General features: G+C 40.9%; 231 protein-coding genes, 1 riboswitch and 1 other annotated feature (1 of these 233 only partly in view). Of the genes, 17 read left to right on the top strand and 214 right to left on the bottom strand.

What is annotated here, in order from left to right:
• The 105 genes from K8L98_RS11280 to K8L98_RS10760 all read right to left on the bottom strand — a co-directional run.
• Positions 1-882: the 5' portion of an ABC transporter permease gene (locus K8L98_RS11280; protein ID WP_223442465.1), read on the bottom strand. 165 nt of this gene lie to the left of the window's left edge; only the first 882 of its 1,047 coding nucleotides appear in the window; the start codon lies at positions 880-882; the stop codon falls past the left edge of the window.
• A complete protein-coding gene (locus tag K8L98_RS11275) occupies positions 879-2,408 on the bottom strand; it encodes an ABC transporter ATP-binding protein (RefSeq protein WP_223442463.1) in 1,530 nt (509 codons plus the stop codon). The genes K8L98_RS11280 and K8L98_RS11275 overlap by 4 nt, the downstream gene beginning before the upstream one ends.
• 252 nt (positions 2,409-2,660) lie before the next feature.
• Positions 2,661-3,713, bottom strand: a complete 1,053-nt coding sequence (locus K8L98_RS11270) for a BMP family lipoprotein (protein WP_223442460.1) — start codon at positions 3,711-3,713, stop codon at positions 2,661-2,663.
• 98 nt (positions 3,714-3,811) lie between these two features.
• Positions 3,812-4,537, bottom strand: coding sequence for a GntR family transcriptional regulator (locus K8L98_RS11265; protein ID WP_223442458.1), 726 nt, complete (start codon positions 4,535-4,537; stop codon positions 3,812-3,814).
• Positions 4,538-4,806: 269 nt separating this feature from the next.
• Positions 4,807-7,155, bottom strand: a complete 2,349-nt coding sequence (locus tag K8L98_RS11260; protein WP_223442455.1) for an FtsK/SpoIIIE family DNA translocase — start codon at positions 7,153-7,155, stop codon at positions 4,807-4,809.
• Positions 7,156-7,407: 252 nt separating this feature from the next.
• Entirely contained in the window at positions 7,408-7,635 is a 228-nt protein-coding gene (locus K8L98_RS11255; protein ID WP_223442452.1) for a YlzJ-like family protein, read from the bottom strand.
• Positions 7,632-8,363: a ClpP family protease gene (locus K8L98_RS11250; protein WP_420828864.1), complete on the bottom strand. Its 732-nt coding sequence runs from the start codon at positions 8,361-8,363 to the stop codon at positions 7,632-7,634. Before K8L98_RS11250 ends, K8L98_RS11255 begins: the two co-directional genes overlap by 4 nt.
• A 140-nt stretch (positions 8,364-8,503) precedes the next feature.
• Positions 8,504-10,168 (bottom strand): ribonuclease J, encoded by a 1,665-nt coding sequence (locus tag K8L98_RS11245; RefSeq protein ID WP_223442448.1) that lies wholly within the window; start codon positions 10,166-10,168, stop codon positions 8,504-8,506.
• A 178-nt stretch (positions 10,169-10,346) separates the two neighbouring features.
• Positions 10,347-11,219, bottom strand: coding sequence for a 4-hydroxy-tetrahydrodipicolinate synthase (gene dapA / locus K8L98_RS11240; RefSeq protein WP_223442447.1), 873 nt, complete (start codon positions 11,217-11,219; stop codon positions 10,347-10,349).
• Between the two features lie 37 nt (positions 11,220-11,256).
• Positions 11,257-12,471 (bottom strand): aspartate kinase, encoded by a 1,215-nt coding sequence (dapG, locus tag K8L98_RS11235; RefSeq protein WP_223442446.1) that lies wholly within the window; start codon positions 12,469-12,471, stop codon positions 11,257-11,259.
• Positions 12,472-12,541: 70 nt separating this feature from the next.
• Complete coding sequence (gene asd, locus K8L98_RS11230; RefSeq protein WP_223442445.1) at positions 12,542-13,585, bottom strand: aspartate-semialdehyde dehydrogenase; 1,044 nt, start codon at positions 13,583-13,585, stop codon at positions 12,542-12,544.
• 138 nt (positions 13,586-13,723) lie between these two features.
• Positions 13,724-14,323, bottom strand: a complete 600-nt coding sequence (gene dpaB / locus K8L98_RS11225) for a dipicolinate synthase subunit B (protein ID WP_223442444.1) — start codon at positions 14,321-14,323, stop codon at positions 13,724-13,726.
• A complete protein-coding gene (dpaA, locus tag K8L98_RS11220) occupies positions 14,320-15,222 on the bottom strand; it encodes a dipicolinic acid synthetase subunit A (RefSeq protein WP_223442441.1) in 903 nt (300 codons plus the stop codon). The genes dpaB and dpaA overlap by 4 nt, the downstream gene beginning before the upstream one ends.
• 246 nt (positions 15,223-15,468) lie before the next feature.
• Positions 15,469-15,726: a YlmC/YmxH family sporulation protein gene (locus K8L98_RS11215; RefSeq protein WP_223442438.1), complete on the bottom strand. Its 258-nt coding sequence runs from the start codon at positions 15,724-15,726 to the stop codon at positions 15,469-15,471.
• 81 nt (positions 15,727-15,807) lie between these two features.
• Positions 15,808-17,049: a M16 family metallopeptidase gene (locus K8L98_RS11210; RefSeq protein WP_223442434.1), complete on the bottom strand. Its 1,242-nt coding sequence runs from the start codon at positions 17,047-17,049 to the stop codon at positions 15,808-15,810.
• Positions 17,050-17,102: 53 nt separating this feature from the next.
• Positions 17,103-18,062: a polysaccharide deacetylase family protein gene (locus K8L98_RS11205; RefSeq protein ID WP_223442432.1), complete on the bottom strand. Its 960-nt coding sequence runs from the start codon at positions 18,060-18,062 to the stop codon at positions 17,103-17,105.
• 124 nt (positions 18,063-18,186) lie between these two features.
• Positions 18,187-20,304 carry a polyribonucleotide nucleotidyltransferase gene (gene pnp, locus K8L98_RS11200; RefSeq protein WP_223442430.1) on the bottom strand — a complete coding sequence of 706 codons (2,118 nt, stop codon included), beginning with the start codon at positions 20,302-20,304 and terminating at the stop codon, positions 18,187-18,189.
• Positions 20,305-20,571: 267 nt separating this feature from the next.
• Complete coding sequence (gene rpsO, locus K8L98_RS11195) at positions 20,572-20,841, bottom strand: 30S ribosomal protein S15 (protein WP_223442428.1); 270 nt, start codon at positions 20,839-20,841, stop codon at positions 20,572-20,574.
• A 124-nt stretch (positions 20,842-20,965) separates the two neighbouring features.
• Positions 20,966-21,916, bottom strand: a complete 951-nt coding sequence (gene ribF, locus K8L98_RS11190) for a bifunctional riboflavin kinase/FAD synthetase (RefSeq protein WP_223442426.1) — start codon at positions 21,914-21,916, stop codon at positions 20,966-20,968.
• 41 nt (positions 21,917-21,957) lie between these two features.
• A complete protein-coding gene (truB, locus tag K8L98_RS11185) occupies positions 21,958-22,872 on the bottom strand; it encodes a tRNA pseudouridine(55) synthase TruB (protein WP_223442424.1) in 915 nt (304 codons plus the stop codon).
• A 74-nt stretch (positions 22,873-22,946) separates the two neighbouring features.
• Positions 22,947-23,303, bottom strand: a complete 357-nt coding sequence (gene rbfA, locus K8L98_RS11180) for a 30S ribosome-binding factor RbfA (RefSeq protein WP_070877290.1) — start codon at positions 23,301-23,303, stop codon at positions 22,947-22,949.
• A gap of 15 nt (positions 23,304-23,318) precedes the next feature.
• Positions 23,319-23,597: a DUF503 domain-containing protein gene (locus K8L98_RS11175; protein ID WP_223442422.1), complete on the bottom strand. Its 279-nt coding sequence runs from the start codon at positions 23,595-23,597 to the stop codon at positions 23,319-23,321.
• Complete coding sequence (infB, locus tag K8L98_RS11170) at positions 23,594-25,771, bottom strand: translation initiation factor IF-2 (RefSeq protein WP_223442420.1); 2,178 nt, start codon at positions 25,769-25,771, stop codon at positions 23,594-23,596. The genes K8L98_RS11175 and infB overlap by 4 nt, the downstream gene beginning before the upstream one ends.
• Positions 25,772-25,790: 19 nt before the next feature.
• A complete protein-coding gene (locus tag K8L98_RS11165) occupies positions 25,791-26,093 on the bottom strand; it encodes a YlxQ family RNA-binding protein (RefSeq protein ID WP_070877287.1) in 303 nt (100 codons plus the stop codon).
• 4 nt (positions 26,094-26,097) lie between these two features.
• Entirely contained in the window at positions 26,098-26,373 is a 276-nt protein-coding gene (rnpM, locus tag K8L98_RS11160; RefSeq protein ID WP_133311035.1) for an RNase P modulator RnpM, read from the bottom strand.
• A 13-nt stretch (positions 26,374-26,386) separates the two neighbouring features.
• Positions 26,387-27,520, bottom strand: a complete 1,134-nt coding sequence (gene nusA / locus K8L98_RS11155; RefSeq protein ID WP_223442417.1) for a transcription termination factor NusA — start codon at positions 27,518-27,520, stop codon at positions 26,387-26,389.
• Positions 27,521-27,556: 36 nt separating this feature from the next.
• On the bottom strand, positions 27,557-28,030 hold the full coding sequence (gene rimP / locus K8L98_RS11150; RefSeq protein ID WP_223442414.1) for a ribosome maturation factor RimP: 474 nt from the start codon (positions 28,028-28,030) through the stop codon (positions 27,557-27,559).
• Between the two features lie 320 nt (positions 28,031-28,350).
• Positions 28,351-32,652, bottom strand: coding sequence for a PolC-type DNA polymerase III (locus tag K8L98_RS11145; protein WP_223442411.1), 4,302 nt, complete (start codon positions 32,650-32,652; stop codon positions 28,351-28,353).
• Positions 32,653-32,779: 127 nt separating this feature from the next.
• Complete coding sequence (locus tag K8L98_RS11140; protein ID WP_223442408.1) at positions 32,780-34,483, bottom strand: proline--tRNA ligase; 1,704 nt, start codon at positions 34,481-34,483, stop codon at positions 32,780-32,782.
• A gap of 103 nt (positions 34,484-34,586) precedes the next feature.
• Positions 34,587-35,849, bottom strand: a complete 1,263-nt coding sequence (gene rseP, locus K8L98_RS11135; protein ID WP_223442405.1) for an RIP metalloprotease RseP — start codon at positions 35,847-35,849, stop codon at positions 34,587-34,589.
• A gap of 15 nt (positions 35,850-35,864) precedes the next feature.
• A complete protein-coding gene (gene dxr, locus K8L98_RS11130; RefSeq protein ID WP_223442403.1) occupies positions 35,865-37,010 on the bottom strand; it encodes a 1-deoxy-D-xylulose-5-phosphate reductoisomerase in 1,146 nt (381 codons plus the stop codon).
• Positions 37,011-37,194: 184 nt separating this feature from the next.
• Positions 37,195-37,989 carry a phosphatidate cytidylyltransferase gene (locus tag K8L98_RS11125; RefSeq protein WP_223442400.1) on the bottom strand — a complete coding sequence of 265 codons (795 nt, stop codon included), beginning with the start codon at positions 37,987-37,989 and terminating at the stop codon, positions 37,195-37,197.
• 14 nt (positions 37,990-38,003) lie between these two features.
• Positions 38,004-38,777, bottom strand: a complete 774-nt coding sequence (locus tag K8L98_RS11120; protein ID WP_223442398.1) for an undecaprenyl pyrophosphate synthase — start codon at positions 38,775-38,777, stop codon at positions 38,004-38,006.
• Between the two features lie 124 nt (positions 38,778-38,901).
• Entirely contained in the window at positions 38,902-39,459 is a 558-nt protein-coding gene (gene frr / locus K8L98_RS11115; protein ID WP_223442395.1) for a ribosome recycling factor, read from the bottom strand.
• A 2-nt stretch (positions 39,460-39,461) separates the two neighbouring features.
• A complete protein-coding gene (pyrH, locus tag K8L98_RS11110; protein WP_223442392.1) occupies positions 39,462-40,184 on the bottom strand; it encodes a UMP kinase in 723 nt (240 codons plus the stop codon).
• A gap of 149 nt (positions 40,185-40,333) precedes the next feature.
• On the bottom strand, positions 40,334-41,215 hold the full coding sequence (gene tsf, locus K8L98_RS11105) for a translation elongation factor Ts (RefSeq protein WP_223442389.1): 882 nt from the start codon (positions 41,213-41,215) through the stop codon (positions 40,334-40,336).
• Positions 41,216-41,388: 173 nt separating this feature from the next.
• Positions 41,389-42,087, bottom strand: coding sequence for a 30S ribosomal protein S2 (gene rpsB, locus K8L98_RS11100; RefSeq protein ID WP_223442384.1), 699 nt, complete (start codon positions 42,085-42,087; stop codon positions 41,389-41,391).
• A gap of 152 nt (positions 42,088-42,239) precedes the next feature.
• Positions 42,240-42,713 carry a DUF6115 domain-containing protein gene (locus tag K8L98_RS11095; RefSeq protein WP_223442381.1) on the bottom strand — a complete coding sequence of 158 codons (474 nt, stop codon included), beginning with the start codon at positions 42,711-42,713 and terminating at the stop codon, positions 42,240-42,242.
• Positions 42,714-42,756: 43 nt separating this feature from the next.
• Entirely contained in the window at positions 42,757-43,524 is a 768-nt protein-coding gene (locus tag K8L98_RS11090; RefSeq protein WP_223443333.1) for a FliA/WhiG family RNA polymerase sigma factor, read from the bottom strand.
• 47 nt (positions 43,525-43,571) lie between these two features.
• On the bottom strand, positions 43,572-44,069 hold the full coding sequence (locus tag K8L98_RS11085; RefSeq protein WP_223442378.1) for a chemotaxis protein CheD: 498 nt from the start codon (positions 44,067-44,069) through the stop codon (positions 43,572-43,574).
• 3 nt (positions 44,070-44,072) lie between these two features.
• A complete protein-coding gene (locus tag K8L98_RS11080; RefSeq protein WP_223442375.1) occupies positions 44,073-44,702 on the bottom strand; it encodes a chemotaxis protein CheC in 630 nt (209 codons plus the stop codon).
• 11 nt (positions 44,703-44,713) lie between these two features.
• Positions 44,714-45,175, bottom strand: a complete 462-nt coding sequence (locus K8L98_RS11075; protein WP_223442372.1) for a chemotaxis protein CheW — start codon at positions 45,173-45,175, stop codon at positions 44,714-44,716.
• 27 nt (positions 45,176-45,202) lie between these two features.
• A complete protein-coding gene (locus K8L98_RS11070; RefSeq protein WP_223442369.1) occupies positions 45,203-47,203 on the bottom strand; it encodes a chemotaxis protein CheA in 2,001 nt (666 codons plus the stop codon).
• A gap of 16 nt (positions 47,204-47,219) precedes the next feature.
• Complete coding sequence (locus K8L98_RS11065) at positions 47,220-48,269, bottom strand: protein-glutamate methylesterase/protein-glutamine glutaminase (protein ID WP_223442367.1); 1,050 nt, start codon at positions 48,267-48,269, stop codon at positions 47,220-47,222.
• Positions 48,270-49,139: a MinD/ParA family protein gene (locus K8L98_RS11060; protein WP_223442365.1), complete on the bottom strand. Its 870-nt coding sequence runs from the start codon at positions 49,137-49,139 to the stop codon at positions 48,270-48,272. It abuts the gene before it with no gap.
• Between the two features lie 5 nt (positions 49,140-49,144).
• Positions 49,145-50,239: a flagellar biosynthesis GTPase FlhF gene (gene flhF, locus K8L98_RS11055; protein ID WP_223442362.1), complete on the bottom strand. Its 1,095-nt coding sequence runs from the start codon at positions 50,237-50,239 to the stop codon at positions 49,145-49,147.
• Positions 50,236-52,269, bottom strand: a complete 2,034-nt coding sequence (gene flhA / locus K8L98_RS11050; RefSeq protein WP_223442360.1) for a flagellar biosynthesis protein FlhA — start codon at positions 52,267-52,269, stop codon at positions 50,236-50,238. The genes flhF and flhA overlap by 4 nt, the downstream gene beginning before the upstream one ends.
• Before the next feature lie 42 nt (positions 52,270-52,311).
• Positions 52,312-53,394, bottom strand: coding sequence for a flagellar biosynthesis protein FlhB (gene flhB / locus K8L98_RS11045; protein WP_223442357.1), 1,083 nt, complete (start codon positions 53,392-53,394; stop codon positions 52,312-52,314).
• Complete coding sequence (gene fliR, locus K8L98_RS11040) at positions 53,381-54,169, bottom strand: flagellar biosynthetic protein FliR (protein ID WP_223442355.1); 789 nt, start codon at positions 54,167-54,169, stop codon at positions 53,381-53,383. The genes flhB and fliR overlap by 14 nt, the downstream gene beginning before the upstream one ends.
• Before the next feature lie 3 nt (positions 54,170-54,172).
• Positions 54,173-54,442 carry a flagellar biosynthesis protein FliQ gene (gene fliQ, locus K8L98_RS11035; protein WP_223442352.1) on the bottom strand — a complete coding sequence of 90 codons (270 nt, stop codon included), beginning with the start codon at positions 54,440-54,442 and terminating at the stop codon, positions 54,173-54,175.
• Positions 54,443-54,458: 16 nt separating this feature from the next.
• On the bottom strand, positions 54,459-55,124 hold the full coding sequence (fliP, locus tag K8L98_RS11030) for a flagellar type III secretion system pore protein FliP (RefSeq protein WP_223442349.1): 666 nt from the start codon (positions 55,122-55,124) through the stop codon (positions 54,459-54,461).
• The gene (gene fliO / locus K8L98_RS11025; RefSeq protein ID WP_223443332.1) at positions 55,121-55,777 is read right to left on the bottom strand and encodes a flagellar biosynthetic protein FliO; all 657 of its coding nucleotides are present in this window, start codon (positions 55,775-55,777) and stop codon (positions 55,121-55,123) included. Before fliO ends, fliP begins: the two co-directional genes overlap by 4 nt.
• Before the next feature lie 20 nt (positions 55,778-55,797).
• Positions 55,798-56,160, bottom strand: coding sequence for a chemotaxis protein CheY (locus K8L98_RS11020; protein ID WP_223442346.1), 363 nt, complete (start codon positions 56,158-56,160; stop codon positions 55,798-55,800).
• Positions 56,161-56,182: 22 nt separating this feature from the next.
• Positions 56,183-57,304 (bottom strand): flagellar motor switch phosphatase FliY, encoded by a 1,122-nt coding sequence (gene fliY / locus K8L98_RS11015; RefSeq protein ID WP_248287919.1) that lies wholly within the window; start codon positions 57,302-57,304, stop codon positions 56,183-56,185.
• Positions 57,297-58,295, bottom strand: coding sequence for a flagellar motor switch protein FliM (fliM, locus tag K8L98_RS11010; RefSeq protein WP_223442343.1), 999 nt, complete (start codon positions 58,293-58,295; stop codon positions 57,297-57,299). The genes fliY and fliM overlap by 8 nt, the downstream gene beginning before the upstream one ends.
• Positions 58,296-58,329: 34 nt before the next feature.
• Entirely contained in the window at positions 58,330-58,761 is a 432-nt protein-coding gene (fliL, locus tag K8L98_RS11005; protein WP_223442340.1) for a flagellar basal body-associated protein FliL, read from the bottom strand.
• Positions 58,754-58,975, bottom strand: coding sequence for a flagellar FlbD family protein (locus tag K8L98_RS11000; RefSeq protein ID WP_223442337.1), 222 nt, complete (start codon positions 58,973-58,975; stop codon positions 58,754-58,756). The genes fliL and K8L98_RS11000 overlap by 8 nt, the downstream gene beginning before the upstream one ends.
• Positions 58,976-59,020: 45 nt before the next feature.
• Complete coding sequence (gene flgG / locus K8L98_RS10995) at positions 59,021-59,926, bottom strand: flagellar basal body rod protein FlgG (protein ID WP_223442334.1); 906 nt, start codon at positions 59,924-59,926, stop codon at positions 59,021-59,023.
• Between the two features lie 83 nt (positions 59,927-60,009).
• On the bottom strand, positions 60,010-60,375 hold the full coding sequence (locus K8L98_RS10990) for a TIGR02530 family flagellar biosynthesis protein (RefSeq protein WP_223442332.1): 366 nt from the start codon (positions 60,373-60,375) through the stop codon (positions 60,010-60,012).
• Between the two features lie 8 nt (positions 60,376-60,383).
• Complete coding sequence (gene flgD / locus K8L98_RS10985) at positions 60,384-60,821, bottom strand: flagellar hook assembly protein FlgD (protein ID WP_223442330.1); 438 nt, start codon at positions 60,819-60,821, stop codon at positions 60,384-60,386.
• Positions 60,822-60,834: 13 nt separating this feature from the next.
• Positions 60,835-62,871: a flagellar hook-length control protein FliK gene (locus K8L98_RS10980; RefSeq protein WP_223442329.1), complete on the bottom strand. Its 2,037-nt coding sequence runs from the start codon at positions 62,869-62,871 to the stop codon at positions 60,835-60,837.
• 32 nt (positions 62,872-62,903) lie between these two features.
• Entirely contained in the window at positions 62,904-63,488 is a 585-nt protein-coding gene (locus K8L98_RS10975; protein WP_223442328.1) for a MotE family protein, read from the bottom strand.
• Between the two features lie 11 nt (positions 63,489-63,499).
• On the bottom strand, positions 63,500-63,943 hold the full coding sequence (gene fliJ, locus K8L98_RS10970) for a flagellar export protein FliJ (protein WP_223442327.1): 444 nt from the start codon (positions 63,941-63,943) through the stop codon (positions 63,500-63,502).
• Complete coding sequence (fliI, locus tag K8L98_RS10965; RefSeq protein ID WP_223442326.1) at positions 63,940-65,262, bottom strand: flagellar protein export ATPase FliI; 1,323 nt, start codon at positions 65,260-65,262, stop codon at positions 63,940-63,942. Before fliI ends, fliJ begins: the two co-directional genes overlap by 4 nt.
• Positions 65,263-65,269: 7 nt before the next feature.
• Positions 65,270-66,028, bottom strand: coding sequence for a flagellar assembly protein FliH (gene fliH / locus K8L98_RS10960; RefSeq protein ID WP_223442325.1), 759 nt, complete (start codon positions 66,026-66,028; stop codon positions 65,270-65,272).
• A complete protein-coding gene (fliG, locus tag K8L98_RS10955) occupies positions 66,021-67,040 on the bottom strand; it encodes a flagellar motor switch protein FliG (RefSeq protein WP_223442324.1) in 1,020 nt (339 codons plus the stop codon). The genes fliH and fliG overlap by 8 nt, the downstream gene beginning before the upstream one ends.
• A 13-nt stretch (positions 67,041-67,053) precedes the next feature.
• Positions 67,054-68,646, bottom strand: a complete 1,593-nt coding sequence (gene fliF, locus K8L98_RS10950; protein WP_223442323.1) for a flagellar basal-body MS-ring/collar protein FliF — start codon at positions 68,644-68,646, stop codon at positions 67,054-67,056.
• An 81-nt stretch (positions 68,647-68,727) separates the two neighbouring features.
• Positions 68,728-69,033, bottom strand: a complete 306-nt coding sequence (gene fliE / locus K8L98_RS10945) for a flagellar hook-basal body complex protein FliE (protein ID WP_223442321.1) — start codon at positions 69,031-69,033, stop codon at positions 68,728-68,730.
• Between the two features lie 12 nt (positions 69,034-69,045).
• On the bottom strand, positions 69,046-69,498 hold the full coding sequence (gene flgC, locus K8L98_RS10940; RefSeq protein ID WP_223442319.1) for a flagellar basal body rod protein FlgC: 453 nt from the start codon (positions 69,496-69,498) through the stop codon (positions 69,046-69,048).
• A gap of 2 nt (positions 69,499-69,500) precedes the next feature.
• A complete protein-coding gene (gene flgB, locus K8L98_RS10935) occupies positions 69,501-69,890 on the bottom strand; it encodes a flagellar basal body rod protein FlgB (RefSeq protein WP_223442317.1) in 390 nt (129 codons plus the stop codon).
• A gap of 284 nt (positions 69,891-70,174) precedes the next feature.
• On the bottom strand, positions 70,175-70,954 hold the full coding sequence (codY, locus tag K8L98_RS10930; protein WP_223442314.1) for a GTP-sensing pleiotropic transcriptional regulator CodY: 780 nt from the start codon (positions 70,952-70,954) through the stop codon (positions 70,175-70,177).
• 27 nt (positions 70,955-70,981) lie between these two features.
• On the bottom strand, positions 70,982-72,382 hold the full coding sequence (gene hslU, locus K8L98_RS10925) for an ATP-dependent protease ATPase subunit HslU (RefSeq protein WP_223442311.1): 1,401 nt from the start codon (positions 72,380-72,382) through the stop codon (positions 70,982-70,984).
• A 19-nt stretch (positions 72,383-72,401) separates the two neighbouring features.
• Positions 72,402-72,944: an ATP-dependent protease subunit HslV gene (hslV, locus tag K8L98_RS10920; RefSeq protein ID WP_223442308.1), complete on the bottom strand. Its 543-nt coding sequence runs from the start codon at positions 72,942-72,944 to the stop codon at positions 72,402-72,404.
• A 25-nt stretch (positions 72,945-72,969) separates the two neighbouring features.
• A complete protein-coding gene (gene xerC / locus K8L98_RS10915; RefSeq protein ID WP_223442305.1) occupies positions 72,970-73,878 on the bottom strand; it encodes a tyrosine recombinase XerC in 909 nt (302 codons plus the stop codon).
• A gap of 62 nt (positions 73,879-73,940) precedes the next feature.
• A complete protein-coding gene (gene trmFO / locus K8L98_RS10910; RefSeq protein WP_223442302.1) occupies positions 73,941-75,248 on the bottom strand; it encodes an FADH(2)-oxidizing methylenetetrahydrofolate--tRNA-(uracil(54)-C(5))-methyltransferase TrmFO in 1,308 nt (435 codons plus the stop codon).
• Positions 75,249-75,301: 53 nt separating this feature from the next.
• Positions 75,302-77,377 carry a type I DNA topoisomerase gene (gene topA, locus K8L98_RS10905; RefSeq protein WP_223442299.1) on the bottom strand — a complete coding sequence of 692 codons (2,076 nt, stop codon included), beginning with the start codon at positions 77,375-77,377 and terminating at the stop codon, positions 75,302-75,304.
• Positions 77,378-77,600: 223 nt separating this feature from the next.
• On the bottom strand, positions 77,601-78,482 hold the full coding sequence (gene dprA, locus K8L98_RS10900; RefSeq protein WP_223442296.1) for a DNA-processing protein DprA: 882 nt from the start codon (positions 78,480-78,482) through the stop codon (positions 77,601-77,603).
• 136 nt (positions 78,483-78,618) lie between these two features.
• Positions 78,619-79,521 (bottom strand): succinate--CoA ligase subunit alpha, encoded by a 903-nt coding sequence (gene sucD, locus K8L98_RS10895; protein ID WP_223442292.1) that lies wholly within the window; start codon positions 79,519-79,521, stop codon positions 78,619-78,621.
• A gap of 19 nt (positions 79,522-79,540) precedes the next feature.
• Positions 79,541-80,701 (bottom strand): ADP-forming succinate--CoA ligase subunit beta, encoded by a 1,161-nt coding sequence (sucC, locus tag K8L98_RS10890; RefSeq protein ID WP_223442290.1) that lies wholly within the window; start codon positions 80,699-80,701, stop codon positions 79,541-79,543.
• Positions 80,702-80,869: 168 nt separating this feature from the next.
• The gene (locus K8L98_RS10885; RefSeq protein ID WP_223443330.1) at positions 80,870-81,034 is read right to left on the bottom strand and encodes an EscU/YscU/HrcU family type III secretion system export apparatus switch protein; all 165 of its coding nucleotides are present in this window, start codon (positions 81,032-81,034) and stop codon (positions 80,870-80,872) included.
• A 127-nt stretch (positions 81,035-81,161) separates the two neighbouring features.
• Positions 81,162-81,401, bottom strand: a complete 240-nt coding sequence (locus tag K8L98_RS10880) for a hypothetical protein (protein WP_223442287.1) — start codon at positions 81,399-81,401, stop codon at positions 81,162-81,164.
• Positions 81,402-81,453: 52 nt separating this feature from the next.
• Complete coding sequence (locus tag K8L98_RS10875; protein ID WP_223442283.1) at positions 81,454-82,230, bottom strand: ribonuclease HII; 777 nt, start codon at positions 82,228-82,230, stop codon at positions 81,454-81,456.
• Between the two features lie 135 nt (positions 82,231-82,365).
• Positions 82,366-83,223, bottom strand: a complete 858-nt coding sequence (ylqF, locus tag K8L98_RS10870; RefSeq protein WP_223442279.1) for a ribosome biogenesis GTPase YlqF — start codon at positions 83,221-83,223, stop codon at positions 82,366-82,368.
• Positions 83,224-83,244: 21 nt separating this feature from the next.
• Positions 83,245-83,778 (bottom strand): signal peptidase I, encoded by a 534-nt coding sequence (gene lepB / locus K8L98_RS10865; protein WP_223442276.1) that lies wholly within the window; start codon positions 83,776-83,778, stop codon positions 83,245-83,247.
• 126 nt (positions 83,779-83,904) lie between these two features.
• On the bottom strand, positions 83,905-84,249 hold the full coding sequence (gene rplS / locus K8L98_RS10860; RefSeq protein WP_223442272.1) for a 50S ribosomal protein L19: 345 nt from the start codon (positions 84,247-84,249) through the stop codon (positions 83,905-83,907).
• A 165-nt stretch (positions 84,250-84,414) separates the two neighbouring features.
• Positions 84,415-85,146, bottom strand: a complete 732-nt coding sequence (gene trmD / locus K8L98_RS10855; RefSeq protein ID WP_223442268.1) for a tRNA (guanosine(37)-N1)-methyltransferase TrmD — start codon at positions 85,144-85,146, stop codon at positions 84,415-84,417.
• Positions 85,143-85,667 (bottom strand): ribosome maturation factor RimM, encoded by a 525-nt coding sequence (gene rimM / locus K8L98_RS10850; protein ID WP_223442264.1) that lies wholly within the window; start codon positions 85,665-85,667, stop codon positions 85,143-85,145. Before rimM ends, trmD begins: the two co-directional genes overlap by 4 nt.
• A gap of 12 nt (positions 85,668-85,679) precedes the next feature.
• Positions 85,680-86,060, bottom strand: a complete 381-nt coding sequence (locus tag K8L98_RS10845) for a YlqD family protein (protein ID WP_223442259.1) — start codon at positions 86,058-86,060, stop codon at positions 85,680-85,682.
• A 92-nt stretch (positions 86,061-86,152) separates the two neighbouring features.
• On the bottom strand, positions 86,153-86,383 hold the full coding sequence (locus K8L98_RS10840; protein WP_223442256.1) for a KH domain-containing protein: 231 nt from the start codon (positions 86,381-86,383) through the stop codon (positions 86,153-86,155).
• A gap of 10 nt (positions 86,384-86,393) precedes the next feature.
• Entirely contained in the window at positions 86,394-86,666 is a 273-nt protein-coding gene (rpsP, locus tag K8L98_RS10835) for a 30S ribosomal protein S16 (RefSeq protein WP_070877225.1), read from the bottom strand.
• A gap of 94 nt (positions 86,667-86,760) precedes the next feature.
• Positions 86,761-88,104, bottom strand: coding sequence for a signal recognition particle protein (ffh, locus tag K8L98_RS10830; RefSeq protein ID WP_223442253.1), 1,344 nt, complete (start codon positions 88,102-88,104; stop codon positions 86,761-86,763).
• A 12-nt stretch (positions 88,105-88,116) separates the two neighbouring features.
• Positions 88,117-88,449 (bottom strand): putative DNA-binding protein, encoded by a 333-nt coding sequence (locus K8L98_RS10825; protein WP_223442250.1) that lies wholly within the window; start codon positions 88,447-88,449, stop codon positions 88,117-88,119.
• Between the two features lie 180 nt (positions 88,450-88,629).
• A complete protein-coding gene (gene ftsY, locus K8L98_RS10820; protein WP_223442247.1) occupies positions 88,630-89,616 on the bottom strand; it encodes a signal recognition particle-docking protein FtsY in 987 nt (328 codons plus the stop codon).
• Positions 89,617-89,630: 14 nt separating this feature from the next.
• Entirely contained in the window at positions 89,631-93,197 is a 3,567-nt protein-coding gene (gene smc / locus K8L98_RS10815; protein WP_223442244.1) for a chromosome segregation protein SMC, read from the bottom strand.
• A 205-nt stretch (positions 93,198-93,402) separates the two neighbouring features.
• On the bottom strand, positions 93,403-94,134 hold the full coding sequence (gene rnc, locus K8L98_RS10810) for a ribonuclease III (protein WP_223442241.1): 732 nt from the start codon (positions 94,132-94,134) through the stop codon (positions 93,403-93,405).
• A gap of 99 nt (positions 94,135-94,233) precedes the next feature.
• On the bottom strand, positions 94,234-94,467 hold the full coding sequence (gene acpP / locus K8L98_RS10805; RefSeq protein WP_070879146.1) for an acyl carrier protein: 234 nt from the start codon (positions 94,465-94,467) through the stop codon (positions 94,234-94,236).
• A gap of 94 nt (positions 94,468-94,561) precedes the next feature.
• Positions 94,562-95,302 carry a 3-oxoacyl-[acyl-carrier-protein] reductase gene (gene fabG, locus K8L98_RS10800; RefSeq protein WP_223442239.1) on the bottom strand — a complete coding sequence of 247 codons (741 nt, stop codon included), beginning with the start codon at positions 95,300-95,302 and terminating at the stop codon, positions 94,562-94,564.
• Entirely contained in the window at positions 95,302-96,246 is a 945-nt protein-coding gene (gene fabD / locus K8L98_RS10795) for an ACP S-malonyltransferase (protein WP_223442237.1), read from the bottom strand. The genes fabG and fabD overlap by 1 nt, the downstream gene beginning before the upstream one ends.
• A gap of 19 nt (positions 96,247-96,265) precedes the next feature.
• Positions 96,266-97,258 (bottom strand): phosphate acyltransferase PlsX, encoded by a 993-nt coding sequence (gene plsX / locus K8L98_RS10790; protein WP_223442235.1) that lies wholly within the window; start codon positions 97,256-97,258, stop codon positions 96,266-96,268.
• Entirely contained in the window at positions 97,242-97,841 is a 600-nt protein-coding gene (fapR, locus tag K8L98_RS10785; RefSeq protein ID WP_223442233.1) for a transcription factor FapR, read from the bottom strand. The genes plsX and fapR overlap by 17 nt, the downstream gene beginning before the upstream one ends.
• Before the next feature lie 112 nt (positions 97,842-97,953).
• The gene (recG, locus tag K8L98_RS10780; RefSeq protein ID WP_223442231.1) at positions 97,954-100,008 is read right to left on the bottom strand and encodes an ATP-dependent DNA helicase RecG; all 2,055 of its coding nucleotides are present in this window, start codon (positions 100,006-100,008) and stop codon (positions 97,954-97,956) included.
• On the bottom strand, positions 99,992-100,882 hold the full coding sequence (gene sdaAA / locus K8L98_RS10775) for an L-serine ammonia-lyase, iron-sulfur-dependent, subunit alpha (RefSeq protein ID WP_223442228.1): 891 nt from the start codon (positions 100,880-100,882) through the stop codon (positions 99,992-99,994). Before sdaAA ends, recG begins: the two co-directional genes overlap by 17 nt.
• 36 nt (positions 100,883-100,918) lie before the next feature.
• Positions 100,919-101,581 (bottom strand): L-serine ammonia-lyase, iron-sulfur-dependent subunit beta, encoded by a 663-nt coding sequence (gene sdaAB / locus K8L98_RS10770; RefSeq protein ID WP_223442225.1) that lies wholly within the window; start codon positions 101,579-101,581, stop codon positions 100,919-100,921.
• Positions 101,582-101,767: 186 nt separating this feature from the next.
• Positions 101,768-103,444, bottom strand: coding sequence for a DAK2 domain-containing protein (locus K8L98_RS10765; protein WP_223442222.1), 1,677 nt, complete (start codon positions 103,442-103,444; stop codon positions 101,768-101,770).
• A 17-nt stretch (positions 103,445-103,461) separates the two neighbouring features.
• Positions 103,462-103,824 (bottom strand): Asp23/Gls24 family envelope stress response protein, encoded by a 363-nt coding sequence (locus K8L98_RS10760; protein ID WP_070879137.1) that lies wholly within the window; start codon positions 103,822-103,824, stop codon positions 103,462-103,464.
• 277 nt (positions 103,825-104,101) lie between these two features.
• Here K8L98_RS10760 and rpmB point away from each other — a divergent pair, with 277 nt between their 5' ends.
• Entirely contained in the window at positions 104,102-104,290 is a 189-nt protein-coding gene (gene rpmB, locus K8L98_RS10755) for a 50S ribosomal protein L28 (RefSeq protein ID WP_101565215.1), read from the top strand.
• 208 nt (positions 104,291-104,498) lie between these two features.
• Here rpmB and spoVM read toward each other — a convergent pair whose 3' ends face one another.
• The 17 genes from spoVM to K8L98_RS10670 all read right to left on the bottom strand — a co-directional run bounded on the left by spoVM (position 104,499) and on the right by K8L98_RS10670 (position 122,266).
• Positions 104,499-104,579, bottom strand: coding sequence for a stage V sporulation protein SpoVM (gene spoVM, locus K8L98_RS10750; protein WP_003328987.1), 81 nt, complete (start codon positions 104,577-104,579; stop codon positions 104,499-104,501).
• A 139-nt stretch (positions 104,580-104,718) separates the two neighbouring features.
• Positions 104,719-105,360, bottom strand: coding sequence for a thiamine diphosphokinase (locus K8L98_RS10745; protein WP_223442219.1), 642 nt, complete (start codon positions 105,358-105,360; stop codon positions 104,719-104,721).
• Between the two features lie 96 nt (positions 105,361-105,456).
• Positions 105,457-106,104, bottom strand: a complete 648-nt coding sequence (gene rpe, locus K8L98_RS10740) for a ribulose-phosphate 3-epimerase (protein WP_223442217.1) — start codon at positions 106,102-106,104, stop codon at positions 105,457-105,459.
• A 2-nt stretch (positions 106,105-106,106) separates the two neighbouring features.
• Positions 106,107-106,991 carry a ribosome small subunit-dependent GTPase A gene (rsgA, locus tag K8L98_RS10735; protein WP_223442213.1) on the bottom strand — a complete coding sequence of 295 codons (885 nt, stop codon included), beginning with the start codon at positions 106,989-106,991 and terminating at the stop codon, positions 106,107-106,109.
• A gap of 28 nt (positions 106,992-107,019) precedes the next feature.
• Positions 107,020-108,996, bottom strand: a complete 1,977-nt coding sequence (pknB, locus tag K8L98_RS10730) for a Stk1 family PASTA domain-containing Ser/Thr kinase (RefSeq protein ID WP_223442210.1) — start codon at positions 108,994-108,996, stop codon at positions 107,020-107,022.
• A complete protein-coding gene (locus K8L98_RS10725; RefSeq protein ID WP_223442207.1) occupies positions 108,990-109,751 on the bottom strand; it encodes a Stp1/IreP family PP2C-type Ser/Thr phosphatase in 762 nt (253 codons plus the stop codon). Before K8L98_RS10725 ends, pknB begins: the two co-directional genes overlap by 7 nt.
• A 4-nt stretch (positions 109,752-109,755) precedes the next feature.
• Entirely contained in the window at positions 109,756-110,847 is a 1,092-nt protein-coding gene (rlmN, locus tag K8L98_RS10720; protein ID WP_223442205.1) for a dual-specificity RNA methyltransferase RlmN, read from the bottom strand.
• A 2-nt stretch (positions 110,848-110,849) separates the two neighbouring features.
• Positions 110,850-112,196: a 16S rRNA (cytosine(967)-C(5))-methyltransferase RsmB gene (rsmB, locus tag K8L98_RS10715; protein ID WP_223442202.1), complete on the bottom strand. Its 1,347-nt coding sequence runs from the start codon at positions 112,194-112,196 to the stop codon at positions 110,850-110,852.
• The gene (fmt, locus tag K8L98_RS10710; RefSeq protein WP_223442200.1) at positions 112,180-113,136 is read right to left on the bottom strand and encodes a methionyl-tRNA formyltransferase; all 957 of its coding nucleotides are present in this window, start codon (positions 113,134-113,136) and stop codon (positions 112,180-112,182) included. The genes rsmB and fmt overlap by 17 nt, the downstream gene beginning before the upstream one ends.
• Before the next feature lie 5 nt (positions 113,137-113,141).
• Positions 113,142-113,624 carry a peptide deformylase gene (gene def / locus K8L98_RS10705; RefSeq protein WP_223442198.1) on the bottom strand — a complete coding sequence of 161 codons (483 nt, stop codon included), beginning with the start codon at positions 113,622-113,624 and terminating at the stop codon, positions 113,142-113,144.
• Between the two features lie 63 nt (positions 113,625-113,687).
• Entirely contained in the window at positions 113,688-116,105 is a 2,418-nt protein-coding gene (gene priA / locus K8L98_RS10700; RefSeq protein WP_223442196.1) for a primosomal protein N', read from the bottom strand.
• Between the two features lie 3 nt (positions 116,106-116,108).
• Positions 116,109-117,311, bottom strand: a complete 1,203-nt coding sequence (coaBC, locus tag K8L98_RS10695) for a bifunctional phosphopantothenoylcysteine decarboxylase/phosphopantothenate--cysteine ligase CoaBC (protein ID WP_223442194.1) — start codon at positions 117,309-117,311, stop codon at positions 116,109-116,111.
• Positions 117,312-117,421: 110 nt separating this feature from the next.
• Complete coding sequence (rpoZ, locus tag K8L98_RS10690) at positions 117,422-117,619, bottom strand: DNA-directed RNA polymerase subunit omega (protein WP_070879124.1); 198 nt, start codon at positions 117,617-117,619, stop codon at positions 117,422-117,424.
• 5 nt (positions 117,620-117,624) lie between these two features.
• Entirely contained in the window at positions 117,625-118,239 is a 615-nt protein-coding gene (gene gmk / locus K8L98_RS10685; protein WP_070879123.1) for a guanylate kinase, read from the bottom strand.
• A gap of 14 nt (positions 118,240-118,253) precedes the next feature.
• Entirely contained in the window at positions 118,254-118,517 is a 264-nt protein-coding gene (gene remA, locus K8L98_RS10680) for an extracellular matrix/biofilm regulator RemA (protein ID WP_029281439.1), read from the bottom strand.
• Positions 118,518-118,591: 74 nt separating this feature from the next.
• On the bottom strand, positions 118,592-119,467 hold the full coding sequence (locus K8L98_RS10675; RefSeq protein ID WP_223442191.1) for a YicC/YloC family endoribonuclease: 876 nt from the start codon (positions 119,465-119,467) through the stop codon (positions 118,592-118,594).
• 123 nt (positions 119,468-119,590) lie between these two features.
• A complete protein-coding gene (locus K8L98_RS10670; RefSeq protein WP_223442188.1) occupies positions 119,591-122,266 on the bottom strand; it encodes a calcium-translocating P-type ATPase, SERCA-type in 2,676 nt (891 codons plus the stop codon).
• A gap of 143 nt (positions 122,267-122,409) precedes the next feature.
• On the opposite strand from K8L98_RS10670, the gene K8L98_RS10665 reads away from it, so the two are divergent.
• Positions 122,410-124,116, top strand: coding sequence for an Rqc2 family fibronectin-binding protein (locus tag K8L98_RS10665; RefSeq protein ID WP_223442186.1), 1,707 nt, complete (start codon positions 122,410-122,412; stop codon positions 124,114-124,116).
• A 139-nt stretch (positions 124,117-124,255) separates the two neighbouring features.
• Here K8L98_RS10665 and K8L98_RS10660 read toward each other — a convergent pair whose 3' ends face one another.
• The 29 genes from K8L98_RS10660 to K8L98_RS10520 form a co-directional block, all read right to left on the bottom strand.
• Positions 124,256-124,837, bottom strand: coding sequence for an NAD(P)-dependent oxidoreductase (locus K8L98_RS10660; protein ID WP_223442184.1), 582 nt, complete (start codon positions 124,835-124,837; stop codon positions 124,256-124,258).
• A complete protein-coding gene (locus tag K8L98_RS10655; protein ID WP_223442181.1) occupies positions 124,818-125,603 on the bottom strand; it encodes a sirohydrochlorin chelatase in 786 nt (261 codons plus the stop codon). The genes K8L98_RS10660 and K8L98_RS10655 overlap by 20 nt, the downstream gene beginning before the upstream one ends.
• Positions 125,604-125,605: 2 nt before the next feature.
• Complete coding sequence (gene cobA, locus K8L98_RS10650; RefSeq protein ID WP_223442179.1) at positions 125,606-126,382, bottom strand: uroporphyrinogen-III C-methyltransferase; 777 nt, start codon at positions 126,380-126,382, stop codon at positions 125,606-125,608.
• A 156-nt stretch (positions 126,383-126,538) separates the two neighbouring features.
• Positions 126,539-127,132, bottom strand: a complete 594-nt coding sequence (cysC, locus tag K8L98_RS10645; RefSeq protein WP_223442177.1) for an adenylyl-sulfate kinase — start codon at positions 127,130-127,132, stop codon at positions 126,539-126,541.
• A 16-nt stretch (positions 127,133-127,148) separates the two neighbouring features.
• Positions 127,149-128,288 (bottom strand): sulfate adenylyltransferase, encoded by a 1,140-nt coding sequence (gene sat, locus K8L98_RS10640; RefSeq protein ID WP_223442174.1) that lies wholly within the window; start codon positions 128,286-128,288, stop codon positions 127,149-127,151.
• A 46-nt stretch (positions 128,289-128,334) separates the two neighbouring features.
• On the bottom strand, positions 128,335-129,357 hold the full coding sequence (locus K8L98_RS10635; RefSeq protein WP_223443329.1) for a sulfate permease: 1,023 nt from the start codon (positions 129,355-129,357) through the stop codon (positions 128,335-128,337).
• Positions 129,358-129,411: 54 nt separating this feature from the next.
• Positions 129,412-130,113 carry a phosphoadenylyl-sulfate reductase gene (locus K8L98_RS10630; RefSeq protein WP_223442172.1) on the bottom strand — a complete coding sequence of 234 codons (702 nt, stop codon included), beginning with the start codon at positions 130,111-130,113 and terminating at the stop codon, positions 129,412-129,414.
• Positions 130,114-130,221: 108 nt separating this feature from the next.
• The gene (locus K8L98_RS10625; RefSeq protein WP_223442170.1) at positions 130,222-130,365 is read right to left on the bottom strand and encodes a YezD family protein; all 144 of its coding nucleotides are present in this window, start codon (positions 130,363-130,365) and stop codon (positions 130,222-130,224) included.
• A gap of 107 nt (positions 130,366-130,472) precedes the next feature.
• A riboswitch (SAM riboswitch) is annotated at positions 130,473-130,578 on the bottom strand.
• 470 nt (positions 130,579-131,048) lie between these two features.
• On the bottom strand, positions 131,049-131,681 hold the full coding sequence (pyrE, locus tag K8L98_RS10620) for an orotate phosphoribosyltransferase (RefSeq protein WP_223442168.1): 633 nt from the start codon (positions 131,679-131,681) through the stop codon (positions 131,049-131,051).
• A complete protein-coding gene (gene pyrF / locus K8L98_RS10615; protein ID WP_223442165.1) occupies positions 131,678-132,397 on the bottom strand; it encodes an orotidine-5'-phosphate decarboxylase in 720 nt (239 codons plus the stop codon). The genes pyrE and pyrF overlap by 4 nt, the downstream gene beginning before the upstream one ends.
• The gene (locus tag K8L98_RS10610) at positions 132,366-133,301 is read right to left on the bottom strand and encodes a dihydroorotate dehydrogenase (protein WP_223442162.1); all 936 of its coding nucleotides are present in this window, start codon (positions 133,299-133,301) and stop codon (positions 132,366-132,368) included. Before K8L98_RS10610 ends, pyrF begins: the two co-directional genes overlap by 32 nt.
• Positions 133,295-134,080, bottom strand: a complete 786-nt coding sequence (locus K8L98_RS10605) for a dihydroorotate dehydrogenase electron transfer subunit (RefSeq protein ID WP_223442159.1) — start codon at positions 134,078-134,080, stop codon at positions 133,295-133,297. The genes K8L98_RS10610 and K8L98_RS10605 overlap by 7 nt, the downstream gene beginning before the upstream one ends.
• Complete coding sequence (gene carB / locus K8L98_RS10600) at positions 134,077-137,289, bottom strand: carbamoyl-phosphate synthase large subunit (protein WP_223442155.1); 3,213 nt, start codon at positions 137,287-137,289, stop codon at positions 134,077-134,079. The genes K8L98_RS10605 and carB overlap by 4 nt, the downstream gene beginning before the upstream one ends.
• Positions 137,274-138,374, bottom strand: a complete 1,101-nt coding sequence (locus K8L98_RS10595; RefSeq protein WP_223442151.1) for a carbamoyl phosphate synthase small subunit — start codon at positions 138,372-138,374, stop codon at positions 137,274-137,276. The genes carB and K8L98_RS10595 overlap by 16 nt, the downstream gene beginning before the upstream one ends.
• Positions 138,371-139,657 carry a dihydroorotase gene (locus tag K8L98_RS10590; protein ID WP_223442147.1) on the bottom strand — a complete coding sequence of 429 codons (1,287 nt, stop codon included), beginning with the start codon at positions 139,655-139,657 and terminating at the stop codon, positions 138,371-138,373. The genes K8L98_RS10595 and K8L98_RS10590 overlap by 4 nt, the downstream gene beginning before the upstream one ends.
• On the bottom strand, positions 139,641-140,561 hold the full coding sequence (locus K8L98_RS10585; protein WP_223442144.1) for an aspartate carbamoyltransferase catalytic subunit: 921 nt from the start codon (positions 140,559-140,561) through the stop codon (positions 139,641-139,643). The genes K8L98_RS10590 and K8L98_RS10585 overlap by 17 nt, the downstream gene beginning before the upstream one ends.
• A gap of 142 nt (positions 140,562-140,703) precedes the next feature.
• A complete protein-coding gene (locus tag K8L98_RS10580) occupies positions 140,704-142,014 on the bottom strand; it encodes a solute carrier family 23 protein (protein WP_420828844.1) in 1,311 nt (436 codons plus the stop codon).
• Between the two features lie 139 nt (positions 142,015-142,153).
• Positions 142,154-142,699 carry a bifunctional pyr operon transcriptional regulator/uracil phosphoribosyltransferase PyrR gene (pyrR, locus tag K8L98_RS10575; protein WP_223442138.1) on the bottom strand — a complete coding sequence of 182 codons (546 nt, stop codon included), beginning with the start codon at positions 142,697-142,699 and terminating at the stop codon, positions 142,154-142,156.
• A gap of 189 nt (positions 142,700-142,888) precedes the next feature.
• Positions 142,889-143,803, bottom strand: a complete 915-nt coding sequence (locus K8L98_RS10570; RefSeq protein WP_223442135.1) for an RluA family pseudouridine synthase — start codon at positions 143,801-143,803, stop codon at positions 142,889-142,891.
• Positions 143,784-144,266, bottom strand: coding sequence for a signal peptidase II (gene lspA / locus K8L98_RS10565; RefSeq protein ID WP_223442132.1), 483 nt, complete (start codon positions 144,264-144,266; stop codon positions 143,784-143,786). The genes K8L98_RS10570 and lspA overlap by 20 nt, the downstream gene beginning before the upstream one ends.
• A gap of 90 nt (positions 144,267-144,356) precedes the next feature.
• Positions 144,357-144,725: a TraR/DksA family transcriptional regulator gene (locus K8L98_RS10560; RefSeq protein ID WP_223442129.1), complete on the bottom strand. Its 369-nt coding sequence runs from the start codon at positions 144,723-144,725 to the stop codon at positions 144,357-144,359.
• A gap of 548 nt (positions 144,726-145,273) precedes the next feature.
• Complete coding sequence (ileS, locus tag K8L98_RS10555; RefSeq protein WP_223442126.1) at positions 145,274-148,045, bottom strand: isoleucine--tRNA ligase; 2,772 nt, start codon at positions 148,043-148,045, stop codon at positions 145,274-145,276.
• Between the two features lie 81 nt (positions 148,046-148,126).
• Positions 148,127-148,352: a binding site (T-box leader), on the bottom strand.
• Positions 148,353-148,417: 65 nt separating this feature from the next.
• A complete protein-coding gene (locus K8L98_RS10550; RefSeq protein ID WP_070879099.1) occupies positions 148,418-148,924 on the bottom strand; it encodes a DivIVA domain-containing protein in 507 nt (168 codons plus the stop codon).
• 101 nt (positions 148,925-149,025) lie between these two features.
• Positions 149,026-149,796, bottom strand: a complete 771-nt coding sequence (locus tag K8L98_RS10545; protein ID WP_223442123.1) for a YlmH family RNA-binding protein — start codon at positions 149,794-149,796, stop codon at positions 149,026-149,028.
• Positions 149,797-149,861: 65 nt separating this feature from the next.
• Positions 149,862-150,125, bottom strand: coding sequence for a YggT family protein (locus K8L98_RS10540; RefSeq protein ID WP_223442120.1), 264 nt, complete (start codon positions 150,123-150,125; stop codon positions 149,862-149,864).
• 6 nt (positions 150,126-150,131) lie between these two features.
• Positions 150,132-150,569 (bottom strand): cell division protein SepF, encoded by a 438-nt coding sequence (locus K8L98_RS10535; RefSeq protein WP_223442118.1) that lies wholly within the window; start codon positions 150,567-150,569, stop codon positions 150,132-150,134.
• A 20-nt stretch (positions 150,570-150,589) separates the two neighbouring features.
• Positions 150,590-151,258, bottom strand: a complete 669-nt coding sequence (locus K8L98_RS10530) for a YggS family pyridoxal phosphate-dependent enzyme (RefSeq protein WP_223442116.1) — start codon at positions 151,256-151,258, stop codon at positions 150,590-150,592.
• A complete protein-coding gene (gene pgeF, locus K8L98_RS10525; protein ID WP_223442114.1) occupies positions 151,255-152,094 on the bottom strand; it encodes a peptidoglycan editing factor PgeF in 840 nt (279 codons plus the stop codon). Before pgeF ends, K8L98_RS10530 begins: the two co-directional genes overlap by 4 nt.
• Positions 152,095-152,186: 92 nt before the next feature.
• On the bottom strand, positions 152,187-152,450 hold the full coding sequence (locus K8L98_RS10520) for a YlmC/YmxH family sporulation protein (protein WP_133311249.1): 264 nt from the start codon (positions 152,448-152,450) through the stop codon (positions 152,187-152,189).
• Positions 152,451-152,634: 184 nt separating this feature from the next.
• Here K8L98_RS10520 and K8L98_RS10515 point away from each other — a divergent pair, with 184 nt between their 5' ends.
• Positions 152,635-153,495 (top strand): permease, encoded by an 861-nt coding sequence (locus tag K8L98_RS10515; protein WP_420828863.1) that lies wholly within the window; start codon positions 152,635-152,637, stop codon positions 153,493-153,495.
• Positions 153,496-153,511: 16 nt separating this feature from the next.
• Positions 153,512-154,351, top strand: coding sequence for a TIGR03943 family putative permease subunit (locus tag K8L98_RS10510; protein WP_223442109.1), 840 nt, complete (start codon positions 153,512-153,514; stop codon positions 154,349-154,351).
• A gap of 29 nt (positions 154,352-154,380) precedes the next feature.
• On the opposite strand, the gene sigG is transcribed toward K8L98_RS10510, so the two are convergent.
• The 27 genes from sigG to K8L98_RS10375 form a co-directional block, all read right to left on the bottom strand.
• Positions 154,381-155,235, bottom strand: coding sequence for an RNA polymerase sporulation sigma factor SigG (gene sigG / locus K8L98_RS10505; RefSeq protein ID WP_240549819.1), 855 nt, complete (start codon positions 155,233-155,235; stop codon positions 154,381-154,383).
• Positions 155,236-155,302: 67 nt separating this feature from the next.
• Complete coding sequence (gene sigE / locus K8L98_RS10500) at positions 155,303-156,022, bottom strand: RNA polymerase sporulation sigma factor SigE (RefSeq protein WP_223442104.1); 720 nt, start codon at positions 156,020-156,022, stop codon at positions 155,303-155,305.
• Between the two features lie 55 nt (positions 156,023-156,077).
• Entirely contained in the window at positions 156,078-157,007 is a 930-nt protein-coding gene (spoIIGA, locus tag K8L98_RS10495; RefSeq protein WP_223442101.1) for a sigma-E processing peptidase SpoIIGA, read from the bottom strand.
• A 262-nt stretch (positions 157,008-157,269) separates the two neighbouring features.
• Positions 157,270-161,598, bottom strand: coding sequence for a S8 family peptidase (locus K8L98_RS10490; protein ID WP_223442097.1), 4,329 nt, complete (start codon positions 161,596-161,598; stop codon positions 157,270-157,272).
• A 571-nt stretch (positions 161,599-162,169) separates the two neighbouring features.
• Positions 162,170-163,324 (bottom strand): cell division protein FtsZ, encoded by a 1,155-nt coding sequence (gene ftsZ, locus K8L98_RS10485; RefSeq protein ID WP_223442094.1) that lies wholly within the window; start codon positions 163,322-163,324, stop codon positions 162,170-162,172.
• 44 nt (positions 163,325-163,368) lie between these two features.
• A complete protein-coding gene (gene ftsA / locus K8L98_RS10480) occupies positions 163,369-164,661 on the bottom strand; it encodes a cell division protein FtsA (RefSeq protein ID WP_223442091.1) in 1,293 nt (430 codons plus the stop codon).
• A gap of 219 nt (positions 164,662-164,880) precedes the next feature.
• Positions 164,881-165,243 (bottom strand): small basic family protein, encoded by a 363-nt coding sequence (locus tag K8L98_RS10475; RefSeq protein ID WP_223442088.1) that lies wholly within the window; start codon positions 165,241-165,243, stop codon positions 164,881-164,883.
• Positions 165,243-165,962: a DUF881 domain-containing protein gene (locus K8L98_RS10470; RefSeq protein WP_420828843.1), complete on the bottom strand. Its 720-nt coding sequence runs from the start codon at positions 165,960-165,962 to the stop codon at positions 165,243-165,245. The genes K8L98_RS10475 and K8L98_RS10470 overlap by 1 nt, the downstream gene beginning before the upstream one ends.
• 12 nt (positions 165,963-165,974) lie before the next feature.
• The gene (locus K8L98_RS10465; protein WP_223443325.1) at positions 165,975-166,673 is read right to left on the bottom strand and encodes a DUF881 domain-containing protein; all 699 of its coding nucleotides are present in this window, start codon (positions 166,671-166,673) and stop codon (positions 165,975-165,977) included.
• Complete coding sequence (locus tag K8L98_RS10460) at positions 166,663-167,502, bottom strand: cell division protein FtsQ/DivIB (protein WP_223442085.1); 840 nt, start codon at positions 167,500-167,502, stop codon at positions 166,663-166,665. The genes K8L98_RS10465 and K8L98_RS10460 overlap by 11 nt, the downstream gene beginning before the upstream one ends.
• 147 nt (positions 167,503-167,649) lie before the next feature.
• Positions 167,650-168,561, bottom strand: coding sequence for a UDP-N-acetylmuramate dehydrogenase (gene murB / locus K8L98_RS10455; RefSeq protein ID WP_223442084.1), 912 nt, complete (start codon positions 168,559-168,561; stop codon positions 167,650-167,652).
• 169 nt (positions 168,562-168,730) lie between these two features.
• A complete protein-coding gene (gene murG / locus K8L98_RS10450; protein WP_223442083.1) occupies positions 168,731-169,816 on the bottom strand; it encodes an undecaprenyldiphospho-muramoylpentapeptide beta-N-acetylglucosaminyltransferase in 1,086 nt (361 codons plus the stop codon).
• 109 nt (positions 169,817-169,925) lie between these two features.
• Positions 169,926-171,026, bottom strand: coding sequence for a stage V sporulation protein E (gene spoVE, locus K8L98_RS10445; protein WP_223442082.1), 1,101 nt, complete (start codon positions 171,024-171,026; stop codon positions 169,926-169,928).
• A gap of 64 nt (positions 171,027-171,090) precedes the next feature.
• The gene (murD, locus tag K8L98_RS10440) at positions 171,091-172,440 is read right to left on the bottom strand and encodes a UDP-N-acetylmuramoyl-L-alanine--D-glutamate ligase (RefSeq protein WP_223442081.1); all 1,350 of its coding nucleotides are present in this window, start codon (positions 172,438-172,440) and stop codon (positions 171,091-171,093) included.
• Between the two features lies 1 nt (position 172,441).
• Entirely contained in the window at positions 172,442-173,416 is a 975-nt protein-coding gene (mraY, locus tag K8L98_RS10435; protein ID WP_223442080.1) for a phospho-N-acetylmuramoyl-pentapeptide-transferase, read from the bottom strand.
• A gap of 105 nt (positions 173,417-173,521) precedes the next feature.
• Complete coding sequence (locus K8L98_RS10430; RefSeq protein WP_223443322.1) at positions 173,522-174,988, bottom strand: UDP-N-acetylmuramoyl-L-alanyl-D-glutamate--2,6-diaminopimelate ligase; 1,467 nt, start codon at positions 174,986-174,988, stop codon at positions 173,522-173,524.
• A gap of 279 nt (positions 174,989-175,267) precedes the next feature.
• The gene (locus K8L98_RS10425; protein WP_223442078.1) at positions 175,268-177,208 is read right to left on the bottom strand and encodes a stage V sporulation protein D; all 1,941 of its coding nucleotides are present in this window, start codon (positions 177,206-177,208) and stop codon (positions 175,268-175,270) included.
• A 165-nt stretch (positions 177,209-177,373) separates the two neighbouring features.
• A complete protein-coding gene (locus tag K8L98_RS10420) occupies positions 177,374-179,587 on the bottom strand; it encodes a penicillin-binding protein (protein ID WP_223442076.1) in 2,214 nt (737 codons plus the stop codon).
• A 2-nt stretch (positions 179,588-179,589) separates the two neighbouring features.
• A complete protein-coding gene (ftsL, locus tag K8L98_RS10415) occupies positions 179,590-179,955 on the bottom strand; it encodes a cell division protein FtsL (RefSeq protein ID WP_223442074.1) in 366 nt (121 codons plus the stop codon).
• A gap of 34 nt (positions 179,956-179,989) precedes the next feature.
• Positions 179,990-180,922 carry a 16S rRNA (cytosine(1402)-N(4))-methyltransferase RsmH gene (gene rsmH, locus K8L98_RS10410; protein ID WP_223442072.1) on the bottom strand — a complete coding sequence of 311 codons (933 nt, stop codon included), beginning with the start codon at positions 180,920-180,922 and terminating at the stop codon, positions 179,990-179,992.
• Between the two features lie 91 nt (positions 180,923-181,013).
• Positions 181,014-181,445, bottom strand: a complete 432-nt coding sequence (mraZ, locus tag K8L98_RS10405) for a division/cell wall cluster transcriptional repressor MraZ (protein ID WP_133311264.1) — start codon at positions 181,443-181,445, stop codon at positions 181,014-181,016.
• Between the two features lie 123 nt (positions 181,446-181,568).
• Entirely contained in the window at positions 181,569-183,197 is a 1,629-nt protein-coding gene (gene bshC, locus K8L98_RS10400) for a bacillithiol biosynthesis cysteine-adding enzyme BshC (RefSeq protein WP_223442070.1), read from the bottom strand.
• Between the two features lie 87 nt (positions 183,198-183,284).
• A complete protein-coding gene (locus tag K8L98_RS10395) occupies positions 183,285-183,677 on the bottom strand; it encodes a DUF3397 family protein (protein WP_223442067.1) in 393 nt (130 codons plus the stop codon).
• Positions 183,674-184,552, bottom strand: coding sequence for a 2-dehydropantoate 2-reductase (locus K8L98_RS10390; RefSeq protein WP_223442064.1), 879 nt, complete (start codon positions 184,550-184,552; stop codon positions 183,674-183,676). Before K8L98_RS10390 ends, K8L98_RS10395 begins: the two co-directional genes overlap by 4 nt.
• 380 nt (positions 184,553-184,932) lie before the next feature.
• Positions 184,933-186,474: an acyl-CoA carboxylase subunit beta gene (locus K8L98_RS10385; RefSeq protein WP_223442062.1), complete on the bottom strand. Its 1,542-nt coding sequence runs from the start codon at positions 186,472-186,474 to the stop codon at positions 184,933-184,935.
• 17 nt (positions 186,475-186,491) lie between these two features.
• The gene (locus tag K8L98_RS10380) at positions 186,492-186,707 is read right to left on the bottom strand and encodes a biotin/lipoyl-containing protein (protein ID WP_223442058.1); all 216 of its coding nucleotides are present in this window, start codon (positions 186,705-186,707) and stop codon (positions 186,492-186,494) included.
• Positions 186,708-186,766: 59 nt separating this feature from the next.
• Positions 186,767-188,104, bottom strand: coding sequence for an acetyl-CoA carboxylase biotin carboxylase subunit (locus tag K8L98_RS10375; protein ID WP_223442055.1), 1,338 nt, complete (start codon positions 188,102-188,104; stop codon positions 186,767-186,769).
• Positions 188,105-188,323: 219 nt separating this feature from the next.
• Here K8L98_RS10375 and K8L98_RS10370 point away from each other — a divergent pair, with 219 nt between their 5' ends.
• The gene (locus tag K8L98_RS10370; RefSeq protein WP_223442052.1) at positions 188,324-188,803 is read left to right on the top strand and encodes an N-acetyltransferase; all 480 of its coding nucleotides are present in this window, start codon (positions 188,324-188,326) and stop codon (positions 188,801-188,803) included.
• Between the two features lie 50 nt (positions 188,804-188,853).
• On the opposite strand, the gene K8L98_RS10365 is transcribed toward K8L98_RS10370, so the two are convergent.
• From K8L98_RS10365 to K8L98_RS10350, 4 genes are all read right to left on the bottom strand, one after another.
• Positions 188,854-189,465 (bottom strand): RsfA family transcriptional regulator, encoded by a 612-nt coding sequence (locus K8L98_RS10365; protein WP_223442050.1) that lies wholly within the window; start codon positions 189,463-189,465, stop codon positions 188,854-188,856.
• Positions 189,466-189,572: 107 nt separating this feature from the next.
• Complete coding sequence (locus K8L98_RS10360) at positions 189,573-190,331, bottom strand: enoyl-CoA hydratase/isomerase family protein (RefSeq protein WP_223442047.1); 759 nt, start codon at positions 190,329-190,331, stop codon at positions 189,573-189,575.
• A 130-nt stretch (positions 190,332-190,461) separates the two neighbouring features.
• Complete coding sequence (gene rpmF / locus K8L98_RS10355) at positions 190,462-190,635, bottom strand: 50S ribosomal protein L32 (protein WP_029285043.1); 174 nt, start codon at positions 190,633-190,635, stop codon at positions 190,462-190,464.
• Positions 190,636-190,711: 76 nt separating this feature from the next.
• Positions 190,712-191,233, bottom strand: coding sequence for a YceD family protein (locus K8L98_RS10350; protein WP_223442044.1), 522 nt, complete (start codon positions 191,231-191,233; stop codon positions 190,712-190,714).
• Between the two features lie 229 nt (positions 191,234-191,462).
• On the opposite strand from K8L98_RS10350, the gene K8L98_RS10345 reads away from it, so the two are divergent.
• Complete coding sequence (locus tag K8L98_RS10345; RefSeq protein ID WP_223442041.1) at positions 191,463-192,692, top strand: nucleotidyltransferase; 1,230 nt, start codon at positions 191,463-191,465, stop codon at positions 192,690-192,692.
• Positions 192,693-192,735: 43 nt separating this feature from the next.
• Here K8L98_RS10345 and K8L98_RS10340 read toward each other — a convergent pair whose 3' ends face one another.
• A complete protein-coding gene (locus K8L98_RS10340) occupies positions 192,736-193,755 on the bottom strand; it encodes a SepM family pheromone-processing serine protease (protein WP_223442038.1) in 1,020 nt (339 codons plus the stop codon).
• Entirely contained in the window at positions 193,745-194,545 is an 801-nt protein-coding gene (locus K8L98_RS10335; protein ID WP_373464609.1) for a patatin-like phospholipase family protein, read from the bottom strand. Before K8L98_RS10335 ends, K8L98_RS10340 begins: the two co-directional genes overlap by 11 nt.
• Positions 194,546-194,720: 175 nt before the next feature.
• On the opposite strand from K8L98_RS10335, the gene ylbJ reads away from it, so the two are divergent.
• Complete coding sequence (gene ylbJ, locus K8L98_RS10330; RefSeq protein WP_223442035.1) at positions 194,721-195,932, top strand: sporulation integral membrane protein YlbJ; 1,212 nt, start codon at positions 194,721-194,723, stop codon at positions 195,930-195,932.
• A gap of 134 nt (positions 195,933-196,066) precedes the next feature.
• On the opposite strand, the gene coaD is transcribed toward ylbJ, so the two are convergent.
• The gene (gene coaD, locus K8L98_RS10325) at positions 196,067-196,549 is read right to left on the bottom strand and encodes a pantetheine-phosphate adenylyltransferase (RefSeq protein WP_223442033.1); all 483 of its coding nucleotides are present in this window, start codon (positions 196,547-196,549) and stop codon (positions 196,067-196,069) included.
• A gap of 1 nt (position 196,550) precedes the next feature.
• Entirely contained in the window at positions 196,551-197,120 is a 570-nt protein-coding gene (gene rsmD, locus K8L98_RS10320; RefSeq protein WP_223442031.1) for a 16S rRNA (guanine(966)-N(2))-methyltransferase RsmD, read from the bottom strand.
• Positions 197,121-197,775: 655 nt separating this feature from the next.
• Here rsmD and K8L98_RS10315 point away from each other — a divergent pair.
• Positions 197,776-198,156 carry a DUF7147 family protein gene (locus tag K8L98_RS10315; RefSeq protein WP_223442030.1) on the top strand — a complete coding sequence of 127 codons (381 nt, stop codon included), beginning with the start codon at positions 197,776-197,778 and terminating at the stop codon, positions 198,154-198,156.
• 344 nt (positions 198,157-198,500) lie between these two features.
• Here K8L98_RS10315 and K8L98_RS10310 read toward each other — a convergent pair whose 3' ends face one another.
• The 5 genes from K8L98_RS10310 to ylbD all read right to left on the bottom strand — a co-directional run bounded on the left by K8L98_RS10310 (position 198,501) and on the right by ylbD (position 200,902).
• Entirely contained in the window at positions 198,501-198,773 is a 273-nt protein-coding gene (locus K8L98_RS10310; RefSeq protein ID WP_223443315.1) for a YlbG family protein, read from the bottom strand.
• A gap of 451 nt (positions 198,774-199,224) precedes the next feature.
• The gene (locus K8L98_RS10305) at positions 199,225-199,674 is read right to left on the bottom strand and encodes a YlbF/YmcA family competence regulator (RefSeq protein WP_223442029.1); all 450 of its coding nucleotides are present in this window, start codon (positions 199,672-199,674) and stop codon (positions 199,225-199,227) included.
• A gap of 61 nt (positions 199,675-199,735) precedes the next feature.
• Positions 199,736-200,158 (bottom strand): hypothetical protein, encoded by a 423-nt coding sequence (locus K8L98_RS10300; RefSeq protein ID WP_223442028.1) that lies wholly within the window; start codon positions 200,156-200,158, stop codon positions 199,736-199,738.
• A gap of 94 nt (positions 200,159-200,252) precedes the next feature.
• Positions 200,253-200,492 (bottom strand): YlbE-like family protein, encoded by a 240-nt coding sequence (locus K8L98_RS10295; RefSeq protein ID WP_223442027.1) that lies wholly within the window; start codon positions 200,490-200,492, stop codon positions 200,253-200,255.
• A 14-nt stretch (positions 200,493-200,506) separates the two neighbouring features.
• Positions 200,507-200,902: a YlbD family protein gene (ylbD, locus tag K8L98_RS10290; protein WP_223442025.1), complete on the bottom strand. Its 396-nt coding sequence runs from the start codon at positions 200,900-200,902 to the stop codon at positions 200,507-200,509.
• 175 nt (positions 200,903-201,077) lie between these two features.
• Between ylbD and K8L98_RS10285 the strand changes: the two genes are divergently transcribed.
• A complete protein-coding gene (locus K8L98_RS10285; RefSeq protein ID WP_223442023.1) occupies positions 201,078-201,560 on the top strand; it encodes a PaaI family thioesterase in 483 nt (160 codons plus the stop codon).
• A gap of 254 nt (positions 201,561-201,814) precedes the next feature.
• Here the strand turns inward: K8L98_RS10285 and K8L98_RS10280 are convergent, their stop codons facing one another.
• Both K8L98_RS10280 and K8L98_RS10275 read right to left on the bottom strand, forming a co-directional pair.
• Entirely contained in the window at positions 201,815-202,852 is a 1,038-nt protein-coding gene (locus tag K8L98_RS10280; protein ID WP_223443312.1) for a CAP domain-containing protein, read from the bottom strand.
• A 239-nt stretch (positions 202,853-203,091) separates the two neighbouring features.
• Entirely contained in the window at positions 203,092-203,523 is a 432-nt protein-coding gene (locus tag K8L98_RS10275) for a CBS domain-containing protein (RefSeq protein WP_223442020.1), read from the bottom strand.
• Between the two features lie 188 nt (positions 203,524-203,711).
• Between K8L98_RS10275 and K8L98_RS10270 the strand changes: the two genes are divergently transcribed.
• Both K8L98_RS10270 and ytvI read left to right on the top strand, forming a co-directional pair.
• Positions 203,712-204,068 carry a YugN family protein gene (locus K8L98_RS10270; RefSeq protein WP_223442018.1) on the top strand — a complete coding sequence of 119 codons (357 nt, stop codon included), beginning with the start codon at positions 203,712-203,714 and terminating at the stop codon, positions 204,066-204,068.
• Positions 204,069-204,236: 168 nt separating this feature from the next.
• Positions 204,237-205,295, top strand: coding sequence for a sporulation integral membrane protein YtvI (gene ytvI, locus K8L98_RS10265; RefSeq protein WP_223442015.1), 1,059 nt, complete (start codon positions 204,237-204,239; stop codon positions 205,293-205,295).
• A 39-nt stretch (positions 205,296-205,334) separates the two neighbouring features.
• Here ytvI and K8L98_RS10260 read toward each other — a convergent pair whose 3' ends face one another.
• The 9 genes from K8L98_RS10260 to cyoE all read right to left on the bottom strand — a co-directional run bounded on the left by K8L98_RS10260 (position 205,335) and on the right by cyoE (position 213,787).
• Positions 205,335-206,495 carry a GNAT family N-acetyltransferase gene (locus K8L98_RS10260; RefSeq protein WP_223442012.1) on the bottom strand — a complete coding sequence of 387 codons (1,161 nt, stop codon included), beginning with the start codon at positions 206,493-206,495 and terminating at the stop codon, positions 205,335-205,337.
• A gap of 16 nt (positions 206,496-206,511) precedes the next feature.
• A complete protein-coding gene (locus tag K8L98_RS10255) occupies positions 206,512-207,021 on the bottom strand; it encodes a GNAT family N-acetyltransferase (protein ID WP_223442008.1) in 510 nt (169 codons plus the stop codon).
• A 133-nt stretch (positions 207,022-207,154) separates the two neighbouring features.
• Positions 207,155-207,616 carry a DUF420 domain-containing protein gene (locus tag K8L98_RS10250; protein WP_223442007.1) on the bottom strand — a complete coding sequence of 154 codons (462 nt, stop codon included), beginning with the start codon at positions 207,614-207,616 and terminating at the stop codon, positions 207,155-207,157.
• A 59-nt stretch (positions 207,617-207,675) separates the two neighbouring features.
• Positions 207,676-208,581, bottom strand: a complete 906-nt coding sequence (gene ctaG, locus K8L98_RS10245; RefSeq protein WP_420828842.1) for a cytochrome c oxidase assembly factor CtaG — start codon at positions 208,579-208,581, stop codon at positions 207,676-207,678.
• Positions 208,582-208,814: 233 nt separating this feature from the next.
• The gene (gene ctaF, locus K8L98_RS10240; protein WP_223442002.1) at positions 208,815-209,147 is read right to left on the bottom strand and encodes a cytochrome c oxidase subunit IVB; all 333 of its coding nucleotides are present in this window, start codon (positions 209,145-209,147) and stop codon (positions 208,815-208,817) included.
• A 4-nt stretch (positions 209,148-209,151) separates the two neighbouring features.
• Positions 209,152-209,775 (bottom strand): cytochrome c oxidase subunit III, encoded by a 624-nt coding sequence (gene ctaE, locus K8L98_RS10235; protein ID WP_223442001.1) that lies wholly within the window; start codon positions 209,773-209,775, stop codon positions 209,152-209,154.
• Positions 209,775-211,646: a cytochrome c oxidase subunit I gene (ctaD, locus tag K8L98_RS10230; protein ID WP_223441999.1), complete on the bottom strand. Its 1,872-nt coding sequence runs from the start codon at positions 211,644-211,646 to the stop codon at positions 209,775-209,777. The genes ctaE and ctaD overlap by 1 nt, the downstream gene beginning before the upstream one ends.
• A gap of 33 nt (positions 211,647-211,679) precedes the next feature.
• Positions 211,680-212,759, bottom strand: a complete 1,080-nt coding sequence (gene coxB / locus K8L98_RS10225) for a cytochrome c oxidase subunit II (protein WP_223441997.1) — start codon at positions 212,757-212,759, stop codon at positions 211,680-211,682.
• 98 nt (positions 212,760-212,857) lie between these two features.
• On the bottom strand, positions 212,858-213,787 hold the full coding sequence (gene cyoE / locus K8L98_RS10220) for a heme o synthase (RefSeq protein WP_223441995.1): 930 nt from the start codon (positions 213,785-213,787) through the stop codon (positions 212,858-212,860).
• A gap of 515 nt (positions 213,788-214,302) precedes the next feature.
• Here cyoE and K8L98_RS10215 point away from each other — a divergent pair.
• Positions 214,303-215,241 carry a COX15/CtaA family protein gene (locus tag K8L98_RS10215; protein ID WP_223441993.1) on the top strand — a complete coding sequence of 313 codons (939 nt, stop codon included), beginning with the start codon at positions 214,303-214,305 and terminating at the stop codon, positions 215,239-215,241.
• A 180-nt stretch (positions 215,242-215,421) separates the two neighbouring features.
• Here the strand turns inward: K8L98_RS10215 and pyc are convergent, their stop codons facing one another.
• From pyc to glsA, 4 genes are all read right to left on the bottom strand, one after another.
• The gene (gene pyc, locus K8L98_RS10210; protein ID WP_223441992.1) at positions 215,422-218,865 is read right to left on the bottom strand and encodes a pyruvate carboxylase; all 3,444 of its coding nucleotides are present in this window, start codon (positions 218,863-218,865) and stop codon (positions 215,422-215,424) included.
• A 75-nt stretch (positions 218,866-218,940) separates the two neighbouring features.
• On the bottom strand, positions 218,941-220,143 hold the full coding sequence (locus tag K8L98_RS10205; protein WP_223441991.1) for an FtsW/RodA/SpoVE family cell cycle protein: 1,203 nt from the start codon (positions 220,141-220,143) through the stop codon (positions 218,941-218,943).
• Between the two features lie 392 nt (positions 220,144-220,535).
• Entirely contained in the window at positions 220,536-220,817 is a 282-nt protein-coding gene (locus K8L98_RS10200; protein WP_223441989.1) for an Fpa/YlaN family protein, read from the bottom strand.
• Positions 220,818-220,941: 124 nt separating this feature from the next.
• Entirely contained in the window at positions 220,942-221,871 is a 930-nt protein-coding gene (glsA, locus tag K8L98_RS10195) for a glutaminase A (RefSeq protein WP_223441987.1), read from the bottom strand.
• 120 nt (positions 221,872-221,991) lie between these two features.
• Between glsA and K8L98_RS10190 the strand changes: the two genes are divergently transcribed.
• Positions 221,992-222,486 carry a molybdopterin-binding protein gene (locus tag K8L98_RS10190; RefSeq protein ID WP_223441985.1) on the top strand — a complete coding sequence of 165 codons (495 nt, stop codon included), beginning with the start codon at positions 221,992-221,994 and terminating at the stop codon, positions 222,484-222,486.
• Between the two features lie 34 nt (positions 222,487-222,520).
• Here the strand turns inward: K8L98_RS10190 and K8L98_RS10185 are convergent, their stop codons facing one another.
• Entirely contained in the window at positions 222,521-223,849 is a 1,329-nt protein-coding gene (locus K8L98_RS10185; protein ID WP_223441982.1) for a PhoH family protein, read from the bottom strand.
• A 171-nt stretch (positions 223,850-224,020) separates the two neighbouring features.
• Here K8L98_RS10185 and K8L98_RS10180 point away from each other — a divergent pair, with 171 nt between their 5' ends.
• Positions 224,021-224,635, top strand: a complete 615-nt coding sequence (locus K8L98_RS10180; RefSeq protein ID WP_223441980.1) for a YhcN/YlaJ family sporulation lipoprotein — start codon at positions 224,021-224,023, stop codon at positions 224,633-224,635.
• Between the two features lie 63 nt (positions 224,636-224,698).
• On the opposite strand, the gene K8L98_RS10175 is transcribed toward K8L98_RS10180, so the two are convergent.
• Positions 224,699-225,154, bottom strand: coding sequence for a pyridoxamine 5'-phosphate oxidase family protein (locus tag K8L98_RS10175; protein WP_223441978.1), 456 nt, complete (start codon positions 225,152-225,154; stop codon positions 224,699-224,701).
• 393 nt (positions 225,155-225,547) lie between these two features.
• Between K8L98_RS10175 and K8L98_RS10170 the strand changes: the two genes are divergently transcribed.
• Positions 225,548-225,748: a YlaI family protein gene (locus K8L98_RS10170; protein WP_223441976.1), complete on the top strand. Its 201-nt coding sequence runs from the start codon at positions 225,548-225,550 to the stop codon at positions 225,746-225,748.
• A gap of 95 nt (positions 225,749-225,843) precedes the next feature.
• Positions 225,844-226,179, top strand: coding sequence for a hypothetical protein (locus K8L98_RS10165; protein WP_223441974.1), 336 nt, complete (start codon positions 225,844-225,846; stop codon positions 226,177-226,179).
• 9 nt (positions 226,180-226,188) lie between these two features.
• Here K8L98_RS10165 and K8L98_RS10160 read toward each other — a convergent pair whose 3' ends face one another.
• The 3 genes from K8L98_RS10160 to typA form a co-directional block, all read right to left on the bottom strand.
• The gene (locus tag K8L98_RS10160; protein ID WP_223441972.1) at positions 226,189-226,473 is read right to left on the bottom strand and encodes a hypothetical protein; all 285 of its coding nucleotides are present in this window, start codon (positions 226,471-226,473) and stop codon (positions 226,189-226,191) included.
• Positions 226,470-226,724, bottom strand: coding sequence for a YlaH-like family protein (locus tag K8L98_RS10155; RefSeq protein WP_223443309.1), 255 nt, complete (start codon positions 226,722-226,724; stop codon positions 226,470-226,472). Before K8L98_RS10155 ends, K8L98_RS10160 begins: the two co-directional genes overlap by 4 nt.
• Positions 226,725-226,830: 106 nt before the next feature.
• Positions 226,831-228,675, bottom strand: coding sequence for a translational GTPase TypA (gene typA, locus K8L98_RS10150; RefSeq protein WP_223441970.1), 1,845 nt, complete (start codon positions 228,673-228,675; stop codon positions 226,831-226,833).
• 140 nt (positions 228,676-228,815) lie between these two features.
• Between typA and K8L98_RS10145 the strand changes: the two genes are divergently transcribed.
• Positions 228,816-229,001, top strand: a complete 186-nt coding sequence (locus K8L98_RS10145; RefSeq protein ID WP_223441967.1) for a YlaF family protein — start codon at positions 228,816-228,818, stop codon at positions 228,999-229,001.
• Positions 229,002-229,058: 57 nt separating this feature from the next.
• On the opposite strand, the gene K8L98_RS10140 is transcribed toward K8L98_RS10145, so the two are convergent.
• From K8L98_RS10140 to K8L98_RS10130, 3 genes are all read right to left on the bottom strand, one after another.
• A complete protein-coding gene (locus tag K8L98_RS10140; protein WP_223441964.1) occupies positions 229,059-229,514 on the bottom strand; it encodes a GNAT family N-acetyltransferase in 456 nt (151 codons plus the stop codon).
• Entirely contained in the window at positions 229,515-230,306 is a 792-nt protein-coding gene (locus K8L98_RS10135) for an inositol monophosphatase family protein (RefSeq protein ID WP_223441962.1), read from the bottom strand.
• Positions 230,307-230,462: 156 nt separating this feature from the next.
• Complete coding sequence (locus K8L98_RS10130) at positions 230,463-230,651, bottom strand: hypothetical protein (protein WP_070879022.1); 189 nt, start codon at positions 230,649-230,651, stop codon at positions 230,463-230,465.
• Between the last annotated feature and the right edge of the window lie 35 nt (positions 230,652-230,686).

Below are 230,686 nucleotides of genomic sequence, written 5' to 3'. Positions count from 1 at the left end.
TGCGAAGATGATGCCGAGGGCTGTGTTTCCTCCCAAAAGGGCTACAGCGATTCCATCAAATCCGACACCAGTAAATCCTCCTTTAACTGAAACATACTGGAATGTTCCAAGTCCTTCCATTGCACCGGCAATTCCTGCAAATGCCCCTGAAATGACCATCGAAAGGATAATGTTGCGGCTTACATTCATACCTGCATACTGTGCAGCATCCTGATTAAACCCAACTGATCTGAGTTCATATCCTTTAGTTGTCTTCTCAAGCAGGAACCACATGACTAGAGCTCCAATTAACGCAAGGAATATTCCATAGTGCATTCTTGAATAGTCTGTCATTGTCTGAAAGAATTCAGAGCTTAATGATGCAGAAGGGAAAATATTTTCAGATTTATCCCCTTTATCAGATAAAACATACTGAATTAAATGGTTTGTTAAATATAAGGCAATATAGTTCATCATGATCGTCACGATTACTTCATGAACCTTGAATTTCGCTTTCAATAGTCCTGGTATGAATCCCCATAACGCACCAGCTAAGGCAGCAACGATAATTGCCAGCGGCAAATGAATGATTTTTGGAAGTTCAAATGCTACCCCGACCCATACAGCTGCAAACCAGCCGACAATCAGCTGTCCTTCAACTCCGATATTGAATAAACCTGTGCGGAATGCAAAAGCTACAGCAAGTCCGGCAAAAATATATGGAGTTAACTGCCGAATGGTTTCGCCGATATAGTAGGTATCTCCGAAGATTCCGTTCCATAATGCTGAGTAGCCTGCTACTGGGTCATATCCGGTTACGAGCATAATAATCGCTCCGCAGATCAATCCAAGCAAAACAGCAATTACGGGTACAATAATATTAAAATAGCGTGCTATATTCATGATGATGCACCTGCTTCCCTGCGGCTGCTTCCTGCCATGAGCAAACCTAGCTCCTGCTCAGTTGTCTCTTTTGGATTTACAATCGCAACGATTTTCCCTTCATATATAACAGCGATCCGGTCGCTTACATTCATGATTTCCTCAAGTTCAAAGGAGATGAGAAGTACAGCTTTTCCTTTATCTCTCTGCTCAATTAATCGTCTATGAATGAATTCAATCGCCCCGACATCAAGTCCCCTTGTTGGCTGTGCTGCAATCAGCAAATCAGGATCTCTGTCCACTTCACGGCCAATGATGGCTTTTTGCTGATTTCCTCCTGAAAGTGCACGTGCAAGGGTTGAACTGCTTGGAGTTCTGACATCAAACTCTTTGATCAGCTTTTCAGCTTTGTCATAAATCGCTTTAAAATTCAGCACGCCTTTTTTTGAATAAGGCTTCTGATAATAAGTTTGCAGGACCATATTTTCACCGACCGGAAAATTGAGCACCAATCCATGCTTGTGACGATCCTGAGGGATGTGTCCTACACCAGCTTCAGTAATCTGACGCGGACGCTGATTTCGGATATCTTTACCATTTAAAAGAATGGAGCCTGACTCTGAAGTCATTAATCCGGTAATAGCTTCAATCAATTCTGATTGACCGTTTCCGTCCACTCCAGCGATACCGACAATTTCACCTGCTTTAACAGATAGATTCAATGAATCAATAACGGTTACATTCCGGCTGTCTTTAACAACAAGGTCTTCAATTTTCAGCACTTCTTCCGCTGGAACAGCTTCTTTTTTTTGCGTAGTAAAGAGAACCTCTCTTCCTACCATCAGAGCTGCGAGTTCGTTTGGATTTGTCTCGGCTACATTCACAGTGCCGATTCCTTCACCTTTTCGAATAACGGTTACACGGTCACAAACTTCCATAATTTCTTTCAGTTTATGAGTAATCAATATGATTGATTTGCCTTCTTTGATGAGTGTTTTCATGATGCCGATCAATTCTTTGATTTCCTGTGGAGTAAGCACTGCTGTCGGCTCATCAAAAATTAAAATCTCGGCACCGCGGTAAAGCGTTTTTAAAATCTCCACACGCTGCTGCATTCCAACAGAAATATCACTTATTTTTGCAGCAGGATTTACAGCAAGTCCATATTTCTCTGAGATTTCTTTTACTTGCTTTTCTGCATCCTTCAAATTGATTTTTCCTGTTTTCGTAGGCTCATTGCCTAGAATAATATTTTCAGTAACTGAAAAATTATTGACAAGCATGAAATGTTGGTGTACCATACCTATTCCCAGATCATTTGCAATGTTAGGGTTGGTAATATTCACAGTCTTGCCTTTTACTCTTATCTCGCCTTTTTCAGGCTGATATAGACCGAATAGAACGTTCATTAAAGTCGATTTCCCTGCGCCGTTTTCTCCCAAAAGCGCGTGAATTTCGCCTTTTTTTACCTGTAAATTGATATTATCGTTTGCGACGATCCCTGGAAATTCTTTGCGAATTCCAAGCATTTCAATTACATATTCCAACATGATCACTCCTTTTTCCTGAAGCTCATTGATGATTAAGATGATAGATGTTAGGAAATTTATGTTTACCCTTGTATAAATAGTTGCATTGACTCCCTTTAAAAATCACCAACTAAAAATCTATAATCCAATCAATTAATGATGGGCAGATTGAACTGTTTTTTTATTATAGACTTTTAGTCAGGCCACTTTTCAGGCTAATAAAAAGGCTAGTTTGTTCCTAGCCTTTTTATCAGAAATATTGTTTATTGCTTATTCAAAAGGAACTTTAATTTCACCGTCGATGATTTTTTGCTTGTATTCATCAACTTTAGCAATAACTTCTTCAGATAAGTTATCTTGTGTCGGAGCAATTCCTACACCGTTTTCTTTAAGACCATATTCAATGATCTCTCCACCAGGGAAGTCGCCGTTTTTAGATTTTTCAGCTAAGTCTTTAACAGCAACGTCAACGCCTTTAACCATAGAAGTAAGTGTTACGTTGAAGCCGTCGCCTTCGCCAAGCTCATGCTGATCGCGGTCAACTCCGATAACCCAAGCATCTTTGTCAGGGTTTTTCGTTTTCAAATCAACTGCTGCCGTGAATACTCCGTTTCCAGCTCCGCCTGCTGCGTGATAAATAACGTCTGCGCCTTGTCCGTACATGATTTCAGCAACTTGCTGCCCTTTAGCTGCATCACTGAACGTACCAGCATACTGAACGATTACTTCTGCGTCAGGATTAGCTGCTTTAACGCCTTCTACAAATCCAACTTCAAACTTTTTGATTAATGAGCCTTCGATTCCGCCAACAAATCCTACTTTGTTTGATTTTGTTGAAAGTCCGGCAGCAACACCCACAAGGTAAGAGCCCTCATGCTCTTTAAAAGTGATGCTTGCTACGTTAGGCTTGTCTACTACGCTGTCAACGATTGCAAATTTAGCATCCTTTTGCTGATCAGCGATTTTTGTAACAGCATCTGTCATTAAGTAGCCGATTCCATAAACTAAATCGAATTTTTGACGAACTAATTTGTTTAAGTTTGTTTCATAATCTGCGTCACTTTGAGATTGAAGGTAATCAAATCCGCCTGTCCCTTTTTCAAGACCATTGTCCTCACCGAAAGACTGAATGCCTTCCCATGCAGATTGGTTAAATGATTTGTCGTCAACTCCGCCTGTATCTGTAACCATTGCAACAGAGAAGCCTTCTTTTTTGTCTCCACCTGCTTTATCTTTATCTTCAGATGATCCGCATGCGCTAAGCAAAGTACCCGCAGCAAGAACAAGTGACAATGTTAATCCTAATCGTTTTTTCACGTTCATTTTCCCCCTAAATATTAGTTTGAAACAATTGTTTAATAAGAGCCTAAGTCCAAAACACCTTCGTCCTTGGAACCACCTCCTTATAGTTGCAAGCATAATTACAAGCGCTTTCTTACCACATGGAAGCTAAATTGATCAGCGCGGAAGTAATTCAGTGAAAATAAAACAGGTTGATCGTTTTCATCAAAATGCATTTGTTTTAAACATAAAAGGGCGGTTTCAGGATCACATTCAAGAATTGGGGAAATCTTTTCGTGGTATCCAATTGGTTCTATGTGAGTTATAGCATAAGAAATATAGCGCCCAGCCTCTTCATGAAGCAATTCAAAAAGTGATTCCTGCTCGTGAATGAACGACTGGGGCAGGATGTTTCTTGGAATTTTGTCAAGACAATACACAACAGGCTTTCCATTTGCCGTTCTGACGCGTTCCAGGAGAAAGATATCTTCACTTGTTCGGCATTTAAAGCGCTTAACATCTTCTTCTGTAGGACTGTTTACTTGAGAAGACAGGAAGATTGTTCCGGGAACCATGTTTGCCTGTTCAATCATCTTTGTCACACTATTTAATTGTTCGATACCAGAGGTGAACAGCGGTTTGGAGTTTATGAACGTGCCAACGCCATGGCGTCTAATAATAACGTTTTCTTCTTCAAGAATGCGAAGTGCTTCTCTCAGCGTCGCGCGGCTGACTCCGAGTTTCTTTGAAAGCTCAAACTCTGAGGGGAGTTTTTCTTTTTCAACATACGTGCCATTTTCAATATCTTCTTTAATTTTATCAATGACTTGCAAATATAAATGACGGTTATCTGTTTTTATAGTCATATTATGCCTCCGTCTAATCGATTCAATCCAGAGATCAGACATCTGATGTTATACCCTTTCTCTAATCGAAAATAATATACCATGTATTCTGAAATAAATAAATAGTAAATTATTAAATTTGTCGAAAATTGATAGCCCTTTCTCACTAGATCTTATTTTTTTATAGAGAATTCTTCACAAAAAAGACTGGTTTATTCTATTCAATATTTACTATTTTCAGTTTTTATTCTTCATTGGACAAAAAAAAGAAAGGCACGCAGCGCCTTTCTTTACGAACTTACTTCATCATAATGATCTTTAGAAAGCAGAACTTCTCTAGGCTTGCTTCCTTCGTATGGACCAACTACGCCCCGGTCTTCCATTGCATCAATCAATCTCGCAGCTCTCGTATACCCTACTCTGAAGCGTCTTTGCAGCATCGATACAGATGCTGTCTGCATTTCCAGAACTAACTGAACAGCATCATCATAAAGATCATCATTGACCTCTTCCTTTACTTCTGCTGTTTCGCTCGGAATCATTTCCTCCTGATATTGAGCTCTCTGCTGAGAAATCACGTAAGATACAACGTGCTCGACTTCTTCATCTGATAAAAATGCTCCCTGTACCCTTACTGGTTTTGATGCCCCTACCGGAAGAAACAGCATATCCCCGCGTCCAAGCAGCTTCTCTGCCCCGCCCATGTCAAGAATCGTTCTGGAATCTGTCTGGGACGAAACGCTGAAGGCAATTCTTGATGGTATATTTGCTTTAATAACACCCGTAATAACATCGACAGAAGGACGCTGGGTGGCAATAATTAAATGAATGCCCGCTGCCCGCGCCATTTGTGACAGGCGCGTGATGGAATCTTCCACATCTGAAGAGGCTACCATCATCAAGTCTGCGAGCTCATCCACAATCACAACGATATAAGGAAACTCCGGATTTTTCGTTCCTTCTTCTAAATTTGATCTTCTAATATACTCATTGTAGCCTTCAATATTTCTTGTCCCTGTATGAGAGAAAAGTTCATATCTTCTCTCCATTTCATTTACTACCTTTTTTAATGCCTGAGATGCTTTTTTCGGATCTGTAACGACTGGCGCTAATAAATGCGGGATTCCGTTATACACATTCAGCTCTACCATCTTAGGATCAATCATCATCATTTTCACTTCATGTGGCTTTGCTCTCATCAGGATGCTTGTAATGATGCCGTTGATGCAGACACTTTTACCGCTGCCTGTAGATCCGGCAACAAGAAGATGAGGCATTTTGTTCATTTCGGCAAGAACTGCATCCCCAGATATATCTCTGCCGAGTCCCATAAGAAGCTTAGCCTCCGGACGGTCATTTGCTTTCGATTCAAGCACTTCACGCAGAGATACCATAGCAATCTCTGAATTAGGAACTTCGATACCAATTGCTGATTTTCCTGGTATAGGCGCTTCTATCCGAATGTCTTTGGCAGCAAGTGCAAGTGCTAAATCATCACTAAGATTCACAATTTTACTTACCTTTACGCCCACATCAGGATAAACTTCATATTTCGTTACAGCTGGACCTAGATGAACTTGTGTTACTTTCGCTTTTACCCCAAAGCTCTGAAATGTTTTTTCGAGCTTGCGTGCATTTTCATATATGTTCTTTTTATCCGTTTGCTGACTGTTGACCTTTGGCTGTGATAAAAGATCAAGGGATGGCAGCAGATACGATTTATTCTCTACTTCAGTGAAAGTAATCGGCGGTACTGCCGGCTCATCGGCAGTTTCAGTTTCAGCCTTCTTTTTAGGAGTTCTGACAGGGGGCTCAGGCTTATCCTGTTCCTGATCAAATGCTTTAATTTCAAGGTCATCCCGGTCTGCAAAACTTGAAATAATCGGCTCAATATGAACGATTTCAGCTTCTTCTTCCTCATCAGGTTCCTCTTTATGCCTTCGCTCTTTTTTATCTTTTTTAGGTTTTGAGGTTTCAGCTTTTTTTGCATTTTTTATTGATTGAGGGAGGTTTTTCATATCTTCGTAAAAGGCAATGGCCTGCGTTTTCATAAAACGCAGAAATGGCGCAATGATTTTGCCGAGTGTTAAACCGAGAGATCTCCCAGTAACAAGCACAATTCCTATTAAGATCAGAATAAATGAAATGATTCGTGATCCCGCTGCTGCAAATAAGTAATAAGATGCTGCAAAAAGAATGGCTCCAATCATTCCGCCCCCAAGATCAGGGGTTCTTATCTGCCCGTTAACCTCCATAAAAAAAAGTTCCCACGTGTTGGTTATGACGCTCGGTGAAGAGAGCGCCCCTTTTTTTGTAAGCATCTGAAACAGCGTGACATGACTGAGAAGCAAGATAGCAGAAAGGATACAATACAAACCTACTATCTGTCTTGAAAATAAAGACGGCCATCTTCTGTTCCACATGACATAACCGGAAAGAACAAGCATGCCGATTAAGGCTGCCATATACCATTCACCAATAAAAAATCTGAACAAGTAAACGAACGTTTTTCCGACAAAGCCTAAATTTGAAATCGCAATCAGGGAAATAGCCAGAAGAACTAATCCGATTAATTCAAACTTCAAAGTATGCCGCCAATCATCTGTTTTTTTCTTTTGTCTCCGTTTTTGTTTTGCCATTAGTTATCACCTATGTATTAAATTTGCTAATGGCTGATTTCGCATAAATTGCTGTGAATCAGTCCCAGCATTTCCGTTTATGTTGAGCTTTTTGCATATAAAAAGCAGATATCATTATTGATTATAAAAAATCCAGAAGCCGGTTTTTAACATAGACTGAAACAGTAAAATTTTACGAAAAAAGCCTTTATAAACAAAGAAAGCAGCCAAATGCAGGCTGCGGACATGTTTGTGTAAAATTAGTATAGCATATTATGAGGAAAACGAGAATGTCATAGAAATTTTTTGTCCCGGAGAGTACTGCACGTTTAGAAAATCCTGCGGATCCGTACTTAAAAGCCGGACAATTTCATATTGATTCTGTTCGGTCTGTCTGACAACCATTTGCAGTCCATTCATTTCGATGGTTGAAACACTCTCAAAATCAGCAGTTTGTACAGGGAATATGAGCTCTTCAGGCATGGATGTGTATAAGATCATTGCAGCATTTGCTCCTCGCCGGATTCGTCTTTCTTTCCAATCATTTCATTTAACTTCATGATCGCCTGGCCAACACCGCCGACTCCGTCTATAAGCCCGTAATCTACTGCGTCATTGCCGACAACATTTGTCCCGATATCCCGAGTTAAATTTCCTTTTGAAAACATGAGTTCTTTAAACTTTTCTTCAGTAATATTTGAGTGTTTTGTTACAAAATTAACAACCCGATCCTGCATTTTGTCCAAATACTCAAACGTCTGCGGCACTCCGATGACTAAACCAGTTAATCTGACTGGATGTATCGTCATAGTTGCTGTTTCTGCTATAAAAGAATAGTCGCAAGAAACCGCAATTGGCACGCCAATTGAATGGCCCCCGCCTAAAACAATTGAAACAGTAGGCTTTGATAAAGATGCAAGCATTTCAGCTATTGCAAGACCTGCTTCAACGTCTCCGCCAACAGTATTAAGGACAATAAGGAGGCCTTCTATTTTTGGATTTTGCTCAATGGCAACGATTTGCGGGATGACATGCTCATATTTAGTCGTTTTATTTTGGGGAGGAAGCTGAATATGTCCTTCTATCTGCCCGATGATCGTCAGGCAATGAATTCTTGCATCCTGGGATAATTGCGGGACATTTGTCTGTCCAAGCTGCTGAATTTTTTCAACTAGAGAAGGTTCCTTCCCCTCTTGTTTATCCCCATTCTGTTCTGAATTTTCCTGTATGTAGCGGGAATCTTTGCTCATGTTGCTTCACCCTTCCTTTCATCAATGTTTTTATTATTCGCAGGTGTCCCTGAAAACATTCGAAAGGGGTAAAAATTAGGTCCTTTACAAAAAGGAGCCTTTAAAAAGGCTCCTTTTGTTTAGATTTCCATGATGATCGGTAAAATCATCGGTCTGCGCTTTGTTTGTTCAAATAAGAAACGATTCAGCGCCTCGCGGATATTTAATTTTAAAGCAGACCATTCAATTCCATGGCCCTGCATGCTTTTTTCAACAATTTCAGTTACCATTTCAGAAGCTTTTAAAATAAGTTCTTCTGATTCCCTGACATAGACAAATCCTCTAGAAATAATCTCAGGTCCGGAAATCATTACTTTTTTAGAGCGATCGAGTGTAACTACAACAATGAGAATGCCGTCCTGAGAAAGAAGTCTCCGGTCTCTCAGCACAATGTTTCCAATATCGCCAACGCCCAATCCGTCTATCAGAACATTCCCTGAAGGCACTTTAGATATAGATTTAACTTTATGCTGTGAGAACTCAATCACATCGCCTTTTTCAACAACGAAAATATTCTCATTTTCTATTCCGGCAGATTTAGCAAGTTTAGCATGTGCTTTTTGCATTTTGTACTCGCCGTTAATCGGAATAAAGTATTTTGGCTTCATCATATTCAGCATCAATTTTAATTCTTCCTGGCTGCCGTGTCCTGATACATGGATTTGCTTTTGTCCGAAAATGACATTGGCACCAGCGCGGTAGAGTAAATCGACTGTCTTAGAAAAATGAAGCTCATTTCCTGGAACAGGTGTCGCAGAGATAATAACTGTATCATCTTTTTCAATTCGGATTTGTTTATGCGCGCCTTTTGCCATACGGGTTAATACAGTGAGTGGTTCTCCCTGATGACCTGTTGTCAGAATCGCTACTTCATTTTTAGGATATTTATCTATATCTTGGACGGGTATGATTAAATTTTCACTTTCAGTGATGTATCCTAAATTTTTTGCAATTTCATAAACATTTTTTATTGAATTTCCAAGCAGGACTAGTTTTCTCTTATTATCAGATGCAGCTTCAATCACCTGAACGATGCGGTTGATGTTTGATGCGTAAATCGCTACAATCGTTCTTCCATTTGCATTGTACATAGCATCTGTTATCTCATGCCCCACAACGGTTTCAGAAGCTGTAAAGCCTGGCCGTTCAGCATTTGTACTGTCAGACAGAAGGCAAAGGACACCTCGCTCTCCGATCAAGGCCATTTTGCCTAAATCAGAGCTTGTATTAAGCACAGGAGTTGTATCAAATTTAAAATCTCCCGTGTGCACAATCGCTCCCAGTGATGTATGGAAGCATACTCCGACTGAATCAGGGATGCTGTGAATCGTTCTGAAGAAAGATACATTCACGCCATCAAAATCTAAAACAGTGGTGGAATCAACTTCCTGATAATCTGTTTTTTGTTTCGGATTTAGTTCTTTAACTTTTTGGGACACTAAAGCAAGAGTCAGTTTTGTTCCATAAACCGGAATGGACAGATGTCTCAGCACATAGAAAACGCCGCCAATGTTCTCGTCGTGACCATGTGTTAAAAAGATGCCCTTCACCCGATCTGCATTCTCCCGCAAGTATGTAATGTCAGGAATGACCATATCAATCCCTAACATCCCGGCTTCTGGATACATTAATCCAGCATCAACGATAAAGATGTTATGATCGATTTCAATGACATACAAATTCTTGCCAATTTCTCCAACTCCGCCTAGGGCAATAATCTTGATGTTTTCTGTCTGTTTATTCAATTAGTAATCCTCCCTGAACCCGTCCAATACAACTAATGCTTATTATAACTGATGAAAGAAATGGAATACAAGGAAATAATCTCTTGCGGCTGAAATCTAAGCAGGAAATGAAAAGAAAATGAGGAAATATTCATATATTGATGTAAAAAAGGACCAATCCATGATTGGTCCTCTGGTTTTAGATGGAAGTGATAACATTCGTCAGTTCATTTCTTTCCGTTTCAGTTAATGAGATGAGCGGCAATCTTACAGGTCCGACGTCCAGGCCTTTAAGCTGAAGAGCAGTTTTAACCGGTACCGGATTAGGGGCTTTAAATAGCTGCTTCATAATGGGGAGCAGCTGACGATGAATGGCGCCTGCTCTTACATTTTCACCCGCGTTAAAAGCTGTGATCATTTCCTGCATTTCATTGCCGATTACATGTGATGCTACAGAAACAATCCCCGCACCCCCGATTGAAAGAACAGGAAGTGTTAAGCCGTCATCTCCAGAATATAATGCAAAGTCCTCTGGAGTTTTTGAGATAATTTCAGACATTGCATCCAAATCACCGCTCGCTTCTTTCACAGCGACCACATTTGGAAGCTCTGCAAGGCGGACAATGGTATCAGGAGAAATACTTACTGCTGTGCGTCCCGGGACATTGTAAATCATTACAGGAAGCTCAGTTGCCTCTGCAATGGTTTTAAAATGCAGGTATAGCCCTTCTTGATTCGGCTTATTGTAGTAAGGTGCTACAAGCATAACTGCGTCAACTCCTGCAGCTTCTGCCTTTTTTGTAAGGTTGATTGATGCTTTTGTATTGTTGCTTCCCGTACCGGCAATAACAGGCACTCTGCCGTTCACTTCAGAGACAACATGCTTGAATAATGCAATCTTTTCTTCTGATGTGAGTGTAGGAGATTCCCCAGTTGTTCCTGCCACAACTAATGAGTCAGACCCATTCTTAATTAAAAAATTTACAAGCTGTGAAGTTTTAGCAAAATCAATGTTTCCATTTTTATCAAATGGGGTTACCATAGCTGTAGATATCTTACCAAAGTCAATCATTGTGACACTCCTTTTTTATCCTCTTCAAGTCTTTCAGCTAGTTCGAGAGATCGAACGCATCATGAAGAGCGTTTACTGCATTGATCATATCCTCTTCTTTTACCAATACCCAAATTGTCGTATGACTATCTGCGGATTGAAGAATTTGTATTCCCTGTTCAGACAATGCCGTTACAATTTTTGCAGTTACACCGGGCACTCCTGCTATTCCCGCTCCAACTGTAGAAACTTTTGCACAATGTCTTTTGACGGATGGTTCATAATCCATGCCTCTTAATATTTTTATGGCATCGTCCGTTACTTCTTCAGCAACTGTATAAATGACAGATCTTGGCGTAATATTGAAGAAATCCACGCTGATTCCTGCACGCGCCATTGATTTAAATACCTCAGTCTGCACCTCGTATTGACCTTCTTTGGCAGATACATGGATCTGTGTGACATTCGACACATTGGCGATTCCGGTGATCAGTCTGTCATTAATATCACTGCCCAAATTTTCCGAATGATGGGATGTAACAAGTGTACCAAGGCCTTCGGAATAGGTGGAGCGGATTCTGATTGGAACTTTTGCCTGCATCGCAATTTCAACAGCTCTGGGGTGAATAACTTTTGCACCCTGATAAGCCAAGTTGCAAATCTCAGTATACGTTACTGTTGTAAGAGGCTTTGCATTTTCAACAATTCTTGGATCTGCGGTCATGACACCTTCTACATCTGTGAAAATATCAATAAATTCTGCTTCAAGTGCCGCTCCCAGCGCTGCTGCGGAGGTATCGCTTCCGCCCCTGCCGATGGTTGTTATATCTCCGCTCTTTGTAGCTCCCTGGAAGCCTGCTACTACAACCACGTCATTGTGATCAAGTTCCCTTCTAAGACGTTCGCACCTCATATCAAGGATTTTTGCATTTGTATAATCTTCATTTGTTAAAAATCCTGCCTGCGCTCCGCTCAGTGAAGATGCTGAAATTCCTTCTGACTTCAGCATGCTTGTGAAAACTACGGAAGAGATGGTTTCTCCGCAGGATAACAGCATATCCTGTTCCCGCTTTGAAATCGAAGCTGTTCCGCCGTATAGAAGATTTAAAAAGGAATCTGTCGCGTACGGGTCTCCGTTTCTGCCCATTGCTGAGACGACTACTACCACTTTATACTGCTCTTTTAATGCATCTCTTATATGTTTTAAAGCCATTTTCCGGCCGTGATCATCTTTAACAGATGTTCCGCCGAACTTTTGAACGATTATTTTCATCCTTACACCCCGACTCTATACGTAAGAGAAGAGAGCAGGTAATATGTACCCTCGCTCTCTTCGATCCTGCTTATACTAATTTCAATTTTACTAGGCTTTCTGCAATTTGAACGGAATTCCATGCAGCGCCTTTTAAAAGATTATCAGACACGATCCATAAATGGAAGCCGTTTGCACGATCAGGATCTTTGCGGATACGTCCTACAAACACATCATTTTTTCCTACACAGTCGGCAGGCATTGGATATGTTTGTGTATGCGGATCATCCTGAAGAGTAACTCCTGGTGCATCTTTTAATAATTCATGAATATCTTTCACGCTGACAGAATCTGAATCAAGTTCAATGTAAACAGATTCAGAATGACCAGTCTCTACCGGGATTCGCACGCACGTAGCTGCTATTTCAAGATTTGACATGTGCATGATTTTTTTCGTTTCATTCATCATTTTCATTTCTTCGAAAGTAAAACCATTTTCTTCAAACTTGTCAATTTGAGGAATCGCATTAAAAGCGATCTGAAAATGCTTTTTGTCCCCTTTTACAGGCAGAATTTCAGGAGTAAACTCTTCGCCTTTCAAGATTGCTTCCGACTGAGTTTTCAGTTCTTCAATTGCAGCGGCGCCTGAACCTGATACAGCCTGGTATGTCGATACGATTACTTTGTTTAAGCCATGAGCCTGACGCAAAGGTTCAAGGGCGACAACCATTTGTATGGTAGAGCAGTTTGGATTGGCAATAATGCCGTTATGTTCGTTTAAATCTTTCTCGTTTACCTCCGGAACAACAAGCGGAACATGCTCATCCATGCGGAAGGCACTAGTATTATCAACAACAATTGCCCCGTGCTTGACAGCTTCAGGAGCAAATTCTTTAGAAACACTGCCGCCTGCGCTGAAAAGTGCAATCTGTACGCCTTTAAAGCTGTCAGGGCTTGCAGCCTGAACTTCATATTCCTCTCCTTTAAACATCACTTTTTTGCCGGCTGATCTTGCAGAAGACAATAAAGTCAATTTAGAAATAGGAAAGTCACGCTCTTCCAACGTCTGCAGCATTTGCTGTCCGACCGCGCCTGTTGCGCCAAGAACAGCAACATGATAACCATTTGTATTCATACATCAAAACTCCTTCCGCGATTATCCGTATACTATCGGATTAACTTCATATCATATTGCGTATTAGTTTATCATAGACTAGGTGTATTCATTATTCAACCATGATTTTTCTTGCCTTCTATTCTACCAATTAGCAGGCTATTCGTCATCACGAAATTTTTCAATGATTACCGGCTGAAACTGCGAATGCTCTAATGCTGCTTCCACTGTTTCCAATAATAAGTCCATTTTAGCAACTAAAGAATTTGGCTTTTTAAATGGAGCATCCTGGCCAAATGGAATAAAATATATATTTTTTGCAGCCATCAGCTTCATTAGATTCGCACCATTTAAACCAAGCCCGTCATTCGTAGAAATGCCAAGTACAACCGGCTTATGGTTTCTTAAAGTAGCCTTCGCAGCCATCAGCACCGGTGATTCTGTCATAGCATTTGCAAGTTTGCTCATTGAATTTCCTGTCATCGGAGCAACAACCATGCAGTCAAGCGGAATTTTCGGTCCAAGCGGTTCGGCTCCTACAATTGAATCAATGACTTTATGACCTGTCAGCTCTTCAATCTTTTTTATCCACTCTTCCCCTTCGCCAAATCTTGTGTTTGTAACTTTTACCGTATTTGTGACGACAGGCATCACATCTGCTCCTTCGTCAATCAATCGTTTAATCTGCGGATAAACTGCATCATATGTGCAGTGAGACCCTGTCAATCCAAATCCGATTCTTTTGCCATTAACCTTCATGATGATGACCCCTTCCTTTTGGAGAATTCCTCTGTAAGCAGCGCAGCCAATACATTCGCCACAATCTGACCGGCCGTTTTCGGGGCAACTATTCCCGGAAGACCCGGTGCGAGCAATGCTTTTATGCCCCTTTTTTCAGCATATTTAAAATCCGTTCCTCCCGGCTTTGATGCAAGGTCAATAATCAGTGTGTGGGCAGGCATTTTAGAAATCACTTTTGCCGTCACGATGTGATAAGGAATCGTATTAATGCAGATATCTATTTGAGAAACTTCATTTTCAAGATCCTCAAGCTGAAAGGACTCAAGCCCCATTTCAATAATTCTTGCAATATGCGAAGACTTTCTTGCTCCAACCTTCACTTTTGCTCCAAGTGCCGAGAATGTACGGGCTACGCTCATTCCTACACGTCCAAGTCCAAGTACAGCAATTCTAGAACCGTGAATCGTAAAATCAGTGTGCTGAATAGCCATCATAATTGTTCCTTCTACGGTCGGAATGGAATTGTAGATCGCTACATCATCTCTTTCAAAAAGCTGAACAAGTTCCCGGTTCGATCCATCAATTATTCCGTCTAAGTATGAATTGCTGATTCCAGAATAAATGATGCAATGAGGAGGTGTTCTTTTGATGATTTCCTCCGTTAACACTACTTCTTCATTGGAGAAAATTGTATCGACGTGCCCCTCTAAATTCGTTCCGGGAACAGGCAAAATAATGACATCTATTTCTTCAAAATGCACTTCAGCAAGCTTCAATTTCGCGGCTCCGGTAAATCCATGATCAAGCTGGTCAAAGCCTACTAAAAAAAGCTTTGCATCTAGTTCCGTCAATTTCCGGATGACCTCCAGCTGCCGAGCATCTCCTCCAATGACTGCTATATTAAGCCCTGTTAACATACGACCCTTTCACCTACTTTTTCGCGATGTATATATTCATATTTATTGAATCCTGAGTGAACTTACTTAAACATCTTATGTAAAATCAGCAAGCGGGGTGATAGACTTTAACGCATATTATTGTGAGACCTGAAATTGAATTGAAATCAGCGGCGAATAACTTAAGCCCAGGAAAAATAAATCATTTTTCAGGCAGGCACTTTGAAGCTGATCCCATCAAAAAAAGCGATTGGCGTCCAATCGCTTTTACTCTAAAAGTTTTATTTGATCATCTTCTATGTCTAGAATAATCATATCGGTGCCGATCTTTTTTATGTGAAGCCAGGGTACTCTGATTTCATTTCCCTGCTTTCTGAATCCGAACCATTTTACTGATGGAATGACAAGTGCAGTTATTTGTCCGGTCTGCTCATTAATTTCCAGGTCCGTCTGTCCTAAAATTCCTAATCTCTCTGCTCTTTTCACATCCACAATTTCTTTCCCGCTAAGCTCGCTCAGCCTCATGAAATCACCATCCTTTTTATCATATATATCCATTTGGACACAAAAAAGACCTGCAGGAAGATGCCTGCAGGTCTTGACTGATTATTGTTTTAAGGCAGAAGGAAGCTTTCCGTCCGGGCTGATCAGAGCAATGGAGTAATCATCTGTAAATAATTGTTTTGCAAGAGCATTGACATTATCTTCAGTTACTTCATTTATCATTTCGATCATTTCATCCAGGCTGCGATGGCGCCCAAGAAGGAGTTCATTCTTACCGTTTCGGCTCATGCGGCTGTTTGTGCTTTCTAAGCTTAGCATCAAATTGCCTTTCATTTGTTCTATGCTGTTTGTGAGCTCTTTGGCAGTTATGCCTTCTTTTTTTAATGTAGCAAGCGTTTCCTGGATCGTTTCAAAAAGAACATCAAGCTGTGCACGCCCTGTGCCTCCGTAAATCGTCAGCATGCCATTATCCTGATATGAGGAGTGATAGGAAAAGACTGAATAGGCAAGTCCTTTTTGCTCACGGACATCCTGGAACAGTCTTGAGCTCATGCTGCCGCCAAGAACGTTGTTTAATACGATTAAATCATAGATTTTTTCATGTCCGACTTGAAGTCCGTCAAAACCGATGCAAAGGTGAGCCTGCTCAGTATCCTTTTTGCGCGCAAGTTTCTGATTCATGAATGCCGGTACACCGACTTCAGTTCCCTTTTGAGACGTTTCAAACGAACCGAATTGTTTTTCAACTTCTGAAATAAAGCTCTCAGAAATATTGCCTGCTACAGAAATCACAACATTCTCCGGAGTATAATATTGATCCATATACTCTCTTAATGTGTCGCTTTCAAATTTGGCAAGCGTTTCTTCCGTTCCTAAGATCGGATAACCAAGAGGATGATTACCGTATGTAGCTTTGCTGAGCAAATCATGTACGATATCGTCAGGAGTATCTTCATACATTTTAATTTCTTCATATACAACATTTTTTTCTTTTTTCAGTTCAATATCATCAAACGTTGAGTTGAAGAACATATCTGCAAGGACTTCGAGCGCATAATCTGAATGTTCATCAAGCACCTTCGCATAATAGCATGTATATTCTTTGGAAGTAAAAGCGTTTACTTGCCCTCCGATGCTGTCAAATGATTCAGCTATTTCACGTGCTGATCTTGTTTTTGTTCCCTTGAAAAACATATGCTCTAAAAAGTGAGAAATCCCATTGTTTTTTTCATTTTCATTTCTTGAGCCTGTTCCAATCCATACCCCAATCGCAACCGATCTAACATGAGGGATATTTTCGAGCACTATTCTTACACCATTTTGGCATGTATACTTTTTAATCAATCTTTTTCCTCCTATCTGTAAGCTCCATGGATCTGATGAATATGTGAAACTTGTCAGTTTGATGCCGGCAGCCGTTCTTCATCCAAGAGCATTGATACAGAACCGAAAGAATATCCCTTCTGTTTAATTGACTGAATCAATGTTTCTAAACTTCTCGACGAGGAATCAGTGGGATGCATGAGAATCATAGCACCATTATGAACCTTTTTAAGAACACGTTCAACTAAAACGCCGGGCTCAGGCTTTTGCCAGTCAATTGTATCAACGGACCAAAGCACTGTCTCCATCTTAAATTCATCTGCTACGGTAATCACATCCTGCCTGAAGCTTCCGCTTGGAGGTGCGAACCACACTGGAGCGGCACCTGTAATCTCTTTGATGACCTCATTTGTTGAACCAATCTGTTTACGGATTTGATCTGTTGTGATCCTTGCCATATCAGGATGGGAATAGGAATGATTCCCAATTTCATGACCTGCCTCTTTTATTGTTTTAACGAGTGCAGGATTTTCTTTTGCCCATCTTCCTTCTAAGAAAAAGGTGGCTTTTACTCCATGCTTATCAAGCACTTCAAGCATTGATGGAAGATATTCATTGCCCCAGGCAACATTAATGAGAAAGGAAACCATCGTTTTATCAGGATGCCCTCTGTAAATTGGGGCTGGAGGCAGATCAGATAAGTGCACTTTTGGCTTTACCTGCTTAAAGACAATCTGCTTTTCATCAAATTTTCCTATTTTCTTCATCTTCTCATACGACTCATCAATATCAATGGTTAGGCCATTGTAGCCAGGAGTCGCTTTCCAGACCGTATGTATTTGAGCATCCTGTGCCGGCTTTTCATAATCCTTCACCTTTGCAGCGATTGTCTGGTAGAGTTCATCGGGCTGCTTTACAGCTGAAACATCTTCAAATTTCATTGTAGACACATAGGCTGTTGTATATGGATTCTGAATGAGAGCAGCAGTTATGATCAATATGAGCGCGACGCTTAAATAATGGAACCTCTTCATGTTTGTCTTCCCCCTTTTTACTAGAAAATATGTACGAAGGGGACAAGGTAGAACATGTGCAATAGATGCAAAAAAAGGAGAAAAAGCAAAAAGAAGCCAGACTAGCTTCCCTGGCTTCTACACTTTAAGAATTTTGCTTTTCTTTTTCTTTCTCGTCACGAAGAACTGCTTTTCTAGAAAGATTGACACGACCTTGTTTATCAATTTCAGTTACCTTCACAAGCAACTCATCACCGATTTTAACAACATCCTCAACTTTTCCAACGCGCTCTTCTGCGAGTTCAGAAATGTGTACTAAACCGTCTTTGCCATTGAATATTTCAACGAAAGCACCGAACTTTTCAACGCGCTTCACTTTTCCTAAATACATTTGTCCAACAACAACTTCGCGGACAATGTCTTCAATAATTTGTTTCGCTTTTTGATTCATTTCCTCATTCGTTGAAGAAATAAAGACCGTTCCGTCTTGTTCAATGTCAATCTTAACGCCAGTTTCTTCGATGATTTTATTGATTTGTTTACCGCTTGGACCAATTACATCTCGGATTTTATCAGGGTTAATCGCCATCATTAAGATTTTAGGAGCATACTGAGAAAGCTCTGTACGCGGCTCTTTAATTGTTGCAAGCATTGAATCAAGGATTTCCATGCGTCCTTTTTTAGCCTGCAAAAGAGCTTCTTCTAAAATTTCACGGGATAATCCCTCAATTTTAATATCCATTTGAAGGGCAGTTACGCCTTTAGCTGTACCTGCAACTTTAAAGTCCATATCTCCAAGGTGGTCTTCCATTCCCTGAATATCAGTCAGCACAGAGTAATGCTCTCCTGACTTCACAAGGCCCATTGCAATTCCTGCTACAGGAGCTTTAAGCGGAACACCGGCATCCATCATGGCAAGTGTGCTTGCGCAAATACTTGCTTGTGATGTTGAACCGTTTGATTCAAGAACTTCTGATACAAGACGGACTGTGTACGGGAAATCCTTTTCTGAAGGAATAACAGGCTCAAGAGCTCTTTCGCCGAGCGCTCCATGACCGATTTCACGGCGTCCAGGTCCGCGCATAAATCCAGTTTCCCCTACGCTGAACAGCGGGAAATTGTAATGATGCATAAAGCGTTTTGTTTCTTCAATGCCAAGACCATCAAGAATCTGGACATCTCCAAGTGCTCCAAGCGTACAAATGCTGAGAGCCTGAGTTTGCCCGCGTGTGAACAGACCTGAACCATGTGTGCGGGATAACAAGCCGACTTCTGAAGAAAGAGGGCGGATCTCATCAATTTTTCGGCCATCCGGGCGGACCTTATCTTCAGTGATCAGGCGGCGGACTTCTTGTTTGACTAATTTAGAAAGGATTTCTTTCACTTGTTTAAGAGTGTCAGCTTCTGCTTCCTGCTCTTCAAAATGGGCTACTACTGTTTTCTTTACTTCATTTATTGCTTCTTCGCGTGCATGTTTTTCCTGCACTTGAATTGCTGACAGCAAGTCTTTTTCTGCCATTTCACGAATGCTTGTCTCAAGATCCGCATCAAGAACATATAGTTTCACTTCTGTTTTTGCTTTCCCGACTTGAGCTGCAATCTCTTCTTGGAATGCAATCAGACGTTTGATTTCATTATGACCGAACATGATCGCCTCAAGCATTGTTTCTTCAGGTACTTCATTAGCTCCTGCTTCTACCATGTTAATAGCATCTTTTGTTCCTGCTACAATTAGATTGATATCACTTTTATCCATTTGTTCAACTGTAGGATTGATGATAAATTGATCATCTGCACGGCCGACAACTACACCTGCAATCGGACCTTCAAACGGAATGTCAGATACAGTTAAAGCAAGGGATGACCCGAACATTGCTGCCATTTCAGATGAACAGTCCTGATCGACACTCATTACAATGCTGACAACCTGGACTTCATTTCGGAAACCGTCAGCAAACAATGGTCGCAATGGACGGTCAATCAGACGGCTTGCAAGGATTGCTTTTTCACTTGGACGGCCTTCGCGTTTTATAAATCCACCAGGAATTTTACCAACTGCATAAAGGCGCTCTTCATAATTGACAGTTAACGGGAAAAAATCAACTGTTTTCGGTTCTTTTGATGCTGTTGCTGTACTTAATACAGCTGTGTCTCCATAGCGGATCAGTGCCGCGCCGTTAGCCTGTTTTGCCAGCTGGCCAACTTCAACGGTCAATTCTCTTCCAGCCCAATCAATGGAGAACACTTGTTTTTCTTGTCCCATATAAGAATGAACTCCTCTCGTCATATAAGTCACAACATACATTTATGTATTATTATGAACCATTTAATTTCAACATATCAATGTTATTCCGGTATGTAAATAGATCGCGTGAATATCTTATTATTAATCGATAAGAATAGATAAATTTCCGCTTTCGTGTTCAGCTGCAGCACGTAGGTCCTCAGTCAGAACGGATCTGTCCTGGGCGTTTTTGCTATTCTTATTTTAATACACTAAAAAAGCGGGAATTCTCCCGCTTTTCAAAGATTATCGGCGTAAACCAAGCTTGTTGATTAGGTCACGATAACGAGTTACGTCTTTATTGCGCAGGTACGTCAAAAGATTACGGCGTTTACCTACCATTTTCAAAAGACCGCGACGTGAATGGTGGTCTTTCTTATGAACACGTAAATGTCCATTAAGATTGTTAATATCCTCAGTTAGGATAGCGATTTGAACTTCTGGAGAACCAGTGTCCGTATCATGCGTTCTGTACTCAGTGATAATTTCATTCTTACGTTCTTGAGTGATTGCCATCCTATTCACCTCCTTCATTTAAAAACCCCAATTACCGAGCAAACGTTGGTGAATCGTTCTGCCAAGCAATGGTTATAAAAGTTACATTTATTAGAATACTATTTTTCCGGGCAGAAGGCAAGTGTTAATCTTGCAGATCTTGAAAAAATTGCTCAGCGGAAGCTTTATCTTTTCCAATTTGCTCGATCAGTTCGTCGATCGAACTGAATTTTTGCTCGCTTCTTATCCGTTTATACCAGAATATAGAAACATTCTTTCCATATATAGATTTATTAAACTCAAAAATATGGACTTCAATGCTTGGTTTTACTTTTTTTTCATCATAAAAGGTTGGTTTGTAGCCAATATTGCATACCCCGTTATAAACCTCATCGTCTATTTGAAATCTGACCGCGTACACCCCTGTCGGAGGGATTATGTATGCCCCGTCAAGCTCTATATTTGCCGTTGGAAAGCCAATCGTCCGGCCTCGCTTATCTCCGTGTATAACTGTGCCGTTTACTCTGTGCGGCCTGTTTAGAAGGCGTGAAGCATACTCGACATCCCCGCTTCTCAGCACCTCTCTGATCAGAGTTGAACTGATTTTGCGGTCATGATCTGTCTGCTTGCTGATTGTCGTTTGTTCAAAAGCGCTTCTTGAATGAAACGGCAAGGATTCCATCGTTCCTTTGCCAAGCCTTCCATAAGAATAATCAAAGCCTGCTATTACGTGCTTTACATTCAGCCTGATAATGTATTGGTCAACGAATTCCTGGGGCAGCAGTGCTGCAAAGTCCTCGGAAAATTGCACGATAAAAAGATAATCAATTTCAAGCTTTTCAATTAAATCAATTTTATCCTGCAGAGTTGTAATGGCCTCGACATGCTGAATATTTTTTCTTAAAACGACCGAAGGATGAGGATCAAACGTCATAACTGCACTTTTTAATCCTTTTTCTTCTGCTGTTTTTTTAGCTGTCAAGATAACTTCCTGATGCCCGCGATGAACGCCGTCAAAATAGCCAAGAGCCATTGCCAGCTGGGGCATTTCTATGTCATTTAAAGAGTGCGGATGCGTTAGTTTGATCGTTTTCACTCGTGTTTCACCTTTTCTGTATCAGCTTTCTTCCCGCCAGGTCAGATGACAAGGACTTTGGAAGGTTTAAGGAAGTGAGGTTTTTCAGGATGCTGCTTATAAATCGCGAGGCAAGTTCCCTGTTCATCATATACGGCAATCGAATCTTCAGCCGCAACATGTTCAAAACCAGCCGGAACCTCAAGCACAGCACCATTTTTCACTTTCTTTGCTAATGTATCATTTATGGACATTTTGGGCAAATGATTTAATGCTGTGCTGATTGGAATAAGAATATCCTGCAGGCTGCTCTCATCTGCCTTTTTTTCAATTTCTTCAAAGGTGTGGCATTGATCAATTAAAAACGGACCTGATGCTGTTCTGATCAAATGTGACATATGGGCAGGATAGCCCAATTGTTCGCCGATCATCACAGCAAGTGTTCTTACATATGTACCTTTGGAACATCGAACTTTAAAACGAAAAGAAACCGTGTCTTCTTTAGCTTCTATGTCTGATAAGATTGTCATCTCATGAATTCTGATTTTTCTTTTTGGCCTCTCAATCGTCTGTCCTGCTCTGGCGTATTCGTACAATTTTTTTCCGCCTATTTTCACTGCCGAATACATCGGAGGAACCTGATCAATCTCACCTGTCAAAGCGTGCAGCGCTTCTTCGGCATCTTTCATAGTAATGACAGTGTCCACTATTTTCTTTTCAACAACTTCGCCAGACGCATCCTCTGTGGTCGTTGAGAAGCCTAAAGTAACTTCTGCTTCATATGTCTTTGATGCTGCAGTTAAGTATTCAACTATCTTTGTTGCACGACCAATACACACAGGCAGAACCCCTGTAACATCCGGATCAAGCGTCCCTGTATGTCCGATTTTTTTCGTTTTGGCAATCCTTCTCATTTTGGCCACGCAATCATGAGAGGTCATTCCAGCAGGCTTATTTATTAACAAAACACCTTCCATTGCTCACTTTCCGCCCTTCTGCTCATTTAAGAATACATAAACGAAAAGGATAGACTGATGTCTATCCTCTCCTTTTAATCTTCCTGCTTGTTTTCTTGATTAATTTCGTGGATCAGTGTTTCGATCCGGTTCCCATAATCAACGGATTCATCAAATTCAAAAAGGATTTCAGGCGTTTTTCTCAGCCTTATGCGCTGTCCGATTTCAGAACGGATAAAGCCTTTTGCTTTTGCAAGGCCTTTTAAAGTGTTTTCTCTCTTTTCTTCATCTCCAAGAACTGAAATGTAGACTTTTGCAATTTGCAGATCTCCGGAAACTCTTACATCTGTCACCGTAACAAATCCGATGCGGGGATCTTTAATTTTCCTGCTGATGATCTCGCCTAATTCCTTTTTCATTTGTTCGCCGACTCTGTTCGCTCGTAAACTCATGCTATCACCTCACTGTTAAAGCCAATCAAACGAGGTTACAGCGCGTTCAATTTCAGGAAAAGAATCAATCATAGCAAGCGCTTTGTTCAATTCCTTTTCCGTTTGAACTTTATTTGATGTGATGGCGACGATGCCAATCTTGGTTCTCTGCCAGGTATCCTGAAAATCAATTTCTGAAACAGAGACATTGTGCCTCTGCTTCAGTCTCATCAAAATGCGCTGTAAAACAGCCCGTTTGTCCTTCAATGATTGTGCATCATAAATGATGCACTCACACTCTGCATATCCAATCACTTGCGCTCAATTTCCTGCATGACGTATGCTTCGATGATATCTCCTTCTTTAATATCATTGAAGTTTTTAATTGTAATACCGCACTCATAGTTTTGCGCAACTTCTTTTACATCATCTTTAAATCGTTTCAGAACGTCTACTTCACCTTCAAATACGACTACTCCGTCACGAATAACGCGGATGCTGCTGTCGCGGGTGATTTTGCCGTCAGTCACATATGAACCGGCAATTGTACCGATCTTAGATACTTTAATTGTTTGACGAACTTCAACTTGACCAATGACTTTTTCTTCAAATTCAGGGTCAAGCATTCCCTTCATCGCTGCCTCAATCTCTTCAATTACTTTATAGATGATGCGGTGCAGACGAATGTCTACTTTTTCTGCATCAGCCGTTCTTTTAGCATTCCCATCAGGGCGAACGTTAAATCCGATAACAATCGCATTTGAAGCAGATGCTAAAATAATGTCAGATTCAGTAATTGCTCCAACGCCTGTCAGGATGATTTTTACTTTAACGCCTTCTACATCAATTTTTTGAAGAGATGCAGCTAAAGCTTCAGCAGATCCTTGAACATCCGCTTTTACGATAAGGTTGATATCTTTGATATCGCCCTGTTTAATTTGTTCAAACAGGTCATCAAGGCTTAGTTTCGCGCCTTCTTTACGCTGTTCATCAAGCTGTTTGCTTGCACGCGCTTCTCCAACTTGACGGGCTTTTTTCTCATCAGTGAACACCATGAACTGATCGCCTGCCTGCGGCACATCACTGAGGCCTGTAATTTCTACAGGGGTAGATGGACCTACTTCCTTCACGCGGCGGCCAAGATCATTAACCATTGCACGGACGCGGCCGAATGTATTACCTACTACAATTGAGTCGCCAACACGCAGTGTTCCATTTTGTACAAGAAGTGTCGCTACTGAACCGCGGCCTTTATCAAGCTGTGCTTCAATAACAGTTCCTGTCGCTGCCCGATTAGGATTTGCTTTCCATTCTTCTACTTCACTTACAAGCAGGATCATTTCAAGCAATTCTTCAATTCCATCACCTGATAAGGCTGAAAGCGGAACAAAAATCGTGTCCCCGCCCCATGCTTCTGATACTAAACCGTATTCAGTCAGCTCCTGCATCACGCGGTCAGGGTTTGCTGATTCTTTATCCATTTTGTTTACAGCGACAATGATTGGAACTTCAGCCGCTTTTGCATGGCTGATAGCTTCCACTGTTTGAGGCATAACGCCATCATCTGCAGCAACAACTAGGATTGTAATATCTGTTACTTGAGCACCGCGGGCACGCATCGTTGTAAATGCAGCATGTCCCGGAGTATCAAGGAATGTAATTTTTTTGTTGTTTACAACAACCTGATACGCGCCGATATGCTGAGTGATACCGCCAGCTTCGCCTGCTGTAACTTTTGTATTTCGAATTGAGTCGAGCAGAGTTGTTTTACCATGGTCAACGTGACCCATAATCGTAACAACCGGCGGACGGATTTGAAGCTGATCTTCTTGATCCTCTGTTGCATAGCCTTCAAATTCAGTTACATCAAAAACAATCACTTCTTCAACTTCCACACCATACTCGCCGGCAATCAATTCGATTGAATCTTTATCAAGATCCTGATTGATTGTTGCCATTACGCCAAGCATGAATAACTTTTTAATGATTTCAGAAGGCTCTTTATGAAGCTTGCCTGCTAATTCACCTACTGTAAGGCTGCCTGTAAATGTAATTTTGCTTGGCAATTCTTTTTTAGGCTGTACAGGAGCTCCGCCTTGCGGTCTGCGCTGATTGCTGCTGTTGTTTTTCTTATTCCCGAAATTTTTCTTGTTATTGTTATTGCGGTTATTGTTTGATTTTCCCTGCTGATTAAACGGCTTGCTGCCGCTTTTTGCTGCTGGTTTAGTTGGATTAGCCGGTTTTGTGTTGTTAGTATTCTCTTGTTTTTGCATAGGCGTTTTGTGATCTTCCCTTTGTTTGACAGAAATGGATTTTGTTGTTTCATTCTTATCTGCCTTGTATTTTCCGTCCAGTTTGACGATTACATGATCATCAATTGTTGACATATGGTTGCTGACTTCAACATTCATACTCTGCAAGGCTGTTATAACATCCTTGCTGGATAAGTTTTGTTTTTTTGCATATTCGTAAACTCTCATTTTCGTCATATGGTCACCCCCAAGAAATTTAATCGAGCAAGGTTTTCATTTTTGCAGCAAAGCCTGCATCAACTAATGCCACAACGACTCGAGCATCCTTTCCAATCGCTTGACCTAACAGGTAACGATCCGGGACCGAGACAACAGGAATGTTGTAAAAACTGCATTTATCATGAACCTTTTTAGCAGTATTTTCTGATGCATCTTTTGAGAGCAGAACAAGTTTTGCACGGGATTGTCTAACTTCTTTGATGACAAGTTCTTCTCCTGAAACAATCTTTCTTGCTCGATTTGCTAAGCCCAATAAGGACATCCATTGATGTTTTACCATACCATTAATGTTTCTCCTTCTCAGCTAGCTGAAGCAATTCTTCGTAGATGGCATCTTCAATCTTTACTTGCAGGTGATTAGCCAGTACATTCTTCTTCTTAGCTTGTAAAATACAGTCTTTATCAAGTGAGAGGTAAGCTCCGCGTCCGTTTTTCTTGCCGGTTGGATCAACGGAAACTTCTCCTTCTTTTGAACGGACAATACGAACAAGTTCTTTTTTCGGTTTCATTTCTCCAGTCGCAACACATTTGCGCAGCGGAACTTTTCTTTGATTGTTCACATTGCCTCACCTCTTACTTGTCTAATTCATCTTGATTGAAAGAAAAAAGCGGTTCATCGTCATCGCTTTCATCAAGCGGGACATTTGCTCCTGCACGAGGGTAAATGCCCATTTGAAGAGCGTCTGTCTCACTTTTAATATCAATCTTCCAGTTTGTCAATTTTGCCGCTAACCTTGCATTTTGGCCTCTTTTGCCAATAGCAAGCGATAATTGATAATCAGGCACAACCACTGTTGTTGCTTTGTCATCCTCGTTCACATTCACATCAAGAACTTTTGAAGGACTTAGAGCATTGGCAACAAAATCAACAGGATCGTTTGACCATTTTACGATATCAATCTTTTCGCCTTTTAACTCATTTACGATAGCCTGCACACGCTGGCCTTTTGGACCAACACATGAACCCACAGGATCGACTTCAGGATTGTCCGAGTGCACAGAAATTTTTGAACGGTCGCCAGCTTCGCGCGCAACCGATTTAATTTCTACCGTGCCGTCATAAATCTCAGGAACCTCAATTTCAAATAATCGTTTTAATAAACCAGGATGAGTGCGGGAAACGAAAATTTGAGGTCCTTTTGTTGTTTTTTCGACCTTTGTAATAAATACTTTAATGCGGTCATGCGGCTTGTATTTTTCGTTTGGCATTTGTTCGCTTACAGGAAGCAGAGCCTCAATTTTCCCAAGACTGACATAAATAAATTTAGAGTCAATTCTTTGGACAATTCCAGTCATGATATCTTCTTCGCGATCTACAAATTCAGAGTAAATCACACCGCGTTCTGCCTCGCGCACACGCTGGGTTACGACTTGTTTGGCAGTCTGCGCTGCAATTCGGCCGAAGTCTTTTGGCGTTACTTCCATCTCAAGAACATCATTTACCTGATAGCTTGGATTCACGCTTTGAGCTTCTGTTACTGAAACTTCAAGCCTTGGATCATATACTTCATCAACAACATCTTTTCTTGCAAAGACTCTCATTGTTCCTGTTTCGCGGTTTAAATCAACGCGCACATTCTGAGCCTGGTTAAAATTACGCTTATAAGCGGAGATCAATGCAGCTTCAATTGCTTCAATGATCACTTCTTTACTGATGCCTTTTTCTTTTTCAAGAATTGTTAAGGCATCTAAAAGTTCATTACTCATCTTTACGGTCTCCCCCTTATCCATCTATCGGTTTATTTAATTGAACGTGACAGCGAGCCGGGCACTGGCGATTTTTTCGTAAGGTATTTGAATTTGTTTTTTGCGTGTTTTAATTAAAATCGTCACAATTACATGCTCACCATCAAAAGCAGTAAGCTCTCCTTCAAATACTTTCGATCCTTCAAAAGGCTCATATGTTTTAATATAAACATTTTTGCCGATTGATTTTGTGAAGTCAGAATCCTTCTTAAGCGGACGCTCCGCACCAGGCGATGAAACTTCAAGAAAATAATTTTGTTCGATTGGATCTGTTTCATCTAATTTTTCACTCAGTTTTTCGCTTACAATCGCGCAATGCTCAATGTCGATTCCATCACTTGAATCTATGAATACGCGCAAAAACCATTCTTTTCCTTCTTTTACGAATTCAATATCCACTAGTTCCAATGTTAATTCATCTAAAATCGGCAAAGCTAATTCTGCTACGATTTCAGTAACTTTTTTGCTCATCCCGTTCCTCCTTGTGAAATAGAAGCAAATGTGACACTATTAGTTGCTGAAAAACCCTGCTTCATATTGAGCAGGGAATGTATGTACACAACACGCGATCCGAATGAAGAGACAATAATATCTCTACTCAATACGAAAGAGTGGGTTGCCCCACTCTCTGCCTCTAACTATCGTTAGCATTTCCATAAAAAATATAACATAACCGGCCATTTTTTGCAAATTAAAATCAAACTGCGTAAGGTATTTCAGACGATAATGCAAGATTTTTCTCCGGGAAAAATCCAGTGAATATTTCCCAATTCACAGTTCCGTCAAAAAAATCAAAACAGCGACAGCTGATTTTGATCAGGGAGCGACTCTAGACAGCCTTGCTTATCGAGATATTCAATAATTGTTTTAGAAACCTTCCCGCGCTGCTGAAGGTCTTCTTTCGACAGAAATTCTCCGTCCTGTCTTGCTTTTACAATATTGATGGCAGCATTTGTTCCAAGCCCTGGAATAGAATTGAATGGCGGAATTAAAGATTTCCCGTCAATCAGGAAGTCTGTTGCGCTGGATCTGTATAAATCTACTTTTTGAAAAGAATATCCGCGCTCGCACATTTCAAGGGCAAGTTCAAGCACTGTCAGCAAGCTCTTTTCTTTCGGAGATGCCTCAAGTCCTTTTTGATTAATCTCTACTATCTTTGCTTTGATTGGTTCAGAACCTTTTACCATTGTTTCGATGTCAAAATCATCGGCACGAACAGTAAAGTAAGCAGAATAATAAAGCAGGGCATGATGCACTTTAAAATAGGCAATGCGGACAGCCATCAAAACATATGCTGCAGCATGTGCTTTCGGGAACATGTACTTTATCTTAAGGCATGAACTGATGTACCAGTCAGGAACCTCGTTCTTTTTCATTTCTTCCACCATCTCAGGTGTAAGCCCCTTACCCTTACGAACAGACTCCATAATTTTAAAAGCAAATGAAGGTTCAAGTCCCTGATAAATTAAATAAACCATAATATCATCACGGCAGCCGATCACTTCGCTCAGCGTACAAGTATTATCATGAATCAATTCCTGGGCATTCCCAAGCCATACATCCGTACCGTGGGAAAGTCCCGAGATTTGCACAAGCTCAGAGAAAGTAGTCGGCTTTGTGTCTTCAAGCATTTGACGGACAAAGCGGGTACCGAACTCGGGAATTCCAAGTGTTCCGGTTTTACACATAATCTGTTCTTCTGTTACGCCAAGTGATTCTGTTCCGCTGAATATCTTCATAACTTCCTTATCATCAGTCGGGATCGTTTTCGGATCAATTCCGCTTAAATCCTGAAGCATCCTGATTACGGTTGGATCGTCGTGGCCAAGAATATCAAGCTTCAGCAAATTATCATGAATAGAGTGGAAGTCAAAGTGAGTTGTTTTCCATTCAGAGCCTGTAGCATCGGCTGGAAATTGAATCGGCGAAAAATCATAAATATCCATATAATCGGGTACAACGATGATTCCGCCCGGATGCTGTCCGGTATTTCTTTTTACGCCTGTACAGCCTTGAACAAGACGGTCAACTTCTGCATTTCTGAGCATTAAGTTATTGTCGCCTGCGTAGCCTTTCACATATCCGTAAGCTGTTTTCTCAGCGACTGTACCGATTGTTCCGGCACGGAACACGTTATCTTCACCAAAAAGGTCCTTAGTGTAATTATGGGCTCTCGGCTGATATTCTCCAGAGAAGTTCAAATCGATATCAGGAACTTTGTCTCCTTTAAATCCAAGGAACGTTTCAAACGGGATATCATGTCCATCTTTATGATATTTGGCTCCACATTCCGGACAGTCTTTGTTCGCCAAGTCAAACCCGGAACCTACTGATCCATCATTAAAGAATTCAGAATGCTTGCAGTCAGGACAAACATAATGCGGCGGCAGCGGATTAACCTCTGTTATCTCGGTCATCGTCGCAACCAAGGATGAACCGACAGAACCCCTGGAACCTACAAGATATCCATCGTCCAGAGATTTTTTAACAAGCTTGTGCGAAATCAGATAGATAACGGCAAAGCCGTGGCCGATAATGCTTTTCAATTCCTTTTCAAGTCTTGCTTCGACAATTTCCGGAAGATGATCGCCATAAATGCTTCTCGCCATACTGTAGCTCATTTCACGGATTTCATCGTCTGCCCCATCGATTTTAGGTGTATAAAGGTCGTCTTTGATTGGCTTAATTTCATCAATTAATTCTGCTACGCGATGCGTATTGTCAATAACAATTTCACGGGCTTTCTCTTTCCCGAGGAAACTAAAGCAATCGAGCATTTCATTCGTGGGTCTGAAGTGAACGTTTGGCAGCTCGTGTCGGTTCAGCGGATTCGCACCGCCCTGAGAGTTTACTAGAATCTTGCGGTAAATTTTATCCTCAGGCTGAAGATAGTGTACATTTCCAGTTGCAACAACCGGTTTTTCAAGCTTTTCTCCTAGATTCACAAGGTTCGTGATGATTTCTTTCAGTGCCATTTCGTCCTTGATATACTCCATTTGAATTAAATGACGGTATACTTCAGGAGGCTGCACCTCAAGGTAATCATAAAAAGCTGCAATATCTTCAACTTCCTCGGGAGACTTTTGCATCATCCCTTCAAACACTTCCCCGCGGTCACATGCTGACCCCACGAGAATGCCTTCTCGATGCTTGATAAGCTGAGACCTTGGGACGCGTGCAACACGATAGAAATAGTCAATATGAGAAAGTGACACAAGTTTAAATAGGTTTTTTAAGCCAATTTCATTTTGGGCAAGCAGGATGGCATGATAAGGACGCGCCCTCTGATAGGCATTGCCCTGTCCCATATTATCATTAAGCTGGTTATGATTCTCAATTCCTTTTTGGGCGGCATCCTTCAGCATTCTGAGAAGGAGGTAACCTGTTGCTTCTGCGTCAAAAATAGCGCGGTGATGCTGAGTCAGTTCAATATCAAACTTTTTAGCAAGTGTATTTAACCTGTGGCTTTTCAGCTCAGGATATAAAAATCTTCCAAGTTCAAGAGTATCGATGACAGGGTTGGCTGCTTTACCCGCACCAAGCAGCTGTTTATAGCCAACGTTTAAGAAGCCCATATCAAAGCTTGCATTATGTGCAACTAATATGTCGTCTCCGGCCCACTCTTTGAACCTGCGGAGCACTTCGTCTACGTTTGGAGCTGTTGCTACCATATCATCTGTTATGCCGGTTAGTTCTATTGTTGTCGCTGATAGACGATGATGTGGATTTGCAAACGATTCAAACCGGTCGATGATTTCGCCATTTCTGATTTTAACAGCTGCAAGTTCAATAATCGTATCGTAAACAGCTGACAAGCCGGTTGTCTCTACGTCAAATACGACATATGTTGCTTCTGGCAAAAAGCGGTCCTGCGCGTTATAAGCAATCGGGACTCCGTCATCAACGAGGTTAATTTCAACACCGTATAAAACTTTGATGCCGTTTTTCTTGCCTGCGGAATACGCTTCAGGAAAGGACTGGGCAACAGCGTGATCTGTGATCGCTACAGCAGGATGTCCCCATTTGCTTGCTTGGCCGACTAAAGAACTGACAGATGACACAGCATCCATTTGGCTCATCGGAGTATGCAAATGAAGCTCTATTCTTTTTTCATCAGATGTATCCTGACGAATTTCAGGCTTGATTTCATTAATATCATTTGCAATCATGACTAAGTCTCTTACAAATGTATCATTCTGGATGCTTCCGCGAACCTTCACCCACATTCCTTTTTTCAGTGTTTGCAGCAGAACGGCGTCTTCTTTATCACGTGCGAACATTTTCACTAAAATGGAGTTTGTATAGTCTGTTACTTTAAAAGTACTCAATGTTCTTCCGCTTCGAAGCTCTCTTGTCTCAGCATCGAATACATATCCTTGAATCGTAATGCGGCGTTCCTCATCTTCAATTGTATTGATCTGTTTGATTTCTTCGTCATTCTTAATGGCATAGCCGATCATAAGAGGACCCTGAGGAGCCTCCTGTTCTTGATCTTTCTTATCCATTTCTGTAATGGCAAGCATCATTTTCTCTTGATCTTCAAGCTTCTTTTGCTCTTGAAACTTTTGTATTTCTTCTTTTGATATATTCACGGTTGTTTCGAGCTGTATGAGCGGAAAGCCATATTGTGCAAAGCTGTCCTGAAGAACCGATGTGTATTTTTTCTTGATGGCCATCGCTTCGGTTTCATTTCTCGTTTTTACAATCAGCTTTAAACCTTGTACTTCAGGAATTTGTTCATTCAGCAATGAGAGCATGGGAGGAGAGATTCCCTGCATTTCCTGCACACAAACCGACCAATAGTCTGCAATTAATTTCTCATCAAAAGTTTGATCATTAACGGCGATTATAAAAGATACATCAGCTATATGGGAGAATGCTTTTGTTAATTTCGCATAAAAAATCCGGTACACTTCAAAAGGAAGGATCCGGTCAAATGAAAATTGAAATTCCCATTTCTTTGACTGCTTATGGACCGTTAATTTTGTGATCGCACCATTTTTAAAATGATTAAAAACAGCGTCGTCTGTTAAATCGATTTGCTGAAGCAGAAGCTGAAATCGCTCTTTTTGAGCCTTCGAAAGTTCGTCCATTCTAACCGTCCCCTCTTACAATAATCGATCCTCATAATTGAAGGTACCTCGCTCTTTGCGAGGTACCTTTAAATGTTTTATTCACTTACTCTATCATAACATGAATAAAACAGAGCTTCATGCTTTTTTAATTGGATAATAAATTGGAAATGGTGCCAGTTAAATCAGACAATGAAACATCCATTCCTTCACCTGTTTTGCGGTCCTTAATCTCAACTATTCCGTCCGCCGCCTGTTTCCCGACAACGACTCTTACTGGAATGCCGATTAGATCTGAATCTGCAAATTTCACTCCTGCACGTTCATTGCGGTCATCATAAAGGACTTCAAATCCAGCTTCTTTAAGATCTGCATATAATTTATCACTTACTTCAGCCTGTACATCATTTTTGGCATTTGCACTGATTAGGTGAACCTGGAACGGGGCAACAGCTGCAGGCCATACAATACCTTTTTCATCGTTGAATTGTTCAACGATTGCTGCTAGTGTTCTTGAAACCCCTATACCGTAGCAGCCCATAATCATCGGCTGAGCTCTTCCGTTTTCATCAAGGAAAGTAGCATTCATAGCTTCACTGTAGCGTGTGCCAAGTTTAAATACGTGGCCAACTTCAATACCTTTTGCAAATTGAATGAAACCTTGTCCATCAGGAGATAAGTCTCCTTCTTTAATAAATCTTAAATCTGCAAATTGAGAGACATTTGCATCACGTTCAATATTCACGCCTGTGTAATGAAAGTTCTCTTCGTTAGCTCCGCACACGCCGTTGACAATTGCCTGAACGGCCATATCTGCAATAATCTCTACTTCTGAGCTGACGGCAACTGGACCTACATAGCCCGGCATTACGCCGACAGACTGCTTTGTCTCTTCGGCCGTGGCAAGCTCTACAATTGAAGCTCCGTATAAGTTTTTAATTTTAATGTCGTTAACCTCATGATCACCGCGTACTAAAACTAATACGAATTTCTCATCTACTTTGAAAAGAAGAGACTTAATTAATTGCTCTTTCGATGTATTCAAGAAAGATGCAACTTCTTCAATCGTTTTTTGATCAGGCGTTTCTACCTTTTCTAGACTTTGAGCTTCTTCGCCGCTTTTTTCATATTGATTAATGACAGGTGCCATTTCAATATTTGCTGCATATTGAGAGGTGTCTGAGTAAGCAATCGTATCTTCTCCTACTTCAGAAAGCACCATGAATTCATGTGTATCTTTCCCGCCCATTGCACCGGAATCTGCAATTACTGCACGGTAATTTAATCCGCAGCGTGAGAAAATATTGCTGTATGCCTGGTACATTTTTTCGTACACTTCATCAAGACTTTCAAAAGAAGCGTGAAAAGAGTAAGCGTCTTTCATAATAAATTCACGGCCGCGAAGCAGACCAAAACGCGGACGTTTCTCATCTCTGAATTTAGACTGAATTTGAAATAGATTCAAAGGAAGTCTTTTATACGATTTTACTTCGTCTCTCACAAGAGAAGTAATGACTTCTTCATGCGTTGCGCCAAGGGCGAATTCACGGCTGTGACGGTCTTTCATTCGCATAAGCTCAGGACCGTACGTATACCATCTGCCAGACTCCTGCCAAAGCTCTGCCTGCTGCAGAGCCGGCATTAACAGCTCGGATGATCCCGCACGATTCATTTCTTCTCGCACAATTTGCTCAATTTTTTTTAGCACAATGGTAGCAAGCGGCAAGTAACTGTAAATCCCGCTTGCATTTTGCCGCATATAGCCTGCACGCAATAAAAGCTGATGGCTTTTAATGTCAGCGTCTGCAGGCACTTCTCTTAAAGTAGGAATAAATGTCATACTCTGTTTCATCTTCAAGCACCTCTATCTATTTATACATTCTAAAAGTCTTGTTTAACCAAACGAGTCGACGGTTCTAAAAAAATGACATCGCCGCCTCATTCATAGGAAAGTCTTATAAAAAGAATCTTTGAATATCATTCCATGTGACAACCAGCATTAACAGCATCAATAAAGCAAAACCGATAAAATGAACGACCCCTTCTTTTTGGCGGTCTATCGGTTTGCCTCGGAGCGCTTCGACCAGGAAGAATAATAGCCTTCCCCCGTCCAGTGCCGGAATCGGAAGCAGATTGACAATTCCTAAGTTGATGCTCAAAATGGCAGCCCAGCTCATTAAGTTGATGAAGCCTGTTTTTGCTACTTGATCTGTCATGTCATAAATTCCTACCGGACCCGAAAGCATGTCGATTGAAAACTGACCAGTGACCAATTTGCCAAGACCGAGCACAATTTCCTTTGTCCAATTGAACGTTTCCGTTACTCCATATTCCAATGAGCCGACGAAAGATTTTTCAACAGGATTGTAAGCTCCAATTCTGCCGATTGTTTCTTCCCCAACTTTACTTGCTTCCGGAACCACTTCAACTTCAAGATTTTGACCGCCTCGGTTAATGGCAAAAGTCAGTTCTTGCTCAGGATTTGCCTGAATAACTGAAACGACTTGTTTCCATGAAGACATCACTTTTCCTTCAATGGATGTAATTTCATCGCCTTCTTTAAGTCCCGACTCTACAGCAGAGCCATCCGGCGTCAGCTTCCCTAAAATCGGTTCATCAATCGGAGCCCCTTGAATAAACCCAAGAGAGAATAATAAAACAAACGCTAAAATAAAATTCATAAGCGGGCCTGCAATAATAGCAGCTGTCCGCTGTCCGAGCGTTTTTGAACCAAACTGGCGGTTATAAGGGGCAATTTGAACCTCTGAACCATCTACAATGAAGAAAGACTTTTCACTAACTTCAAAGTTTTTCAGGATTTCATCCTCTTCTCCCTGTTCATAGCCTGAAATGAACATTTTATGTTCAAGGTCAGCCTGTTCTACTTCAACGACTCTTGCACGGGGATATTTTTCCTTATTATTAAGGATGATTTTTTCAACTTTATTTTCTTTATTAAACAGCAAACCTACATTATATCCAGGCTTCACTTCTATCATTTCTGGATCTTCACCAGCCATGCGGACAAATCCGCCAAGGGGAAGAAGTCTGATGGTATAGACGGTTTCATCTTTCATGAATGAAAAGATTTTCGGTCCAAACCCGATTGCAAATTCTCGGCATAAAATACCTGCCCGTTTTGCTAAAACTAAATGTCCCAGCTCGTGAAAGAATACGAGTGCTCCAAAAATAATAACAAACGCTAAAACGGTATTCACGTTTCATGACCACCTTTATGAATATAATGTTTGAACAAATTGTCTGGTCTCTTTGTCCACTTCTTGAATGATATGCAAATCCGGGTTTGATATCACACTATGTTTTGCCAAAGCTTTTTCGATAAGATCTTCAATTTGAAGAAAGGCAATTTGTCCTTTTAAAAATGCTCCGACTGCTTCTTCGTTTGCTGCATTCAGCACAGTTGGCATTGTACCACCTATTTTACCTGAATCGTAGGCGAATTGTAAGCAGCGGTATCTCTCAAAGTCCGCTTTTTCAAAATGAAGCTTGCCGGCTTCCCACAGATTTAATTGCTTGGTTGAAGAAAGAGGCAGTCTTTCTGGATAGGATAATGCATATTGAATAGGAACTCTCATATCCGGTGAACCAAGCTGTGCAATAACACTGCGATCATGAAACTCTGCCATAGAGTGAATAATGCTTTCTTTATGAAGCAGTACCTCGATCTTCTCATACGGAAGATCAAAGAGCCAGTGGGCCTCAATGACTTCAAGACCTTTGTTCATCATAGTAGCAGAATCGATTGTAATTTTAGCACCCATGGACCAATTCGGATGATTGAGTGCCTCGTTAATAGTAACATCTGCTAATTCTTCGCGACTTCTGTCGCGGAAGCTTCCGCCTGAGGCTGTCACAATCAGTCTTTCCAGAGATTTAGGATTTTCTCCCTGTAAACATTGAAAAATAGCAGAATGTTCACTGTCAACAGGCAGAAGAGCTACACCATATTTTTTGGCGTGTTCAGTTACAAGATGACCTGCAGTTACCAGTGTCTCTTTATTTGCAAGGGCAATTGTCTTCCTGCTTTCAATTGCTTTTAATGTCGGCAAAAGACCAACGCTTCCGACAACTGCATTCACTACAATTTCAGCTTCTGAGATAACAGCTGTTTCTATCAGACCTTCAGCACCATATGTAAATGTTATGTTAGGAAATTCTTCTTTCAGCTGTGAATATGCACGGATGTCATTTACAGCTACCAGGCTGGGAGAAAAATCAGTAATAGCCTTTCTTCCAAGCTCCAGATTACTTCCAAAAGACATGGCAACAAGCTGAAATTGATCGGGATGTGATCTAATTACATCCAGGGTTTGCTGACCAATTGAGCCTGTTGCACCCAATAAGCTAATCTTTTTCACCATTTCACTCCCATTCGTTTGTCACAGACATCATCTTCAGGTAAAGGCTGTTTTAGAATAGATTGTTTTACGTATTCTTATTGGTTCACATATTCAAGTCCATATCCTGCTCTTTTCCCGATGCAGGCAGATATGGCGTTCATTATGATTCAATGAATAACTGCAAAAAACCAAAAGCCAATTTTTAGTTAAAAAACAAAAACAAGAAATGCATGATCGGCAATACAAAAATCATGCTGTCAAAGCGATCCAATATTCCGCCGTGCCCAGGAAGGATATGGCCTGAATCTTTCACTTGATAATGGCGCTTTAGCGCTGATTCAGCCAAATCTCCTATTTGTCCAAAAATAGACAGCAAAACAGTGATTAGAGTGATGCTTAAATAGGAGTCTGCAAAGGCAGTAAAATATTGAAAAATCCACGCGATTATAACGGCGCAGAAGATTCCTCCAATTGATCCCTCTATCGTTTTGTTAGGACTTATTTCAGGCCACAGCTTCTTTTTTCCTGCTGATTTACCAATGAAATAAGCTCCCGAATCTGTAGCCCATATAATCAATAGAGCATAAACGATAGGATAAAGGCCGATGTTTCTCATTTCAATAAAATAAAAAAATCCGATCCCGATATACATCGTTGTTATTATAGTGAATCCTACATCATCGAAGGAAAATCTATTTTTTGTCACAACGGTATAGCATAAAAAAAACAGAACGCCAAGCAGCGCAAACTCAATTTTAGTTATACTGAATTCATCTAATAAGTTTATGTAGTTACTGGGGATTAATAGAACCCAAAGCAATAATAAACTGAGCAGCCCCGGTATACTGTGTATGGAAATCCGCTTCATCTTCAGCAGTTCATAAAGGGCGATGGAAGCTAATAAGTATATAAAAATAGTAAAAGGGGCACGACCATAAATAACGGCCGGCAAAAAAACGGCCAAAGCAATAATTGCTGTTACAATTCTTTGTTTCACGCTGTCACCTTCATTTATAAGCCGCCAAATCTTCGACCCCTATGCTGGTATTCTTTAATTGCCGCAAGTAAATGATCCTCGCTGAAATCTGGCCAAAGCACGTCTGTAAAGACAAATTCGGAATATGCGAGCTGCCAAAGCATGAAATTGCTCAGCCTGATTTCTCCGCTAGTTCGAATGAGCAAATCCGGATCTCTCATGTCTTTCGTCATTAAATATTGTGAAAATAATGCCTCATTAATGTCTTCAGAGCTGATGTCACCCTTTTTTGCATCTTGCACAATACCTTTAACAGCATGAATCATCTCCGCTCTGCTGCCATAGTTCAGGGCGAAATTTAAGATAAGACCATTATTATTTATAGTATCTTCCTTTGCCTTTTGCACAGCGCGAAGAGTATGTTCAGGAATTTTTGACTCTTCTCCTATAATTCTCACCTGAACATTTTCTTCTATAAGTTCAGGAAGAAAGGTGCCCAAAAATTCTTCCGGCAGTTTCATCAAATAATCTACTTCTGTTTTTGGCCTTTTCCAGTTCTCAGTAGAAAAAGCATATAAAGTTAAGGCTTTCACTCCGAGTTCATTTGAAAGTTTTGTTACTTTTCTTACAACCTTCATGCCTTCATGATGTCCGGCAATTCTGGGAAGAGCTCTTTTTTTGGCCCAGCGTCCATTACCATCCATAATAATTGCAATATGTTCCGGGATTTCCCTTTTCAGAATTTCTTCTTTTGAAAATTCCGTTTGCTCGCGGTTAGGATTTCTCCATTTTTTCAGTATGTTGAGCATGTGATTCCTCCATCACCATTCTGCGGTCTCAAATACTGCAACAATGTTAACAGTATTAACAAAAAAACCCCCTGTAAACATTAGAGGGTCTTTTAAGCACAATTCCATTGTACAGAGTTTTTTCTTAAACTTCCATGATTTCTTTTTCTTTGTCTTTAGCAATTGCATCAATTTTGCTGATGAAATCATCTGTTGCTTTTTGAACATTGTCATTGTTGCTGCGCAGTTCATCTTCCGTGATTTCGCCATTTTTTTCAAGCTTTTTCAAGTCGTCATTTGCATCGCGTCGAACATTGCGGACAGCAACTTTAGCTTCTTCAGCATATTTTTTTACTAGCTTTGCAAGCTCCTTGCGGCGTTCCTCAGTAAGTGCAGGGATAGCAAGGCGAATTAAAGATCCGTCATTTGTCGGGTTTAATCCAAGATCTGATTTTAAAATCGCTTTTTCGATTTCGCCCAGAACTGTTTTGTCATAAGGCTGAATAACAAGCAGTCTTGCTTCAGGAATATTAATAGAGGCTAATTGGTTTACAGGTGTTGGAGCACCGTAATAATCTACAACGATTTTATCAAGCAATGATGCATTCGCACGGCCTGCACGAACAGTAGAAAGCTCTCTGTTAAATGCAGATACTGCTTTTTCCATTTTGTCTTTCGCTTGTGATAGTACTTGTTTTGCCATTATTATTTCCCCCTTACAATAGTTCCGATATTTTCGCCTAATACCGCACGTTTAATGTTTCCTTCTTCCATAACTGAGAAGACAATAAGCGGAATATCATTATCCATACAAAGTGATGATGCAGTTGAATCCATTACTTCCAAACCTTCTTTTAAAACATCTAAATAGGAAAGTGTTTCATATTTAACAGCCGTTGAATCTTTTTTAGGATCAGCCGTATAAACTCCATCTACGTTGTTTTTCGCCATTAAAATGACATCTGCTTCAATTTCCGCAGCACGCAATGCAGCTGTTGTGTCAGTTGAGAAATACGGATTTCCTGTACCGGCAGCAAAGATGACAACCCGTTTTTTCTCAAGATGTCTGATTGCTTTTCTTCTTATGTAGGGTTCAGCTACTTGACGCATTTCAATTGAAGTTTGAACACGGGTCTGAATGCCGAATGTTTCAAGACTGTCCTGCAGCGCAAGTGAATTCATGACAGTTGCAAGCATTCCCATATAGTCTGCTGTTGCACGGTCCATGCCCATTTCACTGCCGATCTTGCCGCGCCAAATGTTTCCTCCGCCGACAACAACAGCTACTTCAACATCCAGTTCAGCAATTTCCTTTACTTGTTTAGCAATTGATTGAATAACGGCAGGCTTTATGCCAAAGCTATCATTTCCAGCTAAAGCTTCACCGCTTAGTTTAAGTACAATTCGATTATATTTAGGTGTGCTCATAAATGACCTCCAAGTCTTTTCCAATAGATCTAAGTACCGTGTAAATGATTTTTTAAAAAGAGGGAACACAGATGTGTGTTCCCTGTCTTTCATTTACTCATTTTCTGCCGCAGGTTAAAGCCATGCTTTAGCCGGAGGAACAGACTTGATTATTTTTTGACTTGGTTCATAACTTCTTCAGCGAAATTATCCTGGCGTTTTTCAATGCCTTCGCCAACTTCGTAGCGAGTAAAGCTCTTCACTGAAGCGCCTTTAGATTCTACGAATTGTTTTACTTTTAGATCAGGGTTTTTAACGAAGCTTTGCTCAAGAAGGCAAATATCTTCGAAGAATTTGCCAAGACGGCCTTCAACCATTTTCTCTACGATGTTAGCAGGCTTGCCTTCATTAAGAGCTTGTTGAGATAATACTTCGCGCTCGCGAGTTACTTCTTCTTCGCTTACAGCGTCGCGTCCGATGTATTTAGGGTTAACTGCAGCAACATGCATAGCAACATCTTTTGCAGTTTCTTCTTCAGTTGTACCTTCAAGAACAGTTAATACAGCAATGCGTCCGCCCATGTGCAGGTAAGCACCAAATGCGTCGCTGTCTGTTTTTGTCACAATTTCAAAACGGCGAAGGGTGATTTTTTCACCGATTTTAGCGATTGCAGAATTAATGAAATCAGCTACTGTTGATCCGTTGTCCATTGTTTGAGTCATAGCTTCGTCAAGGTTTGCAGGTTTTTTAGCAAGCAAGTGAGAAGCAAGTGCATCAAGAAGTTCTTTGAAGCCTTCGTTTTTTGCTACGAAGTCAGTTTCTGAGTTTACTTCAAGGATAACAGCTTCATTGCCTTCAGACTTAACAAGTGCTAAGCCTTCTGCAGCAACGCGGTCTGCTTTCTTTGATGCAGAAGCGATTCCTTTTTCACGAAGGAAGTCGATTGCTTTTTCCATGTCACCGTTTGTTTCTGTTAATGCTTTTTTGCAGTCCATCATGCCTGCACCAGTTTTTTCGCGTAGTTCTTTTACCATTTGAGCAGTAATTGCCATGAGAGTTTTCCTCCTTATTATGTGGCCGTTTTCGGCGTTATGTATTGTTTTCATTCATGAATGAATGCAGTTTACTTTAGCATGTTTAAAGGGCGGCTTTTCCCGTTTGGAAAAAGCCTCTTTAAAAAAGGTGATAAAAGGCATTCCCCTCTTATCACCTTTGCTTTACCTAATTAAGCAGTTGTTTCTTCACCTTGTTTTGTTTCAAGAATTGCATCAGCAATTTTAGAAGTTAAAAGCTTAACTGCACGGATTGCATCATCATTTGCAGGGATAACGTAATCAATTTCATCAGGATCACAGTTTGTATCAACAATACCAACGATCGGGATGTTTAATTTACGAGCTTCAGCAACTGCAATACGCTCTTTGCGAGGGTCAATGATGAACAATGCATCAGGAAGACCTTTCATGTCTTTGATTCCGCCTAAGAATTTTTCAAGACGCTCAAGCTCTTTGTTAAGCTGAACAACTTCTTTCTTAGGAAGTACTTCGAAAGTGCCGTCTTCTTGCATTCTTTCAATGTCTTTCAGACGTTTGATGCGCTTTTGAATTGTTTCAAAGTTTGTTAACGTTCCGCCTAACCAGCGTTGGTTAACAAAGTACATGCCTGAACGCTCAGCTTCTTCCTTAACAGAATCTTGAGCTTGTTTTTTCGTACCAACGAAAAGAATTGTACCGCCGTTTGCAGCAAGTTCTTTCGTGAATTGGTAAGCTTCTTCAACCTTTTTAACTGTCTTTTGAAGGTCGATGATGTAAATGCCGTTACGCTCTGTGAAGATGTAACGTTTCATTTTAGGGTTCCAGCGGCGTGTTTGATGACCGAAGTGAACACCTGCTTCAAGTAATTGCTTCATTGAAATGACTGACATGATATTTCCTCCTAATTGGTTTTTGCTCCTCCGCACATATCATCTTTAGGCAAAACTGTTTAAAACAGCACCAATGCCCAAATCTATGGCGTGTGTATTAACACCAAAAATTAATATATCATAAGGACTGATCAGAAGCAAGCAAAAATCGACTAGTTTTGACGGAATTTAAGCAAAAGCTCAACTTCTGTTTTTCCTTTTATTAATTCTTTCGCTATTTCCTCAGAAGAATACCCTTCTTGATATAGGGAAATAACCTTTTCCTCATCAGTTTGGGGATGAACCGTTTCCTTGCTGCCAGAAAGCTCCAGGTGATCCTCATTATCTATCTCAGGAACTGGAAATTCGGAATCTCCCGGTTCTGTCCCTGCTATTTTAAGGTGAGAGGTGTTTCTACCTATATTAATATCTTTCAGTCTGGCCATCTTTATTTCGTTTATCAGTTTTTCGTTCTCTTCTTTTAAGTCAATTAAATAAGCTGCAAGCGACAGCTCTGCTTCTTCAAGCATAGCCGCTTGTTTTTCCTCTGACTTTTTAACTGATTGATATCTTATATATAAAAGGGCAATTAAATAAAAACCTGCTGCATGAAGAATCATGCTGAAAACCAATAGAACGGCTGTCATAAAATTATTCCACTCACTTTTTTCAAGAAGTAGGGTGTTACCATTAATGAATGATTTTTTCGAGTAAATTTCTTAATTTAAATAAAGCTTTGGAATGAATTTGAGATATACGCGAAGTAGAAAGCTCCATCACATGTCCGATTTCTGTAAGGGTCAATTCTTCTTTATAAAATAAACTGACCACAAGCTGTTCTTTTTCAGAGAGTCCGACGATTACTTCACTCAATTGCTCAATCAGCTCATCTTTTACCACTTTTTCCTCGGGTGATATAGATTTCTCATCTTTCAGGACCATTTTCGAATGGTGATCCTGTTCATCAAGCTCGTGATTTTGGTCGTCTATAGAAAGAACATTTGCAAAGAATCCTTCGTTCATAATGTGCGTCACTTCATCCTCAGACATTTCCAGGTCCTTTGCAACTTCGCCGGGCAGTACGTTCCGCAAATACTTTTGTTCAAGACGCTCTATACTTGCATCAACTTTTTTAGCTTTTTCTCTTGAGCTTCGCGGCAGCCAATCCTCTTTTCTGAGGCCGTCCAAAATGGCGCCTCTTATCCGAAATGACGCATATGTTTCAAATTTCAAGTCCCTTTTGTAATCAAATTTTTCAAGAGCGTCATATAACCCTATCATTCCGATGCTTTTTAAATCATCTTTATTCACTGATTTCGGCAGACTAACTGAGATGCGCTGTACATGATAGCTTACAAGCGGCATGTATCTTTTGATAAGTGCATCACAGGCATCATTGTCACGGAAATGAATCCATTTGTCCCAAAACTCTTGTTCTTCGATCTTTGCTGCTTGTATCATTTTTCTCCCCTTCTGATTTGTGATTTTACCTTCTGGTGTGTTTTTTAAATCGTTTTCGATCCTTGATTGACAGTTCTTATATGCATCATGCAGGTGAAGGGATCAAATTCAATTGTTCTCCCGCTGCTTCCCCCCACATCCATGCTGACAACGGGAATATGCATTTGATGAAGCTGCTCGAGAATGGCTTCTACATTTCTGGGGCCGATGCGCATCAAGCTGGTTGCTGACTGGAATTGAAACATCTGCGCGCCTCCTGCAAGCTTTGCTTTTAAAAATCCGCGGCGGCCTCCGCTTGCAATCATTTGTCTGAACAGTTCTTTGACGGCGGTGTCCGCATACTTAGAAGGATTTTGTATACCTGACTTGGCGAGGGCAGAATCAGGAAGCATAACATGCACCAATCCAGCTATTTTTCTGAACTCATCATAAAGAACAAGACCCACACATGAACCGAGGCCTGAGGTTCGAATCCATTTTGGCGGCTCTACTACATCTTTTTCTGCTATTCCGACTTTTACAATCTCCACTATTTGACTCATACTTTATACCCCTATAGATCTGAAGAGCTTGTCAAAAGAGCCCGGGTCAGGCAAAAGAAAAAAATGACCTTGAATCACTTCTCTGCTCTCATCGCCGCTTTCTTCGATTGCTGTATCAATAACAATGGCATAATCACTCACATGGGAGAGCTCGATCAGCCCATGTGTAATGACAGCTGCGAACATATCAATTGAAAGACCCGGAACAGACGGATACAGACTAAGGCCAGTAAAGTCTGACAATGCAGTCAAATATGATCCTGCCACTATATTTCCAAGCTCTTTAAGTGCAGATGTCCCTATTTCTTCCTGTTCAATATTTTCTATTTTAAATGCTTGATCCTGCGTCAAATTCCGAATAAATCTTTCAGCCTGTTCAACCGATAAAATAAAATACATGGAACCTGGCAAATCGCCTTCAATTCTTAAATAAAGACTTGCCACAACCATTTCCGGCCCGCCTAGCCGTTCTGTAAGTTCATTAAATGACAGCAGGCTGACATCAGGAATCATCATTTCAATTCTTTTGTTTAAAAGAGCGGAAAGGGCTGTAGCCGAATGGCCGGCTCCAATATTGCCAGCTTCTTTTAAAATATCTAAATGCAGAGCTGTGAGCTGATTGAAATCATTCATACATAAAAACCTTATAATTGAAGGGCAAGCGCATTGTCTGCTGCCAATACTTTATTTAAATCAAGAATGATAATCAGCCGTCTGTCAATTTTAGCAACACCCTCTACATAATCGGCCTCTACTGCACCAACAACCTCAGGAGCAGGTTCAATTTCTTCCATTTCCAAATCAATGACATCATTGGCAGCATCGACAATCAATCCGACCTCATATTCATCTAAAGCAGCAACAATGATCCTCGAACTATCTGAAAATGGCTTCTGCTGCATGTCAAATCTCGTGCGCAAATCAATGACTGGCGTGACAATGCCTCTTAAATTGATAACACCTTTAACAAAAGGCTTTGTTCCGGGAACACGTGTAATGACCTGTATTTTTTCAATAGAGCGCACTTTATCGACTGAAATTCCGTATTCTTCGTGATTTAATTGAAAAACAATCATTTTCATCTGTTTTCTGATCGTATCCGTCATTTCTATATCCCCTATTCCTGGTATGAACTATTTGATAAGAGCATTGCAATCAATGATTAAAGCTACTTGACCATCGCCCAGAATCGTAGCACCCGATACTGCAAAAACAGAGTTCAGATAATGACCGAGTGACTTTAAAACAATTTCCTGCTGGCCAATAAATGAGTTCACCACAAGCGCTGCTGTTTTATCCCCTTTTTTTACAATGACAATCGCAAGATGTGAGTCTCCTTCTTTTTCATCTGGCACTTCAAAAATTTCTGATAGGGAAATCAGCGGAACAATTCTTCCTCTGAAATCGATGACTTTCTGATTATGCGCACTCATGACTTCATCTTTGCTGATCACTGCCGTTTCAATAATAGAAGAAATCGGAATAGCAAATGTTTCATTCGCAAGCTTGACAAGCATGACAGATATGATTGAAAGCGTAAGCGGAAGCTGTATAGAAAATAACGAACCTGCTCCTTCAGCTGATTCAATTGAAATCGAACCTCCAAGAGCTTCAATTGTATTTTTGACCACATCCAGTCCTACACCTCTCCCGGATATATCTGATATTGTTTCAGCCGTAGAAAACCCAGAAGAGAAAATCAATTCATATACCTGCTTATCAGAAAGTGCACCTGCCATTTTTTCTGATACAATTCCCCGGTCAATTGCTTTTTTTAATACTCTTTCTCTGCTGATGCCGTTTCCGTCATCTTCGATCTCAATGAAGACATAATTCCCGCTGTGATATGCTCTAAGGACAACATTTCCTTCTTCTCGCTTTCCATGCTTAAGCCGTGTTTCAGGTGATTCAACCCCATGATCAATGGCATTTCTTAAAAGATGAACGAGCGGATCTCCGATTTCGTCAATAACTGTCCGGTCAAGCTCAGTTTCAGCTCCAATAATCTCAAGATTGATTCTTTTATTTAAGTCTTTGGCGAGCTGTCTGATCATGCGGGGGAACCGGTTGAAAACTGTTTCAACAGGGACCATTCTCATGTTTAGAATAATCGTTTGAAGATCGCCTGATATACGTGACATATGTTCAACTGTTTCATTTAGCTCGTTATTTTTCAGCTGCTTTGAGATTTGCTCCAGTCTCCCTCTGTCAATCACAAGCTCTTCAAAAAGATTCATGAGGCTGTCGAGTCTGTCAATATTAACGCGGATTGTTTTTGAGCTTGCCTGCACGGCTCCTTTAGAAACAGCTGCTTCATCTTTTGCAGCAATCAGTTCAGTATCAGCAGCACTTTCATTATGTTGAACAGTTTCTTTTTCTATCAATCTCTCATCTATTGAAAGAGGCGAAACATCTACAGATAGGATTTCAGAAACCTTCATGATTTGTCTTTCTATTTCATTTGCTGACTCCTTAGTTACAAAAGCGAGCTGAAATTGGTGATCAAATTTTTCTTCTTCCAGCAAATCGACTGAAGGAACGGATTTTATGACTTCGCCAAGCTTTTCAGCTATTTCAAAAACCATAAAAACACGCGCTGCCTTCAAGAGACAATCTTCTCTTAATTGAATCGTCAGTTCGTATGTATGAAAACCCTGTTCTCTTGACTGCTGCAGCACAGTTCGTTCAAAATCATCAAATTCATGCATAGCTGTGCGGGATGATCCTTCACTTTTATGTTCCATTCCTGAAGGTTCTCCCGCTTCAATCTTTTTCAGCTGCTCAATAATATTGTCAACATCTTTTTTCCCGCTTCCTCCTTCAGCAATGGACAGAACCATTACTTCTAGGTCGTCAACAGCCTGAAATACGACATCAAGCAAGGCATCCGTTACTTTCAGTTTTTCTTGACGGATGGAATCAAGCACGTTTTCCATTTGGTGAGTCAGATTAGCTAAATCAGCATAGCCCATCGTTGCACTCATCCCTTTTAATGTGTGAGCTGAACGGAAAATTTCATTAACGATGAATAAATCAGCAGGATTTTTCTCCAGTTCAAGCAGCTTTTCATTACAAGACTGCAAGTGTTCTTTACTCTCTTCTATAAAGACCTCTAAGTATTGATTCATATCCATTTAGGTTTTACTCCCCTTAGCCTCGAATAAATTTCAAAATAGAAGCTGCAATATCCTGTACATCTTCAACTGCATCGATTGCTTTTGTCTGATAGGCCGTCTTCGGCATTCCAAAAACGATCGACGTTTTTTCTGATTCTGAGATGGCGTGCAGATCTCCTGACTGCTTTAATTTCTTTAATCCTTCTGTTCCATCTGCTCCCATGCCTGTCATAATGACAGCAACTTTATGAATATTTTCAAGCTTGCTTATTGATTCAAACATCGTGTCAACTGAAGGTCTGTGGCCGTTTCGGGGATACTCTTTATTCAATTTGATCATCAGCCCGTTTTGAGCCTTTTCAATTTTCATATGAAATCCCCCGGGAGCAATATAAGCTGTTCCATTTAAAGCCAATTCACCGTCTTCCGCTTCTTTCACATTGACGGCTGAAAGAGAATGAAGTCTTGCAGCCAAAGAAGTTGTAAATCCTTCAGGCATATGCTGTACGATAAAGACCGGAGCTTCCAGATCTTCAGGCAGCCTGGGCAAAACCTGCTGAAGAGCTCTTGGACCGCCTGTTGAAGTTCCAATGCAAACGATATGCTGCCCGTATCTTTTCGATTGCGTGATAGACTTCTTCTCTTGTTTAATGGGTTCAATATTCGCTTTATTTATTTTTCTAACACGCGAATGACTTGCCATCTGCACTTTTTGGAGTAATTCCTGTCTTACCTTATGGAGATCAAGTGAGATGGCTCCCGAAGGTTTTGCGATAAAATCAATTGCGCCAAGCTGCAGGGATTGAATGGTATGTTCTGCCCCTTCTTGGGCAGTGCTCGACAGCATAATCACAGGTCTTGGAAATTCCTCCATAATCCTTCTCAGCGTCTGTAGACCATTTAACCCTGGCATTTCGATATCCAGCGTAATGATATCAGGATTCAATTGACTGATTTTTGACAGGGCATCATGACCATTGCGCGCTGTGGCCACTACTTCTATAAAGCCGCTTTCTTCAAGAAAATCGGTGATCAGCTTTCTCATAAAGGCAGAGTCGTCTACCACCAGAACAGTAATGCTCATTCAACAACCGCCTCCTCTGAACAATTGCGACATTTTAGATAGAAATGAAACAGTTTTTACATGGAAATTCAAATCCTTATTGCCTTTGTCCAGGTAATTGTCAGCAATCTCATGCAGTGCCCTGCTGGCGGCGCTATTTGGAAATAATAAAGTAAATGGCATCTGTCTGATTACAGCTTGTGAAACAAATCGGTCATCCGGCATCCATCCTGCATATGACGCTTTCATAGCAAGAAACTTTTCAATTGCAGCCTGCATTTTCACTGAGGTCTCACGTGCAGCTTTTGCATGATCAGAACGGTTCACAACAATTGAAATGGGGATGCTTTTATCATGCAAACTTATTTGTTTAATAGCGGAATAGGCATCCGTTATGGAGGTTGGCTCAGGTGTTGTAACCACCATCAGTTCATCTGCTGATAAAATAAACCTCAGGCTTTCAGCTGTCATACCCGCCCCCATATCAAAAATGATGTAATCATATTTATTAAACAAAGCTTCGAGTTTAGAGAAGAAAAAATCAAACTGACGTTTCTCCATTTTGAACAAATATGATAATCCGGTACCCCCAGAAATAAAATCAAATCCGCCAGGGCCTGAATGAATCATTTCATCCAGCTCTTTTTTTTGATTAAAAAAATCTAAGATAGATGCATCGCTTGATTGGCCAATGAGGATGTCTATATTTCCATATCCAATATCTAAATCAAGCACAAGCACACGTTTTTCATTTTTCACTAACCTGACAGCAAAATTGACTGAAAAATTCGATTTGCCGACTCCGCCTTTTCCGCTTATGACAGCAATGGATTTTGCATAAGGTTTATTCATTTTCTGTAGGTGCAGTCTTAACTGCTCTGCCTGATCCATCTTCCTTACCTCATAATCTCTTCAACTGTCAGTTTTTCGGTAGCAATCAGGATATCATCTGGAACGTTCTGTCCGTTCGTCATATAGGCAACACCTTTTTCAGCAGAAAGGATAAAATCATACATGGATCCTCTTGTATTTGTTTCATCAAGCTTTGTAAAAATGACTTTATCGATATGAATGGATGAGAAATTATCATGTATTTCAAGCATGTCATTTAGTTTGGATGTAACAGACAGGACCAAAAATGTTTCCACTTCATCCGTGAAATCAATCAGTTTTTCTAAATCATTTACAAGCTGCCTGTTCCTGAAATTCCTGCCGGCCGTATCAATAAAAACCATATCAATATCCTCGAATTTTTCTTTTGCTCTCTGAAAATCTTCAATGGAATAACAGACTTCAAGCGGTGCATTTAATATTTTGGCGTACGTTTTAATTTGTTCGATTGCAGCAATCCTGTATGTATCCGTTGTGATGAACGCAATTTTTTTATGATTTTTCAGCATGCTTTCCGCTGCAAGCTTGGCAAGTGTAGTTGTTTTGCCGACCCCTGTTGGCCCGACAACATTAATGTATTTCTTTTTGTAGGAAATCCCTCCGAAAGCTAAATGCCTCATCTTCTTCTCCATCACCTTGACCACTTCTGAATGGAATTCAGGAGGAGATTGCTCAGACACGTCATTTGGCAAATCTGAGAGTATGACAGACCTGCTGGCTAAGCCTATATCTTTATCTTGAAGAATTTGATTCAGCTTTATCAAATGAGGCGGAAGTCCCTTTTGCTGTTCATTTATGCTTAAAGATTTCACGAGTTTTTTCAGCTCAAGAACTTCTGATATCAGAGATTGCTCATGATTTATATCATTTGCTGCCTCTGGACCTGCTTTTACCAATTCAGGTTTCAACTGACTTCTTCTGATCAGCGGATCCGGATCTCGTCCGGCAATCACTTCTATCTTTTTTTTCATAAATAGACCGAAGACTCCGCCGGTATGAACCACTTTTGAGTTTAATATCACAGCATCATGACCGAGCTCGTTTTTTATTTTTTTCATTGCTTCCTGCATATTTGGAGCTATATATTTCTTTACCTTCATGCGATATTCACCACCCCGACACTTTGAACTTCCACATTGGCCTCAAGCTCGTTATAGGAGAGCACCGGCAGCTGCGGGAAATAGCGGTCTATTAACTGTCTGACATACATTCTTACTGCGGGCGAGCAAAGAAGAATCGGTGACTGCTCCTGCAGGGCTAATTGTTCGATTTCTTTAGCAATTGATTCAATAATAGCTTGAGAGATATCCGGTTCTATAGACAGGTAATTTCCATGCTCTGTTTGCTGCACTCCTTCTGCAACAGCTTTTTCAACTCTTCCAGAAAGAGTCACTACTTTTAATGTTTCACCTGATGAATACTGGCTCGTTATTTGTTTAGCAAGTGCCTGCCTAACGTATTCACCTAATAACTCTGTATCGGATGTCATTTTTCCGTAATCCGCTAAAGATTCAAAAATCACCGGCAAATTTCGGATTGACACCTTTTCTTTTAATAGCTTTGCAAGCACTTTTTGAATATCGCCGATTGAAAGCGGAGATGGCGTAACCTCTTCTGCCAAAATCGGATATGAGTCTTTCAAATGGTCAATCAGCTGTTTTGTCTCCTGCCTGCCAAGCAGTTCGTGAGCATATTGTTTGATTGTTTCCGTAATATGGGTAGAAACAACTGACGGAGGATCAACGACTGTGTAGCCGAACATTTCAGCTGCATCCTTGTTTTCTTCATTGATCCATTTTGCAGGAAGCCCAAATGAAGGCTCGATCGTATCAATCCCCTCTATGGAATCATCTTCAATTCCAGGGGCCATTGCCAAATAGTGATCTAGAAGAACCTCGCCTTTAGCTACTTCATTTCCTTTCAGCTTAAGCCTGTATTCGTTGGGCTTGAGCTGAATGTTGTCGCGTATTCTTACGACCGGAATGACAAGTCCGAGTTCAATGGCAAGCTGTCTCCTGATCATCACAATCCGATCAAGCAGATCACCGCCCTGGTTCGTATCAGCAAGCGGAATCAGGCCGTATCCAAATTCAAATTCTATTGGATCCACATTAAGCAGCTGGACGACGCTCTCAGGTGTTTTCATTTCATCAATCTCAACTTCCTCTTCAACTTCTTCTTCTAATTTCAGCTGATCATGTTTTGATTTAGAAATGAAATATCCCCCAAAACCAAATGCTGAAGCAATCGGTACTGTAACAAATAGACCAATAGGAGTAAAAATACCGAGCAGAAGAATTGTTGCTGCTGCGACATACATCATTTTCGGATAAGCAAACAATTGACTGGAAATGTCTGTTCCTAAATTGCCGTCCGAAGCAGCTCTTGTTACCACTATGCCGGTTGCAGTTGAAATAAGCAGGGCAGGTATTTGACTGACAATACCGTCACCGACTGTAAGCATCGTAAAATGAGCCGCTGCATCCCCAAAGCCCATGCCAAGCTGCATCATTCCAATAATAATGCCAAAAATCATGTTTATAATAACGATGATAATTCCTGCAATCGCATCTCCTTTTACAAACTTGCTCGCTCCGTCCATGGCTCCGTAGAAATCTGCTTCCCTGGATACTTTCTCACGGCGGGTGCGTGCCTGCTGCTCAGAGATGACACCTGCATTTAAATCTGCATCAATGCTCATTTGTTTTCCCGGCATTGCATCAAGAGTAAATCTTGCTGCAACTTCAGATACCCTTTCTGATCCCTTCGTGATTACAACAAACTGAATGATAATCAGGATAAGGAAGACAACAAATCCCACTAATACATTTCCGCCTACTACAAACGTTCCAAACGTTTCAACAACACCGCCTGCTTCTCCATGTGAGAGAATCGCACGAGTAGTAGAAACATTCAACCCCAGACGAAAGAGAGTCAGGAGCAGCAATAACGAGGGGAAAATAGCAAAATCAAGCGGCTCCCTCATATTCATTGAAGTTAAAAGAACGAGCAGGGCAAGAGTGATATTTATCATAATCAGCAGGCTTAAAAGCCATGTTGGAAATGGGATAATCAGCATTGCAACAATCAAAATAACACTTAGTAGAACAGATAAATCTCGAGCTTGCATGGTTTACCTCTCTTTCAAACAGAACCTGTATCCTATAAAACTTTAAATCTTATTTTTAAGCTGGTAGACATAAGCCAGTATTTCTGCAATAGCTTTAAAAAATTCTTCAGGCACCGCTTTTCCGATTTCAACTTGATCGTAAAGCGCTCTAGCTAAAGGCCGATTTTCAACCATTGTCACATCGTTTGCTTTTGCCGTCTCTTTGATTTTTTGAGCAACAAAATCGACTCCTTTAGCGACAACGAACGGTGCATCCATTTTATCTTCATCATATTTTAAGGCGATAGCAAAATGGGTCGGGTTTGTAATGACGACATCTGCATTAGGGACATCCTGCATCATGCGTCTAGCAGCCATTTCTCTTTGTCTTTGTTTAATTCGCGACTTAATTAACGGATCTCCCTCTGACTTTTTGTACTCATCTTTTAGATCCTGCTTTGACATGCGGATGTTCTTTTCAAAATCGAATTTTTGATAAAAATAATCAAGCAGTGAGAGAAATAACAAGGCTATAGATGCAAACAATCCCATTTGAAAAGTGAGCTTGGCAATGAATATAAACGCTTTTTCTACTGTTAATTTTGAAAGGGATAAAATTTCCCCCATCTGAAACCAGATGACAGAAAAAGTTACAGCTCCCACAAAAGATATTTTCAATATCGATTTAAGCAGTTCAACAATCGCTCTCATGGAATAAATGCGCTTGAACCCTTGAATCGGATTAATTTTCTCAAGCTTCATCTGAATAGCTTCTGTTGAGAATAAAAAGCCGACTTGCATATAGTTTCCTGCGACTCCTGCAACTAATGCCACTCCCATAATCGGTGCACTTATATAGGCTGATTCAATCACCATCTCCACCATCAGCTCATGGACATTTTTTTCTGTCAAATTCATTAATATCGTCTCTTGCAAAGAGGCATTCATCATAACCAGTATCCGCTGCAGCATAAATGGCCCGATAAACAGAAGAGATAAAAAAATGGCCAGAAGGCTGATTGCCGTATTTACATCCGCACTTTTTGCAACTTGTCCTTTTTTTCTGACATCATCACGCTTGCGCGGTGTAGCTTTTTCTGTTTTTTCACCTGAAAAGAATTGCAGATCAAGTTTAAGAAATTCCATTTCCTGCTCCTCCGATTATTTCCATTAAATCCTTCATCGTATAAAGCATTGTTTCAAATACATGCTGGGTGAGCATAAACATCGCTCCCATGACCAATATGAGCATAATAAAGCTGACACCGATTTTCAGCGGAAGTCCGACTACAAAAATGTTCAGCTGAGGCACAGTGCGCGCAACAATTCCAAGAGCGAGATCAACCAGGAACAACGATGCTACAACAGGAAATGACATTTGAAAGGCAATCAAAAACATCGCACTGAACGATTTTGTGATCATATTAGCGATATTTCCATCTCCGAAAGGAAACACAGCACCTTCAAGCGGAATGTATTGAAAACTGTAAAAAACACCGTCAAGAAGGAGATGATGGGCGTTTACACTCAGCATAAACAGCAAGGCCAAAATATTCAGGAATTGACCAATAAGCGGACTTTGCGACCCGGTTTGCGGATCGATAATATTGGCAATGGCAAAACCCATTTGAAAATCAATCAAACTTCCTGCTATTTGCACAGCAGCCATCATCAGATAGGCAGAAAAACCGATGAAAAGACCGATCATCACTTCTTTTACTGCAAGGAGGATGAATGCACCGTCAAGTTCCAATGGTTCTGGATTTACTGCAGTAAATACGATGAGAGAAAGAAAAAAAGAAAATCCGATTTTATGTGACGATGGAATCGTGCGGTACGAAAATAACGGAAGTGTTACAAAAAATGCACTCATTCTTGCGAATATAAGCAAAAAAGCCGGAAAACTTTCAATTACATTCATGTCTTAACCTACAAATCTATTAAGATTGCCGAAAATATCCTGTGCATACGATATGATGGTTGACAGCATCCACGGGCCGAAAAAAACCAGACCTATCAGCACTCCCACAATTTTAGGAACGAAAGCAAGCGTCTGTTCCTGAATTTGAGTTGTCGCCTGAAAAACACTGACAACTAATCCAATGACCAATGCGATCACGAGAAGAGGACCGCAGATGATTAAAGTAGTATAAATGGCTTTTTCAGCAATCGAAATGACAAATTCTGAACTCATATGTTTAATCTCCTACTTAAAAACTTTGAAGAAGTGATTTCACGACCAAATACCATCCATCTACAAGAACAAACAGCAAAATTTTAAATGGAAGTGAGATCATCACCGGCGGAAGCATCATCATTCCCATTGACATCAAAATACTTGCTACAACCATGTCGATGACTAAGAATGGGATGAAGATCATAAATCCAATTTGAAAAGCGGTTTTTATTTCACTGATTGCAAATGCAGGAACAAGCGCTGTAAGGGGAATATCTTCGACCGATTCCGGTTTTTCCATCTTTGCATATTCAAGAAACAGAGCTAAATCCTTTTGCCTTGTATGCTTGCTCATAAAGTCTTTTAAAGGAAGAGCTGCTTTTTCATAAGCCTCTTCAAGTCCAATTTCTTCATTAAATAAAGGCGTCAATGCCTGCTTATTAATTTCTGAAAAAGTCGGGGCCATAATGAAAAATGTCAAAAACAGAGCAATGCCGATCAGCACCTGATTCGGGGGCATCTGCTGAGTTGCGAGCGAAGTCCTGACAAAAGACAGAACGATGATGATACGGGTAAAACATGTCATTAATATTAAAATGCTTGGTGCGAGAGAAAGGACTGTCAGCAACAGCAGCAATCTTACAGAAGTGCTTACATTTTCGGCATCGCTATTGCTGAATATTTCCACAAATTCATTCATTTTGTGTGATCCTTTCTAGTTAAATCCTCTAAGCTGCTTCGTCTTTCCTTTTTTAATTGATCTAGCTGTTCTTTAAAGGAGAATGATTGCACGCTTGCATTCCGGTTACTAATATAGTTAGATAACGGACCTGATACATTTTTCAGCCAATCCTTCGGGTCAATCGCAGAAGCAAATCGCTGCTGATGTTCCTCTACTATCTCCCTGCATTCTTCTTCATCCTCAATCTCTTTTAACAGCTGAACAGAATCTGAAACACCTACTACAAGGACTTTTTTTCCTACTTTTACTAACTGGATGGAACGATTCTGGCCAACATTTGTACCGCCCAGATTTTCAATGTATTTTGATGAAGAAGTGAATTTGTTCCTTTTACTAACTAATTTAAGCAATATGTAAATTAAAAATAGTATAAATGCTGTTGCCAGAATCATCTTAATGAAATCCCATGCTGTAACCGACGTTTCAGCAGCTTGATTGATTTCATCTGATTTCAGGCTGGTTTTTTCACTCTTGCTGTCAGACGTTTTTTCATCTGATCCTACCCAATCTGCTACAGATTCAGTCCCCTGCTCCGCATGAACAACTGACTCGCCATGCGGGATAAGGAAGACGAAAAGGATCATAGCTATTCCGATCATTTTGATTATCACTTGCAAGGGAAAGACTCCTTTTAGCTTAATGTTTTATTAATGGCTTCAAGCACTCTGTCTGCCTGAAAAGGCTTCACGATAAAGTCTTTTGCGCCGGCTTGAATCGCATCGATTACCATTGCCTGCTGCCCCATAGCAGAACACATGATGACTTTTGCATGAGCGTTCATTTTTTTAATTTCTTTGAGAGCTGTTATACCATCCATCTCAGGCATAGTAATATCCATGGTTACTAAGTCTGGAAAGTGCTCTTTATATTTCTCAACAGCCTGTGCACCGTCAGCAGCTTCAGCTACGACTTCAAATCCATTCTTTGTTAAGATATCTTTAATCATCATTCTCATAAATGCCGCATCGTCCACGATCATTATTTTATGTGCCATTTCAGTCACTCCCATGATTGATTTACTTTAGTTTATTTAAACGCTCAGACTGACTTAAAATATCAGTCACCCGCACTCCAAAATTTTCTTCGATAACGACTACTTCCCCTTGCGCGACAATTTTATTGTTAATTAGTATATCAACAGGTTCGCCTGCAAGTTTATCCAATTCAATAATTGATCCGGAGGATAGTTCTAAAATCTCTTTAACCGAACGCTTCGTGCGTCCAAGCTCAACTGTTACCTGAAGAGGGATATCAAGCAGCATATCAAGGTTTTTCATTTCATTTTGATACGCTGGAACAGGTTCGAAAGATGAAAATTCTGCAGGCTTTACATCAACGGATGGCCTCTCCGCTCTTTTCTGAACTGGCTGTGAAGCATAACTGTGCTGAGTCTCTGAATAAGAAGGTGCAGGTTCATTTCGGATTTCTTCTTTAACAGCTTCTATTGTTGCTGCTTGCTGCTTAGGGTTCATCAGTTCGTCAACTAGATCTTTTGCAAATTGCAAAGGCAGCAGCTGCATAATCTCTGAATCTATTAAACTTCCAATTTTAAGCCTGAATGCTACTTTTAAGAATAGATCATCTTTTGGAAAAGCTTCTGTTCCTTCTCCTTCTTTTATATCCAGGAGCTCAATAGAAGGAGGAGAGATATCAACTTTTTTGTTAAAAATTGTAGACATTGAGGTTGCAGCGGATCCCATCATTTGATTCATGGCTTCCTGAACGGCGCTTATCATGATTTCATCCAGTGATGAATCAGTAATCTCTCCGTTGCCGCCAATCATCAAGTCTGCAATAATCGCCGCATCACTTTGTTTAATCACAAGTAAATTGCTGCCGATAAACCCTTCGGTATAATTCACCTCAATTGCAACATAAGGATGTGGAAACTCATCTGATAGTCTTTGTCTTTGCACAACTGAGACGGTTGGAGTCGTAATTTCCACTTTTTGATGCAGCAATGTTGATAGAGCTGTTGCTGAACTGCCGAATGATATATTGCCGATTTCTCCAATTGCATCTTTTTCCATTACATCCAAATAATCTTCTGTATCTATCGTGTAATCTTCTCTATCGCTTGAATCTGAGCCCTTTAAAAGAGCATCAATCTCATCCTGAGATAACATCCCATTACTCACCTTCTTCGTGCCCCCTCTGATAATGGCCAATTACTTGCACTGCTGCTTTTCTTTTTAGTTTTCCAGGCTGACCATAAAATTTAGGTTTGTCTCCAATTTTGATCACCAAAGGCTGATCAATGGCTTTTTCAAGCTGAATAACATCTCCCGCTTGTATATCTAAAAATTCTTGAATAGTGATCTCTGATATACCCAGTTCTGCAATGATCTGCAGCTCTGCAGAATGGATTTTCCGCTCCAGAGCTTCAACTTCGTTTTTCTTAGGTTCCTTTCTCTCAGACTGCATCCAAAAGTGAACACTTAAACGGGGAATAATCGGTTCCAAGATGACATGCGGAATACAAAGATTAATCATGCCGCTCGTTTCGCCAATCTGTGTATTCAGTGAGATCACCACAACCGTTTCGTTTGGTGAAACCATCTGCAGAAACTGCGGATTGACCTCAAGATTATTCATGACTGGCTCTATATCATAAATGGAACTCCATGCCTCTTTGTAATTATCAAGTGATTTTTCAAACAGGTTTGACATAATTCTGCTTTCAATTTCCGTTAATTGATCCGATTTGTTTATGCCTGTTCCAAGGCCGCCCATCAGCCTGTCCATCATGGCATAAGCGATATTTGGATTAACTTCCATTAAAATTCGTCCGTTTAATGGCCGCACTTCAAATACGTTAAGCACTGTCATTTTCGGAATAGAGCGAATAAACTCTTCATACGGCAGCTGATCTACAGATCCGACGCTGATTTGGACATACGTTCTAAGCTGAGCTGAAAAATAAGTTGTCAACAGCCTAGCAAAGTTCTCATGAATTCTCGTTAAGCTTCTGATTTGATCTTTTGAAAACCTGAGTGCTCTTTTAAAATCGTAAACTTTCACTTTGCGCTCTGTTTCTTCTTTTTTTAATTCCTCAGCATCCATTTCACCTGATGAAATAGCTGAAAGCAATGCATCTATTTCGTTTTGAGAAAGAATTTCACTTGGCATTCATTCACACCTCCTGTGCAGGTTTTATGCCAAACTATTGAATGATATAGGAGGTTGTGTAGACCTTCTGAATTTTGCCTTTTTGCATCAATTCGTTTGCGCGCTTCTTAACAGTCTCTTTAAAAGCGTTCATGCCTTCTTTTCCATCTAATTCATCAGCAGGAATATTTGAAAGCTCTGAAATGATAATATCTCTGACTTGAAATTCTCTTTTTTCAAGCTCTTCTTTCGCTTTCTTGCTGTCCGTTTCTAGTTTAAAAGACAAACGGACAATGTTATCACTTGCCAGATTAGTCGTAATTTCCGGAAGATCAAAGGAATACTCGATGACCTCATCGATGGAAGGCTCTTTTTCTTTTGCTTCTGCCGTATCCATAAAATTTGTAACGATGACTAATGCAATTACGCCTATTAACGTAATGGATGTAATGATGACAAGCATGATGGTTAATAATTTTTTATTCATGTCCGTTCACCTCCGCAGAACCTGATGCATGTAAAAGATGAATTTCTCGATAAAAATTGCGGGTTAATAATGAAACCGCTGTTTCTGATTCTTTTACGACAAATTTTTTCCCGTTGGTAAGTGTTATGGTTGTGTCCGGAAAAGACTCTACCTGCTCTATGTAAATCGCGTTTAATGTAAATGACTTTCCATTCAAACGAGTTAATAAAATCAAATGCTGCGGGGGTCATATATAGATATGAGCCCCCTGCCCCCTAACTTAACGTTTTAAATTCATTAATTCCTGAAGAATTTCATCAGAAGTCGTAATAATTTTTGTATTTGACTGGAAACCGCGCTGAGCTACGATCATTTCTGTGAATTCATCTGCAAGGTCTACGTTTGACATTTCAAGCATTCCTGCCATGATTGCGGCTGAGCCGTCTTCGCCTGGAACACTTAGTTCTCCTAGCTGAATACCATCTGTTCCTTGATCGATAGTTCCTGAATTACTGGATTCTTTGTATAAATTCCCTCCGACTTTTTCAAGACCGCCTTCGTTTGCAAAATTAGCTACCATGATTTGTCCAGCATCATCTAAAGTTCCATTTGCATTAACATAACTTACACTTCCGTCTGGTCCTATATTGAAGCTTTTAGCAGTAAGAGGAATTTGGATTAGCCCTGCAGAAGCAGTATTTCCCGCTCTTCCGATTAGGTACTGTCCATCTGCTGTAACTAAAAATCCTTTATCATCCAAATAGAAATTTCCAGACCGCGTATAGCTTAAATCCATTGCACCATCTATTGAACCTGTAATAGTGTTATTTTGATTCGGTTGATTATTAACACTTCCAGGATTTAGAATTGTCCCAACCACAAAAAATCCATCTCCGGCTAAAGCAAGATCCAGTGTTCTGCCTGTTGACTGATTTGAACCGGCTGTGTGAATCGTATCAATCGAACTTAGTGCTGAACCAAGTCCTACCTGCTTGGCATTCATGCCGCTTGCAGCATCAGTCGCTGCACTTGCACCTGCAATCTGCTGGTTTATTAGATCTTTATATGTGACACGGCCTTTCTTGAAACCGTATGTATTAACGTTTGCGATATTATTACCGATCACATCAAGCTTTGTCTGGAAATTTTTCATACCGCTTACACCTGAGTACATTGAACGCAACATATTGATTCTCTCCCTATTGGATCTATTTTGTTTGCTGCTTCGCTCGGTCCGCAGCAATGGCCTCCTTTAAAGGTCCAGCCAGCTTAATTTAAGATGATGGTTCCGTTTATATTTGTGAAAATTTGATCTTTCGCTTCATTTCGGTTCATTGCTGTAATGACGGTGTTGTTTTTAACGTTTACGATGAATGCCGCCTGATCTAATAAAACCAGTGAATCGTTAACACCTTTAGATCTTGCTTCAGACATTTTTTCTTTCATTTTGCTCCATTGAGATTCCTCTACCACGATCCCGCGGTCTGCCATTCTTTGTTTGGCATGTTTGCTTATTTTAATAGAAGAATTCTCATCTTTAAGCAGGCCCTGAAACGTCGGCTTTTGACTTGGTCTGACATCTGGTGTTTTTGGTATTAAAGACAGAGGATGCTGATTTAAATGGCTGATTTTCATTGAAAGGGTTAGCTTGCCGCGTTCTGAGCTGTTACTTTTGTAATTAATGCACTCGGTATCTCTTTACCGTTTTGCATTTCAAGGATAATATCAGCCCCAGATTGTTTGATGGATTTAACTATGCCTGTTTCCGCTGCCCCGTCTTCTGTACTCCATTCGACTTGTTTGCCGATCATTTCTGAATATTTTAAGATTCCATCATTCAGCTGAACCTGAACAAAGTTGCTCAGCTGTGTATTCATATTGGTCATTTGCTCAAGGGATGAGAAGCTTGCCATTTGAGAAATAAATTCTTTATCCTCCATCGGATTTAAAGGGTCCTGATTTTGCAGCTGTGCAATCAGAATCTTCAAGAAATCATCCTTGCCAAGACTTGATTTTCCGCCAGATCTTTCAGCAGCAGTCGATGATAAGAGCAGCCCCGTGTCTATTGTACTTTGTGTCATAAGAGATCTCCTTTTACGTCAGCATATTTAAGTGAGCCTTAAAGGAATCTGTTTCAGTTTCGTCTTCAAGTTCTTCTTTTTGTCTATCATCTTCAAAATGATTTTGGTTATTTTCATCATGCCTGCGGTTAAATGATGTTTCTATCTGTTCTCCGTACACCTCAAACTTGTCTACTTGTATATTTAATGTTGGCAGGGCCTGCTTCAGTTGATGAATGCTTTGTTCAACAAGTTCTTTCGCAGACTTTGTGGAAGTGATAATTTTAGCAATCATTTCACCATGCTGCTGCTGAAGCTTAACTGTGAGCATTCCTAAATGTTCCGGAGACAGTCTTATTGTCATATGAGATAAACCGCTTGAGGCAAGGTTCGTTTTCGCCTTTTTAAAGACCTCTGTTAACTGATTTAAAATCAGCTGATTATTAGAATGTAACGATTTTTCTTTTAAGGAAGAAATTTCATTATTCATTTTTAATAAGTCTGATTGAAGAATATTTTCCATAAGCAAGCTTTTATGGCCAAAGGCTTTCTGACCAACTTTTGTTTTCAGTCTTATTTCATTCATTAAAGTTTCTGGAACCTCTCTGTCAATATGAGAGAAGGCACTATTAATTTCATTTCTTTCCGCTGTCATATCACTATCAATGTCTTGACCATCAGTCATTATTCTTAATAAATGTTTTGACAGCTGCACTTGAAGATGATGGATATTTTCTGCATTTTTGATTGACGCTTGTATATCCTGCAATGATGAAATGGAAAGTGACGCAGCTGATTGTACTAATTTATGAATCACTTGATCGTTCTGTGGTCTGCTTTCTAACAATTCACTGCTCAGTCCTAATTCTGTCGTCCCTTTAATGTGATTCTGTTTGTTTAGAGATTTTATTAATTCGAGCATCTGCGGAGTTTGCAAGACTTCTTTCGAATTCATTTCCGAAAAGTATGCCTTAAGCGGCTTAATCGCAGATGAAATCTTTTCATATAATCTCATGCTTTCATCTGACAGTTCAGCCAAAGATAATTTCTCACTAATTAATGAAACCAGCTTTTCAGCTTCCAAAGAAATCTTCACATTTGAAATTTCCTTATTGGATTCATTTCCGGAAATAGAGTGTGAATCCATCACCCAGCCACTCACGGCATCTTGAACTTCTGCTAATACTGTTTGAACGTTTCTATCTTCTAAATCAGACTTATTATTGAATAATGGCTTGCTTATAGATGTGTTATAAGCTTGATATTCATGTTCACTATTCAATTTCTCCAGCAGTTTATTGGCATCATGCAAGATTTCAGCTGAAGTCAAGCGGGAATCTGACTCATAAATTTTGCTGTGCTCAATGTCATGTTCCCTCTGAGATAAAGCGTGAGTAATAATCTTTTCTATTAGAGAAACAGAATCTTTGATTGTGTCTGTGTCTGTCTCTTTATCTTTATCCAGATCATACCCAATCACTTTTCTATTAAGCTCTGCTTGACTCATTTTAGTACTTCCAGCTTGATGATTCGAAAAAATCTGTAAAGCTTTTTCAAAGAGTTTGATTCCTGCAGGTTCAGGGTATTTTTGTGAAATATAATCACTTATTTCATCTTTTATATATTTTTTATCCCGTGTATCAGGCAGCTGAATTGCCCCAGCCATTATGGACAGCACTTTTACTGTTTCAGGCTTATCGTCCAGCTGGGTGAAAATACTCTCCATAGATACAGCACCACTGAGAATTGATTGAACAGCTTTTGCTTCATCCAAAGTTACTAATTCCAATAATTCATTGACTTTATCATTGGTCAAGGGTGTTTCTTTAAAAAAACCTTCATCTAACGGAATTTCTTGTAAGGCATTCATTATTCCGGCTTCTAGATTTTGAAATTCAAGCCCTATTTTTTCAGCATCAGGCAATGCAGTATCGGTTGAAAAGGAATTTACACTTTTGGAGATAAGCGGCTCTTGTTCTAAGAACTTTTGAAAAGAAGCTGAATTTCTGCTCCTTTCAACGCTGGTTTGCATAAGTGGCACAGCTCTAAATGAGGCAGATGGAATTTTCATTTTTTCACCCCCTCTCAGAGTTTTCATCTAGATTATGATTCAGCAAGCATTTTTGTATATTTCGCAGCATCCTCAGCTGACATTTTTTCCATCACTGCAATAAGCTGATCATCTTTAATGGAAGTTAAAATTAATAATGCCTCTTCATCTGATAAAAACGGAATAATTTCAGCGGCTTTTTTGCTGGACATTTTTTCATAAAGTTTAGCGATATCTTTTCCTTCTTTTTCTTTGTTTTCTGATCCAAGCAGCTGTTCTTTGAGAGACTTTACTTCTTGGCTGAGCTGCTGAATTTCTCTCACTTTAAGGTCAGCGTCATTTTCCAGGGCAGATATTTCCTGCTGCTGTTTTTCAATGGTGGTTTTTTGAAGCTTATTTTCTTCCTCAAGCTCTGCTGCAGGGGAGGCATCTGCATTTTTGCTGTTTTTTTTCTCTTGAACGCTCGTTTGATCTGCAGTTCCCGGCAGATGCGAGATCGCTTCTTTCATTTTCCCTGCCACATCAACGCCTGCGACTGTTAAGATGACCGTAATAAACGTGACAGTAAATATGAATGGAATGACAATTACGAAAAATGTCCATTGAAGCTTGCTTGAATCATTCTCATTTTTTTTCACAGTATTTTCACCTAATTTCCCCGAAGTGCAAAGGCTTGAATCGAGAGATCATCCATGAACCTTGATTCTGACGTTTTCACATGTTCGAGATGTACTTCATAATGCTTTTCTTTCATTTTTTCATATTTCTTTACTTCAATGTTTTTTTCAGTAAGCTCAAGCTGTTTTTCATTCATGTTTTCTCTTGTCACAACGACCAGCCGCTGATAATGGGTAATTGTTTTTTCTAAATTAGTGACAAACTGCTGAAAATGACGGATTTCCTGTACAGGCATGCCTGTGTTCAGCTGCCTTACGGTTCTCTCTTCGAGCACCTCTTTTTTCCTCAGGCAGTCATACAGCTTTTCTGCGGCTTTTTCAAACTCGGAAACAGAACGGTTATAGTCTTCAAGAGACTTTTTTTTTTCATTTTCCTTTAATTCAAGCACTTTTTGAAACCGGTATGTATATTTCACCCATTCTCACCTTTTTCAATCAATCGTTCTAATGAGGCTGCGCTCTCTGCAAAAGTGATTTTATCGTGCACATCCTGTTTTAAAAATGAAATAATCTTCGGATAAAATCGGATGGCATCATCTATCTCTCTGTTTGAACCTCTTTTGTAAGCTCCAATATTAATCAAGTCTTCAGAATTCATATAAGTGGCAAGTAATTCTCTCAGTTTTGCTGCATTCTTTTTCTGTTGATCAGACACAATTTGATTCATTACCCTGCTTATGCTTTTCAATATGTTGACTGCCGGAAACTGGCCTTTGTTAGCCAGGCTGCGGTCAAGCACGATGTGTCCATCGAGTATTCCACGCACAGTATCCGCAATCGGCTCATTCATATCGTCACCATCTACAAGCACGGTATAAAATGCAGTAATGGTTCCTTTCTCATTTGTGCCTGTCCGCTCTAATAGCTTGGGCAGGACGGCAAAAACACTTGGGGTATAGCCTTTGGTTGTTGGAGGTTCGCCGACTGCGAGTCCTATCTCTCTTTGTGCCATGGCAACCCTTGTAACAGAATCCATCATGAACATGACATTCATGCCTTTATCCCGGAAATATTCAGCGATGGCTGTAGCAGTATATGAAGCTTTCATTCTCATTAAAGCCGGCTGATCTGAGGTTGCCACTACTACAATAGAACGTTTAAGTCCTTCTTCTCCCAGATCCTTTTCAATAAATTCCCTGACTTCGCGCCCGCGCTCTCCTATTAGAGCGATCACATTCAGATCCGCCTTTGTATTTCTTGCAATCATTCCCATGAGTGTACTTTTCCCTACGCCGCTTCCCGCAAAAATCCCTACACGCTGACCTTTTCCCACAGTCAGCAGGCTGTCAATTACGCGAACGCCTACTTCCATCGGTTCATTTATTGGAGGTCTTCTCATAGGGTTTGGAGGACTTTGTTCAACAGATATTGGCGTTAAACCTTTAGGCAAAGGGGATAGATTTAGAGGATGGCCATACGCATCTACAACTTGACCGATCAAACCAGAACCTGCTTTTATTTTCAAACAGTCTTTTGTGGCTTCCACGATACTGCCTGGTGAAATCTGTGAAAGATGCTCAAATGGCATCAATAGGACGTTTTCCCCTTTAAATCCAACCACTTCAGCCGGAATTGCTGATTCCTTATTGGAACCTGTATGGATATAGCATAAATCTCCGATTGAACTTTCCGGGCCTCTTGACTCAATCATCAGTCCAATCACTTTGGTTACTTTTCCATATCTTTTATAAGAATCCAGGGTATCGATTCTCGAGATTAACTCCTCTGCTTTCAAAAAGTGCTCATTCCTCTCCAACCAATTCAAGCATTTGCTGCTTCAGCTGCTGAAGCTGTGCATCAATTCCTGCATCCACCTTTCCAAAAGGTGACTCAATTTGACAGCTTCCTTCTGGCAATGCATCATCAGGAAATATAAACAAGTCTGATTTAGACATAAGCATATTCTCTAATTCATTTTTTTGTTTTAAAACAAGGCCATAATGTATCGGATGAACAAAAATTTTAATTTCAGGATACTCGCGAACTTCATTTAATGCTTTTTTAACAAGATCCAAAAACCACTTCGGATGTTCTTCCATTTCAATAAAAATCAGCTTCTCAGCCAATTTAACAGCAAGCTTGACGATCGTTTCTTCAGCTGAAACAATTTTGCCGATATAATCTTCCTTTGATTGCTGAACAATTTCCCGCGCTTCTTCAAGATGGGAGATGTATTGCATGTAGCCTTCTTCTTTTCCGGCATTCAAACCGGCAAGATATCCTTCTTGTCTCGCTTCTTCTTTTTGCATCTCCCGCTCAGACTTCCAATGCTGCTGCTCAGCCCCTATATTAATTCGGATGTTTTGCGCTTCAGCTTTAGCTTTTTGAATAAGAGTTTCAGCTTCCTCGCTTGCCTGCTGCAAAAATGCTTTTGCTTTCATTGACAGTTCTGGATTTTCTCTTTTATTTGAAGAAGGACTGAAGTCGATTGTCTGTAATAAAATTGATTTTTTTGCTTCTTCCTGCTGGAATGCATGGGCTGATTTAATCAATTTAGACAATGATATCATCTCCTCCGCCACGGGCGATTACGATTTCACCGGCGTCTTCAAGTTTGCGTATAACTGCAACGATGCGCGACTGAGCTTCTTCAACATCACGAAGTCTGACTGGACCCATAAACTCCATTTCTTCTCTAAATGTTTCAGCCATTCTCTTAGACATATTTTTAAAGACAACTTCTTTTACTTCCTCGCTTGCAACTTTCAGAGAAAGCATTAAGTCCTCGTTCTCCACGTCGCGGATGACGCGCTGAATCGCTCTGCTGTCAAGTGTCACAATATCTTCAAATACAAACATTCTCTTTTTTATTTCCTCTGCAAGTTCCGGATCTTGTATTTCGAGAGAATCAAGAATGGTCTTTTCTGTACTGCGGTCTACACCGTTAAGAACTTCAACTACAGCTTCAACGCCGCCTGTTTGTGTATAATCCTGCGTGACAGATGATGATAATTTCCGTTCAAGGATCTGTTCCACTTCATTGATAATTTCCGGCGAAGTACGGTCCATTTTAGCGATGCGCCTTGCGATATCAGCCTGCTGCTCATGCGGCAAGCCCGATAAGATCTGGCCCGATTGTACGGGGTCCAAATAAGATAAAATAAGGGCAATTGTTTGGGGATGCTCCCCCTGTATAAAATTAAAGATCTGTGCAGGATCTGCTTTTCTTGCAAAATCAAAAGGTTTCACCTGCAGTGAAGAAGTCAGCCTGTGAATGATGTTTGATGCCCGATCTTGTCCCAAAGCTTTTTCGAGAATCTGTTTCGCGTAAGAGATGCCTCCTTGAGAGATAAATTCCTGAGCCATCGCAATTTGATGAAATTCTTCAATGATTTCTTCTTTATTTTGAGAATCTACTTTTCTGACACCTGAAATTTCAAGAGTCAGTCTTTCAATTTCCTCTTCTGATAGATGCTTATAAACAGATGCAGCGACATCCGGACCAAGGGAAATCAGAAGGATGGCGGCTTTTTGCTTCCCAGTAAGTGTTCCATTGTTTGCTCTTCTTACCATCACTTAAAACCTCCTATTCTTCCGTAAGCCAGGATCTGAGCAGTTTTGCAAAATCTTCCGGTTTTTCTCTGGCCATTTTTTCTAATTGTTTTCTCCTTACAGATGTCTCACTTTCATGCTCATCATTTACATCGGGCAGGATCAATTTCTCTTGTACAAAAATGTCTTCTTCTTCATATTCGTCTTCTGCTTTGCGTTTTTTTCTAAATAATAAAAACAAAAGGATAATAATGATCAGCAAGAGAATTCCACCCGCCGCATAAAGCCAGACCGGAAGAAATGATTTCGTCTCATCCAACTGGTCCATTTTCCCTGCAAACGGTTGTACAGAAACGGATATTTTCTCCTCTATCTGTTCATCTGTAAGCGGCTCTGCTGTTTCATCCTTATTAATCGAAGTACGGATGATCGTCCCAAGGAGCTGTTCAATGTCATTTACACTTTCTGCCGATAATGAATTTGGGTCATCTGAAGAAGGAGGTTCAACCATGACTTGAATTCCTAAATCACGCACCTTATATGGACTTTCAACGATTTCTTTCTTAACACGGTTGACTTCATTATTTATTCTTTCTTCTATTTTTTCATAATCCCCTGAACCTTCACCCTGGACAGCTTCATAGCCAGGTACATCATCTTCTCCAGCTCCAGTAACGCCGCCTTCTGGTGTGCCTTCGCCTGTATATGTCTCCGTAATTCTTTCTACACTTACCGCAAGACCTTCCAGATTTTCCTTATCAACTGGCTCAACGGTGTTTTCTTCTCTGTTTTCCTGAGTAAAGTCTAAATCAGCAGTTACAGATACAACTACTTTATCCTGCCCCATCATCGTTCCGAGCATTTTTTGGACTTGACGCTGAATATCCCGTTCAATTTGCGTTTTCAGATCATGCTGAGTGGAAATATTTTCAACAACAGGAATATTTTTATCACTTTTCAAATCAAAATACTCAAAATTTTGATCCATAATGACGATATTATCTGTAGATAGACCAGGAACACTTTTTGAAACGAGATGGTAAAGGGCATTTACCTTTGTCTGATCAAGCTGTATTCCGGGCTTCATGCTTAAGACTATAGAGGCGGTAGATGAGCCATTGTCTTCATTAACAAAAACAGATTCTTTCGGAAGATTTATCATGACCTTAGCGTCATGTACTCCCTCAATGCCTTTCATTAAATTTGAAAGTTCTGTTTGTGTGGCTTTCAGCTTCAAAACATCAAATTCGTTATCTGTCATCCCAAATCCAATATTTTGACCAAAAAACGAATAGTCGATCACACCGCTGTTCGGGATTCCTTCAGCTGCAAGCTCAACTTTTAAATTGTCAACCATATCAGAGGGCACCAATATTGTTGCACCATTATCTGCGATTTTTGATTGAACCCCTTGAGCATCCAGGGTTTCCTTTATTTGACCAGTCTCTTGGGGTGATAGATCTTTATAAAGCGCTACAAGGTTGGGATTTGATGCCATATAAGATCCAATTCCAATAAAAAGAAGCAAAGCAGCGAATCCGCCTATGATAAAACCCTTTTGTGCTTTCGTGCGTTCAGACCATACCTGTACGATTTTGTTTCTAAATTCATTTAACTTCTGATTCATTCCTGGAAATCCCCCGATAATGACGGCATGAATGCTGCATAGAGAAGTCGGCATCCATCGCTAGTTTTATACATATTAAAATTACATTTGCATTCTCATCATTTCCTGATATGCTTCTACTGCTTTATTTCTGATTTCAATTGTTGCAAGCATGGTTACACTCGCCTTTTCAGCGGCTATCATGACATCCTGCAATTGAACATTTTTTCCTTCTGCTAATGCAGCGGTCATTTGATCTGATTTTACCTGCATAGAATTCACTTCGTTGATCGATTGTTTTAAAAAATCGGAAAAGGCGGTCTGATGAAATTGTTTATTCGTTTGAACACCGTGAGTTTGACGCTCCTGAACATTTTGCGTCTGAAAGGGTGATATGGCATTAATCATTTATTCTCAATCCTACTTCCCTAATTCTAATGTTTTCATCAGCATGTCTTTAGAAGCGTTAAAAACTGTTACATTTGCCTCGTAAGACCGTGTGCTGCTCATTAAATCAACCATTTCTTTTAAAGGATCAACGTTTGGCAGCTCTACATATCCTTGATCATTTGCATCCGGGTGTTCTGGATCAAATACGAGTTTAAATGGAGTTTGATCTTCCTTGATTTCTGTGACCTTTACACCAGACAAGTCACTTGCCGCTTTACCCTGTGCTCTATGTAAGTGAGATAAAAACGAATTTCCATTTGGCTCAGTGACGACCGTTTTACGCCGATAGGGCTGCCATTCGCCATTTTCAAAGACAGCTCTTGTTGTATCTGCATTTGCCATATTGGATGATATGACATCCATTCTTAATCTCTGTGCTGTTAGAGCAGAAGCGGTTGTATTTAACTGACTGAAAATATTCATAATCAGCTTCCTCCTCTAATCACCGTTTTAAGCGAGTTAAATTTACTGCTTAAACGGTCGATAAGTGCGTTGTAATAAATTTGATTTTCAGCCAAGTCTGACATTTCACGATCTACGTCTACATTATTGCCGTTTGCCTGGTAGGATGTGTTCGCTTTGGATTTAATCGAGTAGGTTTCTAGTCCTGATTCGAAAGAAACATGACGATGATCAGTCTTTTTAGCTAGAAGTCTGCTCATTTCAGAATCTAAGGACTGTTTGAAGTCAATTTCTTTCGATTTATAATTAGGAGTATCTACATTGGCAATATTTTGACTAATTACTTTTTGCTTAACTGCAGATCGATTCACAGCATTTTCAAGCGAATAAATTGTTCCAGAAAAAATTTTCATTTAGTCCCCTCACAAAAGCCTTATACCTTTCGAATGGTATATTGTCGAATTATGTTAAATCTATACTGTAATTGTAAGAAATAATAGTCTTAAAGTCTATGAAGGTTTTGTAAAAAAAGGTCGGAATTTGTATCTATTTTTATTTTAGTACTTTTTACCTAGTATTTTTACACTATTTTCCACGGTGATTTAATAGTCATAGGGATTTTTACACTCAAATTAACATTTTGTCTAGTCAAAACAAAAAAGCACTTCAAAAGAAGTGCTTTTTTGTAAAGGTATTGTTAATTTGTTTTTAGTTTTTCAAGTTCAAGCAGGAATTTATCATTTAATACTTTAATGTACGTGCCTTTCATACCAAGAGAACGGGATTCAATAACACCAGCACTCTCAAGTTTACGTAATGCATTAACGATAACCGAACGGGTAATACCTACTCGATCAGCAATTTTACTCGCAACCAGCAAGCCTTCATTACCGTTTAATTCTTCAAAAATGTGCTCAATTGCTTCTAGCTCACTGTAAGATAAAGAGCTGATTGCCATTTGAACGACTGCTTTGCTTCTTGCTTCGTCTTCAATTTCTTCTGCTTTTTCACGGAGAATTTCCATTCCGACAACTGTAGCTCCATACTCAGCAAGAATTAAATCATCATCCTCGAATTGAGCCTGCAGACGAGCTAAGATAAGTGTTCCGAGACGCTCTCCGCCTCCAATGATAGGTACAATTGTAGTCAAGCCGCTTTTGAACAGGTCGCGGTTTTCAACAGGGAAAGCTGTATACTCACTGAAAACATCAAGGTTTGATGATGTTTCATTGACGTTAAATAAATTCTTTGTGTATTCTTCAGGAAATTGACGATCTTCAAGCATTTGTACCATACGTTCATTCTCGATCTGCTGATTGATGGCAAATCCCAAAAGTTTGCCGCGGCGGCTTACGACGAAGATATTTGCCTCGATGACATCACTTAGTGTTTCCGACATTTCTTTGAAATTAACTGGTTTTCCTGCTGCTTTCTGAAGCATAGCATTAATTTTTCTTGTTTTTTGCAATAAAGCCATTGGTAAGTTCCTCCTGGAAATATGTAATTATAAAATAAATTGACTTAAGTCTTTGTTTTTAGCAATTTTGCTTAATTTATCCTCAACATACTGAGGAGTGATCGCTATTTTATCTAATGTGATCTCGGGTGCTTCAAATGAAAGGTCTTCGAGAAGTCTTTCAAGTATCGTATGAAGTCTTCTTGCCCCGATATTATCCGTGTCCTGATTGACCTGGAATGCAACCTCTGCAATCTTACGAATAGCATCGTCAGAAAATTCAAGTTGTATACCTTCTGTTTCCAATAAAGCCGTATATTGCTTCAGCAGAGCATTATCAGGCTCTGTTAAAATCCGAACAAAATCTTCAACATTTAATTTAGTCAATTCAACTCGGATTGGGAATCTGCCCTGAAGCTCCGGTATTAAATCAGACGGTTTTGCAATATGGAATGCCCCTGCAGCAATGAACAGCACATGATCTGTTTTGACAGATCCGTATTTTGTTACCACTGTTGATCCTTCAACGATCGGTAGGATATCGCGCTGAACTCCTTCTCTGGATACATCAGCTGAAGAACCAGCTTGATTCTTCTTGGCGATTTTGTCGATTTCATCTATGAAAATGATGCCCATTTGCTCTGCGCGCAAAACGGCGTCTTGAGTAACATCATCCATATCAATCAGTTTTTGCGCTTCTTCACTAGTCAGAACTTTTCGCGCCTCGCGTACCGTAAGCTTGCGTTTTTTCTTCTTTTTAGGCATAAAGCTGCTTAATGCGTCCTGCATGTTCATGCCCATTTGTTCCATACCCGATCCTTGAAGCATATCAAACATTGAAGCATGCTGTTCTTCTACTTCCACTGTGACATGGTGGTCTTCTAGTTCGCCTAAAGCAAGCTGATGGGCAATTTTGCGTCTTTTTTCTTCTGTAGACTGCTCTTCAGCTGAATAATCATCTTGTTCTTGTGAGGTGCCCTGAGCACCGCCGAAAAGCATTTCTAATGGGTTTTTATAAGATGTTTGCTTTTTCTTGCCTGGAACTAATAGTTCTACAAGTCTTCTATTGGCATTTTCTTCAGCTGAAGATTTTACTTCTGTCATTTTTTCTTCTTTTACTAATCGGACTGATGTTTCAACTAGATCACGGACCATTGATTCAACATCACGTCCAACGTAGCCGACCTCAGTGAATTTGGTTGCTTCAACTTTTATGAAAGGAGCACCTACTAGCTTTGCAATTCTTCTTGCAATTTCCGTCTTGCCTACACCGGTAGGTCCAATCATTAAAATGTTTTTTGGCACAACTTCATCGCGAAGATTTTCTGACAGCAGACTTCTGCGGTAACGGTTTCTTAAAGCAACAGCAACCGCTTTTTTTGCGTCTTTCTGACCAACAATATATTGATCCAATCGTTCTACAATTTGTCTCGGCGTCATTTCTTTCATTTGATCATAACTCCTCTCTTTATAACTCTTCTACCGTTATATTCAGATTTGTATAAACGCAAATTTCTCCGGCCATCTGAAGTGCTGCTTCTGCTATTTCTTTTGCTGAGAGTGCATCTCCAGAATATCTTTTAAGCGCTCTTCCTGCTGAGAGAGCATAATTTCCGCCAGATCCAATCGCTAAAATCCCGTCATCAGGTTCGATCACTTCGCCTGTACCAGAAATGAGGAGGATATCTTCCTCGTTCATGACGATGAGCATAGCCTCAAGCTTTCGCAGCACTTTATCGCTGCGCCATTCTTTCGCAAGCTCGACCGCCGCACGCTGGAGATTCCCATTGTATTCTTCAAGCTTTCCTTCAAACATTTCAAATAAAGTGAACGCATCAGCTACTGAACCGGCAAATCCAGCAATGACCTTGCCGTTAAACAGCTTTCGCACTTTTTTTGCAGTGTGTTTCATTACAACTGCATTGCCGAATGTTACTTGACCGTCGCCTGCCATTGCACATTTGCCGTTGTGCTGGATCGCAAAAATGGTCGTAGCATGAAATTGAGACATACAAATACCTCCATAATCTTTTTCTTTAAGCACGCGGATGATGAGACATATAAATGTTTCGTAAATGATCTTTTGTCACATGAGTATAGATTTGTGTAGAAGATAAATGGGAATGACCTAAAAGCTCCTGAACGCTTCTCATATCAGCACCTTCATTCAAAAGGTGTGTCGCAAACGTATGCCTGAACATATGCGGGCTGATATTCATGGTTGAAGAAGTCTTCTTAATCATTTCATTTAAAATGTGCCGGACCCCTCTAACAGATAAAGGTCCGCCCCGCTGATTGACAAAGAGATGATCATGATCACCGGTTTGTTTATCTTTAAGAAGCAGCTGCTTTCTTCCTGAAGATAGATAAAGTTCCAAAGTGTCCTGTGCAAAGCTTCCAAAGGGAACATAGCGCTGTTTTCCGCCTTTTCCGTTTACAAGGACAGTGCCAATATGCAAGTCAAGATCGGAAAGCCTTATTTGACACAATTCGCTTACCCTTATACCTGTACCATATAAAACTTCAAGCAATGCCTGATTTCTCTGGCCGGCTGCAGTAGCAGGATCTGATAGAGTAAACAGCTGCTCGAGCTCTTTTTCATATAAGTATTGAGGCAGCCTCTGCTCTTTTTTCGGAAGAGAGACACTCGCAAATGGATTTTCTGCTGCTAGCCTTTCCCGATTAAGGAATCTGTAAAAGCTCCTTAACGAAGAAATTTTTCTTGAAATCGTTTTTCTGGCAAAATTTTTTTGATGCAGCTGAGTTAAGTATAATCTTGTATCAGAATATGTAATGAGCTGAAGATCAATCAAAGATTGTTCCTTCATAAATATAAAAAAATCTTCTATATCAGCAACATAATTCACAATTGTATATTGTGAATAGTTTTTCTCAATTTGTAAATATTCTACGAACAAACTTAAAGAATTCTTAACATTTTCCATCTTAACACCTCACAAGGGCTACTAAATGTTATCACACATTCAGCAGCCCTTGCAAATGATTTCTATGATTTTTTCGAAATTTTTTGAATTGTTTCCAGCGCTCTGTTAGCGTATCTTTCATAGCGTTCTTTTTTATTTTTAATACGCTCCGGAAGCTCTGCAAAAATGCCAAAATTCGCATTCATCGGCTGGAAATTGTCAGGATTTGCTGTTGTAATATATCTTGCCATGCTTCCCATAGCTGTCTCATGAGGAAGGACAAGCATTTCTTCTCCGAGAACATATTTAGCAGCATTGATGCCGGCTAATAAGCCAGAAGCAGCAGATTCCACATATCCTTCAACGCCTGTCATTTGACCTGCAAAGAACAGATCTTCTCTCTCTTTATACTGATAAGTCGGCTTCAGCATTTTAGGAGAATTAATGAATGTATTCCTGTGCATAACACCGTATCTGACAATCTCTGCATTCTCTAATCCTGGAATCAGCTTCAATACTTCTTTTTGAGGACCCCATTTTAAATGTGTCTGAAAACCGACAATGTTATAAAGTGTGCCGGCAGCATCATCCTGTCTGAGCTGAACGACCGCATGAGGTCTTTTTCCGGTCTTCGGATCTTCAAGTCCAACAGGTTTAAGCGGTCCAAAAAGCATCGTCTTTTTACCGCGTTTTGCCATTACTTCAATCGGCATGCAACCTTCAAAGAAAATTTCCTTTTCAAATTCTTTTAGAGGAACTGTTTCTGCTTCAATAAGCGCATCATAGAAACGATCAAACTCTTCTTCTGTCATCGGGCAGTTTAAATATGCTGCTTCGCCTTTATCATAACGGGATTTCAAGTATACCTTGTCCATGTCAATGCTGTCTTTTTCAAGAATTGGTGCAGCTGCATCATAAAAGTATAAATATTCTTCTCCCGTAAGAGCCTTTAATTGCTCGGATAATGCTTTAGAAGTAAGCGGACCAGTTGCAATAATTGTAGGACCAGCGGGGATTTCAGTTACTTCGTCAGTGATGACCTTAACATTCGGATGTCCTTTTACACGATCCGTAACAAGGGCTGCAAATTCGTGACGGTCAACTGCCAATGCGCCCCCAGCTGGTACTGCACAATCGTCAGCAGATTTAATAATGACTGAATCAAACATTCTCATTTCTTCTTTCAGAACGCCTACTGCATTTGTTAAACCATTAGCACGCAGTGAATTACTGCACACCAACTCTGCAAATTTATCTGTATGATGAGCAGGTGTTTGTTTAACCGGTCTCATTTCATACAAGTTTACCTGGACTCCGCGATTTGCAAGCTGCCATGCTGCTTCACTTCCGGCAAGACCGGCTCCAATTACATTTACTGTTTTATTGTTCATTTGTTTAACCTCCATAAAACACATAAAGAAGGTGAGCAAGACTTCGCTCACCTTTACTTTTGCTGTTCTTCTTTATAATCACAGTTCACGCACTGTACCTGCATGCCCTTTTTAAGTTTTTTCTCAACTAGCATATTATCACATTTCGGACATGATCTTGCAATCGGTTTATCCCATGATAGGAAGTCACATTCTGGAAACTGATCACAGCCATAGAAAATGCGGCGTTTCTTTGATTTTCTTTCGACAATATTTCCTTTTTCACATTTCGGACATGGAACCCCGATTTCTTTCACAATCGGTTTTGTATTGCGGCAATCAGGGAAATTCGAGCAAGCCATGAATTTTCCGTAACGCCCCATCTTAAACACCATTGGGTTGCCGCATTCTTCACAGTCAACACCTGCCGGTTCATCTTTAATTTCGATTTCTTCCATTTCATTTTCAGCGACTTCCAGGCGCTTTGCAAAATCTTTGTAGAAATCGTCAATGATATTGACCCATTGTACATTTCCGTCTTCAATTTCATCAAGACTGTTTTCCATTTTAGCCGTAAATTCAACATTTATGATTTCAGGGAAAAATTCCATGATCAATTCAAGAACGATTTCACCAAGCTCAGTCGGAATAAAACGTTTATTATCAAGGGCAACATATCCTCTTTTCTGAATCGTATCAAGAGTAGGTGCATAAGTGGACGGTCTGCCTATTCCCAGCTCTTCAAGGGTTTTCACAAGTCTTGCCTCTGTATATCGCGGAGGTGGCTGAGTGAAATGCTGAGCAGGTTCTATATCTTTTGAATAAACCACATCTCCATTTTGTAAATCAGGAAGCATGCGGTCCTTCTCCTCCACTCCATCATCATTTCCTTCGACATACACTTTCATAAATCCCGGAAATTTAATTTTGGAGCCATTTGCTCTGAACATCACATCGTTATTGTTTAAATCGACGCTCATTGTATCGAGTACGGCCGATGCCATTTGACTTGCTACAAAACGTTCCCAGATCAGTTTGTATAAACGCAGCTGATCGCGGCTTAAGAATTCTTTTAAAGATGCGGGATCCTTCAAAGTTGAAGTAGGGCGGATCGCCTCATGGGCATCTTGGGTATTTGAATTTTTCTTCGCAGCCTTTTTGGCTGTATTCGTAAATTCTTTGCCATATTTCTGTTCAATGAAAGTAAATGCTTCTTGCTGGGCTGTTTCGGAAATTCTTGTAGAATCTGTACGCATGTACGTAATCAGACCGACAGTTCCCTCTTTTCCAAGGTCCATTCCTTCGTATAGCTGCTGGGCAATCATCATTGTCTTTTTCGCTCTGAAATTTAATTTACGTGCCGCTTCCTGCTGAAGTGTGGATGTTGTAAATGGTACTGCAGGATTACGTTTTCTTTCTTTTTTCGAAACGTTTGTGACTGTAAAATTGTTGCCTTTGATTTTATTTAACACGTTGTTAACATCAGCTTCGGTTTTTAATTCAGCTTTTTTTCCGTTGATCCCAAAGAATGCACCATCGAAAAGATCTTGGTCTTTTAAGAATTGACTTTCTATTGTCCAGTATTCTTCCGGAACAAATGCTTTTATTTCTTTTTCGCGGTCAATGATTAAACGGACAGCAACAGACTGAACGCGTCCCGCACTTAACCCTTTTTTTACTTTTTTCCAGAGAATCGGGCTGATTTTGTAACCGACTAATCTGTCCAGAATCCGTCTCGCCTGCTGAGCATCAACTAAATCCATGTTGATGGGACGAGGATGTTTAAATGATTCTTTAATGGCATCCTTTGTTATCTCATTGAAAACAACTCGGCAGTCTGACAGAACGTCAACGTCAAGACTATGAGCGAGGTGCCAGGCAATGGCTTCCCCTTCGCGATCCGGGTCAGCTGCGAGATAGACTTTTTTTGCTTTTTTTGCTGCTGTTTTTAATTCTTTAAGGACCGGCCCTTTTCCCCGAATAGTAATATATTTCGGTTCGTAATTCCCCTCAGTGTCTACGCCGATCTGACTTCTTGGAAGATCGCGGACATGCCCCATAGAAGCTTTAACCTTATATTTTTTCCCTAGATATCGTTCGATTGTTTTCGCTTTTGCCGGCGATTCAACAATCACTAAAAAATCCGACATACATGATCCTCCTTAAAGAGGTGTTCTCTCTCTTTATTTTCATACTTTCACTTTTTTCAATTTATGTGTTTATCTTTTAAATGAAATGATATTCCTGCCCGCATACAAAGAGAAACGCATACCTTCCATGATTTGCTTAAACAGGTTAAATCTCCACTATTATTAAATATAGTTATGCAGTTTGTCAAACAGTAAATGAACATAAGAAGGAAAATAACGCTTATTATACCTGCAAAAAGAGATCATTTATGATATCGCTGCCGTCTTCTGCGAGGTATGCTCCCTGCTTGATCAGCTGATTCGCTCCAGCAGAGAAATCATCAAATATAGACCCCGGAACAGCAAAAACCTGTCTCCCCTGATCTATTGCAGTGTTAGCCGTAATCAGCGATCCGCTTTTCTCTTTAGCCTGCATCACAACTGTTCCAAGGCTCAAGCCGCTAATAATCCGGTTTCTTTGAGGAAAGTGCCATTTTTGAGGTTTTACATTTGGAGGATGTTCAGAGAGGACAAGCTGTTCAGAGGACATTTTTTCAAACAGAGCTTTATTTTCCTTAGGATAAAAGTGATGCAAGCCCCCTGCTATAACTCCGATTGTTGCTCCCTTTTCATTTAAGGCGGCACAATGAGCAAGAGCGTCAATACCTTTAGCCAGCCCGCTTACAATGGTCCATCCATCTCTGACTAGGGGCGGCACAATTTTTTTCAGCGCATTTGAGCCGTATGTTGTAGGATTCCGTGTTCCTACTATACTGATCATTTTTTTTGATTTTAGAAGAGAGATGTCACCTTTATAAAATAGAATTGGAGGGGGATCTGGAATCTCACGCAGCAGTTCTGGGTAGGTGTCATTAAAAAGAGTGAGCATATGAAAGTTTTGTTCCTCATAATGAGCCTTTATGTCTTGAAGGTTAAAAGAGTGGAAATCTTGAAGGAATTGTGGAAGGGTTTGATCTGTGAGCTTGAAAAGCAGCTGGATCTCTTGATCTGAGAGCCCATATATGGATGTTAAAGTTGGATCGGCTTTAAGCAGTTTGAAAAAATTCAGGTGGCGAAAGCCCCTGCAGTGGGATAAATGGATAAGCGTTTTTTCTATTTCGAGCATTTTAAGTCCCTTTCTACTATTATATATAGTTTTTATAGAAGACAAATCTTGATTGATTTTCGAAGTATTCATTTTGTATTGGAAAAGAACCATATAGAAAGAAGGGAATAGCATATTTAGCTATTCCCTAATCTTTTTAATGTGTTTTACATTTTTCAAGCAAATTATTTTCTTTTAAAGCTTCAATTAATGTATCACCCATTACAGATGGAGTGTCAGCAACTTTGATGCCGCACTCATTCATTGTTTTGATCTTTTCGGCCGCAGTACCCTTTCCGCCTGAAATAATCGCACCAGCATGGCCCATGCGCTTTCCAGGAGGTGCTGTTTGACCGCCGATAAAGCCAACAACTGGCTTTGTCATGTTTTCTTTAATCCATAATGCGGCTTCTTCTTCAGCAGTTCCGCCGATTTCGCCGATCATGATGACTGCATATGTGTCCTCATCTTCGTTGAACGCCTTAAGAACATCGATAAAGTTTGTGCCGTTAACAGGATCTCCGCCAATACCTACAGCTGTAGATTGACCAATGCCTGCCTGAGTGAGCTGATGAACAGCCTCATATGTTAATGTTCCTGAACGTGATACAACGCCAACATGTCCTTTTGTATGAATATATCCAGGCATGATGCCGATTTTACATTCATCAGGTGTGATGACACCCGGGCAGTTTGGTCCGACAAGACGGGTTTTCTTGCCTTCCATGTAACGCTTCACATTAACCATATCAAGAACCGGAATATGTTCAGTGATACAGATAACGAGATCAAGTTCAGCATCAACAGCTTCCATGATTGCATCTGCCGCAAATGGTGCCGGAACATAAATGACTGATGCATTTGCGCCTGTTTCTTTAACAGCATCTTCAACTGTATTAAAGACAGGAACTCCTTCTACTTCCGTGTTTCCTTTTCCCGGTGTAACTCCGCCTACTATTTTTGTGCCATACTCAAGCATTTGCTTTGTATGAAATAGAGCAGTAGATCCTGTAATCCCCTGTACAATTACTTTAGTATCTTTGTTAATAAATACGCTCATCTTAAGTCCCCTGCCTTTCTTACCCTACTAAAGATACGATTTTTTGTGCGCCATCAGCCATTGATTCTGCAGATGTGATATTTAAACCGGATTCATTTAAGATTTGTTTGCCAAGCTCTACGTTTGTACCTTCTAAACGGACAACTAACGGAATTTCAAGGCCGACTTGTTTCGTTGCCTCAACAACACCCTGAGCGATAATGTCACATTTCATGATTCCGCCGAAAATGTTGACGAAAATCCCTTTTACGTTTTGATCTGAAAGGATAATCTTAAATGCTTCAGTTACCTTCTCAGCTGTTGCGCCGCCCCCAACGTCCAGGAAGTTTGCCGGGTCCCCGCCGTAGTACTTGATGATATCCATCGTTGCCATTGCTAGTCCTGCTCCATTAACCATACAGCCGATATTTCCATCTAACGAAATATAGCTTAAGTCATATTTAGAAGCTTCGATCTCTTTAGCATCTTCTTCATCAAGATCACGGTATTCAAGAATATCTTTTCTGCGGTAAAGGGCATTTGAATCAAAATTTAATTTTGCATCCAGTGCCATCACTTTTCCGTCTCCTGTTACAACAAGAGGATTGATTTCAGCAATTGAACAGTCTTTTTCAGTGAATGCTTTGTACAGGCTCATCATGAATTTAACAGCCTGTCCGACTAATTCTTTCTGAATATTAATATTAAAAGCAATTCTGCGAGCCTGGTAAGCTTGTAAACCTACAGCAGGATCGATTACTTCTTTGAAAATCTTTTCAGGAGTTGCTTCTGCAACTTCTTCAATTTCCGTTCCGCCTTCTTCAGATGCCATTAAAACAACGCGTGAAGTCGCGCGGTCGAGTACAAGTCCGATATAGTATTCTTTCTTAATATCGCAGCCTTCTTCAATAAGTAAGCGTTTTACTTCTTTGCCTTCCGGACCTGTCTGGTGGGTAACCAGCGTTTTCCCTAAAATTTCATTCGCATAAGTTTCTACTTCTTCAATATTCTTAGCAACTTTTACCCCGCCAGCTTTTCCGCGGCCGCCCGCATGGATCTGAGCTTTTACAACTACTACTTCAGTACCTAATTCTTTTGCTGCTGACACAGCTTCTTCAACTGTGAAGGCAACTTTGCCGTTTGGTACTGCTACTCCATATTTTCTAAGGATTTCTTTTCCTTGATACTCATGGATATTCATTTCCCATCCTCCTAACTTATGTACGAAAAAATAGACTGCGCTTTCATTCTATAAAATAGTTGTTTCTTTGTCTACTATTCTGCAGAAATTCGTCGAATCCTTTATTTTTTTCTAACTTTTTCACTAAAATTATTTTTCTAGTAATATAAAATATTACCAATCTATTTCTTAATTTTTCTCTGACATGGTTTCAGCGACTTTATCAACATGATAAATAAATGAAAATATTTCAGCTGCTGTCTGATAAAGTTCTTCCGGAATTTGTTCATTCACTTCCATCATATGAAGGATTTCAATTAATGACGGATCCTCAAGAACAGGAACATGATTAATTTTTGCACTGCATGCTGCAATAATTGCTGAAGGCCTTTTCTGGATATCCCAGGGTTCTCCCGCAGCACCCGCTGCAAGAAATCAGCATGCTCTTTTATTGTGGCAGCATTTGATTCCGTAATGAGTTTCAAAATAAATTGCGGTGCATTGAAGGCACTTCCGGGTAATCTGCTTTGGACAGCATTTTCAGAAGAACAGAATTGCCCTCTTTACTGGATTTAACCTCAAACCAATTAGTCCCTGAAGATGGAAGGCTGCTGTCTATCATCTCCTTTAGTTTAGAATCTCCAATTTGTATGACAGCAAGGTCACCGCTTTTTTCAAGGATCTTTCCATAAACGATGCTGTTCCTCCTGAATGCAGGCATTTCTTCTTTTTGAAGGAGTATCTGCCTTTTACCTGCAATGATTTTTTGCTCCTTATTTACAAAATGCCATTTCTTTCACAGGAGAAAAGCTCTTGCGGTGATAGTCTGTTACACCATTCTGATTTAAAGCTTCAAGATGCGCCTTTGTTCCATATCCCATATTATGATCGAACCCGTACTGGGGAAATTTCTGTGCAAGCTTTTTCATGATTCGATCCCTGGTGACTTTTGCCACGACGGAGGCCGCAGCGATGCTCACGCTTCTTGCATCCCCTTTTATCAATGATTCTTGAGGGATCGGGAGGGCAATCTCCATCGCATCAATGAGCATATACTCAGGCCGCACAGCGAGCTCATCTACAGCCTTCAGCATTGCAGCTTTAGTAGCCTGATAGATGTTCATCTCATCAATTTGGGCAGGTGAAATCGTCCCGATTCCATAAGCGACAGACTCACTGACGATTGTCTCAAAAAACAGCTCTCTTTTTTCTGCGGACAGTTTTTTGGAATCAGTTAACCCTGGCAGGAAAAAATCTTCAGGAAGGATAACAGCCGCAGCCACAACAGGTCCTGCCAGCGGACCGCGTCCGACTTCATCAATTCCGCATATGTATTTATAACCCTTGTCTCTTGCCTGCCGCTCAAATGTCATCATGTCTTCAAACATCTGCTTATCTTTTTTCTTCTGTTCAAATTCGCGCATCCATTTTTCGACCAATTTTTGTACGCTTTTTCGTTCATCTTTTCCGCATTCAAGTAAAAAAGGGTCCTCTGTATGTTCGATTTGAACCAATTTTTGCCTGATTTGCTCAGTTGTTTGTTTGTTCATGGAAATCACAGCCTTTATTTATCAGTATGTACAATACAATAGTTCAAGAGTTGAGTTCATTACCCTGGACCTATAATTCATCATTCTTCATTTACAAAAAAAATAAAGACGCGCCAAATAGCGAGTCTTCTTTTCTTATTGCTGAATGCTTTCTGTCGTTTCAAAGCTCAGGCGTCCCAGTTTTTCAGAGCGGATTTCTCTCAAGAGAAGCTCGGATGTTTTATCGTAGTCCACCCAGCCGCCAGACATGATGCATCCTCTTTTTTTCGCTACAGCATCAAAAAGTTCTACCCGATCTTCAGGGATTTCCTCAAGTGCATATCTTTCTTTAAGCCGGTTTGGATACTTCTCGCTTAAAAATTCCAATGCATATAACGCAACTTCCTGAAGGTTTAAGATAGCATCTTTTATAGCACCTGTAGTTGCTAGCTTTAGCCCGACAAGCTCATCTTCAAATTTAGGCCATAAAATTCCTGGAGTATCAAGCAGCTCAAGCTCCTTGCCTACTTTTACCCACTGCTGGGCAGTAGTGACTCCCGGACGATCTCCGGTTTTCGCCATATTTTTCTTTGCCAGACGGTTGATAAGCGTCGACTTTCCGACATTTGGAATGCCGATAATCAATGCGCGAATCGCTCTTGGTCTAACCCCTTTTGCAGCCAGTCTGTCAAACTTTTCTTTCAGGACTTCTTTTGACATCGAAACAATCTGTTTCATGCCGGTACCAGTTTTTGCGTCTATCGGCAATGCGTGAATTCCCTGCTCTTTGAAATAGGCAAGCCATTGCTGTGTCGCCTTCGGATCAGCCATGTCAGCTTTATTCAGCAGCACAATTCTCGGTTTGCTCGATATAATTTCATCAATCATCGGATTTCTTGATGATACTGGAATTCTCGCATCTACAAGTTCAAAAACAATATCTATTAACTTTAATTTTTCGGTTACTTGACGTCTTGCTTTGGCCATGTGGCCGGGAAACCATTGGATAGTCATGCTTTCACCTGCTTTATTTCTTTACTCAACAAATCGAATATCATTTAATGGCCAGTAGATCAGACTGGTTTTTCCCATAACCTCATCTTTGGATACCGGTCCGATATGGCGGCTGTCTTTGCTGTATCTGCGGTTATCACCCATTACAAACAACTGGCCTTCAGGAACTTCTTCAACTGTAAACGGTTCTGTTAAAGGTCCGTCAATTAACGTGTTTTTATACTCATCTAAATAAGGCTCTTCATAGGCTTTTCCGTTAATGTAGAGCGTATCATCACGATATTCTACACGGTCTCCCGGAAGTCCAATGACTCTTTTGATGTAGTCCTTTTCTTCGGTTGCATGAAAAACGACAATATCAAACCGCTCCGGTTCACCTATTTTATAGCCAATCTTATTAACTATCATGCGGTCCTGATCGTGCAGGGTAGGCATCATGGACAATCCATCCACAACAATTGGTGCAAATAAGAAATATCGGATTACGGCTGCGAGTATTACTGCAATAGCGAGTGCTTTGATCCATTCAAACAACTCGCTCTTTTTTCGAGTCATCTTTTTAGCTCACCTTCTCATACACGTTTTTGTCATGAATCTTTTATAGTCAGCTTTTTTAAGCCATTGTTTACATTAAGAAAAAGGGCTTGTTCAAAGTAAACAAGCCCTTTTTGGTACGAACGATTATCGAATTTCTTTAATACGAGCCGCTTTACCGCGTAATTCGCGCAAGTAGTAAAGTTTCGCACGGCGTACTTTACCGCGACGGATAACTTCTAACTGTGCGATTTTAGGTGTGTGAACTGGGAATGTACGTTCTACGCCTACCCCATAAGAAATCTTGCGAACTGTGAAAGTTTCGCTGATTCCACCACCACGACGCTTAATGACAACACCTTCAAAAATCTGAACACGCTCACGAGTTCCCTCAACAACTTTAACGTGTACACGTACAGTGTCTCCAGGACGGAAAGCAGGAAGATCAGATCTTAATTGTTCTTTAGTGATATCTTCAATTAGTTTTTGCATCGTTTTCAACTCCTTCCAACAGATGCTCATTACAAAATAAATCATGCAGCGGAACACCGTTTTAGTGTGATGAGCGCCAAATGCCTTTCAAGGAAAAACACTTTATAGGCAACCAAATCACAAGAAACATCATATCATATCGAATCTTCTCATGCAATACTGCATTTAGCCTTTTTTAAATTCTTCTATCCACTTTTTCTGCTTGTCTGATAGATCGAAGGAGTTAAGCAAATCTGGTCTCCTGTCAAAAGTCCGGCGAAGCGATTCTTTTTCCCGCCATTCATCAATTTTAGCATGATTGCCGGAGATTAAGACATCCGGAACCTTCATCCCGCGGAAGTCAGATGGACGAGTGTAGTGAGGATGCTCCAGGAGCCCCGTGCTGAAGGAATCGAGCACAGGTGAGTCCTCATTGCCCAAAACGTCTGGAAGCAGCCTGACGACGCTGTCAGCGATAACCATTGAAGCAAGTTCTCCGCCGGTAAGAATAAAATCTCCAATCGAAATTTCATCCGTTACTAAATGCTCTCTGATTCTCTCGTCATATCCTTCATAATGTCCGCAGATAAAAACAAGATGCTCTTCCTTTGCCAGTTCCTCTGCTTTTCTCTGGTTGTAGGTTTCACCCTGTGGGCATACAAGAATAATTTTAGGGGCAGATGCACTTTCCTTTTGAATATCTTGTACAGCATCGAATATAGGCTGCGGCTTAAGAACCATGCCCGCTCCTCCGCCATATGGATAGTCGTCAACAATGGAGTGTTTATGGTCAGAGTAATCTCTGAAATTAGTTACTTTAAAGCTGACGGCACCTTTTTCTTCCGCTTTTTTCAAAATGGAATTGCCGATTACTCCATGAAACATTTCCGGAAAGAGAGTTAAGAAGTCAATTCTCATTCGTCAATTAGTCCTTCCATTAATGAAATAACAATGCGCTTTTCTTCAATATCAATTTCCTTAACAACGTCGTCAATGAAAGGAATTAACGCATCCTTTTTGTTTTTTCTTTTGACAATCCAGACGTCATTGGCCCCTGTTTCCAGAATTTCTTTAATCGTTCCAATTTCCTCTCCGGCGTCAGTTAAAACAGTACATCCTATAATTTCGTGAAAATAATACTCACCCTCATCAAGATCTGTTAACTGGCTTTCAGGGACTTTAATAAGAGAATTTTTATATTTCTCGACATCATTAATAGAAGCATGCCCTTCAAAGGTTAGAAGATCAAATGTTTTATGAAAACGATGTGTCTTTATTTTTACTTCCACAGGCTCTTTTTGTTCAGATTGAAAGAGATAAAGAACGTTGCCTTTCTGATATCGTTCTTCAGGAAAATCGGTCGTTGATAAAACTCTGACTTCTCCTTTTACACCATGAGTATTTACAATCTTTCCTACATTAAACCATTTTTCTGTCATTCCCATTCACCTCTAGCGTATTTCGACTACAATACCATCTTTGATTACAATCGTCTTTTCCTTTATAAGATCATCCCAGCGGTCCCCGACATGAACCTCCAGAATGGCGTTCATCTCTTTTTCTTTTATTTCGCTTCCAAGCGGCAGGGTATGTATTTGCTGTATTTGAAAGTCGGCTATTTTTATTTTATCCATCCGCTTAGATATTTCCCGCTGATATTGTTTGCGCATTTCTTCTGTCTGATTCGTTTTTTCTTTTTTCTTGAGCTGAAAGGCGAGCTGATCAATTTCCCGTTCCAGCTGCTGTTTGGTTTGCATGAAATGATTTAAAAGCTGTTCCCTGCTCGTTTCTGTCAATATTTGTTTGACACTAACTGTCTGGAAGATTTCCATCGCCATTCCTCCGGTAAGCTATTCTAATAACAGAGATATTCATCACTTTCATTGTACAAAAAAAGAGGAGGTTATACCTCCCCTTTTTTTGCTTAATCATTAATTTCCAGCTGAACTCTTTTTTTAGAGTTAGATCCTGCTGCGTATACAACAGTCCGAATCGCCTTCGCTATCCGGCCGTGTTTTCCAATCACCTTGCCGATATCATCTTGATGTAAGGTTAATTCGTAGACAATTTGATGTTCACGTTCATTTTCTACAACAGACACATCTTCAGGATGGTCAACAAGCGGCTTCACAATCGACTCGATTAACTCTATCATCGTTTCAGCCTTACTTGCTGTGTTTAGCGTTATGGAATTTTTCCATAATGCCTTGGTTTGAGAACAAGTTGCGAACTGTGTCAGATGGCTTTGCACCATTTTGCATCCATTTAAGAGCAAGCTCTTCGTTGATGTCAACGATTGCCGGGTTAGCAACTGGATTGTAAGTTCCAACTGTTTCGATGAAACGTCCATCACGTGGTGAACGAGAATCTGCAACTACGATACGATAGAAAGGAGATTTGTTAGCTCCCATGCGTTTTAAACGAATTTTTACTGCCATTTTATAAAGCACCTCCGAAAATATTTCAACAAGATAGTATGATATCAATGAAAAAGCACTTTGTAAAGTGTTTTTTCTTAACACCTAAAAATTGTTACATAAACGGAAATTTCATTCCGCCTTTTTTCTTCCCTTTTGACATGCTCGTCATTTGCTTCATCATCTTTTTCATGTCCTCAAATTGCTTTAAAAGACGGTTAACTTCCGGTACGGTCGTTCCGCTTCCTTTTGCAATTCGTTTTCTGCGGCCAGAGTTGATGATTTCAGGATGCTGTTTTTCTTCCTTTGTCATCGAACGGATGATAGCTTCAACAGAACCAATCTGTTTCTCATCGACTTGAGCATTTTTTAAACCTTTAATTTTGTTGGCGCCAGGGAGCATTCCAAGAAGCTCATCAAGCGGCCCCATGCTGCGGACTTGTCCGAGCTGTTCGAGGAAGTCGTCAAATGTAAACGAAGCAGTCCTCATTTTTTGTTCGAGTTCTTTTGCTTTATCTTCATCCACATTGGCCTGTGCCTTCTCAATCAATGTGAGAACATCGCCCATTCCTAAAATACGGGATGCCATGCGTTCTGGATGAAATGCTTCAATCGCATCCAATTTTTCTCCAAGACCAACGAATTTAATCGGTGTTTGGGTAACAGATCTGATGGATAGTGCAGCCCCGCCTCGAGTGTCACCGTCAAGCTTTGTGAGGACAACGCCTGTTAAGCCGAGCTGATCATTGAAGCTTTGCGCTACATTTACGGCATCCTGTCCGGTCATTGCATCAACAACGAGGAAGATTTCATCAGGTTTTGATAATTCTTTTACCTGCAAAAGCTCATCCATCAGTGTTTCATCAATATGAAGACGGCCAGCTGTATCAATCAGAACGTAATCAAGATGCTCTTTTTTTGCATGGTCAATTGCCTGCTTGGCAATTTCAACAGGACTCACTTGATCACCCAGGGAAAAGACAGGCATATTCAGCTGTTTTCCAAGCGTTTCAAGCTGTTTGATGGCAGCTGGACGGTAAATATCTGCAGCGACCAGAAGAGGATTGCGGTTATGTTTCTTTCGAAGCAGGTTCGCAAGCTTTCCTGTTGTCGTTGTTTTACCGGCACCTTGCAGTCCAACCATCATAATAACGGTTGGGGGTCTGTTGGCGACGGCAATTTTGCTCTGCTCGCCGCCCATTAAAGCGGTCAGCTCTTCTTTAACCACTTTAATGACCTGCTGGCCAGGAGTTAAACTTGTCATAACTTCCTGCCCTACTGACCGTTCGCTTACTTTTTTTACGAAATCTTTTACGACTTTAAAGTTAACGTCTGCTTCTAGAAGCGCTAAACGCACTTCACGCATCATTTCTTTTACATCAGACTCCGACACTTTGCCTTTGCCGCGGATTTTTGCGATTGTATTCTGCAGTCGGTCGGCTAATCCTTCAAATGCCATACATGCCGCCTCCTAATCTAATTTCTCCAGCGCCTCAATCAGCGTCAAAAGTGAACGTTCATGATCAACCTTGAACGCTGCAGCTTTTAATTGTTCAATCAATTGTTGACGCTCTTGAAATTTTCGAAAAAGCAATAGTTTGGTTTCATATTGCTCTAACATTGCCTCAGTTCGTTTTATGTTATCATACACGGCCTGCCGGCTAATGTCGTACTCTTCAGCAATTTCTCCCAAGGAGTAATCATCAAGATAATAAAGCGACATATAGCTTTTTTGCTTTGGTGTTAACAACGATTGATAAAAGTCAAAGAGATAATTTACTCTCGTTGTTTTTTCAAGCATCACTCAGCGTCTCTCCTTTGTTAAGGGAATTGCCTTTACAAGTCATTAGTTTACAAGCTATTGAATTCCATGTCAAGTTTTTTTCTTAACACTAAGCGAAAAGCGGAAGCGCCCGTTTAGATTTGAAATAAAAAAACTGTCTCAGTGGCCGTATTCACGGCTTCATGAGACAGTTTTATCTGTTTATGCTTCTTCTACTAAATCAGCAAATAGTCCATATACATACTGTTCTGCATCAAATTCCTGAAGGTCATCCATTTTTTCGCCGAGGCCGACATATTTCACCGGTATGCTCAGTTCATTGCGGATAGCAAGGACGATTCCGCCTTTTGCTGTTCCATCAAGTTTTGTCAGGACAATACCTGATACATCTGTTGCCTGAGAAAATTGTTTCGCCTGGACCATGGCATTTTGACCTGTTGTTGCGTCAAGGACGAGCATGACTTCATGCGGGGCACCAGGGATTTCACGTTCAATGACGCGCTTCACTTTTTCGAGTTCTTTCATAAGGTTTACCTTATTTTGCAGGCGTCCTGCCGTATCGCATAAAAGAACATCTACTTTTCTGGCTTTTGCAGCCTGAACTGCATCGAACATAACAGCAGCTGGATCTGAACCGGCTGACTGCTTGATCACATCCACTCCTACGCGCTCTCCCCATACTTCAAGCTGTTCAATCGCACCGGCGCGGAATGTGTCACCTGCAGCGAGCAGGACGGACTTGCCCTCACTCTTAAGTTTGTGTGCGAGTTTGCCGATCGTCGTTGTTTTTCCGACACCGTTTACTCCAACAAACAAAACGACGTTTAATCGGCCTTCTTGAATATCTAGTTTTGGAGATTCAGCATCGTCTCCTTGATAGATGTCAACAAGTTTTTCTGAAATGACAGAGCGGACATCTTTTGAATCTTGAATGTTGCGGCGTTTAACTTCTGTTTTCAGCTCATCAATCAGTTCCATCACCGTTGAAACGCCAACATCAGCACCGATCAATACCTCCTCAAGCTCTTCAAAAAACTCTTCATCTACTTTACGGTAGCGGGCTACAAGGTTATTTACCCGTTCTGAAAATGAGACCCGTGTTTTTGTCAGGCCGTCTTTAAATTTTTCTGGTGAAGAATCCGGCTGCTGCTGTGTAAATTTCTCTTTTAATTTTTTTAAAAAACTCATTCAGCTTCTTCCTTTCATCCTGATTGCACAAATTCTTTTGTTTCTTCCAAGCGGACCGATACCATTTTAGACACGCCTGACTCCTGCATGGTGACTCCATATAGAACATCAGCATCTTCCATCGTGCCTTTGCGGTGGGTAATGACGATAAATTGTGTGTCTTTGCTGAATTTCTTCAGGTATTGAGAAAATCTGTGGACATTCGCCTCATCAAGCGCTGCTTCAACCTCATCCAGTACGCAAAATGGCACGGGACGGACTTTTAAAATGGAGAAAAGCAATGCGATTGCCGTTAATGCACGCTCTCCGCCAGATAAAAGACCCAGGTTTTGAAGTTTTTTGCCTGGAGGCTGAGCGACAATATCTACTCCTGTGTTCAGCAAATCATCCGGGTTTGTAAGTCTGAGCTCTGCACGGCCGCCGCCAAATAACGCTTGAAAGACAGACTCGAAATGAGATCTGATTTGGGTGAAGGTATGATGAAATCTCTTTTTCATTTCTTCATCCATTTCACCTATGACCTGATAGAGAGTGTCTTTGGCTTCTTGAAGATCATTGCGCTGATCAGTCAGGAAATGGAACCGTTCTGAAACCCTCTCATATTCATCGATCGCTCCAAGGTTGACAGTTCCAAGCTCCTCAATCGCAAGCTTAATAAGTTTTACGCGCTTGCGTGCCTCACCCACATCAAGCTCCAGAACATATTTTTCCTTCGCCGCTTCAAATGTAAGCAAGTATTCCTCGCGCAAATGATTTAATCGATTATCAAGCTCTACATCAAATCGATTTAATCTGACCTCTTCATCTTTTAAAAGATCTGAAAGCTGCTTGTGCTGCCTATTTAATTCTTTTACTTCCCGTTCAGAAACTTCAAGCTGATCCTGAAGTTTCAGGCGCTGATTCCGTCTGACGGAAATCAGTTCAATCGTTTTGTTTTTGTCCTCGCGTTTTTGACGGGCTGTTTCCTCCAATTTTTCCTCGCCCGAGAAATTGGAATTCATTTCATCGTGCAGGAAATTTAAATCTTCCCGTGCTTCAGTCAGTTTCTTATGCTGATTATCAAGCTCAAGCTTCGTCAGCTCTGCTTTTTCAAGCTGGTTTTCGAGTAATTGCTTTTTGCTTGCTAAAACAACTTTTAGATCTGTTATTGCGTTTTGAACTTCTTCTTTTGAAGACTGCTGAGTAGTTTTTTGAGCTGATAATTCGGCAATAAGCTCATCCAGATGCCTCATTTTTTCCATAGAAGCATCCAGCTGTACTGCAAGCTCTTCTTTCCGCTTTATCATTCTGGCCTGTTCATCCTCATATGATTCTTTTTCAGCATCATAAAGAGAAAGATGATTGTTAACATTCTTCTCGTTCATTTCCATCTCTCTCAGTTCGGACCTCACTGCCTGTGTTTCAATCCTCAGCTGTTCCCCTTTTTCTCTTTGAACATCTAATTGCTGATCCTGAGCTGAAATCGAATGCTTCAGTGATTTCACATCTTCTTCCAGCTGAGTTGTTTTATCGCTCATTTCTCTGCATTGCTTGTCAATCGTTTCTAATTCTCGGCTGCGGCTTAAGAGTGAATTGTTTTTTTGCTTGACTGCTCCGCCTGTCATCGATCCTCCAGGATTTACGACATCTCCGCCCACTGTTACAAAGCGAAAACGGTAGTTTAGCAGTTTAGCAAGTTCATTTGCACCCTTCAAATCTTCTGTGACAACGACTGTGCCGAGCAAGTTAGATACAGCCCTCTGATAGCGGGGGTTAAAAGAAACCAATTCTGAGGCAATACCTTTAAATGCACTGTGGCTTCTAAGCATTTGAAGATCATGCGCTGAAACGGTGCGTTCCTTCATTACGGTTAATGGCAGAAAAGTGGCCCGTCCAAACGCATTTTTCTTCAGATAAGAAATGGCTGTTCTTGCAGCTTGTTCGTTTTCAACCACCACATGCTGCGCAGCACCTCCAAGGGCAATTTCTACAGCTGTTTCAAATTGCTTGTCCGTAGTTATAAGCTCTGCAATGGCGCCATGAATGCCTTGGAGCTGATTGCGCTGCTTCAGCACTTCCTTTACACCCTGGAAAAAGCCTGCGTAATCCTCCTGCATGGCCTCAAGCATTTCTTTGCGCGACTTCGTCTGCTGCAAATATTGATAAGCTTGATAGAGAGACGTTTCTCTTTTTTGATAGGCTGCTTTATCCTTCTCTAATTTTGCCTGTGCAGCACGGAAGGTTTTAATTTGTTCATCCAGCTGAGCTTCAAGTAAAGAGAGCTTTGCTTCAAGTCTTCTCTTTTTCTCTTCAATCTCATTCCGCTCGTTAATGTATTTTTGATTCGCTTCTTTTAACCGGCCGGTTTTCTTTGTTTGCTGATCCATTTGATCATCTATGTACGTCATTTCATTTCTTGCCTGGGCCTGCGCATTCAGCAAATCAAAATATTCACTTTTAAGAGATTCGATTTTCTCTTCAATGTTTTGATCGTACGTGGACAGCAGTGTTTGTTTTTCCTGCAGCTGCATTTTAAGATCGCTGACTTCTTTTTGAAGCTTTTCCAATAATGCTGACTGAGTTTTCTTTTCATTTTCAAGAGCTGACGTGCGTTCAGATGCTTCTTCGATTATTTTTTGAAGCTGTGATTTATTCTGATGGGCATTTTTTTTTCGCTCTTTAAGCACCTCTTTGCGGCCCTCAAGCTTTTCAAGGTCCTCACTTGCCAGGAGCAGCACTTGCTGAAGATCGTTTATAGATTCGTCTAAAGCCTGTGACTGATCTCTGATTTGTTCAATTTCAGCCTCTTTCTTTTGAACAGAAGCGAACAGACTGCTTTCTTGCTGTCTTCCATTCTCTACAGTCACTGATAGTGACTCCCATTTTTTATGCAGCTCTTCAATTTCATAAACAGTGAGTGCTACTTCAAATTGCTCCAGCTCTTCTTTTTTCTCAAGAAAATCCTTTGCAATCGATGCCTGAATTTTAAGCGGCTCAACCTGGCCTTCAAGCTCATGGAGAATATCTTGAACACGATTGAGATTTTCCTGCGTTTCCGCCAGCTTGAACTCAGCTTTTTTCTTTCGTGTTTTATATTTTAAAACACCTGCCGCTTCTTCAAAGATGCTGCGTCTTTCCTCCGCTTTGCTGCTGAGGATTTCTTCCACTTTTCCTTGGCTGATGATTGAAAAAGCTTCTTTGCCAAGACCGGAATCCATAAAAAGATCCACAATATCTTTCAGCCGGCAGGACTGATTGTTTATATAAAAGTCACTTTCACCGGATCTGTACACTCTTCTCGTAACCGATACTTCATGATAATCAATCGGCAGAAACTGATCTTCGTTATCGAGGATCAGAGTAACCTCCGCCATATTTACGCCTTTTCTCGAGTCACTGCCGGCAAAGATAATATCCTCCATTTTCGTTCCCCGGAGAGATCGTGCCGACTGCTCGCCGAGCACCCATCTGATGGCGTCTGTTATATTGCTTTTCCCGCTGCCGTTGGGTCCGACTACTGCGGTCACGCCTTTTACAAAATCAACATTCACACGCTCTGCGAATGATTTAAATCCTACTATATCCAAACGTTTGAGGAACATTTAGGATCCTCCCTACTATTCTTTAAAATCAACCATATTCTATCATAATTCATGCCAGTTTGTTTGAAAAGATAAAGCCCCTTCCCGCAATTCATTCAGATGCTCGGATATTTTAATAGTAATCTTGAAGGAAACCTTATTATCTCATCTGGCGGAAACTGCCGAACATAAAGAGAACCCCCTGATTTCCGGGGGTTAATTCATCTTAATGAGGTTTCAATTTTGTTAATGCTTCCTGGGCGGCATGCTGTTCGGCCGCTTTTTTTGATTTGCCGTTTCCGGTTCCTAGAATATCTCCATTTAGAGAGACAGTGGCTACAAACTCACGATTGTGGGCAGGGCCTTTCTCCTGAAGAATTTTATATTCCAATGAACCTTTGCTGTCTCTTTGAACAAACTCCTGCAGCTGACTTTTGAAATCCATCACATGAGAAAAAGCACCATCATTAATTTTAGGAAATACACATTTTTCTAAAAAGACAACGACAGGATCAAGTCCTGAATCCAAATATAAAGCTCCGATAAATGCTTCAAAAACGTCCGCCAGCAGAGCAGGTCTAGCTCTTCCGCCAGTCATTTCTTCACCTTTACCAAGCAGTACAAGCTTTCCAAATGATAATTCATTTGCGAATGCTACAAGCGACGGCTCACATACAATAGCTGCACGGACCTTTGTTAAATCACCTTCGCTCATTGTTGGATATTTCTTAAATAAAAACTGAGAAATCGTTAATTCTAAAACCGCATCTCCTAAAAATTCCAGTCGTTCATTGTCCTCGTAAGGCTTTTTGCGATGCTCATTCACATAGGATGAATGTGTGAAGGCTTGATACAAAAGTCTTTCATTTTGGAATGTATGGCCAATTTGTTCTTGAAATTGTTTGAATTCTGCTTTTTTGACAAACGATCTTCTCTCTCTGTAATTCATCTTCGGCATAGGTACCTCCATCACTTAAACAACCGCATCTTTTCTTTTTTGTTCCCATGTTTTAAAAGGGATAAAGCCCCGCTTTAAAACGGGACTTTAAATGCAACATTACTGTTGACTTTGTATGTAGTTCACAGCGTCTCCCACTGTTGCAATTGTTTCTGCATCTTCATCAGAAATCTCCATGTCGAACTCATCTTCAAGTTCCATAACAAGTTCTACTACATCAAGGGAATCCGCACCTAAATCGTCTTTAAAAGAAGCTTCCATTTTTACTTCAGCCTCATCAACACCAAGACGGTCAACGATAATTTTCGTTACGCGAGCTAGTACATCTGCCATAACATTTCACCTCCCCTCAAAGTATTATAGTGTATATCCTATTAAAAAACTAGCCGAAATCAGAGAATCTAAAAGAAGACCTCTAAATCTTTATTTACATGACCATTCCGCCGTCAATATGGATCGTTTGACCTGTGATATAGCTGCTTTTATCTGAAGCTAAAAACGTTACCGCATTTGATATGTCGGATGGCTCGCCAAACCGGGCAAGCGGAATTTGCTTCAGCATTTCATTTTTCACTTCTTCTGTCAGTTTATCCGTCATATCGGTTGTAATAAACCCGGGTGCGATGGCATTAACAGTAATATTTCTCGATGAAAGCTCTTTAGCTGCTGTTTTCGTTAAGCCGATAACACCAGCTTTTGCCGCTACATAATTCGCCTGACCAGGATTTCCGCTAACTCCTACAATGGATGCGATATTGATAATTCGTCCTTGACGCTGCTTCATCATTTGGCGGGTAACTGCTTTTGTTGTTAGAAAAACACCTTTTAAATTGATGTTAATGACATCATCCCATTCAGAGTCTTTCATTCTCATCAGCAGATTATCCTTTGTAATGCCGGCATTGTTAACTAGTATGTCCAGTCTGCCGAATTGCTCCACTGTAGCTTTGACCATAGCAGCTACAGCATCACTGTCGCTGACATCTGCCTGAACGGCAAATGCTTCTCTGCCAAGTGCCTTTATTTCATCAACAACTTCATTCGCTTTCGCTTCGCTCCCAGCGTAATTTACAGCTACATTTGCACCATTTTGAGCCAGTTCAAGTGCAATTGCGCGGCCGATTCCTCTTGATGCTCCAGTAACTAATGCCACTTTACCTTCAACCATTATTTGACCTCCCTGAGCTTTTCGATTGCAGCCTCGATTGATGCTAAGTCAGATACAGCAATCGTGTTTACCTTGCGATCGATTTTTTTCACTAATCCTGAAAGAACTTTTCCAGGTCCGATTTCAACAAATGTCGTAACACCCTGTTCAATCATTTCGCCGATCGATTGCTCCCATCTTACTGGAGAAAACAACTGTTCGACAAGCAGGGTTTTTATTTCTGCGCTGCTTGTTACAGGCGCTGCCGTTACATTTGCCACCACTGGTATAGAAGCATCACTAAGGCTTACTTCATCAAGTATATTTTTAAACTTTTCTGCAGCAGGTTTCATCAGCTCTGAATGAAACGGACCGCTCACATCAAGCGGGATCGCTCTTTTCGCGCCCTTTTCTTTTGCTAATGCAGATGCCTTTTCCACACCTTCAGCTGTACCTGAAATGACAATCTGACCAGGACAATTTAAGTTTGCCAGCTGTACAGAAAAGCCATCGCTTGTGATTTGTTCTGTTACTTCGCGAAGCTCATCTGAATTCATTCCCAGAATGGCTGCCATTGCTCCGACACCTGCAGGAACTGCTTCGTTCATATATTCTCCGCGTTTTCTGACAGCATATACAGCATCTTCAAAGGAAAGGACTCCACCTGCAACTAGTGCCGTGTATTCTCCAAGACTGTGTCCAGCAACAAAATCCGGCTGAATCCCGCTTTCTTTCAATTTTTCCAATAAAGCGATGCTTGCCGTCAGCAGAGCCGGCTGTGCGTTGTATGTTAATGTCAGCTTTTCTTGCGGACCTTCAAAGATTAACTCAGAAAGCTGAAAACCAAGCTTGTCATCTGCAGCTGCAAACACACTGCGAGATGCTTCGACTTCATCATACAGATCTTTTCCCATGCCGACGGTCTGCGACCCTTGTCCAGGAAAAATAAAGGCTATTTTACTCATATTCTATCTCCTCTCATGCTTAAACAGAATTCGTTTTTTCAATGGTTTTTTGAATCGTTTTGCAGACGTCGTTGATTACCATCTCACGCGCCTGGCGGATTGCATTGTAGACAGCGTTAGGATCAGAAGAGCCGTGTGCTTTAATAACCGGCGCTTTCAGGCCGAACAATCCGGCGCCCCCGTACTCAGAGTAATCCATTTTCACTTTGATCTCTTTTAATTGCGGTTTTAATACAGCTGCTGCAAGTTTTGATTTCATATTGCTTGTCAGTGCTGACTTCAGCATATTAAAGACGGACAGCGCTGTTCCCTCTATTGTTTTTAGAGCAACATTGCCGGTAAATCCGTCCGTAACAACGACATCAGCTACTCCGTCGAGAAGATCTCTTGCTTCAACGTTTCCAATAAAGTTTAAATTGGATTCTTTCAACAATTGAAATGCTGCTTTTGTCAGCTCATTTCCTTTTTTGTCCTCTGTGCCGACATTCAGCAATCCGATTCTTGGGTTTGCAAGGCCGCGGACCTTTTCGGCATATACGGAACCCATGATTGCGTATTGCTGCAAATGCTCAGGCTTTGCGTCAACATTTGCCCCAACATCAAGCATTAAGAACCCTTGCCCTTCAATGGTTGGAAGTGTCGGCGACAATGCTGGCCTTTCAATTCCATCAATTCTTCCTACTATAAATAAACCAGCTGTCATTAATGCACCCGTGTTCCCGGCAGATATACAGGCATCAGCCTGTCCTTCTTTTACAGCGTTCGCCATCAGCACCATTGATGCATCTTTTTTTCTTCTCACCGCTCTGACAGGTTCATCTGTTCCTTCAATCACGGTATCAGTATGTACAATTGTAATTCTCTCCGGATTTGTAAGATGTTCTTTAATAAGAGCTTCTTTACCGTATAAGGTAATCTCAATATCGTTAAATAGAGTGACAGCTTTCATTGCACCTTCTACGATTGCTTTAGGAGCATTGTCTCCTCCCATTGCATCAATTGCGATCTTCATTGCTGAAACCTGCCTTTTTCATTGTTTTTGATCGATACATTTCAAATGTGCCTGAGAAAACCAGCTCAGTTCCTACATAACTGTTTACATCAACAGTCGTTCTTCCTTTATCTTCATCTACTTTTATCACTTTAGCTTTAGCGATAACTCTTTCTTTTTCTTTAACCTGTCTTGTAAAACGAATATTCGCCTTAGCCGTTAAGGCCAGTTCATCATCTATTACCGCAACTGCCAGTGAATTCGCCTGAGCAAATAAATGATGGCCGCGTGCGATTTGATTCCGGACAAACACATGCTCCTTTTTCACTTCAAAAATAGAAATGGCAGAGGAATCAAGATCAAGGTCGATAATTTCGCCGATTACTTCTTCTAAAGGAAGTGATTTCACTTCATCGTCAAGCTGCTTGACAGCTACATGCTTAATTCGTTCGCGAAGCTCAGGAATAGAAAGCTCAAGCCGGTCAAGCCTGATTGTCTGGATGCTGACACTGAATTTATCCGCAAGCTCTTCATCGGTAATAAAGGGTGTTTTATTTATAGTCTGCTGCAGCATCGCCTGCCGCTCTTTTTTTGATTTTCTCATTTAGTCTGACACCGTCCGCGCTCTTAAGACTAGGTACTAATAGTAGTATATAATCAAATAAAGCAGATTGCAAGGTCCAAATGCAATCTGCTTTCTATGTTTTCGTATTCTATTAATCTAATTTATCACCATCAACAACACCCGTTTTTTCCAGATACTCTCTGAGCTCCCTGTAATCATTCGACTGCCAGAAAGCTTCGGATTGTACGAGCTTTGCCGCATCACTCCGGGCCGTTTCAAGCGCACGGTAATCATGTACCATATCAGCCACTTTAAACTCAGGCATACCGCTTTGCTTTCTTCCAAAAAAATCTCCCGGGCCCCTAAGTTCAAGATCTTTCTCTGACAGCTCAAAGCCATCCGCTGTTTCTGTCATAACCCGCATGCGTTCTTTGCCGGTTTCTGATTTCGGATCAGCAAGCAGGATACAGTATGACTGTGAACTTCCTCTTCCTACTCGTCCTCTTAATTGATGGAGCTGTGAAAGTCCGAAGCGCTCTGCATCATAAATCATCATAACAGTCGCGTTAGGTACATTGACTCCTACTTCAACAACCGTTGTCGAAACCAAAATTTGAACCCGGTTTTCACTGAACTCTCTCATCACTTCATCTTTTTCAGCACTTGTCAGTCTGCCATGCATCAGTCCTACATTCCATTTGTCTTTGTAAAAATGAACGAGGGTGCTGTGAACATCGATTGCATTCTGAACATCAAGCTTATCCGACTCTTCGATAAGGGGACAGATAACATAAGCCTGTCTTCCAGCCTGAAGCTCTTTATGAATAAAACGAAGAATGCGGTCCAGCATTTCGTGCTTCACCCAATACGTTTCAATTTGTTTTCGGCCAGCCGGAAGTTCGTCGATCACAGAGACATCCATTTCGCCAAATGCCGTGATGGCAAGCGTTCTTGGAATTGGAGTAGCTGTCATAAACAGGACATCCGGATTTTCTCCTTTAGCCCGAAGCACTTTTCTCTGCTCAACACCAAAGCGATGCTGTTCATCTGTAATAACAAGTCCAAGCTTTGCAAAATGGACATCCTGCTGAATCAGGGCGTGTGTTCCGACTATAAATTGGATCTCACCATCTGCAACTCTCTTCAGCAATTCTCTTCTTTTTTTCCCTTTCACTGAACTAGTCAGCAAGGCGACAGTGACAGGGAAGCTGCTGAAGGTTTGAGCAAGTGATTCTGCATGCTGTTCTGCCAAAATTTCCGTCGGAACCATCAGGGCAGCTTGATATCCGGATAAATGAGCGGCATACATGGCAATGGCCGCAACTACTGTTTTACCTGAGCCTACATCTCCCTGAAGAAGGCGATTCATGCGGTAATTTGACTTCATGTCGGTTAAAATTTCACTGACAACCCTTTGTTGAGCATTTGTTAGCGGAAATGGAAGTGATTCCGTAAATCCTTCTAATTGCAATGGATCGTACTGATGGATAATTCCATGCGACTGCTCCCGCTGAAATTTTCGCAGAGCCTGCATTTTCAGTTGGAATAGTAGGAATTCTTCATAGACAAAATATCTTCTTGCATGCTTTAAATCCTCATGCTTCAGTGGATGATGCATCGTAAAAATTGCCTCTTTTTTTGGCGGCAGACGATAGGCAGACATCAGCTGCTCAGGAATCATATCCGTTATGCCAGAAGCGTATTGACTCAATGCCTGATTAATGAACTTTCTCATCGTTTTGACTGTTATCTTTTCTTTAACAGAGTACACCGGTTCTATTTCATGCTGTTTTGCCTGAGGACCAAATACAATTTCGCTGACGGAAATCGTCTGCCGGTGTTTGTCCCATTTCCCTGAAATGGTAATCGTGGACTGCAGCTCCAGCTTCTTTTTGTAATATGGGCGGTTAAAAAATACGGCGCTGATTAAATATCTTCCAACGAGAACCCGAACAGTCAGCCTTGATTTCTTTTTGCCGAAAAAGGCAAGAGAAGGTTCACTATGAACCTTCCCCTCGACTGTCACTCGTTCATCATGCTGTACTTCCGCTAAGTCCTTCAGGCGATAATCTTCATAACGATATGGCAAATATTCAATTAAGTCTTTTACTGTATAAATGCCCATTCCATTTAAGATCTCTTCAGACTCCGCCCCTATCCCCTTTACGGCACCGACAGGCTGCAAGAGATTATTGTCCGCGTTCATCAAGCGGGATCCCAAAAATTTTCGCCTCGAGTTCACGGCCGGTTGGAGTTGCCGCGAGTCCTCCCTGCGCTGTTTCTTTAAGGGCAGTCGGCATGGATTGACCAATGCGGAACATCGCATCGATTACTTCATCACATGGTATGCGGCTCGTAATGCCTGCTAAAGCCATGTCAGCAGCGATCATTGCATTTGCTGCACCCATAGCATTTCTTTTTACGCACGGAACTTCTACTAAACCGGCTACCGGATCACAAACTAGTCCGAGCATATTTTTCAGAGTAATAGCCATTGCCTCTGCGGCCTGACTAGGTGTGCCGCCTGCCATTTCCGTTATGGCAGCTGCAGCCATGCCTGAAGCAGATCCGACTTCAGCCTGACAGCCCCCTGCAGCTCCAGAAATAGATGCATTATTTGCAACAACAAATCCAAAAGCACCAGACGTAAATAAAAAATCAATCATTTGTTCTCTGCTTGGATTTAACTTAGCTTTTACAGCAAAAAGAGTACCTGGAACAACGCCCGCTGATCCTGCAGTAGGAGTTGCGCAGATTGTTCCCATAGCAGCATTTACTTCGTTGGTTGCAACCGCTTTACTGACGGCATCCAAAATAATTTCTCCAGAAAGGAATTTACCCTTTTGGATATAGGCCTGCATAAGAACAGCGTCCCCGCCAGTCAGCCCTGAATGAGATTTCACCCCGGCAAGTCCCTTTTCAACAGCTTGTTCCATCACCGTTAAATTCTGATCCATCATGGACAAAATTTGTTCGCGTGTTCTTCCGGTCATTTCCATTTCCTGCTGAATCATAATTTCTGCTATTTTAACGCCCTTGCTTTCTGCAAGTTCGATTAGTTCTGCTACATTTCGAAACATATTCTTTCCCCCAGTCACATCACTGCTTCTTTCAGCTTAATCTGCTATTTTCGTTACTTGAAGAATATTCGGCAGTGTTTTAAGTTCATCCAGTACAGCAGTATCAATGTTTTGATCTACTTCAATTGTCATTAAAGCAAGCTTGCCTTTTTCCTTTCGTGCTACATTCATATGGCCGATATTAATCGCATATTTCGCCAGAACATTAGCTACAGCTGCAATGGCGCCAAAACGGTCATTGTGTACAACTAATATGGCAGGATGATTTCCTGATAATTTTAATTCAAATCCGTTCAGTTCAGTAATTTCAATTTTGCCGCCGCCGATCGAGATACCCACAAGCTCCAGCTGGCCTTGATCGTCGCCAATGATGACACGTGCTGTATTCGGATGATCGGTTATGGCTTCTTCTTCAGTGAAGGTTACTTTCATTCCTTTTTGATCTGCAATCTCTAAAGATGTTTTTATTCTTTCATCAAATGTGTCAAAATCAAGCAATCCGCCGATAATGGCTACATCTGTGCCATGTCCTTTAAAGGTTTTGGCAAACGAGCCGTAAAACGAAATAGCCGCCCACTTCGGCTCTCTTCCAAACAGGCTCCGTGCCACTCTCCCGATTCTTGCAGCCCCCGCTGTATGCGAGCTTGACGGACCGATCATAATGGGTCCAATGATATCAAATACACTTCTATATTTCATAAAATCCCCCTAAGCTTTGAAAAAAGTTACTGACAAAATCTAAAACTCCCCTGCAAATCTCAGTTTACCAGAAAATGACCCATTGCGAAAACGTAATCATACTGGAAAAAAGAAAGATAAGGAAAGCTTATGAAATTTCAGCTTACATAAGAAATAGAAGGGGGAACCCCTTCTACTTTTATTGTACTATTCAATTGAAAAGATGTAAGAATATAAAGGCTGTTCACCTTTATGAACTTCTACTTCTATTTCTGTATATTTTTCTTCGATGAATTGCACCAATTTCTGCAATTCATCATCAGCAGCATCTTCACCTTGAAGAATTGTTAGAATTTCATCATCTTCAGAAATCATGGTTTCAAGAAGTTTTTTCGCAGAGGCTAATTGGTTTGTGTCCTTTGATACAATTTTGCCATTTGCGATTCCCATAAAATCGCCCTTTTCAATATCAAGACCGTCAATATTCGTATCGCGGACAGCGTACGTAATTTGACCTGTCTTGACAGAGCCCAGAGCGTCCTTCATGATTTCTTCATTGTCTTCAGCAGATGCTGAAGGATTGAAGGCAAGCATTGCTGCCATTCCTTGAGGCACTGTTTTTGAAGGAATAACGATTACGTGATCATCAACAACAGATGCCGCCTGCTGAGCAGCCATGACAATGTTTGAATTGTTAGGCAGGATAATGACATTCTCTGCATGAACATCTTTAATGGCCTGAACAATATCCTCTGTGCTTGGGTTCATCGTTTGTCCGCCTTCAATGACAGAATGTGAGCCGATGCTTCTGAAAAGATCAGCAATGCCTTTCCCCATTGTCACGGCAACGATCCCGTATTTTTGTTTTTCTTTCTTTTTGGAAACAGGTTCAGCCGCAGGCATAGACGGGACGTTATCAAGCAAGCTTGTATGCTGCTGGCGCATGTTTTCAATTTTCATGTTGATCAGGCTTCCATAACGCTGGGCATATGTTAAAACCTGTCCAGGATATTCTGCGTGAATATGTACTTTAACGATTTCATCATCAGCAATGACTAATAAAGAATCACCATGCTCGCTTAAATCCTGTCTGAACGTTTCCTCAGTAAAAGCGTCTTTGTCATCTTCAAACCGCACCATGAATTCTGTACAGTAGCCAAATTCAATGTCTTCAGTATTGATGTGGGAAGCTACACTTTTATGATGTTCAGCACTCACAAGATCAGTCATCGAAGCAGTAACCTTAATATTTGACACTTTTTCGCCTCTCAGCTCAGCAAGAAAACCTTCATATACAAATACAAGACCCTGTCCGCCGCTGTCGACTACTCCGACCTCTTTAAGTACAGGCAATAAATCCGGCGTTCTATCTAAAGATGCTTTAGCTTCTGTTAAAATCGCTTCCATTAATTGATCAATTGAAATAGATGAATCAGCTTCAATTGTATCAACCGCTTTTTTGGCAGAATCTTTGGCAACTGTTAAAATCGTACCTTCAACGGGTTTCATAACCGCTTTATAAGCAGTGTTGACACCAGCCTGAAGCGCATTTGCAAAATCAGCGCTTGTAATCGCGCTTTTTGATTCGATCGCTTTTGAGAAGCCTCTGAACAGCTGGGACAGTATAACACCCGAATTCCCGCGCGCTCCCATTAAAAGGCCTTTTGAGAGTGCTGCACCGACCTTTCCAATGTGTTCAGAAACATTATTTTTAACCTCTTTTGCACCTGAGGTCATCGAAAGGTTCATATTTGTTCCAGTATCTCCATCCGGAACAGGAAAAACGTTTAATGCATCAACGTATTTTGCATTGTTTGACAGGTGACCTGCTCCCTGCAAAATCATTTCCGCAAAACGTTTTCCATCTAAAGTTGTAATTGACACGGACTTTTTCCTCCTTACTACGGGTTCGTTACACGAACACTCTGAACAAAAATATTGACTGAATCAACAGCTAGTCCAACTGTTTTATCCAGTGTGTACTTTACTTTCGTTTGAACATTATGAGCCACTTCAGAGATTTTAGTTCCGTAGCTGACGATAATGTACATATCAATATTGATATGATCTTCTTCCTGACGGACAATAACTCCGCGGCTGAAATTTTCTTTTCTTAAGATCTCAGTGATGCCGTCTTTGATCTGATTTTTTGATGCCATTCCGACAATGCCATAACAGTCAATTGCTGCACCGCCTGCAACCGTTGCAATGACTTCGTTGGATATGTCAATTTGTCCGTACTTTGTTTTCATCTCAATGGACATGATTGTTCCCCCTTTGGTATTGTTCGCATAGGCTAAAGCTATTTTACTATATACAAGAGATTTTTAAAAGTGATTCTAAAGCGCTGCCACGGGTAATCTTACCCTATAGTATAATTCAGCCTGAAATATCCATGTATGTCAAGGAAAAATTCTTGAAAGCAAAAGCAAGAACTATTGCATTCCGAAAGGAGTTGTGATAAATTATTAAAGTATCTCATGACAAACAAGATTAGTATGTTTGAATTGGAAAGGTTTTTTGCAGTTAGGAGGGAATACGATGGCACGTAAATGCGTAATCACTGGTAAAAAAACACGTTCTGGAAACGCACGTTCTCACGCAATGAACGCTTCAAAACGTACTTGGGGTGCTAACCTTCAAAAAGTACGTATCTTAGTTGACGGCAAACCAAAACGCGTATATGTATCTGCTCGAGCTTTAAAATCTGGTAAAGTTGAGCGTGTTTAATCAAAAGCTTTAAGCTTTTGACCCGTTCATTTCTATAGATTTTTGAACGAATTCAGGACGGGATTTAAAACATATGAAAAAAGCACTGCTAAAAGGCGGTGCTTTTTTTATATTCTTAAAGATTCCAAAATGACCTAAAAAGGCAAAAAGCGCCTTCTTAGGCCATTTTCTATTTTACCTGAATGACCAGGGCGCTTTGCTTCTGCTCTTAATCTTTTTTAAACGAGCCCAGCATCGCCCGAACGATGCCACCTAAAAACTTCGGTAATTTGATCGTATAAAATTTCATACTTTCCCTCCTCAGCCATTCGTTCAAAATGATGATGAAAGATTCAGCGGATCTGATTTTCTCCATTCTTCATCGTATGCGAAGCAGTGCAGCCCCGATTATTTTTTTAAACATCATAGTTTAAAAAACGCTCCAGAAGTTATTCATCAGTACTTCTTACCATCATTAATATGCCTTGCTCAAATGAAAAAGTACCGAACGAAAGAATAAGTTCATTACTAATACATAATGTAGAGCCAAGCTTAATATGACAATTTGACAGATGATATTTGAAGCCCTCAAGGGTTATGCCTTTTACTTCCCCGCTTACAGGAAGAAACGAAATATACGGATGACTGCTTTCTCTCACGACCTTATAAGTGCCTGGCAGGTGCACTGTAATTTCATTCGTATGATCAATGATCTTAATCGGTGCATCCGGGTACTTTGCAAGCAGCTGCGTATTGGCAAGAAAATGATCGAGTCTTCCCCCGGTTGAACCAAAAAGAAGAATTTCATCAGGTTCCCGTAAAATTGCCCATTCTAAAGCAATCTCCGTATCAGTTTGATCTTTTTCTGAGGGAAATAAGTCTATATGGAGAGACGATTTTGATAAATTCTCACGTTCTTGATCTGTAATAGAATCAAAGTCGCCAAATGCTCTGGCAGGTGCAATGCCTGCTTCCTGGAGGTAGATAACTCCCCTGTCGACACCAATCCAGATAACAGGATCCGCATCATATCTGGTTAAGGATGGTATATACTTTTTCGGTCCGCCTGCAACAATGTAAATTGATTTCATTTCATTCATCCTTGCTTGTTTCTAATTTACATAATATTATTATGATTTATTTTTTTATCGATTGAATTCTTAAAAAAAGAACCGCAAAAGCGGTTCTTAAGCGTTTCTTATTTCACGTATCGCTTTCATGCGGTCAGGCTGATTGTATATGGCTGAACCTGCTACCAGCACATTTGCTCCTGCTTCTATACAAAGCATAGCTGTTTCTGCATTTACTCCGCCATCTACTTCAATCTCCGTCTGCAGCCCGCGTTCCTTCACCATTTTTGCTACTTCCGTAATTTTCGGCAGGACAGAATGAATAAAAGATTGGCCGCCGAACCCGGGGTTCACTGTCATAAGAAGAACCAGATCAAGGTCATCGAGAACATGCTTAATGACATCTGCCGGTGTATGGGGATTAAGTACAACCCCTGCTTTTACACCTTCAGACTTAATAAGCTGAATGGTCCGGTGTAAATGAGGACATGCTTCTGCGTGAACAGAAATGATATCCGCTCCCATTTTAGCAAATGTACCAATGAAAGCGTCAGGATTCTCAATCATTAAATGAACATCTAAAGGGAGCTTTGTCACCGGTCTGATTGCGTCGACAATCAGAGGACCGATTGTGATGTTAGGTACAAAATGCCCATCCATCACATCGACATGAATATAATCCGCTCCCCCTCTTTCAACATCTTCAATTTCTGCTCCAAGGCGGGAAAAATCAGCTGAAAGAATCGATGGTGCAATTTTAATCATGGTTAGTACCTCGGCTTTCTATCCTTAATTTCTTCAATAAAGCTCAAATAATGGTCATACCGGTATTTCGGGATTTCCCCATTTTCCACTGCTGTCTTAACCGCGCATTTTGGTTCTGACACATGTGTACAGGCTCTGAATTTGCATTGATCGCTTCTTTCTCTCATTTCCGGAAAACAATAAGACAGATCTTCTGCTTCAATATTCATGAATTCCAGTGAACTAAAGCCTGGCGTATCTGCCACTAATCCGGAACCGACTGGAATAAGCTCTACATGTCTTGTCGTATGCTTTCCGCGTCCCAAGTGAGAGGAGATGTCACTGGTTTTAAGGGCAAGTTCAGGGCGCAGCACATTTAAAAGAGATGATTTTCCAACACCGGACTGTCCGGCAAATACAGAGATGCGGTCATTTAACAATGGCAGCAGTTCGGCGATGCCATCAGCCTCAAGTGTAGAAGTCAGTCTCACTTCATATCCCATTTTGCGGTAATCATCCGCATAGGCTAAAATTTCATTCTTCTGTTTTTCGTCTTCAATTAGATCCGTTTTGCTGATGCAAATAATCGGCTCAATATCATTCGATTCAATAAGGACTAAAAAGCGGTCAAGAAGCACCGTGCTGAAATCAGGCTCAACAGCAGAAAAAACAAGGATGGCCTGATCGACATTTGCAATCGGAGGACGAACAAGCTCGTTTTTCCGGTCCAGTACCTCCTGAATAGTGCCTTCACGTTCATTTTCATAATCGTAAATGACTTCGTCTCCAACGAGCGGTGTTACTTTGTTTTTACGGAAAACACCGCGGCCGCGGCACTGGATCGTCCGCTCTCCGTCAAGACAATAATAGAATCCGCTTAACGCTTTAATAATTTTGCCTTTAGGCATACATTTCCTCCTTGATTACTGCAGACAATTACTCAGGGTATGGAATAATTTCAGATTTCACTACCCTATTGTCGATGATTACCTGATAAAAAGCTTTCTCATCAGGAGCAATTGAAAATTCTATTTCACGCGTAGTGGTTTCAGTGGTCGTAAACTTATCATACACATCTGAAATAGAATGCTCTGCATCATCTATGTTAATACTAACCTCGGCTGGCTGTCCTGCAAGCTCTGGCGGATAAGGAATTTCAATCGTTTTCTTCACTTTTTGAATTGGCATTGGTTCCGGACCAAGCGATATTGTCGCTTCAAGCGTATCTCCAGGGAGTACTTTTTCAGATGGTCCAGGAGATTGAGAGATGACTTCTCCTTTGCTGACTGTGTCTGAATAAACATCTTTCCTGACCAATTCCAGATCGTTTTCTTCAATATAAGCATTTAAAGCTTCCTCTGAATAACCTGTTAAATCCTGAAGCTCAAACTCCTCAGGTCCTTTGCTTACCGTTAAGACCAGTTCATCTTCTCCTGGAATAACCTCCACTCCAGGTTCGGGGTCCTGTTCTAAAATCGTTCCCGCAGCTGCTTCATTAAATTCTTCTTCCACTTTAATATTTGTAAACCCTTTTCTTACAAGAAGATCACGGACACGGTTAATATCACGGTTAACATAGTCATCCAGCTCCACCTTCTCTTTGCCTGAGCTTTCATAAATGATGATTGTATCTCCTTCTTTTACCGTTTTGCCCGCTTCCGGTTTTGTTTTAACAACAAAGCCTTCCTGAATTTCTTCATCTTCTATATGAATTGGGTCATCCACAACAAACCCATCTGCAATCAGCTGTTCAACTGCTTCTTCATATTTTATTCCCGTTAAATCAGGTACCTCAACGTCCTTTGGCATAAGCAGCGGAGGGATAATCGTTACCGCGGCCACACTTGCGACCAATAGCAGAAGAAAGATTGTCAGTATGATCTTGCCGGCTTTGCTTTTTTTCTTTTTCTCTTTTTTGCCTTTTTTATTTGCTTCTTTTATGGGCTTATTTGATGCTTCTTTACCAATATTCTCTTGCGGGCGCACAAGGGTGTCATCGGTTTTTTCATACATATTTGAATCCGTGATGATTGGAATCGCTTTTGTTGCTTCATTATCTTCAGGAATAACGAATTTCTCTTCATTTAGACGCTCTGGTTTAAGCGCAGATGTAATATCTTCTTCCATTTCTTCAGCGGATTCATATCTGTGAAAGGTATCCTTTGCCATTGCTTTTAAAATAATATTCTCAACACTCTGCGGAATCGTAGCATTCCACCGTTTAGCTGAAGGTGTTTCAGACTGCAGATGTTTCAGCGCAATTGAAATGGCAGATTCTCCGTCAAAAGGCAGTCTGCCAGTCAGCAGCTCAAAAAGAACAATCCCCAGGGAATAAATATCTGATTTTTTATTCGCCATTCCTCCGCGGGCCTGCTCAGGCGATAAATAATGTACTGACCCGAGCACAGAGTTTGTCTGGGTAATCGTTGTGGAGCTTAATGCCATTGCGATGCCAAAATCAGTTACCTTCACATTTCCATGCGGATCGATCAAAATGTTATGCGGCTTAATATCACGATGAACGATATGATTTTCATGGGCGTGTGCGATTGCTGATACAATCTGCTCCATTATATTTAAGGCTTCTCTGGGATGCAGCGGTGCATATTGCTGTATGTATTGTTTTAACGTATTGCCTTCAACGTATTCCATGACGATATAGTAGATGCCGTCTTCTTCCCCAACATCAAAAATACTGACAATATTCGGATGTGCAAGACTTGTTGCTGATTGTGCCTCACGTCTGAATCGCTTAATAAACTCATCGTCATTTGAAAAATCAAATCTTAGGACTTTCATTGCAACATCGCGATCTAAAATCATATCCCGCGCCAAATATACGTTCGCCATTCCTCCGCCGCCAATAACCCGAAGAATTTTATACCTGCCGCTTAATCGCTTGCCAATTAACACGTCTGATCACCCTCTTTGATTTCAGACGGCTGTTTGACGATGACGAGTGAAATATTATCCTCTCCCCCATTATCATTTGCCTGATTGACCAAAGACAATGCAATCTCGTTCAGTGACCCGAGAGAGGTTAATGTCTGCTTCATTTCACTCTCGCCAACTTTGTTGGATAGTCCATCTGAACATAAAAGCAGGATATCAGATTCCTCCAGACAAATGGATGTCAGATCCAGTTCAACGTGTTCTTCAGTACCTAAAGCCCTGACAAGAACATTTTTTCTCGGATGATGTTCTGCATCTTCCTTTGAAATCTGTCCTGAACGCACGAGTTCATTTACAAGTGAATGATCCTCTGTAATTTGTTTAAAACCGTCAGTATTGCATAAATATCCCCTGCTGTCGCCGATATGGCCGATTGTAGCAAAGCTTTCGGTGCATATAGCTGCAACAACCGTTGTACCCATGCCTTTGCAATCGGGATGCGTCAATGCATGTTCAAGTAAAATAGAGTTAACTTTTTCGATATGCTCTTTAAGCCAATTTACAGCAAGGTCAGGAGAAGAAATGCGGGAAGCTGATTCCCACATTTCCTTCAGAGTTGCAATCGTCATTTGACTTGCAACATCCCCTGCTAAGTGACCCCCCATACCATCTGCAACAACTGCCAGCACATCTCCGTCTTCATTTTTAAAGACGCCAACACTGTCTTCATTATGCTGCCTTACTTTTCCCCTGTCTGTTACAATAACGGTTTCCATGAAGTCACCTCGTCTCTTCTTTGCGCTCCTTCGCTCTAAGCTGACCGCATGCTGCATCAATGTCATGCCCCTGCTCTCGTCTGGTCGTTACATTTATGCCGCGTTTTTTCAATGTCTTCTCAAACAGATCAATCTGTTCTCTTGGAGTTCTGACATAGTCTCGTTCAGGCACATAGTTGACCGGAATTAAGTTCACATGACATTTGAGATGCTTAATAAGCTTCGCGAGCTCTTCAGCGTGCTCTACCTGATCATTTACTCCTCCGAATAAACCATATTCAAAGCTTACACGTCGGCCTGTTTTATTCACATAATACTCAATGGCTTCCATAAGCTCAGGAAGCTTATACGCTTTGTTGATTGGCATTAAACGGCTTCTCAGCTCCGTGTTTGGTGCATGCAGAGAAACGGCAAAGTTAATTTGCAGGTGTTCATCTGCAAATTTATAGATTTTTGGAATGATCCCGCTCGTTGAAACAGTAATATGGCGGGCTCCAATATTTAATCCATCATCATGATTTATGATTTTAAGAAATCCCATCATTTCATCATAATTATCAAATGGTTCGCCAATTCCCATGATAACCACATGACTCACACGTTCTCCCAGCTCATCAAGTGCCTTTTGTACTTTTACGACCTGAGCAACGATTTCTCCTGCTTCTAAGTTGCGTTTTAATCCGCCGAGTGTAGACGCACAGAACGTACAGCCAATCCGGCAGCCCACTTGTGTAGTTACACAAACGGAATTTCCATATTCATGGCGCATCAATACGGTTTCAATTGAATAACCGTCATGAAGTTCAAATAAAAACTTCATTGTGCCGTCATTTGAAGTTTGCTGAATGATTGTTTTAAGTGTTGTTAAAACAAAATGCTCATCAAGCTTGCCTCTCAGCGCTTTGGATAGATTTGACATTTCCTCAAAAGAGGATGCTCTTTTTATATAAAGCCAGTCAAAAATTTGTGCAGCCCTGAACGGCTTTTCGCCTTTTTCTGTTAACCAGTCTTGCAATTCTCCGAGTTCAAGAGAATAAATGGAAGGTTTTACTTGATCTTTGATGACTGCTTTTTTAGTTCGTTTTACTTCTTCCATTTTTACACCTTCTTTCTTAAGCTTGCTATATAAAATCCGTCCGTGCCGAAATAGTGCGGCAATATTTGAAGCTGTCCATCAGCTGCAAATGGTTTTGCAGGCTCCGGCAAACGGTCTGTTAATGAATGATCCAGCTCGTAATCCCTGTGTTTTTCTAAAAATGCTTGTACGACTTGTCCATTTTCTTCATGATCAATTGTACAGGTGCTATAGATTAGTGTACCATCTTTTTTCAATAAAGGCGCGACTGAAGAAAGAATTGCCAGCTGAATTTCCGACAGACGCTTAACATCTTCTTCCGTTTTTGAATATTTAATATCCGGTTTTCGCCGGATGACACCAAACCCAGAACAAGGTGCGTCCACTAAAATTTTATCAAACTGGACGTTTTCAAATCGGCTGTCGGCATTTCTGCTGTCGAGCGCTTCTGTCTTAATATTGCTGAGCTGCAAACGGTCTGCCTGCTCTTTAATTAACTTTACCTTATGCTCATGCAGATCAAGTGAATAGACAGAGCCTGTATTCTCGAGAATCTCAGCTATATGGGTTGATTTCCCGCCAGGTGCAGCGCATGCATCCAGTACATTGTCGCCCTTTTGCAATCCAAGCGTTCTTGCCACTAGCATTGAGCTTTCATCCTGGATTGTAAAGAAGCCCTTTTTAAATTCTTCTGTTTGAGCAAGATTTCCCTTCAGACTTTTAATTGCATCATCTGTTAGGTCGCCTTTTTCGGTTTGAATCCCTTTTTCAGCAAGTACGTCCATCAGTTCCTCAGGTGATTGCTTCATTTGATTCACCCGCAAGGTCACGCTTGGCGGTGTTAAGTTAGCCACGCACATTTTTCTTGTCTCATCTGCTCCAAGCTGTGCGATCCAGCGCTTAACAAGCCAGACAGGATGGCTTGTTTCAACAGCAATCCGTTCTGCTTCACCTTTGATTGAATCAAAGGCAGGAAGACCTTCACGCTGAAGCGACCTTAAAATGCCATTAACCAAAGAGGCAATTCCTTTATGTCCCCGTGACTTGGCAATTTCCACCGCTTCAAATAATACGGCTCTCTCCGGCACACGATCCAAATAAACCATTTGATAAACCGAAAGGCGAAGCAGGTTCATGACCCACTGTTCTATTTTTTTTGCTTTTTTCAGAAAAGGCGCCAGGTAAAAATCAATCGTATCCTTGCGCTGAAGGGTTCCATAAACCATTTCGGTCAGCAGCGGAATGTCGATTTCCTTCACGTGGTTCTTCTTGATCATGGAATTTAAAAGAAGATGACTGTATGCCTGATTTTTTTCAATTGTCAGCAGTGTTTCTAAAGCAACCTCGCGGACATTATTTGTTTTCTTCATTTTGTTCTCCCAACTTTTCTCCTGCTTGCATTTGCGTGCCTCTCAAAAAATCTTCTCCGCTCATCTTTTTCTTCCCGGATGGCTGCAGCTCTGTAATTTTGATTGCCGTGCTGTCTCCAGTTGCCACAACAATGCCATCAGAATCGATTCCAATTACTGTACCTGGTGCTGCTGCATTTTTATTTGGCATTTTTTCACCCCACCAGATCTTTACTGCTTGGCCATTTAAGTGGGTATAGGCAACCGGCCATGGATGGAGACCGCGGATGTGGTCATAGATTTCCTGACCGCTTTTCGTCCAGTCAATTTTCTCTTGTTCTCGCTTAATATTTGATGCGAATGTTGCTTTTTCATTATCCTGCTTGCGGGGAGTCAGTTTTCCTTCAAGCAGTGCAGGCAGCGTTTCTGCCAAAAGATCAGCCCCGGCAGCACTCAATTTATCATGAAGAGTGCCTACATGATCACGCTCTTCAATTGTCACCTCTGCCTGAGTCAGGATATCACCGGCATCTAGTTTTTCAACCATGTACATGATTGTGATGCCCGTTTTCTTTTTGCCCTGAAGGATTGAATAATGAATAGGCGCACCGCCTCTCAGCTCAGGAAGCAATGATGCATGAACATTAATGCAGCCGAACTGCGGCGCTTCTAATAATTCATTCGGCAGAATTTGACCGAATGCAGCAGTTACGACCAGGTCCGGTTTAAGAGCAAGCACTTGCTCAAGCTCTTTTTTATCTCTGATTTTTTCCGGCTGAAGCACAGGAATATTTTGTTTTTCCGCTTCTACTTTTACAGGAGGAGGTGTTAACGTTTTTTTACGGCCTTTAGGACGATCAGGCTGAGTTACAACCCCAACAACTTCATAGCCTTCTGCCACCAGTCTTTTTAAAACAGGAACAGAAAAATCCGGCGTTCCCATAAAAACAATTCTTGTCATGCCAATCATCCTTCCAATTCTTCTAACTCTTCTTCTTTTAGGTATTTTTTCACCTTTGCAGTAAACAGGATTCCATGCAGGTGATCGATTTCATGCTGGATCGCTCTAGCTAAAAAACCATTTGCTTCTATGACAAATGGTTTGCCTTTTCGATTTTGAGCTCTGACTTTAACAAAATCGCTGCGCTCAACTTCTCCATATAATCCCGGGAAGCTTAAGCAGCCTTCAGGTCCTGACTGAGAACCGCGCTTTTCTATAATAACGGGATTAATCAGTTCGATTGTTCCATGATGGTCATCTATGTCAACAACAGCTGCTTGAATGGGTATACCAACTTGAGGAGCTGCAAGACCCACTCCGTCAAGTTCAATCATTGTATCATACATATCTTTTAACAACTTTGACAGCTTTCTGTCAAAGTTGGTGACAGGTTCGCATTCTTGCTCCAGCACATCTGCCGGGTGCAAGACAATTGGTTTTATAGCCAATGAAACATCCTCCAGATTTGTCTTTATTTTATTTAGTTTAGACGCATACGCTCCATCTAAACCCTACATCATGGTATTTGGATTTAAATCGATGCTGATGGATAATTGATTTTTATTCATATCCTGCTGATAGCGTTCGATAATCATTTTAAGTGATGCGTGCAGATTTTCTTCCCGCTTGTATTTTATCATGCATTGATAGCGATATCTATCGTTTATCCTTGGAATAGGCGAAGCTACGGGTCCAAGGATCTTGACTGTATCAGAAAGTCTTTGATTCAGGTGCTTCGCAATTTTCTCGGTGACTGAAACAGCCTTAAGGAGATCGGGATGAGACACCGTTACTAAAGCAAGATAATAAAAAGGAGGATAAGCATGCTGCTTTCTTGTCAGCATTTCCTGCTGATAAAAAGAATCATAATCATGATGGCTTGCAAGCTGAATGCTGTAATGCTCAGGTGAATAGGACTGAATGACAACTTCGCCTGGCAATTCATGTCTGCCTGCTCTGCCGCTTACCTGTGTCAGCAGCTGAAAGGTCTTTTCAGATGAGCGGAAATCCGGCAAATGCAGCATTGTATCCGCTGTTAAAACCCCTACAAGGGTTACATCTGGAAAATCAAGGCCTTTTGCAATCATCTGCGTTCCTAAAAGGATATCTGCCTCTTTATTGCCAAACTGCGTCAGTAATTTTTCATGAGAGCCCTTCCGTCCCGTCGTATCCACATCCATGCGGATGATTCTTGCTTCCGGCAGTACTTTTGCAAGTTCTTCTTCTACCCGCTGAGTTCCCGTTCCGAAGAACCGGATATGTTCGCTGCTGCATTCAGAACAAACCTTTGGCATCGGCTCCTCATGCCCGCAATAATGGCATTTTAATTGAGATCCATGCTTATGATAAGTTAAGGAAATCTCACAATGCGGGCATCCGGTCACACAGCCGCAGTCTCTGCACATGACAAAAGAAGAATATCCCCGTTTATTTAAAAATAAGACGGATTGCTCCTTTTTTGCTATTCGGTCCTGAAGCTTTTCAAGCAGGGAAGATGAAAACATGGTTCTGTTTCCGCTTCTTAATTCATCCCTCATATCAATCACTTCAACTTGGGGCAGCGGCCTCTGATTCACACGTTCTTTTAAGGAAATCAGCTGATACACTTCTTTCCCTGCTCTTGCAAACGACTCTAATGAAGGAGTTGCACTTCCCAAAACAACTGGACATTGATGAAATTTTGCACGGTAAATGGCGACATCCCTCGCATGGTAGCGGGGATTCTCTTCTTGTTTGTAGCTTCCTTCGTGTTCCTCATCAATAATAATCATTCCAAGATTAGTAAATGGAGCGAATACCGCAGATCTTGCTCCAACGACAAGTTTTACCTCACCGCGATGAATCTTTCTCCATTCATCGTACTTTTCTCCGACAGAAAGACCGCTGTGCAGCACAGCCACAAGCGAACCGAATCTTCCTTTAAATCGATTGACCATTTGCGGGGTAAGCGAAATCTCAGGAACGAGAACGATCGCTTCTTTGCCCTGGTTCAGGACAGACTCAATAGACTGCAGATATACCTCTGTTTTTCCGCTGCCTGTTACACCATACATTAAAAAGACATCATGCCGGTTTTGTTCAACCGAGTTCAGGATTGGAGAAATGGCAGTCTGCTGTTCCGCAGTCAATGCAAGCGGTTCTGTCTTTTTGAAAGTACGGTCCTCATAAGGATCACGATAAATTTCCACATTCTCTTCCCTTAGCAGTTTCTTCTTAATGAGCGTTTTCACAGGAGAGTCTGTAATATTCAAATGCAAAAGGAGCTCTTGCAGCGGCACAGATATACCGCTGTTATTAATAAAGTAATCAAGAACGATCTTTTGTTTTGCCGCTTGCGCAGAACAAGACTCTGATTCTTTCTTTAAGTCAGCTATTTCTGCATTCGAAGTGATATATTTTTGAGTCTTTTTTTTATTTTTTTGTTTTACCTGATAAATAACTTCAAGGACACCCCGTTCAATTTCCATTTGAAATTCTTTTACAGAGTCGCTTTTTTCAATGTCTTTCCAATAAACGCTTCTTCTGCTTTGAAACCATGGAAGGACTTTTGGGTGAAGGTTCGGTCTGTATTCATCAGAAACAAGGACTATTTCCTTTTCATATCTCGCTTTCATCGCAGCCGGGAGCATTGCCTGGAAGGCAGAAATCTTGAAGCATAACGTTGTTTGTGTAAGCCAATGGCCGATATCAAGCAGTTCCTTTGTTAGTGCAGGCGTGATATCCATCACTTCAGCGATTGGCTTTACACGATCAAATTCACTTTCATTTTTAATGCCAATCACAAACCCCTGAACTTTGCGGGGGCCAAATGGCACGATCACGCGCATTCCAGGTTTGATAAAACCTGTCCATTTTTCAGGAATCAGATAATCAAATGCTCTGTCTGTCTGCATCGCTTTCACATCAACGATAACGCTTGCAAACCTCATGATTTATACTCCTTTGTTAAAACGGCTGATTTCTTCTAAAATTTGCTTAGCTACTTCTTGCTTAGAAAGCACGGGAAGCTCCTTTTTTTCTCCGCTTTTTTTATACATGGTCACAATGTTTGTATCCGTTCCAAAACCAGCTCCAGCAAGCGTCACATTGTTTGCCACAATCATATCCAGATTTTTTTTCTGGAGTTTTCTTAAGGCATATTCCTCCACATTTTCGGTTTCGGCTGCGAATCCAACTAAAATCTGGTTTTCTTTTCGCTCTCCAAGATCTTTTAAAATATCTTTTGTCCGTTCCATTTCAATAGTTAAAGATCCGTCCTGTTTTTTCATTTTCTGATCAGAGACGACGCGCGGCCGGTAATCGGCAACTGCCGCAGACTTAATGACAATATCCATTTCACTGAAGCGGTTCAATACTTCTTGATGCATTTCATCTGCCGATTCAACCCGAATGACCGTTACTCCTGAAGGCGGAGCAATTTCAACAGGGCCTGAGATCAAAGTAACTTCAGCACCCATTTGATTTGCCGCCTCTGCAATGGCATAGCCCATTTTCCCTGAAGAATGATTTGTAAAATAACGGACAGGATCTACTTTTTCGCGGGTTGGACCCGCAGTAATCATAACTTTCTTGCCTTTTAAAACCTGATTTTGCTTATCAGAAAAAAAACCTTCTATTAAAGAGACAATTTTCTCAGGTTCTTCAAGTCTTCCTTTTCCGACATATCCGCAGGCTAAATAGCCTTCGCTAGGCTCAATGTACTGATATCCATATTGGGATAACGCCAGAATGTTTTTCTGAACGGCCGGGTTGTCATACATATGAACATTCATAGCAGGAGCAATCCAGACCGGTGCAGTTGTCGCAAGTAATGTTGTTGTCAGCATATCGTCTGCTATCCCATTTGCTAATTTACCGATTGTATTTGCAGTGGCCGGAGCGACCACAACCAAATCTGCCCAATCTGCAAGATCAATGTGTGAGATAACGGCAGGATTTTTCTCGTCAAATGTATCAAAATAAACGTCATTTCTTGACAGAGCCTGAAAAGTCAGCGGGTTAACAAATTCACGCGCTGAACGTGTCATAATCACTTTGATTTCAGCTCCTGCCTGAATGATTTTGCTTGTTAAAGCTGCAGCTTTATATACGGCAATTCCTCCGCTTACGCAAAGGAGAATTTTCTTTCCCTTCATTTCACATTCCCCCCACCAAAGTCATAGTACTTATTATAGCCGTGAATTATCAAGAATGAAAAAATAACAACCCATGTTGTTTCAGGTTGTTATTTTAGAGTGCCATTTAATTAGTCTTGTTTTTCATAATCCAGCAAGCCTGAATTAATTTCTTCAAGTGCTTTGCCGACATATTTATGAGAGACAGGCTTCACGATTTGCTGATCGTGATTTTCCTGCATTTCACGTGCGCGTCTTGCCGCCACTGTTACGAGTGTATATTTAGAATCAAGCTTGTTCATGAGTTTATCAATAGATGGATATAACATATTATTTATTCAACCTCCAGCATTTTCTTATAACGAAGTGCAATGCGGTCACGTCTGCAATGTTCAGCTGTGACAATCGCACGAATACGTCCGCATGCAAGATCCACATGATCATTTTCAACGACGTAATCGTAAGCATCCATCATTTCAATTTCTTCTTTGGCAACTTTCATGCGATTATTGATGATATCCTGTGTTTCTGTTCCGCGGGTGACGATGCGGTTTTTTAGCTCGCTTAAGCTTGGCGGCATAAGGAAGATGAATAACCCTTCCGGAAATGCCTTTCGAACCTGCAATGCTCCCTGAACTTCAATTTCAAGGAAAACATCTCTTCCTTCGCTTAACGTTTTCTCCACATAGTCAATCGGCGTACCATAGTAATTGCCCACGAATTCTGCCCATTCCAGTAAACGGTCTTCTTTAATTAATTGTTCGAATTCTTCTTTTGATTTAAAGAAATAATCAACTCCGTCAACTTCGCCTTCGCGCGGTTTGCGCGTCGTCATGCTGATGGAATATTGAAAATCTGTATCATTTTGTGAAAAGATAGCTTTTCGCACAGTACCTTTACCAACACCAGAAGGACCCGAAAGCACGATGAGTAATCCTCTTTCTTTCATATCCAGAACTTTCCCTACCCTTCATCTGTTAACTCGTCTTTATTTGAAAGCCTGTGGGCAACCGTTTCGGGCTGAACCGCAGATAGTATAATATGGTCACTGTCCATAATCACGACCGCTCTCGTTCTGCGCCCGTATGTTGCATCAATAAGCATGGCGCGGTCACGGGCGTCTTGAATGATCCTTTTAATCGGAGCTGATTCAGGACTTACAATGGAAATAATGCGATTGGCTGAGACGATATTGCCAAAGCCGATATTAATTAACTTAATACTCATCTATTCGCTCCCCCTAGTAAACGACAAAACTATTTTTGCCCTAAATGGCCCATTATAAACGATTTAACTGCTAATTATTCAATATTTTGGACTTGCTCTTTTAATCTTTCTATGACGCTTTTCAGTTCTACTGAACATTTGGATATATCCTTGTCATTTGCTTTAGAGCCAATCGTGTTCGCTTCTCTGTTCAGCTCCTGAACAAGGAAATCCAGCTTTCTTCCAATTGATTCTTCTTTTTGCATCGTTTCACGGAATTGTGAGAGATGGCTTCTGATTCTCGTAATCTCTTCTGCAATGTCCGCTCTGTCAGCAAAAAGGGCAGCCTCTGTTATGATTCTGCTTTCATCCATTGTGCCTTCAGAAAGTTCAGCCATCTTTTTTTCCAGCCTATGTTTGTAGCGGATCACGACCTGAGGGGCATATTTTTCAATATCAGAAACATATGACTCCAAAATCGACAGCTGCTTCAGCAAATCGCTTTTCAGATGTGCACCTTCTGCCTTTCTCATTTCTTTCAGCTTTAATGCCGCATCCTGCACAGCCGCAAAGATCATAGATTGTATTTCTTCATTACTATTTTCCTGTTCTCCGACTGTAATAACATTTTCCAGCTTAAGGAGATCAGTCAGCTGCAATCCATTATGTAAATCATACCGGTTTCCTATCTCCGCAGCTGCCTGAACATATTGATCAAGCAGGTTCCAATCAACTTCGATAAACCGGTCTGCCAATGATTCGCCTTCAATTGTTATGTATAATTCAACGCGTCCTCTATAAATGATAGAAGAGATCACTTTTTTGATTTTATCCTCAATGGACATCAATTGTCTAGGCATTCTTACGTTAATTTCAAAAAAACGGTGATTAACCGATTTCATTTCGGCTGTAATGGTCAGTTTATCATTCCCAATTGATGAACGCCCATATCCTGTCATGCTGCAAACCATTTATTTCACATCCAATTCTTTGATCATATCATAAGAAATGCTCCTTGTTTCTGTCCCAAAAAGAGCTTCTAACAAAAGAAAAGGTAATAGACTCAGCTATTACCTTTCGAATTATAGCATATTTTAACTTTTTTTTCTTGTTAAAAGTGACCCTGCCAGCAAAAAAGTTGGTATGGCTGATAATCCAAGCACCAAGAGCCAGTCGCGAGCCATGATTGGCACTGTATGGAATATCGGCTGCATCGGGGCGTAGTAGATCACTGCCAGCATCAGCAGCACGGATGAAATAACCGCTCCGACCAGGTAGAGGTTCTCAAACGGATTTCTTAAAAATACTGAACGTTCGCTTCTGCAGTCAAACACATGAATCAATTGAGCCATGACCAATGTTGCAAACGCAATCGTCTGGGCATAAATTAAATTGTCAGGATCTCTGTGATAGACAATCATAAAGGCTGCAAGGGTCACGATTCCGATCAAGAAACCTCTCGAAATGACTTTCCATCCAAGGCCCCGTGCAAATACCCCTTCTTTATGATGCCTCGGCTTCCTCTGCATTAAATCTCCTTCTGGCTGATCTAAACCGAGAGCCATCGCAGGCAGACCATCTGTCACAAGATTGACCCAAAGGATCTGGATCGGAACAAGGGGCAGGGGAAGCGCGAGCAGCATGGCAAAAAGCATAACCAGAATTTCTCCAACATTTGAAGCGAGCAGATATCTGATAAACTTTCTTATGTTTTCATAGATATTTCGGCCTTCTTTAATAGCAAGCTTGATCGTTGCAAAGTTATCATCCACTAAAATAAGTGCAGATGCTTCCTTTGCTACATCTGTTCCTGTTATCCCCATTGAAATGCCTATGTCAGCAGCTTTTATGGCAGGTGCATCGTTTACTCCGTCACCTGTCATGGCAACAATGTGCCCTCTGCTTTGAAGCGCTTTTACTATTTTCAGCTTATGTTCCGGCGATACCCTTGCGAACACATAAATATCATCTACAATCTGCACAAGCTCTTCATTTGGCATAGCTGACAGAGCTGCTCCATCTATTACTTTTCCATTCGCCGGCAAGAGATCCAGCTGTTTAGCTATGGCTCTGGCAGTATTGACATGGTCACCAGTGATCATCACCGTTTTTATTCCAGCCTGTCTGCATTCCTTCACCGCTTGTTTCACTTCAGGACGAGGAGGATCGATCATTCCCTGCAGCCCTAAGAAAACCAGATTCTTTTCAGCTTCATGCTGATGATAAATGGCCTGGGCAGAGACAGGCTTAAAGGCAACAGCAATGGTCCTTAATGCTTGAGATGCCAGATTGTCGATTGCTTCATTTATTTTTGTTTCATATTTTGCAGACATATAGTGCTGTTTTTCGTCCCACAGCACATAATCTAATTTCTGAAGCAAAATATCCGGAGCACCTTTTGTGACAACAAAGCGCTTTCCGTTTTTATCCTCGATAATGACGCTCATCATCTTCCGGATTGAGTCAAACGGAAATTCTTCTATAATTTTAAATTGCTTTGACAGCGCTTCTTTAGAGAGTCCTGCTTTCATTGCCGCAACAACAAGTGCTCCTTCTGTTGGGTCACCGTCCAGAATGTAGTCATCATCTTTTTCATAAATGTTTGCTGTATTGCAAAGCATGCCAAATGTGAGAATTTGCTGAAGGGATTTATTGTCCTTGACCAAAACCTTTTGTTCATTCACGAAGAATTCGCCTTTAGGCTGATATCCTGTTCCGCTCAACTGCCAGGTGCGTCCGCCTGACCAAATATGAGTAACGGTCATCTTATTTTGTGTCATCGTCCCGGTCTTATCTGAACATATAACGGATGCACAGCCAAGTGTTTCAACAGCGGGCAGCTTTCTGACAATCGACCTTTGTTTGATCATCCTCTGAACACCGAGAGACAAAGCAACGGTTACGATGGCAGGAAGTCCTTCCGGAATTGCAGCCACTGCAAGAGACACACCTGCAAGAAACATATCATATAGCTCATGACCTTGAATCACTCCGACAGCGACTACTAAAAAAGTTAACGCAAGGGCCACAACAATTAAGATTTTCCCGAGCTGCTCAAGTCTTCTCTGAAGCGGTGTTTCCAAGGTCTCAGCAGATTGAAGCAAGTCGGCAATCTGACCCATCGCAGTATTCATGCCCGTTGCAACAACAACGCCAACGCCATTGCCGCGTGTTACTAAAGTTCCCATGAAGGCCATATTGGTTAAATCCCCAATACCCGCATGACCATCTGACAAAGCATTCGTAAATTTAGAAACAGGAAGCGACTCTCCTGTTAAAGCCGATTCTTCTATCTCAAGGCTTTTTGCTTCGATTAAGCGAAGATCCGCGCCAATTCTGTCCCCGCTCGTAAATTTCACAATATCTCCAGGTACTAGATCCTTCGATTGAATTCTTGTCCATTCGCCTTCTCTGAGAGCCTGTACTTGAGGCGCTGACATCTCTTTTAATGCTTCAAGTGATTTTTCTGCACGCCGTTCCTGAAAAAAACCAAGTATTCCATTAATTAAAACGATGGCAATGATTGCAATGGCATCAATATATTCGCCAAGCAGACCCGAGATCAGTGTTGCCGCTAACAAAACAAGCACCATAAAATCTTTAAACTGCTCCAGAAATAATAAAAATGCTGAAGGTTTTTCAGCTTCCTTAAGTTCATTGAAACCGTGATGCTTCACTCTTTTTTGAACATCTTTTTCAGATAATCCGTTTTCTCTGCTTGTATTAATTGACTGAAGTACTTCTTCCGGTCCAATTTCATGCCATTTCATGAATTTTTTTTACACCTCTCAATACGTGGAATAGTAGGACAATCTCTTATAATGTCAATTTATTCAGCCCTGTCCAAAAAAATGCTATAATAATTTGAATGTGGAGATTTGATCCAACTTACCTATAGAAAAGGGTGCTTGCGATGTCATTTGATGGCATGTTTACATATGCAATAACTGAAGAATTGAAAAATGAACTGGCAAATGGAAGAATCTCAAAGATCCATCAGCCATATAAAAATGAACTGATATTTGTCATCCGGGCAAATGGGGGAAATCACCGTCTCCTGTTCTCAGCTCATCCAAGCTATGCAAGAATTCATTTAACAACTGAAAGCTATGAAAATCCGAGTGAACCTCCTATGTTCTGCATGCTGCTCAGAAAGCATCTCGAAGGCGGGGTCATTGAAAGAATCGGCCAAATTGAATTAGAACGGATTCTTTACTTTGATGTAAAGAGCAGAAATGAAATTGGCGACGTCACTAATAAACGCCTGATCATTGAAATAATGGGAAGACACAGCAACATTATTCTAATAGACCGTGACCGCAATATGATCCTCGACAGCATTAAGCACATATCACCTGCTGTAAATCGGCACAGGACCATTATGCCTGGTCAGGAATATGTTCTGCCTCCTGAACAGAATAAACTGAACCCTTTTGAAGCAACAGAAGAAACCATTCTGCGCAAAGTTGATTTTAATTCAGGGAAAATAGATCAGCAGCTTATGCAGCAGTTCGCCGGAATATCTCCCCTGTTTGCAAAAGAGATTCTCTTTAGAGCAGGACTTGCCAGCCGGACCAGCTTGCCTGAATCATTTCTGAATCTCGTTTCAGACATCAAGAATAGTGAAATTTCGGCAACTATGATTGAAACCGATGAAAAAGAATACTTTTATATCCTGCCGCTTACTCACTTAAATGGGACCAGCAAGGTGTTCCCAACGATTTCAGAGATGCTCGACCGCTATTATTATGGAAAAGCAGCCCGTGACCGGGTAAAGCAGCAGGGAAATGACCTTGAACGTTTTGTTCAAAATGAACTGAAGAAAAATAAAACAAAAATAAAGAAACTGCAAGCCACGTTAAAGGATGCTGAAAAAGCAGAGAAATACAAGCTGCGCGGCGAGCTGATTACAGCAAATATGTATGCAATAAAACGCGGGGATAAAATGTCAGAGGTCATAAACTATTATAACGGGGAAATGGTCAGTATTACCTTGAACCCGCAAAAGACACCATCTGAAAATGCACAGGCTTATTTTCAAAAGTACAACAAGGCGAAAAAATCAGTTGCATTTGTTGAAGAACAAATCAGCCTGGCTGAAAATGAAATCCACTATTTTGAAAACGTGTTTCAGCAAATTGAATCCGCTTCTCCAAAGGACATCGAAGAGATTAGAGAAGAACTGATGGAAGGCGGCTATTTAAAGAAGAAACAAGTGAAGGGAAATAAAAAGAACAAACCTGCAAAAATTGTTCTTGAAAAATATACTGCAAGCGATGGCACTGAAATACTTGTCGGAAAAAACAACAAGCAAAACGATTATTTAACAAACAAAACAGCTGCACGGGATGATATTTGGCTGCATACAAAAGACATACCTGGCTCTCATGTTGTCATCCGCAGCCAGGAACCAAGTGAGGAAACGATACTAGAGGCGGCCAATCTTGCAGCCTATTTCAGCAAAGCAAAAGGCTCAAGCTCTGTCCCGGTTGACTTCACAAAAATCCGGCATGTCAAAAAACCAAACGGATCCAAACCAGGTTTTGTGATTTATGACAATCAGCAAACCGTCTATGTGACGCCTGATCCGGATTTGGTGATAAAATTAAGAAAAGCATAGACACTTTATGAGTCCATGCTTTTTTTGAAGTTAATAGTAAGAATAAAAATTTGCGCATTCATGTCCAGCGCAAGAGACTAACTCCTCGGCCAGAACGAATCCGCCAAAAAAGTCAGAACCGGACTTTTTCAGCGGATTGTTATCTGTCTGTCGGAGCTGACCAAGGCCCTTGCGCTTTTCTGACAAGCTGCTTCAGAAGCCTTTGCTTTTCATCCTGATGAAGATCTGAGGCTTTAATTTTTTTCCGTTCATTAAAAAGATCTTCCAAGCGGTCAAAGAACACGTCATCAAATTGATTAAATAATTGCCCGGATAGATCTTTTGCAAGTGATGGGCTTGCCCCATCCGTGGACACAGCAAGCGTTAATCTACCACGCTGATGAAACGAAGGAACCTGAACATTTCCAAGCTCTGACTCACCAGCAAGATTGACAAGCTGATGTTCTCCCGCCTCCCTTGCTACCCAGGCATTTACTTCCTTGCTGTCAGTTGCTGCAACAATTAAAAACGCATCATTGAAATCTTCTTTATCTGCTTCTTTTTGTTTCCATTCAAGTTGTGATTGAGCATGGAGAAAGCTGATTTCATCAATCACATGCGGACTGATCACCTTTATTTTTGCACCCTGCTTTAAAAATACAGACAGTCTTCTGTAAGCGATTTTTCCGCCTCCAATGATGACGACCAGCCGATTTTTGACGTCAATCATTAATGGCAGCATCGCATTTGTCTCCATATCTAAAAGTATAAATAGAATCATGATTATCAATTGCAGACTGCACTCTTTCGGTAAAAACTTCTTCAACTTCAGAGTCGTAGCCTAAATACCGGCAAAGCTTGATTTTTTCATGGCCAAGCTTATTTACTTTAGTCTGAATTTCCCTCATAAGCAGCCCTGTAAACAATAAATAGGGCACTAGAAAAATCGTTTTCTCTTTGAGAAGCGACAGATTTAAAAGCATCTCATCAAGACTCGGTTCAGCAGCAGTCAGAAAGCAGATTTCCACATTGCTGACACCGGATTTACTCTTGACCAGCCTGCTTATGGCAGTCAAATCTCTTACTACGTCGTGGTCTGAGCTGCCCCGTCCAATCAGGACAATGATTGAGTCAGAATCTGGCCTGCCTTGTTCATGCACTCTGTTCACGATGCTTTTAGCCATCTTTTGGTGCACACCTATAGGCATACCATATGTAATGGCAGCTTCCGGATAGTTTTCTGCAGCCTTTTTCACTTCCAGAGGAATGTCCTCTTTCGCATGTACAGCAGTAAGCAATAACAGAGGAACAACAGCAACGTGTGTGGCGCCTTGCTTGATGCAAGAGGCGAACCCTTCTTCAATAGAAGGTTCCGCCAGCTCAAGAAAGCAGATTTCCTGAATATCGGCATGAATATGCATTTGAGTTTTCTCGATAAAAGCAATGGCCTCATCACACGCTTCTTTCACACGGCTGCCATGGCACACATATAAAACGGCTTGTTTCATTTTTATAACGCCTCGCTGATAGGAGCTGAAGTCTGTAAGTTCTCTTCAAACCACTTAATTTTCTCGCGGTAGCGTACAACTTCTCCGATAATGATCATGCTTGGATTTTTTATATTCTGTTCACGGACAACTTCAAGGATATCTTCAAGTGTGCCTGTAACTGTTTTTTGAACTTCAGTCGTTCCCCAATGGACCAGAGCAACGGGTGTGTCTTTGCTTTTCCCATTTTTCAGAAGCTGTTCCTGAATATACGGAAGGTTGCTGACGCCCATATAAATCGCTAATGTATCTATGCCTTTTGAGAGGCTTGCCCACTTCTCGTCTTCTTTTGCATCATTTTTGAGATGTCCTGTGACAAAAGCAACGCTTGCACTTACATCCCTGTGCGTGACAGGAATTCCTGCATATGCGGCAGCTGCTATGCCCGAGGTGATGCCAGGTACGATTTCAAACGGAATCTTCTGCTTTGCAAGTGCTTCTGCTTCCTCAGCACCGCGTCCGAATACAAATGGGTCTCCCCCTTTTAAACGGGTTACGATCTTGCCGCTTTTCGCATAACGGATTAAGAAGTGATGAATCGTTTCCTGCTTCATTAAATGATAGTCGGGAAGCTTGCCGCAATATATGAGATCTGCTTCCTTTTTGGCATAGGAAAGCAATTCTTTATTAACCAGGCGATCATACAAAATAACATCTGCCTGCTGGATGCATTTGATGGCTTTTAACGTGATCAGTTCAGGATCACCTGGGCCTGCTCCAACTAAATAGACCTTTCCCATGTTCTGACTCTCCTAACTAACTTGTAATTGACCGCATGTTCATTTGAGGACAATTAACTGAAATGATGTATTGCTGTTCTTATAGAATAATATATCAATAAATTCAAACTTTTTGAGAATTTTTTTCTTTGATCTTCAGCTCATAAACGTAAGCTTTTAGATTAAACCCTTTTCTATTAAAGTTTTCGTCAATTGTTTAACACATTCTTCTATTGAATATTTTTCTGTATCCAGGACAATTTCCGGATTCGCAGGCTCTTCGTATGGTGCGCTGATGCCTGTAAAATGTTTGATTTCTTCGTTTCTCGCTTTTTTATAAAGCCCTTTGGGATCGCGTTTTTCGCATTCTTCAATCGAACATTTAATATAGACTTCGAGGAATTCATCCTTTTCAACCAATTTTCTGACAAGGTCACGATCAGCACGGTAAGGGGATATAAAAGCTGTTAAGACGATTTGCCCGCTTTCAACAAACAGTTTCGAAACCTCTCCAATTCGTCTGATATTTTCCTTGCGGTCGGTCTCATTAAAGCCAAGATCCTGATTGAGGCCGTGCCTCACATTATCACCATCCAGGACAAACGCCTGAGCGCCGCGGTCAAATAAAGTCCTAGCAAAAGCGTTCGCAACAGAAGATTTACCGGATGCTGATAAACCTGTAAACCAGAGAATAAAGCTCTGGTGCTTATTTTTATCTCGTCTTTCTTGTTTTGAAATAGAGGATTGGTGCCATACAATATTGCTGCTCATAGATGTTTCTCCCTTCTTATGATACGTTTTCTTTTTTAAGTCCGTTTATTAGAACTTCAATAACTTCCGGGCGGCTGAAAGTGCTAGGAGGAACCTCGCCGTTCCGGAGCATTTGCCTTACCTTTGTTCCTGATAGAATAACATGTGCCGAGCTGTCATGAGGACATGTTTTCGTTGTCGCCATTCCTTCGCATTTGCTGCAGTAGAAGCTGTGATCGAATTTCAGCGGCTTGATTCCAAGCTCCTGCTCCTCAAATTGATCAAAGATTTTCTGAGCATCATAGGTTCCGTAGTAATCACCAACACCTGCATGATCTCTGCCAACAATAAAATGGGTGCAACCGTAATTCTTCCGGACAATGGCATGAAAGATCGCTTCTCTTGGGCCTGCATATCTCATTGCTGCAGGAAAGACGCCGAGCTCAACCCGTTCTTCCGGATAATAGTTTCTTAGAAGTACCTCATAGCTCTCCATTCTGATGGATGCTGAAATGTCATCAGATTTGGTTTCACCTACAAGCGGATTTAAGAATAATCCATCCACTGTTTCAAGGGCTGATTTCTGAATATATTCATGTGCTCTATGCACGGGGTTTCTTGTCTGGAATCCAACGACAGTTTTCCAGCCTTTGCTTTTGAAAATTTCACGCGTTTCAATTGGATCAAACGTGTATTGCTTAAATGGCTTTTCAGGTCTCTTTAAAAGAGTAATTTTACCGCCTACATAGACGTCTTCCCGTTCGTGCATTTTTTTCACGCCAGGGTGAGCGATGTCTGCCGTTCCATATACATTAATGGCTTCATGTGCTTTGTCAGGCTCATAAACATCTTCAACCTGTATCAGGCCATATACCTCGCCTTTGTAAATCAGTCTCGCTTTTTCGCCGACTAGTAATTTATCAGCCGTTCCCTTTGAAACAGGCAGTGTAATCGGTATACTCCAGACAGTCCCTGAAGCAAGTCTCATATCATTTACGACCTGCTCATAATCTTTTTGTGAAAGAAATCCTTCGAGCGGGCTATATGCTCCAATTCCGATTAATTCCAAATCACTTAATGCCATGGCATCGATTTCAATTTCTGCAGAAATTTCCTGATATTTTTCCTCGGGGTTATATGATTGAATTAGTAATCCTCCGTGCGGCTGTAAACTCATTTTTTTATTTTCCTCCTAAACATACCCTTTAAAATTGGTTTGAATGCTAAATGCCTCCGCCTTCTTCATGCACTGCACGCTTTTCCTCTTTTATGGCCTTCATTAAGCTGAGGGCTCCTAAGGTTGCAAGCATGACACTGACTAGAACGACGATTGAATAAATATCACTTTCTAAAAATAATTTGACTAAGAAATAAGAAATGGCCAGTGAAAACAGAGGAGAAACAATCCATATCCGGATAATCTTCTTCACGATATGCTTATGTAATATTTCACTTCCGTTTTTCGCCATTCCAAGACCGATAATCGCTGATGAAGTAATCTGAGTAAGCGGAACCGGCAATCCGAAAATAGAACTGACAATAACGAGACCGGCACCGGTCCCTGAGATTAAAATTCCTTCAGGCTTTGAATAGCTGGTAATCTTCTTACCGTTTGTTTCAAGTACTTTCTTTCCAAGGAAAATGGCTCCGAGCGCTACAAATGCGCCTCCTATCCATATTCCTTTTGAAACGGAAATCAAGCCTGCTCCCACCAGAGGTCCGACTGCATTGGCCACATTGTTCATACCTGCAGAGAAGGCTTCCATAAATCCTGCAAAAATCAGAATGACGGTAAGCAGGGGACGATCTTGCAAGATCCCTTTTCTCTGCAGACTATACAGACCTTTGCCGAATATCCAGGCTAAACCGAAAGCTGCAACAGGAACGATTACCCAAAACAGCATAATAACAAGCAATGAATTGACAAACAGCACTTGATACGCAATACCTACTCCAACTACAGAACCAACTGTAACCTCGCTCGTAGAAAGCGGAATGCCAAGCAAGTTAGCAACAAACAGGGAGCTTGTAGCGGAAATAATGATGATCAGGACAATTTTCACGTTAATAATATCCTGCGGGATAATGCCGCCGCTGATCGTCTTTACAACTTCTCCGCCTCCGAGCACCGCTCCTGCAAACACCCCTGCGGCACATATTAAGAGGGCATGCCGCGCCTTTGGGACTGCACCTGACCCATAAGCCACACCCATTGAGGCAGCAGCACCGCTTGCCCCTATATTCATTGCAAAAAAGAAACTGATGGCGAGAGCCGCTAATTCAAGCAACGCACCTGCTCCTTATCCATGTAATCCGCATTCTGTTTTACCCTGCCCGCTCCATCTTCCGGAACGCAAATCATCGGCATTAAATGCAGGTGCTGTGCAGTGAGAACAGCCGATGCTCGGATAGCCCCTGTCATGCAGGGGGTTATATGGCAAATCGTTTTTGTGTACGTACCGCCACACATCTTTCCAAGTCCAGTGAATCAACGGACATATTTTTACCGACTGAAATTTATCATCGCGGTTAATGAATTGAACATGTTTCCTTGTTTCTGACTGCTCTCTGCGCAGCCCTGAGATCCAGGCTTCTGATTCCGATAACGTCTCGTCAAGAGGCTGAAGCTTTCTGATTTGGCAGCATTTATTTGGATTTGTTTCCCAAAGTTTATCGCCGTATTCTGCTGCCTGCTCATCAAGTGTGAGAGCCGGTTTCTTCATCACAATATTCAGCTGCGGATATTTTTCCCGCACTCGGTCAATCGTTTCATAGGTTTCTTTAAAATGTACGTCCGTATCAAGAAAAACAATCGTTGCATCCGGCTCTACTTTTGAAATTAAATCTACAAGCACAATGCCTTCTATTCCAAAGCTGCATGCATAAACAATCTCTTTGCCATAATAACCATAGCTCCACTTTAAAACGTTTAATGCGCCTTTATAAGTGTCATCAACTTCAAAATCTGTGGCTGGCTCCCGCCAAGTTTCATACGTTAGCATGTATATTCTTCCCCTCTATCAGCCAGGTCCCGTTAAAAAAAAGACATTTTAACAGAATGACGGAACCCGTTCATTGTTAAAATGCCTCTAGTTTTTCTAGTCAGCACATTATTTAATTCTTACTTTTTCGTTCTTCTCAAGCTGAATTACTTTGCCGTCCTGAACAACCAATGTGACAGAACCATAATTCATCGTTTTCAGCATTTCCCGCAATCTTTCGATGACGATTTCAAGATGTTCTTCCTTTCCCACTGCAGTCCCCCATTTCATTTCTTATCCGCTTTTTCCTTCCGAGAAATTTACCGCAATTTAAGAAAGAAAAAAAGCCTTCCAACTTGAAAGACTGTTCAGGTAGATGTACCTTATCTTTCAAAATGGGTTTACATTTTGCTGGATTTAGCACCTTGCAGAATGCAGGTTGCCGGGCTTCGCAGGGCCAGATCCCTTCGCCTCTCTGGATAAGTTTATTATATTTTTCTAAATTTTATCACAATTATCCATTCTGTCAACCCTAGTTTTTCGATCGGAATTAAAAAATTAGTTAAAAGGCTGAATTGAGTGCTAAACTTTTAATCCGGGAATAAGGATTTATGGATAAAAAATTACTGTCCAAGAGGTGAAATTTATCCTAATTCCAGCAATAATGACCATTTTCACTTTCCTTATAGGCGGATTTTCATTAGCTTATGCCGTCGTAACGCTTGATGATCATCATATTTTCCGAAAAATAAAAAAAGAACAAGCAGGCCTTTTTGGGGCTTTTGGGTGGATCGGTCATGCAAGCCTTGGTATTTGCAAAAGGTTCCTTCCAGAAGCATGGCAGATTAAATTGTTTCGAACATGCTATCTTCTAATAAGCCTTGTTTCTTTTCTAAGTTCATTTTTGATATGGCAATAAAAAAGCAAAGTCAAAAACGACTTTGCTTTCTTGCCTTCTATATAGTCAACCATGCTTCATTTGCAGGATTTTCGCGCCATTTTATCAGCTTTTCAAGATCTTTTTTTTCAATTGCTCCCTTTTTCAGTGCTACATCAATCAATGAAGAATAGTCGGTCAGGGAAACAGCATGTATTCCGGCATCTTCGAGCATCTCTGCGCCTTTTTGCAGTTCATATGTGAAGATGGAGACAACTCCAATCACTTCACAGCCTGCCTCTCTAAGCGCCTGAACAGCCGTAATAACGCTTCCTCCTGTTGAGATTAAATCTTCAACAACTACTACTTTTTGACCCTCATGCACTTTACCTTCTATTTGATTGCCTTTTCCATGGCCTTTCGGCTTGCTTCTGACGTAGCACATTGGCAAATTAAGCAGATCGCTCACCCATGCAGCATGCGGGATACCCGCTGTTGCTGTTCCTGCAATCATTTCAGCCTGGGGATACTCTTCCCTGATTAGCTTAGTTAAGCCCTTTGCAATGTCTTTTCTGACTTCAGGATAGGATAATGTCAGGCGATTGTCGCAATAGATTGGCGACTTTAGGCCGCTTGACCATGTAAATGGCTCATTTGGACTTAAAAAAACGGCTTCAATTTTCAGCAGCTGCTCAGCAATTTGATGTTTCATACAGGCAGACCCTCCCATGCGTTTTTCATTTGTAAGTATGCAGTCAGCGGATCCTTTGCTTTAGTTATGCTTCTTCCGACAACAATGGCTGTTGATCCCAGTTCTCTTGCCTTTTCAGGCGTCGCCACTCTCACTTGATCATTCAGTGAGTCTTCAGCGAGTCGGATTCCAGGCGTAATGGTATGGAAAGAACGGTCCAAATGCTGATAGATTTCAGGTACTTCAAGCGAAGAGCAGACAATTCCATCCAGTCCGCTTTCATATGCCAGTTTGGCATAGTGAAGGACTGTTTCGTTCAGTCCTTTTCCGATGAGAAGTTCATGATTAAGCATGGCCTCAGATGTGCTTGTCAATTGAGTGACAGCAATGCAGTCGGGCCTTTTTGACCCTGCCCTCGTTCCTGCTTCAAGTCCTTCTATTGCAGCCTGCATCATCGCACTTCCGCCAGCAGCATGAACATTAACGAGGTTCACATCAAGCTTTGCAAGGCCTTTCATGGCCTGCTTGACTGTCTGGGGAATATCATGGAGCTTCAAATCAAGAAAAATGTCATGTCCCGCTGATTTAAGCTGATCAATAATCGAAGGACCTTCCTGATAAAACAGCTCCATTCCCACTTTCACATAAAGCTTTTGGTCAGGCAGCTTTTTTAAAAATCCGCCCACTTCTTTTCCATCTGGAAAATCAAGCGCGATGATAAGCGGTCTTCCGTTCATTCTTCCAGCTCCTTCCGATGCATTCTGAAATATGATCAAAACCATATTCTTTTAATTTTTGCGGCAATTGTGCAATGATCTCCGGACATACAAACGGATTCACAAAATTTGCCGTTCCGACAGCTACTGCACTTGCACCTGCATACATAAACTCAATCACGTCTTCCGCTGTCTGCACTCCTCCCATGCCGATAATCGGAATTGATACAGCCTGGCTTACTTCATACACCATTCTGATTGCGACAGGCTTGATTGCAGGACCTGATAAACCTCCAGAGCGGTTGGCGAGAATTGGTTTAGCCGTTTTCATGTTCAGCCTCATGCCAAGCAGCGTATTGATCATGGTTAAACCATCAGCACCGGCGTTTTCAATGGCTTTGGCGATATCCACAATGTTGCTTACATTTGGCGATAGCTTCACATAAACAGGCACTTCTGATACTTCTTTTACTGCCCTTGTCAAAGAGGCGGCAATTTCAGGGTCCGTTCCGAAGGCAATCCCACCTGTTTTTACATTCGGGCAAGAGATATTCAGTTCAATTGCGCGGACATTTTTTGCCCTGCTGATTTCTCTTGCTACTTCAACATAATCCTCCTGCGCGGAGCCAGCAACATTTGCAATGATCGGCACGTCATATGACTCGAGCCAGGGAAGCTCATTTTCGAGAACTCCTTTTAATCCTGGATTTTGAAGACCTATGGCATTCAGCATGCCTGCTTCTGTTTCAGCCACTCTAGGCGTCGGGTTGCCAAATCGCGCTTCTGCCGTAGCAGCTTTAATCATAATCGCACCAAGACTGCTTAAATCATAAAGGTTTGCAAATTCTTTTCCGAAGCCAAAGCAGCCTGATGCTGGCATAACCGGATTTTTCAAAGATAAACCGGGCAATTCGATGTTCAGCATGATAAAAGTACCTCCCCGGCTTTAAATACTGGTCCGTCGCTGCACACTTTTTTATAAGAAGTGCCAGCAGGATCATCAGCTGTATGACAAACACATGCGAAGCAAGCGCCAATTCCGCAGCCCATCCGTTCTTCTAGAGACAGAAAGACCGGTTTTTCGGGAAAGAGTTTTTCAATGTTTGCGAGCATAGGAGTAGGTCCGCAGGAAAACAGCGCATCAAAGGTGAGCTCATTCTCTTTAATCAAATCGGTGACAAACCCTTTTTTTCCATGAGACCCGTCTACAGTTGTGACATAGGTATCTCCAAGTTGTTGAAACTCTTTTTCATAGAAAACATGCTCTTTTGATTGAAAGCCCAGAACATGTTTAACGGTAATCCCTTTATTAACCAGGCGTCTTGACAGTTCATATAAAGGAGGCACTCCGATCCCGCCGCCGACAAGAAGTGCCGTATCGCCTTTATCCAGCTGATCCGGATCAAATCCATTTCCGAGCGGTCCGAGCACATCAACAAGCTCGCCTTTTTTCCTTGCAGAAAGGAGCTTCGTGCCTGCTCCCTCTGCTCTGTATATCATGGTGAATTCCTGATTCTCTTTATCTATTTTCGCTATGCTGATCGGTCTTCTTAATAGCGGTGATGCTGACTCTGAAACTTTCACATGTACAAACTGCCCTGGCTGATTCATGTGATCAGTTAAACTGCCTTTTAATGTGATTTCGTATATGCCTGCTGCCAATTCCTTGTGATCTGCAATCGTCATCCATTCTTTTTGTATCAAGCGTATGTCACCTCTTTGCTGTTTGGGCGCTTAGGCATTTCGTCTGTTGAGAAGGTCATGGACTCGAGCACTCTCAATATCGCTTTTGCCGTATCAAGTGATGTTAAGCAAGGAATACCATTTTCTACAGATTCACGGCGGATGCGGAATCCATCCCGCTGCGGCTGTTTTCCTTTTGTCAGTGTATTAATGACAAACTGTGCTTCGCTCGTGCGGATGATATCAAGCATGTTTGGCGCCTCGCTGCCGATTTTATTCACAATCTTTGCAGTTACTCCATTGGCATGAAGGTATTCAGCTGTTCCGCTTGTCGCCATGATCTGATAGCCGATGGCGCTGAAGCGTCTTGCAACTTCCAGGCCTTCTTCTTTATCTTTATCTGCAATCGTGAGCAGTACCTGACCGTAATTCTGAACCTTCATTCCAGATGCGATCATTCCTTTATACAGAGCTTTTTCAAGCGTTGTATCCTTGCCCATTACTTCTCCGGTAGATTTCATTTCAGGGCCGAGTGTAATATCCACTCTGCGCAGCTTTTCAAAGGAGAATACCGGAACTTTCACATAGACGCCTGCGCTTTCAGGCTGAATGCCTGTTTCATAGCCGAGCTCGTTGAGTGTTTTTCCTAAAATCACCTTTGTAGCGAGATTTGCCATTGGAACACCCGTAATCTTGCTTAAGAAGGGCACTGTCCGGCTTGACCTTGGGTTTACCTCAAGCACATAAACTTCATTTTTGTATATAACAAACTGGATATTCAGCAAGCCTTTTATATTTAATCCTTTAGCGAGAGCGATTGTTCTTTCTATAATCGTTTCCTTTATTTCTGCAGACAGAGTTTGAGGCGGATAGACGGCAATTGAGTCGCCTGAGTGAACGCCAGCACGCTCGATGTGTTCCATAATTCCTGGAATAAAGACCGTTTCACCGTCAGAAATCGCGTCTACTTCAATTTCTTTTCCTGTTAAATATTTGTCAATGAGAACCGGATGCTGCGGATTTACTTTTACAGCATTTTTCATATAATGCAGCAGATCCTTTTCTTCATAAACAATTTCCATTGCCCGGCCGCCTAGAACATAGGATGGTCTTACTAGTACAGGATAGCGGATCTCATCTGCAATTTTGACTGCTTCTTCAACAGAAGTGGCTGTTTTTCCGAGCGGCTGCGGGATGTTAAGCTTGCCTAATGTGTACTCAAACTTATCTCTGTTTTCAGCCCGGTCCATGTCTTCAAGTGATGTACCAAGGATCTGCACGCCTCTTGCTTCAAGCTCTTCTGCAAGATTAATGGCTGTCTGTCCTCCAAATTGAACGACTACGCCGCGGGGTTTTTCAAGTTCTACTATATGCATGACATCTTCTACAGTAAGCGGTTCAAAGTAAAGCTTGTCTGAGATGCTGAAGTCTGTAGATACTGTCTCAGGATTATTGTTGATTATGATCGCCTCATACCCGGCCTCTTTGATTGCCCATACAGAATGCACCGTTGCATAATCAAATTCCACGCCCTGACCGATGCGGATCGGTCCTGAACCTAGGACAATGACACTTTCTTTGTCTGTCACAGCAGATTCGTTTTCATCTTCATACGTGCCGTAGAAATAAGGAGTTTCTGATTCAAACTCCGCCGCACATGTATCAACTGTTTTGAAAACCGGGAAGAGCTTAAGCTGTTTTCTGTAATCATAGACTTCACGTTCTGTCATGTTCCAGAGCCTTGCAATTGCAATATCCGAGAAGCCCATTTTCTTAGCTTGTTTAAGGACATCAGCATCAAGCTTTGCTTCTTTCACTGCATTTTCAAACTTTATGATTTTTTCTATTTTCACTAAGAAGAAAAGATCGATGGCACTCCACTCATGAATCGTTTCAATGGATACCCCTCTTCTGATCGCTTCCGAGAGATAGAATAAACGCTCGTCGCCTGCTTTTCTGATTCTCTTTTCAATTAGTTCATTGCTGAATTCATCTGCATTTTTCAGATCAAGATGATATTCATCCGATTCAAGTGAGCGTACAGCTTTCAGCAATGATTCTTCAAACGTTCTGCCGATCGCCATTACTTCTCCTGTCGCCTTCATTTGAGTGCCGAGCCTTCTGTTTGCTGATTCAAACTTGTCAAATGGCCATCTTGGAATTTTCGTCACGATGTAGTCAAGTGCAGGCTCAAAGCAAGCATACGTTTTTCCAGTAACAGGGTTCATCATTTCATCAAGCGTCAGTCCAACAGCTATCTTAGCTGCAAGCTTTGCAATTGGATAGCCAGTTGCTTTTGAAGCTAGAGCTGAGGACCTGCTGACACGCGGATTTACTTCTATGATGTAATATTGAAAGCTGTTTGGATCAAGCGCAAGCTGAACGTTGCAGCCGCCTTCGATTTGCAGGGCACGGATGATTTTAAGCGAAACATTCCGCAGCATTTGGTACTCACGGTCGCTTAAAGTCTGACTTGGTGCAACGACGATTGAGTCACCTGTGTGGATGCCAACAGGGTCGATGTTTTCCATGTTGCAGACTACAATCGCACTGTCATTTTTATCACGCATCACTTCATATTCAATCTCTTTAAAGCCCGCGATGCTTTTTTCAAGAAGGCATTGAGTAACTGGGCTGTACTTTAATCCGCTCGTTACAATCTCAATCAGCTCTTCTTCGTTCGAACAGATGCCTCCGCCGGTACCGCCAAGCGTGTATGCAGGCCTCACGATAACGGGATAGCCTACTTTATCTACAAAAGCGAATGCTTCTTGAAGGTTATGAACAATGTCACTTTCAGGCACTGGTTCGCCAAGTTCGTTCATTAATTGGCGGAACAGATCCCGGTCTTCCGCTTTTTGAATCGCGCTGAGCTTTGTTCCTAAAATTTCAACATTGCATTCTTCAAGCACACCTGCATTTGCAAGCTCCACTGCCATATTTAATCCTGTTTGGCCGCCAAGTGTCGGGAGAAGGGCATCCGGACGCTCTTTTCTAATAATCTTTGTTAAAAATTCAACCGTTAATGGTTCAATGTAGACTTTATCCGCCATCTCCGTATCCGTCATGATCGTTGCCGGATTGGAGTTTACAAGAATGACCTCATAACCTTCTTCTTTTAAAGCAAGGCAGGCCTGTGTTCCGGCATAATCAAACTCTGCTGCCTGGCCAATAATAATCGGACCTGAACCTATTACTAGGATTTTTTTTATATCTACGCGTTTTGGCATACTTTAATCCCTTCTTTCTTGTGAGTTTCAATCATGTCGATAAATTGATCAAAAAGTCCGTTTGCATCTTCCGGTCCTGGTGATGCTTCCGGGTGATACTGAACTGTAAATGCAGGAAGTTCTTTATGTTTAAGGCCTTCTACTGACCCATCATTAAGCGCAATATGAGTTACTTCAAGATCAGTTGATTCAACCGAATTAAGTGTGACGGTGTAGCCGTGGTTTTGAGAGGTCATCGCAATTTTTCCTGTAGCTAAATCTTTGACAGGATGATTTGAACCGCGATGTCCGAATTTCATTTTTTCTGTGTTTGCCCCTCCTGCCAGCGCGAAAAGCTGATGGCCAAGGCAAATTCCGAATAGCGGAATTTTTCCGAGCACTCCGTTGATCATTTCAAGTGCATGCGGCACATCTTTTGGATCCCCAGGTCCGTTTGAAAGCATAATGCCGTCAGGATTTAATTGAAGAATTTCTTCTGCTTTAGTTGTATGAGGAACAACGATGACGTCACAATCACGCTTGTTGAGTTCGCGCAAAATGCCATGCTTCATTCCAAAATCCACTAATGCAACTCTGCAGCCGCGTCCTGGACTCGGATAAGATGTTTTAGTTGAAACGGTTTCTACTTGATTTGTTGGAAGGTTTGCTGCTTTTAATTTTGCAAGCACTGCATCCTTATCTGCATTTTCTGAGCAAAAAGCACCTTTTAATGTTCCGTATGTCCGGATAATCCTTGTCAATTTTCTAGTATCGATTCCTGCTAATCCAGGTATATTTTTGAGTTTGAAAAATTCATCAAGCGAATACTCGCTTCTGAAGTTTGATGGCACTTCACATAATTCTTTTACGATAAACCCATTTATGAAAGGCGAGATGGTTTCAAAATCATCGCGATTTATTCCATAGTTTCCGATAAGCGGATACGTAAGTGTGACAATTTGCCCGCAATAGGACGGGTCAGATAAAATTTCCTGATAGCCTGTCATTCCTGTGTGAAAAACGATTTCTCCAATCGTATCTTCTTCACTTCCAAATCCTTGTCCTGTGAAAATCGTTCCGTCTTCGAGAATTAGATGTCTGATCATGCGTTTATTCTCTCCCTTTCCCAAACTAGCTGTCCTTGTGCAATTGTTGCAATTGGCCATCCCTTGCATTTCCATCCTCCAAACGGAGTGTTTTTGCCTTTTGAAAGGAATGTTTCTGGATCAATTTCCTTCTCTTCTTCCAAATCAATAATTGTAAGATCTGCGGGACTGCCAACTTCCAATTTTCCATACGGAAGGTTAAAGGCTTCACACGGCTTAATCGTCAGATAATCGAGAAGCTGTTTCAGTGTCCAATCGTTTGTCTCTACAAAGCGTGTGTATAGCAGAGGGAAGGCCGTTTCCAGACCGACAATCCCAAATGGCGCAAGCTGAATGGTTTCTGCTTTTTCCTCTTTTGTATGAGGAGCGTGGTCTGTTGCAATAAAATCGATGGTTCCGTCCAGCAATGCTTCAATTAAAGCCTGCCTGTCATCACTTCCTCGCAGCGGCGGATTCATTTTGTAATTCGTATCAAGTTCAGGGATATCACTGTCGCTTAAAAGCAAGTGGTGAGGCGTTACTTCAGCTGTAACGTTTATGCCAGCCTTCTTTGCATCTCTTACAACTCTTACAGATTCCTTTGTGCTGATGTGACAGACGTGGTAATGGCAGTCTGCTGCTTCTGCAAGCAAAACATCTCTGGCAATCTGTACGGCTTCGCACACGGATGGAATACCGTTAATGCCATTTCTTTTTGCGAATTCTCCGTCATGCAAAGCTCCCTTATAAATCAGCGTGTTATCTTCACAGTGTGCAACAATGCTTGCTCCAAGCGCTGCAGCTTTTTTCATTGCTTCAAACATCATTCCGGCCGACTGAACACCTACACCGTCATCTGTAAAAGCAAAGGCGCCTGCCTGTTTTAACCCTTCAAAGTCTGTCAGTTCTTTTCCTGCCTGTCGTGCAGTTATAGAGGCATATGGCAAAACACGGACCGAAGCTGTTTCTTTAATGCGATTCTGCAGCCATTCCATTTGCTCGGGCTGGTCCGGCACCGGTTTTGTATTAGGCATTGCAGCTACAGTTGTGAAACCTCCTGCTGCTGCTGCTTTGGTGCCTGTTTCGATTGTTTCCTTATGCTCTCCACCTGGTTCTCTGAGATGAATATGTAAATCGACGAAGCCAGGAGAAACAAGATTTCCACTTGCATCAATGATCTGTGCTGTTTCATGCTTGATATTTTCTTCTATTTTAGTAATGATTCCATCCTGAATCAGAATATCGGCTTTTTTTTCAGTACCGCTGTTATCTAAAATTCGTCCATTTTTAATGATAAAATGCATAAGTATTTTCCTCCTCGTTTAATTTGGCACTTTCTAATGCCCGTTTCAGAACGGCCATTCTGACAAACACGCCATTTTCCATTTGCTTAAAGATCCTTGATTTTCTGCTTTCAACAAGCTCGGTTGCAATTTCTACTCCGCGATTAATCGGTGCAGGGTGCATGATGATGGCATTCGGCTTCATGGCATTTTCTCTTTCTAAAGTTAAACCAAACCTGCGATGATAGTCAGTAAGCCCCTCATTTTCCCCTTGGTGCCTCTCATGCTGAATTCTAAGCAGCATTACTACGTCTGATGTCTTAATAGCTTCATCTGTCGTTACATACTGGCCAAATTTATTGAGTGGATCTCTCCATTCCTCAGGTCCTGAAAGTAAAACGTTTGCTCCGAGCCGCTTCAGCACTTCTGCATTTGACCGTGCTACACGGCTATGTTTGATATCTCCATGGATGGAGATCGTCAAGCCTTCAAATCGTTTAAATTCCTGCTGAATGGTCAGAAGATCAAGCAGAGATTGTGTCGGATGATGGCCGCATCCATCTCCGGCATTCAATATCGGAATGCTGATACTATCTTGCAGTTCTGTAAAGTACTCATCATCCGGATGTCTGATGACTACTGCGTCCGCACCAATTGCCTCAAGTGTCCGGACAGTATCATACAACGTTTCTCCTTTTTGAACACTTGAGAGAGACGCGTCAAAATTGAGTACGTTCAGACCAAGTCTTTTTTCCGCTACTTCAAAACTGAATCTTGTTCGTGTGCTTGGTTCAAAAAACAGATTAGCAACAAATTTCGGTGTCTCCTGCAGCAAGGACTTTCCTGTTTTAAATCGTTCTGCATCTTTTAATATCCTCATAATTTCATCTGCAGGTAAATCATTCATTCTCAATAAGTGCCTCAAAGTCATCTCTCCCCATCTTTTTTTTGCAAAAAAACACCCTGATCAGAGATTCAGGGTGTGAGGAAGCATGACAAATCATCAAGCTGATCTGTCAATGCTTATCCACCCTTAAAAGCCTCTCTGGACTTTCGTTAAAAGGTGATTATGCAGCTGTGTTTTCTAAGTTCTGATCCTTTTCTGCCTCTTTTCGTCCAGGAAGGACAAGGTTCAAAAGGATTCCGATGATCGCTGAAAGCGCCATGCCATGCAGCTCAAATTGTTCACTTACTTTTATTAATGCACCGCCGATGCCGATAACCAGAATGACGGATGATATCACGAGGTTTCGCTTATTTCCAAAATCAATTTTGCTGTCGGAAAGCATTCTTAGGCCTGATGAAGCGATGATTCCAAAAAGCAGAATGGATACACCGCCCATGACCGGCGTCGGTATGGAGCTGATCAGAGCCGAAATTTTACCGATAAATCCGAACACGATCGCCATCACAGCAGCTCCTGCAATGATATATACGCTGTATACTCTCGTTATGGCCAATACGCCGATATTCTCACCGTATGTCGTGTTTGGAGGACCGCCTATTAATGCTGCAATCATCGTCGCAGTTCCATCTCCTAAGATTGAGCGGTGAAGTCCGGGCTTTTCAATATAGTCACGGCCGACAACTTTTCCAAGTACAAGCTGATGTCCGATATGTTCTGACAGTGTGACGATTGCGACCGGCACCATCAGAAGGATGATTTCATATGAGAAACCAGGTGTATAGGTGATAAAAGGAATGATAAAGTCCGGTTTTTCAAATACACTTGCCTGCGCGACTTTGCTGAAATCTACAAGTCCGATTGCAAGGGCATAAACATAACCTCCAACGATTCCAATCAGTACTGGGATCAGGCTGATAAATCCTTTAAAGACGACCGAGCAGATGATTGTTATCGCAAGTGTTACTAATGCTACCGAGAAGTAAGTCAGATTATATTCTCCATCCGGATTATTCATAGCCATCCCGACTGCGACGTTTGCAAGGCTCAGTCCGATTACGATGATAACTGGTCCGACCACAATCGGCGGCAAGAGCTTCATAATCCACTTATAGCCGACCATTTTTATTAATAAAGCTACAATTCCGTAAACAACACCGGCAAGAAAGCTGCCGACCATTGCTCCTTCAGGACCTGCTGCAGCCTTTGCTGCGATGATCGGAGCAATAAACGCGAAGGATGATCCCAGGTAAGCGGGTACCTGACCTTTCGTAATCAAGAGGAAGGCAATTGTTCCAAGTCCGCTTGAAATCAGTGCTACTGCAGGGTCAAGACCTACTAGGAAAGGCACCAGGATGGTCGCGCCGAACATTGCGAACAAATGCTGAAAGCTTAGTGTAATCCATGTAAGCGGCTTTGGAACCTCATTTACATCTAGATGTATGTCATTCTCTTGAATCTTTTTCATTTTCATTCCTCCGCTTCTTTTCGTTTTGAGAAATAAAAAACCTCTTTGCATAAGGAGCAAAGAGGCAGAATAATCCCGCCTGAATCAAACACAGGCATGTGATTTTCTTTCCCTTTTGCAGCCTCTCTGGACTTCATTAAAAGGTTTATTCTTTTTCGTAAATGGTTACTTGATCTGTTTCGTCCACTTCAAGCAGTTCAACAACAATCTTTTCTGAGCTTGAAGTCGGAATGTTTTTCCCTACATAATCTGCCCTGATCGGCAGTTCACGGTGACCCCGGTCTACAAGAACTCCAAGCTGAATTTGTGATGGTCTGCCAATATCAATTAAAGCATCAAGTCCTGCTCTTACTGTTCTTCCCGTGTATAAAACGTCGTCTACAAGGATGACGGTTTTGTTTGTAATATCTGCCGGAATGTCAGACCCTTTTACAAGAGGCTCCTGATCATCCGTTTTTTTTGAAAGATCATCACGGTAGAGCGTGATATCAAGCTCTCCTACTTCAACCGGCTTTCCTTCAATCTGTTCGATGCGTTCAGCAAGCCTTTTTGCAAGGTGAATGCCCCTTGTCTTAATGCCGACAAGAATCACCGAATCAATTCCTTTATTCCGCTCGATAATTTCATGTGCAATTCGAGTTAAAGCTCTTCTTATGGACTGCTGATCTAAAACGATCGCTTTTTGCGGCATGTTTCTCACCTCTCCTTAAGAACCTTAAAAAGAAAAATCCCTCTCGCCGATTTGGCAAGAGGGATTTGGATGCATAGCTTAAAATACGCAGTAATAGCGTATAAGATCCGTTTCCTTCTCAGCCTCACGGGACTGTATTAAAGGTTCATTTTTGAACTATAGTCATTATGTCAGAATAACTTGAATGTGTCAACGGTTATTTTTAAGTTCCGAGATAACTTCCTCAAATTCTGCAGGCAGAGGTGCTTTAAACTCAAGATATTCTCCTGTGCTCGGATGCTTAAACCCAAGAACGCCTGCATGAAGCGCCTGACCGTTTATTTTCATTGTTTTCTTAGGTCCGTACTTTGGATCTCCTACAATCGGGAAACCAATATATTTCATGTGAACACGAATTTGATGCGTTCTTCCTGTTTCAAGCTGACATTCAATTAAAGAATATCCTTCAAAGCGGTCAAGAACATGAAAATGAGTAACAGCATCTTTACTGTGCTCATTTGTTACTGTCATGCTTTGACGATCCTGTTTGTCACGGCCGATCGGTGCATCAATTGTTCCTTTGTCATGCTGGATGACACCGTGGACAATTGCCTGATATCGTCTTGTAACTGATTTTTCAACCAGCTGATTAACTAATGACTCATGAGCTTTATCATTCTTTGCAACCATTAAAAGTCCAGAGGTATCCTTATCAATTCTATGAACGATTCCCGGTCTCATGACTCCATTAATACCTGACAGGTCTTTACAATGAGCCATCAGACCATTAACAAGAGTTCCTGACAAATGGCCAGGTGCAGGATGGACGACCATTCCTTTTGGCTTGTTAACAACAAGGACATCCCCATCCTCATAATAGATATCAAGGTTCATCTCCTCTGGCATCACATCAAGCGGTTCAGGATCTGGAATGAGAAGTGTAACCGTATCGCCGGGCTGTACCTTGTAATTGCTTCTAGATTCAGCATCGTTTACTTTTACATGGCCTTCTTTAATCCATATTTGAACTTGGCTTCTTGACCAATCCGAATTCTCTGCCACAAGCAGTTTATCTAAACGTTCAAATTTATTGCTGTCATCAATCTTAATTTCTATGCTGTTCATTCACTTTCTCCTTCTCTTGTTTCCCTTCAAAAAGCATGACAATAAATAACAAAGCAACTCCTACACAAAGAGCTGAATCTGCTATGTTAAAGATAGGAAATGGGTATGTTCCTATGTAAGTTTGTACAAAATCCACCACTTCCTGATGAATAACACGATCTATGAAATTGCCAATGGCTCCGCCAAGCATAAGTCCAAGCGCTATTCCCATTAAACGCTGGTCTTTTGCATATTTCTGAATATAAATCACGAGTCCAATTACGACGATAACGGTAATGACATAAAAAAACCACATCTGACCCTGCAGAATTCCCCAGGCAGCACCCTGGTTCCGATGTGATGTAATATACAGTACGTTTTCAATAACGGGTATTCTTTCTCCGATTTCCAATTCATTGACAATCAGCCATTTTGTCAGCTGATCAAGCGCAATAATAACAAGGGCGATGATATAGTAAAGCACAAGCTTTCCCCAACTTTCCTATAATGTACCTTTGAATTGTATCACAGGCAAAAAAGAAGAGTAAAGCTTGTATCTCATGAAAGCAGTGTTTTAATGATATTCTCCCACTTCATAGTGGGATTGGTGATTGAGATAGAGATGAGGCAGAGATTTTCTTTCATAAAGTTCCTGAAAAGCAAAATCATGAATGGTTCTTGCAGTGGGGATAATGGCTAACTTATCAAGTGCAATTGGAGTTCCTGTCTCTTCACAAATGCCAAACGTGCCGTTTTCAATTTTCTGAAGAGCTCTTTCAACATCAATTAATTCTTCTTTCACATGAATCATAATTGTTTTTTCTTTTAATGGATAAAATAGATGTTGTTCATTCACCACCTCAAACAAGCCATGATCAAATAGCCTTGATTTCAATTCCTGCTGCATGATTTGAAGCTCATACCAAATTGCGTCTAAACTCATAGCGGACAACTCCTTGTGTACTTGCTTTGTACTCATAGTCTATCCGTTCTCCCTGCCGCTCACGCTTTTAAGAATTTTCCTGTTATGACAATGAAATGCGGAACCGACTGTTTAGCGCAGGCAGACAGTTAAGAATTCACCCGAAAAATCCGGGTTTGACTGGAATTTGTTCTGACCAAGGGTCTGCGCGATGTAGCCTTGACATAACTAAAAGCCGGATTGCTCGTTTTGTTATTTGCAAAGACATGGATTTTATTATCCATTTTTTCATTTTTTCTATTCGTTTTCATGATTTATCTTGTTGAATATTGAATATTTCTAGTCAACTGATTTTTTTATCTAGCCTAAAGTCTCTGCATTGCAGCTGCTTTTCTGTATACAATGCCGGATATAGAATTTTCCATCCAAATAATAGCTTTATTAGCCGATATTCATTCAACTTTAGGTCCCCATATTAAATAAGTCCCTGTGCTTTACTTAAAACAGCCCTTCTAAATCGAGCTAATATAAAAAACCGCTGATCAATGAAGTCAGCGGTTTCCAATAAATTAAGCAGTTGTATAGTTTTCATCAACAATTGCTGCACAGCGGCCGCAAAGAGTTTTATGATTTTCATTGCTGCCAACATCCGTTGTAACTACCCAGCATCTTTCACATGTTTCGCCTTCAGCAGGTTTCACAGCAATTTTCACATGATCAAATACATGAGCCTCTTCAGGTGCTGCATCATAGTCACCTGCTAGTTTAAAGCCTGATACGATAAACAGCTGCTGTAGGTTTTCTTCGACTGAATCAAGCAATTGCTTCGTTTCAGCATCAACATAAAGTTCAATGCTTGCTGTTAATGACTTGCCGATTACTTTTTCGTTTCTTGCCACTTCAAGAGCCTTCAGCACATCATCACGAAGCTCCATGAAAGCATCCCATTTCTCTTCTAATAGATCCGCATTTTCAAGGGTCTTCACTTCCGGCATATCAACAAGCTGAACACTTTCTTCTGATACAGAATCAATATGTGCCCAAACTTCGTCGGCAGTATGAGGAAGAATTGGTGTTACTAACTTCACTAGAGAAAGAAGCGTTTCGTGCAAAACAGTTTGAATAGCACGGCGCTCTTTATTGTCTGGTGCTTCGATGTACAGGACATCTTTTGCGAAATCAAGATAAAATGAGCTAAGTTCAATCGTACAGAAGTTATGAACCGCATGGAAAATCGCTGCAAACTCATATTCTTCATAGGATTTTTTCACTTTATCTGTTAATTTATTCAGTTTTACAAGCATATAACGATCTACATCACGCAGTTCGTCATAAGATAGGGCATCTTTTGCCGGATTAAAATCTGCAAGGTTTCCAAGCAGGAAACGGAATGTATTGCGGATTTTTCTGTATACTTCAGCAACTTGCTTTAAGATATTATCAGAAACTCTTACATCTGCCTGGTAATCAACAGATGCTACCCATAGACGAAGGATGTCTCCTCCAAGCTGGTTCATGACTTTTGAAGGCAGTACGACGTTTCCTAAAGATTTACTCATTTTGCGTCCTTCTCCGTCAAGAGCAAATCCATGGCTCAGGACTCCTTTGTATGGAGCTTTACCAGTTACAGCAACTGCTGTTGATAAGGAAGAGTTAAACCACCCGCGGTATTGATCAGATCCTTCTAAATAAAGATCTGCCGGACGCTGCAGGTCATCTCTTTCTAATAAGACAGCCTGATGAGATGAACCCGAATCAAACCATACATCCATAATGTCCTGTTCTTTTGTGAACAATCCATTTGGGCTTCCTTCATGTTTAAACCCTTCAGGAAGCAGATCTTTTGTTTCACGCTCAAACCAAATATTTGAACCATGTTTGCGGAACAAGTCTGAAACATGATTGATTGTTTCATCTGTAATGATTGGTTCCCCGTTCTCAGCATAGAATACCGGAATTGGAACTCCCCACGCACGCTGTCTGGAAATACACCAGTCTCCGCGGTCCCGGACCATATTAAATAATCTTGTTTCTCCCCATGCTGGAACCCATTTTGTTTCTTTTACAGCAGTTAATAGCTCTTCACGGAAGTCTTTAATAGATGCAAACCACTGAGCCGTTGCTCTGAAGATTGTTGGTTTTTTTGTTCTCCAGTCATGAGGGTAAGAATGCGTAATAAACGATAATTTCAGTAATGCGCCTGCTTCATCAAGCTGTTCTGTAATTGGTTTATTTGCTGCATCATAAAACATGCCTTCAAAACCTGGCGCTTCATTCGTCATATGGCCTTTTTCATCAACCGGGCAAAGAACGCCAAGTCCGTATTTTTGACCGACAATAAAGTCATCTTCCCCATGTCCAGGAGCAGTGTGTACACAGCCCGTACCAGCCTCTGTTGTTACATGCTCGCCAAGAACAACAAGCGATTCGCGGTCATAAAGCGGATGTTTCGCAACTGCTTTTTCAAGCTGAGCGCCTTTAAATGTTTTTGAAACCGTGTAGGTTTCCCACTCAAGTTCTTTCGCTACAGTCTCCAAAAGAGCAGATGCAACGATGAAAGAATCGTCTTTTACTGATACAACACTGTATTCAAGCTCAGGATTTACTGCTATTCCAAGGTTTGCAGGAATCGTCCAAGGAGTTGTCGTCCAAATAACGATTTTTTCTCCGCCGTTTAATACGTCATTTCCTTCAGTAACTGTAAATGCAACATAAATGGAAGCAGATCGCTTATCGTAATATTCGATTTCTGCTTCTGCTAAGGCAGATTCACTTGAAGGAGACCAATAAACCGGTTTAAGACCCTTATAGATATAGCCTTTTTTCGCCATTTCACCAAAAACTTTGATTTGCTGGGCTTCATATTCAGGGGTTAATGTCACGTATGGATTTTCCCAGTCTCCCCGAACTCCCAGGCGTTTGAACTGTTCACGCTGGTTATTGATTTGCTCCCATGCATACTCAGCACAAAGCTTGCGGAATTCTGCAACACTTAATTCTTTCCGGTTCACTTTTTTGTTTTTAGTTAAAGCTGTTTCAATCGGCAGGCCGTGTGTATCCCAGCCCGGCACATATGGTGCGTTATAGCCTGTCATTGATTTATAGCGGACAATAAAATCTTTCAGCACTTTGTTTAAAGCATGCCCCATATGAATATCGCCGTTTGCGTATGGAGGTCCGTCATGCAAAATAAACATCGGACGATCTTTCGTACGCTCCTGAACTTTTTGATAAATATTCATTTCTTCCCATTTCTCCTGCATTTGAGGTTCGCGGTTCGGCAAGTTTCCGCGCATTGGGAATTCAGTTTTTGGCATTAGCAGTGTATCTTTGTACTCCATGGGTATTCCTCCAAACAATTTTTAAGTAGGCTTTTAGTAAACAGCCATTAAATAAGAAAACACAAAAAACCTTCTCATCCCATAAGGGACGAGAAGGTTTTCTCGCGGTACCACCCTTTTAGATAACCAGCATTCTGATTATCCTCTCAAGATTCGTAACGTGAATAACGCGTCTTTGCTTACTTTCAATTTGTTTCAGCAAAAAACTCAAGGGTGATCTTCACTCATTCTCCTTTGCCGGGCTTCCACCAGTTCCGGCTCGCTTAAAAAGGTTAAAATGAGCTACTCTCCCTCTCATCGTTTTAATTTTTTATATGATAATAATTGTAGTAGTGATCGTATTATATGTGAAACTATGTACGCAAGTCAAGATTACACTTTAGATTCTTCGCGTTCCTCGTAAAGAGCTTCCACTTCATACTCTAATAAATGATCCCAGTCGTCATTTTTAAGAAGATCAAGCTGTGCTTCAATCAGCATTTGGAACCTAGTGCGGAAAACCTTAGACTGCTTTTTGAGTTCTTCAATCTCAACTGCAATTTTTCTTGATTTAGACAGTGATTCATTAATGATGCGGTCTGCGTTCTTTTCTGCTTCTTTTACAATTAATTTCGCTTCTTTTTGAGCGTGGCGGCGAACCTCTTCAGCTGCTTCCTGAGCAACTAGAATCGATTTGTTAAGAGTTTCTTCAATGTTTGCAAAATGACCAAGCTTCTCAGTCAGTTCGCCTACTTTTGATTCAAGTTCTTTGCGTTCGCGAATCGCCATTTCATAATCTTTTATCACTTGATCAAGGAATTCGTTCACTTCATCTTCATCATAGCCGCGGAAGCCTTTGTTGAATTCTTTGTTATGAATATCTAACGGTGTTAAGGGCACTTCTGCCACCTCCATTATGAGTATTGAATGTAACGTTTCTTTTAAAACAGTATAATTCATTATTTGACAAAAAGGTCAAAATTCCTGCTAATTCCCTAAAATTATTTTTGTTTTCCAATAGTCAGCTTCCATCTATCCTTCTTTGTTCTGCCGTCAATCGACAAAATCCTGGATCTCCCAAAACCTCGGACAGAAATGGTGTCACCCTCGCGGCATTCAAAGGATGTCTGCTGAATGACTTTCCAGTTTACTTTTACATGCCCATTCTGAATGAGCAAGCCGATTTTTTGTCTGGAAACATTATAAATAGAAGCTGCAACAGCATCTACCCTTAATGAGCTGACAGTTGCAGACTGTTCTTGGATTTCTTCATGATTCGGAATTCTCTTACTCCAGTCAAGCTTCCGAAGGGAAACCTTTGCTCTGCCGATTTCGGTCACATTCATTAAAATAAAATCCTCAACTTCTTTTGCAGCCACAAGCTGAATCCGCTCACCGAAGAACAAAAGATCTCCAAATTTAGACCGTTTCAATCCCAGAGACATAAGTGACCCTAAAATATGGCGATGTTCAAGAGAGATAAATTTAACCGGATATTGAATTTCGATCAGTGATAACTGAAAATCATCCAAGGAAGGTGTAAAGTAATCAGGGTAAAGAAGAGCACGCTTCCTCTCCATGCCATCACCAGAAAATATGACATTTACTTCCCCGTTTGAACCGACAACAGCCTGAACCATTTCCTGCTCTCTTGGATCAAGAAAGTCAGTCAATTTAGGACTGTAATGATTCAGAACATTTTCTTTCCACTCCATCACCTGATCAATGAAATGACGCTCTTCCTGTCTAAAATGCTGATAAACATGGTTCACTTCATACAGCTCCAAACCATTCTAAAATGAAAACAGTGCCGATAAACGGCACTTGTAAGACAATCTTATCCAATCATGCTGAAAATGGAATTCAGCCCATATCCCGCAAATCTTAAGGCAAGAAGCGCCACAATCGGGGAAATATCAATCATTCCAAGCGGCGGAATGAATCTGCGGAATGGCTCCAGGTAAGGTTCAACAATCTTAGCTAAAAATTGGCCAAAACCGCTTTCTCTTGCATTCGGAAACCATGAAAGCAGAATGTAAATAATAATCGCATACGAATAAATCTGCAATAATGTAAATAATACATCAGCCACTATGCCCATCTAGATTTACCACCTCTGATCTTCTTCAGTTACTATTTCAGATATAGATCCTGCGACATCCACATTATCAGGAGTGCAAAGAAAAATATTTGCTCCTATCTTTTGAATGTCTCCTCCTATAGCGTACACAGTTCCGCTTAAAAAGTCTACAATCCGTTTTGCCTGATCATGCTGAATACGCTGCAGGTTCACTACAACCGCGCGCCGGTTTTTAAGCTGATCGGCTACATCCTGAGCTTCAGCATATACTCGAGGCTCGCATAAAACCACTTTAGATGATTTTTGAACACTTTGCAAACTTACAACATTCTGTTTAGTCTGCGGTTTTGCGGCAAACGGCTGCTCATCCTCATAGTCATCTTCCTGATAGCGGTCCTGTTCAACGTACTCATACTCTTCATCATCCAAGGCAAAAAAGCTTTTAAACTTATTTTTAATACTCAACTTCTGACACCTCCGATTTCTTATCCTACCAGGGCAGAGCCTATACGTATGAAGGTTGCGCCTTCTTCAATCGCAATCTCGAAATCATTCGACATGCCCATTGAAAGCTCTTTGCACGGGGCGTAAGGCAAGTTAAGCGCTCTTACTTCTTCACTTAATTCCCTTAATCTGGCGAATGATTGCCTTAAAACAGTTGTATCATCTGTATTAGGAGCCATTGTCATTAATCCTGCTACGTTTATGTATGGAAAGCTGCCGAGTTCATTAACAAATGGCAAAACCTCATTTGGAGCCATACCGTGCTTAGATTCTTCGCCTGATGTATTTACCTGGATAAAGCAGTCTATTTTATTATCGGCACGTTTGCTGATTTCTTTTGCCAGTGAAATTCTGTCAAGGGAATGAATATAATCTGCTTTCCCGATGATCTCCTTCACTTTTCTAGTCTGCAGTGTTCCGATAAAGTGCCATTTAGCCTCTGATCCTATTGCTGTATATTTTTCGCTGAGCCCTTCATTCCTGTTTTCTCCAAGATGACTGATGCCAGCACTTAACGCTTCTTTTGCACGATCTATATCTACATACTTAGTAACTGCAATGATTTGAATTTCATTAGGATTTCGTCCTATTTTAGAACATGTATTTTCAATTCGGGCGTTAATTTCATTTAAGTTGTCTGCTACACTCATAGCTGCTTGCGCCTCCTCGTTAAACCGATAAAACTGAACATTCTCCCAGTCGATCCTGAGTCTCTGCGATGTGAAAAAAACTTGGATGATTCACAGCTTGTACATAAAGAACTCGTCAAAATCCGGTCCTCTTTCACACCTGCATGAATCAGCAATTGTTTGTTCAGCTGTTTTAGATCTAGAGAATACTGACCTGCAGATACTTCGTGATATGGCAGCGCATCAGTAGTCCGTATAACTTGATTGACTTTTTCAATAACGTAATCGTCAACCACATAGCAGCAGGGTCCGATTGAGGGACCAATTATTGCATAGATGGAGGCAGCGTCAGCTTCTTCGTCCTTTATCCATGTTTGGATCATTTTACCGCCTATGTCTTTGACAGTGCCTTTCCAGCCGGCATGTGCTGTTCCAATCAGCTTTTTTTCATGTTCATAAAAATACAAAGGAACACAGTCTGCATAGCAAAGAGCAAGCATCAAATTCTCTTCTTGTGTATACAGGCCATCCGTTGCACGGATTGCAGATTCATAATCAAGTATACCTTTGCCTCTATCTGATTGACTTACTTTATAAATGCTGCTGTCATGGACCTGATCGGCACAAATCCAGTTTTCTAGAGGTGAGTTCAGCTCATCTGCTAATCGTCTTCGATTTAAAACAACATTTTCTGGTTTGTCCAATACATGCAGGCCAAGATTCAGCGAGTGGAAATCTCCGCAGCTTATCCCGCCGTTTTTGGTTGTAAAACCGACAACAAGCTCATCATTTAATTTTTCCCAGATCGGGCTGTTCAAATAAGTTTCATGCTGCAGTTGAAACGGCTGCTGAGTCATAAATGTTCATTCCTTTTCTTTACAGATTGCTGCATGTTTCGTTATACACGACTATATTTTACCACATCTTTCCCATTCCGACAGAAAGATTGTTAAATTAATTCATTATTTTGGTCTATCTCCCTATTTACACGCACTAATATAACATCTTCTCCAATTTTCACGATATTTCTCCAGGGAACAACCAGTTCTTCGTCTTTCCCAAAAAAACCTAACACTTTGCCAGTTCCGCTAATAATCACTGCCTGAATTTTCCCTGTTGTTACATTTATATCGAAATCTGATACAATCCCAAGCTTCTTGCCATCTGAAACATTGACAACATCTTTCGTTTGAAATTCAGAGATATTCATCATCGCAACCGCCCCCTGTTCTTACTTTAACTATATGATGTTACTTCATCAATCTATTCAAGCTTTTTATCCTATTCCTTTGATACAAGCTTTTCATTAAGAATATTATGATATAATTCAGTGCATCAAAATGATAATTATCGTTCAAAGCGGAGGATTTTAAGTGACAAAACAAGCTTTTTTTCAAATGAATTCCATTTTTATAAGTATTTTAATAGAAGCAATGCCTTTTGTACTTTTGGGAGTATTTATTTCGGGCATCATCCAAATTTTCATTACAGAGCAGATGGTTTCTAAATTCATTCCTAAAAACCGTTTTCTTTCTGTTCTTTATGGTACGTTTATTGGCGCATTATTTCCTGCATGTGAATGCGGGATTATCCCAATTGTCAGAAGGCTTATTTTAAAAGGAGTACCCTTGCATATGGGAATCGCGTTTATGCTGACTGGGCCAGTTATTAACCCAATTGTCTTATTTTCAACCTATGTTGCATTCGGCAATAATTGGGACATTATGCTTTATCGCGGAGGGCTTGCAATCATTGTCTCCATTATAGTCGGCCTGATTATCTCATTTCAGTATAATAGTCAACAGCTTTTAGAGAAAAAAACACTAGATGTTCATAATCATGATTTAATAGGTGAACCTCATTTCTTTCAAAAACTTTTGGGAGCCCTGCAGCACGCTGTCGATGAATTCTTCTCAGTGGGAAAATACTTAATTATTGGAGCTTTCATTGCGGCTGCGATGCAAACATTTATTAAGACATCTACCTTGCTTGCGATAGGACAAAATGAAGTATCTTCGTCAGCCGTCATGATGGGCCTGGCATTTATCTTATCTCTGTGTTCAGAAGCGGATGCTTTTATTGCATCTTCATTTACAAGCACTTTTTCAACAGGATCAATTGTTGCCTTCTTAGTTTACGGCCCTATGATCGATATAAAAAATATGCTTATGATGCTTGATGCTTTCAAGAAAAAATTTGTTTTTACATTAATAGCCTATATCACAATTTTAGTGCTGATTGGCTCACTGCTTATCTAAAGGAGGATCTATCACATTGTTCCGAATCTTGCTGTTAATGGCATTTACTTATTTCTTTTTTCACCTTCATGCTTCTGGAAATATTACAAAGTATATTAATATGAAGTATGCATACTTGTCTTATAGTGCAATTTTCATTTTTACCCTCTTCACTGCCATTCAGGCCTATACTTATTTTAAAACACCTGAAGAAGGGGAATGTGAAACAAACTGCTGCCATCATGATCACCATCATGATAAACCGTCCAGTATAGGCAGATTTTTACTCAGCTGCGTTTTTATATACCCGTTAATTGCAGGTTTCTTTTTTCCGATTGCCAAATTGGATTCTACTATTGTTAAAGCAAAAGGCTTTACCTTTCAAAACATCGAAAATTCCGGTGAATTTTCACGTAATCAATATTTAATGCCGGATACAAGTGTTTATTATGGGAAAGAGGGACATTATGATTTAATGCATGAGGAACTGAGAAAATATTCTAAACAGTCTTCCATTCAATTAAATGATGTAAATTATTTAAAGGCGCTTGAAACGATTTATCAGTTTCCGGGTGAGTTTACAGATAAAACCATTCAGTTTGATGGATTTGCTTTTAAGGGAGAATCCATTAAGAAAAATCAGATTTTTGTTTTGCGTTTCGGTATTATACACTGCATCGCAGATTCGGGGGTTTACGGACTGCTTGTAGAACTTCCTGAAGAAGTCAATTTAAAAGATGATGAATGGGCTCAAGTAAAAGGTACGTTATCTTCAATTTATTATCAGCCTTTCAAGTCTGAAATCCCTTATTTAAAGGCTGAATCATGGAAAAAAATCAAAGAGCCGAAAGATCCGTATGTCTACAGAGGATATTAATATGAAAAGGACTGTTCAGATGAACAGTCCTAATTTTGTATGTTCTTATTCATTTGTTTGATTGCAGCTTTCTCAAGTCTTGAAACCTGTGCTTGAGAAATACCTATTTCTTCTGCTACTTCCATTTGAGTTTTCCCTTGAAAGAATCGCTTTCTGAGAATCAGCTTTTCACGGTCATTCAGCCGTCTCATTCCTTCTTTTAAAGCGATTTCTTCTATCCAATGAGAATCTCGGTTTTTCTCATCGCTAAGCTGATCCATTACATAAATCGGGTCGCCCCCATCATTGTAAATCGGTTCAAACAGAGAAACAGGATCTTGAATAGCGTCTAGAGCAAAAACAATTTCTTCATGAGGAACTTCTAGAACCCGGGAAATCTCTTCAGCGGTAGGTTCCCTTGAGGTCTTGCTCATTAATTGTTCTCTGACCTGCAAAGCTTTATAGGCAATATCACGAAGAGATCTTGATACGCGGATTGGATTATTGTCCCGCAAATATCTTCTGATTTCCCCAATTATCATGGGTACAGCATAAGTTGAAAATTTTACATTTTGGCCAAGATCGAAATTATCAATCGATTTCATAAGTCCAATGCAGCCAACTTGAAACAGGTCATCAACAAATTCTCCCCGGTTGTTAAAACGCTGAATGACGCTTAAAACCAGGCGTAAATTGCCGTTTACCAGCTTTTCTCTAGCTGATAGTTCACCGCTTTGCATTTCCCTGAACAAAATTCTCATTTCCTCATTTTTTAGGACTGGAAGTTTGGAAGTATCTACTCCGCAAATTTCAACTTTATTTCTTGCCACATCTTTCCCTCCTAACAGGAGCTGCTGTACAGAGTTAAGTATCTCCTTAGGTGGGAAAAATATGCACATGTCCATGCGGTGAAATCATTCACAAACGGATAAAACCATACAGTGATTGGAATTTTATTGGATAAAAATTTTTTTAGACCATTTTATTGAATTCTTTACGCAATCTTTTAATAATTCTTTTTTCAAGCCTTGAAATGTAGGACTGGGATATCCCAAGCATATCTGCGACATCTTTTTGGGTTTTTTCTTCTCCCCCTTGAAGCCCGAAACGCAGCTCCATAATTTGCTTTTCCCTGTCATTCAGCTGCTGAAGGGCCTTCAAAAGCAATTTTCGGTCAACATTTGCTTCCAGATCTTTTGTAATAATATCTTCCTCTGTTCCAAGCACATCCGAAAGGAGAAGCTCATTTCCATCCCAGTCAATGTTTAAAGGTTCATCAAAGGAAACTTCTGAACGAATTTTATTATTGCGGCGCAAATACATTAAGATTTCATTTTCGATGCATCGTGATGCATATGTGGCAAGCTTAATTTTCTTTTCAGGATTAAAGGTATTGACTGCTTTGATTAATCCGATTGTTCCAATGCTGATTAAATCTTCAATGTTGATGCCCGTGTTCTCAAATTTGCGGGCGATGTAAACAACCAATCGAAGGTTCCGCTCAATTAAAATGGAGCGTGCGGCCTGATCTCCGCCTGGCAGCTTTCTGAGCAGGACTTCTTCTTCATCCTTTGAAAGCGGAGGCGGCAGGGCTTCACTTCCGCCTATGTAGTGAATTTCATCTGTTTTAAGTCCAAGCTTCATTAATAATTTGTACCATAGATAAGTCACATGCAATTTTAGTTTTTTCATAGTTCTCCCCCTTCTATTTTTCAGATGCTATGAGTAAAATACTACAGGGTGGTCCTCAAGAGACGTCTTGTATGGACCCGCTCTGAAGCATCTTCGGATGAACGATGCATTCATATTCTTCTTCAGGCGACAGGCTTGTTCGGTTTAATCCGACAATTGCTTTAGGTACCTGGATGGTCTCATCCGCAGTGGTGATGATCACTTCATCTGGTTTTAAACCGATTAAAAATTGATTGGACTTTCCTACTACCCGAAATGGAATAATCCGCACCCTGTTCTCTAGCGGATGTGGTTCCTCAGAAGCTGCAAGTGCTGCCATGACATCCTCTTGTAAGGCAATAGATATAAGGGGATCAGGCAAATATTCAGCTGCTTTCTGCGCATCTACAATCATAACGGGACTTTTTGATATAGGATCATAAAGCTGATTGCCGCTGTCTATCAGCCCTTTTAAACAGAATGAAATATCACCGATTTTTATTGATACTGAAACGATTTGATCATACTGAATTTTTTTCATTTCTAAATCATCGAGCCGTTTCCTTGAAAAAATCCAAGCTGCAGGAAAACCGATTAAGACAAACAGCCAGCTGATCGGATCACCAAAGCCTCCTTTGTTTGTCATCAGAATACCATCAAAAATGCCAATCTCCGTCTGAATAAAGTAATGGGCCCCAATCATACCGCCGCCTACCATAAAGGTGACAAAATAAAAGGTAAACAGTGACTGGGCAAAATATTTAAACCGTTTAAAACCAAAGGCTGACAGCACCATCATAATCGAGACCAAGAGTTTTCCGAAAGGGTGAACCGCTAAAGAAGCAAATGGAGTAAACATCAATAGAATAATACTCGATCCAATTAGGGCACCAATCACAATCCGCAGCTTCCAAATTTTCCTTTTCAATAAAATAGCGGTAAGAAGAAGCAGCAGTAAATCAAAGGAAAAATTTAAAAACCAGATAACATCTAAATAGATTGACACGTGAAACTCCTTTCCCCAAAGGTGTTTTCACTTGCCCATTGAAAAATAAGGGCACTGTCCGATTGGATAGTAATAGTATAGCTGAGACGCACAGGTGAAGTCTGTCAGTTACTGCCGATAAAATAGTGTATTTTTGATAGATATCGCGATTATTTGTCGATGAAAAAAGATGGCATTTTTTCGTGTTTATGGTCCTCTCAAAAATGAAAAAACTCTTTTTTCTGCACTGCAGAAAAAAGAGTTTTTTCCCTTTAGAAACTTTTTATTTCGCCGGTTGCTTTCCATTAATGAATAATTTGCCTTCAGCAATCTTTCTTGTTTCATTGCCGAAGTCATCTCTTGCGATTACTTCAATCCGTGCCCCGTCAGCCTTCATGTTCGATGTCGCTGTATAGTATCCTTCGTAATGGCCAGGAGACGTTTCTCTCAGCGGCAGCTCTGTTGCATTTTGGATGCTTGCATTTGTGAGCGGCATATGAAGCACAAATGTCGCATCGAGATCTTCTTCACTAGTAAACTCTATCTTCACACTTTCTCCTGATTTAATATATTTATCTGCAGACGGCTGGATGTTTTCAATGATTGGCGCGTCATACTTTACATATACTTTTACTGTTTTCTTTAAACGATTGGAAGCTTTGTCAGAAGCAAGAACAGTAATGATATTTTCTCCATTTTCCAGAAGGATCCGCTTAGAGAAAGTTCCATCTTTAACGGACGCTTTTTGTCCATTTACCTTAATCCAGTCAAGGTTTTCATCTGTCACTGTTCCGCTGACAGTTAACGCTTCTGTATTGAATTTTTCACCGTTTTTAGGATTTTCAACGGTGAATTGCGGCTTCGTTTTATCCAGAGTAATCTTCACTGCATTTGAAGCATCTGTCATTCCGGCTTCTGTACTGGATTTTGCAGTCAGCACGTTTTCCCCTTCCTGCAGTGTAACTTCTGCACGGAATGTGCCATTTTCAGCTGCTTGTACTGCAGCAGCTTCAGAACTTCCATTATATACATGCACAGTTGTTGTTGGAGATGCTTTTCCCTCAACAACCGCCTTTTCCTGATTCGTATATGTTCCGTCTTTAGGGGAAGTGATCTCAGGTGCTGTCACTTCATAATTCACGATTGCACGAATCATGTAATTTCCTTCTTCAGCTGGTGAAGCTGACCATGCTCCTCCGACCATCTGATAACTGCGTCCGGCATTTTCTCCATTTTCATCTGTGGCGAGTCCCGGAGAGTTCGGGTTAGCTTTTGTCTGAATATAAACCATATAGAAGTCTCCTTCTACAAGGACTCCCTGATCGAGCAAGTTCACCATTGTCCATTCTCCGTTGCGCAGAGCAGCTGCGTCAATTGGTCCAGCAAGTTTTTTCCCAGGTGCACCGTCTGTACCGGATGCATCATAAATAGCTACCTGGAATTCAGTCCCCCCAGGCACCGGCCATTCAGTATCCCAGAAACGGAACAATCCTCCCGTCACCATTGCACGCTCATTTCCTTCAGCAAGGGACATTTTTACTGCCCATCCGTTGCCTGCAGCATTAAATGCACGCGCATTTTCAGCAGAGCCGTCATCATACCCGATTTCACCAGGATAACCGATGAATGGTTTTAACGTTACATTTTGAATCATTGTCTGATCGGCTTCAATTTCAATTTGAACGTCTTCCCCGTAATAGGACGGAGCCATTGCTTTGAGCGTATAATCGCCTTCATAAGCAACAATGGCATACTCACCCTCACTGTTCGTTTGAACAGGAGTAATGGCAGCATCCTCTACTAAAAGGAGAGATGCATTCGGAACTGGCTCTCCAGTCACTTCATTGGTTATTGTACCGCTGACCGTACCCTGAGGCTTTTCTTCCAGAATGAAGTTTGCTTCTGTTACACCATCATTTTCAATAGTAACAGCCTGAGTCTCGGATTCATATCCATAAGCTTCCGCCTGCAGGGTGAATGATCCGGCACCGTGCACGATTTCATAGCTTCCATCCTGAAGACTGGAATAAGTTGAGCGCCCTGTTTCAAGAACACTTACCTGTGCACGCAGCGGAAGTGCTGCCGGCTCTGCATTTTCTTGACTTGCGCTGCTCTTTTTCACATATGGTGCCGGAGAAATTTTATCAGGATATACCTTATCTTTCTTCTCTTTTCCGGCTTTTGTATCACTTACTGGTTTTTTATCTATGCCTAGACCCGCTTTACTAGGTGTTTCAAGAGCAGTATTTGTTAATTTCACATCGTCTAAATACCATCCATCTTTGACTACACTTCCGTCAGTCGTTACATTAAACTGAACATAAATTCTTTGACCGGCATATTGCGTGAGATCCACTTGTCCATCTATCCAGCCTGTTGTAACGCCATTTACACGCAATACCTGTGTCCAGTTTTCCTGATCTGTTGAAACAAAAACATGTCCGAAATCATATCTGGCTTCTAATTCATGCCATTGTTTAAACTGCAAAAATGTCTGTCCTTCTTGAGGAAGATCAATTGGAGGCATGAGCAAATTCATATTTGCGCCATTTTCATAATCACCATCTAAATTTGTAGCAAATACGTTTTCACCTGAAGCTGCATTGCCAGGTCCATTTATTGGAACTCCATGCTCCCAGCTGTTTTTTGTTCCATAAGATGTAAAGCCAAGCGCTCCAGACTCAAAATCCTGTTCATAACCAGTTGAAATCCCTGGCTGTACATCAATTTCATACTCATCAGAAACGACTTCGTTTGCACCAAAGTCGACCGCCTTCCATTTGTATACGATTGTGCCTTCCGTTATCGCACTGCCAGGTATGACCGCCTCGTATACTCCGTCCAGATAATCTCCTGAAATTCTTTGAGCTTCAGCGATTTGCCAATCTCCACTGTTATCCTGATAATGAAGTGAGACATTCGTTACACTCACGTTATCCTGAACAGCAATAGTGAGCGGCAGATTCATGCCTGCAAAGGTTTCACCTGGAGCTGTGTGCAAAAAGACAGGAGCCTCAGTATCTTCTCCCTCTTTTGCTACTTGACCTTTTACTTTGCCAAGCCCTGTCATAAGAGAGGAAACGGCATCATATGCGTTGACTAGTCCATGACCATATCCATTGTTTGGGGAGCTTGCAAACGTTGAATCAGTAAGCGGTGTGGCCGTTGTGGTCAGTACTTCCTCAATTTCGTCAACAGTAATAGAGGAGTCAACTTGTCTAAGCAGCGCAACTACAGCTGCAACATGCGGGCCTGCCATTGATGTGCCATTCCATCCGCCTTCATAAGCACTTCCTGGGACCGATGAACGAATATTTACGCCAGGAGCGGATATATCTGGTTTCGTTTCATCATAAGGTGATGGTCCCTGCAGAGAAAATGTACCCAATTGATTATTTATGTCAGTCGCTCCTGTAGCAAAGGATTCCGGATAGTTTGCTGGATTGGCGATTGAACCAGGTCCTCCAGGATTGAATAAAGTCGTGTTTCCAGCTGAAAATTCCGGAAAAATATCAGCTGCACGCCAGGCTTGGACCATTGGCCTGTACCATTCATCAAGTCCAGCTCCTCCGCCCCATGAATTGTTGACAACATCAGGCGCCATTTCCGGGTGGGGATTGCCATCAGCATCTTTTGGGGCAATAATCCATTCTCCAGCTGCCAATAAATCTGCATCTGATCCGCCATCTGCCGTAAATGCTTTAACAGCTATCCATTTTGCACCAGGAGCTACGCCAATTTGATTGCTTCCGTTTGGTTCAGCCCCTACCATCGTACCTGTAACATGTGTTCCGTGACCTTGATCATCATATGGAGCTGATTGGGCAGCAGTAGCATCAAACCAGCTGAATTCATGATCAGGTGATTCAGGTGCTGCAGGGTTATAACCCCGGTATTTATCCTTTAATGCCGGATGATCCCACTGAACTCCCGTATCAATGGAAGCAACAACTGTTCCGCTCCCGTCGATGCCCATTTCCCAGGCAGCAGGTGCGCCAATTTGGTCGATATTCCATTCTGTGCTTGCTTGCGCCGCTTTAGATTCCACTGACTTTTGGACAGCCTTTTCTTTTTTGGCGGACTCAGTGTGTAATTGCCGCATTTCATTTGGAAGCACTTTTTCTACCTCAGGAAATGCTGCAACCTGCTCCATCACTTCCTCCGTAGCAGTTACAGCCAGTCCATTTACGATGTAAAACGATTGAATACCTTTCGCATTGCCAGCTTTCACTTCTTTAGTTAAGTATGTTTTAAGATTTTGCTGTGTTTCAATCGCTTTTGCTCTTAGCGAAGAGACAACAGCAGAACGTTTTTCATATTTTGCCTGGGCTTTGGAGTCTTTATCTTTAGCTGCTTCTTTCATCGCATCTTTAGCCACTTTACCCGTATCAACTTGATCTTTTAACTTTATGAGAAACGTTACTTTTTCATCTTTTTCGAATGCCTGAGACAATTTTTTGGAGACTTTCCCAGCCACTATGTTTTTCTGGTCTTTTACAGAGGTGCTGACTCCAGATTTTGAGCTTGCTGTTGAAACACTCGGAGCAAGCATTGTGAGAAGCAGGATAAAAATTGACAAAATACTGAGCAGTTTAACATGTTTCTTCCGCATTCCTAAAATTCCCCCTTTAAATTTAAAATGATTGAAACATATCCCCCTTCCCATGATCTCTTTGTCAGGACTAGGCTGTTATCAATAATTTAATGAAAGTATTCTGATGATTTTGTCATTTTATGTAATATTTTTCTTAATTTTCCAAAAACAATGAAAAAGTAGGAGCTTCTTCTTTTCTTCTGTAGTCCAAATGATATTCCACCAAAAACTTTTGATCTTGCAAAAATGAGGTTTTATATAGGTTTAATAAGGATATTTATGGAATTTTGAAGTGGGTAAATTTCTCTATTTGAAAAGGAGGATCTTAAGTTGAGATTAAAATGATTAATATTTCCTTTTTTATCCATAAATGAGATATTCAGATGGGAGAGAGGAAGGCTTAAGGACCACAATCAGAGGAGATTATGAAGAAGTCTTTCATACTAAAGTATCGTTAAGCGGACAGCATAGTTCTATAGACAGCCAGTGTTTGAGACTATAAGGGAAGGCCAAGAAAGGGCGGACAGCTGATGGAAGAGAATTTCAGGCAAAAAAAGACCTGGTCTAGTGGACCAGGTCTTCTGATATTTTATCTGCGTTTATTACGATTTCTTAAAAATGTTGGAATATCGAGTGTATCTTCACCTTGCTGCATTGAACGGTTTGTCATTTCTTGTGCAGGCTCTTCGCGCTCACGCTTCATTTCTCTTACGTCGCGAGGCTTTGGCATAGGTTTTGGCGATGTATTATTCCCAAAAGGTCTTGAAGCGGGTTTGCTGTGGTTGATTTCAACTTCATTGAAACCAGTCGCAATAACCGTCACGACAATTTCATCTTTTAAGTTTTCATTGATAACAGATCCGAAAATCATGTTAACATCTTGATCAGATGCAGTTGCTACAATATCAGCAGCTTCCTGAACTTCGTACAAGCTTAAGTTAGATCCGCCTGTAATGTTCATTAGGACACCTTGAGCACCATCAATTGATGTTTCAAGCAGCGGACTTGAGATTGCTTTCTTAGCAGCTTCTGCAGCTCTGCTTTCTCCAGTTGCAACACCAATACCCATTAATGAAGAACCTTTATTGGACATGATTGTTTTAACATCCGCAAAGTCAAGGTTAATAAGTCCAGGTACAGCGATCAAGTCAGAAATACCTTGTACACCCTGGCGTAAAACGTTGTCCGCTTCACGGAAAGCTTCAAGCATAGGAGTATTTTTATCTACGATTTCAAGTAGACGGTCATTAGGAATCACGATTAATGTGTCAACTGATTCTTTCATAGAAGAAATTCCGCCTGCTGCCTGCATTGCACGCTTGCGTCCTTCAAACGTAAACGGACGAGTGACAACACCTACAGTTAAAGCGCCTAAGTCTTTAGCGATCTGGGCAATAACTGGAGCTGCTCCAGTTCCTGTTCCTCCGCCCATTCCAGCTGTAACGAAGACCATATCTGCGCCTCTTAAAGCTTCTTCAATCTGCTCCTTGCTTTCTTCGGCCGCCTTTTTTCCAACTTCAGGATTTGCACCGGCGCCAAGACCTCTTGTCAGCTTAGAACCAATCTGCATTCTTGTTTCTGCTTTAGATAGGTTCAGTGCTTGTGCATCCGTGTTCACGGCAATAAAATCTACTCCTTGAACACCGTGTTCTATCATACGGTTAACAGCATTGTTTCCTCCGCCGCCAACCCCAATAACTTTAATTGTTGCCATTCCATCAATATTGCTTTCAAACTCCAACATACAAAATCCTCCTAATCCATCGAATGACTTCCTCTTGATGCAGGTTATTCAAAGAAGTAACCAAAGAATTTTTTTACTTTGCTTTCTTTTTTCTCTTCTTTTTCTTTTGGTTTTGAACGCTGCTGCTGATGCTGCTGCTGAGGTTCTCTTTGAGACGTTTTCTCAAGCTTATCAGGAACAACATTCGAACTGATGCTTCTGCCTTGAATCTTCGCATTTTTATAAGCAAATTGGATCAAGCCTACGCCTGTCATATATTGAGGTTCTCTTACACCAATATAATCTGGGCTTGCAATGCGAACGTTATTTTGCAGAACAGCCTGGGAAATCTCAAGAACTCCTGGCATGCTGACTGTTCCACCAGTCAGAACAAATCCGCCAGGCAAGTCTCTTACACCCAGTCTCTTAATCTCGTGTAAAACGAGTTCAAACATTTCTTCTAGTCTAGCTTCTATAATATCAGATATTTCAAGCTGATTGAATTGCTGTTTTTGGTCTGTGCCAATAATCGCAGCCTCAAACACTTCTTCTTCAGAAGCATAATCATAAAAAGCATGTCCATGTTTCACTTTAATGCGCTCAGCCTCGTCAGTGGTTGTGCGAAGTCCGATTGAAAGATCTTTCGTTATGTTCTCGCCGCCAATTGGAAGGACGCTCGTCGTTTGCAGGTGACCTTGATCAAAGACAGCAATCGTCGTCGATCCCCCTCCAATATCAACCAATGCTACACCGAGATTTTTTTCATCTTTTGATAATGCAACAGCTCCTGATGCAAGCGGCTGCAGGCAAATATCCGTTATTTCAAGACCTGCTTTTTCAACACAGCGAAGCAGATTATGTAAAATCGTTCTAGATCCTGTAATAATGGTGCCTTCCATCTCAAGACGGACACCAATCATTCCGCGCGGATCGCTGATTTCATCAAGACCATCGACTATGAATTGCTGAGGAATAACATCTATTATTTCTCGTTCAGGAGGTATAGACATTACTTGAGCTGCTTCAATCACTCTTCTTATGTCTTCATTAGCAATTTCACGATTGTCACTTGAAACTGCAACAACCCCGTGACAATCCTGCAACTGAACGTGATTGCCAGTCACCCCTACTACGACTCTTTTAAGCGGTATGCCAACCATTCTTTCTGCCTGCTCCACCGCTTTTTTAATAGAATGAACGGTCTCGTCAATATCAACGATCGACCCTTTTCTTAATCCTTCAGATTTCACATTCCCTACACCTATAATGTTTAAATTATCATCTGCCATTTCACCGATGATAACCTTAACACTGGATGTACCGATGTCTAGACTTACAAAGATTTCATTGTTGTTCATTCTATGGCACCTCCTTAACTTATCATTTCCATTCTATTATTAGAGGAACAACAATACAATGAATCTAGTTTTACATATTTGTAACAATGGTGAAAAATATTGTGATAATTGACTTATCATTGTCACATTTATTTTCCATGTCCTTGAGTAAGGACTCTTCTTAATAAATACATACTAAAGTGAGTATTCGTCAAATCCTTGATTTTCCCTCTTAAAAAATCAACTTTTTTTTAGTTTTTGGCGCGATTGAGTCCAATTGGAAATTAAAATTCGTCTTATTACAGCAATATTTTGGAACAGTCTGACTCCAAATGCAAATATTGCTACCAAATACAAGTCTACACCAAGATGAACACCTAGAAAAGCTAAACTTGCAGCCAATATGATGTTAAAGAAAAATCCGGATACAAAAACCATTTCATCGTACAAATTTTGCAGATGAGCGCGAATACCTCCAAGCAGAGTATCCAGTGCAGCAAGTATGGCAATGGACAGATAATTCGAATATTCACTGGGAATTCGGAAATCAGTGAGCAGTCCCAATGTTATTCCTAATATTAATCCTAAAATGGGAAGCCACATTATGATTTCTCTCCTTCCTCAACCGGTTTCATGTTTTTTATCCGGATCGCGTCATCATATGGGGGTATGACAATCCGATCCTTAGGCTCTGAAATCCTGAGCCGCAAATTGTCAATTGCAAAGGTGTCCATTGTCGTAGACCCGTTTAGTCTGCTGAAGAGCTTTTCAGCGTCTTCTGAAATGACTTTAATTTCAATTGGATATGAATTCAGACTGTACCCGTCCATTTTTGTTTGACCATTAATATCACGGATGACGGTTGTATTCACAACTCTTCTGTCTGCGATAGCGACATGCTCAGCACCATAAGAATTCAGCTCATTCAACAATCGTTTCAGCAAATCAGGTGCAATGTTTTCAACCTCTGACTGAGAAACTGCTTCGTCAAACAGGGGTTCAATTGTAATGACTACACCCGCTCCTGTTACTTCCGTTAATCCCGCTTCATTTTTAAGTTCTTCAAGAGTCTCTTTCAGCGTTTTTTCTGCACTTTGATTTTCATCATTTTCGTATGTATCAATCAGCTCTTCGTATTTGCGGATCTCAAGCAGGAGGTTTGATTGAGTCTCTTGTTCCTGCTTGAGTGCCTCCCTCAATTGCCACATGTCACGTGTGTCTCTTACCGCCGGTTCCTGAATCGACTGAAATTGAACGGCAAGCATTAAACCAAATATCATAGTCAGTAATGAAAAGCTGACACCCTTAAGATTTTTCTTCAAGGCAACCACCCATCAAGATTTCTTTTCTTGCAATAATGGATTCATCTTTATTTCGCTTTTTTTCTCAAGGGTTATCACGATATTATCGTAAGCAATCTGCTCGACAATACCGCCGGCGATATTTAAAGCCTGATCCAGAACAGCAGGTTCGCCGATCGCAGAAATGACAAAGGGAGCTGGAAATTGATTTCCATCCACAGTAACGACAGGACCATTACAATATATATACGAATCATGTGATAATCTTTGTCCATTAATGGCGATGGCACTTGCGCCCGAAATCAGCAATTCATTGATCACTTTAAAAATATGGCCTTCATGAACAATATAATTATTTACATTTTCCCCTTCTGGAATGTAGGAGGAATCCTCTAAAGTAACTTCGATCCCCTCCCCTGCTACACCCAGTTCGCCTACATACATTCTGTACTTTTCTACATCTTCCACAAGATTAAAGTAAATCTGCTTTTCATTCTTCAGATTTTCTTCAATTTCTCTTACTTTTTCCTGGCTTTTAAATAGTTCCTTTTGAAGCTCTGTATTTCTTTCCTCCTGCTTGATCAGCAGCTGTCTTGTTTCATACTCTTTGCTCCATTGTTCAGAAGAAATTCCATTATTCGGACGCTGTTCTTTTGTGAGCTGATAAGAAAACGAAACTAAAAAACCGAGAACAAGCATGATTAAAGAGAGAACAACAAGTCTACCTCTCATCTTCATTTTCATTTTGTTCTGTCCCCTCCGGCTCTGCTTCTAATGAGGCACCGTCATCCGCTGCTTCTAGGGCAGCTTCATCCTTCTTATCGAATGATTCAAAATAGGTTCCGACTTCCATATGAATAATGCCTTTGGAATTTGGCGCAAGCTGGCTGACAATGGCCGGATAATCAATCATTTTTTTTGAAAAGCTTCGGACTGAGGCCTGCACTTCATATCCGTCATTCATGTATAGCGTAATATGCCATGGGTCTGTTTTTTCAGGTGTATGGTAGATTTCAGAAATCGCATTCGTTACACTGTCAGGAAGACTCATGAGTTCCATGGCCATTTCTTCAATCTCTTCAGCCTTGCTCCAATTAATCAGAAGCGGCGCATCATCTGGAAAAGTCCCTTCCAAAGGATCAAGTGTTTTGCCGTTTTCAAGTATGGGAGAGTATTGATCTCCTTTTACGATATAGGCCACTTTATGATATTCTTCTACCACAATCGTTACTTTATTAGGCAATTGCTTGTCCAATTTAACATTCTGAATCTGTTCAAAATCTGACAGGGCATCATTCACTTCTTTTTCATCAATGCTCCAAAAGCCGGATTTTGCTGTAATTCCACTTATATTTATTATTTCTTCATCAGATACTGTCTTATTTCCGGCAACATCTATGGAAGATACTTTGCTAAGCGGAGATTGAAAGTAGATCACCAATAAAATGAGGATGAAAAAGACGGATAAAAATAAAATTAACCTGCGGTTTGATTTTTGTTTCCGATGCTCCTTGAGCTTTGGAACACGATCTTCAAGCGAAACGACTTTTCCTTTTTCCAACTGTAATCACCCCTCATCCCGAAACACTTTCGGGGGCGTAAAATCATCTTATAAAGAGAAACAAACGGCATGATGTATGCCGTTTAGCAACTGTACCTTTAATAAAGACAGTATACCACAATAAAAGGAAAAAGAGATAAGCATTCTCTACTCATTTACACCGACAATTTCAACTTCTGTTTCCATTTTGACACCATGTTTTTCATAAATTGTTTTTTTAACAAAATCAATTAAATCAAGGACATCTTTTGCCGTGGCATTCCCTGTATTCACAATGAAATTTCCATGAAGTTCGGAAATTTTCGCTCCGCCGATCTGATAGCCCTTCAGGCCTGACTCCTGGATCAGCTGGCCGGCATAATGCGGAAGGGGATTCCTAAAAACGCTGCCGCAGTTTGGATGATCCCAAGGCTGAGTTTCTCTGCGGTAATCTTTATTTTTCTGAAGTTCTGCCACAATTTCTTCGCGGTTGCCTTTCTCAAGCTTCAAAACCGCTTCTAGGCAAATGCCCGGGCGTTTCTTCTGAAGCAGAGAAGTCCGGTATGAAAATTCCAATTCTTCTGCTGTCAGCCATTCCATCGTTCCATCCTCAAACAGTATATGAGCCTTTACAAGAATTTTGGACATATCAGAACCGTGAGCACCCGCGTTCATGTATACAGCTCCTCCTACAGATCCAGGAATGCCCCCTGCGAACTGAAGGCCGGAGAGTCCCTGTTTGCTGATGACAGTCGTTAATTTAATAAGAGAGTAGCCTCCGCCTGCAGTAATGGTATCTCCATCCACGTCAAGATGATCCAGTCCTTTTCCTAGTTTAATCACGACACCCTTAATGCCTGAATCCCCGACAAGCAGATTAGATCCCCTGCCGATCGCTCTCCATGGAACACCGTTTTCTGTTACGGTATCCATCGTTTTTTTCAGATTTTCAATCGAACTCGGCTCAACAAAAATTTCCGCAGGTCCCCCGATTTTAATCGTTGTATGTTTTGCCAGAGGTTCATTTTGAACAACTTTCCCAACTTCTGCTTCTTGTAATTTCATAAGTATCTTTTCCATGACAGCCTCCTAAAATAGATTGTTCTTTACCGTATGACATTGAAGAAGGCTCATAGGAATATAGTTCAACAGGCACAAATTATTTGATGCCCTCTTTTTCGAAGTTATAAACCCCTATGACTTCTGTCTTTTTTAAATTCTATGTCTGAAATGATGATATCAAGCTAATTTATTGAGCAGCTAAATCCTGTATTTCTTTATATAACTTCATTGCAGCATCAGGAATGCCCAACTGCTTAGAAGCAGCTGACATTTTTTGAAGATTCGCCCCATCAAGCAAGATAGTATCCATCTCTTTTACTAATACAGCACTGGAGAGGTCTTTTTCAAGAATTAATGCCGCTGCATCATGATCACTTAAGGCTCTTGCATTTTTTTCCTGGTGATTCGCTGTTACATATGGACTTGGTATCAGGATACTTGGAAGCCCAAGTGCCGTTATTTCCGCCAAAGTAGTTGCACCTGATCGTGCCACAATTAAATCTATTCCTTTTAAGACTTCAGGCATGTTATGAATGAAAGGTTTGATCACAACATTTTTCGGCAGATTCAGAACTTGCTCCATAACGTTTTCATAATGAATTTCACCAGTTACATAGATAACCTGATAATCTTTATTTTTCATATCATCAAGCATACCGATCACTGCATCATTGATGGGTTTTGCCCCTCTGCTTCCTCCCATAATCAGAACTGTTTTTTTGTCAGTCATAAGTGCAGGGTCCTTATAGTGACTGACGTCATCTGTTGCCACTTCAGACGCTCTAGGGTTACCTGTCAGTACTGTTTTTTCAGCAGGGAAATAGCTTCTTGCCTCTTCAAAACAAATGGCTACTTTGTCTACATAGCGCGCTAAAAATTTGTTGGTCACTCCAGGAAGACTGTTTTGTTCATGAATAATCGCCGGCACCTTCAGCTTAGCAGCTGCATAGACAACGGGTCCGCAAACATAGCCGCCAGTACCAATTACGACGTCCGGTTTAAATTCTTTTATGAATTTTCTGCTGTCGCTGACCCCTTTGAAGAAGCGCATGATTGTCTTTGCATTGTCCAATGAGATCTTCCTTTTAAAGCCGGAAATCTTAATTGCACGAAATGGAATTCCTGCTTTTGGAACTATTTTGGACTCAAGGCCATTATCTGTGCCGACATACAAAAATTCCGCATTTGGGTCATTTTTTTTAATTTCATTTATTAAGGCGAGGGCAGGATAAATGTGTCCGCCTGTCCCTCCGCCGCTTACCATAATTTTCAAAGGTATCCCCCATTTAATAGAAACATTTTCAAAAATATTCAAATCCAGCGGTAAAAAAATGATAAACCCTGTTTTTCAACAGGGTCTATTTCATCTATAGAATGCAGGTTCAGTACCTGGCATATCTGCTAATATTCAATAGAACACCAACCGCCATCAGCATCAGCGTCAATGAAGATCCGCCGTAGCTGAGAAATGGCAGCGTAATACCCGTAACCGGCATTAGCCCAGTTACTACTCCAATATTGATCATGACTTGAATCGCAACCATTGTGATAATGCCGATGGCCAGAAATGAACCGTATAAATCCGGGGCACCGAGGGCTATTCTTACACCCCTCCATAATAACAGACCAAACAGCAAAATGATCAGCGAGCCGCCGATGAAGCCAAGCTCTTCTGCCAGGATAGCAAAGATAAAGTCTGTTTGCGGTTCAGGCAAGTAAAAGAATTTTTGTCTGCTCTGCCCGAGGCCAAGACCAAATAAGCCACCAGGTCCAATTGCATAGAGAGATTGAATGATCTGAAATCCGCTTCCGAGCGGATCTTCCCAAGGATTTAAAAACGATGTGATTCGCTTAATCCGATACGGTGCTGATAAAACGAGCCCTACAAATCCAGCAGCACCCAGCAGACCAAGGAAACCAAAATGGCTGATCCTCGCCCCTGCAACAAAAATCATCACAATACAAGTCCCGACCATAACGGTTCCTGTTCCAAGGTCAGGCTGAAGCATAATTAATGCAAACGCAGTAAAAACAAAGCCAAGCGATGGAAAAAGACCTTTTTTAAATGATGTTATTTTCTTTTGATTTTCTGACAGAAATTTAGCCAAAAACGCAATCATGGCAAGCTTCATGAATTCGGAGGGCTGAATGGAAAATGCGCCGACTCCTATCCAGCTGCGGGAACCATTTCGCTCCATCCCTATGCCGGGAACTAAAACGGCCAGAAGAAGAACAAAGCAAATTATTATCAGCATTTTCGCCCAGGTTCTCCATGTCCAATAATCAACGTTCATTAAAAAAAACATGGCGATTACACCTACACCTGCAAAAAGCAGCTGCCTCTTTGCAAAGAAAAATGAATCTTCAAATTTATAAGTTGCCCAAACTGCGCTTGCACTGTAAACCATGATCAGTCCAATCGTCAGCAGCAGCAAGGTAATGATGACTAGAATGAAGTCTGGTGCAGATCTTTTTGCCGTCAACGCCGAACACCCCAATATTATGGAATTAGGGCTCAAGCTTTGTGACAATGCGTGTACGAGCCCTTTACTTTAGCTTATGCACGGCGTTCTCAAACATGTCTCCTCTTTGCTCAAATGTTTTATATTGATCCCAGCTAGCACACGCAGGGGATAAGAGAACAATGTCACCATCTTGAGATAAGTCAAACGCCGCAATAGCCGCTTGTTCAACATTATCGACACGTTTTATCACTTCTATTCCAGCATCACCTGCTATTCTCTCAAGCTTTGGTGCAGTCTGTCCAAATGTAATGAACACCTTCACATTGCCCAGAAATGGAATCAGTTCGTCAAATTCGTTTCCGCGATCCAAACCTCCTGCAAGCAAAATTGTTGGTGCATCAAAGGCCTGCAGTGCTTTGGATGTTGCTAATATATTAGTAGCTTTTGAATCGTTGTAATATTTTACTCCATCAATCGTGCTGATAAACTGCAGCCGGTGTTTAACGCCTTTAAAAGAAGTCAGAACTTTTTGAATGGCGCCTGTTGATGCTCCGTATAGTTTTACAGCACAGATCGCAGCAAGAATATTCTCAAGATTATGCTTGCCCGGCAAAACAACATCTTTTATTTCAATAATCTGCTCATCGTTATACCAGAGCGAACCGTTACTTATATATGCGCCTTTTTCAAGCTTCTCTGAAACTGAAAAATAAACGATTTGACCTTTGGATTTTTCTGCTGCCCGGCGCACACCCATGTCATCATAGTTCACGACAGAAAAATCATCTGCCTCCTGATTTTCATAGATTTTTGCTTTTGCAAGAGCGTATTCTTCTCTAGTTCCATGATAATCAAGATGGGCATCAAATAGATTCAGCAGCAGCGCAATTTTAGGTCTGAATTTGATTGTTCCCATAAGCTGAAAAGAAGACAGCTCAGTCACAATGACATTCTCTTTTGAAGCATGTTCTGCTACCTCACATGCTACGGTGCCAATGTTTCCAGCGATCAAAGACTTCTTCTGATCAGCAAGAAGCATTTCGTGTATAAGTGTAGTCGTAGTTGTTTTTCCGTTTGATCCCGTAATCCCAATCATATCTGCTTCTGAGATTAAATATGCAAGTTCCACTTCTGTAACAATCGGGATATTCCGCTCCAAAGCTTCAGCAAGCAATGGATTTGTATAGGGGATACCAGGGTTTTTCACAATATATTCTGCATGATTTAGGAGTTCTTCCGGATGACTGCCGCAAATAACCTGAAGACCTGCAGCCTGAAGTTCCTGAGCAGACTCATTTTCTTCAAAAGGCTTCATATCATTGACTGTAACTTTGGCTCCGAGTTTATGTAAGAGCTTTGCAGCAGCTAATCCGCTTTTTGCAAGCCCCAAAACCAGTACATGTTTATGAGTAAAATCTTGAATACTTTTCATCTTATAACCACACCTCAATATAGATTCCCAAAACGGCGAAAACAAGACCCACTGTCCAGAATGTCACGACAACTCTCCATTCTGACCAGCCGGTTAACTCATAGTGGTGATGAAGAGGGCTCATCTTAAATACCCGTTTTCCGGTTGTTTTAAAAGAGATGACCTGAATAATAACGGATAAGGTTTCGATGACGAAAACTCCTCCGATTAAAACAAGAAGAATTTCAAGCTTTGTTAAAATAGCAACTGTGACAATAGCTCCCCCGAGTGCCAGTGATCCTGTGTCACCCATGAATACTTTCGCGGGATGTGCATTGAAGACAAGAAACCCAAGAACCGCTCCTACAACTGCCACTGAAAAAATAGCCACATCATATTGAGATTGATTCCAGGAAAGAACAGCAAATGCGCCAAATGCAACGGCTGCAGTACCTGAGAGCAAGCCGTCAAGGCCGTCTGTTAAGTTAACAGCATTTGATCCGCCGACAAGCATGAAAATGATCAGAATGACGTAAGCCCATCCTAAATCAAATGAAAAATCAGTGCCTGGAATGCGGATTTCTGAAGAAAACCCATATTGTTTAAAAACGATATAGAAAATGACCGCAATAATTATCTGTCCAATCAATTTTTGTTTTGATGTAAGGCCGAGGTTGCGCTTCATCACAACCTTGATGAAATCATCCAGAAAACCGAGCAGGCCGTAACCGAACATAACGAATAGCAGCAAATACATTTCCACACTTGGTTCTGCAAATTTATAGCTCATGACAAGCGTTGTTACAATCACAGCCAAAATAATCATGATTCCGCCCATCGTCGGGGTGCCTGATTTTTTCTGATGAGATTTCGGTCCTTCATCCCGAATGCTTTGTCCGAACTTAAGTCTTCTTAAAAATGGAATAAAGATGGGAGATATCAGAACACTGATTAAAAAACCCATAATAATAGTAAATAAAATAATTTGTTCAAGCATGTTTAGATCCTCCCTGAATAGCTGCATGATGACCGCTTCTGATTACGGATTCATCATATAATAAAAACTTGTGGATTTCTTAAATACATCTTTTAAAGCGGATCATTATCTAATCCGTTCTTTAATGGCTTTCAATGCTACCTCACGATCATCGAAATCGAAAATCTGTGTTCCGATCTGCTGATAGGTTTCATGGCCTTTTCCTGCGATTAAGATGACGTCGCCTGGCGATGCATTAGCAACGGCAAAATAGATGGCCTTCTCTCTATTTTCAATGGAATGATAATATTCGCCTCTAACCCCATCTTCCATCTCATTTAATATGGCGATCGGATCTTCACTTCTCGGATTGTCGGATGTAAAGATCGGTTCATCTGCATACTTCACTGCAATCTGCGCCATGATTTTCCGTTTTGTCCGGTCACGGTCCCCGCCGCAGCCGACAACGACAAATGTCTTTCCAAGAACAAATTGCTTGACCGTTGAAAGAACATTTTCCAGACTGTCCGGAGTATGGGCATAATCAACGATTACGGAAAAATCCTGTCCTCCGTCGACAACTTCAAAGCGGCCGCGAACACCTTCAATGTCCCCAAGAGTAGAAGCTATTACTGATAGCGGCACATTAGAAGCAAGGCTTGCAGCTGCTGCAGCAAGCGCATTGTAGATGCTGAATTTGCCGATGAGCTTCATATTCACCTTCTCACTCCCATGGGAAGTGACAAGATCAAAAGATGTTCCGCTTGGAGACATCGCAATATTTTTCGCCATCACATCACACTCTGTATCAATCCCATACGTCAATATATGTGCTGCCGTCATATTCATAAACTCGGCAGAAGCAGGATCATCTCCGTTCAAGACAGCTGTTTTTGGCTTGTTTTGATCGAATTTATTTCCAAGCTGTGAAAATAGAAGTCCTTTAGCAGCCCGATATGAATCCATTGTCTGGTGGTAATCCAGATGATCCTGTGACAAATTTGTAAAGACGGCTACATCATAATCACACCCATGAACTCGCCCCATATGCAACGCATGGGAGGAAACTTCCATAATTGCATGATTGACTCCTTTATCAACCATCATTCCAAAGGTTTTTTGAAGAGTCAGACTCTCTGGTGTAGTGTTTTTAACGCTTAATTGTTCATCTCCGATTTTTATGTACATCGTTCCGATTAACCCAGTAGTTTGGCTGGAATTCTGAAGGATCTTCTCAATTAAATGCGTTGTTGAAGTTTTGCCGTTTGTGCCTGTAACGCCTATTAAGTGAAGCTTATGTGTAGGCTGCCCGTAAAATGTGTCTGCGAGAAGCGCCATTGCTCTCTTTGTATTATTAACAACAATAACAGGTACTGGAAGTGACAGAGGCTTTTCAGATAATACAGCAGCAGCCCCTCTGCTGACAGCCTGTTCAGCATAATCGTGGCCATCAACTGTGTACCCGCTGATGCAAATAAATAAACTTCCTTCCTTCACTTCTCTTGAGTCCATTTCAATCGAGAGAATTTCTGGATTTTCATTCACGTTCATTTTCATATTTTGCAGCTGCGAAAGCAGTGTCTGTAATTTCATCATTACCAAATCCTCTCAAAAACCAACAATAGTTTCTTTCTTTATTTTTTATACAAAATCATCCATTTATAAAAAAACGCACAGTTCTTATTTTATCTCATCTTCGCTAAAAGAGCCATATCAGCTTTTAAAAATATCATATTGAATGGCAGCAGTGACTTCATCTCCCATATTAAAAGATAACGAAAGTACAAAGCTTCTCTTTTTCCTGCCATAAAATAAAAGCGAGGCAAACACGTGTTGTGATTGCCGGCTTTTTTGTGTATAAAAGAGAGTTAGTTACTCGTCTTCTGTTTTATTGTCGCTTTTTCCTAAATACAGTCGGAGGGTTGATCCTTCCTTCAGTTTCACTCCGGCTGCTGGTGACTGCTGAACAACTGTGTCGCCGGAACCGGCAATATCAAGCTTAAGGTTTACCATCTGCTCTCTCAATTCCGTTGTAGTCAGCCCTACAACATTCGGGACACTTACAAGTTTTGTGTCTAGCCATGTATATTCTTTTTCGATTTGATCTTTTCTCGGTTTCACACCAAGCTCTCTTAAACTATCTTCCATGATGTTCCCTACAATTGGCGCAGCTACCGTTCCCCCGAACTGAACCGTGCCTTTGGGATTATCAACTGCAACATAAACAACAATTTCAGGATCATCAGCTGGAGCAAAGCCAATAAACGACACAATATAGTTATTCTTTAAGTAAACTCCATCTTTTACTTTTTGGGCAGTTCCTGTTTTGCCGCCGACACGGTAGCCGTCAACAAACGCATTTCTTCCTGTTCCTTGTGCCACTACACTTTCTAAAGCATACCTTATCTGTTTTGATGTTTCTTCTGAAATCACACGGCGCTTAGCTTCAGGAGCCGTCTGACTGACAACGTCACCAGTGATTGGGTCAATCCATTCCTTTGCAATAAAAGGAGTATAGAGCGTTCCGCCGTTAACCGCCGCTGAAACAGCTGCTACCTGCTGAATCGGTGTTACAGAAACACCTTGACCAAATGCTGTTGTCGCCTGCTCAACAGGACCTACATTTTTAACATTGAAGAGAATCCCTCTTCCTTCTCCCTGCAGATCGATCCCTGTTTTTTGGCCGAAACCAAAGTTCTGAATATATTTAAACAGCGTATTTGTGCCGAGCCTTTGCCCTAATTCTACAAATCCCGGGTTACAGGAGTTTTGAACAACTTCAAGAAATGTCTGGCTGCCATGGCCGCCTCTTTTCCAGCATTTAAGTCTTGCTCCGCCAACCTCCACAGATCCGCCGTCATGAAAGTGTTCTTTTTGCAGATTTACTTTGTTCTCTTCAAGGGCGGCAGCCAATGTAATAATCTTAAAGGTTGATCCTGGTTCGTAAGAGCTCCATACAGGAAGATTCCGATTGTAGATCAGAGGATCAACATTTCTGAAATCAGCCGGATCAAAATCAGGTCTGCTTGACATGGCAAGAATTTCTCCGTTTTTGGGATTCATGGCAATGGCAATCATTCCGTCCGGGTTGTAGGCTGCCTGAGCGTTATCCAGCTCCCGTTCTACAATGGTTTGAACTTTTGAATCAATGGTTAATTTAAGATTTAAACCGTCTATTGGAGCTGTATATTCATCCGCTTCTTCTGGCATTCTTTTCCCTTTTGCATCGGAGTAGAATTTCACATATCCTTTTGTGCCTTTCAGCTGTTCATCGTAGTAGGATTCAAGCCCAAGCAGTCCCTGATTATCGATTCCCGCAAAACCAAGCACATGTGAGAGATAACTTCCAAACGGATAATGCCGCTTAGAATCTTCCGCTATGTATACTCCTTTAAGCCCTAGGGCGCGAAGCTCTTTTGCTTTTTCATGAGAAATCTTTCTTCCTTCAGGATTGATGCGCTGAATTGACTGCTTCTTTGTAATAAGTTCATAAGCGCGCTCTTTTGACATATTTAAAACAGAAGCAAGCTTTTCAGCCGTATCTGCCGGGTTTTCCACCTGCCTCGGCACAACAAGGACCGACGGGGCACTCATATTCGTTGCAAGCTTGACGCCGTTGCGGTCAAGAATCTCGCCCCGTTCAGGCTCAAAAGGAATGTTTCTGCTCCATGAATCCTTAGCAAGAGCAGTTAATTTATCCCCTATGAAAAACTGAACGTATCCAAGACGGATATCGATAATAAGAAAAATCAAAAATCCAAACAGCAGCACCATTGTCAGACGCTTTCTGACAGTCACATTTGAAACGCGCATAGAATTATACCCCTCCTTATCCAGGCTCGTTCAAATATATGCTTGTACAGCATCATCTAGAACTTTTAGGGATAAGGAGATATTGGTCAAAACTGTGAAACTTTGCATACATGCTAATGACTAAAAAAACAAGCTTGATCAACGATGTTGACCAAGCTTGTTATTCTACTCAGTTTCATCTTCTGCTTCTGCATCTTCAGCCTGTTCATTTTCTCCGCTGCTTGGCTGTTTGGGACTTTCAAGCTTTACAATTAATTGATCATTCTCTTTTACAGTCTCATTTTCCGATAAATTTTGAGAAACAACATAGCCGTTTCCTTTTATCTTAAGGTCAAGGTCAAGGAAATTAGCGAGCTTCATGACATCCCGGGATGACCAGCCTTTAATGTCTGGCATCGTGACTTTGCCATCTGTCTGCAAAAACACACGTTCATTGACAATCATGTTTGTGCCTGCTTCTGGATATTGAGCAACAATTTCATTTCCAGATCCAAGAATAAGCGGCTGAACATTATTTGATTTCAGCAGTTTTTCTGCTGATGCTGAATCTTCACCGATAAAGGACGGCACTTCTGCGCCAATTTCAGTTTCTGTTTTCTTAGGCTGTTCCAGAGCTTCCTCAGAAGGCTGGATTTTCAAATACTGCAAGCTGTTTTTCATTACGGTATTAAAAATGGATGATACAGGCATGGAGCCTGTTTCTGTGTCTTTCAGCTCAGGCTGCTGGACAGCTATATAAACAAGCAGTTCTGGATCTTCTTTCGGCGCCATTCCTAAGAATGAAAAAATGTAGTTATCCCGGCCGGTTAAATATTTCCCGTCACTTCCTGCTATTTGTGCCGTTCCTGTCTTTCCGGCAACTTCATACCCTTCAATCTGATATGGTCTGCCGGTGCCTTTTTCCGAACTGACAACTGTTTCTAAAATGTCCAGCACTTCTTTTGACGTTTTTTCAGAAATAGGTGTGCCTGCAACTTCAGGCTTATTTTGTTTCACCACTTTGTCATGATCAACATCAACAATTTTATCGATAATATAAGGCTTCATCATTTTTCCGCCGTTTGCGATTGCAGTGGCTGCCTGAACCTGCTGAATCGGCGTCACAGTTGAACCTTGGCCAAATGCAGTCGTAACTTTTTCAATATCATACTTATAATTAAACTTTCCATTCGCTTCGTTTGGCAGATCAATTCCGGTCTTTTCATTTAATCCGAACTTGTTCATATACTGCATGAATCGATCTGGGCCAAGCTTTTCCTTCGCAAGGATGGCCATCGCTACATTTGATGAACGCTGCACACCTTCTAAGAAGGAAATCGTTCCCCAGCCTGTTTTATTATGATCGCGAATTCTTCCGCCTTCCACATTATATGCACCTGACTGATACAACTCATTGCGGTTAAATACGCCTTCTTCAATGGCAGCTGCAAGCGTGAAAATTTTCATCGTCGAGCCTGGCTCAAATGGATAGGCAACGGCATCATTGTAATAATTGTTGATATCGCGGACATTCGGATCAAAGCTTGGGCGCTGTCCCATTGCAAGAATCTTCCCTGTCTTAGGATCTGCCACAATTCCGATAATCTTCTCAGGTTCATATTCTTCTGCCGCTTCATTCATTGCATCTTCAAGGAATGTTTGAACCTTTTGGTCAAGCGTCAGATATACTTTATCACCGTTATCAGGTGCTACTATTTTTTCTTCTCCATTCGGGAGCTTAAACCCTTGTTTATCTCCCTCATATACTTTGTAGCCATCTTTTTCTTGAAGATATTTATCAAGACTTTTCTCAATTCCAAACATGCCTACCGTTTTATTCGATTCTTCGTCTCTTTGGGCATACCCGATTATATGTGAGGCGAATGTGCCATTTGGGTAATACCGGTGGGTGTCTCTGATAAATCCGATACCCGGAAGATTCATTTTCTCAATCTTCACTTTTAATGAATGGCTAATGTTTCTTCCGGCAGAACCAAATTCCACCTGAAAAGCATCCTTCGATAATATGTCGCTGACTTCACTCTCTTCCATATCAAGCAATGGAGCAAGTTTTTCAGCTGTTTCTTCCGGTTCAATTACATGCTTTGGTTTTTTGGGGCTTGTCGTCATGCTGTCATCAAGAACCGCAACCAAAGTATACGTTGACGTATCTTGGGCAATCACTTCTCCTCTTCTGTCCAAAATAGAGCCTCGATTCGCCTCAATGCCGCGCTTACGTTCATATTGCTCTTGAGCGCGGGCCGCAAGGATTTCCCCGTTAACTTCACCTGTTGTCTGTAAATACAGGAATCTGATGATTAAGACAAAAAAGAGCAATGCAAATATTAAAGTTAATATTGCTGCTCCTCTGTTCATATTGATATTTTTTGGCTGTGTCATGTTTATTCATTAACAACTTTCACGTTATTATGGTTAAGTGTTAATCCAAGCTCTTTAGCTTTTGCCCAGATGCGTTCGTATGTGCTTAATTCTTTTACTTGAACAGTTAAGTCAGAATTAATTCTTTGCTGATCCTGTATTTTCGCCTCAATCTTCTGAATCTCAATATTCGACTGATAAACGGTTACGCTGTTCGATACGATTTGGACGGCTGCAAATAAGAGGACAGATAAAAAAGCGACGATAAGCACTTTTTCCCCTACTGTTATGGTTGGTCTTCTTGTAATAACGACCGTTTGCTGCTGCTCGGGCATTTGTTTATGCTGCTCTTGCCTCTGCTGCTGTAATTTCACTGCTAAATTACTCATGAACACAACCCCCTCTGATTTTTTTGGGCTTTCTTTATAGTTTTTCTAGGATTCTAAGTTTAGCTGATCTTGCGCGATTGTTTTCTTCTAGCTCTTCGTCTGATGGCACGATCGGTTTTCTTGTGATCAGTTTCACTTTCGGTTTAAATTCATCCGGTATAACCGGCAAGTTTGGAGGCAGTTCAGGTAATGCAGCGGCTTGCTTAAAAGCTGTCTTGCAGATTCTGTCCTCTAATGAATGGAACGTTATGACGCTGACTCTTCCGCCGGGTTTGATTAGATCGACAGCTTGTCCAATTGCTTCTTCAAATACTTTCAGTTCATCATTTACCGCAATTCGGATCGCCTGAAAAATCCGTTTGGCTGGGTGCCCGCCTTTTCTTCTTGCTGGAGCAGGAATCGCATCTTTAATTAATTCCACGAGCTCTCCTGTAGTTTGGATCGGCTGTTTTTCTCTAGCTGCTTCTATTTTTCTCGCTACCTGCTTTGAGAATTTTTCTTCTCCGTAACGGAAGAAAATTTTGACCAGTTCTTCATATGTCCAGTGATTCACTACATCAAAAGCGGATATGCTGGCATGCTGATCCATTCTCATATCAAGAGGTGCATCGTGATGATAGCTGAAGCCTCTCTCAGGTGTATCTAATTGCGGCGATGATACGCCAAGGTCAAACAAAATGCCGTCAACCTCAGTAACACCTAATTCTTCCAGTTCTTCTTTCAAATATCTGAAATTGCTTTTTATAAATGTAACCTGTCCCGCATAGTCTGCAAGCAGTTCTTTTGCATGCGTGAGGGCTGCATCATCCTGATCAAAAGCGAAGAGGTGGCCATCTTTAGACAGCTTGGACAGCAGATAAGAGCTGTGCCCTGCTCCCCCTAAAGTGCAGTCTACATATACACCGTCTTCTTTAATGTTTAATCCGTCTACCGTTTCATGCAATAATACTGTTTTATGTTGAAACATTGCTGTTACCACCTTTATCAGAGTCGATTGTTTTGGATGTTTAAATATGATGTTGGAATGTCTTATTACTCATTGTTTGCACAAGAGACCATTATATATCAAAACCAATCATATTTTCAGCAATTTCGGCAAATGAATCTTCTTGTTCAGTCACATATGTATCCCAAATTGCTTTATCCCATAACTCGATCCGATTTGATACTCCAATAACAACACATTCTTTTTCAAGCTTTGCATATTGCAAAAGCGGTGCAGCTAAATTAATGCGGCCTTGCTTGTCGAGCTCGCATTCAACAGCCCCAGAAAAGAAAAACCGAGTGAATGCACGTGCGTCTTTTTTTGTTAACGGGAGAGCTTTAAGCTTATCTTCGATCAATTTCCACTCGCTCATTGGATAACCGAACAAACATTGATCAAGTCCTCTTGTGATGACGAAAGTTTCTCCGAGCTCTTCCCGGAACTTGGCAGGAACGATCATGCGGCCTTTTGCATCAATCGTATGATGATATTCACCCATGAACATGTCCGTCGCCCCACTTTCTTTCTCTCAGTCACCACTTCCCCCCACTTCTCCCCACCTCCTATTCTACACGTTCTTTTCATAAAAAAAAACCCTGTATTCCACAGGATTTCAGAAAATCGTTATTTATATTTTGACAATTTTATGATGATTGTTAAAAGAATAGCGAAGCTGCACGATTTCGTCTAAAAAATTTGGACCATATTTATTCAGATAGTAGTAAATATTCCACGTTCTCTCCTGAAAACCGTCATTTGGCTTGAGAGATTTCCCGATTCTTGAGAATTTATCCATTTCCACCCGATGTTTTTGTTGAATCTTCTTGTCGATGTGAGATTCCAATAAATCCAGCTGAGCCTGAATAAAATACGCATTTTTCATTAAAAATGGCTCTAAACTTTTGTCAAATGAGAGAGCTGACTCCCGCAGTTCACGGTGAATCTGTTCGAATTGCTTTTTTGTCTCCTCAATTTTAGGCGACATTTGAGAAGGTTCTTTTTTTGATACCCACTCTTTCCGTGCTTGTTCCACACCTCTTGTAAAGACATCTTCAATCTCGATCTCTACATCCTGCATATCTGTTTCAATGGATCTTTCCAATAATGTGATATTCAGTCTAGGTACGACAGGAGGCATTTCAAAATCTAAAACCTGAAAGACTCTTTTCAATTCCGCCCAATAAGCAAGCTCCCCAGGACCGGCAATAAACGCCAGAGTCGGCAGAATACACTCCTGCATTAGCGGCCTTGTTACAACATTGTTGCTCAGCCTTTCAGGAGTTTGTTCGGCAAAGTGCCTCATCTCCTCTTCAGTAAAAGTTAAATTTTCTTCTACTGAATATGTTTTATCTTTTGCACGATGAAGCAAAGAACGTTCATTATTTTCATGATGATAAAAAAGATTTGCACTTGTCACTTCTGTTTCAATGATCGGCTGATAGCCAACTGATCTCATAAACTCCTGCTGTGCAAGAAGCGCCTCTGAGATTTCTTCATTTTTTCTGATAAACTGCTGAAAAAATACAGATTCCATCTTCCTTAAGTCAGGGTCAGAGGAGTTCATGATGACAAGTCCGTACCCAGAAAACATTTCATATGTCAGCTTTTCAAAAAATTGAGTATAGGTTTTTGATGTACTTAATGTTTGTTTGAGGCTTTCCATCAGCGTGTTTGTATAATCTGTTTCACCGTACGTTTCAAAAATAGAGCAAATCCAATTCCAGCATTCTGTCTGATCCAGCTCTTTATAAAAAACAGGAACTTTCTCAGATTGCGTATGCTTGATCGCTTTCTTTTTTATGACTTGATTTTGCGATACTAACAAATGATTAATTTCAGCAAAATCATGGTCCTCGCCTGCAACCCAGAAAATCGGGATAACAGGAACAGAAAGCTTTTCTTCCTGCTGCTTTGAAAGCACGAGAATGGAAATAATCTTATGTATTGTATAGAGTGGGCCTGTCAGTAAACCTGCCTGCTGTCCGCCCACTATAACAAGGCTGTCAGGCTGTTTTAGCCGTTTAATGTTATTGGTCACTGTGTGATTTTCAGGAAAGTGTTTCTGATGATAGGATAAAAGATAATCAGATAATTCTTCCCGCGCAAACGTTCTATTTTTTAAATCGTTCATTCTCTTTTCATAGACATCATCATTTGTAATCTGATAATCAAAGTAGTCCACCGTATTTAGCCTTGCATGAACCAAATCTTCCACAAGGCGGTTCGTGTGGCGAAGGGAGAGTTCAGTAATCTCCATTTATGTACTTCCTTTCCGGGTTATGTAAGCTTCCGAGAAGAGTATAGCATTTATTGATGCGAAAATAAAAAAAGTTTGCCTGCAATCTTACAGATATTCAAGGATTCCGGAAATGATTCCATATATAGTAAGAAACGTCGAGATCGGCAGCAAAAGCAAAAAAGAGAACCGCCAGCATTTTTTAAATGCAATTGATAATGTAATGGACGATTGCGATCGGATCAGGATAAGCAGACCTGTAAACACGATGAAGAGGCAGACGAAAAATAACCCGCTGTAAAAAGCAGTTTGCGATAATATTAGCAGTTTGAAATAAATTGAGAATATTAATAAAACCACAGCAATGTCTGCTGCAAGCAGCAAGGCTCTTTTTTTGCTGTTTGTCATTACAAGCAATAACAGAAAAAGAAGAAAAAAACTTAACAGCGGAAGTGAAACTGCAAAAGCAAAAATGCTGACAATAAAATCGATCACAATCATCCTTCCATTCCCCTAATGGCTTGATATAAGAAATGAAGAACAGGAACTTCAAGCTTCTCTGTTTTTGCCTGATTGATTAAGTAGCCAATGATTCCATCAATTTCTGTCATTCTGCCTTCTTCTATGTCTTTTAGCATAGATGAACGATTTTGAGCCGTGTTCCTGCATATGGCCATAACATGCTCCCATTCTTCTTGTCCTTTCTCAAGAGACAATACTTTCATTGCCTCATGAAATACACTCTCTGCCATTTTGTTAAACATGGGATTTGAGGCAAGCTCGCCATTAGGAACCCGCAATAAAGCAGTCAGGGGATTAATGCAAGCATTCACAAGCAGTTTCTGCGACATCATATACTTCCAGTCTCCTATATATTCAAATGGAAAATGATCCATTTGCATCTTCAGGACAGGCAGCTCATTTAATCTTTCACCCGGAAACAACGGGCTGACCTTAATGCATCCGAACCCTGTATGCTTAACGGTGTTGTCACTCAGTTTTAATGCACCATGCTCCACAATGCCCACAAATACCCGATGTGCTGAAAGGGTTTGAAGCAAAGGGATATGAGACATGCCATTTTGCAGAAAAAGAACCGTTTTAGGCGGACTTTTTTTCAAGGCATTCAAAATGTCCTCCAGCTGATATTGTTTGACTGTTACAATTAAAAGCGGTTCTGTATAAGCTGGTTTATCTTCAGCTCTAAGATGTAAAGATATGCTCTCTTGATTGCCTTTGACTAAACTTATTCCTCCAGCATTGATAAGCTCTGCCTGCTCTTTGCGCCTTGTATAAAGCGTTACTTCATGGTTCTTGCTTAAATATGCGGCACTTAGTAAGCCTACTGCTCCTGAACCGATAATTCCAATCTTCATAAGCTAATCCCACCGTTTTCCCTTAATTCTATTATCATACCAAATATATGTAGTATTTCCCATATTTAATAAAGCTGGAATAAAAAAGCCGCCCGTGATATATGCTTACATTCTGATTGAATGGCTGCACGGATTTCACTTTTTGTGATTTTTAAGGCACCATTTTCCGATATTGGGTCGTGGATTTTGCCATATCTTGGTTAAGGGTACGCTTCGGCTGGGATTGCTGAGATATTGGTTGGCGAACCAAATATGTTTTAGCCCACCTGAAGAGTTTTAGTACTTCGCTGAAAGCTTTTGGGAACTCTAGGAGCAGCCTGGTTTTTTCATTTTCTCAATAAGAAAAGCCAGCTCTTTAAAAGCTGGCTTTATTTGCTGAATTATACCGGATAAACCGGATGCTTCCGTTCGCTGAATGAAAGCTGTTTTGTTTCATATAAAGAGAAGCGGGAAATTAGTTCTTCTCTAAGCTCATCTGCAGAAACAATGTCGTCTACAATCATTTCAGATGCAAGCTTATAAATATCAATGTTTTCTTTATACTCCTGCTGTTTTTGAAGGACGAATTTCATTCTCTCCTTCGGATCTTCGATTTCATTGATTTTATTTGAATAAATCGCATTAACAGCAGCTTCGGGACCCATAACAGCTATTTGAGCTGTAGGAAGAGCAATGACGCAATCCGTTTCAAAAGCCGGTCCTGCCATGGCATATAGTCCTGCACCATATGCTTTTCTCACGATAACGGAGATTTTTGGAACCGTAGCGGAGCTCATGGCAGCGATCATCTTAGCGCCATGACGGATAATTCCCGCTCTTTCTACCTTAGTGCCAATCATGAAGCCCGGCACATCCGCAAGGAATAATAACGGGATATGAAACGCATCCGCAAGCTGCATAAACTTCGCTGCTTTGTCAGCTGAATCTACAAATAAAACGCCGCCTTTCACTCGCGGCTGATTTGCAATGACTGCAACAGCCTTCCCGTTCATCCGGGCAAAACCTGTGATAATTTCAGGTGCGAATAAGCGTTTGATTTCAAAGAAGCTTCCCGCGTCTATGAGAGAGTCGATGCACTCATACATATCAAATGGCGCATTCTGATTTTCCGGAACAATTTCAGACAGCCTTCTGCCCTGCTTCGGAGCAGCTGGTTCTGCAGGCATTGGGGCATGCTGATAATTTTGCGGAAAATAAGTTAAGTATCGTCTCGCCTCTAATATGGCTTCATCTTCTGTCTTTACAAGGACATCTCCGCAGCCGCTTACAGAGCAGTGCATTCTGGCTCCGCCCATTTCTTCAAGCGAAACTTTTTCGCCAATGACTTTCTCTGCCATGCGGGGTGATCCCAAATACATGGAGGCGTTCCCTTCGACCATTATAACAATGTCACAAAAAGCCGGGATATATGCTCCGCCTGCTGCTGAAGGACCAAACAGAAGACAGATTTGCGGAATCATGCCTGACAATTTAACCTGGTTATAAAAGATTCTCCCTGCGCCGCGGCGATTTGGGAACATATCAATCTGGTCCGTTATTCTCGCTCCGGCTGAGTCCACCAGATAAAGCAATGGGACTTTCAATTTTTCAGCAGTCTCTTGGATGCGGATGATTTTTTCAACCGTTCTTGCTCCCCATGAGCCCGCTTTAATTGTAGAATCATTTGCCATTACGCAAACGGTTTGGTTATTTATTTTTCCGATTGCAGTAACTACGCCGTCAGATGGAAGATCGCCTGCCTGGTTATTGGCGAACTTCCCATCCTCTGTGTATTGTCCATTATCAAATAGACGGTTAAGTCTTTCTCTTACAAACAATTTACCCTGCTGCTGAAGCTTTTCGTGATATTTAGGCTGACCGCCAGCTTCAATTTCTGCTGTTTTTTCTTTCAGGATTTTGACCAGCTCATCCGTTTTCAACATTGGAAATACCTCCTTTTTTAAGCTTTTAAAATGATTAATACATCGCCTTCATTAACGAAATCGCCGGATTCAGCTTTAACTACCTCCACAACGCCGTTCTCAGGGCTGTCTAAAGGTATTTCCATTTTCATTGATTCGAGCATGATCACATCTTGTCCAGCCGTTACTTCGTCCCCTGCTGCCACTAATACATTTAATACTGTTCCTGCCATACTTGCTTTTATTTCGATCATGTTATAAATCCTCCATTCTTGGTGTGGTGAAACAAACTCATTATTTTACTGGCTCTAAATTAAGCGAAAACCGCTGTTTGCAGAAAAGATGTGCTGTATCTTCCCTGATTAAATTGTTCATTCGACAAAATATTGATGAATAATGGAAGGTTCGTTTTAATTCCTTCGATTTTCATTTCATTTAAAAAGGTCCGTGCTTTTTCAATGGTTTCTTCGCGGCTTTCGCCATTTACAATGATTTTTGCCACGAGCGGGTCATAATAGGGTGTAACCGTGTTCCCTTCTGCATAGGCACAATCCATAATAACCCCATCTGTCTCATTAAATGTAAACGCTTTAATTAATCCGGGTGACGGAATGAACTTCACAGGATCCTCGGCATATAGTCTAAATTGAATAGAATGTCCTTTTTTCGAAATTTCATCTTGAGAAAAAGGAAGCTCAGCTCCTGCTGCAGTCCGAATTTGAAGTTCAACAAGATCAAGTCCTGTGACACCTTCTGTCACCCTGTGTTCTACTTGCAGCCTAGTATTCATTTCAAGAAAATAAAAGTTTTCTTTATCATCAACAATAAACTCAATCGTTCCTGCGTTTATGTATCCTACATGCTTTGCTGCCGCAACAGCTGCTTCACACATCTTAGCCCTTGTCTCCCCGGATAAGTGCGGAGAAGGAGATTCTTCAACCACTTTTTGGTTTCTGCGCTGAACAGAGCAGTCACGCTCGAACATGTGAACAACATTTCCATGATGATCTCCAAATAATTGAATTTCAATGTGCCTTGCATCAGCAATAAATTTTTCTATAAAAACTTCATCGTTTCCGAAGTATGCTTTTGCTCTTGTTTTTGTAGAGGCAAAACATTTCATAAGGGCCGCTTCATTGTCGCACCGCTGCATGCCGATCCCGCCTCCGCCTCCGCTTGCTTTAAGCATAACCGGGTAGCCGATTTCTGCTGCAAACGAACAGGCTTCTTCGATCGTAGATAAGCCCGTAACACTGCCGGGCACAACAGGTACGAAAGCTTCCTTCATCGTTTTTCTTGCTGCTACTTTATCTCCCATTAAAGCCATTGTTTCGGAACTCGGACCAATAAACTTGATACCCTTTTCTTCCGCTGCCTGAGCAAACTCCGTATTTTCAGATAAGAATCCATATCCTGGGTGGATGCCATCCACTTGTTCCCGGACAGCAATATTTAAAATTTCATCCTTTAATAAATAGGATTTCGAGACAGCAGCTTCACCTATTCTAAAGGCATAGTCTGCTTCTTTAACAAATGGCAAATCAGCATCAGCATCAGAAAAAATGACGACTGTTTCAATCCCCATTTTTTTGCATGTTTTGATAATCCGAAGCGCAATTTCTCCCCGGTTTGCAATTAAAATCTTCTTCAATTTCTTCCCTCCCAAGGTGTAAAAGAATATCCCCACAGAGTACATTTCTTCATAAACTTTAAATTTCCTTCTTTAAAAATGAAAACGCTCACTAAACTCTTTTCTAATCTTTTCTTCGTGGTATAATAAATGTAAGTTTTAAAATTTTATTAAGATTTTGTATTCTTATCTTAAACCTGTATGATATACAACGATCAGAGGCTGCAAGGGGGAGAAACAATGTTTAAGGTAGAAAAATTGCTTATTAATTATAAGACATTAGAGGAATTCAAAAAATTTAAAGAATACGGACTGCAGGAGCTGTCCATGCTTGATGATCTTCAGGATAACATCATAGAAAATGATAGTAATTCGCCATTCTACGGCATTTACTTCGGCGATAAATTAGTTGCCCGTATGAGTCTGTACCGGGTCGATAAAAAGTTCGACGAATATTTTGATCCAAAACAGGATTACCTGGAATTATGGAAGCTTGAAGTGCTTCCTGATTATAAACGAAAAGGCTATGGTACGGCACTTGTTGAATACGCGAAGTCTTACGGTGTTCCAATCAAAACCAATCCAAGAATAAAGTCAGGTGAATTCTGGTCGAGAATGGGTTTTGAGTCCGTCACTTATGACATGGAGCGGGATAAGGGAGAAAATCCTCTTGTCTGGTATCCTGAAGGCGTTTCCGAACAAAAAGGCGAATCTGCGTAAAAATATCCTTTCAATAAAATAAAAGAATGACCGCATCTGCGGTCATTCTTTTATTTTTCAGCTCTTTCCAGATTCCCATTTCGGTCTACTTGAAACTTAACCTTGCGGCTGCGCTCATCGTCTCTCAGAACAGCCATATTTCTTGCGCGTTCCATCATTTCAATCAGCATCATATAATCTTCCTCTACAATCTTCAAATTGCTGTGGATGGTTTCTTTTTCAGCTTGGAGCTTTTCGATTTGCTGCTCCAGATTAATTATTTTTTTAATGAGGCTTTCATTTTCACTTTTTAAGTCTGCAGCACTTCCAGAATTTTCATAGTTTTTCAAAAATGAAATCACTTCATGAAAAGTCAGGGGTACGCCTGCTTCAGGCTGTGATTCGTTTTCAAAAGAGGGCTGAGAAGGTTCAGCTGATTCTTCAGTTTCTTGTTTGCGGATTTTTTTTCGCTGTGCTTTTGCCATTTCAATCGCTGATTTGTATTGTTTTCTTACATAGGAATTCCATCGAAAACCGCATGCAGCAGCCGTTCTTGATAACTTTTTCCCTACTTCTTCGAATGCAGCAAGCTGTGTTCCGCCTTCCCGGATCTGCCTGAGAACAATTTCAGCGAGCATCAAATCCTCATCCTGAGTCCAAGCATCCTGACGTGTAGTAGTCATTTTCTAATCCCCCTAATACGCATTTTTTACATACATATGCGCCTGCTAGAATAGATAGACTATCGAACGTGACAGAAATCCCAGGGTTACAAGCTGTTTTTTACTGTCTATTTTTGGAAGAATTGCCTTACAGCACAAAGATGGTCTTCACCTGTCCATAGCTCTGCACACTTTGCAATTTCTTCCTGCATTCGTTCTTTCAGGCCGGAACGGACCCATTTATTAATCTGAACTCTTTTATACCCTCGTATCACATCAGGATAAGGAATAAGAGACTTTCTTATAAAATCCAAAGCATCTGCTTCAAATGTTTCAGAATGAAAAACGTTCGAAGCGAATCCGAGTTCTTTTGCCTTTTCTGCATTAATTATTTGTCCGCTTGTGAGCATGTACAGGGCTGAATCATGCTGCATTTTTTCAAATAGCATTGTGCTTCCGCCCCACCCAGTTGTAATCGCTTGATTTCCCTGAATAAACCCAAGCGAAGCCTCTTCATTCACTAATCTGAAATCAGCAGAAGCTGCTATTTCCATCCCTCCTCCTACAGCCGTACCATTAATCAAAGCGAATGTCGGTACAGGAAGAGTCATGATTCTGTATAATAGATCCCCCATTTTCGAAAGCATATGCAGCGCTTCTTCAGCAGTCGTGATATTTCCGAAAACAGAAAGATCACCGCCTGAACAAAACGCCTTTCTGCCGCTTCCGGTTATCGTTGCCGCAATCAGTCTTTCATTGTCTTCTGCCACTCCAAGAATCGCTTCTAATTCGTTCATCACATCATAATCAATTGCATTTCGTCGTTCCGGACGGTTAATTTTGATCTCTAATATCCCGTTTCTCTCGCTTGCTAATACTTTCCCCACTTTTATCCCCCTAATAGAACAAGATGAATATCTTTTATTTTATAGAAAGGACCGGCCAAGCACTAGAACATCTTTATATTTCATAAAAAAAACGCAAGGATCAGAGATCCTTGCGTTTTTAATGAAGTTATTATTTGCTAACAACTTCTTTTCCTTTGTATGTTCCACATTCTTTACATACACGGTGAGCTAATTTAACTTCACCACAGTTTGGGCATGCTACCATACCAGGCACTTGCAATTTGAAGTGTGTACGACGTAGTCTTTTTCTTGTTTTAGAAGTTCTTCTAAAAGGTACAGCCATTATTCCCACCTCCTTACAGAGTTTCATTAAAACTTTGTGTTTAAAACAGCCTATATATAAGTGCTAAACAATAGCATTAGCTGTCTTGATCATCGAAGAATTTCGATAAGCCGGCAAGTCTCGGGTCAATCTTGTTTTTGTTATCTTCTTCAGAGATAACTTTCCAATCTTTTCCCTCTTGCGGGGCAGCCTGATCATTTTCTTCAACAGAATCGCTAAAAACCTGCATTGGTACTTCCAAAAGTATGTTTTCTTTAATAACAGGTATTAAGTCAACGATATCTTCTTGAACGTGATGGACATCTTCCTCCATCTCGAAGTCTGCATTCGGTTTTAATAAAAACGTTTCCGTTGTATGAATTTCGAACGGGAATGGAACATCCACTAGCGTTCTTGCACAAGGGAGAATCAGCGTGCCAGTCAGCGTCAAATGAAAAGTTGCTTTAGAAGAGCCCAGATCTGCTCTGCCTTTTACTGAAACAGGTGAAATTTCACGTATTTCAGAAAGCGCGCCTTTCATATCTGTTAATTGGACGGTTTCATCAATTTGCAGTCCCTTGTTTTGCAGTTGGTTCAGTTGATTAATAGACCATTTCATATGGTATCACCTCAAGGCAACAAAGGTAATTATAGCTTTCGCAATAATATTTGTCAATATTTTTTCTTTACAGTGTTTAGTATACATGAATATTGTTTTAATGCAAAATGTTCAAGCTGTTTTTTAAGGTCTTTCATCCATATTTTTTTACAGAAACTTGACTTCATGCTCTGCACGTTTCATGATTTAATTAGAAAAAATGAAAAGAAAGTACCAGGGAGGGATGTTTTTGAAATCAGTTGGGTTAGTAGTTGAATACAATCCGTTCCATAATGGCCATCGCTATCACCTTCAGGCTTCAAAGGAAAAAGCAGAGGCTGATGCAGTCATCGCCGTAATGAGCGGTCATTTTTTGCAGCGGGGCGAGCCTGCGCTTGTCTCAAAATGGAGCCGTGCTAAAATGGCCCTGCAGCAGGGAGCTGATCTTGTCATTGAACTTCCATATGCATTTGCGACCCAAAAAGCAGAAATCTTCGCAGAAGGCGCCATTTCCATATTGGAAGCATTAAAATGCGATTCGGTTTGCTTTGGCAGTGAGAATGGAGACATCTCCCCTTTTCTTGAAACGGCTGAAACACTTGAAGAACTTGATTCAGACTATCAGGATGCTATTAAGTATTATATGAAACAAGGGATAAGTTATCCAAGCGCTCAGACAAAAGCCTATCAATCACTGAATACAGGCGGGCATACGCTTGATTTATCTTTGCCGAATAATATTCTCGGGTATCAATATGTAAAGGCCATTCAAAAACAGGGAGCTGCTATATCCCCCCTTACGATTAAACGTACAGCTGCCGGCTATCATGATGAAGAATTTAATGAAACCCCCATCGCAAGTGCAACAAGCATACGCAAGGCCATTTTCTCAGAAGAAAACAAAGATATCCAATCCTTTGTACCTGAAACCTCCTTGTATCATCTCAAGCAGTATAAAGATAATTTTGACACCTTTCATCAATGGGAGGATTACTTTGGATTCCTGAAGTATACAATCTGCACGATGACGCACGATGAACTGAAACAAATCTATGAAGTGGAAGAAGGCCTTGAAAATAGGATTAAATCTCTCATTCAGCAGGCTTCATCATTTAAAGATTTTATGGAGCAGCTGAAAACAAAACGGTACACGTGGACAAGGCTTCAGCGTCTTTGTCTTCATATTTTAACCAGAACAACCAAAGAGCAAATGAAGCTCGAGGAAGCAGCAGCCCCTTATTTGAGACTTCTCGGCATGTCTTCGCAGGGACGCACATATTTAAACCGTATAAAAAAAGCGGTTGATAAACCAATTGTTTCAACTTTGTCGGCATTCAGCCACCCGCTGCTTGATCTGGACATAAAAGCAGCTTCCGTATACGCCATGATTTTCCCTGAACCGATTCGTTCTCAGTTTATGCACAGCGAATATTCAACAAGACCTGTTCAATATGACGAAAAGGAAAAACTGTTTTTATAGGACGTACCAATAAAAAAGTGACTTCGCGATGAAGTCACTTTTTTTATTTCTCTTTTAATGTTTTAAGATAATCTACTGCGTCATCAAACGTATCAATCGGCACAATTTTCATATCCGTTTCGATATCTTTGGCAGTTGCAACTGCTTCTTTATAATTAGATGCAGCAATTCCGTTCTGATTCGGGGCGAAGAAGATTTCTGCCCCTGATTTGTCGGCAGCAACAATTTTCTGCGAGATCCCGCCTATTGGCCCGACAGTTCCATTTTCATCAATCGTACCGGTGCCTGCAATGTTATAGCCTTTTGTATAATCTTCTTTCGTAAGCTGATTATAAATTTCAAGAGTCATCATCAGGCCTGCAGAAGGACCGCCAATATTGTTTGTATCAAGCGAAATCTCAGGGTCGGTAATCAATTCTCTGTCTGTCACAAGAGATATACCGATCCCGACTTTCTTTTTGTTATCCGGAAATTCAGATGCTGTAATTTCGGTTTTGCCCTCTTTGCCATTGCGGTCATATGTAACATTGATCTTATCGCCTTTTTTCTTTTGGCCGACGTAGGCTATAAACTCTTCTGCTGTTTTAAATTCCTTCCCGTCGACTTTAAAAATACGGTCTCCTGCTTTAAGTTTGCCCTCTGATGGCATCCCATCTACAACTTGCATAACGTAGATTCCGTGAAACTTGTAATCCACTTTTTTGCCTGCCTTTTCATATGCTAAAGACACAGCAGATTCCTGAGAAGATTCCATCATATGCATTTGTCTATTTAGATAATCATCATCTGATTCACCTTCTTGAACGACATCTTCAAGCGGCAAAAGCTCATGGTAAGGAAGGATATTTGCAAGGGTGTAGGAGAAAATATTCGCCCTTCCAAATCCAACGGTTGTAAGCGAAAAGCTGCCTTCTTCCTCATAGCCGCCATCAACTTCAATGATCGGCTCGAGCTCTGTTGCCATGCCAGGCTTTGTTACGTAATAAGGGAGTTTAATAAAATTCAGGACCGCTGCTATGATCACTCCTATTAAAATGGCCCTGACTACTTTGTTATTCTTCATCTTGCTGTGACCCCTTCCAACTCTCTATCAGCTCTTTTATTTCGTTTACATGCTTTCTTGCTTCGTTTTCACCAATTTCAATGATTTCTTTTATGTTTTTAAATGCTCTTGAACTATATTGCTCTACATGCGGACGTATCATAATATCCGAGGCTATTTTGCGGTGATGTACAAGCTCATCCTGCATAATATCAAGGCTCTGCAGAATCACATCAAAAATAGACGTGATTTCTTCTGTCTTTTTCACATGCGAAACATCTACAGCAATGACAAGATCTGCACCCATCTCTTTTACAACCGAAACGGGAATCCTGTCGATCACTCCGCCGTCAATAAGGAGTTTTCCATCTATTTTTTCGGGAACAAAAATACCTGGAATGGCGATGCTTGCCCGTACGGCATCTGCAACCGGTCCTTTCGTAAAAACCACTTTTTTCCCTTCGTATAAGTCTGTTGCAACAATCGACAGCGGTATATCCAAGTCTTCAATATGCTTGCCTCTTGTAAACACTTTAATAAAGTCTTTTACCCGGTTTCCTGCAATAAAGCCCATTTTAGGCACCGTAAAATCCAAATAATATTTGCGTTTAAATAGTGTGGCAAGTTTATATAAATGATCAAATCCAAGCCCTGTTGCATAAAAACTGCCTACTAAAGCACCCATGCTGCTGCCGGCAATCATGCTGATCGGTATCCCCTCTTCACTAAGTACCTTCAATACTCCCAGATGAGCAAAACCTCGAGCTCCTCCAGATCCTAAGGCAAGACCAATTTTAGGTTCTCTCTTCAAAGAGATACCCTCCTCTAATGTCAATTCATCCGTTAGTCAATTCTATGGTCTAAAATGGTCCCCTATTCTCGTATATTGAACTATCAAAGAGTGTACAACCCTACAGGGAAGATTGACTATATTTTATCATTATCCGCTTTGAAAAGTATAGAAAGAAGCAAGAGGGGGCCGTATTTTGAACGCAGCTAAACTTAAAACACTCATGCTGGGATTATCAATGATCATCCTTGCATTTGCTATGATCATCAGCCCCAAAGTTTCTTTTACTGCTTCTAAAGCAGGGCTTGAGCTTTGGTGGGGTATCGTTTTCCCGTCTTTGCTGCCCTTTTTCATTCTTTCCCATCTGCTGATCGGTTTTGGAATTGTCAGGTTCATTGGTGTGCTTTTAGAGCCGGTCATGAGACCTCTTTTTAAAGTTCCTGGAATTGGAGGCTTTGTATGGGCAATGGGATGGGCATCAGGTTCACCTGCAGGCGCAAAGCTGACGGCAGAGATGCGGAAAAAAAATCAGCTCACTGCGCTTGAAGCTGAAAGACTTGTATCATTTACGAATTCTTCTAATCCATTATTTATTTTCGGAGCCGTTGCAATTGGATTTTTCAACAATCAGGCTCTTGGTCTGCTTCTGGCTGCTGCCCATTATTCCGGCAACTTGGCTGTGGGTTTAACCATGAGATTTCACGGAAGGGAACAGGCTGATCCTTCAAAAACCGGCTACAAGAGACCGTCCATAAGAGAAGCGTTCAGACAAATGCATCAGACGCGTATGGAAGACACAAGGCCAATTGGAAAAATGCTTGGCGATGCTGTTCTTTCCTCTATTCAAACGCTGCTGATGGTAGGAGGATTCATTATTTTATTTTCTGTTTTAAATAAACTATTATCCCTATTATCGATAACAGATTTCATCGCTATAGCCTTCTCCTTGCTGCTCGCGTTTTTTCAATTGTCTGCTGAACTCAGTATTCCGCTTGTATCAGGCATGTTTGAGATGACACTTGGAAGTCAGCTTGCAAGTGCGGCTAATGTCGACTTGCTCCAAAAAGCAATCGTAACAAGCTTTTTGCTCGGCTTCAGCGGTTTGTCCATACAGGCTCAGGTTGCAAGTATTCTTGCAGAGACGGATATCCGCTTTCAGCCGTTTTTCATCGCAAGAATTTTGCAGGGGGCCTATGCTGCATGCTTTGCATGGATCTTCTGGAAGCCTGTTTATTTGGAGCTGGCAACCTCAAACGTTTCTGTTCTGCCCGTTTTTCTCACAGAGGATACCCCCGTTCTTCTTGCGTCTATCTGGAGTCTTCTCACAGAAATTGGACCGATAATTACGATTGCCTCGTTGTTCATTTATGTTTTCATATATGCAGGGAGGGTTATTTCAAAGAATTAGCATATTGAGAATTGGAAGGCGCAGCACACAATAGTTTATCAACCGTTTTTCTAGATCTGCCAATTTAAATTTTTTTCCGCATATCAAAAAAAGTGACCCCATTAGACGCAATCTAGTCACGGGGTCACTCTTTTTTATCGGTTAAATTTCTGCTTCAGCGCTTTTTCAACTGATTTAGGAACAAGCTCCGAAATATCGCCGCGGTATTTGGCCACTTCTTTAACGATACTTGAGCTTAAAAATGAATATTGGTTGTTTGTCATCATGAATAACGTTTCTACATTGGCATCGAGCACCCTGTTCATGGAGGTGATCTGCATTTCATATTCAAAATCAGATACTGCCCGCAGACCTCTCAAAATCGTGCTGGCATTCTTGCTGTTAGCATACTCAATCAATAGACCCTTAAACGATTCTACCACAACATTCGGCATATCCTTTGTCACTTCCATTAAGAGTTCACAGCGTTCATCCACATTAAACAATGGGTTTTTCGACGAATTATTCAGCACACAAACATACACCTTATCAAATACTTTTGCTCCGCGTTTAATAATATCCAAATGTCCGTACGTCACAGGATCAAAACTTCCCGGACAAACAGCAATGCTTGCCATTTTACTCCCCCGTCCCTTGTTCATTATAAATATAGATGGACACTGCACTTATGCCGTATGATTCATAGCGTGTGAGTTTATAGGCGCCAATCTCATCCGGCAATGTTATGCCGGCATCATGTTCTGCCACAATTATGCCGCCGTCTTCCACTAAACGAAATGAATCAATCAATTCGATAAGCGCTTTCAATTTTTGTTGCTTGTACGGAGGATCCAAAAAGATGAGCTTAAAAGAGAGCTCTCTTTTCGCAATGGCTTTTAACGCTCTCTCCGCATCATTGCGGTAAACCTCTGCCTTATCCTGGAACTGGCAGGCTTCTAAATTTTTATGTATAGTTGCAACTGCTTTGGCTTCCCTGTCCACAAAAATGCATTTATCAATGCCTCTGCTTAAAGCTTCAATCCCAAGGCCGCCGCTTCCGCCAAACAAATCAACAGCAAGCCCGCCATTAAAATAGGGGCCTATAATATTAAAGATCGATTCTTTCACTTTATCTGTCGTTGGGCGTGTGGACATACCCGGCACTGCTTTCAAAGGCCGCCCTTTACAGCTTCCTGATACTACTCTCATCTTTCTCACCACTGTTATTTTGTCTTTGCTGCTAGAATTTAGCCTGTTTTATCGTATCATAGTGCGTGGGCAGAGACAATATGGAAAAGCTGTGCCCGCTGGTCTTGATTAATCGGCAAATAAAATTCACAGAAAAAGCCAGGCTGCCTTTTAAGGAGACTTTGTTTTCTTCTTGAAATCTGAATCCAACTCTCCATCTAAGATTTCATAGGAAAAAGCATGATAAATCCCTGATTCCTAAATGCTGGCGGCTCATGAGAGTCTTGTCATACCATTGAAAACTGTCCTGCTAGATGAAATGGTTTTGGAGTTTAACTCACTGAAAACAAGAAACCAATTCACAGGCAGCCAAACTAAAAAAACCCCGCAGGAAACCTGCAGGGTCCTTCTATTCCAAAAAAAGCGGACTTTTTTTGGGCAGAAGGCAAAGGGAGAGGAGAAACCGGAGGAAGAACTTATGGGGAAACGTAAGTCTTCTCCGCGGTTGGCAACAACATCTTCGATTCGATGTTGTTACTATACATTATCCACCAATAGAGTTCACACTATACATTTCTATAAACTTTTTTCCGGATAAAAATTAGGACATCATCTATCTAACTGAAATCAAACATGTTACATTATGATGAGAAAGAAAGAACAGGAGGAATTCAGTTTGATACAGCGCTTTATTGAGCTTGGAGCCGGCTATTCGGATCTGTATGAATTAATTGAAACCACACAGGCGAATGCTCATCGTGTTTCAAGATTTTTAATACTGAATACAACGATAAATGAAAGAAAAATGTCGTCTTTTGCAGTCACTATGAATCCTACAGACCCTGGACAATTCCAGGCTATTTATTTATGCCTTGAAGGCATTTCCTCAGGAAGCAGCAAACGCCGTGAATTATTTGAAGATCTCGCAAAAAAGCTTGAGAAATCGATTATAGAGCTGGATGTCAAATCCTCTAGTCAATTTGCCGAAAAAGAATTATATTTTCAATACTTGACTGGCATTCTCAGAATGAACCGGTATTTGCCGCCTTGGCAATAACGAAATGCGGAATCGGCCGGTTTGCAGGCAGACTGATAAGACTCTGTCAGTAAAGGCGCTTTTTACCTAGACTGGCAGATCTGTTCTGACCGAGTGGCTGGAAAGTGCAGCTGGACAATATGAAAAGTAAAATCTCATTATCCAATTTTATAAATTTATTAGCCATTTTTTAGTTATTTAAGATCAGCTTTTGACAATTAGCTGATTTACTTTCTTTTTAGACTGATTTTCTATTTTATTGCCGAAATTCTCCCTTAATAGCTATTCTTCTGCTCTTTTAAACTTCTCAAAACAACCATTTGAATACATGCAAAAAGCGCAATCCCAAGGATTACGCTTTTCTTCTATAGACCAAGTTTATAGTCATATTCTTTTGCTTTATCAATTTTTGATTCGAATTCCAATTTCAGAAAGGGCTTATATGACGGCTCAGCGTGCTTTACAAATGAAAAGGATGATACCTTCTCTATTGTAGGTTCAACATGTTCCATGTCACAATATAAGACAACATACTTTAATTTCTTGGATACGTAATGGATGTTTCCGAATTTACGGAGCATTTTGATCTGCTTTAAGGAATGCATCCAGATGATAATGCCTTGACGCTTTTCAAACATCATAAATAATCTCCCTTTTTATATTCTCCACTTGAAGTGTACCAATTTTCTAATTTTTTTACAATAAGCACCTGAAAACATCTCTGCAAAAGGAGCTGAATGTTTTGATTCTGAGCCATACCGTCCAATTATTTTTAGATAGGATGAATGCAGATGAAACATGTTCATGCTGGATAAAAAAAGCTGCAGGTATTCCGTTTCTGTATGTCCAGGTGAATTCCGGGAGGGCACTCGCGGATATTACGCTCAAGATTGAGAAAGAGTCCCGTTTTGCAATGAAGGGAAAACGGCTTACGTTTGATTGCATCTTTGTCAGAGAAGACAAGAATTTATATGTATTTCGGCATCGTTTTTATGTGCCTCAGGAAAAAATGTTCTGCTGCGGAAATTTGTGCGAGGACTGTATCCGTCTTAAAAAAAGAACTTAAAAAACGAGGACTGGCCTCGTTTTTTAAGATGCTTTGCAGCCGCATCCCCCGCCTGAGCCACATCCCCCTCCACAGCTTGACCCGGTATCAAAAAACGGGTTCCCTGTGGGCACTTTGATATGCTGTGAAACGGCTCTGCCGAGTTCGGCGCTTATTTCATCAAGCAGCGATTGAAGCTCTTTCTCTGCTTTTTTAAAGGCAATCACTGCATCATGAAGATCAAGCTCGCGCTTTGCTTCCCTCATGGCCTTTGTGATTTCTTTATAGTCCGGATGATATTTGCCGAAACGCTGGACATCTTCGTATAAATCCTTGATTTCAACAAATTTGGCTATCACCTTTTGTGCAGATTTATCTTTATTCAATGTATTTAAAGTGCGGCGATAGTCTTCCGCAATTTCTGACTCAACAACTAACGACCCAAGAAGCTCAGCTTCGTCGATTAAATTGACGCTTTCTATAGTAGCAAACATAGACGGCATCACCTCCAGCTATATTTTAACATGTTTCTGCCGGAATGGTAAATGCATCGTCTCACTGTACAGTGACGTTCCACGTTTTTTTTAAGTGATATTTTGAGGAATCATTGTGCAAAAGTTCAAGGGAAATCGTATGTGTTCCTTTTTCTAAACCTTTAATGATAAATGCAGCTGTATGTATTTCATCTGTTTTTTTTTCATCAACATACAGATTCATGTATCCTTCACCATTTACTTTTTTCCCGCGCTCATCTGAAAACGTAAAATTGGGAACAAAGCACTCTATATAAACATTGCGCCCTTTTAGATGATGATTGACAAAAAGCTGTCTCCCTGTTTGAGCACCTGCTTCAACTGCATCCTGCTGTGTTATGCTAATTTCCATGGGAACAGCATTTCCTTCTGGACGGGGTTTTTCATTCGTGCAGGCTGTTAAAGATACGAGCAATAAAAACAGCAGCATAAAGTGTTTCAACAATGACAACGCCTCCTTATGGAGGTAGTTTCACCAGATTTATATCAAATATGTTTTTAAATAAAAAAAGAAAGTCATGGTGAAGACTTTCTTTCCATCAATCCTGCTGCCTCATCGCCTGAAACATCCCAAGCATCATGGAAGCCATTTGAACTGAGTTTGAAAACTGAGCTACTTTATGCGGGATGGTTTTTTGATAATAATTCATCATGGCAAGTTTCATCGATTCTGTATCTTGAGGATTTCTTGCCAGCTTTCTGTACCAATGCGGCTGTTCCCTCAGAAATTTTTTAAATTCATTGTCTGCTGCAATCATTTCCTGAATTTCTTTTCTCATGATTTCGCTCCTGCTTAATCTTTCCTGAAAGAAAAGGGATGGTTTGGTGTGTTCGACTGACTAGATGATGAGCCTTTTGTAAGCCCAAAGGTTGAAAATAAGTTTTGAATAGATGAAATGGTGTTGTTCATGTTATACAAATGCTGATTCATTTGATTGGCATCCATGCTTTTAACAGCTGTCATCATCCTGGACATAAAATCGGACTTCTTTTCTGCCGTACTTTCAGACTCATCTGACTCTTCTCTGTACTTCTTCCATGAGACATCATTTTCTCCAAGCAAATACCAATCTTCAAATAGTTCCTGCCATTTTTTCTCGCCTTTTCTGACTTCAGTAATCAATTTAGGATGTTTTTTTACAAATTCCTTAAATTCTCCAATAGAAGGATGTTCTTTTTTTTCTGTCATTATCTGATCACCTCTGCTTACCTTCGCCTGCTATATTTTATTTGACCGAATGAAAACGGTTCGCCCATTTTATGCTTTTTTCCCATTTCGAGCAGGCTTTAAGAAAAATCCTGATTGCACAATATTTGGGAGTACTGATAAGATGAAGTGGAGGATAGAAAGGATTGGGTGAGAGATGGAAAAGGAAGAACTGACGCGCTTATTGGCTGAATTAAAAGAAGAAGATGTTCCAGTTTTAAAGCTGTTTCTTGAGGGACTGAAAAAGAAAGCGGAGAAAGAAAACGGATCTTACATAGGTGCATTGCTGCATGCACAAGGCGAATATACCGAAAATCAATTCATATTAACCATTCCCAATACGGCAATTATTCAAAACTCCCTGCACATTGTACATGGAGGAATTACTGCTACACTGCTTGACTCTGCAATGGGATCGCTTGTACATCATATTTTGCCTGACCATCTTGCTGCTGTTACATCTGAAATGAAAATTAATTATGTTGCACCAGGGATCGGAACAGAACTAAAATGTATAGCCTCTCTAATCCATAAGGGCAGCAAAACAGTTGTTACTGAGGGCAAAGTCTTCCGTGATGACGGCAAATTAATGGCTCATTGTACAGCAAGCTTTTTTATTATCGATCGACCTAAACGGTAAGTCAGGAGAAAGAAATGTTCCCTTTTTTTAAAAAGACATGTTATTTCTGTAAGAAAAAATCTAAAAACACAGAAATCTATTTTGGCGATAAACGGGCAAAAATTCATGTTTGTCATCTTTGTAAAGGCTATGCTGAGAGACGTGCTTTTAAAAAGGCATAGATCCTTTTTTCCGGCTAAAGCTTCTGCCGCACGAATTCGATTTTTCACTCAGCAGAAAAGACACCCGCAATGGATGTCTTTTTGCTGTGAATATCAGTCATTAAAAGGTTTGATAAAATTTTGTGTGTAGTAAAGCTCATTCACTCCGACACCAAGTCTCGTAAAATCAGGGTTCAAAAGTGTGTCGCGGTGGCCTTTGCTGTTGAGCCAGCCCTCAACCGCCGCTATTCCGTCAATGTATTGGGCTGCAATATTTTCTCCAGCCATCTGATAAACTACATCCCCTTCTTTCAAACGGTCTGCAAGCGACCCTTCAGTCGGAGACTCATGTGAAAAGTATTCATTTGAAAGCATATCTCTGCTGTGCAAAAAAGCTACGTCTGATGTCATTTGATCCCACTCTACAGGAGGGATATCGTGACGGTTCCGAATGATATTCGTCAGATCGAGGATTTGATTTTCTGCCCCTTTTTCTACAGCCTTCCATTCTTCCGCATTAAGCGGTTTAGGCTGAATGAGTTCACCCCGGTAAACAACCTCATAAGGCCGCTGCTTTACTAAGGTTTCTTCATCTAAAGCTCTGATGCTTGAAAGTTCGCCATCAAACTTATCTAAATAAAGCTGAACATAAACGTCTCCCATTTTAACGATGGGTCTCGTATTCATATCTTCTTCAGACATTTCAAATCGGTAAGAATTGCCGTCAAAATCTATTGATATACTTGAAGATATCGAATTTGTTTTAAAAACCTCACCGACAGGCTGGCCTAATTTATACGGCTTTACATTCACTTCTTGCCCGATGGCATATACTGTGACAACTTTGTTATCGAGTACCCCAACCTGAAGGTACTGCTGTTCGTTCTGGTTATAAATCCACCATTCGTAGTCATAGGCTGAAGGATCTTTTCTTGCAGGCTCCCCAAGCGTTTCAATGATCTCACCTGAAGATTTTCCGACAAAAGAAAGCACACCTGAATGCGGCATATTTAATTCTTCATTTGATTCATTTGCAATTTGTTCATTTTCATCTATTTGTTTAATCGGTTCCTTATTTCCATATTGAATAAAAAGAATATAAGTAATAAAAATAACCAGCAATAAAAAAACGGTTTTTAATATACTGCTCAGCTTAAATCCCTCCAGGTCACTCATTTCTACCATTATATGAACCATTAGATTCATTATACTACTAAACAGTATTTCACAAGATTGGCAGATAGTATATCCTTTTATAGGTCATTTAATCAAAAATGGCAGCTTTTTTCAATTAAGATGTCTGAAATATAGTTTTTCCAGCTTATGATTCACAAGTTTTTTCTTCCATATAAAAAGGAACATGCCCAATCAATGGCATGTTCTTTCATCGCTTAATGTAGATGATGATCATTCTTTTCGGAAATTGTCGTCAGGGCTGCCCCTGCCTGCTGATCTGTCAGCTGATTTAGGGATAAGTCTCCAAGTGAGACCATTCCGACTATATGTCCATTTTCTACAACTGGAAGCCTTCTGATTTGATGCTCCGCCATAAGCTGTGCTGCTTCATCTGCAGATGCATCCGGACTGATTGTGCAAAGATGATCGCTCATCACCTTCGTCACTTGATAAGATCCAGGATGTTTTTCTGCGATTCCTCTTACAACTAAATCACGATCCGTAATCATCCCGAGCAACTGATTGTTTTCAACAATTGGAATGGATCCTACGTTCCATTCTTTCATTTTGACCGCTACCTCGAATACATTATCAAGCGGTGTGCATGCCTGGATGTCATTAGACATAATATCTCGAACTTTCTGCATAAAAAATCCTCCCTGAAAGTAATAATAAAGATCATTCTGCTAATGTAGTTTGGCCCAAAAAAAGATAAAGATGTAAATTATCAGGTAAAGATTGAAAGTTCCACGCATTCGTACTATGATTGAAGAGGAATTCATTAAAGCGCTTTACTAATGAAAATGCCGTAAGAAGGTTTAGGAGGGTATACATAATGAAGTTGGAAAACACAGGACTGGATGGATTGACAGTTGAATTAGCAAGACTGGATGAAATTATGGATGAGCTTGGCATTGTTCGTGCCGGTCAGTGGGATTATGAGCGTGTTACATATGATCGTAAATTCGAAAACAAAGATGAAACGTTTTATCTTCGCATTCCTGGATATGCAGTAGAAGGAGACATTGGCGGAAAGCATGCAGTGGTAAAATTAATGACACCGCTTCTCGGCAAACACTATTATCCGCACGGAGTAGAATATGGCGAAGGCGAAAACTTTCCAAATGCCGTTTTAAGTACAAGCCAGAAATTGCTTAAGCAGCTCAAAGAAGAAATTGGACGAATCGTTTAAAGTCATACACGCAAAAGCAATCACTGCTTTTGCTTTTTTATTTACCTTTAAAAAACAATTCATTCTCCTCATACTGACAATTATATTTTCATAATTGTTATAAAAGCCTTTCTGCACACCGTCCTTTCGTACTATAATTTAAAGAGAACCATTGAAAGGAGCAAGGGATTGTCTACAATACTCTCAAAACGAAATTTCCTCATCATTACATCCATTATTGTGATAGGGCTGATTGTTTACTTTCTTCTGCCCATTTCGATTCCCTTGATTATGGCTTTTATAACAGCGTTATTATTGGAACCTCTCGTAAGGCAATTCCAAAACCGCGCTAAGCTCAAACGGAAAATGGCCGTATTGGCAGCATTTTTAATCTTTCTGTTTACCATTTCCATCAGCGGTTACTTTCTTACTACTAAAGTAGTAGGCGAAGCCATTCGGACAATTGAAAATGCACCTAGCTACATAAATGAAATTACGATGGCGTGGAACAATTTTGAAAAACGGATTACGAATTCTGCAAAGGATCTTCCGCCGAAGTTTGTAAATGAAATCAGCAATCAGATAGAAGAATTTCTTGAAAAAACAAAAGCCGATCTAGCAAGCTCGGTCAATATAGATAATGTTAAAAGCATCTTTACAAACATTCCTAATTATATGGTAAACATGCTGGTTTACTTGATTGCATTATTCCTGTTTATGATTGAGCTCCCGCACCTTAAAATAAAAATGTATGAACATATGAAGGAAAATACTGCTCAAAAAGTAAATTTTATGGTTACCCGCATGTCTTACGTTATTTTTGGTTTTGCAAAAGCCCAGTTTTTGGTCAGCATTATTATCTTTGTGGCATCCTTTATTGGACTTCTCCTGATAGCCCCTGAAATTGCGCTTGTTATGTCAATTATTATTTGGATTATTGATGTCATACCTATCATTGGATCGATCATTATTATGGGCCCATGGACTCTTTATCATCTCATTTCAGGCGATCCGGTGCTTGCAGCAAAGCTTGGCATTCTGACAGCTGTTCTTTTGATTATTAGACGTACCATCGAGCCTAAAGTGATGGGTAGCCATATCGGGTTATCCCCTCTTGCGACTCTTATCTCAATGTATCTTGGATTAAAGCTGTTTGGTGTTCTTGGTTTTTTCATTGGCCCAATGATTTTGATTTTGTATAATTCTGCGAGAGAATCAGGCATTATCCGTTTTCATTTTAAATTATAGGCAGTATAAAAAGGCTGGACGTTTATCGATCAGCCTTTTTCAAATGCGATCCATGCACATGGATTTTTTTAATGGAATCATTTGCTCAAGCAAATGCAGATCTTCATTTGGTCCTTTAATAAGACCTGCATCGTAGAGAGAGGCAGGTTTCATGTATCTGAAAAGAACGGCTGTTAATGTGGATATATCCAGCTGAAGACCGCGTTTAGGAGGGTGTATACAGACGCTTCCAGCAGCAGACTTCCGAAATTGAGTGATCTCTCCTTTTTTTATGAGATACGTTCCGCTGTTCCAGGCTGCAAAGGAATCATGGATGTGCAGAAAAAGCGGCTTTTCATGAGGCTCAAACAGGGATTGCTTTAAAAAAGATTCGACATCAACAATTCTCCCCATTATCGTGGGCTTAACCTCTGATAGAATGAAAGGATTTTTCAAAAAAAAAGAAAAGTGATCCTTCTCGAAAGTTCGCCAAATCAGCTGCTCATATCTTACATCCTTCTGACAGATACAGGTCCAAAGTGATTTTTTGGCTGCATCGTTATGGGCGATGCACTCATCTACATACAGATTCTGATTTTCAAGCCTATAAATCATATACCCATCAGCGCTGCCATCTTTATGGAAATGAAGGTAAACACAATGATTTTCTTTTAATATTCCTTTTTTCCACCATTCTTCCGATCTGACGATCAAACCGTTATTTTCTTTGCTGAAACGGTCATAAACCTTTTGAAGGAACGGCAAAGCGAGATCCCGGCTAAACTCTTTAACATTGCTGCTTCCGCCAAATGTACGGAGATGGTGACTTTCCTTGTTCACCGTCCATGTTTTTTCATTTGAAATTAATTCCCATCCAAATTTTCTGTAAAAGGGGATTGAGAATGGATTCAGATACGAAATGGCACAGCCTTGATTCTTCATCTTGACTAAAGCTTCAAATAGAAGCTTGTCCAGTTTTTGCTTGCGCCGCTCTTCCGGCAAAAAAGAAATGGATGACAGCCCTCCCATCTTTACTTTTTTCCCTGAAAAATAAATATCAAAATCCAGAATGTGTACTTTAGCAACAAGTCTCTCACTGTCAAAGTCACCCAATATCATTTCCTTCGGGAAGCGGCTTCTTTCTGACCGATCGCTCATCAATGAGTGCTGCGATAAACGGACAACCTCTTCATAATCTGTCTCTTCTGCTTTACGAATCATAACGTCTCCTTCTCAGCTATGCTTTCTTTTTAAGTTCCCAAGATAAAAATACGTCCTCTTTTTTGGTGCAGATCATGCCAAGCTTCTCAAATAGGCGGATAGATTTTTTATTATGATCGATGCATTCCATGCTGATTTGTTTGACTGATTTTTCACTTGTCAGCCATTCAATAACTGCATCAATCGCTTCATATGTTAAACTCTCCTCATCATCGACCTCGTGGATGTTGTAGCATAGTTCCACACAGCCATGCTCATCCGGCATGCCTTGAATAAATAAGTCGCCTACAATTCTCTTTTCATGATATAAAATAATGAGCCAAAGTCCCCAGCCATATTCTTTTTCATTTCTCTCAAGTCTTTCAATATAGAGCGGGAGCATTCCTTTGACCGCAATTGAAGGCCAAGTAACAGGTATTCCAATGGGGGAACGGCTTTCCAGTTCTTTTCGGTGAAAGACTAAAGATTTTGCAATATCCAAAGAACAGGGGATAATGAGCAGCCGATCTGTTACAATCTCAATCATTTTACAGTCACTCCCTTCATAAACCGTCTGATACTTTCATTTTATGGCCATTCTGTGCGTCCTATACTAAAAGAAAAAAAGAAACAAAAAAGATGTTATAGAATGATAAATTCCATAACATCTTATGCCATCTTTAAAAACCTAAAATCGCTTTGAAGACAGAAGTCGTCTCTCCGCCTTTATACTGAATATAAAGCAGATAATAGACAGCCACCCCGGTAATCGCGGTGAAAAACCAGATCACGCTCGTAACAGGACCTGATTTTCTGTGCTGAGAAAGTTTGTTTTTATAACCTGATATCAAGGTGATAATACCAAGGACTGCACCTACTGTAGCAAGAGTAATATGAAAAATCAGGAAAACTGTATAATAGATTTTAATATGATCGGGTCCGCCAAACGCTGTGTTCCCTACAAAGACCGTTCTTGAGGCATACACGACAAAGAAGATAACCGCAAAAACAGCTGCGGTAAGCATTGCCTTCTGATGTGCCTCTATTTTGCGCTGCTTGATCAAATACCAGCCAACAGCAACAGAAACAGCACTTAAAACAATAAAGGCTGTACTTATAGTAGGTAAAATAGGTACATTCATTTTTGCAGCTCCTAAAAATAAAAAATTATAGATTGATAAGCAGAAAATTTGAGCGGAAATTACTTAATCGGCTGCGGAGTAAATCTCTTTCTTTCTTCAAGATCATCGCGCTCTCTCTCCTGTCGGGCCCATTTAAAGAAAATAATTCCGAGCAGGCTTCCATAAACAAACTCCTGGATAATTTTCATCATGATGCCTCCAAGCTGCTGATCTTCAACAAGTGGCAGTGTATTGAACATTTCCGGTCCTGTTAAATTCAAACCTGACAGCATACTTGAAGGCACACAAAGTTCAAGGGCGCTGACCCATGCACTTGGATCCGAATACGTAGAATAAAGAGAAGTATCAGCAAATATGATAAGGGCACAAGCAGGTGTCAACAGCATGCCATTGGCGAATATGTATCCAATTTTCTTAATTCCGCCAAGTTCTCTCCATTCAGGCAGTTCATTTAACAATGGCCACCACATCAGCATCGCAGCAATAAAAATAAAAATCGTTACTGACGCATGGATGACATGATCTGTCTTCACAACATCAAAGACAAGCGGAATATGATAGATTGAGAAAACACCGTTAAAAACAATTAAAGCGATCAGCGGCTTTGACAGAAATGAAACGATTTGCTTGACGCCCCGTCTGTAAATTATTGCTCTCCACATCCAGACAGGAATGCCATAGATCATCAGAGGAGGAATCAGCAAATATAAAAGGGCCATTTGTGTCATATGTGCACTGAACATTATATGTCCCATAAGATCCAGCGGACTGCCTTTTACAGCGTATAAAAGGATCATGCTGCCTGCAAAAAGCGCTTTCTGTTTGAACGGGACAGGCTGGCTATCATGAAATCGATTTCGAAGAGGTCCGATTAATAGAAAATAAACGCCAAGAATGACCGCAACAAACAGGAAAAAATATGGGCTCCACATTGCTCTAAAACCAAAGATTTCTAAATTTAACAATGAGTTCATCTCCTATTTCTGCTATAACTCCTGCAAACTATTATACACCTTCAATGAAGCGCTATCAATGAACGTTCTATGACATTAGAAGAGGTGAAGACATTGATTCAAGCACAAGGACGGAAGAGGCATGCCCCTTCCAAAAATATATGTTCTTAAGTCCATTTACCGCTTATATTTTCAAATTTCAACATACAAAAAACGGCTGAGAATAAACTCAGCCGTTTTTCAGATTACCACCAAATAATTGTCACGAATGTAAGAACTGTCAGAAATGCTACACCGATTCCTGAGTAAAGGAAAAGCGCAGGCACTTCATGGCCTTTATGGCTCATATGCATAAAGTAATAAAGCTGGAAAATAACCTGGATAATAGCAAGCAAAAGAATAAACGGAATTTTAAACCATTCTGCAATGCCATCATAGCCAATTGCTACAAATGCAATGACTGTAAGGAAAATCATTAATGCAAATGTAACAACTTGATATTTCATATCTTCTTTATTTTTCTTGCGGCGATATGCAAGATCAACTTTTGGGTTACCTGAATTTTGATTAGCTGCCATCAGTTTATCCCACCATTCCCATTAAGTATACAACTGTAAAGATGAACACCCATACAACGTCGATAAAATGCCAGTATAAACTTGCAACGTAATATTTAGGCGCGTTGTATAAATTCAATCCTCTTTTTGCATTGCGCACCATCAAAGTAGTGATCCAAAGTAAACCAAATGCAACGTGGGCGCCATGTGTTCCGACCAGCGTGTAAAAAGCGGATCCAAGAGCACTGCTTGTAATAGTAAATTCAAAATGATGAATATAATGATTGAATTCATAAATCTCAAGAGCCAGGAATCCTGCTCCTAATAGAACAGTAATTCCCATCCAAAGCTGCATTTTTTTGAAATCAAAGTTCTTCATGTGGTACATGGCGTAAACACTTGTCAGAGAACTTGTCAAAAGAAGCATAGTAGCTGCAAAAACAAGCGGAAGTTCAAACATTTCCTGTGTCGTTGCACCGCCGTTGTTTGAATCTCTTAAAGCTAAGAATGTTGCAAAAAGAGAAGCGAACAGGACGGTCTCTCCTCCAAGGAAAAGCCAGAAGCCTAAAAATTTATTTTTGCCTTCAAGGGTAGCCTTTTCAGGTGAGGCAGGGAACGTTTCAGCTGTTAATTTTTCCTCAACATGCATTATGCCTTAACCCCCTTATCGTTATCATCATTCATTAAATCTTCTTTGTGAATATGATAACCGTGATCATCAATGATTGAACGAAGGAACATACATCCAAGTGTAATTAGGAGTCCGATGATAATAACCGGATCAGCCCATGCATAATCTGAATGATACAATAATCCAAATGCTGCAACAAACAATCCAAATGACATAATCAGCGGCAGGATGGAACCGTTAGGCATGTGAATGTCTCCAAGCGGTTCGGCAGGAGTCATTCCTTTGTTTCCTTCCATTCTTTCAACCCACAAAGCGTCAAGACCGCGAACAAGCGGTGTTTGTTTAAAATTATATTCAGGTGCAGGTGATGAAACAGCCCATTCCAGGTTGCGTCCATCTCCCCATGCATCCCCTGCTGCTTTTTCTCCTTTTATAGAAGAAATCACGATATTGTACAGCAATACGATTGTTCCGGCAGCCATCAAGAATGCCCCAGCCGTACTGATCAGATTCCCCGTTTCAAGACCCTGTCCAGGAAGGAATGTGAAAATGCGTCGCGGCATACCCATCAATCCAAGGAAATGCTGGATAAAGAACGTTAAATGGAAGCCTGTAAAGAATAATACGAAAGTAACAACACCCAGTTTTTCACCAAGCATTCTGCCGAACATTTTCGGCCACCAGTAGTGCAGGCCTGCGAATAATCCCATAACCACTCCGCCTACGATAACATAGTGGAAATGTGCAACTACGAAATAGGTGTCATGATACTGATAATCTGTAGGTGCAGCTGCAAGCATGATTCCTGTCACTCCGCCCATAACGAACGTAGGAATGAAGGCAACAGACCAGATCATTGGAACTGTAAAGCGAATGCTTCCGCCCCACATTGTAAACATCCAGTTGAAAATTTTAATCCCTGTCGGAACGGCAATGGCCATTGTTGCTACTGCGAAAATAGCATTTGCGATTGGTCCAAGACCAGTTGTGAACATGTGATGCGCCCACACCATGAACCCTAAGAATCCGATTAATACTGTAGCAAATACCATTGATGAATATCCAAATAATCGCTTCTTCGAGAAATGAGGCAGAACATCCGAGAAAATTCCGAAAGCCGGAAGAATTAAGATGTAAACCTCAGGATGTCCGAAAATCCAGAATAAATGCTCCCAGATAATTGAATTTCCTCCAAGCGCCGGATCAAAGAATCCAGTGCCGAATATACGGTCAAACATCATAATTGCTAAACCAACTGTAAGCGGCGGAAAAGCAAATAGGATAAGTGCTGAAGCTACAAATGTAGTCCACGTGAACAACGGCATACGCATGTAAGTCATGCCAGGCGCACGCATGTTAATAATTGTTGCGAGGAAGTTAATACCCGCAATCAATGTACCAAATCCTGATATCTGAAGTCCCAGCAAATAGAAATCTACTCCATGTCCAGGTGAGTTCAGTGCAAGTGAAGCATAATTCGTCCAGCCTGCATCAGGCGCTCCATTTAAAAACCAGCTTAGGTTCAGGAATAGTCCTCCAAAGAAAAACAGCCAGAAACCCAATGAGTTCAAAAATGGAAATGCAACGTCACGCGCTCCGATCTGAATCGGTACGACGGCATTCATAAAACCAAATATGAGCGGCATGGCTGCCAGGAAAATCATGGTCGTGCCATGCATAGTTAAGATCTCGTTGTAAAGGCCTGCTGCGATAAAATCGTTATTTGGCACAGCGAGCTGAATTCTGATAAGCATCGCTTCTAATCCACCTACGAGGAAGAAGAAGCCGCCGGAAATCAGGTAAAGGATGGCGATTTTTTTATGATCTACTGTTGTTAAGTAGTCCCATAGCACAGCGCCGAACCCCTTTTTCTGAGTTAACGTACTCACAGTGTTACCTCCCTTTTATTCTGCTGAGACATCTTACTTCGTTTCGACTTTTAAGCCGCTTAAGTATTCAGTAAGTGCATCAAGTTCCTCATCGTTAAGTTCAGGATACGTTTTTGTCATCTTGTTTCCTGGCTTGTACTGTTCAGGATCTTTCAGCCAGTTTCTGATATTTTCTTCATTATGAGGCAGAATGCCCGCTACTCTGGTACGCTCTCCAAAGTTAGCCAAGTTAGGTGCTGTTCTTGCTTCTTCTGGACGCTTATCAGCAGGTGTCACAGCATGACAGCCGATACAGCTTTTCTCCTGGAACAATTTCTCACCCTGTTTAGCTAAATCAGAATCTGCTACCGCTTTAGCGTTTTTCATTTCTTCAATCCATTGATCAAACTCTTCGCGGGATTTTGTTTTTACTTTAAAATCCATTAAAGCATGTGAAGGGCCGCAAAGCTCAGCACATTTCCCGTAAAAATATTCTCCGGCTTTTTCTGCACGTTTGCTGTCAAAATTAAGCCAGAACTTATTTATATTTTCAGTGTTTGTATCCATCTTGCCGCCTGCTGACGGAATCCAGAATGAATGCTTCACATCAGAAGCAATCAGATTAAAGTAAACCCTTTCATCTGATGGAACAACTAAATCCTGGCTTGTGATTACCCCAGCATCAGGATATTCGAATTCCCACCAGTAAAGATTTGCTCTGACATTAATAACAACTGCATCTTCAGGTTTGCGGTCCTTCTTTTCCATTGGTTTCACATCTGCAAGTTCAAATGTTGCAGATACAACTGGAACCGCTAACACAAGTAGTAAAAGAATAGGAATAACAGTCCAAATGATTTCAAGTTTATGACTTCCCTCTACTTGCTCAGGAATTTTATTTTCCTCACCTTTGCGCTGTCTGAATTTCAGAACTACATAAATGAAGATCACAGTTACGACTGCGATTACAATGACCATGATGAGTGTACTCAGCACCATTAATGAGTACTGCATATCCGCAACTTCACCAGCTGGTTGAAGAGCGGAAAGATATGGTTCACCACAGCCGGCTAAGACAAGTGTCAACATTGCAAAAATGGCAACGAGACGCAATTTTGTCAGCCTCTTTTCCATAGCTAAATCAAACCCCTCTTTCAGTAAATTAATTCCCGCAGTTTCACAGGAATCGATAATTCCTTCTATGTAAATTCCTAAAAGAAAGAATTTCTAACCTAGTTGATCGTGAAAAGTACCATCGCCACAAAAAGGATCGTTAAGTAATTCAGTGAATAAATAAACATCCACTTTGCCCATTTCAGATCATCCTTCATCTTCATGCCTGATAAAGCAAGCACAAGCCACCCTATGTTCAGTGCAGTTGCAAGAATAATAAAAGGAACCCCGAGCTGAAATAAGTAAAACGGCAAAGGCAGGAGACAGATCACCCAAACCATCATTTGCCTTTTTGTAATGGCAAAACCATGAACGACCGGCAGCATAGGAATGCCTGCAGCACGGTATTCTTCCACCCTTTTCATTGCAAGTGCAAGAAAATGCGGAGGCTGCCATATGAACATAATCATAAACAATACCCAAGCAAGCACACTCAGGTCAGCATCGATAGCAGCCCAGCCGATAAGCGGCGGAACCGCACCTGATACACTGCCTACAACAGTGTTCAGTGTATAGTGGCGTTTAGTCCACATTGTATATAAAAAGACGTATGTAATTACGCCGATCAACCCGATTAACGTGGCTGTTACAGTTGTCATCAGCAAAAGAATAAAGCCGAACGTAAGCAATAAAATACCAATCCACAAAGCCTGAATTGGGTTCATTTTTCCTGTAACTGTCGGTCTCATTTTTGTTCTTTCCATGATATGATCAATATCACGGTCGTAAAAGTTATTGATGGCACATGAACCAGCAATAATTAAAGCTGAACCCAGTAAAACAAATAAAACACTGTCTATATTCTGCAGGAAGCTTTGACCTGTAAAATGCAAGGCAAGCCACAGTCCCGTGAAGGTAGTAATCATATTTGAATTGACAATTCCCATTTTAATAAGACTTAAGAAGTCATTCAGAGCTGTCGTTTCATGGATTTCTTCCGGGCGGTGTCCGCTAAGGTGTGTTTCTGATAAGGTCCTTGAATCAGGCACGTGTTATAGACCCCCTTTTCAATTCTGTTTCTAATAGAAAGAATCGGCTGTATGATGGAAACTTCCTATATCATACTAAATAAAACAATATTTACAAAATGCTTCCTTCTTGATATTAAACCATAATCAGCAAATGTTTTGTGAACAAATTATGAAGAAGTTATGTCGAAATTGTGAAGCAGATGAGCTGCACAGGTTAATTAATTGAAAAGCAGTCCATTCACTGATACTCTAAAAAATGATGGCATAACTTTTTGACCACGATAACATTCTATCATAACTATTAGGAATTTTTTATAGATTATGGAATCTTTTGCGAAAAAAACATTGGTGAAAGAATCCCCCATATAATTCCTTATTAATGTGCCTGTTTTCCTACTATAATAAACAGAGATGATATCAGTCATGTTTTTTGTTGCCTGATCGGCTGAGGCTGCCGCTTTTAAATCAAGCGCTAACGCTCGATTTTTGTCGATTTAGATAAACTCATTATTACGAATAAGAAGGTGAACATCTTGCAGCGAGCATTAAAGGGTTTAGGCGTGCTCACATCTATCGTTATGCTTCTCGTACTCCTGGGAGGAGCTTTAGTTACAAAAACAGAATCCGGAGCAGGATGCGGCGATTCCTGGCCGTTATGCCATGGCGAACTGATTCCATCAGAGATTACCCCTGAGCTTGTCATTGAGCTCAGTCACCGGGTTGTAAGCGGACTTGCGGGCATTCTTGTCCTTCTATTGGCGGTTTCTTCATGGATATTGATTGGATATAAACGCGAGACAAAATTTCTTTCGTCTTTATCATTCTTTTTCCTGATTCTGCAGGCATTAATTGGTGCAGCCGCAGTTAAGTGGGGACAGTCTGATGCCGTTCTTGCCCTGCATTTCGGCATATCGCTTATATCATTTGCATCTGTGCTGCTTCTTACATTGCTTATTTTTGAAGTAGATAAAAAGTTTGATGCGGAATCCCTGATAATTGATAAAAGAATGAAGTTTCATATGATCGGCATTATATCCTACTGCTATATTGTTGTGTATACCGGCGCATTTGTAAGGCATAAAGAAGCAAGTCTTGCATGCCCGAATTGGCCAATGTGCAGCAACAGGCCATATGGACTTCCGGCCACTCTGCATGAGTGGATTCAGATGGGCCACAGATTTGCTGCTGCATTAATCTTTATCTGGGTTGCAATAGCTGCCTACAAAGCTTTTAAATACTATAAACATCAAAAAGTCGTTTATTATGGCTGGATGATTGCTTTTGTCCTAATTACCATGCAAGTAATGTCAGGGGCTCTAGTAGTGCTGACCGGTTTAAATTTGGCTGTCGCACTGGCCCATGCTTTAATAATCTCCTGTCTTTTCGGGGTTCTCAGCTATTTCATCCTGCTTATAAGCAGAAATAAAATAAACCGTCAGGCTCAATTGAATAAGAATAAAAAAGTAATCTAAAAAGAGGGACGCCATGTGCGCCCCTCTTTTTACATATCCTTAAACATTTCAATGGCTTCTTTCTTTGCTCGCTGTGTCCGACTGCAGCCTATGGATAGTCCTCTCCAATTCTGTCACCAGACGGATTGGCCATGGATGTTAGCCGCAGAGTCAAAAAAAAACAGCCCGGAGGCTGTCTTTTTAATGGGTTAATTCAATTAATAAATCTCCAGTTTGAATCGCTTCACCGTTCGATACATGAATATTCTTAATTGTTCCTGAGAATGGCGCCTGTACGGTCGTTTCCATTTTCATCGCTTCAGTCAGGAGCAAATGATCGCCCTTATTGACTTTTTCGCCCTTTTCAGCCAAAACCTTAATGACTGTTCCAGGCATTGTCGCCCCAATATGATCTTTATTGCCTTTATCAGCTTTCATTTTCGCTGTGATCGTAGCTTTAATGTTTTCATCGCGGATAATGACCTCGCGAGGCTGACCGTTTAGTTCAAAGTAGACAACACGTGTTCCATCAGGCTGTGGCTCCCCAATTGAAACAAGCTTTACAATTAATGTTTTTCCCTGCTCAATTTCAACTTCAATTTCTTCGCCAAGTCTCATTCCATATAAGAAGGTCGGCGTATCGAGAACTGAAATATCTCCAAATTGTTCAAATGTCTTTGCGTAGTCCATGAACACTTTTGGGTAAAGAGCATGCGCTATTGCATCAAAACTTGTAACTTGTCTATTTAAACTTTGGAAAAGTTCTTCTTTCAATGCTTTAAAATTGACTGGCTCCAATAATTCACCAGGTCGGACCGAAATAGGCTCACGGCCTTTTAAAATAATGCGCTGAAGTTCTTTTGGAAAACCTCCGTGAGGCTGTCCGAGGTATCCCTCAAATAATTCAACAACGGAATCAGGGAAATCAAGCGTTTCTCCCCGCTCATAAATATCGTCTTCTATCAAATTATTTTGGACCATAAAGAGGGCCATGTCGCCGACTACTTTCGAAGAAGGCGTTACTTTGACTAAATCTCCGAACATATCGTTTACGCGGCGATACATTTCTTTGACTTCGTTCCAGCGATCATCAAGTCCGACAGCTTTTGCCTGCTGCTGAAGATTGCTGTATTGTCCTCCCGGCATTTCATGCATGTATACTTCTGAATGAGGGGAATTCATTCCGCTCTCAAAATCCTGATAGTAATGACGCACGCCTTCCCAATATTGAGACAGCTCTTCTAATGCTTCAATATCTGCTTTTGGCCGATGGTCCATTCCTTGAAGAGCATGGTAGAGAGAATTGGCGCTCGGCTGTGAAGTTAAACCTGACATTGAGCTTACAGCTACATCCACCACATCTACTCCGGCTTCAATGGCTTTTGCATAAGTGAAAATACCATTTCCGCTCGTATCATGTGTGTGCAGGTGAATCGGAATCGAAATGGTTTCCTTTAAAGCAGAAATTAAGTCATAAGCAGCCTGCGGCTTAAGCAATCCTGCCATATCTTTAATTCCCAATATATGAGAACCTGATTCTTCGAGTTCTTTAGCCAGATTTTTATAGTATTCAAGATCATACTTTCTGCGGGACGGATCTAAAATATCTCCGGTATAGCAGATCGCAGCCTCAGCAATTTTATTTGATTTTCTGACCGCTTCGATCGCAGGCCGCATTCCTTCAACCCAATTCAAGCTGTCAAAAATACGGAATACATCTATTCCTGCATAGGAGGACTTCTCCACAAATTCTTCAATGACATTATCCGGATAATTTTTATAGCCTACTGCGTTAGATGCACGAAGCAGCATTTGCAGGAGAATATTCGGAACTTGTTTTCTGACCGTGAGAAGCCTGTCCCAAGGATCTTCTTTTAAGAAACGGTATGCGACATCAAATGTTGCTCCGCCCCACATTTCAAGCGAAAATAAATTAGGCAGAAGTCTCGCCGTAGGTTCCGCAATATGTTTGATGTCATTTGTTCTTAAGCGTGTTGCAAGCAGCGATTGGTGCGCGTCACGGAACGTTGTATCTGTTAATAGCACTTCATTTTGCTCTTTCAGCCATTTTACAAGACCTTCCGGACCCTGCTCGTCAAGAATCTGCTTTGTTCCGCTTGGTATTGGCTCTGTAATCTTTACTTTAGGAATGTAAAGTTTATCAAAGACCGGCTTCTTTTTCTTTTCAATGCCCGGGAAGCCATTAACTGTTACATTTCCAATGTAGGAAAGCATTTTCGTTCCGCGGTCTTTTTTCTTTGAAAATACGAATAGCTCTGGAGATGAATCAATAAAAGATGTATCGTATTCACCTGACATGAATTTCTCATGTTTGATGACATTTTCTAAAAATGGAATGTTGGTTTTAATTCCTCTGATTCTGAATTCCCTTAGGTTTCTGATCATTTTTGCAGCAGCTTGTTCAAATGTCAGTGCCTGTGTCGAAAGCTTAACAAGCAATGAATCATAATGCGGAGTGATAACAGCTCCCTGGAAACCGTTCCCTGCATCAAGCCTTACTCCAAAGCCTCCGCCTGAGCGATAAGCCATGATTTTCCCAGTATCCGGCATAAAATTATTCAGCGGATCTTCTGTTGTAACCCTTGATTGAATCGCATAGCCAGTTACTCTGATTTGATCTTGTGCCGGAATGCCAATTTTTTCTCCGTGAAGCGGATAGCCTTCTGCGACCATAATTTGAGTCTGTACAATATCAATTCCTGTGACCATTTCGGTAATCGTATGTTCTACTTGAACACGCGGGTTGACTTCAATGAAGTAATACTCTCCATTTGCAACTAAAAATTCTACGGTTCCTGCGTTAACATATTTAACTTTGTTCATCAGTTTAACGGCAGCATCACAAATGTCTTGTCTTAATTTTTCATCAACAGAAACGCTTGGAGCAACTTCAACCACTTTTTGATGACGTCTTTGCACGGAACAATCACGTTCAAACAAATGAATGATATTGCCGTGTTCATCACCAATAATTTGCACTTCAATGTGCTTAGGGTTTTCAATTAGCTTCTCAACGTAAACTTCATCGTTGCCAAATGCAGCCTTCGCTTCAGATTTTGCACGTTCATAGGATTCTTTAACAGCTGCTGCGCTGCGCACAATTCTCATGCCGCGTCCGCCGCCGCCCAGTGAAGCTTTAATAATGAAAGGATAGCCATTTTCACGGCCAAACTCTACAACATCCTCTAAGCTTTGAACAGGTCCGCTGCTGCCCGGAATGACCGGAATATTTGCGAGCTCCGCCTGCTTTCTTGCTTTAACTTTGTCCCCAAACATATCGAGATGCTTGGATTTTGGGCCAATGAAGATGATTCCCTCTTCCTCGCATCTTCTTGCAAAATGAATATTTTCAGATAAAAATCCATAGCCAGGATGGATGGCATCCACATGATTGGCTTTGGCAATCTCAATAATGCCGTCAATATCCAAATAAGCATCGATCGGTTTTTTACCTTCGCCAACTATGTATGCTTCGTCTGCTTTGTAACGGTGAAACGATCCTGAATCTTCTTTAGAATAGATAGCTACTGTCCGGATATTAAGCTCCGTGCACGCACGGAATACACGGATGGCAATTTCACCGCGGTTTGCAACAAGTATTTTCTGAATATTTTTCTGCGACATAGGAATCCTCCTTAAGCTTCATCACTTGCATTACTAAAAGTATAACACATTTATAATTAGTATAACACTTTTATTCTATTGAAATGGAACTGTATTTCCGTTTGTTTCACTTACCGGCTTAGGTTCAGTCTTCTGATAGGTAGCCCGGTATTTAATAAACATGGAGATGTTAATGAGAAGCCCCATTGAAAGCATTAATAAAATCATAGAAGATCCTCCGTAGCTGATAAATGGAAGAGTAACTCCTGTAATTGGCAACAGCCCTGTTAATCCGCCAACGTTAATCGCTGTCTGTATACCAATCATACTTGATATGCCAATTGCAAGCAGTGTTCCAAATGCATCTTCACAGTTTCTGGCAATGTGAAAACCTTTCAGCACGATAAAAGCAAGCAAGATCAGGACAAACGCCACTCCAAATATCCCCAGCTCTTCAGAGATGATTGCCAGTATAAAATCTGTGTGCGATTCAGGCAAATAACCGTATTTTTGAACGCTTTCCCCTAGGCCAAGCCCAGTCAATCCGCCCGAACCAATGGCATAATAAGAATTGATCAAGTGGAAGCCGGAGTCCGCTGCATCACCGAATGGATCCATAAATCCTACGAACCGGCTGACCCGTTCTGTTGTAAAAATCTTGTCCCATTTCAGCAAAACTAAAGGGCTGATCGCAACAACACCGGCAAGCCCCAAAATAATAAGCTTGAAAATATTCTTCATGCCAAGTCCCGAACAAACGACCATTGAAAGAGCAATCATGCCAATGATAGATGCCGAGCCAATGTCAGGCTGCAGGATAATCAGTACACATATAAACCCTGTAAAAATAATCGGGGGCAGCACACCTCTGCCAAAATGATCAATGTAGGATTGTTTTTTTTCGTACACTGCTGCAAGATAAAGGATGACGCTGAGCTTTACAAATTCTGCAGGCTGAAGCTTAAATCCGAACAGCGAAAACCAGCTTCTTGCACCGCCTGCAACAGAACCGAAAATAAAAATAGCAAGGAGCATCAGGATGGAAAGCATGACTACGCCCCTGATAAAAAAAGGACTTAAATAGGCTCTGTAAGGAAAAAACATGGTAATTAGAAGGACTACAAGCCCAAGTGCAGTAAAAATTGCCTGCCTTTGGAAAAAGTGATCACTTTCATAGCCCCACCTGGCAACGGCTGAAATCATACTTGAACTGTACACCATCACGAGACCGAAGCCGCATAAGAGGATAACAGCAAGCAGTAGTGAATAATCATATGATTTTAAAATTTTTTTTATCATTTTATCGCTTCCTATCATGACTTGTTGCTGCATTCTGGATGATTTTATTTTCCTAGTTAGAAATTCGAGATTAAAGCGAAAATTCCTTCCATTATGTTTTCTTCTTCCGAACGCACGCCTTATGGTAACCCGGCAGACGTGCGCAAACAAGTTATAAAAGTATGTAGGTCTTTTGTTATAGTCATTCGCTTAATTGTTTTTTACATAGAAGTTGTTCACGGACAAGATCATTTCATGCTCTATTCACGAAACCGGAAGATACGGGATTCCTTTAGATACATTCGTGAAATATCCAAAAGCAGATTTATTGCTGACTAGTGAAAGCAACAAAGTTCGATAAGTGCTTTATAAAAAAACTCAAACTGTCTAAATGAACAGTTTGAGTTTAATTGTTATTTCTTTGTGAACGCTTCATGCAAAGCTGACATTTCTCTTTCGAGTGTGTCAAGGATTACTTTTCCTTCCCGTTCATCAATCAGATTAAGCCTGACGGCAAAATCAATTTCTCTTGATAGTCCAAACATTTGTGTATCTAAAACCTCTTCATAAAGAGGACATTGAGGCATCGTCAAATTGTCCATTTGGACTTGAATCAGCTTCGTAATTTTGTCAGCATCAGCCTTTAAGAGCGCAAGTGCTTTTTCTCGATGATCAATCGCAATCTCAGACGCCAATTGAACCCCTCCGTTCCCGAGCGATTACCCTAATCTATCTATTAATATTATAGTGAAAACAGTAAAAAATCAAGAAAAAACAAGGTGTTATTCATAAGTGAACTTGTTCCCGGACATAGATACATCAAAAAATGCTCAATTCATACTTTTCAGATAAAAGATGAAGCAGCTTTATGCCTGCAATACTGTTTCCTTTTTGATCAAGAGACGGACCAAAAATTCCGATTCCAAAATGATAAGGAACAATTCCCATAATACCTCCGGACACTCCGCTTTTAGCAGGAATTCCAACTTTTATTGCAAATTCACCTGATGCATTGTACATTCCGCATGTCACCATAAACGTTTTGCAAATACGTGCAATATCTTTGGGGATAATTTGTTTTTCTGTTTGTGGATGCTTGCCGTCAAGGGCGAAGACTGCTCCGATTTTTGCAAGATCAAGACTGTGCATTTGTACGGCACATTGCTTTGAATATAGATCTATCAAGTCCTCTACATCACCGTCAATGATGCCGTCTTTTTTCATAAAGTAGCAAAGTGACCGGTTCAGCCACGCATTTTCGAATTCCGAAGAAGCTATTTCATGACAGACTTTAATATCTTTATTGAAGGTTAATTCTTTTGTGAAAGCTAAAAACCGGGATAATTTTTCATCCTTGTCAGTTCCTTTAATCATATTCGAAACGGCCAGAGCGCCTGCGTTGATCATCGGATTAAGCGGCCGCTGATTTTCATGAGTTTCAAGCTTGACGATTGAATTAAACGGATCTCCCGTAGGCTCCATGCCCACTCTATCAAACACAAAGGATTCACCATGATCCATTAGCACAAGAGCAAGCGTCAGCACTTTTGATATACTTTGCAGGGTAAAGCTTTTTTCAATATCTCCTGCTGACATACACGTATTTTCAACATGATAGATCGCAACAGACAAATCATTTTGATCTGCTTCGCCAAGTGCTGGAATATAGTCAGCTGTCTTTCCATCCTTCGTAACTTCCCTTGCAATGCTCACAAGCTCCTCAAGCTCTTCGTTAGTTTGACATGGCATGACCCGTTCACCTCTTCTTTTTTGTATGAGGTGTTAGTTTGCCCAATAAACTTCATGCCAATGACCCCCATGACAAAATCACAGAAAGCGCTTATAATTTTTATGAAAGGACGTGTAGCAATGGACTCAATCATTATGATAAAAGGAAATATCGCCTTTCCAATCACACTGGATCCCGGTGTATGGATATTTGACGACAGAAAAGTCGATCTGACTGTTTATTTTGATGAAAATAAAAAAGAACGAAACGAACTAGAAGAGTATACCAAGTCCGTCTCAAAACACTGGGACCGTGAAATACGGGAAGGAGCAAAGCTCCCGGACAGCAAAAACGAAAAGCGCACTGAAAAAGAAAGAATCTTAAATGGAACTTTCGGAATTCCCCTTCTTCCTTTCCTAAGAAATGCCGAGCCTGCTCCAACAGCTGAATATGCTGTATTTAAAACCGATCAAGGAGAGGTTAGAATGACACTGAAGGAAGCATCTGCCCTTATCCTCGGATTCAGTAAAAACGGGAAACCGCTGACTGACGAAGGACCTGTTACCCTTTATTATGGTGATGGCAGCAACAGGGATAACCCTATTACAAACACAAGAGAAATAATAATTGAGTAAGAAAAGCCGCTATATCAGCGGCTTTTCCCATTTTTCACAATAAATCTGCGGCAAGCTGCGCAAGCCCAGAGCGCTCTCCTTTTACTAATCTTACATGACCCGCTATTTGCTGATCCTTAAACTTCTCAACAACATAGGTTAAACCATTATTGTATTCATCAAGGTAGGGATGATCAATTTGTTCGGGATCCCCCATTAAGACAATTTTGCTTTTTTCCCCGACTCTGGTCAAAATCGTCTTAACTTCGTGTTTTGTTAAGTTCTGGGCTTCGTCAATAATAATGAACTGCTCTGGGATGCTTCTTCCGCGAATATACGTGAGGGCCTCTACTTCAATTGATCCCATCCCTGCTAGAATGGCATCCAGCTCTCCAGGTTTTTTCGCATTGAAAAGGTATTCTAGATTATCATAAATCGGCTGCATCCAAGGCCTTAATTTTTCCTGTTTTTCACCAGGCAGATAGCCAATATCCTTCCCAACGGGAACAATCGGCCTTGCTACGAGCAGTTTTTTATAAGTGCCTAAATCTTCTGTCTGCATGAGACCTGCAGCTAAAGCGAGCAGCGTTTTCCCGGTGCCAGCTTTTCCAATTAATGTAACCAGCGGCATGTCATTTCTGAGAAGCATCTCCATTGCCATCGTCTGCTGGACATTTCTTGGCCGAATCCCCCAGATGTGATCGTGATCAAAAACGAGTCTTTTTACCTTTTTTCCTGTTTTATCCACGGTTCCTATCGCAGAAGCAGAGCCGCCAAGCGCATTTTTCATAATGACAAATTGATTTGGATAAAATGGATGATTGGTCACCTCAGACAAAATCAATTCATTTTTCTCATAAAATCGATTCAAATCATCTCCGCTTATATACAAATCAAGATAGCCCGTATAGATTCTGTCAATTTCAACAACCCTGTCACTAAGAAAATCCTCTGCAAGCAGGCCAATTGCATCAGCTTTTACCCTGACCAGTGTATCTTTGCTCACTAAAATGACAGGTCTCCCGTTTTCAGTTGTTTCTTCTTCAATGGAAAGATTTTTCGCCACTGCGAGAATACGATTATCATTTGTTTTTTCTATAAAAATTTCCTGAAGTTCATGAAAAGAACGATGATTCAGCTCAATCCTTAAAAAACCGCCGCTAGGCAAAGGGATTTTTTCATGAAGCTTTCCAATCAGCCTTAGGCTATCAATCAGTTTGGAAACATGTCTTGCATTTCGTCCTATTTCATCCATATACCGCTTTTTTGAATCGACCTCTTCCAGAACGACTGCCGGAATCACTACTTCGTTTTCTTCAAAAGAAAAAATGGAATTCGGATCTTGCAGTAAGACATTCGTATCCAAAACATAGATTTTACTCAACCTTCCGCCTCCTACCCAGTTCAGGTTTTTATAGTGTACTGCACTTAAAAGTCAGACTAAGATAATCAAGCTGTAATTGAAGCGTTGCTAAAATATATGAAATGGTGCATAAAGATAGAAGATTTATTAGACAATAAAATTAAAAAGCATGGTCTAAAAAGGAGTGATTTCATGCGCAACTTTGTTTTTTCAGCACTGTTTATTCTGCTCGCTTTATCAGCATGCACAGTGAATCAGGGCTCTCAAGGCGACACACCAGAAGATCACAACGGAAAGCCCATTAATGTCAGAAACACAGTAGATGAACAAGTGGAAAAAAAATCAGGTGAACAGATTTCTAAGCGCCTGGTCAATCTTGCAGGACGTGTTCCAGGAGTAAATGACGTCAGCGCAGTTGTTCTTGGCAAATATGCAGTAGTAGGCATTGATGTAAATTCTGAACTTGACCGCAATAAAGTCGAATCCATTAAATATGCTGTTGCTGAAAGCATTCAGCATGATCCATATGGAGCAAACGCGGTGATCATTGCTGATGCGGATACAACAGTCCGTCTGCGGGAAATGGGTAAAGATCTTCAGCAAGGACAGCCAGTTGGGGGCATTCTTGACGAGCTTGCCGCAATAGTAGGCCGCGTCATGCCTGAAATTCCAAATGATATGCTGAATAATAATAATAATCAAAACAGACCAACGGAACAAGATAATGATCAGCTGAATGAAAAGGAGCAAAAAGAGCTTGATCGTGAACAGGAAGATCAATCTCAGAATCATTTAAATAAAAACTGATGACCAAATGTCCGGAGTCCAAGGATAAAAAATGCACTGAAAAAAAGCTTAGAACGTAACTGTCTAAGCTTTTTTCATTGCTTCTAAAACCTGGCTGTCAAGCTTTGCCGCTGCTTTTTCATCATATGTTTTTTCATATGCAGGTTCAGCTGAAATTTTTGAGCCGTAAAACATCACATCTCGGACTTCAGAAATGTTAAGCTCAATTAATGCAAGTTTTAACGGGACTCCATCAAGCTTTTCAATTTTCACATGGGCATTTCCATTAATAGAATATGTAGACTCATTTGCAAGCAGCGTAATGGCAGCTGCCGGATGCTTTTTGACGTTTTCAACGATTCTGGAACGATTGTCAACAGCCAGGTAAACCCGTTCTATATCGGGTGCATACACCCATGAAACGGCTGATACATTAGGAGATCCTGTTTCATGATCAAGAGTTGCAAAAACAGCAAATCTTTCTTTTTGGAGATTGTCAAACAAAGGCTGAATCAATTTTGTTTCTACCTTATTAGCCATTTTCTTCCCTCCATTAAAGTTGTATAATGCTATCATACCTTTTTTTATTTTTGTTTCCAACTGTAATATCACTCAGAAAAGCGAAACCTCCTGTTTAAAGCAGGCAGACAGATAAGTTTAATCCGTTCTGGCCGATGAGTTAGTCGGCGGAGCTGGACATTATGGAAAAGCGGAACCGGCTCAGCGCAGGCAGAAAAACATTTATACAGGAGCTTTCATAAATCACAATCGGTTTTATCAGCCGACTCCAAAACTTTTCAGCCTGTTTTGTCAATCAACCAAATTCGGTTTTTTATCAACGGAATTTTACCATTTTTTAAGATTTATTCACAAAAAACTAAAAAAGCAGCTGAATTGAATGTATTTTTTATAAAAAGAATAATGAGGTGTACCATGAGAGTAAAATGTGTTTTATGCGATAAAGTCGAAACCATTAATGACGAAACGCTTCAGGCGAAGAGGCTGAGAAACCGCCCAATCCATACTTATATGTGCAATGAATGCGATCTGAGGATTGAAAATCGGACGATTGAACGGGCTAACACGGGTAATTTCAGATTGTACAGAGATAAAAAAACAGAGGAAAACTGGTAGTTGTTAAACGGGGAGCTCTTATTGGCCTGTTCAGCGGAATTATTCTTGGTCTATTTTTGAAATTCGCTGAAAGAGTCAGTGGAGTAAAAGTGTATGTGCTTTTACTTAATATTGATTTTATTTACAGAGAGCCTCTCCCTGAGCTTTTTGAATTTATTCTTCATTTAGCTGTAGCTGTTGTGGTAGGAATTCTTTATATTTTCACTTTGAACTTTTTTACGATCTCAGCTATTCTGATTAAATGGCTGACATCATTTGTGCTTATTCTGCCGGCCATATTATTATATTTGCCTTTAACTTTACTTGCTGTAAGAGAGACGCCAGCAATTAACGACATTGAAGCGATTGCCTGGTGGACATTAGGTCACATCCTGTTTGCAGCAGTAATGGCCGCCTCAGCTCAAATTATGCACAAAAAAACACCTCATTAAGAGGTGTTTTTATTTATAATTCACATATTTTTCAGGTTCTGCCTCGATTTGATCAATCATGCTGTCAATTAATTCTACAGGAAACCTGGATGATTTAGACTCGCCATTTAGTGTATAGCTCACAAGATACATGACTTCATCTTTATGAACTTGAACATTGTTCAAATCATGGTTTTCCTTAAGCAATTCATCAAACAGCCTGAATGTATCACCTGCAGCAGTATCTTCAGGACGGGCATCCGCTACAACTTTAATGGAAAGCCAATTATAAAGAGAGTCCTGAAGTGATCTCATGTTGCAGCATTCCGCTCAGCTTTTTTGGACTGATGCAGACGGATCTTATAGATGATTAAGATGAGTGCTGCGACAATGAGTCCTTCAGCGACAGGAAGAAATGCACCTAAAAAGGTTAAAACTGTACACCCGAACATTAAGAACAAATAGATGACAATTGCCTTTAGTAGGGGGAGTTTTTTAGCAAACCCCAGCTTAAATACGACAATTGATAATCCGAGAATGACCAAGTATAAAATATTTGCCCCCATTTGAGTATCAGGTTCAGTTGCTGTATAGATGGAATACGCAACCGGCCACATACTTTCGTAAACGTTCATCCCGTGTTCCCCTCCATTGCATGTCTAGGGTTATCTCTTACAGTAAGCCAGCTAATTTTTTCTTCTTAGCTTGTTTTTCGCGCTCATTCTTATCAAGAATTTTCTTTCTCAAACGGATAGAAGTTGGAGTAAGCTCACAGTACTCATCATCGTTCAAGTATTCAAGAGATTCTTCAAGAGACATGATGCGAGGTTTTTTCATCGAATTTGTTTGATCCTTGTTCGCTGAACGGATGTTAGTCTGCTGTTTCATTCTGCAGATATTAACAACAAGATCGTTTTCTCGATTGTGCTCTCCAACGATCATACCCTCATAAACATCTTTACCAGCATCCAGGAAGATAATGCCGCGGTCTTCAACGCCTTGAATACCATAAGTTGTTGACTTTCCATTTTCCATAGAAATCAGCACGCCTTGACGACGTCCGCCAACTTGACCTGGCTGCATTGGCTGGTAGCTGTCAAATGTGTGGTTGATAATACCGAATCCGCGAGTGATTGACATGAATTCTGTTGAATAGCCTATTAATCCGCGTGCTGGCACGTTGAAAATTAAACGGACTTGACCATTGCCGTTATTAATCATGTCAAGCATTTCACCTTTACGGGCACCAATAGATTCCATAACAGAACCTGTATGCTCTTCCGGTACATCAATTTGAACACGTTCAACCGGCTCACATCTAACTCCATCAATTTCCTTAACAATAACTTCTGGTTTAGATACTTGAAGTTCGTAGCCTTCACGACGCATGTTCTCGATTAAAATAGAAAGATGAAGCTCACCGCGGCCTGAAACAATCCAAGCGTCAGGAGATTCCGTGTTTTCCACACGCAAACTAACATCAGTCTGTAATTGAGACATTAGACGCTCTTCAATTTTACGTGAAGTAACATATTTTCCTTCACGGCCTGCAAAAGGACTGTTGTTTACAACAAATGTCATTTGCAGAGTCGGCTCATCAATACGAAGGATTGGCAAAGCTTCCTGATGTTCAACCGGGCAGACTGTTTCCCCTACGTTGATATCTTCCATACCTGAAACAGCAACTAGATCTCCTGCTTTTGCGCTTTCAATTTCTACGCGTTTTAAGCCTTGGAAACCGAATAATTTTGTTACACGGAAGTTTTTGAAAGAACCGTCAATTTTCATTAATGAAACCTGCTGGCCAACTTCCATCGTTCCGCGGAATACGCGGCCGATTCCGATACGTCCAACATAATCATTGTAATCAAGAAGAGCTACCTGGAATTGAAGAGGCTCATCTGTGTTATCAACAGGAGCTGGAATGTGCTCAACAATAGAATCAAACAATGAAACCATGTTTTCTTCCTGATCAGCAGGATCCGGGCTAGTGCTTGCTGTTCCGTTCATAGCTGAAGCAAAAATAACCGGGAATTCAAGCTGCTCTTCTGATGCATCAAGTTCAATAAATAAGTCAAGAACTTCATCCACAACTTCCTCTGGACGGGCAAAATCACGGTCAATTTTGTTAACTACTACGATTGGCGTTAAATTTTGCTCAAGTGCTTTTTTAAGCACAAAGCGTGTTTGAGGCATACAGCCTTCATAAGCGTCGACAACAAGCAATACGCCGTCAACCATTTTCATGATGCGCTCAACTTCGCCGCCAAAGTCGGCATGTCCTGGTGTATCCATAATGTTGATGCGTGTATCTTTATAATTAATTGCCGTATTTTTTGCTAAGATCGTAATTCCGCGCTCGCGCTCTAAATCATTGGAATCCATCGCTCTTTCAGCAACTTGTTCGTTCGCACGGAACGTACCTGCCTGATGAAGCATTTTGTCGACTAGAGTCGTTTTTCCGTGGTCTACGTGGGCAATAATAGCAATGTTTCGAATATCATTTCGAAGTTTCACATTTTCATCTCCTAAAAAATTAAAATAACCTTATGTATTATACCACAAACTTTTATAGAAAAAAGGAATCATTTTATGTAAACTGATAAAAGGGACAAAATTTGCTGTTCAAACGGTTCTTGAAAGGGATGAAATATCAGATGAAATCTGGAAAATGGGTCTTCTTTCTTTTAGCATTCATTGCAGCTGCATCGATGGTAAGCGTCGGTATAGCGGTTGGTGAAAGAAGTATTTTAGGTATAGTCATTTCTATTATTGCCCTTATTGCGGCAATGGGATTTGGATTTGCTACAAAAAAGAAAATGCGTGATAAAGGAATTCTTTAACAAATGCCTGGGCACCGAGCCCAGGTTTTTTTCATTAAAAAACCCCTAAATAAGGGGCTATACAGGTTTTACTGTGATTATATAGTCTTTGCCTTCAGAATCTTTTTCAGATTTAAGCTGTTCAAATCCGCACCTTCCTAAAAACTTCAGCCAGTCCAGCCTCGAAGCCGGACAGCCAGCGAATACTGCTTTATGGCCATCGCTTTTTAATTGTGCCGATATCTGTTCGATCACTTTCTTAGCTAGACCTTGTTTACGGTGCTCGGGATGAATCAGGACCGTTCCAATCCACGGCTTCTCATTGGAAGGAGCCCAGTTAAGATGAAAGGAGATGCCAATTTCTTCAGCTGACTTCATCCAAATAAGCCAAGTGCCTTTATACATTTTATAGGATGTCATGTATTCTTCTGCCTGATCCGGCCTGCATTCCTCTTCATGCCAAGCTTCGCTTGCTGAAATCAGCTCTGCAAAAAAGGGATAATCTTTTTCTTCAAATAAACGGTAATTCAGCATCTACTTATGCAGATAATCCTTTAGAATAGTGGAGTGAATCCCTTTTTTGGCAACGAAAATACTGTTTTGTCCTATCAAATTTATTTTTTCACCATCTAATGTCGTTGCTTTTGCCCCAACTTCATCGAGTAAAATCAGACCGGCAGCAAAATCCCACGGAGCAAGTCTGAGCGTAATATACGCGTCAAGCCTTCCTGATGCAACATAGGCAAATTCCAGCGTGGCAGAACCATATGACCGTGTTCCTCTGACAGCTTTTGCAACTGGAACTAATAAGTTATGATCAAATCGTTTATTTTCCATGACCCATGTTGCATTTAAAGCAATCACAGCTTGGTTTAAAGGAACATCCTTCAGCTCAGGGAGTCTGTAATCATTCATATAGGCTCCTTTGCCCTTGACTGCATGGTACAGCTCGTCATGAACAACATCATAGATCAGACCGACTTGTCCAACCCCATCTTCATAAATTCCGATTGAGATGGCGAAATTTCTTTGCTGATGAACAAAATTCATTGTTCCGTCAATCGGGTCCACAATCCAGACAATTCCTTCTAAAGATTGTATGTCGTGACCAAACCCCTCTTCCCCAAGGATCCTGTGCTCCGGGTATGTTTCATTAATTTTCGAAATTAGATATTGCTCGGTTTCTTTATCCATATTGGTGACAAGATCATCCGGATTAGATTTTGACTGGATCTGCAGCACATTTTGAAAAGACTGTCTGATCGTTTCTCCTGCAGCGTAAATCCATGTTTTTGCATCACTTTCGATCTTAGACCAATTTGCCATGTATAAACCTTCTTTCTATGTATGTAAGCTATTTATATAAAATAAGAATAACGCAAGGAAATTATGGAAAGCAAGCAAAGGGCGCACTCATCTGTCCAAAATCAATTACTCAGATAAAAACGAACCCTTGTGCGAGGTTCGCTTTGTATGCTGCATTTAAGCCTGCAGTCTTAGCCATTCTTTTCTTAGTCTCTCAAGCTTCCGTTTGCATTCATTCTTCTTTGTTTCATCATTTTCGCTCATGGCGTCATAAAGGGTGGCCAATTCGTAATCTAATTCAAGTTTCAGCACCCCAATACGATTATCCGATTCCTTTTGTCCAGTAGTTTTCACAATTTGCTTCATCTTTCTACCGCCCCTTTCAAATATTGTCTATAATT

The organism is Metabacillus dongyingensis (genome assembly GCF_019933155.2).
Classification (GTDB): Bacteria; Bacillota; Bacilli; order Bacillales; family Bacillaceae; genus Bacillus_P; species Bacillus_P dongyingensis.
The sequence above is the reverse complement of the archived record's forward strand: the minus strand, read 5'-3'. Positions and strand labels throughout refer to the sequence as shown.

Coding starts and splice junctions, on each gene's coding strand:
- codY (WP_223442314.1), bottom strand. CDS start 70,954: ATGGCTTTATTGCAAAAAACAAGAAAAATTAATGCTATGCTTCAGAAA.
- K8L98_RS10580 (WP_420828844.1), bottom strand. CDS start 142,014: ATGAAAATGAAAAAGATTCAAGAGAATGACATACATCTAGATGTAAAT.
- cysC (WP_223442177.1), bottom strand. CDS start 127,132: ATGAGCAGCAATATTGTATGGCACCAATCCTCTATTTCAAAACAAGAA.
- K8L98_RS10180 (WP_223441980.1), top strand. CDS start 224,021: ATGCGCAACTTTGTTTTTTCAGCACTGTTTATTCTGCTCGCTTTATCA.
- fabD (WP_223442237.1), bottom strand. CDS start 96,246: ATGAGTAAAATAGCCTTTATTTTTCCTGGACAAGGGTCGCAGACCGTC.
- xerC (WP_223442305.1), bottom strand. CDS start 73,878: ATGGAAAATGTTAAGAATTCTTTAAGTTTGTTCGTAGAATATTTACAA.
- trmD (WP_223442268.1), bottom strand. CDS start 85,146: ATGAGAATTGACTTCTTAACTCTCTTTCCGGAAATGTTTCATGGAGTA.
- flgD (WP_223442330.1), bottom strand. CDS start 60,821: ATGACACAAAGTACAATAGACACGGGGCTGCTCTTATCATCGACTGCT.
- sigG (WP_240549819.1), bottom strand. CDS start 155,235: ATGGACATGTGCATATTTTTCCCACCTAAGGAGATACTTAACTCTGTA.
- rimM (WP_223442264.1), bottom strand. CDS start 85,667: ATGACAGAAAAATGGTTTAATGTAGGAAAGATTGTAAATACTCATGGT.
- hslV (WP_223442308.1), bottom strand. CDS start 72,944: ATGTCTCAATTTCATGCTACGACCATTTTTGCGATCCAGCACAACGGC.
- ftsL (WP_223442074.1), bottom strand. CDS start 179,955: ATGAGTAATTTAGCAGTGAAATTACAGCAGCAGAGGCAAGAGCAGCAT.
- K8L98_RS10365 (WP_223442050.1), bottom strand. CDS start 189,465: ATGACTACTACACGTCAGGATGCTTGGACTCAGGATGAGGATTTGATG.
- flgG (WP_223442334.1), bottom strand. CDS start 59,926: ATGTTGCGTTCAATGTACTCAGGTGTAAGCGGTATGAAAAATTTCCAG.
- gmk (WP_070879123.1), bottom strand. CDS start 118,239: ATGAAAGAAAGAGGATTACTCATCGTGCTTTCGGGTCCTTCTGGTGTT.
- K8L98_RS11205 (WP_223442432.1), bottom strand. CDS start 18,062: ATGAAGAGGTTCCATTATTTAAGCGTCGCGCTCATATTGATCATAACT.
- lepB (WP_223442276.1), bottom strand. CDS start 83,778: ATGACTCGAAAAAAGAGCGAGTTGTTTGAATGGATCAAAGCACTCGCT.
- K8L98_RS10350 (WP_223442044.1), bottom strand. CDS start 191,233: ATGAAATGGTCTATTAATCAACTGAACCAACTGCAAAACAAGGGACTG.
- K8L98_RS11060 (WP_223442365.1), bottom strand. CDS start 49,139: ATGGATCAGGCAGAGCAGTTAAGACTGCACCTACAGAAAATGAATAAA.
- K8L98_RS10660 (WP_223442184.1), bottom strand. CDS start 124,837: ATGCTGCCATTAATGATTGACGTCAAAAATCGGCTGGTCGTCATCATT.
- acpP (WP_070879146.1), bottom strand. CDS start 94,467: ATGGCAGATGTACTAGCTCGCGTAACGAAAATTATCGTTGACCGTCTT.
- K8L98_RS11070 (WP_223442369.1), bottom strand. CDS start 47,203: ATGGATATGAATCAATACTTAGAGGTCTTTATAGAAGAGAGTAAAGAA.
- rpsO (WP_223442428.1), bottom strand. CDS start 20,841: ATGGCAATCACTCAAGAACGTAAGAATGAAATTATCACTGAGTACAGA.
- ffh (WP_223442253.1), bottom strand. CDS start 88,104: ATGGCATTTGAAGGATTAGCCGACCGACTGCAGAATACAATCGCAAAA.
- ftsA (WP_223442091.1), bottom strand. CDS start 164,661: ATGAACAACAATGAAATCTTTGTAAGTCTAGACATCGGTACATCCAGT.
- K8L98_RS11095 (WP_223442381.1), bottom strand. CDS start 42,713: ATGACAGCCGTTCTATTGGTTTTCAGCATGATTCTTCATGCAGCAGGT.
- K8L98_RS10980 (WP_223442329.1), bottom strand. CDS start 62,871: ATGAAAATTCCATCTGCCTCATTTAGAGCTGTGCCACTTATGCAAACC.
- K8L98_RS10190 (WP_223441985.1), top strand. CDS start 221,992: ATGGACTCAATCATTATGATAAAAGGAAATATCGCCTTTCCAATCACA.
- K8L98_RS10170 (WP_223441976.1), top strand. CDS start 225,548: ATGAGAGTAAAATGTGTTTTATGCGATAAAGTCGAAACCATTAATGAC.
- K8L98_RS10260 (WP_223442012.1), bottom strand. CDS start 206,495: ATGATTCGTAAAGCAGAAGAGACAGATTATGAAGAGGTTGTCCGTTTA.
- truB (WP_223442424.1), bottom strand. CDS start 22,872: ATGGAAGGTGTTTTGTTAATAAATAAGCCTGCTGGAATGACCTCTCAT.
- K8L98_RS10270 (WP_223442018.1), top strand. CDS start 203,712: ATGAAGTTGGAAAACACAGGACTGGATGGATTGACAGTTGAATTAGCA.
- pyrE (WP_223442168.1), bottom strand. CDS start 131,681: ATGAAACATCAAATTGCTGAGCAGCTGCTGAAAATTGAAGCCGTTTTT.
- rbfA (WP_070877290.1), bottom strand. CDS start 23,303: ATGAGTTTACGAGCGAACAGAGTCGGCGAACAAATGAAAAAGGAATTA.
- fliQ (WP_223442352.1), bottom strand. CDS start 54,442: ATGAGTTCAGAATTTGTCATTTCGATTGCTGAAAAAGCCATTTATACT.
- dapG (WP_223442446.1), bottom strand. CDS start 12,471: ATGAAAATAATCGTTCAAAAGTTCGGCGGAACATCTGTTAAAGATGAT.
- topA (WP_223442299.1), bottom strand. CDS start 77,377: ATGTCGGATTTTTTAGTGATTGTTGAATCGCCGGCAAAAGCGAAAACA.
- K8L98_RS10285 (WP_223442023.1), top strand. CDS start 201,078: ATGGAAAAGGAAGAACTGACGCGCTTATTGGCTGAATTAAAAGAAGAA.
- K8L98_RS10385 (WP_223442062.1), bottom strand. CDS start 186,474: ATGTTGAAAACGGATGAGCTGGTCAAAATCCTGAAAGAAAAAACAGCA.
- pyrR (WP_223442138.1), bottom strand. CDS start 142,699: ATGCCGCAAAAAGCGATCGTTTTAGATCAGCAGTCCATAAGAAGAGCT.
- flhB (WP_223442357.1), bottom strand. CDS start 53,394: ATGGAATTTCTTAAACTTGATCTGCAATTCTTTTCAGGTGAAAAAACA.
- fliP (WP_223442349.1), bottom strand. CDS start 55,124: ATGAATGAATTTGTGGAAATATTCAGCAATAGCGATGCCGAAAATGTA.
- coaBC (WP_223442194.1), bottom strand. CDS start 117,311: ATGAAGGGAAAGAAAATTCTCCTTTGCGTAAGCGGAGGAATTGCCGTA.
- rsgA (WP_223442213.1), bottom strand. CDS start 106,991: ATGCCTAAAGGCAAAATTATTAAAGCGTTAAGCGGATTCTATTATTGT.
- K8L98_RS10465 (WP_223443325.1), bottom strand. CDS start 166,673: ATGAGAGGTAGACTTGTTGTTCTCTCTTTAATCATGCTTGTTCTCGGT.
- rsmD (WP_223442031.1), bottom strand. CDS start 197,120: ATGAGAGTAGTATCAGGAAGCTGTAAAGGGCGGCCTTTGAAAGCAGTG.
- pyrH (WP_223442392.1), bottom strand. CDS start 40,184: ATGAGCACACCTAAATATAATCGAATTGTACTTAAACTAAGCGGTGAA.
- K8L98_RS11270 (WP_223442460.1), bottom strand. CDS start 3,713: ATGAACGTGAAAAAACGATTAGGATTAACATTGTCACTTGTTCTTGCT.
- K8L98_RS10430 (WP_223443322.1), bottom strand. CDS start 174,988: ATGAAATTACAGACACTGCTTTCGCAGCTGCAAAATATGAAAATGAAC.
- rplS (WP_223442272.1), bottom strand. CDS start 84,249: ATGCAAAAACTAATTGAAGATATCACTAAAGAACAATTAAGATCTGAT.
- K8L98_RS11120 (WP_223442398.1), bottom strand. CDS start 38,777: ATGCTCAACATACTGAAAAAATGGAGAAATCCTAACCGCGAGCAAACG.
- K8L98_RS10590 (WP_223442147.1), bottom strand. CDS start 139,657: ATGCATTTTATCATTAAAAATGGACGAATTTTAGATAACAGCGGTACT.
- recG (WP_223442231.1), bottom strand. CDS start 100,008: ATGAACGCGGACAATAATCTCTTGCAGCCTGTCGGTGCCGTAAAGGGG.
- rsmH (WP_223442072.1), bottom strand. CDS start 180,922: ATGTTTCAACATAAAACAGTATTATTGCATGAAACGGTAGACGGATTA.
- fliL (WP_223442340.1), bottom strand. CDS start 58,761: ATGAATAAAAAATTATTAACCATCATGCTTGTCATCATTACATCCATT.
- sdaAA (WP_223442228.1), bottom strand. CDS start 100,882: ATGTTTCGAAATGTAGCAGAACTAATCGAACTTGCAGAAAGCAAGGGC.
- fabG (WP_223442239.1), bottom strand. CDS start 95,302: ATGGTTGAAGGTAAAGTGGCATTAGTTACTGGAGCATCAAGAGGAATC.
- K8L98_RS10530 (WP_223442116.1), bottom strand. CDS start 151,258: ATGAGTGTAGCAGACAACTTAAATGAAATTAACGCCCGAATTGAAAAT.
- flgC (WP_223442319.1), bottom strand. CDS start 69,498: ATGAATATTTTCAGTCAGTTAAATACAACCGCTTCTGCTCTAACAGCA.
- tsf (WP_223442389.1), bottom strand. CDS start 41,215: ATGGCAATTACTGCTCAAATGGTAAAAGAACTACGCGAAAAAACTGGT.
- rpmF (WP_029285043.1), bottom strand. CDS start 190,635: ATGGCTGTACCTTTTAGAAGAACTTCTAAAACAAGAAAAAGACTACGT.
- rnc (WP_223442241.1), bottom strand. CDS start 94,134: ATGCCGAAGATGAATTACAGAGAGAGAAGATCGTTTGTCAAAAAAGCA.
- flhA (WP_223442360.1), bottom strand. CDS start 52,269: ATGCAAGCTCGAGATTTATCTGTTCTACTAAGTGTTATTTTGATTGTT.
- sigE (WP_223442104.1), bottom strand. CDS start 156,022: ATGAAAAAACTAAAATTGCATGTGACTTATCTATGGTACAAATTATTA.
- K8L98_RS10140 (WP_223441964.1), bottom strand. CDS start 229,514: ATGCTGAATTACCGTTTATTTGAAGAAAAAGATTATCCCTTTTTTGCA.
- K8L98_RS10305 (WP_223442029.1), bottom strand. CDS start 199,674: ATGTTTGCTACTATAGAAAGCGTCAATTTAATCGACGAAGCTGAGCTT.
- pgeF (WP_223442114.1), bottom strand. CDS start 152,094: ATGACTCAGCAGCCGTTTCAACTGCAGCATGAAACTTATTTGAACAGC.
- K8L98_RS10310 (WP_223443315.1), bottom strand. CDS start 198,773: ATGTTTGAAAAGCGTCAAGGCATTATCATCTGGATGCATTCCTTAAAG.
- sucC (WP_223442290.1), bottom strand. CDS start 80,701: ATGAATATCCATGAGTATCAAGGAAAAGAAATCCTTAGAAAATATGGA.
- K8L98_RS10395 (WP_223442067.1), bottom strand. CDS start 183,677: ATGATTGTGATCGATTTTATTGTCAGCATTTTTGCTTTTGCAGTTTCA.
- K8L98_RS10135 (WP_223441962.1), bottom strand. CDS start 230,306: ATGGCAAATTGGTCTAAGATCGAAAGTGATGCAAAAACATGGATTTAC.
- infB (WP_223442420.1), bottom strand. CDS start 25,771: ATGACGAAAATGAGAGTTTACGAATATGCAAAAAAACAAAACTTATCC.
- K8L98_RS10340 (WP_223442038.1), bottom strand. CDS start 193,755: ATGAAGAATAACAAAGTAGTCAGGGCCATTTTAATAGGAGTGATCATA.
- K8L98_RS11080 (WP_223442375.1), bottom strand. CDS start 44,702: ATGAATGATTTCAATCAGCTCACAGCTCTGCATTTAGATATTTTAAAA.
- ylqF (WP_223442279.1), bottom strand. CDS start 83,223: ATGACTATCCAATGGTTTCCCGGCCACATGGCCAAAGCAAGACGTCAA.
- K8L98_RS10255 (WP_223442008.1), bottom strand. CDS start 207,021: ATGATTGAGATTGTAACAGATCGGCTGCTCATTATCCCCTGTTCTTTG.
- glsA (WP_223441987.1), bottom strand. CDS start 221,871: ATGCCATGTCAAACTAACGAAGAGCTTGAGGAGCTTGTGAGCATTGCA.
- mraY (WP_223442080.1), bottom strand. CDS start 173,416: ATGCTTGAACAAATTATTTTATTTACTATTATTATGGGTTTTTTAATC.
- K8L98_RS10155 (WP_223443309.1), bottom strand. CDS start 226,724: ATGGGGGCAAATATTTTATACTTGGTCATTCTCGGATTATCAATTGTC.
- dapA (WP_223442447.1), bottom strand. CDS start 11,219: ATGATTGACTTTGGTAAGATATCTACAGCTATGGTAACCCCATTTGAT.
- K8L98_RS10490 (WP_223442097.1), bottom strand. CDS start 161,598: ATGCGGAAGAAACATGTTAAACTGCTCAGTATTTTGTCAATTTTTATC.
- K8L98_RS11140 (WP_223442408.1), bottom strand. CDS start 34,483: ATGAAACAGAGTATGACATTTATTCCTACTTTAAGAGAAGTGCCTGCA.
- ctaE (WP_223442001.1), bottom strand. CDS start 209,775: ATGCATGTTGAGGAAAAATTAACAGCTGAAACGTTCCCTGCCTCACCT.
- K8L98_RS10295 (WP_223442027.1), bottom strand. CDS start 200,492: ATGAGAAAAGAAATTCAGGAAATGATTGCAGCAGACAATGAATTTAAA.
- rpoZ (WP_070879124.1), bottom strand. CDS start 117,619: ATGTTATATCCATCTATTGATAAACTCATGAACAAGCTTGATTCTAAA.
- asd (WP_223442445.1), bottom strand. CDS start 13,585: ATGAATACAAATGGTTATCATGTTGCTGTTCTTGGCGCAACAGGCGCG.
- K8L98_RS11020 (WP_223442346.1), bottom strand. CDS start 56,160: ATGGCACATAAAATAATGATCGTGGACGATGCGGCATTTATGAGAATG.
- K8L98_RS10515 (WP_420828863.1), top strand. CDS start 152,635: ATGAATTCCATTTTTATAAGTATTTTAATAGAAGCAATGCCTTTTGTA.
- fliG (WP_223442324.1), bottom strand. CDS start 67,040: ATGGTAAGAAGAGCAAACAATGGAACACTTACTGGGAAGCAAAAAGCC.
- fliM (WP_223442343.1), bottom strand. CDS start 58,295: ATGCCAAGTGAAATTCTTTCTCAAAACGAAATAGATGCATTGCTTTCA.
- K8L98_RS10390 (WP_223442064.1), bottom strand. CDS start 184,552: ATGAAGATTGGAATTATCGGTTCAGGAGCAGTAGGCTTACTAAGTGCC.
- fapR (WP_223442233.1), bottom strand. CDS start 97,841: ATGAGAAAATCAAAAAAAGAGCGGCAGGCGATGCTGCAGCAGACTATA.
- smc (WP_223442244.1), bottom strand. CDS start 93,197: ATGTTCCTCAAACGTTTGGATATAGTAGGATTTAAATCATTCGCAGAG.
- murB (WP_223442084.1), bottom strand. CDS start 168,561: ATGGAAAAGATACTTATGAAATTACAAGAAGCAGAAGTTGGGAAAGTT.
- K8L98_RS10275 (WP_223442020.1), bottom strand. CDS start 203,523: ATGCAGAAAGTTCGAGATATTATGTCTAATGACATCCAGGCATGCACA.
- K8L98_RS10570 (WP_223442135.1), bottom strand. CDS start 143,803: ATGAACAGCATAGAAATTAAGATTGATGACAGCAATAAATTTGAACGT.
- K8L98_RS11260 (WP_223442455.1), bottom strand. CDS start 7,155: ATGGCAAAACAAAAACGGAGACAAAAGAAAAAAACAGATGATTGGCGG.
- fmt (WP_223442200.1), bottom strand. CDS start 113,136: ATGACAAGAATTGTTTTTATGGGAACGCCGGATTTTTCTGTTCCTGTT.
- dprA (WP_223442296.1), bottom strand. CDS start 78,482: ATGCTCGAAATAGAAAAAACGCTTATCCATTTATCCCACTGCAGGGGC.
- bshC (WP_223442070.1), bottom strand. CDS start 183,197: ATGGAGATTACTGAACTCTCCCTTCGCCACACGAACCGCCTTGTGGAA.
- pyc (WP_223441992.1), bottom strand. CDS start 218,865: ATGTCGCAGAAAAATATTCAGAAAATACTTGTTGCAAACCGCGGTGAA.
- K8L98_RS10145 (WP_223441967.1), top strand. CDS start 228,816: ATGAAATCTGGAAAATGGGTCTTCTTTCTTTTAGCATTCATTGCAGCT.
- K8L98_RS11255 (WP_223442452.1), bottom strand. CDS start 7,635: ATGATCTTATACACATCCATGCCTGAAGAGCTCATATTCCCTGTACAA.
- coaD (WP_223442033.1), bottom strand. CDS start 196,549: ATGGCAAGCATTGCTGTTTGTCCGGGAAGTTTTGATCCTGTGACGTAC.
- trmFO (WP_223442302.1), bottom strand. CDS start 75,248: ATGAACAATAAAACAGTAAATGTAATTGGAGCCGGTCTTGCCGGAAGT.
- K8L98_RS10745 (WP_223442219.1), bottom strand. CDS start 105,360: ATGAAATCAATTTACATTGTTGCAGGCGGACCGAAAAAGTATATACCA.
- priA (WP_223442196.1), bottom strand. CDS start 116,105: ATGAGGTTTGCAAGCGTTATCGTTGATGTGAAAGCGATGCAGACAGAC.
- K8L98_RS11165 (WP_070877287.1), bottom strand. CDS start 26,093: ATGGTAAAACATCAATGGATGTCCTTATTGGGCTTAGCAAATCGAGCA.
- K8L98_RS10160 (WP_223441972.1), bottom strand. CDS start 226,473: ATGAGATCACTTCAGGACTCTCTTTATAATTGGCTTTCCATTAAAGTT.
- pnp (WP_223442430.1), bottom strand. CDS start 20,304: ATGGGACAAGAAAAACAAGTGTTCTCCATTGATTGGGCTGGAAGAGAA.
- spoVM (WP_003328987.1), bottom strand. CDS start 104,579: ATGAAATTTTATACGATCAAATTACCGAAGTTTTTAGGTGGCATCGTT.
- plsX (WP_223442235.1), bottom strand. CDS start 97,258: ATGAAGATCGCAATTGATGCAATGGGAGGAGACAATGCTCCTAAAGCA.
- sdaAB (WP_223442225.1), bottom strand. CDS start 101,581: ATGAAATATAGAAGTGTATTTGATATCATTGGACCCATTATGATCGGT.
- K8L98_RS10560 (WP_223442129.1), bottom strand. CDS start 144,725: ATGAGTTTAGACGCAATTTGGTATGAGCTTCAAATCATGCAGCAGGAA.
- K8L98_RS10665 (WP_223442186.1), top strand. CDS start 122,410: ATGTCATTTGATGGCATGTTTACATATGCAATAACTGAAGAATTGAAA.
- ftsZ (WP_223442094.1), bottom strand. CDS start 163,324: ATGTTGGAGTTTGAAAGCAATATTGATGGAATGGCAACAATTAAAGTT.
- K8L98_RS10380 (WP_223442058.1), bottom strand. CDS start 186,707: ATGATCGAAATAAAAGCAAGTATGGCAGGAACAGTATTAAATGTATTA.
- nusA (WP_223442417.1), bottom strand. CDS start 27,520: ATGAGTAATGAACTTTTAGATGCCTTAACAATTCTTGAAAAAGAAAAA.
- dpaB (WP_223442444.1), bottom strand. CDS start 14,323: ATGAAGGTTAATGGCAAAAGAATCGGATTTGGATTGACAGGGTCTCAC.
- flgB (WP_223442317.1), bottom strand. CDS start 69,890: ATGAAAATTTTTTCTGGAACAATTTATTCGCTTGAAAATGCTGTGAAT.
- K8L98_RS10630 (WP_223442172.1), bottom strand. CDS start 130,113: ATGCTAACGTATGAAACTTGGCGGGAGCCAGCCACAGATTTTGAAGTT.
- K8L98_RS10670 (WP_223442188.1), bottom strand. CDS start 122,266: ATGAAATGGCATGAAATTGGACCGGAAGAAGTACTTCAGTCAATTAAT.
- fliR (WP_223442355.1), bottom strand. CDS start 54,169: ATGAATGTAATTGAAAGTTTTCCGGCTTTTTTGCTTATATTCGCAAGA.
- flhF (WP_223442362.1), bottom strand. CDS start 50,239: ATGAAGGTAAAGAAATATATAGCTCCAAATATGCAGGAAGCAATGAAA.
- hslU (WP_223442311.1), bottom strand. CDS start 72,382: ATGAAAGAAATGACGCCGAGACAAATTGTAGAACGATTGGATCAATAT.
- ctaF (WP_223442002.1), bottom strand. CDS start 209,147: ATGGCAGCTAATCAAAATTCAGGTAACCCAAAAGTTGATCTTGCATAT.
- K8L98_RS11215 (WP_223442438.1), bottom strand. CDS start 15,726: ATGAGGCTGAGCGAGCTTAGCGGGAAAGAAATTGTGGATGTGAAAAGA.
- K8L98_RS10205 (WP_223441991.1), bottom strand. CDS start 220,143: ATGATAAAAAAAATTTTAAAATCATATGATTATTCACTACTGCTTGCT.
- fliF (WP_223442323.1), bottom strand. CDS start 68,646: ATGAATCAGAAGTTAAATGAATTTAGAAACAAAATCGTACAGGTATGG.
- fliE (WP_223442321.1), bottom strand. CDS start 69,033: ATGATTAATGCCATATCACCCTTTCAGACGCAAAATGTTCAGGAGCGT.
- K8L98_RS10540 (WP_223442120.1), bottom strand. CDS start 150,125: ATGGGCATAGTGGCTGATGTATTATTTACATTATTGCAGATTTATTCG.
- rlmN (WP_223442205.1), bottom strand. CDS start 110,847: ATGGAAGAAGTAAAACGAACTAAAAAAGCAGTCATCAAAGATCAAGTA.
- K8L98_RS10845 (WP_223442259.1), bottom strand. CDS start 86,060: ATGGAAATCTTCCAGACAGTTAGTGTCAAACAAATATTGACAGAAACG.
- K8L98_RS10370 (WP_223442052.1), top strand. CDS start 188,324: ATGTTTAAGGTAGAAAAATTGCTTATTAATTATAAGACATTAGAGGAA.
- K8L98_RS11145 (WP_223442411.1), bottom strand. CDS start 32,652: ATGGACGAACTTTCGAAGGCTCAAAAAGAGCGATTTCAGCTTCTGCTT.
- K8L98_RS11085 (WP_223442378.1), bottom strand. CDS start 44,069: ATGAGTCAAATAGTGGAGATTGTAAAAGTCGGAATAGCAGAAAAAGAT.
- rimP (WP_223442414.1), bottom strand. CDS start 28,030: ATGAGCAAAAAAGTTACTGAAATCGTAGCAGAATTAGCTTTGCCGATT.
- rsmB (WP_223442202.1), bottom strand. CDS start 112,196: ATGAAGAAAACAAATAATGTCCGCGAGGTTGCTTTAGAAACACTGCTG.
- K8L98_RS11065 (WP_223442367.1), bottom strand. CDS start 48,269: ATGAGCATTACTGTTCTGGTGGTAGACGACTCTGCCTTTATGAGAAAG.
- pyrF (WP_223442165.1), bottom strand. CDS start 132,397: ATGAACGGAAGACCGCTTATCATCGCGCTTGATTTTCCAGATGGAAAA.
- sat (WP_223442174.1), bottom strand. CDS start 128,288: ATGAGTTTACAGCCGCACGGAGGATTACTAATTCAATCATATAACCCC.
- mraZ (WP_133311264.1), bottom strand. CDS start 181,445: ATGTTCATGGGTGAATATCATCATACGATTGATGCAAAAGGCCGCATG.
- K8L98_RS11075 (WP_223442372.1), bottom strand. CDS start 45,175: ATGACGGATACGATCAGAAAACAGATGAAAATGATTGTTTTTCAATTA.
- ftsY (WP_223442247.1), bottom strand. CDS start 89,616: ATGAGTTTTTTAAAAAAATTAAAAGAGAAATTTACACAGCAGCAGCCG.
- K8L98_RS10990 (WP_223442332.1), bottom strand. CDS start 60,375: ATGAAAATCAGCCATTTAAATCAGCATCCTCTGTCTTTAATACCAAAA.
- rpsB (WP_223442384.1), bottom strand. CDS start 42,087: ATGTCAGTCATTTCAATGAAGCAATTACTTGAAGCAGGTGTTCACTTC.
- K8L98_RS10425 (WP_223442078.1), bottom strand. CDS start 177,208: ATGCGCGTTTCAAATGTGACTGTCAGAAAGCGTCTGACAATGGTGCTG.
- frr (WP_223442395.1), bottom strand. CDS start 39,459: ATGGCAAAACAAGTACTATCACAAGCGAAAGACAAAATGGAAAAAGCA.
- K8L98_RS10520 (WP_133311249.1), bottom strand. CDS start 152,450: ATGATGAATATCTCTGAATTTCAAACGAAAGATGTTGTCAATGTTTCA.
- K8L98_RS10130 (WP_070879022.1), bottom strand. CDS start 230,651: ATGAAGCAAATTGTGAAAACTACTGGACAAAAGGAATCGGATAATCGT.
- rpsP (WP_070877225.1), bottom strand. CDS start 86,666: ATGGCAGTAAAAATTCGTTTAAAACGCATGGGAGCTAACAAATCTCCT.
- ileS (WP_223442126.1), bottom strand. CDS start 148,045: ATGGAGTACAAAGATACACTGCTAATGCCAAAAACTGAATTCCCAATG.
- K8L98_RS10760 (WP_070879137.1), bottom strand. CDS start 103,824: ATGTCCATTGAGATGAAAACAAAGTACGGACAAATTGACATATCCAAC.
- carB (WP_223442155.1), bottom strand. CDS start 137,289: ATGCCAAAACGCGTAGATATAAAAAAAATCCTAGTAATAGGTTCAGGT.
- K8L98_RS10635 (WP_223443329.1), bottom strand. CDS start 129,357: ATGAATATAGGGGCAAGCGGTGCTGCTGCCTCAATGGGTGTGGCTTAT.
- murD (WP_223442081.1), bottom strand. CDS start 172,440: ATGAAAAGTATTCAAGATTTTACTCATAAACATGTACTGGTTTTGGGG.
- cobA (WP_223442179.1), bottom strand. CDS start 126,382: ATGGGAAAGGTCTATTTAGTTGGAGCAGGCCCAGGTGATCCTGAACTG.
- K8L98_RS10675 (WP_223442191.1), bottom strand. CDS start 119,467: ATGGTTTGCAGCATGACAGGATATGGGCGTTCATCAATTGGGAATGAT.
- K8L98_RS10250 (WP_223442007.1), bottom strand. CDS start 207,616: ATGAATGTACCTATTTTACCTACTATAAGTACAGCCTTTATTGTTTTA.
- K8L98_RS10840 (WP_223442256.1), bottom strand. CDS start 86,383: ATGATAGAGTTAATCGAGTCGATTGTGAAGCCGCTTGTTGACCATCCT.
- K8L98_RS10725 (WP_223442207.1), bottom strand. CDS start 109,751: ATGGAAACCGTTATTGTAACAGACAGGGGAAAAGTAAGGCAGCATAAT.
- K8L98_RS10610 (WP_223442162.1), bottom strand. CDS start 133,301: ATGCTGAACATCGAATTGCCCGGTTTATCTTTGAAAAATCCGGTTATG.
- K8L98_RS10595 (WP_223442151.1), bottom strand. CDS start 138,374: ATGATCAGACATCTAATTCTCGAAGACGGAACGATTTTCACAGGACAA.
- rpmB (WP_101565215.1), top strand. CDS start 104,102: ATGGCACGTAAATGCGTAATCACTGGTAAAAAAACACGTTCTGGAAAC.
- K8L98_RS10420 (WP_223442076.1), bottom strand. CDS start 179,587: ATGACACAGCCAAAAAATATCAATATGAACAGAGGAGCAGCAATATTA.
- coxB (WP_223441997.1), bottom strand. CDS start 212,759: ATGGAAAAGAGGCTGACAAAATTGCGTCTCGTTGCCATTTTTGCAATG.
- dpaA (WP_223442441.1), bottom strand. CDS start 15,222: ATGTTAACAGGGCTTAATATAGCAGTCATTGGAGGAGATGCTCGGCAG.
- K8L98_RS10475 (WP_223442088.1), bottom strand. CDS start 165,243: ATGTGGCTTCCCATTTTAGGATTAATATTAGGAATAACATTGGGACTG.
- K8L98_RS11265 (WP_223442458.1), bottom strand. CDS start 4,537: ATGACTATAAAAACAGATAACCGTCATTTATATTTGCAAGTCATTGAT.
- K8L98_RS10875 (WP_223442283.1), bottom strand. CDS start 82,230: ATGAACAAACAAACAACTGAGCAAATCAGGCAAAAATTGGTTCAAATC.
- ylbD (WP_223442025.1), bottom strand. CDS start 200,902: ATGACAGAAAAAAAAGAACATCCTTCTATTGGAGAATTTAAGGAATTT.
- K8L98_RS10880 (WP_223442287.1), bottom strand. CDS start 81,401: ATGCCTGCATTCAGGAGGAACAGCATCGTTTATGGAAAGATCCTTGAA.
- remA (WP_029281439.1), bottom strand. CDS start 118,517: ATGAGTATTAAGTTAATTAATATCGGCTTTGGCAATATCGTCTCAGCC.
- rpe (WP_223442217.1), bottom strand. CDS start 106,104: ATGATTAAAATTGCACCATCGATTCTTTCAGCTGATTTTTCCCGCCTT.
- K8L98_RS10175 (WP_223441978.1), bottom strand. CDS start 225,154: ATGGCTAATAAGGTAGAAACAAAATTGATTCAGCCTTTGTTTGACAAT.
- K8L98_RS10655 (WP_223442181.1), bottom strand. CDS start 125,603: ATGAAACAAGCCGTTTTATATGTGTGCCATGGCAGCCGTGTGAAAGAA.
- sucD (WP_223442292.1), bottom strand. CDS start 79,521: ATGAGCGTATTTATTAACAAAGATACTAAAGTAATTGTACAGGGGATT.